At 54.9% G+C, this 230,686-nt stretch carries 166 protein-coding genes, 1 tRNA gene and 53 pseudogenes (1 of these 220 only partly in view); 120 read left to right on the top strand and 100 right to left on the bottom strand.

Going from position 1 to position 230,686, the window contains the following annotated elements; genetic code table 11:
- Positions 1–20: 20 nt before the first annotated feature.
- Both FDY98_RS29125 and FDY98_RS29120 read right to left on the bottom strand, forming a co-directional pair.
- Positions 21–323 (bottom strand): hypothetical protein, encoded by a 303-nt coding sequence (locus FDY98_RS29125; RefSeq protein WP_340147000.1) that lies wholly within the window; start codon positions 321–323, stop codon positions 21–23.
- Positions 257–1,018, bottom strand: coding sequence for an efflux RND transporter periplasmic adaptor subunit (locus tag FDY98_RS29120; RefSeq protein WP_340146999.1), 762 nt, complete (start codon positions 1,016–1,018; stop codon positions 257–259). The genes FDY98_RS29125 and FDY98_RS29120 overlap by 67 nt, the downstream gene beginning before the upstream one ends.
- Before the next feature lie 409 nt (positions 1,019–1,427).
- Here FDY98_RS29120 and FDY98_RS24630 point away from each other — a divergent pair.
- A pseudogene (locus FDY98_RS24630) lies at positions 1,428–2,020 on the top strand (TetR family transcriptional regulator C-terminal domain-containing protein).
- A 26-nt stretch (positions 2,021–2,046) separates the two neighbouring features.
- Here the strand turns inward: FDY98_RS24630 and FDY98_RS24625 are convergent.
- Positions 2,047–2,848, bottom strand: a pseudogene (locus tag FDY98_RS24625) (helix-turn-helix domain-containing protein).
- Positions 2,849–2,956: 108 nt separating this feature from the next.
- Positions 2,957–3,966: pseudogene (locus FDY98_RS24620) on the bottom strand (zinc-binding alcohol dehydrogenase family protein).
- A 122-nt stretch (positions 3,967–4,088) separates the two neighbouring features.
- Here FDY98_RS24620 and FDY98_RS24615 point away from each other — a divergent pair.
- Together FDY98_RS24615 and FDY98_RS24610 are read left to right on the top strand one after the other, a co-directional pair.
- Positions 4,089–4,949, top strand: a pseudogene (locus tag FDY98_RS24615) (LysR family transcriptional regulator).
- 133 nt (positions 4,950–5,082) lie between these two features.
- Positions 5,083–5,965: pseudogene (locus FDY98_RS24610) on the top strand (alpha/beta fold hydrolase).
- A gap of 61 nt (positions 5,966–6,026) precedes the next feature.
- Here the strand turns inward: FDY98_RS24610 and FDY98_RS29115 are convergent.
- The 3 genes and pseudogenes from FDY98_RS29115 to FDY98_RS29105 all read right to left on the bottom strand — a co-directional run.
- A complete protein-coding gene (locus FDY98_RS29115; RefSeq protein ID WP_340146998.1) occupies positions 6,027–6,209 on the bottom strand; it encodes a hypothetical protein in 183 nt (60 codons plus the stop codon).
- A gap of 17 nt (positions 6,210–6,226) precedes the next feature.
- Entirely contained in the window at positions 6,227–6,559 is a 333-nt protein-coding gene (locus FDY98_RS29110; RefSeq protein ID WP_340147104.1) for a hypothetical protein, read from the bottom strand.
- 33 nt (positions 6,560–6,592) lie between these two features.
- A pseudogene (locus FDY98_RS29105) lies at positions 6,593–7,263 on the bottom strand (beta-ketoacyl synthase N-terminal-like domain-containing protein); the annotation flags it as partial.
- A gap of 114 nt (positions 7,264–7,377) precedes the next feature.
- Between FDY98_RS29105 and FDY98_RS24600 the strand changes: the two are divergent.
- Together FDY98_RS24600 and FDY98_RS24595 are read left to right on the top strand one after the other, a co-directional pair.
- Positions 7,378–8,019, top strand: a complete 642-nt coding sequence (locus FDY98_RS24600) for a TetR/AcrR family transcriptional regulator (protein ID WP_027958059.1) — start codon at positions 7,378–7,380, stop codon at positions 8,017–8,019.
- Between the two features lie 172 nt (positions 8,020–8,191).
- Positions 8,192–10,375: an OsmC domain/YcaO domain-containing protein gene (locus FDY98_RS24595; protein WP_027958058.1), complete on the top strand. Its 2,184-nt coding sequence runs from the start codon at positions 8,192–8,194 to the stop codon at positions 10,373–10,375.
- 79 nt (positions 10,376–10,454) lie between these two features.
- Here FDY98_RS24595 and FDY98_RS24590 read toward each other — a convergent pair whose 3' ends face one another.
- Entirely contained in the window at positions 10,455–11,357 is a 903-nt protein-coding gene (locus tag FDY98_RS24590; RefSeq protein WP_027958057.1) for a LysR family transcriptional regulator, read from the bottom strand.
- Between the two features lie 100 nt (positions 11,358–11,457).
- On the opposite strand from FDY98_RS24590, the gene FDY98_RS24585 reads away from it, so the two are divergent.
- The 3 genes from FDY98_RS24585 to FDY98_RS24575 all read left to right on the top strand — a co-directional run bounded on the left by FDY98_RS24585 (position 11,458) and on the right by FDY98_RS24575 (position 14,378).
- Positions 11,458–11,673 carry a DUF2798 domain-containing protein gene (locus FDY98_RS24585; protein WP_022522320.1) on the top strand — a complete coding sequence of 72 codons (216 nt, stop codon included), beginning with the start codon at positions 11,458–11,460 and terminating at the stop codon, positions 11,671–11,673.
- Positions 11,674–11,858: 185 nt separating this feature from the next.
- Positions 11,859–13,322, top strand: coding sequence for an alanine/glycine:cation symporter family protein (locus tag FDY98_RS24580; protein ID WP_022522321.1), 1,464 nt, complete (start codon positions 11,859–11,861; stop codon positions 13,320–13,322).
- A 42-nt stretch (positions 13,323–13,364) separates the two neighbouring features.
- The gene (locus FDY98_RS24575) at positions 13,365–14,378 is read left to right on the top strand and encodes an asparaginase domain-containing protein (protein ID WP_022522322.1); all 1,014 of its coding nucleotides are present in this window, start codon (positions 13,365–13,367) and stop codon (positions 14,376–14,378) included.
- Positions 14,379–14,383: 5 nt separating this feature from the next.
- Here FDY98_RS24575 and FDY98_RS24570 read toward each other — a convergent pair whose 3' ends face one another.
- The 5 genes and pseudogenes from FDY98_RS24570 to FDY98_RS24550 all read right to left on the bottom strand — a co-directional run bounded on the left by FDY98_RS24570 (position 14,384) and on the right by FDY98_RS24550 (position 19,411).
- Complete coding sequence (locus tag FDY98_RS24570; protein ID WP_009287352.1) at positions 14,384–15,250, bottom strand: DMT family transporter; 867 nt, start codon at positions 15,248–15,250, stop codon at positions 14,384–14,386.
- Positions 15,251–15,413: 163 nt separating this feature from the next.
- Positions 15,414–16,644, bottom strand: a pseudogene (locus FDY98_RS24565) (nucleoside recognition domain-containing protein).
- A gap of 81 nt (positions 16,645–16,725) precedes the next feature.
- Positions 16,726–17,658, bottom strand: a complete 933-nt coding sequence (locus FDY98_RS24560; protein ID WP_009287351.1) for a lysine exporter LysO family protein — start codon at positions 17,656–17,658, stop codon at positions 16,726–16,728.
- On the bottom strand, positions 17,659–18,300 hold the full coding sequence (locus FDY98_RS24555) for a hypothetical protein (RefSeq protein WP_081742559.1): 642 nt from the start codon (positions 18,298–18,300) through the stop codon (positions 17,659–17,661).
- 175 nt (positions 18,301–18,475) lie between these two features.
- Positions 18,476–19,411, bottom strand: coding sequence for a 2-hydroxyacid dehydrogenase (locus tag FDY98_RS24550; RefSeq protein ID WP_027958053.1), 936 nt, complete (start codon positions 19,409–19,411; stop codon positions 18,476–18,478).
- Positions 19,412–19,715: 304 nt separating this feature from the next.
- Here FDY98_RS24550 and doeA point away from each other — a divergent pair.
- The 11 genes and pseudogenes from doeA (at position 19,716) to FDY98_RS24495 (ending at position 30,251) form a co-directional block, all read left to right on the top strand.
- Positions 19,716–20,914, top strand: a pseudogene (gene doeA, locus FDY98_RS24545) (ectoine hydrolase DoeA).
- Between the two features lie 37 nt (positions 20,915–20,951).
- Positions 20,952–21,971, top strand: coding sequence for a N(2)-acetyl-L-2,4-diaminobutanoate deacetylase DoeB (doeB, locus tag FDY98_RS24540; RefSeq protein ID WP_022522327.1), 1,020 nt, complete (start codon positions 20,952–20,954; stop codon positions 21,969–21,971).
- An 8-nt stretch (positions 21,972–21,979) separates the two neighbouring features.
- Positions 21,980–22,456 (top strand): Lrp/AsnC family transcriptional regulator, encoded by a 477-nt coding sequence (locus FDY98_RS24535; RefSeq protein WP_022522328.1) that lies wholly within the window; start codon positions 21,980–21,982, stop codon positions 22,454–22,456.
- Between the two features lie 223 nt (positions 22,457–22,679).
- A complete protein-coding gene (locus tag FDY98_RS24530) occupies positions 22,680–24,176 on the top strand; it encodes an NAD-dependent succinate-semialdehyde dehydrogenase (protein ID WP_027958051.1) in 1,497 nt (498 codons plus the stop codon).
- 140 nt (positions 24,177–24,316) lie between these two features.
- A complete protein-coding gene (locus FDY98_RS24525) occupies positions 24,317–25,750 on the top strand; it encodes an aspartate aminotransferase family protein (RefSeq protein WP_009287349.1) in 1,434 nt (477 codons plus the stop codon).
- Between the two features lie 129 nt (positions 25,751–25,879).
- Complete coding sequence (locus FDY98_RS24520) at positions 25,880–26,557, top strand: haloacid dehalogenase type II (protein WP_027958050.1); 678 nt, start codon at positions 25,880–25,882, stop codon at positions 26,555–26,557.
- A gap of 61 nt (positions 26,558–26,618) precedes the next feature.
- Positions 26,619–26,966 (top strand): putative quinol monooxygenase, encoded by a 348-nt coding sequence (locus FDY98_RS24515; protein WP_027958049.1) that lies wholly within the window; start codon positions 26,619–26,621, stop codon positions 26,964–26,966.
- 33 nt (positions 26,967–26,999) lie between these two features.
- Positions 27,000–27,467, top strand: a complete 468-nt coding sequence (locus FDY98_RS24510; protein ID WP_022522331.1) for an S-ribosylhomocysteine lyase — start codon at positions 27,000–27,002, stop codon at positions 27,465–27,467.
- A gap of 161 nt (positions 27,468–27,628) precedes the next feature.
- Complete coding sequence (locus tag FDY98_RS24505; protein WP_027958048.1) at positions 27,629–28,240, top strand: LysE family translocator; 612 nt, start codon at positions 27,629–27,631, stop codon at positions 28,238–28,240.
- Positions 28,241–28,338: 98 nt separating this feature from the next.
- Positions 28,339–29,376, top strand: coding sequence for a CNNM domain-containing protein (locus FDY98_RS24500; RefSeq protein WP_027958047.1), 1,038 nt, complete (start codon positions 28,339–28,341; stop codon positions 29,374–29,376).
- 224 nt (positions 29,377–29,600) lie between these two features.
- Complete coding sequence (locus FDY98_RS24495) at positions 29,601–30,251, top strand: peroxiredoxin (protein ID WP_022522333.1); 651 nt, start codon at positions 29,601–29,603, stop codon at positions 30,249–30,251.
- A gap of 170 nt (positions 30,252–30,421) precedes the next feature.
- On the opposite strand, the gene FDY98_RS24490 is transcribed toward FDY98_RS24495, so the two are convergent.
- Complete coding sequence (locus FDY98_RS24490; RefSeq protein ID WP_223828130.1) at positions 30,422–30,619, bottom strand: zf-HC2 domain-containing protein; 198 nt, start codon at positions 30,617–30,619, stop codon at positions 30,422–30,424.
- A 22-nt stretch (positions 30,620–30,641) separates the two neighbouring features.
- On the bottom strand, positions 30,642–31,211 hold the full coding sequence (locus tag FDY98_RS24485; protein ID WP_027958046.1) for a sigma-70 family RNA polymerase sigma factor: 570 nt from the start codon (positions 31,209–31,211) through the stop codon (positions 30,642–30,644).
- Between the two features lie 173 nt (positions 31,212–31,384).
- Between FDY98_RS24485 and FDY98_RS24480 the strand changes: the two genes are divergently transcribed.
- Positions 31,385–32,161 (top strand): ZIP family metal transporter, encoded by a 777-nt coding sequence (locus FDY98_RS24480; protein ID WP_027958045.1) that lies wholly within the window; start codon positions 31,385–31,387, stop codon positions 32,159–32,161.
- A 7-nt stretch (positions 32,162–32,168) separates the two neighbouring features.
- On the opposite strand, the gene FDY98_RS24475 is transcribed toward FDY98_RS24480, so the two are convergent.
- Entirely contained in the window at positions 32,169–32,648 is a 480-nt protein-coding gene (locus FDY98_RS24475; protein WP_022522335.1) for a MerR family transcriptional regulator, read from the bottom strand.
- Positions 32,649–32,716: 68 nt separating this feature from the next.
- Between FDY98_RS24475 and FDY98_RS24470 the strand changes: the two genes are divergently transcribed.
- Positions 32,717–34,927: a heavy metal translocating P-type ATPase gene (locus FDY98_RS24470; protein ID WP_035537837.1), complete on the top strand. Its 2,211-nt coding sequence runs from the start codon at positions 32,717–32,719 to the stop codon at positions 34,925–34,927.
- Positions 34,928–34,952: 25 nt separating this feature from the next.
- On the opposite strand, the gene FDY98_RS24465 is transcribed toward FDY98_RS24470, so the two are convergent.
- A complete protein-coding gene (locus tag FDY98_RS24465) occupies positions 34,953–35,969 on the bottom strand; it encodes an isocitrate dehydrogenase (protein WP_027958043.1) in 1,017 nt (338 codons plus the stop codon).
- A gap of 481 nt (positions 35,970–36,450) precedes the next feature.
- On the opposite strand from FDY98_RS24465, the pseudogene FDY98_RS29875 reads away from it, so the two are divergent.
- The 3 genes and pseudogenes from FDY98_RS29875 to cfa all read left to right on the top strand — a co-directional run bounded on the left by FDY98_RS29875 (position 36,451) and on the right by cfa (position 40,334).
- A pseudogene (locus tag FDY98_RS29875) lies at positions 36,451–38,075 on the top strand (SulP family inorganic anion transporter).
- A 19-nt stretch (positions 38,076–38,094) separates the two neighbouring features.
- The gene (locus FDY98_RS24450; RefSeq protein ID WP_022522339.1) at positions 38,095–38,952 is read left to right on the top strand and encodes a universal stress protein; all 858 of its coding nucleotides are present in this window, start codon (positions 38,095–38,097) and stop codon (positions 38,950–38,952) included.
- 227 nt (positions 38,953–39,179) lie between these two features.
- Positions 39,180–40,334, top strand: coding sequence for a cyclopropane fatty acyl phospholipid synthase (gene cfa, locus FDY98_RS24445; RefSeq protein WP_170834162.1), 1,155 nt, complete (start codon positions 39,180–39,182; stop codon positions 40,332–40,334).
- A gap of 17 nt (positions 40,335–40,351) precedes the next feature.
- Here cfa and FDY98_RS24440 read toward each other — a convergent pair whose 3' ends face one another.
- The 3 genes and pseudogenes from FDY98_RS24440 to FDY98_RS24435 form a co-directional block, all read right to left on the bottom strand.
- Entirely contained in the window at positions 40,352–41,308 is a 957-nt protein-coding gene (locus FDY98_RS24440) for an arsenic resistance protein (protein WP_027958041.1), read from the bottom strand.
- Positions 41,309–41,443: 135 nt separating this feature from the next.
- Positions 41,444–41,740: pseudogene (locus FDY98_RS29100) on the bottom strand (fluoride efflux transporter FluC); the annotation flags it as partial.
- The gene (locus tag FDY98_RS24435) at positions 41,737–42,138 is read right to left on the bottom strand and encodes a fluoride efflux transporter FluC (RefSeq protein ID WP_027958039.1); all 402 of its coding nucleotides are present in this window, start codon (positions 42,136–42,138) and stop codon (positions 41,737–41,739) included. The gene FDY98_RS24435 and the pseudogene FDY98_RS29100, both read right to left, overlap by 4 nt.
- Before the next feature lie 322 nt (positions 42,139–42,460).
- Here FDY98_RS24435 and FDY98_RS24430 point away from each other — a divergent pair, with 322 nt between their 5' ends.
- The gene (locus FDY98_RS24430; RefSeq protein ID WP_027958038.1) at positions 42,461–43,315 is read left to right on the top strand and encodes a universal stress protein; all 855 of its coding nucleotides are present in this window, start codon (positions 42,461–42,463) and stop codon (positions 43,313–43,315) included.
- A gap of 40 nt (positions 43,316–43,355) precedes the next feature.
- Positions 43,356–43,697 carry a TraR/DksA family transcriptional regulator gene (locus FDY98_RS24425; RefSeq protein WP_027958037.1) on the top strand — a complete coding sequence of 114 codons (342 nt, stop codon included), beginning with the start codon at positions 43,356–43,358 and terminating at the stop codon, positions 43,695–43,697.
- Positions 43,698–43,722: 25 nt separating this feature from the next.
- On the opposite strand, the gene FDY98_RS24420 is transcribed toward FDY98_RS24425, so the two are convergent.
- Positions 43,723–45,414 carry a 2-isopropylmalate synthase gene (locus FDY98_RS24420; protein ID WP_027958036.1) on the bottom strand — a complete coding sequence of 564 codons (1,692 nt, stop codon included), beginning with the start codon at positions 45,412–45,414 and terminating at the stop codon, positions 43,723–43,725.
- 278 nt (positions 45,415–45,692) lie between these two features.
- Here FDY98_RS24420 and FDY98_RS24415 point away from each other — a divergent pair, with 278 nt between their 5' ends.
- Positions 45,693–46,178, top strand: coding sequence for an Lrp/AsnC family transcriptional regulator (locus FDY98_RS24415; RefSeq protein ID WP_022522347.1), 486 nt, complete (start codon positions 45,693–45,695; stop codon positions 46,176–46,178).
- A 71-nt stretch (positions 46,179–46,249) separates the two neighbouring features.
- Positions 46,250–46,606: a RidA family protein gene (locus tag FDY98_RS24410; protein WP_027958035.1), complete on the top strand. Its 357-nt coding sequence runs from the start codon at positions 46,250–46,252 to the stop codon at positions 46,604–46,606.
- A 64-nt stretch (positions 46,607–46,670) separates the two neighbouring features.
- Here FDY98_RS24410 and FDY98_RS24405 read toward each other — a convergent pair whose 3' ends face one another.
- The gene (locus FDY98_RS24405) at positions 46,671–47,534 is read right to left on the bottom strand and encodes a MurR/RpiR family transcriptional regulator (protein ID WP_009287337.1); all 864 of its coding nucleotides are present in this window, start codon (positions 47,532–47,534) and stop codon (positions 46,671–46,673) included.
- Between the two features lie 214 nt (positions 47,535–47,748).
- Positions 47,749–49,104: an aldehyde dehydrogenase family protein gene (locus FDY98_RS24400; protein ID WP_027958034.1), complete on the bottom strand. Its 1,356-nt coding sequence runs from the start codon at positions 49,102–49,104 to the stop codon at positions 47,749–47,751.
- Between the two features lie 211 nt (positions 49,105–49,315).
- Here FDY98_RS24400 and FDY98_RS24395 point away from each other — a divergent pair, with 211 nt between their 5' ends.
- From FDY98_RS24395 to lpxL, 12 genes and pseudogenes are all read left to right on the top strand, one after another.
- The gene (locus FDY98_RS24395; RefSeq protein ID WP_027958033.1) at positions 49,316–50,464 is read left to right on the top strand and encodes a GNAT family N-acetyltransferase; all 1,149 of its coding nucleotides are present in this window, start codon (positions 49,316–49,318) and stop codon (positions 50,462–50,464) included.
- A gap of 156 nt (positions 50,465–50,620) precedes the next feature.
- A complete protein-coding gene (ftsB, locus tag FDY98_RS24390; RefSeq protein ID WP_022522352.1) occupies positions 50,621–50,959 on the top strand; it encodes a cell division protein FtsB in 339 nt (112 codons plus the stop codon).
- Complete coding sequence (gene ispD / locus FDY98_RS24385; protein WP_009287334.1) at positions 50,956–51,663, top strand: 2-C-methyl-D-erythritol 4-phosphate cytidylyltransferase; 708 nt, start codon at positions 50,956–50,958, stop codon at positions 51,661–51,663. The genes ftsB and ispD overlap by 4 nt, the downstream gene beginning before the upstream one ends.
- A 16-nt stretch (positions 51,664–51,679) precedes the next feature.
- On the top strand, positions 51,680–52,168 hold the full coding sequence (gene ispF, locus FDY98_RS24380) for a 2-C-methyl-D-erythritol 2,4-cyclodiphosphate synthase (RefSeq protein ID WP_022522354.1): 489 nt from the start codon (positions 51,680–51,682) through the stop codon (positions 52,166–52,168).
- A pseudogene (gene truD / locus FDY98_RS24375) lies at positions 52,161–53,191 on the top strand (tRNA pseudouridine(13) synthase TruD). Before ispF ends, truD begins: the two are co-directional and overlap by 8 nt.
- 169 nt (positions 53,192–53,360) lie before the next feature.
- Positions 53,361–54,106: pseudogene (gene surE, locus FDY98_RS24370) on the top strand (5'/3'-nucleotidase SurE).
- Entirely contained in the window at positions 54,093–54,770 is a 678-nt protein-coding gene (locus FDY98_RS24365) for a protein-L-isoaspartate(D-aspartate) O-methyltransferase (RefSeq protein ID WP_022522357.1), read from the top strand. The pseudogene surE and the gene FDY98_RS24365 overlap by 14 nt, the downstream one beginning before the upstream one ends.
- On the top strand, positions 54,767–55,726 hold the full coding sequence (locus FDY98_RS24360; protein WP_027958031.1) for a DUF368 domain-containing protein: 960 nt from the start codon (positions 54,767–54,769) through the stop codon (positions 55,724–55,726). Before FDY98_RS24365 ends, FDY98_RS24360 begins: the two co-directional genes overlap by 4 nt.
- Positions 55,727–55,732: 6 nt before the next feature.
- Positions 55,733–56,800, top strand: a complete 1,068-nt coding sequence (locus FDY98_RS24355; protein ID WP_081742557.1) for a peptidoglycan DD-metalloendopeptidase family protein — start codon at positions 55,733–55,735, stop codon at positions 56,798–56,800.
- Between the two features lie 164 nt (positions 56,801–56,964).
- Positions 56,965–57,939 carry an RNA polymerase sigma factor RpoS gene (rpoS, locus tag FDY98_RS24350; RefSeq protein WP_022522360.1) on the top strand — a complete coding sequence of 325 codons (975 nt, stop codon included), beginning with the start codon at positions 56,965–56,967 and terminating at the stop codon, positions 57,937–57,939.
- Between the two features lie 218 nt (positions 57,940–58,157).
- Positions 58,158–59,258 carry an alanine racemase gene (gene alr, locus FDY98_RS24345; protein WP_027958029.1) on the top strand — a complete coding sequence of 367 codons (1,101 nt, stop codon included), beginning with the start codon at positions 58,158–58,160 and terminating at the stop codon, positions 59,256–59,258.
- Between the two features lie 12 nt (positions 59,259–59,270).
- The gene (gene lpxL, locus FDY98_RS24340; RefSeq protein WP_009287327.1) at positions 59,271–60,185 is read left to right on the top strand and encodes an LpxL/LpxP family Kdo(2)-lipid IV(A) lauroyl/palmitoleoyl acyltransferase; all 915 of its coding nucleotides are present in this window, start codon (positions 59,271–59,273) and stop codon (positions 60,183–60,185) included.
- 307 nt (positions 60,186–60,492) lie between these two features.
- Here lpxL and speD read toward each other — a convergent pair whose 3' ends face one another.
- From speD to FDY98_RS24315, 5 genes and pseudogenes are all read right to left on the bottom strand, one after another.
- Positions 60,493–61,287 (bottom strand): adenosylmethionine decarboxylase, encoded by a 795-nt coding sequence (gene speD, locus FDY98_RS24335; protein WP_022522363.1) that lies wholly within the window; start codon positions 61,285–61,287, stop codon positions 60,493–60,495.
- Entirely contained in the window at positions 61,284–61,712 is a 429-nt protein-coding gene (locus FDY98_RS24330; protein ID WP_022522364.1) for an OsmC family protein, read from the bottom strand. Before FDY98_RS24330 ends, speD begins: the two co-directional genes overlap by 4 nt.
- Before the next feature lie 71 nt (positions 61,713–61,783).
- On the bottom strand, positions 61,784–62,206 hold the full coding sequence (locus FDY98_RS24325) for a gamma-glutamylcyclotransferase family protein (protein ID WP_027958028.1): 423 nt from the start codon (positions 62,204–62,206) through the stop codon (positions 61,784–61,786).
- Positions 62,207–62,209: 3 nt separating this feature from the next.
- Positions 62,210–62,878, bottom strand: coding sequence for an N-acetylmuramate alpha-1-phosphate uridylyltransferase MurU (gene murU / locus FDY98_RS24320; RefSeq protein ID WP_027958027.1), 669 nt, complete (start codon positions 62,876–62,878; stop codon positions 62,210–62,212).
- Positions 62,875–63,884, bottom strand: a pseudogene (locus FDY98_RS24315) (aminoglycoside phosphotransferase family protein). The gene murU and the pseudogene FDY98_RS24315 overlap by 4 nt, the downstream one beginning before the upstream one ends.
- A gap of 70 nt (positions 63,885–63,954) precedes the next feature.
- Between FDY98_RS24315 and FDY98_RS29870 the strand changes: the two are divergent.
- From FDY98_RS29870 to apaG, 5 genes and pseudogenes are all read left to right on the top strand, one after another.
- Positions 63,955–66,393, top strand: a pseudogene (locus tag FDY98_RS29870) (LPS-assembly protein LptD).
- A 39-nt stretch (positions 66,394–66,432) separates the two neighbouring features.
- On the top strand, positions 66,433–67,458 hold the full coding sequence (locus FDY98_RS24305) for a peptidylprolyl isomerase (protein ID WP_027958025.1): 1,026 nt from the start codon (positions 66,433–66,435) through the stop codon (positions 67,456–67,458).
- Positions 67,459–67,469: 11 nt separating this feature from the next.
- On the top strand, positions 67,470–68,537 hold the full coding sequence (gene pdxA / locus FDY98_RS24300) for a 4-hydroxythreonine-4-phosphate dehydrogenase PdxA (RefSeq protein WP_035537841.1): 1,068 nt from the start codon (positions 67,470–67,472) through the stop codon (positions 68,535–68,537).
- A 236-nt stretch (positions 68,538–68,773) separates the two neighbouring features.
- Entirely contained in the window at positions 68,774–69,601 is an 828-nt protein-coding gene (gene rsmA / locus FDY98_RS24295) for a 16S rRNA (adenine(1518)-N(6)/adenine(1519)-N(6))-dimethyltransferase RsmA (RefSeq protein WP_027958023.1), read from the top strand.
- Positions 69,598–69,971: pseudogene (gene apaG, locus FDY98_RS24290) on the top strand (Co2+/Mg2+ efflux protein ApaG). The gene rsmA and the pseudogene apaG overlap by 4 nt, the downstream one beginning before the upstream one ends.
- On the opposite strand, the gene FDY98_RS29060 reads toward apaG, so the two are convergent.
- The 3 genes from FDY98_RS29060 to FDY98_RS24280 are packed head-to-tail and all read right to left on the bottom strand — an operon-like array spanning position 69,968 to position 71,594.
- The gene (locus FDY98_RS29060; protein ID WP_340146992.1) at positions 69,968–70,444 is read right to left on the bottom strand and encodes a GMC family oxidoreductase; all 477 of its coding nucleotides are present in this window, start codon (positions 70,442–70,444) and stop codon (positions 69,968–69,970) included. The pseudogene apaG and the gene FDY98_RS29060 sit on opposite strands and share 4 nt — an antisense overlap.
- The gene (locus tag FDY98_RS24285; RefSeq protein ID WP_340146991.1) at positions 70,441–71,415 is read right to left on the bottom strand and encodes an FAD-dependent oxidoreductase; all 975 of its coding nucleotides are present in this window, start codon (positions 71,413–71,415) and stop codon (positions 70,441–70,443) included. The genes FDY98_RS29060 and FDY98_RS24285 overlap by 4 nt, the downstream gene beginning before the upstream one ends.
- Positions 71,415–71,594: a hypothetical protein gene (locus tag FDY98_RS24280; protein WP_081742558.1), complete on the bottom strand. Its 180-nt coding sequence runs from the start codon at positions 71,592–71,594 to the stop codon at positions 71,415–71,417. The genes FDY98_RS24285 and FDY98_RS24280 overlap by 1 nt, the downstream gene beginning before the upstream one ends.
- A gap of 219 nt (positions 71,595–71,813) precedes the next feature.
- Here FDY98_RS24280 and FDY98_RS24275 point away from each other — a divergent pair, with 219 nt between their 5' ends.
- Entirely contained in the window at positions 71,814–72,635 is an 822-nt protein-coding gene (locus FDY98_RS24275; RefSeq protein ID WP_027958021.1) for a symmetrical bis(5'-nucleosyl)-tetraphosphatase, read from the top strand.
- A gap of 5 nt (positions 72,636–72,640) precedes the next feature.
- On the top strand, positions 72,641–73,798 hold the full coding sequence (locus FDY98_RS24270) for a polynucleotide adenylyltransferase (protein WP_027958020.1): 1,158 nt from the start codon (positions 72,641–72,643) through the stop codon (positions 73,796–73,798).
- Position 73,799: 1 nt separating this feature from the next.
- On the opposite strand, the pseudogene folK reads toward FDY98_RS24270, so the two are convergent.
- Both folK and folB read right to left on the bottom strand, forming a co-directional pair.
- Positions 73,800–74,347 (bottom strand): annotated as a pseudogene (folK, locus tag FDY98_RS24265) (2-amino-4-hydroxy-6-hydroxymethyldihydropteridine diphosphokinase).
- Complete coding sequence (folB, locus tag FDY98_RS24260; RefSeq protein WP_022522378.1) at positions 74,344–74,724, bottom strand: dihydroneopterin aldolase; 381 nt, start codon at positions 74,722–74,724, stop codon at positions 74,344–74,346. Before folB ends, folK begins: the two are co-directional and overlap by 4 nt.
- A 90-nt stretch (positions 74,725–74,814) precedes the next feature.
- Between folB and plsY the strand changes: the two are divergent.
- A pseudogene (gene plsY / locus FDY98_RS24255) lies at positions 74,815–75,385 on the top strand (glycerol-3-phosphate 1-O-acyltransferase PlsY).
- Here plsY and tsaD read toward each other — a convergent pair.
- Positions 75,382–76,431, bottom strand: coding sequence for a tRNA (adenosine(37)-N6)-threonylcarbamoyltransferase complex transferase subunit TsaD (tsaD, locus tag FDY98_RS24250; protein ID WP_027958018.1), 1,050 nt, complete (start codon positions 76,429–76,431; stop codon positions 75,382–75,384). The pseudogene plsY and the gene tsaD sit on opposite strands and share 4 nt — an antisense overlap.
- Positions 76,432–76,654: 223 nt before the next feature.
- Between tsaD and rpsU the strand changes: the two genes are divergently transcribed.
- The 3 genes from rpsU (at position 76,655) to rpoD (ending at position 81,088) form a co-directional block, all read left to right on the top strand.
- Positions 76,655–76,870, top strand: a complete 216-nt coding sequence (gene rpsU / locus FDY98_RS24245) for a 30S ribosomal protein S21 (protein ID WP_008956349.1) — start codon at positions 76,655–76,657, stop codon at positions 76,868–76,870.
- Between the two features lie 269 nt (positions 76,871–77,139).
- Positions 77,140–79,011, top strand: coding sequence for a DNA primase (gene dnaG, locus FDY98_RS24240; protein WP_027958017.1), 1,872 nt, complete (start codon positions 77,140–77,142; stop codon positions 79,009–79,011).
- A 226-nt stretch (positions 79,012–79,237) separates the two neighbouring features.
- Positions 79,238–81,088, top strand: coding sequence for an RNA polymerase sigma factor RpoD (gene rpoD, locus FDY98_RS24235; RefSeq protein WP_027958016.1), 1,851 nt, complete (start codon positions 79,238–79,240; stop codon positions 81,086–81,088).
- Positions 81,089–81,228: 140 nt separating this feature from the next.
- Here rpoD and FDY98_RS24230 read toward each other — a convergent pair whose 3' ends face one another.
- Positions 81,229–81,813, bottom strand: a complete 585-nt coding sequence (locus tag FDY98_RS24230) for a hypothetical protein (RefSeq protein WP_340146990.1) — start codon at positions 81,811–81,813, stop codon at positions 81,229–81,231.
- Positions 81,814–82,084: 271 nt separating this feature from the next.
- Here FDY98_RS24230 and FDY98_RS24225 point away from each other — a divergent pair, with 271 nt between their 5' ends.
- The gene (locus tag FDY98_RS24225; protein ID WP_027958014.1) at positions 82,085–83,452 is read left to right on the top strand and encodes an L-serine ammonia-lyase; all 1,368 of its coding nucleotides are present in this window, start codon (positions 82,085–82,087) and stop codon (positions 83,450–83,452) included.
- Here the strand turns inward: FDY98_RS24225 and FDY98_RS24220 are convergent.
- Positions 83,449–84,345, bottom strand: coding sequence for a LysR family transcriptional regulator (locus FDY98_RS24220; protein ID WP_027958013.1), 897 nt, complete (start codon positions 84,343–84,345; stop codon positions 83,449–83,451). The genes FDY98_RS24225 and FDY98_RS24220 overlap by 4 nt on opposite strands.
- Positions 84,346–84,475: 130 nt before the next feature.
- Here FDY98_RS24220 and FDY98_RS24215 point away from each other — a divergent pair.
- From FDY98_RS24215 to mtgA, 4 genes and pseudogenes are all read left to right on the top strand, one after another.
- Positions 84,476–85,458 (top strand): annotated as a pseudogene (locus FDY98_RS24215) (MBL fold metallo-hydrolase).
- Positions 85,459–85,503: 45 nt separating this feature from the next.
- Entirely contained in the window at positions 85,504–86,613 is a 1,110-nt protein-coding gene (locus FDY98_RS24210; protein WP_027958011.1) for an S-(hydroxymethyl)glutathione dehydrogenase/class III alcohol dehydrogenase, read from the top strand.
- 96 nt (positions 86,614–86,709) lie between these two features.
- Positions 86,710–87,562: pseudogene (fghA, locus tag FDY98_RS24205) on the top strand (S-formylglutathione hydrolase).
- 10 nt (positions 87,563–87,572) lie between these two features.
- Positions 87,573–88,289, top strand: coding sequence for a monofunctional biosynthetic peptidoglycan transglycosylase (gene mtgA, locus FDY98_RS24200; protein WP_009288686.1), 717 nt, complete (start codon positions 87,573–87,575; stop codon positions 88,287–88,289).
- A 98-nt stretch (positions 88,290–88,387) separates the two neighbouring features.
- On the opposite strand, the gene FDY98_RS24195 is transcribed toward mtgA, so the two are convergent.
- On the bottom strand, positions 88,388–88,588 hold the full coding sequence (locus tag FDY98_RS24195; protein WP_027958009.1) for an EAL domain-containing protein: 201 nt from the start codon (positions 88,586–88,588) through the stop codon (positions 88,388–88,390).
- A 95-nt stretch (positions 88,589–88,683) separates the two neighbouring features.
- Positions 88,684–89,562, bottom strand: a complete 879-nt coding sequence (locus FDY98_RS24190; RefSeq protein WP_035537861.1) for a DMT family transporter — start codon at positions 89,560–89,562, stop codon at positions 88,684–88,686.
- Positions 89,563–89,767: 205 nt separating this feature from the next.
- Here FDY98_RS24190 and FDY98_RS24185 point away from each other — a divergent pair, with 205 nt between their 5' ends.
- The 3 genes and pseudogenes from FDY98_RS24185 to FDY98_RS24175 all read left to right on the top strand — a co-directional run bounded on the left by FDY98_RS24185 (position 89,768) and on the right by FDY98_RS24175 (position 93,057).
- Entirely contained in the window at positions 89,768–90,160 is a 393-nt protein-coding gene (locus FDY98_RS24185; protein WP_022522390.1) for a DUF4168 domain-containing protein, read from the top strand.
- A gap of 261 nt (positions 90,161–90,421) precedes the next feature.
- Positions 90,422–92,331: pseudogene (locus FDY98_RS24180) on the top strand (DUF294 nucleotidyltransferase-like domain-containing protein).
- A gap of 1 nt (position 92,332) precedes the next feature.
- Positions 92,333–93,057: pseudogene (locus tag FDY98_RS24175) on the top strand (3'-5' exonuclease).
- A gap of 76 nt (positions 93,058–93,133) precedes the next feature.
- Here the strand turns inward: FDY98_RS24175 and FDY98_RS24170 are convergent.
- The 6 genes and pseudogenes from FDY98_RS24170 to FDY98_RS24145 form a co-directional block, all read right to left on the bottom strand.
- A protein-coding gene (locus FDY98_RS24170; RefSeq protein ID WP_223827930.1) for an IS3 family transposase occupies positions 93,134–94,491 on the bottom strand; the annotation gives its coding sequence in 2 pieces (ribosomal slippage) (positions 93,134–94,009 and positions 94,012–94,491; 1,356 coding nt in all).
- A 142-nt stretch (positions 94,492–94,633) separates the two neighbouring features.
- Positions 94,634–96,270, bottom strand: a pseudogene (locus FDY98_RS24165) (BCCT family transporter).
- Between the two features lie 40 nt (positions 96,271–96,310).
- Complete coding sequence (locus FDY98_RS24160; RefSeq protein ID WP_027958618.1) at positions 96,311–96,733, bottom strand: universal stress protein; 423 nt, start codon at positions 96,731–96,733, stop codon at positions 96,311–96,313.
- Positions 96,734–96,888: 155 nt separating this feature from the next.
- Positions 96,889–97,763: pseudogene (locus tag FDY98_RS24155) on the bottom strand (glycine betaine ABC transporter substrate-binding protein).
- A 167-nt stretch (positions 97,764–97,930) separates the two neighbouring features.
- Positions 97,931–98,388 (bottom strand): annotated as a pseudogene (locus tag FDY98_RS29055) (ABC transporter permease).
- Between the two features lie 371 nt (positions 98,389–98,759).
- A pseudogene (locus FDY98_RS24145) lies at positions 98,760–99,962 on the bottom strand (quaternary amine ABC transporter ATP-binding protein).
- A gap of 392 nt (positions 99,963–100,354) precedes the next feature.
- On the opposite strand from FDY98_RS24145, the gene FDY98_RS24140 reads away from it, so the two are divergent.
- The gene (locus tag FDY98_RS24140) at positions 100,355–100,792 is read left to right on the top strand and encodes a hypothetical protein (RefSeq protein WP_035538192.1); all 438 of its coding nucleotides are present in this window, start codon (positions 100,355–100,357) and stop codon (positions 100,790–100,792) included.
- Between the two features lie 157 nt (positions 100,793–100,949).
- Here FDY98_RS24140 and FDY98_RS24135 read toward each other — a convergent pair.
- From FDY98_RS24135 to FDY98_RS24115, 5 genes and pseudogenes are all read right to left on the bottom strand, one after another.
- Positions 100,950–102,348 (bottom strand): annotated as a pseudogene (locus FDY98_RS24135) (sigma-54-dependent transcriptional regulator).
- Positions 102,349–102,359: 11 nt separating this feature from the next.
- On the bottom strand, positions 102,360–103,805 hold the full coding sequence (locus tag FDY98_RS24130; protein ID WP_022522398.1) for an ATP-binding protein: 1,446 nt from the start codon (positions 103,803–103,805) through the stop codon (positions 102,360–102,362).
- 50 nt (positions 103,806–103,855) lie between these two features.
- The gene (locus tag FDY98_RS24125) at positions 103,856–105,043 is read right to left on the bottom strand and encodes a PQQ-dependent sugar dehydrogenase (protein WP_035538194.1); all 1,188 of its coding nucleotides are present in this window, start codon (positions 105,041–105,043) and stop codon (positions 103,856–103,858) included.
- Positions 105,044–105,126: 83 nt separating this feature from the next.
- Positions 105,127–106,002: an AEC family transporter gene (locus FDY98_RS24120; RefSeq protein ID WP_027958614.1), complete on the bottom strand. Its 876-nt coding sequence runs from the start codon at positions 106,000–106,002 to the stop codon at positions 105,127–105,129.
- Between the two features lie 78 nt (positions 106,003–106,080).
- Positions 106,081–106,995 (bottom strand): LysR family transcriptional regulator, encoded by a 915-nt coding sequence (locus FDY98_RS24115; protein WP_035538178.1) that lies wholly within the window; start codon positions 106,993–106,995, stop codon positions 106,081–106,083.
- 214 nt (positions 106,996–107,209) lie between these two features.
- On the opposite strand from FDY98_RS24115, the gene FDY98_RS24110 reads away from it, so the two are divergent.
- Complete coding sequence (locus FDY98_RS24110; protein WP_027958613.1) at positions 107,210–109,174, top strand: ligand-gated channel protein; 1,965 nt, start codon at positions 107,210–107,212, stop codon at positions 109,172–109,174.
- A gap of 154 nt (positions 109,175–109,328) precedes the next feature.
- Here the strand turns inward: FDY98_RS24110 and FDY98_RS24105 are convergent, their stop codons facing one another.
- Positions 109,329–111,461, bottom strand: coding sequence for a TonB-dependent receptor domain-containing protein (locus FDY98_RS24105; RefSeq protein WP_027958612.1), 2,133 nt, complete (start codon positions 111,459–111,461; stop codon positions 109,329–109,331).
- A gap of 244 nt (positions 111,462–111,705) precedes the next feature.
- On the opposite strand from FDY98_RS24105, the gene FDY98_RS24100 reads away from it, so the two are divergent.
- The 5 genes and pseudogenes from FDY98_RS24100 (at position 111,706) to FDY98_RS24080 (ending at position 117,713) form a co-directional block, all read left to right on the top strand.
- Positions 111,706–112,662, top strand: coding sequence for an ABC transporter substrate-binding protein (locus tag FDY98_RS24100; RefSeq protein WP_035538179.1), 957 nt, complete (start codon positions 111,706–111,708; stop codon positions 112,660–112,662).
- A gap of 53 nt (positions 112,663–112,715) precedes the next feature.
- A pseudogene (locus FDY98_RS24095) lies at positions 112,716–113,686 on the top strand (FecCD family ABC transporter permease).
- Positions 113,687–113,724: 38 nt separating this feature from the next.
- Positions 113,725–114,822, top strand: coding sequence for a FecCD family ABC transporter permease (locus FDY98_RS24090; RefSeq protein WP_051430522.1), 1,098 nt, complete (start codon positions 113,725–113,727; stop codon positions 114,820–114,822).
- Positions 114,819–115,634, top strand: coding sequence for an ABC transporter ATP-binding protein (locus FDY98_RS24085; protein ID WP_027958608.1), 816 nt, complete (start codon positions 114,819–114,821; stop codon positions 115,632–115,634). Before FDY98_RS24090 ends, FDY98_RS24085 begins: the two co-directional genes overlap by 4 nt.
- Positions 115,635–115,880: 246 nt before the next feature.
- Positions 115,881–117,713, top strand: coding sequence for an ABC transporter ATP-binding protein (locus FDY98_RS24080; RefSeq protein WP_027958607.1), 1,833 nt, complete (start codon positions 115,881–115,883; stop codon positions 117,711–117,713).
- Positions 117,714–117,730: 17 nt separating this feature from the next.
- Here the strand turns inward: FDY98_RS24080 and FDY98_RS24075 are convergent, their stop codons facing one another.
- The gene (locus FDY98_RS24075; RefSeq protein WP_035538182.1) at positions 117,731–118,321 is read right to left on the bottom strand and encodes a hypothetical protein; all 591 of its coding nucleotides are present in this window, start codon (positions 118,319–118,321) and stop codon (positions 117,731–117,733) included.
- 112 nt (positions 118,322–118,433) lie between these two features.
- Between FDY98_RS24075 and FDY98_RS24070 the strand changes: the two genes are divergently transcribed.
- Positions 118,434–118,510, top strand: a tRNA-Ile gene (locus tag FDY98_RS24070).
- A 78-nt stretch (positions 118,511–118,588) separates the two neighbouring features.
- On the opposite strand, the gene FDY98_RS24065 is transcribed toward FDY98_RS24070, so the two are convergent.
- The 5 genes from FDY98_RS24065 to FDY98_RS29035 all read right to left on the bottom strand — a co-directional run bounded on the left by FDY98_RS24065 (position 118,589) and on the right by FDY98_RS29035 (position 122,334).
- A complete protein-coding gene (locus tag FDY98_RS24065) occupies positions 118,589–119,383 on the bottom strand; it encodes a phage integrase (RefSeq protein ID WP_340146988.1) in 795 nt (264 codons plus the stop codon).
- Positions 119,383–120,438: a hypothetical protein gene (locus tag FDY98_RS29050; protein ID WP_340146987.1), complete on the bottom strand. Its 1,056-nt coding sequence runs from the start codon at positions 120,436–120,438 to the stop codon at positions 119,383–119,385. Before FDY98_RS29050 ends, FDY98_RS24065 begins: the two co-directional genes overlap by 1 nt.
- A gap of 118 nt (positions 120,439–120,556) precedes the next feature.
- Entirely contained in the window at positions 120,557–120,859 is a 303-nt protein-coding gene (locus FDY98_RS29045) for a hypothetical protein (protein WP_340146986.1), read from the bottom strand.
- A gap of 53 nt (positions 120,860–120,912) precedes the next feature.
- Positions 120,913–121,443, bottom strand: coding sequence for a hypothetical protein (locus FDY98_RS29040; protein ID WP_340146985.1), 531 nt, complete (start codon positions 121,441–121,443; stop codon positions 120,913–120,915).
- Between the two features lie 153 nt (positions 121,444–121,596).
- A complete protein-coding gene (locus FDY98_RS29035) occupies positions 121,597–122,334 on the bottom strand; it encodes a hypothetical protein (RefSeq protein ID WP_340146984.1) in 738 nt (245 codons plus the stop codon).
- Between FDY98_RS29035 and FDY98_RS29030 the strand changes: the two genes are divergently transcribed.
- Positions 122,333–122,500: a hypothetical protein gene (locus tag FDY98_RS29030; protein ID WP_340146983.1), complete on the top strand. Its 168-nt coding sequence runs from the start codon at positions 122,333–122,335 to the stop codon at positions 122,498–122,500. The two genes, FDY98_RS29035 and FDY98_RS29030, sit on opposite strands and share 2 nt — an antisense overlap.
- Here the strand turns inward: FDY98_RS29030 and FDY98_RS29025 are convergent.
- From FDY98_RS29025 to FDY98_RS24010, 11 genes and pseudogenes are all read right to left on the bottom strand, one after another.
- Positions 122,472–122,666 (bottom strand): hypothetical protein, encoded by a 195-nt coding sequence (locus FDY98_RS29025; RefSeq protein WP_340146982.1) that lies wholly within the window; start codon positions 122,664–122,666, stop codon positions 122,472–122,474. The genes FDY98_RS29030 and FDY98_RS29025 overlap by 29 nt on opposite strands.
- A gap of 149 nt (positions 122,667–122,815) precedes the next feature.
- Positions 122,816–123,379, bottom strand: a pseudogene (locus tag FDY98_RS29020) (zonular occludens toxin domain-containing protein).
- Complete coding sequence (locus FDY98_RS24045; RefSeq protein ID WP_027958602.1) at positions 123,379–123,729, bottom strand: DUF5455 family protein; 351 nt, start codon at positions 123,727–123,729, stop codon at positions 123,379–123,381. Before FDY98_RS24045 ends, FDY98_RS29020 begins: the two are co-directional and overlap by 1 nt.
- Positions 123,730–125,511: a hypothetical protein gene (locus tag FDY98_RS24040; protein ID WP_155706252.1), complete on the bottom strand. Its 1,782-nt coding sequence runs from the start codon at positions 125,509–125,511 to the stop codon at positions 123,730–123,732.
- Positions 125,512–125,573: 62 nt separating this feature from the next.
- A complete protein-coding gene (locus FDY98_RS24035; protein WP_051430519.1) occupies positions 125,574–125,834 on the bottom strand; it encodes a major coat protein in 261 nt (86 codons plus the stop codon).
- A 109-nt stretch (positions 125,835–125,943) separates the two neighbouring features.
- Positions 125,944–126,042, bottom strand: coding sequence for a tail virion protein G7P-2 (locus FDY98_RS29865; RefSeq protein ID WP_371829567.1), 99 nt, complete (start codon positions 126,040–126,042; stop codon positions 125,944–125,946).
- A gap of 11 nt (positions 126,043–126,053) precedes the next feature.
- Positions 126,054–126,386: a hypothetical protein gene (locus tag FDY98_RS24030; RefSeq protein ID WP_027958599.1), complete on the bottom strand. Its 333-nt coding sequence runs from the start codon at positions 126,384–126,386 to the stop codon at positions 126,054–126,056.
- 18 nt (positions 126,387–126,404) lie between these two features.
- Positions 126,405–126,770: a hypothetical protein gene (locus FDY98_RS24025; RefSeq protein ID WP_027958598.1), complete on the bottom strand. Its 366-nt coding sequence runs from the start codon at positions 126,768–126,770 to the stop codon at positions 126,405–126,407.
- A 3-nt stretch (positions 126,771–126,773) separates the two neighbouring features.
- Positions 126,774–126,983, bottom strand: a complete 210-nt coding sequence (locus tag FDY98_RS24020) for a hypothetical protein (RefSeq protein ID WP_027958597.1) — start codon at positions 126,981–126,983, stop codon at positions 126,774–126,776.
- 19 nt (positions 126,984–127,002) lie between these two features.
- Complete coding sequence (locus tag FDY98_RS24015) at positions 127,003–127,617, bottom strand: hypothetical protein (RefSeq protein ID WP_027958596.1); 615 nt, start codon at positions 127,615–127,617, stop codon at positions 127,003–127,005.
- Positions 127,614–127,820 carry a hypothetical protein gene (locus FDY98_RS24010; RefSeq protein WP_027958595.1) on the bottom strand — a complete coding sequence of 69 codons (207 nt, stop codon included), beginning with the start codon at positions 127,818–127,820 and terminating at the stop codon, positions 127,614–127,616. The genes FDY98_RS24015 and FDY98_RS24010 overlap by 4 nt, the downstream gene beginning before the upstream one ends.
- 114 nt (positions 127,821–127,934) lie before the next feature.
- On the opposite strand from FDY98_RS24010, the gene FDY98_RS24005 reads away from it, so the two are divergent.
- The 12 genes and pseudogenes from FDY98_RS24005 to avs3b all read left to right on the top strand — a co-directional run bounded on the left by FDY98_RS24005 (position 127,935) and on the right by avs3b (position 142,489).
- The gene (locus FDY98_RS24005; RefSeq protein ID WP_051430520.1) at positions 127,935–128,228 is read left to right on the top strand and encodes a helix-turn-helix domain-containing protein; all 294 of its coding nucleotides are present in this window, start codon (positions 127,935–127,937) and stop codon (positions 128,226–128,228) included.
- A gap of 42 nt (positions 128,229–128,270) precedes the next feature.
- Positions 128,271–128,420 carry a hypothetical protein gene (locus FDY98_RS24000; protein ID WP_155706250.1) on the top strand — a complete coding sequence of 50 codons (150 nt, stop codon included), beginning with the start codon at positions 128,271–128,273 and terminating at the stop codon, positions 128,418–128,420.
- Complete coding sequence (locus tag FDY98_RS23995) at positions 128,417–129,121, top strand: PIN-like domain-containing protein (RefSeq protein WP_155706248.1); 705 nt, start codon at positions 128,417–128,419, stop codon at positions 129,119–129,121. Before FDY98_RS24000 ends, FDY98_RS23995 begins: the two co-directional genes overlap by 4 nt.
- A complete protein-coding gene (locus FDY98_RS23990; RefSeq protein ID WP_155706245.1) occupies positions 129,063–129,704 on the top strand; it encodes a PIN-like domain-containing protein in 642 nt (213 codons plus the stop codon). The genes FDY98_RS23995 and FDY98_RS23990 overlap by 59 nt, the downstream gene beginning before the upstream one ends.
- A gap of 407 nt (positions 129,705–130,111) precedes the next feature.
- Positions 130,112–132,501: pseudogene (locus tag FDY98_RS23985) on the top strand (DNA/RNA helicase domain-containing protein).
- A 107-nt stretch (positions 132,502–132,608) separates the two neighbouring features.
- A pseudogene (locus FDY98_RS23980) lies at positions 132,609–132,964 on the top strand (nucleotide pyrophosphohydrolase).
- Positions 132,965–133,184: 220 nt separating this feature from the next.
- Entirely contained in the window at positions 133,185–133,961 is a 777-nt protein-coding gene (locus tag FDY98_RS23975) for a type IV toxin-antitoxin system AbiEi family antitoxin domain-containing protein (RefSeq protein WP_027958591.1), read from the top strand.
- Positions 133,951–134,871: a nucleotidyl transferase AbiEii/AbiGii toxin family protein gene (locus tag FDY98_RS23970; RefSeq protein ID WP_027958590.1), complete on the top strand. Its 921-nt coding sequence runs from the start codon at positions 133,951–133,953 to the stop codon at positions 134,869–134,871. Before FDY98_RS23975 ends, FDY98_RS23970 begins: the two co-directional genes overlap by 11 nt.
- Before the next feature lie 203 nt (positions 134,872–135,074).
- A pseudogene (locus FDY98_RS29860) lies at positions 135,075–135,455 on the top strand (type I restriction endonuclease subunit R); the annotation flags it as partial.
- Positions 135,456–135,562: 107 nt separating this feature from the next.
- On the top strand, positions 135,563–137,020 hold the full coding sequence (locus FDY98_RS29015) for an ATP-binding protein (protein ID WP_340146981.1): 1,458 nt from the start codon (positions 135,563–135,565) through the stop codon (positions 137,018–137,020).
- A 443-nt stretch (positions 137,021–137,463) separates the two neighbouring features.
- Positions 137,464–141,822, top strand: coding sequence for a hypothetical protein (locus FDY98_RS23960; RefSeq protein ID WP_273194430.1), 4,359 nt, complete (start codon positions 137,464–137,466; stop codon positions 141,820–141,822).
- Positions 141,803–142,489 carry an AVAST type 3 anti-phage proein Avs3b gene (gene avs3b, locus FDY98_RS23955; RefSeq protein ID WP_155830860.1) on the top strand — a complete coding sequence of 229 codons (687 nt, stop codon included), beginning with the start codon at positions 141,803–141,805 and terminating at the stop codon, positions 142,487–142,489. Before FDY98_RS23960 ends, avs3b begins: the two co-directional genes overlap by 20 nt.
- Positions 142,490–142,801: 312 nt before the next feature.
- Here the strand turns inward: avs3b and FDY98_RS29010 are convergent, their stop codons facing one another.
- Together FDY98_RS29010 and FDY98_RS23945 are read right to left on the bottom strand one after the other, a co-directional pair.
- Positions 142,802–142,975, bottom strand: coding sequence for a hypothetical protein (locus FDY98_RS29010; RefSeq protein WP_138801615.1), 174 nt, complete (start codon positions 142,973–142,975; stop codon positions 142,802–142,804).
- A gap of 135 nt (positions 142,976–143,110) precedes the next feature.
- Positions 143,111–143,833 (bottom strand): AzlC family ABC transporter permease, encoded by a 723-nt coding sequence (locus tag FDY98_RS23945; RefSeq protein WP_027958585.1) that lies wholly within the window; start codon positions 143,831–143,833, stop codon positions 143,111–143,113.
- A 174-nt stretch (positions 143,834–144,007) separates the two neighbouring features.
- On the opposite strand from FDY98_RS23945, the pseudogene FDY98_RS23940 reads away from it, so the two are divergent.
- The 5 genes and pseudogenes from FDY98_RS23940 (at position 144,008) to FDY98_RS23920 (ending at position 148,904) form a co-directional block, all read left to right on the top strand.
- Positions 144,008–145,142: pseudogene (locus FDY98_RS23940) on the top strand (C4-dicarboxylate TRAP transporter substrate-binding protein).
- 56 nt (positions 145,143–145,198) lie between these two features.
- A complete protein-coding gene (locus FDY98_RS23935) occupies positions 145,199–145,828 on the top strand; it encodes a TetR/AcrR family transcriptional regulator (protein ID WP_022522413.1) in 630 nt (209 codons plus the stop codon).
- Positions 145,825–146,325, top strand: a complete 501-nt coding sequence (locus tag FDY98_RS23930) for a TRAP transporter small permease (RefSeq protein ID WP_027958583.1) — start codon at positions 145,825–145,827, stop codon at positions 146,323–146,325. The genes FDY98_RS23935 and FDY98_RS23930 overlap by 4 nt, the downstream gene beginning before the upstream one ends.
- 10 nt (positions 146,326–146,335) lie before the next feature.
- Positions 146,336–147,642 (top strand): annotated as a pseudogene (locus tag FDY98_RS23925) (TRAP transporter large permease).
- A 35-nt stretch (positions 147,643–147,677) separates the two neighbouring features.
- The gene (locus FDY98_RS23920; RefSeq protein WP_027958582.1) at positions 147,678–148,904 is read left to right on the top strand and encodes a metal-dependent hydrolase family protein; all 1,227 of its coding nucleotides are present in this window, start codon (positions 147,678–147,680) and stop codon (positions 148,902–148,904) included.
- Between the two features lie 131 nt (positions 148,905–149,035).
- Here FDY98_RS23920 and FDY98_RS23915 read toward each other — a convergent pair.
- Positions 149,036–149,748, bottom strand: a pseudogene (locus FDY98_RS23915) (Crp/Fnr family transcriptional regulator).
- Between the two features lie 199 nt (positions 149,749–149,947).
- Positions 149,948–150,658 (bottom strand): Crp/Fnr family transcriptional regulator, encoded by a 711-nt coding sequence (locus FDY98_RS23910; protein WP_027958580.1) that lies wholly within the window; start codon positions 150,656–150,658, stop codon positions 149,948–149,950.
- Between the two features lie 577 nt (positions 150,659–151,235).
- Here FDY98_RS23910 and FDY98_RS23905 point away from each other — a divergent pair.
- Positions 151,236–153,296 (top strand): TonB-dependent siderophore receptor, encoded by a 2,061-nt coding sequence (locus FDY98_RS23905; RefSeq protein WP_027958579.1) that lies wholly within the window; start codon positions 151,236–151,238, stop codon positions 153,294–153,296.
- Between the two features lie 99 nt (positions 153,297–153,395).
- Here FDY98_RS23905 and FDY98_RS23900 read toward each other — a convergent pair.
- From FDY98_RS23900 to FDY98_RS23855, 10 genes and pseudogenes are all read right to left on the bottom strand, one after another.
- Positions 153,396–154,423: pseudogene (locus FDY98_RS23900) on the bottom strand (trans-3-hydroxy-L-proline dehydratase).
- An 8-nt stretch (positions 154,424–154,431) separates the two neighbouring features.
- Entirely contained in the window at positions 154,432–155,154 is a 723-nt protein-coding gene (locus FDY98_RS23895; protein ID WP_027958577.1) for an amino acid ABC transporter ATP-binding protein, read from the bottom strand.
- The gene (locus FDY98_RS23890) at positions 155,147–155,797 is read right to left on the bottom strand and encodes an amino acid ABC transporter permease (RefSeq protein WP_027958576.1); all 651 of its coding nucleotides are present in this window, start codon (positions 155,795–155,797) and stop codon (positions 155,147–155,149) included. Before FDY98_RS23890 ends, FDY98_RS23895 begins: the two co-directional genes overlap by 8 nt.
- A gap of 10 nt (positions 155,798–155,807) precedes the next feature.
- Positions 155,808–156,472, bottom strand: a pseudogene (locus FDY98_RS23885) (amino acid ABC transporter permease).
- A gap of 3 nt (positions 156,473–156,475) precedes the next feature.
- Positions 156,476–158,262: pseudogene (gene lhpI, locus FDY98_RS23880) on the bottom strand (cis-3-hydroxy-L-proline dehydratase).
- 82 nt (positions 158,263–158,344) lie between these two features.
- Positions 158,345–159,145, bottom strand: a pseudogene (locus FDY98_RS23875) (ABC transporter substrate-binding protein); the annotation flags it as partial.
- Between the two features lie 346 nt (positions 159,146–159,491).
- The gene (locus tag FDY98_RS23870) at positions 159,492–160,157 is read right to left on the bottom strand and encodes a GntR family transcriptional regulator (RefSeq protein WP_027958572.1); all 666 of its coding nucleotides are present in this window, start codon (positions 160,155–160,157) and stop codon (positions 159,492–159,494) included.
- 145 nt (positions 160,158–160,302) lie between these two features.
- A pseudogene (locus FDY98_RS23865) lies at positions 160,303–161,647 on the bottom strand (FAD-dependent oxidoreductase).
- Positions 161,644–162,582 (bottom strand): dihydrodipicolinate synthase family protein, encoded by a 939-nt coding sequence (locus FDY98_RS23860; protein ID WP_027958570.1) that lies wholly within the window; start codon positions 162,580–162,582, stop codon positions 161,644–161,646. The pseudogene FDY98_RS23865 and the gene FDY98_RS23860 overlap by 4 nt, the downstream one beginning before the upstream one ends.
- 79 nt (positions 162,583–162,661) lie before the next feature.
- Positions 162,662–163,598: pseudogene (locus FDY98_RS23855) on the bottom strand (4-hydroxyproline epimerase).
- 418 nt (positions 163,599–164,016) lie between these two features.
- Between FDY98_RS23855 and dctP the strand changes: the two are divergent.
- The 3 genes from dctP (at position 164,017) to FDY98_RS23840 (ending at position 166,987) form a co-directional block, all read left to right on the top strand.
- Positions 164,017–165,081 (top strand): TRAP transporter substrate-binding protein DctP, encoded by a 1,065-nt coding sequence (gene dctP / locus FDY98_RS23850; protein ID WP_027958568.1) that lies wholly within the window; start codon positions 164,017–164,019, stop codon positions 165,079–165,081.
- Between the two features lie 73 nt (positions 165,082–165,154).
- Positions 165,155–165,667, top strand: coding sequence for a TRAP transporter small permease subunit (locus FDY98_RS23845; RefSeq protein WP_027965477.1), 513 nt, complete (start codon positions 165,155–165,157; stop codon positions 165,665–165,667).
- Entirely contained in the window at positions 165,668–166,987 is a 1,320-nt protein-coding gene (locus tag FDY98_RS23840; RefSeq protein ID WP_027958566.1) for a TRAP transporter large permease, read from the top strand. It begins immediately after the preceding gene.
- Positions 166,988–167,203: 216 nt separating this feature from the next.
- Here FDY98_RS23840 and FDY98_RS23835 read toward each other — a convergent pair whose 3' ends face one another.
- Positions 167,204–168,040: an ABC transporter ATP-binding protein gene (locus FDY98_RS23835; RefSeq protein WP_027958565.1), complete on the bottom strand. Its 837-nt coding sequence runs from the start codon at positions 168,038–168,040 to the stop codon at positions 167,204–167,206.
- Positions 168,041–168,322: 282 nt separating this feature from the next.
- Between FDY98_RS23835 and FDY98_RS23830 the strand changes: the two are divergent.
- Positions 168,323–170,460 (top strand): annotated as a pseudogene (locus FDY98_RS23830) (TonB-dependent receptor).
- Between the two features lie 85 nt (positions 170,461–170,545).
- Here the strand turns inward: FDY98_RS23830 and FDY98_RS23825 are convergent.
- From FDY98_RS23825 to FDY98_RS23790, 8 genes and pseudogenes are all read right to left on the bottom strand, one after another.
- On the bottom strand, positions 170,546–171,583 hold the full coding sequence (locus FDY98_RS23825) for a FecCD family ABC transporter permease (RefSeq protein WP_027958563.1): 1,038 nt from the start codon (positions 171,581–171,583) through the stop codon (positions 170,546–170,548).
- Positions 171,580–172,584, bottom strand: coding sequence for a FecCD family ABC transporter permease (locus FDY98_RS23820; protein WP_027958562.1), 1,005 nt, complete (start codon positions 172,582–172,584; stop codon positions 171,580–171,582). The genes FDY98_RS23825 and FDY98_RS23820 overlap by 4 nt, the downstream gene beginning before the upstream one ends.
- Entirely contained in the window at positions 172,578–173,522 is a 945-nt protein-coding gene (locus FDY98_RS23815) for an ABC transporter substrate-binding protein (RefSeq protein ID WP_422154899.1), read from the bottom strand. Before FDY98_RS23815 ends, FDY98_RS23820 begins: the two co-directional genes overlap by 7 nt.
- A 108-nt stretch (positions 173,523–173,630) precedes the next feature.
- Positions 173,631–173,966: an AzlD domain-containing protein gene (locus FDY98_RS23810; protein WP_027958561.1), complete on the bottom strand. Its 336-nt coding sequence runs from the start codon at positions 173,964–173,966 to the stop codon at positions 173,631–173,633.
- Positions 173,963–174,703 (bottom strand): AzlC family ABC transporter permease, encoded by a 741-nt coding sequence (locus tag FDY98_RS23805; RefSeq protein ID WP_027958560.1) that lies wholly within the window; start codon positions 174,701–174,703, stop codon positions 173,963–173,965. Before FDY98_RS23805 ends, FDY98_RS23810 begins: the two co-directional genes overlap by 4 nt.
- Positions 174,700–175,230, bottom strand: a complete 531-nt coding sequence (locus tag FDY98_RS23800; RefSeq protein WP_022522427.1) for a helix-turn-helix domain-containing protein — start codon at positions 175,228–175,230, stop codon at positions 174,700–174,702. The genes FDY98_RS23805 and FDY98_RS23800 overlap by 4 nt, the downstream gene beginning before the upstream one ends.
- Positions 175,231–175,386: 156 nt before the next feature.
- Positions 175,387–176,606: pseudogene (gene sstT, locus FDY98_RS23795) on the bottom strand (serine/threonine transporter SstT).
- Between the two features lie 99 nt (positions 176,607–176,705).
- Positions 176,706–185,336 (bottom strand): annotated as a pseudogene (locus tag FDY98_RS23790) (GH36-type glycosyl hydrolase domain-containing protein).
- A 320-nt stretch (positions 185,337–185,656) separates the two neighbouring features.
- Here FDY98_RS23790 and FDY98_RS23785 point away from each other — a divergent pair.
- From FDY98_RS23785 to FDY98_RS23765, 6 genes and pseudogenes are all read left to right on the top strand, one after another.
- A complete protein-coding gene (locus FDY98_RS23785) occupies positions 185,657–187,288 on the top strand; it encodes a DASS family sodium-coupled anion symporter (RefSeq protein WP_035538204.1) in 1,632 nt (543 codons plus the stop codon).
- 151 nt (positions 187,289–187,439) lie between these two features.
- Positions 187,440–188,588 (top strand): exonuclease SbcCD subunit D, encoded by a 1,149-nt coding sequence (locus FDY98_RS23780; RefSeq protein ID WP_009288339.1) that lies wholly within the window; start codon positions 187,440–187,442, stop codon positions 188,586–188,588.
- Positions 188,585–191,395: an SMC family ATPase gene (locus tag FDY98_RS23775; protein ID WP_340146978.1), complete on the top strand. Its 2,811-nt coding sequence runs from the start codon at positions 188,585–188,587 to the stop codon at positions 191,393–191,395. The genes FDY98_RS23780 and FDY98_RS23775 overlap by 4 nt, the downstream gene beginning before the upstream one ends.
- On the top strand, positions 191,371–191,649 hold the full coding sequence (locus tag FDY98_RS29000; RefSeq protein ID WP_340146977.1) for a hypothetical protein: 279 nt from the start codon (positions 191,371–191,373) through the stop codon (positions 191,647–191,649). The genes FDY98_RS23775 and FDY98_RS29000 overlap by 25 nt, the downstream gene beginning before the upstream one ends.
- Before the next feature lie 129 nt (positions 191,650–191,778).
- Positions 191,779–192,524: pseudogene (locus FDY98_RS23770) on the top strand (tellurite resistance TerB family protein).
- Entirely contained in the window at positions 192,524–193,012 is a 489-nt protein-coding gene (locus tag FDY98_RS23765; protein WP_027958555.1) for a phosphatidylglycerophosphatase A family protein, read from the top strand. The pseudogene FDY98_RS23770 and the gene FDY98_RS23765 overlap by 1 nt, the downstream one beginning before the upstream one ends.
- 86 nt (positions 193,013–193,098) lie before the next feature.
- Here FDY98_RS23765 and FDY98_RS23760 read toward each other — a convergent pair whose 3' ends face one another.
- The 3 genes from FDY98_RS23760 to FDY98_RS23750 all read right to left on the bottom strand — a co-directional run bounded on the left by FDY98_RS23760 (position 193,099) and on the right by FDY98_RS23750 (position 196,309).
- Entirely contained in the window at positions 193,099–194,481 is a 1,383-nt protein-coding gene (locus FDY98_RS23760) for an NAD-dependent succinate-semialdehyde dehydrogenase (protein WP_027958554.1), read from the bottom strand.
- A gap of 200 nt (positions 194,482–194,681) precedes the next feature.
- Positions 194,682–195,305 (bottom strand): peptide-methionine (S)-S-oxide reductase MsrA, encoded by a 624-nt coding sequence (msrA, locus tag FDY98_RS23755; RefSeq protein ID WP_027958553.1) that lies wholly within the window; start codon positions 195,303–195,305, stop codon positions 194,682–194,684.
- A 95-nt stretch (positions 195,306–195,400) separates the two neighbouring features.
- Positions 195,401–196,309, bottom strand: coding sequence for a LysR family transcriptional regulator (locus FDY98_RS23750; protein WP_027958552.1), 909 nt, complete (start codon positions 196,307–196,309; stop codon positions 195,401–195,403).
- 150 nt (positions 196,310–196,459) lie between these two features.
- On the opposite strand from FDY98_RS23750, the pseudogene FDY98_RS23745 reads away from it, so the two are divergent.
- From FDY98_RS23745 to FDY98_RS23700, 10 genes and pseudogenes are all read left to right on the top strand, one after another.
- A pseudogene (locus tag FDY98_RS23745) lies at positions 196,460–197,970 on the top strand (CoA-acylating methylmalonate-semialdehyde dehydrogenase).
- Between the two features lie 26 nt (positions 197,971–197,996).
- Positions 197,997–199,681 (top strand): annotated as a pseudogene (locus tag FDY98_RS23740) (GMC family oxidoreductase).
- 204 nt (positions 199,682–199,885) lie between these two features.
- A complete protein-coding gene (locus FDY98_RS23735) occupies positions 199,886–200,092 on the top strand; it encodes a cold-shock protein (protein WP_022522448.1) in 207 nt (68 codons plus the stop codon).
- A gap of 216 nt (positions 200,093–200,308) precedes the next feature.
- Positions 200,309–202,077, top strand: a pseudogene (locus FDY98_RS23730) (SLC13 family permease).
- Positions 202,078–202,167: 90 nt separating this feature from the next.
- Entirely contained in the window at positions 202,168–202,833 is a 666-nt protein-coding gene (locus FDY98_RS23725; protein WP_027958548.1) for an alpha/beta hydrolase, read from the top strand.
- Between the two features lie 40 nt (positions 202,834–202,873).
- Complete coding sequence (locus FDY98_RS23720; RefSeq protein WP_009288330.1) at positions 202,874–203,572, top strand: hypothetical protein; 699 nt, start codon at positions 202,874–202,876, stop codon at positions 203,570–203,572.
- Positions 203,569–205,059 (top strand): complex I subunit 5 family protein, encoded by a 1,491-nt coding sequence (locus FDY98_RS23715; RefSeq protein ID WP_027958547.1) that lies wholly within the window; start codon positions 203,569–203,571, stop codon positions 205,057–205,059. The genes FDY98_RS23720 and FDY98_RS23715 overlap by 4 nt, the downstream gene beginning before the upstream one ends.
- Positions 205,056–206,561 (top strand): complex I subunit 5 family protein, encoded by a 1,506-nt coding sequence (locus FDY98_RS23710; RefSeq protein ID WP_027958546.1) that lies wholly within the window; start codon positions 205,056–205,058, stop codon positions 206,559–206,561. The genes FDY98_RS23715 and FDY98_RS23710 overlap by 4 nt, the downstream gene beginning before the upstream one ends.
- Entirely contained in the window at positions 206,558–208,210 is a 1,653-nt protein-coding gene (locus FDY98_RS23705) for a complex I subunit 5 family protein (protein WP_340146976.1), read from the top strand. The genes FDY98_RS23710 and FDY98_RS23705 overlap by 4 nt, the downstream gene beginning before the upstream one ends.
- 155 nt (positions 208,211–208,365) lie before the next feature.
- Positions 208,366–209,349 (top strand): YihY/virulence factor BrkB family protein, encoded by a 984-nt coding sequence (locus FDY98_RS23700; RefSeq protein ID WP_035538190.1) that lies wholly within the window; start codon positions 208,366–208,368, stop codon positions 209,347–209,349.
- A gap of 74 nt (positions 209,350–209,423) precedes the next feature.
- Here the strand turns inward: FDY98_RS23700 and FDY98_RS23695 are convergent.
- The 3 genes and pseudogenes from FDY98_RS23695 to FDY98_RS28990 all read right to left on the bottom strand — a co-directional run bounded on the left by FDY98_RS23695 (position 209,424) and on the right by FDY98_RS28990 (position 211,894).
- Positions 209,424–210,832, bottom strand: a pseudogene (locus tag FDY98_RS23695) (PhoH family protein).
- Positions 210,833–211,025: 193 nt separating this feature from the next.
- Positions 211,026–211,586: a substrate-binding domain-containing protein gene (locus tag FDY98_RS28995; protein WP_340147101.1), complete on the bottom strand. Its 561-nt coding sequence runs from the start codon at positions 211,584–211,586 to the stop codon at positions 211,026–211,028.
- Entirely contained in the window at positions 211,568–211,894 is a 327-nt protein-coding gene (locus tag FDY98_RS28990) for a LysR family transcriptional regulator (protein WP_340146975.1), read from the bottom strand. The genes FDY98_RS28995 and FDY98_RS28990 overlap by 19 nt, the downstream gene beginning before the upstream one ends.
- Positions 211,895–212,009: 115 nt before the next feature.
- Between FDY98_RS28990 and FDY98_RS23685 the strand changes: the two genes are divergently transcribed.
- Entirely contained in the window at positions 212,010–212,876 is an 867-nt protein-coding gene (locus tag FDY98_RS23685) for a cation diffusion facilitator family transporter (RefSeq protein WP_009288326.1), read from the top strand.
- A 101-nt stretch (positions 212,877–212,977) separates the two neighbouring features.
- On the top strand, positions 212,978–213,250 hold the full coding sequence (locus tag FDY98_RS23680; RefSeq protein WP_022522459.1) for a hypothetical protein: 273 nt from the start codon (positions 212,978–212,980) through the stop codon (positions 213,248–213,250).
- A 62-nt stretch (positions 213,251–213,312) separates the two neighbouring features.
- Here FDY98_RS23680 and FDY98_RS23675 read toward each other — a convergent pair whose 3' ends face one another.
- Positions 213,313–213,498: a DUF3008 family protein gene (locus FDY98_RS23675; RefSeq protein WP_022522460.1), complete on the bottom strand. Its 186-nt coding sequence runs from the start codon at positions 213,496–213,498 to the stop codon at positions 213,313–213,315.
- Positions 213,499–213,716: 218 nt separating this feature from the next.
- Here FDY98_RS23675 and ybaK point away from each other — a divergent pair, with 218 nt between their 5' ends.
- The 3 genes from ybaK (at position 213,717) to FDY98_RS23660 (ending at position 216,626) form a co-directional block, all read left to right on the top strand.
- Positions 213,717–214,184, top strand: coding sequence for a Cys-tRNA(Pro) deacylase (ybaK, locus tag FDY98_RS23670; protein WP_022522462.1), 468 nt, complete (start codon positions 213,717–213,719; stop codon positions 214,182–214,184).
- Positions 214,185–214,283: 99 nt separating this feature from the next.
- Positions 214,284–215,717: an ATP-dependent RNA helicase DbpA gene (gene dbpA, locus FDY98_RS23665; protein WP_190374810.1), complete on the top strand. Its 1,434-nt coding sequence runs from the start codon at positions 214,284–214,286 to the stop codon at positions 215,715–215,717.
- Between the two features lie 33 nt (positions 215,718–215,750).
- Entirely contained in the window at positions 215,751–216,626 is an 876-nt protein-coding gene (locus tag FDY98_RS23660) for a PA4780 family RIO1-like protein kinase (RefSeq protein ID WP_009288324.1), read from the top strand.
- 80 nt (positions 216,627–216,706) lie between these two features.
- On the opposite strand, the pseudogene tkt reads toward FDY98_RS23660, so the two are convergent.
- A pseudogene (gene tkt / locus FDY98_RS23655) lies at positions 216,707–218,701 on the bottom strand (transketolase).
- Between the two features lie 39 nt (positions 218,702–218,740).
- Positions 218,741–219,685: a transaldolase gene (locus FDY98_RS23650; RefSeq protein ID WP_155706240.1), complete on the bottom strand. Its 945-nt coding sequence runs from the start codon at positions 219,683–219,685 to the stop codon at positions 218,741–218,743.
- Positions 219,686–220,041: 356 nt separating this feature from the next.
- On the opposite strand from FDY98_RS23650, the gene FDY98_RS23645 reads away from it, so the two are divergent.
- The 9 genes and pseudogenes from FDY98_RS23645 to FDY98_RS29855 all read left to right on the top strand — a co-directional run bounded on the left by FDY98_RS23645 (position 220,042) and on the right by FDY98_RS29855 (position 230,306).
- Positions 220,042–220,515, top strand: coding sequence for an RpiB/LacA/LacB family sugar-phosphate isomerase (locus FDY98_RS23645; RefSeq protein ID WP_027959983.1), 474 nt, complete (start codon positions 220,042–220,044; stop codon positions 220,513–220,515).
- Positions 220,516–220,560: 45 nt separating this feature from the next.
- Positions 220,561–222,337, top strand: a pseudogene (locus FDY98_RS23640) (dihydroxyacetone kinase family protein).
- Between the two features lie 29 nt (positions 222,338–222,366).
- A pseudogene (locus tag FDY98_RS23635) lies at positions 222,367–223,343 on the top strand (sugar-binding transcriptional regulator).
- A gap of 433 nt (positions 223,344–223,776) precedes the next feature.
- Positions 223,777–224,883 carry an MDR/zinc-dependent alcohol dehydrogenase-like family protein gene (locus tag FDY98_RS23630; RefSeq protein ID WP_027959986.1) on the top strand — a complete coding sequence of 369 codons (1,107 nt, stop codon included), beginning with the start codon at positions 223,777–223,779 and terminating at the stop codon, positions 224,881–224,883.
- Between the two features lie 58 nt (positions 224,884–224,941).
- Positions 224,942–225,586 carry a DUF2291 family protein gene (locus FDY98_RS23625; RefSeq protein ID WP_035538219.1) on the top strand — a complete coding sequence of 215 codons (645 nt, stop codon included), beginning with the start codon at positions 224,942–224,944 and terminating at the stop codon, positions 225,584–225,586.
- Between the two features lie 9 nt (positions 225,587–225,595).
- On the top strand, positions 225,596–227,137 hold the full coding sequence (locus FDY98_RS23620; RefSeq protein WP_051430523.1) for a sugar ABC transporter ATP-binding protein: 1,542 nt from the start codon (positions 225,596–225,598) through the stop codon (positions 227,135–227,137).
- A gap of 19 nt (positions 227,138–227,156) precedes the next feature.
- Positions 227,157–228,265: pseudogene (locus tag FDY98_RS23615) on the top strand (ABC transporter permease).
- Between the two features lie 128 nt (positions 228,266–228,393).
- Positions 228,394–229,296, top strand: coding sequence for a D-ribose ABC transporter substrate-binding protein (locus FDY98_RS23610; protein ID WP_155706277.1), 903 nt, complete (start codon positions 228,394–228,396; stop codon positions 229,294–229,296).
- 105 nt (positions 229,297–229,401) lie between these two features.
- Positions 229,402–230,306: pseudogene (locus tag FDY98_RS29855) on the top strand (ribokinase).
- Between the two features lie 104 nt (positions 230,307–230,410).
- On the opposite strand, the gene FDY98_RS23600 reads toward FDY98_RS29855, so the two are convergent.
- On the bottom strand, positions 230,411–230,686 hold the end of the coding sequence (locus FDY98_RS23600) for an HpcH/HpaI aldolase family protein (protein WP_027959990.1). 513 nt of this gene lie beyond the right edge of the window; only the last 276 of its 789 coding nucleotides appear in the window; the start codon falls outside the window, past its right edge; the stop codon is at positions 230,411–230,413.

Below are 230,686 nucleotides of genomic sequence, written 5' to 3'. Positions count from 1 at the left end.
CTCTTCATCTACCCGCCACGCTACGTCACCCGGGCGGAGAGCCGCAGAAGGTAGTGAAATAAGCTGCTCCTGAATAGCCGGTTGAAAAGAGCGCGCAGGACATCGCCCAGGCGCAGGGCAGGGCCGTCGGTCTCTAGGGCGAGCGGGTCGTTAACCGCAATCAACAGCTGTGCCTGCAGGCCATTCTCTTCAAGGCTGGGTAGCATTGAGACCAGGAGTCCTTCGCGTGTGGCGCCTTCGGGCCAGCCGCGGCTGGTTAACGTAACGCTGCTACCCGCTTCCAGCCACTCCGTCCACTCGCTGGAAGCGAGGCGCGCACCCAAAACTGCTCAACGCCCACCAAGTGGACTACTTCTGTACCCTGACTGAGCAGGCTGCCGGCGCCGACCAGGCGCTCTTGCACCATGGCCCGCCAGGGAGCAGTGAGAGTGGCGCGTTCCACATTCAGAGCCGCTTGGTCGCGGGCCACTCGTGCTTGGGTGACTTGGGCCTGTGCTTGGCGCAGCTGCGGTTCGCGTAGTACCAGTGACCGCCGCTCTGCTGAGAGCTGACGACCAAAAGATTCGTACTCGCTGCGGGCGCGTTGCTGCTCCGCCTGCTCTAGCGCCAGCTGCGCTTGAGCATTGGCTAGTTGCGCCTCAGCATCTTCAAGGCTCAGTGCCAGGTCGGCTTGATCAATATAGGCCACAGGGGCTTGCTGCTCGACCACCTGACCGGGCACAACGTTATCAGCAAAACGCTCCAATTGGCCCGCTACACGGCTGGCCAGCATCGTCTCCTGCTCTGCTTCAACACGCCCAAAAGCGTACAGGTTGGGTGCCTGGGAACTAGCGCTCACCGTGACGACGTCTACCACACTAGGCAGAGGCTCAGGCGGTGGGGTACGCTCTATACGCGGTGGTTGAGTAATGATCCACCAAGCAAGGGCCAATGTGGTAATAAGAATCAATAATGCGACCACAGCACCCAAACGAATGCGGCCATGTTGATTCGTAGCGTAATAGCGAGAAAGAGTCATTACCGCGCGTCATCCATTGGGAGCGAAAATTCCAGAAAAATAAGCGTATGATGCTAGGGTTTGTACGAAAAGTCGCCGAGCGAAGGCTAGATAAGGCAAAAATCAACGAAAAAAGGATCGGATTCGCGTGCGAATTTACGGGTGTAAATGAGCATTTTGATCGGACTCGCGCACGAGTTGATTTTTAACGCCGTATTGGCGAGCGCAGTCAGTTTTCGTACAAAGCCCAGCATCGCGCATTGTTAAGCAGCCATTAGTCAAAAAATGTGCAAATAACATGCAACTGCCACTTAACCAGGCTTTCTTACAGCTAGATTTTCTTACAATTGGGTTCTCTTACAAATTGGCTTTCATTCACTTGGCTTTCTCTCACTTGAAAGCAATAGACTGACTGGTCTACTTTAGGCATATGAAAAATACTGCAACGCGCGACAAATTAATCGATAGCGGCGCCCAGCTGATTAGTCAGCAAGGCTACAACGCAACGGGCATTAATGCCGTTTTAAAAACCTGCGGTGTGCCTAAAGGCTCTTTCTATCACTACTTTTCCAGCAAAGAAGATTTCGGGTTGGCGGTGATCGAGCGTTTTGCCGCCAGCTATGATGAAACGTTGATGGCGCTGCTGGAAGATAATGACACGCCGCCGCTTGAGCGTCTAAAACGTTACTTCGCGGCTGGCCGTGAGCATATGCACGAGTGCGACCACGCCACGGGCTGTTTGATTGGCAACCTTGGCCAAGAGCTTTCGGGGCAGAGCGATACCTTCCGCGATGCGCTAAATCTAGTCTTTCAGCGCTGGGAGCAGCGTTTTGTGCGCTGCCTGGAAGATGCCCAGACGCGGGGAGATATTGCCACCCATTCGCCCCCAGAAGCGCTCGCCAGCTTTATTCTTACCGGCTGGGAAGGCGCTATTCTACGCGCGCCAAGACGTTGAAATCCGTCGAGCCCATGGAACACTTTGAAAAGATTCTGTTCCAGCAAGTGCTGGTGCCTTCCTCTTAACGCTTACACACTTAAACATCCGTGCTCTAGTGACGAGCTCTGAAGTGATGCTCATCAGCGGCCACATCGTTTCGAGTGGCGGCTATTAGAGCGTCATCAAGTGAAGGGTCGTCCAGTGTTATTAAACCGCACTGTGCCAGCGCTTCGCGCAGGCTGACCTGTTCATCCAGGCGTTGATACACCACCCGCACACAGCAGGGCATGCGTTCACTGTTATCCGCCACGCCTATTTTTAAGCCGGTCAAACGCGTCACTTGGCTCTGAAAACTCGGAAACAGAATCGTCTGAGTGATTTCATGGCCGTTAAGGGTTTCGTGGTCGACCAAAAGAGTCGATCCGCAAGCTTAACCGCGGTACCTACATAACGATTGTGACACGGTCGAGAGCCGGGCGTGGTCTGCATCCGCTCGGTGCGCTGATAGACCACGCCACCTTCCCGTGCTTCCAGGCACACCAAAGTTCGCATTAACTGCCCCGGTCGCGACATTGAGTGATAAAGCTCAAAGTAACGGCCAATATAGCGCTCCATGCCTTCGCTGCCGCGCTGAACCAGCGCGTTAGGCCAAGGCAGCGTTGCTGGGGTTGCTTCTCTATTGAGCTGGCCGGTTTGTACCAGAGCACGAAAATCATGATGGGGTAGCGCGATATCCTCAGTGGTGACGCCGAAAAAGTGGCAAATGCGCTGAAGAGCGGCGTGGCTGGGCGGTAGCGCCCACTCAGGTAGCGGTTAAACTGAGCACGGTTGATCGTTAAACGCCGACAAACCTCTGCAATAGACGGGTAGTAGCTGCAGAGCAGGCGCAGGTTGGCCACAAAATCGTCATGCATGGGGTGACTCGATTCTCTTGGTGTCGTGGCTGCCTAATGTGATGGTTCACGCCTCAGAGTGCAACGGCCTTGTGCCAGGGCCGTCGCGCCCATTAAGCAATTTTTTGTTTAAAAACCTTCCAAGACCAGTTTGCCGATCGTGCGGTTGCTCTCAATAAGGGCGTGCGCGCGTTTTAGATTCTCAGCATTAATGGGGCCTAACACCTCGCCTAAGGTGGTTGTTAGCCTTCCATCATCGACCATGGCCGCCACTTCTGTGAGCAGATCGTGCTGCTTGGCAAGATCGTCGGTGGTGAATAACGGGCGGGTAAACATCAGCTCCCAATGCAGCGAAAGGCTTTTCACTTTGAGCTTCCGCACATCGATCAGTTCCGGGTCATCAATCAGTGCCAATTTGCCCTGAGGCTTAAGGCTTCAACAATGGCCTCAAAGTGGTGATCGGTTTGGTTAAGGCTGATCACCATATCCACCCCGTCAAAGCCTGCCACTTTAAGCGTCTGATCAAGTGGTTGGTGGTGGTCAATCACTGCGTCCGCGCCTAGCGACTTCACCCAGGATTGGCTTTCGGGCCGAGACGCCGTACCAATAACAGTAATATCGGTGAGCTGTTTGGCAAGTTGCACAAGGATTGAGCCCACGCCCCCCGCTGCGCCAATCACCAACAGGCTTTTGCCTTGGGTATCGCGCATGCCCAGCTCTAGCCGGTCAAACAGCAGTTCCCAAGCGGTAATGGCGGTTAATGGAAGCGCAGCGACTTCAGTGTCAGAAAGGCTTTTTGGCGCTAGGCTGGCGATGCGCTCATCGACCAGTTGAAACTCGGCGTTAGAGCCTTGGCGAGCAACGTTACCCGCATACCACACCCGGTCACCTGGCTGAAAACGCGTAACGGCGCTGCCAACGGCATCCACAATGCCTACAGCATCGTACCCAAGTACGCGCGGCTCGCCGGTTTTCGGCAAGGCGCTGTTGCGCACTTTGGCATCAACGGGGTTTACGGAAATGGCGCTAACCGCAACACGAATATCGTGGGCTTCTGGTGTTGGGATCGGTAACTCAATCTCTTGAAGTGCATCAGGATGATCAATAGGCAGACTTTGGGTAAAGGCAATCGCTTTCATAATGGGGAGTCTCGTGAGTTGTCGTTGCGCCATCATGCCTGGATGTTGTTTTGCTAAAAAGAGGGGTAATCTTGCTAACAGTTTCTAATAAATTTTGAAGATAGCAGGCGCCAGGGGGGCTAATGCGTGTCGATGATCTAAAAGTGCTGACCTATGCCGCCGAGTACGGCAGCCTTTCTGCCGCTGCGCGGGAGTTAGCGATTACTCCAGCGGTGGCCAGTGTGGCCATCAAACGTTTGGAAGACGCGCTAGGCACACGGCTATTGGTGCGCTCTACCCGCAGTTTGCGGCTAACCACCGCGGGCGCACACTACCTTGTGCACGCTAAAGCGGCGCTCAATGCTCTCAACCAAGGCGAGAAAGAACTTCACCGCGAGCGCCAAGAGATCGCTGGAGAGCTCAGTCTTGCCATGCCTTCCGACCTGGGTCGCAATGTGCTGCTGGGCTGGTTGGACACCTTTATGGCCCAGCACCGCGTTGCATTTACGCCTGCGAGTAAGTGACCGCGTGAGTGACCTGTTCCGCCAACCGTAGAAATCGCCCTGCGATACGGCGTTCCGGAAGACTCCAGCCTCGTCGCATTGCCGCTTAAAAGCGATAACTATCGCGTGGTATGTGCCTCTCCAGACTATATTACGCGTCATGGCAGTCCTGCTTACCCGACGATTTACACCAGCACAAACTGTCTGTGTTTCGTGCTTGGCGAACGTGTTATAACCAGTGGAAGTTCGGGAGTGACAACATCAACGTAAAAGGCAATCGGGTGAGCGACGATGCCGATTGTGTGCGGCGCTGGGCATGGCTGGCGAGGGCATTGCTTACAAGTCACGGCTAGACGTTGAAGAAGATCTTCGAAATGGTCGCCTAGTGGCAATGCTGGAGGAGTTTCCCTGCGAGCCAACGCCGCTTTACTTGTGTGCCCTCATCGCCTTTCATTGACGCCTGCCGTGATAGCGTTAAAAGACTTCTTATTCAGCAGTTAAAAGGTTACAGCCGCTAGCGACTGAGGTCAGGGTTTAACATCAACTTGTATTGCGAATCACTGATATAGGCGTTTATAAAAGGGTTACGCGATTACGTTGTGTTAGTTACATTGCCAGCAGACCAGGAGACACCATGTTTCATGGGTTTGAAAAACAAAACACGCCACGTTAATGGCGTCGAGATCGCTTTTCGAATGGGTGGCAGAGGCCCGGCACTGCTACTGCTTCATGGCCACCTCAGACCCACGTGATTTGGCACAAAGTGGCAGAAGAACTTGCCCCATATTTCACCATTATCGCCGCGGATCTGCGCGGATACGGTGACAGCAGTAAACCCGACGATGATCCTGAGCATCTAAATTACTCCAAGCGCGCTATGGCGCAGGATATGGCTGAGCTAATGAGCGCGCTGGGTTTCGAGCGTTTAAAGTGCTGGCCCATGATCGCGGCGCGCGGGTCGCCCACCGTTTAGGTGTTGACCACGCTGAACGCGTAGAGCGCATGGTGCTATTGGATATCGCCCCGACGCTTGCCAGTATCGCGGCACCAACGAGGCCTTTGCACGCAGTTACTGGCACTGGTTCTTCTTGATTCGGCCTCAGCCGCTGCCGGAAATGCTGATCCAGAGCGATCCCGCCCAATATCTGAAAAGCGTAATGGGTGCCCGCAGTGCCGGTATGGCGCCTTTCTCCTCAGAAGCCCTGGCCGAATATGAGCGCTGCTTGTCGCTCCCCGGTACCGCCACCGGCATTTGCGGCGACTACCGCGCCAGCGCCACGATTGATTTAGCGCACGATCAGGCAGATATCGACGCGGGTGTAAAACTCACCTGCCCGATAAAAGTGATGTGGGGCGCTGAAGGCGCTATTGAAGCCTGCTTCGATGCTTTAAGCGAGTGGCAAAAAGTCGCCACCGATGTAGACGGCAAAGCGCTGCCTTGCGGCCACTACATCGCTGAGGAAGTTCCCAAAATGCTGCTTGAGGAAGCGCTGTCGTTTCTATGCAAGAAAGGATGACAATAGTGTTTAGATAAACCGATCATAGCCTGGCGGCAGATCGGTTTATTTATTTCCGTCTTTAACGCTCGATACTGCTAACAATAAGCGCCGCATTGACGCCACCAAAACCGAATCCGTTGCACAATACATGCTTAGTGATGTGCTTATGATGAGTCGCCGTGACGAAGGTTAAATCCTGCATATCATCATCGCAGTGCTCAAGATTGATGGTGGGCGGAAGTTGCTGCGTATTGGCTGCCAATACAGAGAAAATACTCTCTATGCCCCTGCTGCGCCTAAGAGATGGCCTGTGGCGGCTTTCGTTGCCGAAATAGGAATGGCGGGCAAGCGCTCACCGAATACATTACGCAATGAGGCAATTTCAGCCCGGTCGCCAACGGGTGTCGAGGTGGCGTGGGCATTGATGTGGTCAATAGCATCAGTAGATAGGTTCGCCATGCCTAGCGCCGCTTGAATCGCTGCCGCTGCGCCGGCCCCATCCTTTGGGCCTGCCGTTAGATGATAGGCATCTGCGCTGGTGCCGTAGCCGCTAATCACCGCTAACGGCGTTGCACCCCGCGCGACCGCATGCTCAAGCGTTTCGATCACCATAACGCCAGCGCCTTCTCCCATCACAAAACCGTTACGGGCTTTATCAAAGGGTCTGGACGCGCGTTCAGGGTTGTCTGCTTCTGTGGAAACGGCCTTTAGAGCGTTAAAGCTGGCCAGTGAAAGCGGGTCAATACATGCCTCGGCGCCGCCGACGAGGGCTACATCGGCTTCTCCATTGCGTATGATGCGCATACCGTCGCCAATGGCCTGTAGACCTGCCGCGCAAGCCGTTACTGGGCACCCAGTGGGCCTTGAAAACCATAGCGAATGGACAGATTGCCCGCAGCCAAATTGGCTAGAAAGGCGGGCACCGTGAAGGGGGAAAGTTTGCGATAGCCGCGCTCAGAAAGGGTTTTTTGAGCTTGTGTAATGGTAGGGAAGCCGCCAATGCCAGAACCGATAATGGTGGCCGTTCTGCGTTTCTGAGCCTGCTCAACGGGAAACCAGTTGGCCTGTGACAGTGCCTCTTTGGCTGCCGCCAATGCGTAGAGGCTGAACAAGTCCATTTTGCGCTGCTCTTTGGGGTCGGCTATCTCATCCAGGTCAATACCGCCGCTGGGGTCGTGGTTAATGCTCGGCACCACCCCGGCAATTTTGATCGGGATATTGCTGGTGTCAAAGCGGTCAATGGTGCTGATGCCAGACTGGCCGTCAACCAGTCGCTGCCAACTTTTATTGACGCTGTTGCCTAGCGGGCTGACCATACCCATGCCGGTAATCACGATAGGTGAGTGCATAGTGGCTCCTAATTTATTGATATGGTCACCCTAGCAATGGGCACTATATGATCAAGATAATATTTAGCTGACGAGGTAGATATGCCTTATCCCAAGAGCCATAAATCGAAAACCAAAGAGCGCATTTTGGCTTCGGCGACAGAGCTATTCAGCCGCAATGGGTTTCAAAAGGTATCGATTGGCCAGATCATGAAGCTAGCCAAGATGACGCATGGCGCTTTTTATGCACATTTCGCTTCCAAAGAGGCCCTTTACAATGAGTCTGTTCGCCTAACCATTGATAACAGCCGGGCGGCCAGGCTGGTAAAAGGCCCACTTTCGTTACAACATCTAACCGAATTAGTCGCCAACTACTGCAATCTCCAAGAGTTGGAAGCTAAGCATAAGCCGGGGCCTGAAGCGGTACTGTTCAACGAAATAGGCAGTGAAAAAGCCGAAATCCGCACCCTGTTTGAAGCGTCATATATGAGTATGAAAAAGATGCTTGAAACGCGATTGATAGCGCTGAGTAAGCTGAAACAACTTCCCTTTGCCGATGACCGCAAAGCGATTGCTGATAAATCCCGGGTCATATTGGCCTCCCTGGTAGGGGCCGTCGCCATTGCCAAAAGTTTGCCGGGGGAGGTGGAGCGAAAGCAGGTGTTGGTAGCCACACAACGCCAGATTTTGCTGATGCTCGGGGTCAGCGAAGCTGAGGCGGAGCGTATGATGCAAGCTCAATAGTTCGTGAAGAGAACCCCGAGTTGCTGCTGTAGTAAGAACAACCATTTTTGCACGACATGTGGTAGATGATTTGGGAGACTGACCAAGACGAAGCGGGTAAAAAACTGGATAATGGGCCGCAATTCGCCTACTGCCTACTGCTAGGCAAACTCATTGCTCCGGATGCCCGCTCATGGAAATCAAAGTTAACTATCTCGACAACCTCCGCTTGGAGGCTAAGTTCGACGATTTTACGGTTATCTCCGACCAGCCGATTCGCTACAAAGGTGACGGCTCGGCACCGGGGCCGTTTGACTACTTTCTGGCATCGTCTGCCATGTGTGCGGCCTACTTTGTAAAGGTGTACTGCAACGCCCGCGATATTCCTACCGAAAATATTCGCCTGTCACAAAACAACATCGTCGACCCGGAAGATCGCTATAAACAGATTTTCAAAATCCAGGTCGAGCTGCCTGAAGATATTTCTGAAAAAGACCGCCAGGGCATTCTGCGCTCCATTGACCGCTGCACGGTCAAGAAAGTGGTACAAACTGGCCCTGATTTCCAAATCGAGACGGTAGAAAACATTGATGAGGACGCCCAGGCGCTGCTGATGGGCGCACCGGAAGGCGGCAGTACCTACATCGAGGGTAAAGACCTGCCGCTGGAGCAGACCATTGCCAATATGAGCGCGATCCTTGCTGACCTGGGCATGAAGATCGAAATCGCCTCCTGGCGTAATATCGTGCCTCATGTTTGGTCACTGCATATTCGCGATGCGGCCTCCCCCATGTGCTTTACCAACGGCAAAGGCGCGACCAAAGAGAGTGCGCTGTGTTCGGCGTTGGGCGAGTTTATCGAACGTCTGAGCTGCAACTTCTTCTATAACGACCAGTTCTTTGGCGAAGAGATGGCGGGCAGCGCCTTTGTTCACTACCCCAATGAGAAGTGGTTCAAGCCAGGGCCGAATGACGAGCTCCCCGAAGGGATTCTCGATGAACACTGCCTTGATATCTACAACCCCGAAGGCGAGCTGTGCGGCTCGAATCTGATTGATACCAACTCTGGCCGCGAAGACCGGGGCATTGTCTCACTGCCGTTTGTGCGCCAAAGCGACGGTGAAACGATCTATTTCCCCTCCAATTTGATCGAAAACCTGTTCCTGAGTAACGGCATGAGTGCGGGCAACACTCTGGTGGAAGCCCAGGTGCAGTGTCTGTCGGAAATTTTCGAACGGGCAGTGAAGCGTGAAATCCTTGAGCAGGAGCTAACCCTGCCGGATGTACCGCAGGAAGTGTTAGCAAAGTACCCAAGCATAGTAGAGGGTATTAACGCTCTGGAAGCCCAGGGGTTCCCAGTGTTGGTCAAAGATGCCTCCATGGGCGGGCAGTTCCCGGTGATGTGCGTCACCTTGATGAACCCGCGCACCGGCGGCGTGTTTGCCTCCTTTGGTGCCCACCCAAGCTTTGAAGTGGCGCTGGAACGCAGCTTGACCGAGCTGCTACAAGGCCGAAGTTTCGAAGGCCTGAACGATCTGCCGCTGCCCACTTTTAACTCACAGACGGTTTCCGAGCCCAACAACTTCGTTGAGCACTTTATCGACTCGGTGGGCGTGGTCTCCTGGCGCTTCTTTAGCGCCAAGCCCGATTTTGAATTCAGCGAGTGGGACTTCTCCGGCAGCAACGAGGAAGAAGCCGAGACACTGTTTGGTATCTTTGAAGAGCTGGGTGCCGAAGTGTATATGGCGGTACACGAAGACCTGGGCGCGCCGGTGTGCCGAATTCTGGTGCCGGGCTACTCGGAGGTATATCCCATCGAAGATCTGATCTGGGATAACACCAATAAGGCGCTGGATTACCGCGAGGATATTCTTAATCTGCATCGCCTCGACGATGATCAACTGACTGACCTGGTCGAGCGGCTGGAAGAGAGCCAGATGGATGACCACACCGATATCATCACGCTGATCGGTATCGAGTTTGATGAAAACACCGAGTGGGGCCAACTGACGATTTTGGAACTGAAGCTATTAGTCTACCTGGCGCTTGGCCGTCACGAAGAAGCGCTGGACTGTGTGCAGATGTTCCTGCAGTACAACGACAACACCGTCGAGCGCGGCCTGTTCTATCAAGCAGTGAACGCGGTGCTGGAAATTGTGCTGGATGATGAGCTGGAGCTTGAAGATTATCTGCATAACTTCCAGCGCATGTTCGGCGAAGCCACCATGGTGGCGGTGGTTGGTTCAGTGAGTGGCGAGGTACGTTTCCACGGCCTAACGCCCACTAACATGCAGTTAGAAGGCCTAGAGCGCCACCAGCGCTTGATTGAAAGCTATAAAAAGCTCCACGCTGCTCGGGCGGCAAAAGCGGGCATCTAAGCATTATCCAAAAATGATGGTCGTTAACTGCTGGCGTTACGGCGCCAGTAGAGAAGCCAGTTTGCTCCGTACAGTCGGTCTAATCAGCAGAGTGGAACCAGGATTGGTGACTGAGGAATTCGATTAACTCGCTGCGAAACAGCTTGGCCCGCGCTGAAAGGCTTCGCCGGTAGGGCCATACCAGGAAAATTTCCCTGTTGAGCCCCTGCCACTCAGGCAGTACTCGGATTAACTCCCCCGTTTGTAGGCTGTTGGCCACCATGCTGGTAGGCATCAAGGAAACGCCGGCGCCCGATTGGGTGAGATTCAGCACAATACTCATGTCGTTACTGATGTGAAAATGGCTTTTGCGGCAAGTGTACTGACTGCCTTCCCTGTGCGTGAGATGCCAGTCGCTAAACATTTTGGCGGCCACGCTGGGGCACGCTTCTAACTCATCAATCTTACTGGGAAGAGGATGCATCATGGTGGGTGATGCCACCAATATGAGCTCTATATAGCCCAGGTATTTCTGGATCAGCGTATCGTCTTTTTGTGGCCCAGAGCGTAGTGCAATATCCGCTTGTTGGCCGCGAATGTCGGCTACGTTGTTGTCCAGCTCGATGGTCAGCGAAATCTCAGGGTAGCGATGGATAAAGTGACGCCAAAATGCATCTAGCGGTCCGCTGCCCAAATTGACCGGCGCCATAATTTTCAACGGCCCGCTTAGGCTATGCAGCGTTTGATCCAGATCCAAAATGCGCTGATCTAGTGCGAGCACCAATTCCTCACATTCGCGGTAGTAGGATTCGCCGTGAGGCGTCAACGTCAACCCCTTGGTTGAGCGATAGAGCAACTCAACGCCTAGCGTGGCTTCTAATGCGCTTATACGCCTCGACACGGTGGCAATAGTCATCTTCAACGATGCCGCCGCAGCCGTGAGACTGCGTTGATTAGCGGCCACGATAAAGATATTTAGGTCATCTAACGAGGGTTTTCGCATTTTGCAATTCTGTAAAATTGATTCTCATATATTGGCATATATTACCGTTATAGATGTTTGTTAATCTACCTGCACTTATACATCATCCTTAGGTACTCTCATGAAACATAGAATTATCTTCGCTATTCTCATGTCGTTTACGCTATCGCTAATTATGTCTGCCTGGGTGACCTACGTGAATATCGGCATGCATGCTGATTTTGTTGGCATCTGGATGCACGCTTGGTTTCTTGCCTGGCCAGCCGCTGGGATCATTGCGTTTATCAGCGGCCCCTTTATCCATAAGTTAGCCCACCGCATTGCCGAGAAGGTCTGACGGCTTGCCTGATGCACTATGGTGCACCCACTGATGCAGCGAGTGCACACAACTGCACCGCTGCGCCAAATTTAATCCTGCCCCACACTTGGTAAAACGTTCTCCGCGGCGCGAATTCCACAAGCGCGATAACAAACGACGCGAATTCAAACATAACGCTAATACAAAAACGCGGAGAGAATCACATGCTCGATATGCTCAATGACCTCCTGTGGGGGAAGGTTCTACTAGTGCTGCTGGTGGGCGTTGGCATCGGTTTTACCGTTGCGTCCCGCTTTGTGCAGTTTCGTTATTTCGGTGAGATGTTTCGCATCCTCGGTTCCGGCCAAGCCTTTAAGCGCAATAAACACGGCCATTTAAGCTCGTTTCAGGCGCTGGTGCTCTCAGTGGCTGGGCGCGTTGGTGGTGGCAACATCGCCGGCGTAGCGGTTGCGATTACCTTGGGTGGCCCAGGGGCGATTTTTTGGATGTGGTTGGTGGGCTTAATGGGTATGGCCACCAGCTTTTTGGAATGCACCCTGGCACAGACCTATAAAGAAGCCGAAGGTGACGGCACCTATCGCGGCGGCCCCGCGTACTACATTGTTAAAGGGCTGGGTAAGCAGTGGCGCTGGCTGGCAGCGTTCTACTCGGTACTGCTGCTGTTGACCTTCGGTTTTGCCTTTACCGCACTGCAATCCTATGCGGTGGCAACCTCTTTCGGCGATGCTTTTGGCGTACCGGTGTTGTATAGCGGCATTGCTCTGGCGATGTTGGTAGGGCTGATTATTTTCGGCGGTATTAAGCGTATTGCACGTATTTCCGAGGTTTTGGTGCCCTTTATGGCGGTGAGCTATATCGCCATTGCGCTGCTGGTCATCGCCATGAATATTACGGAAATACCTGGCGTGATTGTGCTGATTGTAAAGAGCGCTTTCGGCCTTGAACCACTGATTGGTGGCGGTATTGGCGCGGCAATTATGATGGGCCTGAAGCGTGGCCTGTTCTCTAATGAAGCGGGCTTGGGTAGTGCGCCAAACGTCGCGGCGGTGGCCTATGTGCCGCACCCTGCCAACCAGGGCATCGTGCAGGCGTTTTCGGTATTTATCGATACCGTGATTATCTGTTCCGCCACGGCGTTTGTGATTCTGCTCAGCGGTGCTTATGACCCGACCGTAGGTGCTGGTGTTGAAGGCATCGCCCTGACCCAGGCAGCGCTGGCCGACCATGTGGGCGAATGGGGCCGCACTTTTGTCAGTTTGGCACTGTTGCTGTTTGCGTTTAGCACCATTCTCTACAACTACTACTTGGGTGAGAACAGCCTCAACTTCTTTAGCCGCGACAACCAGAACCTGTTTAACGCCTTCCGCGTTGCCATCGTGCTGTTGGTTTGCTGGGGTGCGACGACTGATTTGGGCACCGTGTTCGGCTTTGCTGATGTCACCATGGGGCTGCTCGCCGTGGTCAACCTGATTGCGCTGATCATGCTGTTCAAGTGCGGCCTGCGCATTTTGAAAGACTTCGATGGTCAGCGTCGGCAGGGCATCAAACAGCCGATTTTTGACGCTAACCAACACCCAGATCTTGACCTGGATCCAAAAGCCTGGGAGCTAGAGCCTGAAGAGGCCGAAGCGTTAAAGCAGCGCCTGGAAGGCGTGCCTGCGAAGTAAGTATTTATTTAGACGACTGTACTGATTAGGAAAGGAGTGGCCATGCCCCGCGTACTGATGCTCTATACCGGTGGGACTATTGGTATGCAGCCATCGTCACAGGGTTATATACCTTGCGCGGGGCTGGCCGAACGCCTAGCGGCGCATTTGGCATTGGACGATCTTTACCGGCTGCCAGCGTTTGATGTGCTGGAAATGCAGCCGTTGATTGATAGCGCCGAGCTAATGCCAGAGGCCTGGAACCGTTTGGTGGCACAGCTGGAAATCCACTGGTCGTGCTATGAAGCGTTTGTGATACTCCATGGCACCGATACCATGGCGTACAGCGCCGCGGCGCTTTCGTTTATGCTCGGTGCGTTGAATAAGCCGGTGATCTTCACCGGCTCCCAAATTCCCCTGGGTGAGCCAAGAAGCGATGCGCTGAATAATGTGTTCAGCGCGCTGCAGCTTGCGGTTCACCCCGCAACACCTTGTGAAGTAAGCCTGGTGTTTCACGACCGGCTGTTGCGCGGTAACCGAGCCCGCAAGGTGCGCACTCAAGGCTTGGATGCCTTCGACTCACCCAACTTCCCCTGGCTTGCCGAGCTTGGCATTGGTATAAACTTCCCTCAGCCCTCGGCGCTGCTAAGCGGTAAACCGAATTTTGCACCTATTGAGGTGGACGACGAGGCGGTGGCGGTACTGCCGCTGCATCCAGGAATGTCGCTGCGCCGCGCAAAGGCGTTGCTGGCGGATAAAACGCTAAAAGGGCTGGTGCTTTATAGCTACGGGGTTGGCAACCCGCTTAGCTTTGAAGGCGAGCTGCTTGACGCCTTGAAGGCGGCCAGCGAGAGAGGCGTAGCGCTGCTTAACGTCACCCAGTGTGCCCAAGGCGAGGTAGTGCAGGGGGCCTACGCCACCGGTGCCGCACTCAATCAAGCGGGCGTGATTGCCGGAAGTGATATTACCCTGGAAGCCGCTATCGCGAAACTAACCGTACTCATTGGGCAAGGGCTGGTGGGGTCAATGCTGAGCAAGGCATTGAGTGCGCCCATGCGCGGTGAGTGTAGCCGTTAAGCTTATCAGCGGGAAGAAACGCTCAGCGCGGTGACGGTTAGCAAGATGATCCCCATACCGACCATTTGAATAACGCCCAGGCTTTCGTTTAACACCGCTACACCAAACAGGGTGGCGGTAATCGGCTCGACCATGGCAACCATGGAGGCTAGCGCAGGTGCCGCATGCTTGATACCTACCACGTACAGCAGAAAAGATAGTCCAGCGCCGAGAATGCCCAGCGCCACAAACAGCGGCAGCTCCGGAGCGCTGATAACGCTGACAGCCTGGTTAATGTCCGTTGGAAACAGCAGTGCGATGGCTAGCACGGTGAAGGCGACCGAAAGAATTGCCTGAGGACTGCCATGGGGCGCGGCATACTTGAAACCAAAAATGAACGCTGCATAAGAGAGCCCGGCAAGCAGCCCGGTGCCTACGCCAATTAACGAGAGACCACTGGCGCTGATGGCATACAGCTTGGTTAACAGCACAATACCCACCATGACCAGCGCAATGGCCAGCCACTTGGCAGCGGTGGGGCGCTCTAGTTTGAGGGAAAATGAGACGAGGTAGACAAAAACAGGGGCGCAGTACATCAGGGTGGCAGCGACCGCAACGTTGCCATACTCAATACTAAGAAAATAGAACGTAAAATTGCCAGCGACGCCCAGGCCTGCAACCACTGACCAGAACCAAAGCCGCTTGCTGTTTAGGCCGCTATGCCGACGTTGAAGCAGCAGCCACCCAAGTGCGAAGAGAAGCCCTATAAACCCTCGATAAAATGACACGACGGCTGCATCCCAGCCGTCGTCTAACAAAATGCCTGCGATTCCCCCAGATATCCCCCAGCAGAAGGCCGCCAGCGCTATCAATAAACTGCTTGCGCCTGCCATATTTCACCTATCGTCCTTGAGCGGTAAACACTCGGGAGCAACGAATGTTTAAACGCATTTCTACTGCTTAGCGATGGCTCCTGATCTACTGCCTGTAGACCTTAATGCGGCTCCCCTGAAAGGTAGACGCTGAGCCCAGTGAACGAAAGCCAGCTAACACCAGCTATCCAAAAAACCAGTAACACACCGCAATCGCAGTGGTTACTCCCGCCACATCGGCGACCAACGCACAGCCCAACCCGTGGCGAATGCGAGTGATACCCACGGCGCCAAAGTAGACAGCCAGCACATAGAAGGTGGTTTCAGTGCTACCTTGCATAGTGGCCGCGAGTAGCCCGGCGAAGCTGTCTACGCCGAAAGTATCCATGGTTTCGATCATCATGGCGCGGGCGCCGCTGCCAGAAAGCGGTTTCACAAAGGCGGTGGGGAGAGCATCGACAAAGCGGGTGTCCCAGCCAAAGCCTTCTACTATCCAGCGGATACCGCCTAAGCCAGCGTCTAAAACGCCGCTGGCGCGCAGTACGCCGACCGCCACCAGCATGGCGATCAAGTAAGGCAGCAACGTGATGGTAAAGCTCAGCCCCTCTTTTGCGCCTTCAATAAAGGCGTCGTACACCCTCACCCCACGTAACGCCCCGACCACTAAAAACATCATCACGATGCTAAATAGCGTCAGGTTACCGACTAGCGTAGAGGCCGCGGCTAGCGCCTGGGCGGACATGCCTGCCAGCGTGGTTATCAGTAGCCCCAACGCAAGTGCAGCAATCGCTAAATAGGCTAGCACCACGGGCTGCCAGAGTTTTAAGCGCTGCATCAGTGCCACCGCCAAAAGCCCTGCAAGGCTGGAGGCGGTTGTCGCTAGTAAAATAGGTAAAAAGACCAGAGTGGGGTCGGCGGCGCCTTGCTGGGCGCGATACATAAAAATCGTTACCGGCAATAGCGTGAGAGAAGAGGTATTGAGCACCAGAAACAGAATTTGTGCGTTGCTGGCGGTCTCACTGCTGGGGTTAAGGCTCTGCAGCGAGTGCATCGCCTTGATACCAATCGGTGTGGCGGCGTTATCCAGACCCAGGATATTCGCCGCGAAGTTCATGCTGATCAGCCCCATAGCAGGGTGGCCGCGGGGAACCTCTGGCATCAAGCGGCAGAACAGCGGGTCGAGCACCCGTCCAAGCAGGCGAATCAAGCCTGCCTTTTCGGCAATCGAAAGAAACCCCAGCCACAGCGTCATGGTGCCCAGCAGCACCAGGATAATATCAACGCTCACTTCCGCCATGTCGAACAGTGACTGCACCAAGCGGGCAAATACCTCGCTATCGCCGCCAACCAACCACTGCCAGAGTGAGGCCGCGAAAGGCAGCGATAAAGAAGCTTAACCAAATTCCGTTGAGCATGGGTAGTGGGCATCCTGGGGGTTAAGAGTTTTTATATCTCCAGCAATGCCACTTATCCTAACCAATGAGCGCCCGTCACCGCTAACCCGACAGCGAAAGAAAGAACAGAATTAGCGGCGGGGAGAGCAGTGAAAGGATAAACCCGCTGACCACGGCAATGGGTACGCAGGCCACACCGCCGTGCTGCTGAATGACGGGCAGGGTGAAATCCATGGAGGTGGCGCCGCCGTAACCAATCGCCAGTGCGGTATGGCGGTGAATCACCAGTGGAATCAATATAAACGCCAGCAGCTCCCGGGTCAGGTCGTTGAAGAACGCCACACCGCCCATCAGTGGGCCTAGCTGGTCGCCGATCAAGATGGCCGAAAGAGAGTACCAGCCAAAGCCTGACGCCATCGCCAGGCCTTCGTTCCAGCTTAATGAGAGCAGCGGGGCGGCAGCCAAGCCTGCCAGCAGCGAACTTATTGCTAGCGTCACCGCAATCGCCAGCCCCATGCGGTTAAGTAAGATCTGCCTGAGTGGCATGCCGGAGTTACGCAGCTGGCAGCCAATCAGTGCCAGCAGCAGGTAGAGTACCCATTCGGCCAGTAAATCTGCGCTGTTGAAAAGCCTATCACCCAGGAGTGGCCCCAGCAGCAGGCCAGCGATAACGCCCCCTGCCACCACTGCGACCAATAAAAGCGAACCCTGCATGGCCGCCAGCTTACTGGTCGGAGCATTTTTCACCACCGGTGAGCTACCGGCCTTAAGCGTTAAACGGCGCGATAGCCACCATAGTGCTGCTAAGTTAAATAGCGTGGTAATGCTAAATAACAGCAAGGCGTTGCCACCCAGGCGCGAAAGCTGGCTAGTCAGGTTTTCAAGCCCGGCAAGGCTTATGCCCATGAATAGCAGAATCAGGTAAACCGAGCCATTAACCGCTCGGTTGATCAGATTCTGTAACTGTATGGAACGGACGCGAACCAGATAGCCAAGAAAAAGCGGTAGTAGAACAATCAATAAACCGGAAAACATTTAGGGCGTCGCGCCACCGTTTGGGTTGAAGTTAGTTAATGTCAGCTGCGTTTCGCGGCGACCCTCTTTTCGATACACCGCAGAAAGAATCAGCCCGGGCCAGTCAGGGTGAAAGCTAATGGTTAGCAGGCGGTCGGGCTTCTCGATATCGATGAGCGATACGTTCAGTGCTTCAAACTCTCCTGCGGGAACCTCAATGCTGCCTGGGGCGGTAACATAATATTGAAAGTGCTCATCGCGGCCTTTTTGATCGACAAACTCAATCGCGCAGGGCGTACTCTGTGTACAGTTTTCGTGTCCCGCCCGGCGGGAGAGATCAAATAGCGCCGCTTGGCGATCTAAAGTGGGGATCTCACCTTCGTTCAGTTGATAGCTATCACCCACGCCCAGCACCGAATAGCTGCTGCTAAAGAGCAGAGCGTTGGTGTCATTGCCATTGAGCGAAAAACGGCTGAACTCCTGGCCGCGCGCCACGGTGATTGAAAAGCGCATATCGCTTAACCAGTGATTCCCTTCGTTAGAGAGGCGATGGGTAATGGTAGCCCCAGGCCAACCGCGAACTTCAAGCCGGTACTGTGCTTCAAAGGGCCGAGGGGCTTCAAAAGGCTGCGGCTCTTTGAACGTCTCAGTTGCTAATGCCATTCCACTTGAGCAGGAAATAGCAAAACCCAACCCCAACCCCACACACCTGAGCGCGCGGCCAGGTAGTCGTGCAAAAACATTGACCAAGGGCCTTTCCTCCATAAAGGGTATCTTCCTAAGAGCCTTTAGCCACTGCTTGGTTCCTAGTGCGCCAGTATAGCCTGGGTGGGGGGCGTCAGTAACCTGCCTCCGGGTTGATGGTGGAGAGTTTTTCACCCGATTCAAAGGCATGCAAGTAGGCGATCACTTGGTCGATGGCATCATTCAGCGGAGTAGGTGCCGCCATATGGGGTGTGACGACTACCTTAGGATGCTGCCAGAGCGGGTTGTCAGCGGGCAGCGGCTCTTCCTGGAATACATCCAATAGCGCACCCCGCAGGTGCCCCGGCTGGTGACCGCTACCCAGTGCTTCCAATAGCGCCTGCTCATCAATCAAACTACCCCGGCCAGGATTAATCACACTAGCCCCTTGGGGCAGCTGGGCCAGCCGCTCGGCGTTGAGAATATGTTGAGTGGCGGCCGTATCGGGCAAAATGGTGATCAGGCTCTGCACTTGGCCGAGCAGTTCGCTTAATCCATCGTCGCCATGAAAGCAGTGCACACCACGGATCTGCTTGGGGGAGCGGCTCCAACCCAGTACTGGGAAACCTGCTTGCTCCAAGGCGCTGGCCACAAAGCTGCCAATAGCGCCCAGGCCTAATACACCCACCGGCCACTGGGATTTTTCCACCACCTCTTGCGGCTCCCAAGTGGCGCTTTGCTGCTGCTCTGAGTAACGATCCATGCTGCGGTAAAAGTGCAGTACGCCATAGAGGGCGTAATCGGCCATCAGCTCGCCCATGCCAGCATCGCGTAATTTTACAATTGGCACGTCGCTGGGTAGGCCTGGGGTTTTCAGCAGATAATCCACCCCTGCGCCTAAATTGATGATGCCTTTGAGCTGGGTCTGCTCTTGCAGTAAATGGGCGGGGGCTTTCCAGATGGCGAGATAGTCAGCATCTTTACGCTCATCCGCTGGTGCCTCGCTGGTGAGTACGGTGGCTTGGGGCAACGCTTCCGCAAGCGCCGCTTGCCACTGTGCCGCCTCATCAATATGCACGACAATTTTCATTTCGTTTCCTCTCGCTAAACGTGTTTCCAATGCAGGTTATCATGGTGAGCGATAGGGGCCGTTGCAAGCTCGCATAGTGCAAATAACGATGCCGTATGCACTTTTTGTCATAAAGCCTTTGACCGCTAACCAAGGGTCGGTGCTAGTATCGGCTTAAGACGACATTGGCGGGCCTGCTGCAAGCGCGGCAGATGCAACCCGACGCCTGATCGGTGGTGGCCAGGTCGATCCTGTGGCCCAGCGTTGCGTGCCTAATAGTAGGCAGTGCGCTGGTTCTTGGTGATCTTTAATGGCGAGTTGCCCGATGACTCAGGTTTCCCTGCCTTTCACGCGCGAAGAGTACGCTAACCGCCTGTGGAAAGTGCGTGCTGAAATGGCCAGTCGTGGTATTGACGTACTGATCGTCAGTGACCCTTCCAATATGGCTTGGCTGACCGGCTACGACGGCTGGTCGTTTTATGTGCATCAGTGTGTGCTGGTGGGCCTTGAAGGCGAGCCGGTATGGTTCGGGCGGCGCATGGATGCCAACGGTGCTCTGCTCACCTGTTGGATCGATCCCGAAAACATTACCTACTATCCGGATTACTACGTACAGAATCCGGACATGCACCCGATGGAGTATCTGGCTCAGTCGATCATGCCGGATCGCGGCTGGCATCTGGGGTGGTGGGTATGGAGATGGATAACTACTACTTCTCCGCCAAGGCCTATCTAAGCCTACTGCGCGAACTCCCCCATGCGCGTTTTATGGATGCCAATGCGCTGGTTAACTGGTGCCGGGCGATCAAATCGCCGCAAGAAGTGGCCTATATGCGCATTGCCGCCAAGATTGTGGAAGGTATGCATACGCGTATTCTTGAAGTGATTGAGCCTGGCTTGCCCAAGAGCAAGCTGGTGTCAGAGATTTACCGCGTTGGCATCGAAGGTTTTGTGGATGAGAACGGCAAAGTATTTGGCGGCGACTATCCCGCCATAGTGCCCATGCTGCCTACTGGTAAAGACGCCGCCGCGCCACACCTAACCTGGGACGACACGCCGTTCCGCAAAGGTGAAGGTACTTTCTTTGAGATTGCCGGGGTGTTTAAACGCTATCATGCGCCGATGTCGCGCACCGTATTTCTGGGCACACCGCCGACGGATTTTATTCGCGCGGAATCAGCTCTGCTAGAAGGCATCGAAAATGGTTTGGCAGTGGCCAAACCTGGTAACCGTACGGCGGATATCGCCATGGCACTGGGTGCGGCGATGGATAAATACGGTTTTGACCGTGGCGGCGCCCGCTGTGGTTACCCTATCGGTATCTCCTATCCGCCCGACTGGGGCGAGCGCACCATGAGTCTGCGCCCCTCGGATGAAACCATTCTCCAGCCAGGCATGACGTTCCACTTCATGCCTGGGCTATGGGTCGATGACTGGGGTCTGGAAATTACCGAAAGCATTCTGATTACCGACGATGGCTGTGAGACGCTGGCCAATTTCCCGCGCCAGCTGTTTGTGAAGTAGTGCTGATATAGCTGCCCGTAACATAAAGGAATTTTTCATGACGACGATGCGACCAAGTCCCATTTCCGCCACCGTTGATTTTGATGCCGATGGCGTGCAGCACGGCTTTTTAAAGCTACCGATCTCTACCGATGAGTCTGCCTGGGGCGCGGTGATGATTCCTGTGACCGTGGTAAAAAACGGCGAAGGCCCCACGGCACTGCTGACCGGCGGCAACCACGGCGATGAATATGAGGGCATCACCTCGCTACTGAAACTCTCTTCAACGCTGAAGGCAGAGGACGTGACAGGGCGGGTGATTATCGTGCCGTGCATGAATACTCCAGCGGTTATGGCAGGCAAGCGTACCTCTCCGATGGACAAGGGCAACCTCAACCGCAGCTTTCCCGGCGACCCCAATGGCAGCGTCACACCGCAAATTGCCGACTACTTCACCCGTGTGTTGGTACCCATGGCGGACGTGGTGCTCGACCTTCACTCGGGCGGCCGCACGCTGGATATTCTGCCCTTCGGCGCGTCTCACGTGCTGGATAATAAAGAGCAGCAGCAGGCCGCTCTGGAAGGTGCCAAAGCGTTCGGCGCCCCCTATGCCATGGTGATGTTTGAGTTGGATGCGGAAAAACTCTTCGACACTGCCTGCGAGCGCCAGGGCAAAGTCTTTGTGGCCACCGAGCTTGGCGGCGGCGGTACTTCCACCCCACAAAGCATTGCCATTGCCGAGCGCGGCGTGCGCAATTTCCTGATTCACTACGGCCTTGTAGAAGGCGAAGTGGAAATGCCCACAGGTGGGCAGCTGTATCTCGATATGCCCGACGCCAGTTGCTACGTGCAGAGCCAGCACTCCGGCGTGTTAGAGCTATTGGTGGCCCTGGGTGATGAAGTGAAAAAAGGCCAAACCATCGCCTACGTGTACGACATGACCCGCAGCGGCACCGATCCGGTTGCCTATAAAGCAGAGCGCGACGGCATTCTAATGGCTCGCCGTGCCCCCTCACTGATCAATATGGGGGATACCCTGGCGGTGATTGCCGATGTTGTTGAACGCCTGGAGGCGTAATCCTCGGCATGATGAAACTTGACCGTTACGATCTGAAAATTCTCGATATCCTCTCCCGCGATGGGCGAATCACCAAGTCGAAGCTAGCCGAGGCGATCAATCTCTCGGTCAGCCCCTGCTGGGAGCGGGTAAAGCGCCTGGAAAAGGCTGGCATCATTGAAGGGTATACCGCGCGCATCAACGCGGACGTGTTGGTGCCGCGCAATCCTGTCTGGGTGCAGATTGAGCTCAAGCAGCACAACGCCGAAAGCTTCACTCGTTTTGAAGCGCTAGTGATGCAAACCCCGGAAGTTACCGAGTGTGTGGCGGTGGGCGGTGGGGTGGATTACTTAGTGAAGTTTGAAGCGCGCACCATCGATAGCTACCAGCGTTTGATGGATAAGTGGCTGGTCTCTGAAGCCGGTATCGAGCGCTACTTCACCTATATCGTGACCAAAACCGTCAAACGCGTTCCTATAGGCATTGATACCGACGACATTCTTTAATGTAGTTTTTGGCCCCCTATCGTAAGCCCACCAAAAAAAAGCACTGCCAAACGCTCTCTGACAAAAAAAGTCGCGTGATAAGTCTCGGTTTTCAAAAACACTTCGTGGCTCCTCTCCGTTAACCTGTGGGCATTCGACGGCAAGGCTAATCAGCGCTTGCTGACAATGCCACACAGTGACTGCAGCGCTCGGTTAGCCAGACTGCATTTGAGGGGGAGGTTCCATGACCACACTATCGACCACGCTCGCCAAGCGCCTGGAAGATCCGCGTCTGTTCCGGCAGTACGCCTACGTGAACGGTAAGTGGACTCACGGGGAAGGCGGTCGCGAAGAGGCTGTCTATGACCCCGCTACCAATGAAGCCATTGGTCATATCCCGTTGCTGGAAGCCGAGCAGATAACCGCCGCTGTAGATGCCGCTGAAGCCGCTTTTGTACAGTGGCGGGCGCTACGCGCCGATGAGCGCTGCGAGCGCCTGCTGGCCTGGTATGACCTGATTCAAGCCAACCGTGAAGACCTTGCGACCATCATGACGCTGGAGCAGGGTAAGCCGCTGCCCGATGCCCGTGGGGAGGTGCAGTACGGTGCCAGTTTCGTGCGCTGGTTCGCCGAAGAGGGTAAGCGTACCTATGGCGAAACCATCCCCAGCCATATTCCCAACGCATCACTTGGTACCATTAAAGAGCCGGTGGGAATCGCGGCGATGATTACGCCATGGAACTTTCCGTTGGCGATGATTACCCGCAAAGCTGCGGCGGCGCTGGCAGCGGGCTGCCCGGTGATCGTCAAACCCGCCAATGAAACGCCCTTCTCGGCGTTGGCGCTGGCGGAGCTGGCCGAGCGTGCTGGGATTCCCGCGGGGATTTTCAATGTGGTGCTGGGCGATCCTGCGGAAGTCTCAAAGATTCTCTGCGCCGAATCGCGTATTCGGGCGTTGTCGTTCACCGGTTCCACCCGCGTGGGCCGTCTGCTGATTGAGCAGAGCGCTAATACCGTCAAGCGGCTCTCCCTGGAGTTGGGGGGCAATGCGCCGTTTATTGTTGGGCCCGATATGGATCCCAAAGAGGCGGCCTTTGCGGCCATTGACGCCAAGTTCCAAACCGCTGGGCAGGACTGTCTGGCTGCCAATCGCATTCTGGTGCATGAATCTATCCACGATGAATTCGTAGAGCATTTCAGCGAGCGTATGGCGGCGCTTACCGTGGGCAATGGCCTCCACAGTGAGATAGACCTTGGCCCGTTGATTCACCGTCAGGCGGTAGAAAAGGCGGCCGCGATTGTCGATGACGCCATTTCCAAAGGCGCCAAGATGGTGGGTGGTGATCAAAGCCAGGCACCGGGGGAAAATTTCTTTATGCCGGTGATGCTGACCGGCGTGACGGCGCAGATGAAAGTGTGGCGGGAAGAGAACTTCGCGCCTGTGGCCGGGATCACCGCCTATAGCACCGACGACGAAGTGATTGAAATGGCCAACGACACTGAGTACGGCCTGGCGGCGTATATCTATACCCACGATATTCGCCGCATCTGGAAGCTGATGCGCGCCCTGGAGTACGGCATGGTCAGCGTTAACTCGGTTAAGATGACCGGCCCGCCGGTTCCCTTTGGTGGCGTGAAGCAGTCTGGCCTTGGCCGTGAAGGCGGTGCCACGGGTATCGATGAATACCTGGAAACGAAGTATTACTGCCTGGGCGCGCTGGGCTCAGTATCGGGTAGTTAAGTCCGGGAACTTGAGTTGGCCTTGTGGGAGGCCGGCTCGGCCGGGCGAAGGCACCGTTAGGTGCCTAAAAATAAGTTCATCATTAATGAATAAAGCACCTCCCCGCTGACTGGGGAGGTTTACCGTACAGAGAGAACACTATGAGCTTGCATCAGGATTTGATCGAACGCGACCGTAAAGTCACTTTCCACGCCTCTACCCACTTGCGCGATTTCGCCCATGGCGATGCGCCGGGCCGCGTGATTACCGGCGGCAAAGGCATCAATATCGTGGATAAGGACGGCCGCGAATTTATCGACGGCTTTGCCGGGCTTTACTGCGTCAACATCGGCTACGGGCGCACCGAAGTCGCCGAGGCGATCTATAAGCAGGCACTTGAACTCTCTTACTACCATACCTACGTAGGTCACTCCAACGAGCCGCAGATCGAGCTTTCCGAGCGTATTCTAAAAATCGCCGGGATGAATATGTCCAAGGTTTACTACGGCATGTCGGGTTCTGATGCCAACGAAACCCAGCTCAAGATCGTACGCTACTACAACAACGTGCTGGGCCGTCCGCAGAAGAAAAAGGTTATCTCACGTATGCGTGGTTACCATGGTTCGGGCATTGCCTCGGGCTCGCTGACCGGCCTGAAAGCATTCCACGACCACTTCGATCTGCCCATCGATACCATTCGCCATACCGAAGCGCCGCATTACTACCTGCGTGCCGCCGAACAGCACGGCATGACCGAGCTGGAGTTCTCTGCGTATTGCGCTGAGAAACTGGAAGCGATGATTCTGGAAGAAGGCCCGGATACCGTGGCCGCCTTTATCGGTGAGCCGGTACTGGGTACTGGCGGTATCGTACCGCCGCCGGAAGGCTACTGGGATGCCATTCAAAGCGTGCTGGCGAAGTATGACGTGCTGCTGATTGCCGATGAAGTGGTCTGTGGCTTTGGCCGTACCGGCTCTGACTTCGGTAGCCACCACTACAATATGAAGCCTGACCTGGTCACCATCGCCAAGGGCTTAACTAGCGCCTACCAGCCGCTCTCCGGCGTGATTGTTGGCGAGAAGGTGTGGCAGGTGCTGGAGCAGGGCACCGGTGAGTATGGCCCCATCGGCCACGGCTGGACCTACTCTGGCCACGCTCTGGGCTGTGCGGCAGGGCTTGCCAACCTGGATATCATCGAGCGTGAAAACCTGGTGGGTAACGCGTCGGAAACCGGTGCTTACTTCCAGCAGCAGCTAAAAGCCAATTTCGAAGGTCATCCGCTGCTGGGCGACGTTCGTGGTGTAGGCCTGATGGCGGCACTGGAGTTCTCTCCGGATGCCAAGCAGCGCCTGCACTTCGACCCGGCGCTTAAAGTCGGCCCTCGCGTGGCGGCTGCCGCCATGGAAGAGAACCTGATTGCCCGGGCCATGCCGCAAGGCGATATTCTCGGCTTTGCGCCGCCGCTGACCATTAATCGTGGTGAAGTGGACGAGATGATTGGCCGCGCCAAGCGCGCCATTGACCGGGTTACCGATGAGCTTACGCGCTCTGGCGACCTGAAAAGCGGTGAAAAAGAGGCCGCGTTTACGGTCTGACCGAGTGTCGTAGTCTTCTGAGCGCCGCTGCCTGTGCAGCGGCGCTTTTGTTATTGAAGGTGTCGTCTATGCTAAAGATATAAGCTGAACTCAGGTCACAATCAATTGAAAGTTAAGGAGTAGCCAACGATGCAACCGGTCTTAGCCTTCGATGTATACGGTACGCTGATCGATACCCAAGGCGTTACCGTTGAGCTCGAACATCGCCTAACGGATGCTTCCAAAGCTGGCGAATTTGCTCGCCGCTGGCGCGATAAGCAGCTTGAGTACAGCTTTCGCCACGGCCTGATGGGGGCTTACGTGCCGTTCTCGGAGTGCACCCGCGAAGCGCTGGTTTTTATTGACCGTGCACTGCAAACCGGGCTTTCGGATAATGACCAAGATCATCTGATGACGGTGTATGCTGAGCTGCCCGCGTTTGACGATGTAGTGCCTGCGCTCGATCAGCTTCGCGAAGCGGGCATACGCTGCGTGGCGTTTTCGAACGGCACAGCAGATGCCGTGTCCAAGTTACTCACTCGAGCAGGCGTTGAGAGCCATATGGACGATGTAATCAGCGCCGATGAGGTAAAACGCTTTAAGCCAGACCCCGCAGTGTACGCGCATTTGCGTAGCCGCTTAGAGACACGCCCCGAGCACACATGGTTGGTTTCCAGTAACCCTTTTGATGTGATTGGCGCCACCCACGCAGGCCTACGCAGTGCCTGGATACGGCGCAGTTCCGACGCCCCTTTCGACCCTTGGGGTGTCGAGCCGGATATGACGGTTACCGATCTAGAAGCATTGGCAGAGCGCATAATCCGCTAGGTTGTTAACCTACGTCGACAAGCCGCATAATGACGTACGCTTAACGACTTAGGAGATGACCATGTCAGAAAAAATTTACTGTGTTGCCGGTTTTAGGCCCAAACCTGGCAAAGAAGAAGCGGTATTCAAAGCGCTTCAGTCGTTAGAGCCGAACACCCACCGGGAAGATGCGTGCATTCACTACACCGTAACCCGGCAGATTGATAACCCCTTCGCCCAGGGCACCAGTTATCCGATTGTTTTTCATGAAATCTGGGCCAGTCGCGAAGAGTTTGAAGCCCATTGTCAGCGCAAAGAGATTCAAGACTTCTTTGCCAAGCACGTTGAAGCGCCGGATGGCGATATCGAAGATGCCAACGTGTGTGTTTATACCGACGAACCATGGAATTTTGACGCGCCCAAGGTTTAAGCGAATCAAGGTTTCAGTGATAAAGGAGCCAACATGACCGATAAAAAGATGAACGTCGAGAGCTTTAACCTTGATCACACCAAGGTAAAAGCCCCGTACGTTCGGTTAGCCGATATTAAAGAAGGCCAGAACGGCGACCGTATTCATAAATATGACTTGCGTATCTGCCAGCCCAATAAAGAGCATATGGAGATGCCGGCGCTGCACTCCCTTGAGCACTTGATGGCTGAGCTGTCGCGCAATCACACCGATAAAGTGGTCGATATCAGCCCCATGGGCTGCCAAACCGGCTTCTACATCGCAATGATTAACCACGACGACTACGACGGTGTGATCACTATCATCGAACAAACCCTGAACGATGTGCTAGAAGCCACCGAAGTACCTGCCTGCAACGAGATGCAGTGCGGCTGGGCCGCCAGCCACAGCCTGGAAGGCGCTAAAGAATTGGCCAAAGGCCTACTGGCCAAGCGTAGTGAGTGGACTGAAGTGTTCGCCTAAGCGCTATGTGGCAGCAAAAGGTCGTTAGACGGCGCCTCCCCCTTGTTACATATAGCAAAGGGGAGGCGTTTTTATTGAGCGTGCTTTAACGAATGGAAAACGCCGACCAACAGTGACATGCTGGCGCATTGAAAGCATTTTTTCATGGGGGAGGCGTTACTATGCTGTTGGACACGTGGCTTTTATACCTAATCGCCTGCCTTGGCCTTTCGCTTTCGCCTGGGCCAAACGGCCTGCTGGCGCTGACCCACGGCGCGCTACATGGCAGCCGTAGAACCCTGTTTACCATCGTAGGCGGCGCCACAGGATTTATGCTGATTATTGCCCTGTGCATGTTTGGCATTGGTGCGCTGCTTAAGTCGTCGGTGGTGTGGTTAACAGTGCTGAAATGGGTCGGTGGGGGGTATCTTATTTGGCTGGGCATCCAGGTATGGCGCTCGCCGCCGATTACGGGCGAGGTGGATGTGAGCGCAAGCCAAGCGAGCGGGTGGCATCTGTACCGCCAGGGGGTGCTGGCATCGGTTACCAACCCCAAGGTACTGTTATTTTTTAGCGCTTTTCTACCTCAGTTTATCGACCCACAGCGCAGTTTGATGCTGCAATATTTCGTGCTGGCAGGCACCTTTGTGGCTATTGAATGTATGGTTGAAGGCCTGCTCGCCAATATGGCTAACCGCATTCGCCACTGGCTGAAGCGTGTTGGCCGCGGCTTCAATCGCACTTGCGGCGGCATCTTCGTTGCCATCGGGGCTGCGTTGCCGCTGCGCCCATGAATGCGGCTTTGCGTGGTGGCGAGCGCACGATAGAGAACCATTGACTTCCGCTTATGATGCCCCTATAAACTGGGTACAACCCATCACTCTAGGCCCTCATGTTCCTCCTAATCACGATTGCTACCCTTTCAATCGCGTTCTCGTTTTTATGTTCCATCCTTGAAGCGGCGCTTCTTTCAATTACACCCAGCTATATTGCTAAGCAGAAAGAAGACAACCCCAAGCTGCACGCCTCGCTTACGCGCCTGAAGGCTAATATCGACCGGTCCCTAGCCGCTATTTTGACGCTCAATACGATTGCCCATACTGTGGGTGCAACTGCTGTGGGGGCTCAAGCGGCGGTCGTGTTTGGCGAAGCCTCTATTGCCATCGTTTCGGCAGTAATGACAATGGCGATTTTAATACTGTCGGAAATTATTCCTAAAACCATAGGCGCGACGTACTGGCGCGGCTTGTCACCGTATTTGCCACGCCTGTTAAACCCGATGATCATTGGCTTGCTGCCTTTTATCTGGATGTCGGAGCAGATCACCCGCCGGCTAGGTAAGTCAGAGCATGACGTCGATCTGCGTGATGAAATTAAAGTACTTGCCCGCGTCGGCCTGGAAGAGAAGGTTCTGGACGAGGACGAGTCGCGCACCATTATCAATATGCTCAACTTGCACGATATCGTCGTCAGCAAAGCGATGACGCCGCGCACGGTGTGTGAAACCGTTTTGCCTGACATGACCGTGAAAACGTTCGATGAGCAGTATGGCAAAGCACCGTTTACGCGCTTCCCAGTGATGGACAACGGTGAGCAGGCCTTTGGTTATGTGCATAAAGCAGATATGTACCACGCTGACGATGCCAAAACGATGCGCGAGTTGATGCATCCGATTGGCAGCGTGGACGTCTCACATAACATCGAGCAGGTATTCACCTCTATGCTAAAAGATCACCTGCACATGCGGGTTGTCTACGACGAGCATGGCACTTTTGTAGGTTTAATCACGTTAGAAGACATTATCGAAACCATTCTGGGGCAAGATATTGTCGATGAGACCGACAATGTGGCCAATCTACGCCACTATGCTAAACAGCAGTGGATCAAGCGGGTTAAACGGGAAGATAAAGCTGCCAAAGCAGCCGAGTAATCCCAAAGAAGGTGCTCTCTGTTGTTGATTTAAAGCGGCGCCTTGGGGCGCCGTTCTGCTTTTACAGGCATTTATATTCAGGCTTTTACACCGTTAGACTACGCTTGGCAGAGCGAGGGAACGTTGTACTACGACTCGCTGTCTTAGCGCTAAATGATCTATAGTGAAGGTGTTGAAAGTCAAATAAGCTATTAGGGCGTCTAACGCCCATTAAGGAGGAAAGCATGTCATTACGTATTAATGCAGTCGTGCCCGATTTCGAAGCGGAGACGAGCCAAGGGCCGATTCGTTTTCATGACTGGATTGGCGACAGCTGGGCGATCCTGTTTTCGCATCCTAAAGACTTTACCCCGGTTTGCACGACAGAATTCGGTGCCGTCGCGCAGCTGAGCGCAGAGTGGAAGAAACGTGGCACCAAAGTAATCGGTGTTTCCGTGGATGGTGTTGAAGACCACAAACGCTGGGGCAATGACATCCAAACCGTCAGCGGCAGCGAAGTCGATTTTCCGATCATCGCCGACGACGGTCTTACGGTGTCAAAGCTGTATGACATGCTGCCGGAAGATGCCTACCTGCCCGATGGCCGCACGCCAGCAGACAGCGCAACGGTGCGCTCGGTGTTTATTATCGGGCCGGATAAGCAGTTGAAGCTTTCCATGACCTATCCAATGACCGTAGGGCGTAACTTTGCGGAAATCCTACGCGCCCTGGATGCATTGCAAACCACGACGAAACACGGCGTTGCCACCCCAGCTGATTGGACGATAGGTCAGGACGTGATTATTCCGCCTAGCGTTTCTGACGCCGATGCCAAGCAGAAGTATGGCGAGTATGAAACGGTTCTGCCTTACCTGCGTAAGACGCCACTGCGTTAATTGCGTTAGTAGAATAGTGTAAAAAGCGAAAAGCCAGCGCCTATGCGCTGGCTTTTGCATGGGCCATCAAGTGGACTCTATACAATGTTTTTGTCGGGCGTACGTAGGAGTTCGCTGACGGAGAAGCGAAGCAGGAGAGAGTAGTGGTTTGCAGCACTTAGCCGAAAAAGCTAATCGTCTAGCGTTTTGCGGGAAGAGATTCGCGAGGCGGGGTGGTGGTCGCTAATGTTGTGCAACAGATCAAATTGGCGGGCGCAGTGACGGCAATCCCGGCACATCGACAGGTGAAGACGAAGAGCCATCTTTTCACGCAATGTTAATATTTTGTCCTGTTTTAAAGACATCAACCTCGTGGCTTCGCGGCACATAAGCATATCAGGTTCCCCTCAGCTAATTTAACCAACCATGATCCAAGCACTCTCTTAGCCGTAAACGCGCACGGTGTAAGATGACCCAGCAGTTGGTTTCAGTAATGCCGGTTTCCTTACAGATCTCTGTGGTGGAGAGCCCCATGAGTTCACGCAAGGTAAATACGCGTGCGATATTCTCCGGTAAGGCTATCAAGCAGGCATCAAATACTTGCCAAAAACGCTGGTTTTCTAACACCTGCTCAGGCTCTCCCCAGTGGCTGGGGCGGGCAGCGCTTTGCCAGTGACCATTCTGTTGAAATAGACGGTCAAGGGTGTCGTCATCTAAGTCCAGGCCTAACGGTTGCCAAGTACCTTGACGGCGCTGTTGACGCAGTTGATCCAGAATTTTGTATTTTAATATGCCAAATACCCAGGTCTCGAACTCGGAGCGCCCTTCAAAGGTGGCGCTTTTCTCAAAGGCGGTGAGCAGGGTCTCCTGTACAGCATCTTCAGCGGCGGTAGAGTCGCGTAACTGCAGGCGCGCAAAGGCCACTAAGCGGGGTCGTAGCTTGGTAAAGTGGGCGGCGGCGAACGTAGCGGAATGAGGCACGAGAATCCCCTTTTAATGTTCCCAAGGCGCACTACTGACATCGCGCTAATGAAAACCATCGTTATTTATTCATTAGGCATTAATGCGTTAAAGTACGTGTTGATACCACGTTAGACAACAACGTGTCGTTCTCTTTGATGCCTTTCTGAATGCCAACCGAGTTTATGCTGTCCATGGAAAATACGTTGTTATTAGGGTTTTTGGGCAGCTTAATTGCTGGATTGTTGACGGCGGTAGGTGCGCTACCGGTGCTGCTAGGTAAAACGCCTAGCCGTGGCTTTCGTGATTTGGCGTTAGGTTTTGCGGCGGGGGTAATGCTGGCAGCGTCATTCTTTTCGCTGATTATTCCAGCGCTTGAAGCTGCGGAAATCTATTATCCCGGTGGCCCCGTGCCTGCCGCGATTGTTTGTGCGGCTATTTTGTTAGGAATGGGCGCGATTGCGCTGCTTAACGAGCATCTGCCCCATGAGCATTTTGCCCAGGGCCGTGAAGGGCCGGAGGCTGCATCGCTTCGCCGGGTGTGGCTGTTTGTGTTTGCGATTACTATCCACAACCTGCCGGAAGGCATGGCAGTGGGCGTTGGCTTTGGGGCCAATGGGTTAGAGGGCGGTATGCCCCTGGCGATCGGTATTGGCTTACAGAACATGCCAGAAGGACTCGCCGTTGCGGTCGCCTTAATGGGCGAGGGCTACTCAAAGTGGCGCTCCTGGTCGATTGCTGCGCTAACCGGCCTAATCGAGCCCGTTGGCGGGCTATTTGGTGCCAGTATTGTCAGCGTTTCCCAAATACTGCTGCCCTGGGGCCTGGCCTTTGCCGCCGGCGCGATGCTGTACGTGATCAGCCACGAAATCATCCCCGAAACCCACCGCTGCGGGCACCAGAAAAAAGCCACCTTTGGCTTGGCGATGGGGCTGGTGATTATGCTGTTCTTGGATGTGTGGCTGGGTTAATTGCGCGTTAACCTATGACATCCGCGCCACCGTGAGGCCCCGTTTGATGGCACAACCGGTGGTCGCTGAGTACGTCAATAATATGGCACTGGCCAACATTGCCCCCCGCACATTGATTGATCATGCGTTTGAGCTCATCGCGTACCGAGGTGAGTCGTGCAAGTCGTGCCTCGACCTCGGCTAGGTGACGCTTCGCTAGCGTGTCTACCTCTTCGCAGGGCATAGTGGGGTAATCCGCCATTTGTAACAGCTCCCGGACTGCCTCCACCGAAAAGCCAAAATCCCGCGCATGGCGAATAAACGTCAAACGGCGGATAGCAGCAGTAGTGTAGCGCCGCTGATTGCCTTCGTTGCGCGGTGCTGAAGGCAGTAGCCCAATCTGTTCGTAGTAGCGCACCGTTTCTGGCTTGCAGCCGGACTCGCGTGCCAGCTCACCAATGCCGATATAACGCTCAGTGGCAGTTGGCTCAGGGGTTTGATCTTTCATTACTTGAACCTCTAGTGACTACAGGTATTACGCTGCTCCTAAGATAGACTAACTTGGAGCAAAGAGCGATGAGTACGACCACACCGGCTAAAACCTCTGCAGTTTCTCCGTCGCCGACCACCCTGCGCGTGCAAGGTATGGACTGCGGTGGCTGCGAACGTAAAGTTGAGGCGGCGCTAAATCGTTTAAACCATGTTGAACATGTTTCCGCGAGTTCTGTCACCGGCTCGGTGCGATTAACCGCACCGCCCGGTAAGACCCTGCCACATTCCGATATTGAGTCAACGATCACGGCTCTGGGCTACCAGGTAATCGATGAGTCGGTGAACACAACTGAATCGGAAAAGTCGTCCTCATGGTGGCAGTCGCCTAAAGGGCGTTTGGTGATTGTCAGTGGTGTATTGCTGGCGCTTGCCTGGGGGCTTAAATTCGCCTGGCCCACCCTGGGCAGTTGGCCGTTCATCGCCGCAACGGTCGTTGGTCTTGTGCCGGTTATTCAGCGTGCTTGGCAGGCGCTTAAGATGGGTAACCCTTTCACCATTGAAATGCTGATGAGCATCGCAGCCCTAGGGGCACTGGCGATAAACGCCGCCGCTGAAGCGGCAGTGGTGGTGTTTCTATTTGCAGTGGGGGAGATGCTGGAAGGCGTTGCCGCCGCTCAGGCGCGCCGCAGTATTTCGGCGCTTTCCAAGCTGACTCCCTCTACTGCGCGGTTGATGGAGCAGGGCGAAGCTCGGGAAGTTGCTGCCGCGTCTCTGGTGCCGGGGCAACGAGTGCAGGTACGCCCTGGCGACCGTCTGCCCTGTGACGGGCAAATTATTGCCGGTCACTCCTCGATTGATGAATCGCCTGTGAATGGTGAGTCGGTGCCACGGGAGCGTAGCGAAGGCGAGTCAGTATTTGCTGGCACCGTCAATCTGGATGGCGTGCTTGAAGTTGAGGTAACCCGCAGCGCTGAAAACAACACCATCGCCCGAGTGATTAAGCTCGTGGAGGAGGCTCAGGCGGCCAAAGCACCGGTGGCGCGTTTTATTGACCGCTTTGCGTTTTACTATATGCCTGCGGTCGTCGGGGTGGCGCTGCTGGTCGCTATCGTACCGCCGCTGGTATCGACGATGCTGTGGTCGGAATCCATCTATCGCGCCCTAGCGCTACTGCTTATTGCTTGCCCCTGTGCGCTGGTGATTTCGACGCCCGCGGCCATTGCAGCCGGGTTATCGGTGGGCGCTCGCAACGGTCTGCTGATGAAAGGCGGTGCGGTATTAGAGCAGTTAGGCAAACTCAAGCGGGTCGCGCTGGATAAAACCGGCACGCTAACCGCGGGCAAACCCACCGTGACGGATGTAGAGAGCCTTGAAGCTGGTAGCCGTCTTGATAAAAGCCGTTGCGCTGAGATAGTGCGTCTTGCTGCCGCTCTGGAGCAGGGCTCGAGCCACCCCCTCGCTGTGGCGATCAGTGACTATTATGACCGGCAGGAGGGGGCTTCGGTACCTACTGTGCAAGGTGCTCGTGCGCTAGCAGGGCAGGGCGTTGCCGGACATGTCGAAGGACGTGAGTTAATGCTGGTGAGCCCGCGCTATTTACAATCTTTCACCCAGCACACCGGTGAGATAAAAGCCCGTATTGCGGCGTTGGAAGCGCAGGGCAAAAGCCTGGCCGTACTGATAGAAAGAGGGATAGAAGGAGAGGACGGGATAGAAAGTGAGCGCCTATTAGGACTAATCGCTCTGCGTGATGAACCCCGTGAAGATGCTCGCGAAGGTCTTCAAGCGTTAGAGCGCCTAGGTGTGCAAGCCGTGATGCTCAGCGGTGATAATGCCCGCACCGTGGCGGCCATTGGTGAACAGTTGGGCATTGAAGCAGAAGGCGAGCTGATGCCGGAAGATAAAGCCCAGCGCGTGCGCGAGTGGCAGGCGCAAGGGCTTGGGCCAGTGGGTAAAGTGGGCGATGGTATTAACGATGCACCAGCACTCGCAGCGGCAGAAGTGGGTATTGCCATGGGTAGCGGTACCGATGTGGCGCTTGAAACCGCCGACGCCGCGCTGCTTAAAAACCGCGTAGGTGGGATAGCCGAGATGATCGCACTTTCCCGGGCGACCATGCGCAATGTAAAAACCAACGTGGCCTTGGCGCTTGGCTTCAAGGCGCTGTTTTTGGTCTCTACGGTGCTGGGGATTACAGGGATGTGGGTCGCGGTAATGGCTGACACTGGGGCGACCGTGCTGGTCACCCTCAATGCATTGTACTTATTGCGTTACCGCTTTAATGAAATTGGCTAGAAAGCGATCAGCTAGAAAGAGTCGACTAGTGGCTCTGTACGTACTCAACCAACGCCTGGGCGAAGGAGTCGGTAGAGCCAGTGCCGCCCATATCGGGGGTGACCATATCGCGGCGGGTTTCCAGCACGGTACGGATACCCTGGCGGATGGCGGTGCCTTTCTCTGTCATGCCCAGGTGATCAAGCATTTGTGCTGCGGCGAGCAGCAAGGCGCAGGGGTTAGCGATGTTTTTGCCTTCGATATCCGGCGCTGAGCCATGCACAGCTTCAAAGATCGCTGCTTTTTCGCCGATGTTCGCCCCTGGAGCCAAACCCAAACCGCCGACTAAGCCAGCGCAAAGGTCAGAGAGAATATCGCCAAACAGGTTGGTAGTGACCACCACATCAAACTGATGTGGGTTCATTACCAGCTGCATGCAGGCGTTATCGACGATCATCTCTTGGAATTCGATCTCGGGGTACTCTTTGGCAATCTCCCGCGCTACGTCCAGAAATAAACCCGAGCTGGTTTTGATAATGTTGGCTTTGTGTACCGCGGTGACTTTTTTGCGACCGTTGTTTTTGGCCAGCTCAAAGGCGTAGCGCACAATGCGCTCGGAGCCTTTGCGAGTTACTTTGATCACCGAAATGCCAGTATCGCCGTCGTCTATCATCTCCTGGCCGTCGGAAAGATACGCGCCTTCGGTGTTTTCGCGCACGGTGATCATATCAATATCGTCGTAGCGCGAGCGGGTACCGGGGAAGCTAATCGCCGGGCGCACATTGGCATAAAGGTCAAAGTGACGACGTAGCTGCACGTTAATTGAGGAGAAGCCTTTGCCAATCGGCGTGGTCAGCGGGCCCTTCAGCGCAATGCCGTATTTCTCGATGGCATCCAACGACTCCTGGGGAATCAGCGTCCCATGCTTTTCCAGGGCGCCTAAGCCAGCGTCGATGTGCTGGTAGATTAAGCCACAATCTAAGGCGTCGAGTACTCGCAACGTGGCCTCCATAATTTCGGGACCGATACCGTCGCCCTTGATGACTGCAATAGATTGGCTCATGTGCTGCTCCTCTTTGAGCGACAAGTGTGTTGCGTATGCCGCTTCAACGTAAATAGTTGGGACTTGATAAGACATCATTTTCGAGTGCAATGGTACGCCAAATTGAATCTAGAGGGCACCCTGCAAAGGGTGTAGCGCGGGTGCAAAGAGCGCTAATTGCTGCTAGAATGCCGCGGCTTATAGCGCCACGCTTTAACTTTGCGTTCTTCTTACAGCAAGGCATAACGGTAATGATCTTTTCACGTTTATTCCAGAAACTACCTATTTCAGGGCTGATGACTCCGCCCTAGGTTTTCCCCCTCCTCAAGAAAACGTCTGGCCTCGTTAATTGCGTTGTCATGGCGTTGCAGCATGCTACTGTCGGCCGCACCCTAGGTTGCTCCAGCACTGACTCATTGGTTTGACGCCGCACGTCTTGTGTGTGCTGATGCGCCGCGTCGAGAGTTTGTAAAATCTTAACCTCCAGCCATGGACTTCCTGAATGTCTCTCTATACCAAGCAAGAGTGGTTTTCCAACATTAAAGGCGACACGCTCTCGGGAATCGTTGTCGCCCTTGCACTGATTCCCGAAGCGATTGCTTTTTCAATCATTGCAGGCGTTGACCCTAAAGTTGGTCTTTACGCTTCCTTCTGTATCGCTGTGGTCATTGCGTTCACTGGTGGCCGCACCGGCATGATTTCGGCAGCGACGGGGGCTATGGCGTTACTGATGGTGACGCTGGTGAGAGAGCATGGGCTTGAATATCTGCTGGCGGCAACACTGCTTACCGGGGTGTTTCAGATTGTCGCCGGGTATATGCGCATGGCCGAGCTGATGCGCTTCGTGTCGCGCTCGGTGGTGACGGGCTTTGTCAACGCCCTGGCGATTCTGATCTTCATGGCCCAGCTGCCGGAGCTGACCAACGTCACCTGGCACGTATACGCCATAACGGCGGCTGGACTAGGCGTCATATATGGTGCCCCGTGGCTAAGTAGAATTACCTTCCGGGCGTTGGAGTTTATCTTCTGGTCTTGGGTTTTGCATTGGCAGTTGGTGGTTTTGATTTCCGCTGGGGGTATGGTGTAGCCATCATCGGGATCGCTTGTGCAAGTGTTTTTTCGCGCTGGGTGCGTAACCTTGAGATCCCGTCGCCTCTATTGTGTATCGTTTTAATGACTGGCGTTGCTTCAGCTTTTGGCATGGATATTCGCACCGTGGGCGATATGGGCGAGCTTCCGGATACGCTACCGGTATTCCTCTGGCCCAATGTACCGCTGAATCTCGATACGCTAATGATCATTCTGCCTTATGCGCTGATGCTGTGTGTGGTGGGCCTTCTGGAGTCCATGATGACCGCGACCATCGTGGATGACTTGACCGGTACTCCCAGTGACAAGAACCGCGAGTGCAAGGGCCAGGGCGTGGCCAACATCGGCTCGGGCCTTATGGGGGGCATGGCAGGGTGCGCGATGATCGGTCAATCGGTAATCAACATTAAATCGGGTGGCCGTACGCGCCTTTCAACGCTGATAGCGGGTGTCGTACTACTGATGATGGTGGTCTTTTTAGCCGATTGGGTTTCGCAAATTCCAATGGCGGCGCTGGTGGCGGTAATGATTATGGTGTCGATCGGTACCTTTAGCTGGGAGTCGATTCGTGATCTTAAAAAGCATCCGATAAGCACCAATATTGTCATGCTGGCAACAGTTGCAGTTACCGTCAGTACACATAACTTAGCGATTGGTGTTTTTGTAGGCGTGCTGCTAGCAGCGCTATTCTTTGCTAATAAAGTGGGCAACATTCTCTACGTTGGTTCAAAAGAAGTGGAAGTCGGTAAGCAGCGTGAATATCAGGTGGTCGGCCAAGTGTTCTTCGCCTCTTCTGAGCGTTTCACGGCCGCTTTTGATCTTAAGGAAAGTATCGAGAAAGTGACGATTGATCTTTCTCGTGCGCATTTTTGGGATGTGACGGCCGTGCAGGCGCTGGATCGCGTGGTGATTAAATTCCGCCGTGAAGGTACCGAGGTAGAGCTTGTGGGCTTGAGCGAGGCCAGTGCGACGGTCGTGGATCGCTATGCGGTACACAACGACCCCGAAGCGGTTGAAAAGCTGATGGGCGGCCACTAACCAACGCAAGGAGAGCGACATGACAGATCAAGTATTAGCCGCTATTGACGGCTCCCAGTTTTCTGAAGGCGTCTGCGATTATGCTGCCTGGGCAAGCTTGGCTATGGATGCACCGTTAACCTTTGTGCATGTGGTCGACAACCACTCAGCAGTACCCGAAGAGCAGAACCTTTCCGGCAACCTGCGTTTCGGTGCCCGCGAAAGGCTGATGAAAGAGCTGTCCGAGCTTGATGAGCAGCGCGCTAAAGTGAATCGCGAGCATGGCAAGCTCATGCTGGAAGCAGCTAAAGAGCGCGCTATCGATGATGGAGTCAGCAACCCCACCACGCGCCAACGCAATGGCACCCTGGTGGAAAGCTTGTTAGAGCTTGAGGAAGACATACGGTTGCTGGTGGTGGGTAAGCGCGGTGAAACCGCCCACCAGGCCAGTGGCCACCTTGGCTCTAACCTTGAACGGGTGGCGCGTGAATTGCACCGTCCGATCCTGATGGTGCCGAAAACCTTCAAGCGACCTGAAAAGATATTGATGGCCTTTGACGGCAGCAAAACCGCCCGTAAAGGCGTCGAGATGCTGGCTCGTTCGCCGCTTTTTGCTGGCACTGAGTGCCATGTGCTGATCGTGGGTGCGGAAACGGCTGAACGCCGTTCCGAGCTTGAGTGGGCGTTAGGCATATTGCGCGATGCGGGCCACCAAGCCGAAGGCGCCATTCGTGCAGGCGAGGTAGATGAAGCCCTGCAAGCTTACGAAAAAGAGCATGGTATTGACCTGCTGGTGATGGGCGCTTATGGGCACTCGCGTATTCGCCACTTGCTGGTAGGTAGCACCACAACGGCTATGCTACGTGGTAGCCGCATACCGGTGCTGATTTTGCGCTAGGGCTCAATAAGCTAAAACTCAAAAAAGCAGCAGCGCATAACCGTTTAGCTCGCTTTGCGTATTACCTTCGCAGCCGGCCCTCTTTCTTGAGTGAGCCGGCTTTTTAGTCTCTGCAGTGCATAAATGATCTCCATCAAATGATGCTAATGTTGCCATGCGCTTCTATGCTAGTAGTCAGGTTGTAACCTATTCACCCACTGGAATAGCGTAAGGAGCCTGCTGTGAACATGCCTATGTTGGAAAAAAAGCCTGTTGGCTTCGACGAAGCCTCTACTTCCCACCGTTTTGTTGCTGAGCTACTGGCCCAAGCCGATATTCATTTCGACGGGCACCGCCCCTGGGATATCCAATTGAATGCCCCCGGCGTTATTGATAGCGCTCTTTCGCGAGGCAATCTTGGGTTTGGCGAAAGCTACATGAAGGGGGACTGGAACGCCGATCGGCTTGATGAGCTGTTTTACCGCTTAATGCGTGCCCAGCTCGGGCAGCGTATCAAGCCCACTCAATTGATTTATCACTCTCTGCGTTCGCGCCTGCTGAATCGGCAAACGGTGAAGCGTGCCTGGGAAGTGGGCGAAAAGCATTACGATCTGGGTAATGACTTCTACGCGGCCATGCTCGATCAGCGCATGACCTACACCTGCGGCTACTGGAAAGATGCCAAAACCCTGGACGAGGCCCAGGAAGCCAAGCTCGATCTCGTCTGCCGTAAATTGCAATTAAAGCCAGGCATGCGCGTGCTGGATATTGGCTGCGGCTGGGGAAGCTTCATGGCCTACGCGGCTGAGCACTATGGTGTTGAGTGCGTGGGCCTGACTATCTCCAAAGAGCAAGCGGAGTTTGGGCAACGATTGATCAAAAAGGGCTTGCCGGTAGAGTTTCGACTGCAGGATTACCGCAATGAAAGCGAGCAGTTTGACCGTATTGTCAGCATCGGCATGTTTGAGCATGTGGGGCATAAAAATTATCGCGAGTATATGAACGTGGTTAACCGCTGCTTAAAGGATGACGGCCTGTTTTTGCTACATACCATCGGCAAAAACTTGAGCAACACGGTGACTGACCCCTGGATTGATAAATATATTTTCCCCAATGGCGAACTGCCCACCTTGGGGCAAATAGCTGATGCCGCCGAAGCACTGTTTGTGGTGGAGGATGTGCATAACTTTGGGGCTGATTACGACCGTACTCTGATGGCATGGCACAATAATTTCGAGAGGCACTGGCCCACATTCGAAAGCCAGTATGGCGAGCGTTTCTATCGCATGTGGCGCTACTACCTGCTGAGTTGCGCCGGTGCTTTCCGAGCCAGAGAAATTCATCTTTGGCAACTGGTGATGAGTAAGCAGGGGGTACTGGGCGGTTATTCCCGCGTTAGCTAATCGCTATCTAACACAAACTAGGGATCTGGCAGTAGCTTATTGGGCACCCAGCGTAAGAGTGTCACCATACCAAATAGCTCTACCAGTGATTGAAACACCACCACCACAACCGCCGCCTGCCAAGCGCTGGGTAGCGTCAGGGCGATGGGCAACATCATAAAAGAGTTACGTGTACCAAAGCTAAACGCTAGCGTTCTAGCGCTGGCGGTGGGTAGCTTAAACAACTTGCCAAGCCCCTTACCCAATAGAGCTGCAAAGAGTAAAAAACCAATAAAAATAAACACCACCTGAACCAACACTTGGCTAAGGCCGAACACAGTGTTGACCTGGGAAGCGGCGATCATAAACACCACTAAGGCCAGTAAGGGCACTGGCAGTATTCCCAGGTAATACACGGTGCGTTTAACTGCCTTGTGACGCTGGGCTATGTACTCGGTTAACCAGGCGAGTGCTAAAGGCGTGAGAATAAGCCCTGCAAAAGCGCTCAATAGTTCTTTAGAGAGCGTTAGCTGAAACCACTCACTGCCCAGGAACAGCCACAAATAAATGGGTAACGCGACTAACTGCACCAGCAGCAGTAGTGGGGCGGCGGCAACGGCCCGAGCGCTATCGCCCTTGCCTAAATGCGTGAAGGTGATAAACCAATCGGTGCAGGGCACCAGCAGTACCAGTAAAACGCCTGCCAGCACGGCGGGGGAGAGTGGTAGCCAAATAACGGTAAGGGCTAAAAAGGCTGGAATGGCAATAAAGTTACCGACCATCAACGCGGCCATAAAGCGTGTGTCAGCGAAGCTTCGGGCAATATGCAGCAAAGGAATTTGCGTAAAGGTGGCGTAAAGCAGCACCGCTAACAGCGGCCATAAAAAATGCGCTAGCGGCTCAGCGAATTGCGGTGCTCTGATGCCTAACGTTAGGCCTAAGCCAATGAAAATCAGGTAGAGCCAAGACTGATGCTTTTCCATCTGATCGCGCATGCTGGCACATCCTGTCGCTAACGGTTTTGCAATCGGGGCTGTTTTGCTAACGAAAAAGCGCCATGCGCTCACCACCACGGCAGCGCCCAGCCAAAGGGGAAGGCTAACCACAATGTAAACCAGCGCAATCCCCGGGCGGCCTAACTGCACCAGATGTAGCGTCTCTAAGCTAAATAGCGAAAAGGTGGTAAAACCGCCGCAAAAACCGGCCACCAATAATGGCTGAAAACGCGCTAGCTGGCTGTGGGGGGAGCGCGAGAGGGTGGCGGCCAACCAACCGATTAAGCACGAACCCAGTACGTTAACAATGAGTGTTCCCCAGGGGAAATAGCCCCCTAGTGCTGCCTGGGATAATAGCGAAACGCCGTAGCGCAGCGCGCTGCCCACGCCGCTACCGACACCTACCGCAAGGTAAGCCTTCCAGGCGCTCATAAGGTCGCTCCTGACAGAGAAGCCCCTGATAACAACCAGCCCAGGGTGACCATGACTAAACCAAGCAGCAGCGTGGTGCCCACATTAATGCCTGCGCGGAGTTGCTGGCCGCCCTGCCATAGCTCAATGGTCTGCAAGCTAAAAGAGGAGACAGTGGTGTAGCCACCTAACACACCTCCGACGGTGAACAGCCATACAGAAGAGGGGGCGCTAGCGATACCTAGGCTGCCGAGCAGCCAGCCCGCTAGAAAGGCTCCGCTGGCGTTAACCGCCAGGGTTCCCCAGGGGAAGGCCTTGCCGAGATAGCGGGCAAGTAGATTTGAAACCGCAAATCGTCCCATCCCGCCCAGCGCGCCGCCTAGTGCGACTAACAGTACGCTTGTTAAGCCATGCCCCATGCTTTCCTCCGAGTCGCCAACTTCAATAGGCCGCTAAGTTTAGCATGTGCGTTTTATAGCGTCCGAAGCACGTAAGAACGTTTTAGGGTTTGTACGAAAAGTCGGCGAGCGAAGGCTAGACAAGGCAAAAATCAACGAAAAAAGGATCGGATTCGCGTGCGAATTTACGGGGTGTAAATGAGCATTTTGAGATGATTTTTAACGCCGTATAGGCGAGCGTAGGCAGTTTTCGAACAAAGCCTAGGGTGTCGCGGGTCAATGAGTTCGTGTAGAAAAGGGTGAGAATATAAAAATAATGTTGATGCTCAAGGAGAAGTACCTCATGTCAGATCGCGTGTTGGCAGCTATTGATAGTTCTCAGTTTTCAGAAGGCGTGTGTGATTATGCGGCTTGGGCCGCCCAAGCCCTGGATGCTCCGCTCAGTTTTATTCATACCGTGGATAACCATGCCCAAGTAGCTGAGCCGGATTTAACCGGTAACCTGGGACTAGGTACTAGAGAGCACCTGCTGGAAAAGCTGTCAGCTATTGAAGAGCAGCATGCCAAAGTCTCCCGCGAGCGGGGCCGCCTGCTACTCGACGCCGCCAAGGAGCGCGCGACCAACGCCGGTATTGCCGACCCGCAGTGTTTGCAGCGCAACGGCACTCTGGTGGAAACCCTGGTCGAGAATGAAAAAGATGTAAGGCTGTTAGTGGTGGGCAAGCGGGGCGAGACGGCGCACCAAGCCAGTGGTCATTTAGGTTCCAACCTAGAGCGCGTGGTGCGGGAAATGCATCGCCCGATTCTCATGGTGCCGAAAGAGTTTACTCAACCGCACAATGTGATGATGGCGTTTGACGGCAGTAAAACGGCCCGTAAAGGCGTGGAAATGCTGGCCAAAAGTCCGCTGTTTGAGGGCGCTACCTGCCACGTGGTGATTGTGGGCGCGGAAACCGCTGAAAACCGCTCGCAACTGAACTGGGCGCTGGAAACCTTACGCGAGGCCGGGCACACCGCCGAAGGGGCGATACGCGCGGGCGAGGTGGAAGAGACGCTGCGTAGCTATAAGCAAGAGCATGATATCGACATGCTGGTGATGGGCGCCTACGGCCACTCGCGGATCCGTCATCTGCTGGTCGGCAGTACTACCACCACAATGTTGCGTAATGCCCAGTTGCCGGTGCTGATTTTGCGCTGATTGCTGCACTTTTATGGCTCAGCCGGGATGAGAGTTGCAGATGAATCACCCTGAGGTGGATATAGTCGTTATCCGTGAGAAATTACTTGCTCTTGACGCCACGCTCCGCGAGGAGAGCGCCAGCAGTGAAGAGTCCCGGGATACGGTGATGCTGGATCAAACGTCGGTAGGTCGGCTGTCGCGTATGGATGCAATGCAAGGGCAAGCGATGGCCAAAGCAGGCGAGCAGCGACGTCAGCTAAAGCTGAAGCAGATTGCCGCTGCCCTGCAACGCATTGAGAGTGAAAGCTTTGGTGAGTGTATAGAGTGCGGCGAATGGATTGGGGCCAAACGCCTCACCTGGGACCCATTAGTGCTGAAGTGTATTGAGTGTGCTGATTAGACCCTGCTCCTTAGAGCCAAGCCGTTTACGCTTCGGCGGCAGCTTCTTGCTGCTGCTCAGTTGTCTGACCAGGATTAATCGTTGCGTTAATACCTGACAACAGTGCCTTGAGCGATGCACTCACGGTGTCGCTATCTTCGGCCACTGCGCAAAGCCGTTGGCCATCGATATTGAGCTGAACGAAGGCGATGGCATTGGCTTCACTGCTGGCACCCAGCGAATGCTCGCTGTAATCGATAATCCCTACACTGCTGCCGGAGTGGCGTTGCCACGCATCGGTAAATGCCGACATCGCGCCGTTGCCCTTGCCAGAAAGGCGCAGCGTTTCGTCACCCTGTTTCAGCGTCAGCTCAATGCCTTCCTGCTGGCCTTTGGAGAGCTGATAATCCACAAGAGATAGGGGCGCTTCCTGGGTGAAATTGTCGAACATCACCTGGCGAATCATTTCACTGGAGAGTTCGCTGGCGCGCCGCTCGCTCTCTTGCTGAACAAAGGGGGCCAAAGCCAGCATCATCCAGCGCGGCAGGTTAATGCCGTAATCCCGCTCAAGCAGGAAAGCCATACCGCCCTTGCCGGACTGACTATTGACGCGAATTACCGCCTGATAATCGCGGCCGATATCATGGGGGTCGATGGGCAGATAAGCCACTTGCCAAGGCTCGTCGGGTTTTTGGTGCTTGAGGGATTTACGAATCGCATCCTGGTGGCTGCCCGAGAAAGCGGTGTAGACCATCTCGCCCACCCAGGGGTGACGCGGGTGTATAGCGATACCGGTGCACTCGTTGACCACCTGAATGATTTCATCAGGGTTGGATAGATCCAGTTCAGGATCGATGCCCTGGCTGTAGAGATTCATCGCCAGGGTGACGATATCCATATTGCCCGTGCGCTCGCCATTGCCCAGCAGGGTGCCTTCTACCCGCTCGGCGCCGGCCAGCAGGGCGAGTTCAGCAGAGGCTACCGCACCACCGCGGTCATTGTGGGTGTGCACCGAGATAATCACGCTGTCGCGGCGGCTAATGTGCTGGCAAAAGTACTCAATCTGATCGGCGTGATGGTGCGGCCCGGCCACTTCCACCGTGGTGGGCAGGTTGAGAATGCATTTATTCTCTGGCGTCGGCTGCCACACATCCATCACCGCTTCGCAGATTTCCAGCGAAAAATCGATCTCGGTGCTGGAGAAACTTTCCGGGGTGTACTCGAAACACCACTCAATATCGGGGTATTGGTCGGCGTAGGTTTTGACCCAGGTGGCCCCTTGTACCGCAATATCGACAATCCCGGCACGATCCATCTCAAACACCCGCTCGCGCTGAATGGTGGAGGTGGAATTATATAGGTGAACAATGGCGCGCTTGGCACCCACCAGCGAGGCAAAGGTCTTCTCAATCAGGTGTTCACGGCACTGCACTAGTACCGCTATGGTGACGTCATCGGGAATTTGATTCTCTTCGATCAGCCAACGCACGAAGTCGTAGTCGGGCTGGCTGGCCGAAGGAAAGCCTACCATGACTTCTTTAATGCCCACTTTAACGATCTGCTGCCAGAAGCGTTGCTTTTGCTCAACGGTCATCGGCTCAAGCAGCGCCTGATTGCCGTCGCGTAGGTCTTCGCTCACCCAGATCGGGGCATGATCCAGGTCACGATCTGGCCATTGGCGATTGAAGGCAGGTACGCGGGGCGCAGGGCGATATTTGCGATGATCAAAAGCAGACATGGTGAGTTTCCTAAAGGCGGTGAGTTGTTAAAAGCGGCCGCTTGTGGCGTATGCCGCATTGCTGCAGTGCCAGGGTGAGGCACTTTAAGGGGCTGCTTGTGGCAACGACTCTTGTGGTACTGAGCTATCTCTTACTGGACTATCTTTTACTAGCTATCTCGTACTTGACATAGTGTATGCGGAGAGCGACGAAAGGTTATTGCGAAAATGTAGTGTTATCGCCAATAATTGACATTAAATATCGCATAATTCTCTTTTATTGGTAGGAGCTGCTTTCTATGGCCGTAATGCCGCTGTCGCTTGATCGATTTGATCGCCATATTCTGGATATTGTGCAGCAGGAGGGGCGCATCAGTAATCAGGAGTTGGCTGATCGAATCGGGCTTTCGCCTTCGCCCTGCTTGCGCCGGGTGCGGGCTCTGGAGGAGCACGGCCTAATACTGCGCTACCGTGCGGAGGTCGATTCCCGCCAACTGGGCTATCAGTTAATGGCGCTGCTGCATATTTCCATGGATCAGCATACGCCGGAGCGCTTCGATAATTTTGAGCGCCATATTCGTGAGATACCCAACGTTATCGAGTGCCTGATCATTACCGGTCAGGCGGCGGATTTTCAGCTCAAAATCCTGGTGCGGGACATGGATGACTACCAACACCTGCTGTTGCATGTGATTAACCGCATCGAGGGTGTTACCGGCGCGCATACCAGCTTTGTGCTGCGGCGGGTCTTTGAGCATCGGCCGGTACCTACGGATCGGCTTTGATAAGAAGGCATAGTCAAGGATAAGCCAAGCGGTTTAGACTGCTTTTCTTAAACCCACTAGGAGTTTTCCCTATGACCATTCAACGCCACGATACAAAAGCCCGCATGAGCCGTGCGGTGATTCACCAGGGCGTGGCCTATTTGTGCGGCCAAGTGGCTGGCTCGGAGGCCCGCGAGGGCGACATTACTGCCCAAACGGAAAGTATGCTGGCGCGGGTGGATGCGCTACTGAAAGAGATTGGTTCAAGCCGTGAGCAGCTGCTTAGCGCGACGATCTACCTGAAAGAGGGCAGTGACTTTGCCGCTATGAACGGGGTATGGGATGCCTGGATGCCCGCAGGCTACGCACCGGCGCGCACCTGCGTCTGCGCGCCCATGCCCGCCGATGAGCTTAAAGTGGAAATTACGGTGACTGCCGCAGTGAGCTAACTGCTTTCTATTCGCTACTCACCATTCACCCCTCACTATTTTCCATTCACTTGCTATTTATCATTCACTTACCGGGCTTTTCTACCGGAAAGCGGGTGTCGCGCAGGCTGTCTTTGATTTTCTTGAGGTGGGGTAAGAAGTCTTCACCACGCCTCAAGGTTACCCCAGTGGCCAGCGCATCAATCAGCGTTAATTGAATTACCCGCGAGGTCATCGGCATGTAGTGGTCGGTGTCTTCGGGGGTAGCGACGTCCAGGGTGGCGGTGCATTCGTTGGCCAGTGGCGAGTTGGGCGCGGTTATACCAAGAACGACGGCCCCTGCATCCCTCGCCAAACGGGCGATATCCACCAGCTCCCGGGTGCGCCCGGTGTAGGAGATAATCACCACCACATCCCCCGTATGGCAAGCGGCGGCGACCATACGCTGCATCAGCACATCAATGTAGGCCATCACCGGCAGGTTGAAGCGGAAGAACTTGTGCTGGGCATCCTGGGCCACCGCGCCAGAGGCACCCAAGCCAAAAATATGGATCTGCTTGGCCTGGGTAAGGTAGTCGACCATGCGCTCGACAGCACCCATATCGATGTCGCGTTGGGCTTCATCGAGGGCAGCGATGGTGGCGCCAAAGATTTTGTGGGTGTATTGGGTGGCGGAGTCGCCAGGCTCCACTGCGCGGGTCACATAGGGTGTGCCGCCAGCTAAGCTCTGGGCCAATTTGATTTTAAAATCGGGATAGCCCTTGGCGCCAAAGTTACGGCAAAACCGGTTAACCGTGGGTTCGCTGACGCTAGCTGCCTGGGCCAGGCTGGCAATGCTTAGGCTGGTGGCGACCGTTGGGTCTTCAAGAATTACATTGGCGACTTTACGCTCCGATCGGTTGAGTTCTTCTAAACGTTCGCGTAAGCGGTCAAGTAAGTCATGAGCCATTAACGGTCTCCGTGTCGTGTATGGAAAGCAGCAAATTTCCTATGCTTACAAAAGTTTTCCCACGAGTTTCAGTAAGCTGTTGCAAATGCTCAGGGCAGTTTCTGCTGTGCTTACGTGGGCTTTGTAGATAATTCCAACGTAGAGCGTATGTGAAATATATCATAAGGGCATTGTGAAAATTTGTTATTAGCAAACGATCATCAGTTCTTAAGCTTTAACCGACTCCTAACAATTTCATTAACCAGCGCCGATAAGGTGGATAAAGCAAGTGGCTCGAGGTGCGTTTTGATTGATAAAAAACGCTGCGTAAGTGGCTAAAACGCTCAAAGCCGTGACGGCCATGGTAGGCGCCCATGCCACTCTCGCCGACGCCGCCAAAGGGCAGTGAAGGAACGGCGTGATGAAGCAGCGTGGCATTAAACACCAGTGCGCCAGAGCGTGTCGTTTGCAGCAACTGCTGCTGTAAGCCCTTATCATGTGTGAAGGCATACAGTGCCAGCGGGTGAGGGCGGGCATTCACATAACGTATTGCAGCCGACATATCGCTAATGCCAATTATCGGTAGGCAGCGGCCAAAAATCTCTTCGCGCATCACCTGTAGCCCCTGGTGGGGGTCGATAATCAGCGCTGGGGCATGAGTGCCGTGATCGATGACTCTGCAGCCGTGGTCTTGGGCTTCTTGCAGCATGGCATCTAGCCGCTGCTGGTGGGCCGCGTTAATCGCGTGGGTGGCCGCATGATCGTCGGGGCGCTGCCGTTGGATAGCCTCGCTCAACGCTTTAACCAAGGCATTAATATGGCGGCTCTCAACCAGCACGTAGTCGGGGGCGATACAGGTTTGCCCGCCGTTCATGCCTTTTCCAAAAATAATATCTGCTGCCGCTTTGTCGAAATCCGCATCGCCTGCCACGATGGCGGGCGACTTGCCGCCCAGTTCAAGCGTCGTTGGGGTCAAATTCGCCGCGGCTGCTTGGGCCACTTGCCGACCTACCGCGCTGGAGCCGGTGAACACTAGGTGATCGAACGGCAAACTGCTAAAACGACGCGCCACCTCTACATCGCCTTCTACTACCTTGAGTTCTTCAGGGGTGAAGTATTGCGGCACCAGTCGCTGCAGTAGGGCGCTGGTAGCGGGGGAGTGCTCGCTGGGTTTAAGCATCACCACATTGCCCGCAGCAAATGCATCCACTATCGGCATTAGCGCCAAACTCCAGGGGTAATTCCAGGGTGACATCACGCCGACAACGCCCAGCGGCTGCGGCGCGATGCGTGCCCGGGCAGGCATCAATCGCCACGGCATGCTGACCGACCAAGGGCGCATCCAGCGCCATAGATGCAGTCTGGCATGGCGAATGGCGTGGAGCACCGCGCTGATTTCAGCCATGCGTATTTCCACCTCGCTGCGCTGACCAAAATCCGTTTGAATCGCGCGGATAATCTCAAGCTGGTGATGCTTGGTCATACGCGCGAGGCGGGCCAGCCGGTCACGACGCACCGTTAGCGTCGGGTAGGGCATTTGATCGACAGCGTGGCGCTGCGTTTGAAAGTCACCCGTCATATCGCGCGTCATGGACTCTCCTCATATGCCGTTACCGGCGTGGCGTTAACGTTAAATACTGCAGTTCAATAGCCGTATCTGCTTTCGTTGGCATAGCCCGATGGCATAGCTCGTTGATTTAGCCAGTTGATTTAGACATCGATGTAGGTGGTTAGTGTAAACGGTTTATATAAACAGTTAGTGTAAAGTGACCTTTTAGCCCCCACACGTTCGGGAAGGTGCTATGCCGTTACCCCCACTATCGATCACCATTCTACCCACCATTGAGGCCGTTACGGCAAGCCAGTGGGATTCGCTGGTCGATAATGATCAGCCCTTTTTGCGTCACGCGTTTTTACACGCCCTGGAGGCAAGCGGCTCGGTCAGTGAGGCCACGGGCTGGGAACCGTGCCATCTGAGTGTATGGCAAGGCGAGCAGTTGGTAGCGGCGCTGCCGATGTACCGCAAGCACCACTCTTACGGTGAGTATGTGTTTGATTGGGGTTGGGCGGAAGCGCTAGAGCGTTCCGGTGGTCGCTACTATCCAAAAGCCCTCAGTGCGGTACCGTTTACGCCAGTGCCTGGCGCGCGCACGTTAATCGCCAGGCATGTCGATGCCCGCGCCGTCCGTGGGCTGCTGGCCGGCGCCTGGCGCGAGCAGTGTGAAAGTCTCGGTCTGTCTAGCTGGCACTTGCTATTTGCCGACGAGGCCGATGTCACCGCCTGGCAGGCGCAGTGTCCTGAGCTTATTACGCGTGAAGGCGTACAGTTTCAGTGGCGTGATCGCGGCTTCGGCGATTTTGAGGGCTTTCTAGCCAGCATGACATCGAAACGGCGCAAGATGATCAAGCGCGAGCGTCGCTTGGTCGCCGAGCAGGGGCTACAGGTAGCGCACCTTGAGGGTGATGCAATTACATCAGCGGACATGGTGCATTTCTATCGCTGCTATGCAATTACCTACCATGAGCGCGGCAGGCCGCCTTACTTAAACTATGACTTTTTTGAGCGCCTGCGCCAAACCATGCCAGAGGCGCTGGTGCTGGTGCAGGCTTACGTTGAAGGGCGCCCGGTGGCGTCAGCACTCTATTTTCGTGGCAGTAGCACGCTCTATGGGCGCTACTGGGGGAGTGAAGTCGTCGCCGATTGCCTGCATTTTGAGGCATGTTACTACCAGGGTATCGAGTACTGTTTGCAGCGCGGCTTAACGCTGTTTGATCCGGGCACCCAGGGCGAGCACAAGCTGGTACGCGGGTTTGCGCCCCAGCGTGTGCGTTCGCTGCACTATATTAGCCACCCTGGGCTTGCCGCAGGTGTTGCCCAGTTTTGTCATGAAGAGGGCGAGCATGTCAGCGCCTACCGCGATGCGGCCCATCAAGCGCTGCCATTTAAGTAGTTATTTAAGCTGTCATTATAACGACGTGCGGCTCGCTGGTGCTGCCCCTTAATGGCATAATGCGCGCCGATAAGCACTCTTTAGTGTATCAACGCCGCTTTTGATCAAACCAGGGCTTTGAATAAAATCCAGCCGATATTTCCAAGGAGTGCCGTGATGCGTAAATGGTTAGTGATGACATTGCTCGCTGTCTTGGCGCTGCTTCAGTACGAGCTGTGGTTAGGCAACGGTGGCTGGCACGATTTGCAGCAAGTGGAGCAGCGGGTCGCGGTGCAAGAGGCGGCCAATGTGCCCATGCGCGAGCGCAATGCGCGGCTGGCGGCCGAAGTGACGGATTTAAAAAACGGTTTAGACGCCATTGAGGAGCGGGCACGTAGCGATATGGGCATGGTGCGCACCGACGAGCAGTTCTTCTGGGTGCCTGGTGTAGCGATTGAGAAGGAGCTTATCGGTATTAATGCAGGTCTGGTCGCTCCCCAGGAGCCGCCACAGTGAGCCAAACCTGGTTAATTGTGCCCGCGGCGGGTCAAGGGCGCCGTATGGGGGCCGATAAGCCCAAACAGTACTTAACCTTGGCCGATGAGCAGCCGGTGTTGGCGCATACTTTGGCACGCCTTCATAGCGCCTTTCCTAGCGCTCGCTTGGTGCTCTGTTTAGATGCCGACGACCGCTGGTTCTCGCCCCGCTGGGTGCCTTTTACTGTCTGGCAGCGCGTGACCGGGGGCGATGAGCGAATGGACAGCGTCTTAAATGCCCTGCACGCGATGGCCGCCGATGATAATGACGTAGTGATGGTGCATGATGTGGCCCGCCCCTGTATTACCGTGAGCGATCTCCAGGCGCTGTACCAAGCCGCCGCGACCCACCCCGCAGGCGCGCTTTTGGCGATGCCGGTGGCGGATACCATGAAGCGTGCCGATGATCAGTGCCAAAGCGCGCGAACCGAACCGCGGGATGACTTGTGGCACGCGCTAACGCCCCAAGGGTTTCGCTATGCGCTACTTCGGCGAGCCTTAGAAACCGCCCGCCAGCAACGAACCTTGGTAACCGATGAAGCCTCGGCGGTTGAAGCCTTGGGCGAATGCCCACAGTTGGTAAGCGGACGGCGCGACAACCTGAAAATTACCCACCCGGATGACTTGGCGCTGGCAGCCGCGATTATGGCGGCACAAACCGTTAACACGCCTGACAGGCTTTAATCACTAGGAGCTTATAATGCGTATCGGCCACGGATTTGATGTACACCGTTTCGGCCCCGGCGATCATTTAATGATCGGCGGCGTTAAGCTGCCGTTTGAACACGGCTTTGTGGCCCACTCCGACGGCGATGTGCTGCTTCACGCGATTAGTGATGCACTGTTGGGCGCCTGTGCGCTGGGCGATATTGGCCGCCACTTCCCCGATACTGACCCGGCGTGGGCGGGGGCTGATAGTCGCGAGCTGCTGCGTCATGTAGTCACGCTGACTCAAGGTCAAGGCTATGGGGTGGTCAATATCGACGCCACGCTAATGGCTCAAGCACCTAAAATGGCACCGCATATCGAGGCAATGCGAGAAGTCATTGCTGCCGATCTAGGCGTCGCGCTTGGTCAAGTCAACGTTAAAGCCACCACCACCGAACGATTAGGTTTCACCGGGCGCGGTGAAGGTATCGCCGCGGAGGCGGTGGTGCTGCTTAACCGTGCTGAGGCGCTTAATGATTAATATGCCTGAGTGGCAGCGCTGTCTCGATGCTCAATTTGGCTCTCCCAAACCGGGCCAGTACCGTGCCCAGCCGGAAGATTTTTGGGTCGATGAGCAGCTGGATTTCACCCTGAAGCACACGGGGAACATTTGTGGCTGCGAGTTGAAAAGCGCAATCAAACCACGTTAGATGTCGTCAATACATTAAGTCGGCTTTGTGGCGTAACGCCCCGTGATATCGGTTACTCTGGCATGAAAGACCGCATTGCCGTCACGCGCCAGTGGCTGAGCGTGCATCTGCCCGGCCGCGACGCGCCCACGGAGCTTGAGCAGTCGCTTAATGCGCTGGGGATCACTGTCGTTGAGCAGGCGCGCCACCCACGTAAGCTGAAGCGTGGCGTTCACCGCACTAACCGTTTTGTATTGCGCCTTAGCGGTGAGGCCATTGAAAGCGAAGATTTTGTCAGCCGCTGGGAAGCCCTTTGTCAGCATGGCGTGCCTAACTATTTTGGCCCCCAGCGCTTTGGGCCCGAAGGACGTAATCTTCAGCGTGCCGAAGCATTACTTAACCGAGGTTGGCGAAAACGCGACGATCGCCAGGGTATGATGCTCTCCACTGCGCGCAGTTTTTTGTTTAACGAACTGCTCAGCGCGCGCATTGCGGATGGCACCTGGTCGCAGCCGCTGGCGGGAGACACATTGATGCTGGACGGCACCCAAAGTGTGTTTCGTATCGACGCCTCCGACCATACGCTTCAGGCCCGCGCCGCTGAACTGGATGTGCATCCCACTGGGGTGCTTTGGGGCGTTGGTGAAGCTGACCAGGGCGACGCCGCTGGCTATGAAGCCCGTTTGCTGGAGCACTACCCTGGGCTATGCAGTGGCTTACAACGCAGCGGAGTAAAGCAGGCACGCCGTGCACTTCGTATGCGGCTGCTGGAACCCCAGTATGCTTGGGAGTCAGGTGCTGTCCGGCTTTCGTTTTCGCTGCCGCGGGGCAGCTTTGCCACCGCTGTGCTGGGTGAGCTGATGTTAGCGAACTGATTTAGCTATTAGATTTGAGATTAGCATACAGAAAAGTTAGTAAAAGAGAGGGATATGAGCGGCCGCGTTTCGTGCATATGCTTTTGCGCTCACGTCTCTTGTGGCTATCACTCTTGGCTTACGACTCTTGTGCTTATAACTTTTGTGGTTAAGAACAGGGAGACCCACTATGCGGCGACTGCTGCTTTCCAATGATGATGGTGTGTACGCGCCCGGACTGCGTGCGTTGCACGATGCGCTGTTGGCCCATGCCAATATTCGCGTAGTGGCGCCTGATCGAGACCGCAGTGGTGCTAGCAACTCACTTACTCTGTCACGGCCTCTCTCGTTGACGCCTCTGGATAACGGCTTTTATAGCGTCGATGGTACTCCCGCGGACTGCGTTTATTTGGGCGTTCACGGCGTATGGGATGAAAAACCCGATTTAGTCATCCCGGCATCAATCACGGCAGTAATCTGGGCGATGACGTGCTCTATTCAGGCACTGTCGCGGCGGCGATGGAGGGGCGTAATTTAGGTATGACGGCGATTGCCATGTCGCTGTGTGGCGAGCGTCATTTCGCCACCGCTGCCAGGGTCGCTGCCACTTTGATTGGTGCTGCTGATCAGCTCTCTCTGCCGCCGAGAACGCTGCTGAATGTCAATGTGCCCGATGTGCCCTGGGAGGAGGTTAAAGGCGTAAAAGTGACTCGCTTAGGCTATCGTGGGCCAGCCGAGAAACCGTTAGCGGTAAAAGACCCGCGGGGGCGTACGCGCTACTGGATTGCGCCGGTAGCGGCCAATGCCGATGACGGTGATGATACCGATTTTGCTGCCGTCGAGGCGGGCTATGTGTCGATTACTCCCTTACAAACAGACCTAACGCGGCACCCCGCGCTTAACGATGTGCAGGAATGGTTGGATGTTTTTGCCTGATATCTCTCCAGGAGAGCTGCGCGGTCGCGGCATGACCTCCCAGCGTACTCGTGACCGCATGGTCGAGCGCCTCATGCAGCAGGGCATCAGCGATGCCCGGGTGCTGGAAGTCATGGCCAGAGAGCCGCGTCATCTATTTGTTGATGAAGCGCTGGCCCATCGCGCTTACGAAGATACCGCGCTACCGATTGGCTTTAGCCAAACGCTGTCGCAGCCGTTCATCGTGGCGCGCATGACGGAGCTTGTGTTGCGCGCCGAGCCGCGCAGGGTATTGGAACTGGGGACAGGGTCTGGCTATCAGACGTTAATACTGTCGCGCTTGGTCGAAGAGCTCTACTCCATTGAGCGCATCAGTGCGCTACACGAGCGTGCGGCGGAGCGGTTAAGACGGCTAGCAGCACCTGCCAGACTGGCGGTGGCGGACGGCGGCTATGGTTGGCCAGACGTTGCGCCGTTTGACGTTATTTTGCTAACCGCCTGTGCCCAGACGCTACCCACACCGCTACTAGAGCAATTGAGCCACGACGGGGTGCTGATTGCTCCGTTGGAAGAGCCCGATGGCAACCAGTGGCTTACTCAAGTAAAGCGCATTGGCAGTGCCTTTGAAAAACGTCGGCTTGAGCCCGTGCGTTTTGTACCCTTACTGCAAGGAGTAGTGGATTGAAGCGGCAACCCTTGGGAATATTTTTACGAGGCGCAGGGATGGGCGCCGCCGACGCAGTGCCTGGCGTGTCGGGAGGAACGATTGCATTTATTAGCGGTATCTATGAAGAGCTGATCAATACGATCAAACAGTTTGGCCCCGGTGCCATCGGCGCTTGGCACCGCGGTGGCTGGCGGGCTCTTAGCAACCATTTGAATCTCGCCTTTCTGGTGCCGCTATTGGCGGGGGTTGCGGTTAGCCTGTTTAGCGTAGCGCATTTAGCGCTCTGGTTGATGGAAGCGCACCCGTTGCTGCTGGATGGCTTCTTTTTTGGCCTGGTGGCAGCCTCTGCTCTGGTGGTCGGGCAGGCGAGTAGCGGCTGGAAGCTTTGGTATCTATTGCCGCTACTGGTGGGGCTAGTGCTCGCCCAGGCGTTACCGGGCATGATGCCGCTGGTGTTATTAATTGGTAATGAAGCGCTGGTAGTCATGGTGGCAGGCTGCATCGCGATTAGCGCCATGCTGTTACCGGGCGTGTCAGGTAGCTTTCTATTGCTGACTATGGGCCTCTACGGCACCATTATGGGTGCAATTCGCAGTTTGGATCTGGGCATTATCGTGCTGTTTGGCATGGGCTGCGTAGTCGGCTTAGCGCTGTTTTCACGACTTCTGTCCTGGCTGTTACGGCGTCACCATACCCCAACGATGCAACTGCTATTGGGGTTTATTGCCGGTTCGCTGCCGGTTCTCTGGCCATGGCGCGAGCTGTTACGCTACCAAATCGGGCCAGAAGGGCAAATGATTCCTCTGGAGTACCGCTATTTATTGCCCGCTGACTATGCCGTATTGACCGGCGCTTCGGCACAAGTGGCCGGTGTTGTTGCGCTAATGGCCGTGGGTGCCCTCATTGTCGTGTTACTCAACCGACATGCAGATCGTCGGCCAATCGATACCCAGCTTGGCGCTGAAAAGGAGTAGGTTTGAATGCGTAAAGGTCATATACCTAAAGTACTCATGATGTCGGCGCTGGCATTAGCCATTGCTGGCTGTGCCAGCCAGCAAGGCGGAAGCCCCCAGGTGCGCGATTTAAGCCAAGCACGCCAGGCGGTGGAAAACTCGCCCCAGTACACGGTGAAAGCGGGTGATACTTTGTATGGCATTGCTTGGCAGCACAATTTGGATTATCGCCAGCTCGCGGCAATCAATAACATTGATCCGCCCTACCAAATTCGGCCAGGGCAAACGATTGCCCTGCGTGAAGGCGCTGGGTCGGCATCAACGGCCAGTAACCAGCCCACGACGAATACCTCAAGTGGCGCAGTGGCGACCGGGCTGAGCCCACAGACGGCCTCAGTGGCCAGCGACGACCAGGAGTTGGATTGGCTACTGCCCGATGAATCCGCGATTCAACGCAACCAGCGCCTTACCGCTGAACGCAATGCAGCAGAGCAAGAGGCTGATGAATCGTCCTCAACACCTCAGCCTGAAGTCGTCGCGGCGGCTGAGCCTGAGCCCGCCGAGCAACCTGAACCACAGCCATCATCAGAACCCGAACAAGCTGAGCCACAGCAAGCGCCGGCACCGCAGCCCGAATCTGAGCCCGAACCACAGCCTGAAGCAGCGTCTGCCACACAAAGTGCCAGCGTAGACCGTTCATCGCGTACCTATACGCCCGCCGAAAACATCGACTGGCAGTGGCCTGCCGATGGTAATGTGGTCGGGGCATTTGGTCAGGGTGATAGCATCACCGCCGGGATTGATATCGCTGGTGAAAAGGGGCAACCTGTTAAAGCAGCAGGCCCCGGCATTGTGGTTTATGCGGGCAGTGGCGTCAGGGGGTACGGCAACCTCATCCTTCTCAAGCACAACGATCAGTTCCTGAGCGCGTATGCTCATAACGACAGCTTACGGGTCAGTGAAAATGACGTAGTAGAGGCTGGTGAGGTGATTGCCACAATGGGAGATAGCGATGCTGAAAACGTCAGATTACACTTTGAAGTTCGCCGTGATGGGCAGCCGCAAGATCCCATGGACTTCCTGCCTTCTCGCTAATGCACTCACCGGGATAGTGAGCAGTCAGCGCATAACTTGGACGTTGCCCGAATCGCAGCATTCGAGCGTCATATAACAATCGTCACATAACAATATGGTGTGCGTCTTAGAACGCACCCTTTGACTTTCTAAATGGCGGGTAGGCGACAAACGAGGGTAAGGCCATGAGTATGTTGGAGAAAGATCTACAGGAGGTTGACCTGGACGCTGCTGAGGAGGCACTTGATGATACCGATGACGATGTCACGATAGAAGAAGATGCCTTTGAGAAAGCGCTAGGGCGTGAGGATCGTCAATCGACCCAAAGCTTGGATGCGACGCAAATCTACCTCAACGAAATCGGCTTTTCGCCACTGTTAACGCCAGAAGAGGAAGTTTACTACGGCCGCTTAGCGCGTAAAGGCGACCCCTTGGGTCGCTCACGAATGATTGAATCCAACCTGCGGCTGGTAGTGAAAATTGCCCGCCGCTACCTAAACCGTGGCTTGACGTTGCTGGATTTGATCGAAGAGGGCAATTTAGGTTTGATTCGCGCGGTAGAGAAGTTTGACCCCGAACGGGGCTTTCGTTTCTCGACCTACGCCACCTGGTGGATTCGTCAAACCATTGAGCGGGCGCTGATGAACCAGACGCGGACGATCCGCTTGCCCATTCACGTGGTCAAAGAGCTCAATATTTACCTGCGTGCGGCGCGTGAATTGACTCAAAAGTTTGACCATGAAGCCACCGCCGAAGAGATCGCTGATCACCTTGATAAACCGGTCGATGTGGTCAAAAAGATGCTCGGTCTTAATGAGCGCGTATCATCTGTCGATTACCCCATGGGTGGTGAAAGTGATAAACCGCTGATCGATACATTGGCTGACGATGAAGTGCAGGGGCCTGAGGCGCGGCTAGTGGATGGCGACGTTAAAGAGCATGTGGATCTTTGGTTGGATGAGCTGAGCGAAAAACAGCGCGAAGTGGTGGTGCGCCGTTTTGGTTTGCGCGGTCACGAATCGGCCACCTTGGAAGAGGTGGGCGCCGAAATCGGTTTAACCCGCGAGCGAGTTCGCCAGATTCAGGTCGAAGCACTCAAGAAACTACGCCGTGCATTGGAAAAACAGGGCCTTTCTTTAGAGGCGCTGTTTGAAACCTGAGTGATCGGGAGCTTTTGCCACTGAACGCTGAGTTAACTCTTCTAGTCGGCTAAATGCACCAGTGGGAGGCAGCTTTAGCTCGCGACCGCTTATGTGGTTGGGAAAGGTGTGCCACCTCTCTAAGCCGGGCGAGCGTTATTAAGCGCTTACTCGGCTTTTTATTGCTGGCATTTTTATTAACAAACTTTTATTGCTAAATCAGGTAAGTGAGAAAGCACATGCGCCCCCTTGTGGCCGATATTGATCTGGACGCGCTGCGTCACAACTATCAATTGGCGTGCCGCTGCGCGCCGCAAAGCCGCTCAGTGGCAGTTATCAAAGCCGATGGGTATGGGCATGGCGCGCTGGCCTGCGCTCAGGCGCTGGAAGGCCAGGCTCCCGCGTTTGCCGTTGCCTGTATCGAAGAGGCGCTTACCCTGCGCCAGGGCGGCATTACCCAACCCATCATCCTGTTGGAAGGTATCTTCAGCGCCGACGAGCTGGAGCTGGTGGATTCCCACGGCTTCTGGATTGCGGTACACAGCCAATGGCAGGTCGATGCCCTGCTAGCCGCTTCACCTATAAAGCCAATTCCTGTCTGGTTGAAAGTTGACTCCGGCATGCACCGCCTGGGCTTTGCCATCGACGAGGCCGCCGCTATCTGGCGTCAGCTAAGTGCCGCGCCAAGCGTGGCCTCGCTCCACCTTATGAGTCATTTTGCCAGCGCCGATTCCCGCGATAACCGCTATTTCAACCAGCAAATGACCCGGCTGCAAGGTCTTGCTAGCGAGCTAGAAGCGCCGCTGTGCCTGGCCAACTCACCGGCTACCCTGGCGTGGCCGGTGGCCCATGGTGACTGGAACCGGCCAGGTGTGATGCTCTACGGCAGCGACCCCTTGGAAGTTGCCAACGAAATCACTCAGCAACTGCAGCCGGTGATGACCCTACGCTCAGAAATAATTGCCCTGAGGGAGCTGGAAGAGGGCGAGCCCGTGGGCTATAGCGGGCGCTGGCGCGCACCGCGGCGTTCACGCATTGCCGTGGTCGCCTGCGGCTACGGTGATGGCTATGACCGTCATGCCCGCGATGGCACGCCGGTACTGGTCAACGGCCAGCGCTGTGCGATTGCCGGAAAAGTCTCCATGGATATGTTGACCGTTGATGTGACGGACGTACCCGACGCCGCGATTGGCAGCGACGTTGTATTGTGGGGCAGGGCCAGCAACGGCGAGGTGCTGTCGGTGGATGAAGTGGCCCGCTACTGCGATACCATCAGCTATACGCTGCTAACAGGGGTACTGCCTCGGGCGCCGCGGCGTTATCATGGGCGTTCTGCTTAAACGGTTGTTTGCATGTCGAAATCACGTTACCCGCGCTCATTCGCCCACCCGCGTTACTGGCCCACATGGCTGGCTATTGGTGCCATGTATATCGCTGCCTGGTTGCCTTGGCGATTAAAAATGGCCATTGGCAAAGGGCTTGGACTGCTCGCCTGGCGCTTTGCCAAACGGCGGCGCCATATTACCGAAACCAATATAGCGCTCTGTTTTCCCGAAAAGAGTCCCCAGCAACAGTATCAGCTCGTTAAAGATACCTTTATTGCCAATGGTATTGGTCTGATTGAAACCGCAACCGGCTGGTGTCGGGATGGCGAAAGCCTACGCCACCGGGTCGCTTACATCGGCGAAGAGCATATGGCCCGCGCCGAGGCCCGGGGTAAAGGCGTGATCATTGTGGGGGTTCACTTCTCTTCCCTCGATTTAGGGGGTGCCCTGCACGCGCTGTTTTTCTCTGCCGATGCGGTCTATCGACCGCATAATAACCCGCTGTTTGAGCGTTTTATGACCCGCGCCCGCGGGCGCAATTTTGGTGTTGCCCTCGACCGTTATGACTTGCGTGGCGCGGTGCGTCAGCTCAAGGATGGACGTATGGTGTGGTACTCACCGGATCAGGATTTTGGCCGCGATGTGAGCGTATTTGCGCCGCTATTTGGTCAGCAGGCCGCGACTATTCGCTTAACGGCCAAGCTTGCGCGTATGACCGGCGCGTCAGTGGTGCCGATGATGTTTCACCGCAACCCGGATAACGCCACCTATACCATTGAAAGCCTGCCTGCCCTGGAAGGTTTTCCCAGCGGCGATGAAGTTGCCGATGCCACACGAATCAATCAGTTTATTGAACTGGCCATTCGCAAGCATCCCGAGCAGTACCTCTGGCTACACCGACGTTTTAAGACTCGCCCTGAAGGCGAGCCAAGCGTTTATTAAACGGCGATAGCCCTTCCTGTCATCGCGAGCGAAGCGCGGCGATCTCGGCTTGAGTGCCCACCGTAGGTAGAGATTGCTTCGTCGCAGGCTCCTCGCAATGACAGATAAGCCAGGCTCCTAATGCCCTTCCTGTCATCGCGAGCGAAGCGCGGCGATCTCGACTTGAGTGCCACCGCGGGTAGAGATTGCTTCGTCGCAGGCTCCTCGCAATGACAGGATAAGCCAGTATATTTAGTTGATATGAAAAAAAGCCAGCGTTCGCTGGCTTTTTGGTGTTTCGGTGCTGCGTTGAGACCCGTTTGGGGGCTTAATCCAGATTGCGGGAGTAGAAAATTTCCAGCATCTCTTTACGCAAACGGCCCTCGATATCCCGGGCTTCTTCAAAGGTAATATCGCGACGCGACGTGCCGAACAGGTAGTTATCCAGTTCGAAGTCTTTGAGCAGCATCTTGGTGTGGAACATATTCTCCTGATACACGTTGACGTCCATCATCTGATACGCATTCTTGGTGTCTTCAGCGAGGTAGTCTTGAATGGAAGTAATACCGTGATCGATAAACAGTTTTTTGCCATCCACATCGCGAGTAAAGCCACGCACCCGGTAATCCATGGTGACGATATCGGAGTCGAAGCTGTGGATCAGGTAGTTCAGCGCTTTTAATGGGCTGATATGACCACAGGTGGAGACATCAATATCCAGGCGGAAGGTGCTAATACCGTTGTCGGGGTGCGACTCGGGGTAGCTGTGCACCGTCACGTGGCTTTTATCCAGGTGGCCAACCACCGTCTCCGGTAGCGGGCCGGGACCTGGCTCAATTTGTTCAGGCGCCGCCTCATCAAGCTCATGTTCGGCAATCAAAATCGTCACGCTCGCGCCGTGGGGCTCGTAGTCCTGGCGGGCGATATTGAGCACATGGGCGCCGATGATATTGGTGACGTCTTTAAGAATCTGCGTCAAACGTTCGGCGTTATACAGCTCATCGATATAGTCGATGTAAGCCGCCGTCTGCTCTTCGGTTTTGGCATAACAGATATCGTAAATGTTGAAGCTCAGCGAGCTAGTCAGGTTGTTAAACCCGTGGAGTCGGAGATTGTCTGTCACGTCCGAGCCTCCTCCATAATCTCAAAGGAATGGGTGATCTCAACGCCGCCGTTAACGAGCATGATCGAGGCACTGCAGTATTTTTCAGCGGAGAGCTCAACCGCGCGGGCCACCTGCTTCTCTTTCAGCGCGCGACCGGTCACCACGAAATGGACGTGGATCTTGGTAAAAACGGCGGGCACTTCATCGGCGCGTTCGGCGTCTAGCTCAGCAACGCAGTCGGTCACATTGGCACGCGCTTTATCAAGAATATTCAAGATATCAAAAGCGGTGCAGCTGCCCATGCCCATTAGCAGCATTTCCATTGGGCGAGGCCCTGTGTTGCGACCACCGTGGTCGGGCGGGCCGTCGATCACAACGCTGTGCCCGCTACCGGATTCCGCCACGAATTGGCGGCCTTCTGTCCATTTTACCCGTGCTTTCACGTTGCTCTCCTCATCTAGGCGACGAAAGGTAAGTCGCGCAGCATAACATTTCTTGGCCTGCGCGCCTCTTCTCAGCGCCGCTGTTGAACATTGCTAATGTTCGGCATGCGCCAGCCACTCTCATAAATAGCTGTTTTACCTGTCACACTCGGATTGTAAAGATACACCCAGGCGAGACCAAAACAGGTGGTTATCTGCTGGCGGTCATACTCACCCTCTGACGGCGCATCGATGCGGTAGTCCTCTAACCAGTCTAGCTGGGCCAGATGGTCAATACTGATCTGATAGACTTCAATCGTCACCCCTTTTGACCGCTGCCATTTGGCACCGGGGTAGGGGCCAATATCGTAAAGCGTGAGCGCTTTAGTAACGTCGCTCCCGAGCAGAGTGGCTCCGTTTAGCCAGTGGGCATTGTTGAAACCTTGCTTGAGCGTGCCGTAGACCGCTACCCGTGGAGTGTTGGCGATTGCCTCACGTAAGTGGTGCGGATGCATAGGCTAACCCCTTTCGCTCTGTAGCTGGCGTTCCAGCGCCGACAGTCGTTCAGGGGTTCCAACGTCGACCCAATGCCCTTTATAGTGCTCGCCGCTTACCCGGTTGTTATCGATAGCAGTTCTCAGCAGTGGCGCCAAGGCAAAGGCGCCCTGGGGTTGTCCGGCGAGCAGCCCTGGGTGAATCACGCTGATACCTGAGTAGGTCAAACGCTCAGTGCTGGTTTGATTCACGCGCCCTCCTGCTAGTCCAAAATCCCCACTGGCGTGATGAGAAGGGTTTTCCACCAGCATCAGGTGAGCCAGATCATTGCCTTGCAGCGCGTGCTGGGTGGGGAGCGCTGCGCACCAAACATCGCCGTTAATCAACAGAAACGGCGCCTCGCCAAGCATCGGCAGCGCTTGCTGAATACCGCCTCCGGTTTCCAACGGTTCGGTTTCGCGACTCCAGTGAATGTGCAGTCCATAGGCGTCACCATCGCCGAGCGCTGCGATAATCTGCTCTGCACGGTAGCTGACATTGATGACGACCTCATGAATACCTGCCTGGCGAAGACGCGCCAGGTGGTGCACGATTAGCGGCTTGCCCGCCACGGGCAGCAGCGGCTTGGGGCAGTGGTCGGTGAGCGGACGCATTCGCTTGCCTAGGCCTGCGGCTAAAATCATCGCTTTCATGACGGTATTTCCGCTAGTCGTTTCATAATGGCAGGTCTTAAGGTGAGTTGGAGCCACTCAGCGAACTCAGCCTGCTCGGTCAGAAACGAAAAGCTATCTTCCAGATGATCCAGAAAGTGGGGTAAGCGCTCGAGATAGCCACTTTTTTGATCGCGCAGGGTTAAGCGGCAGAAAATCCCCAGCACTTTTAGTGAGCGCTGGGCAGCCATCGCGTGGCACTGGAGCAGAAAAGTGGCAAAATCGACACTGCTGGGCAGTCGACCATCATGGCGGGCCTGGTGATAAAAAGCCTCGACAAAGCCAGCGAACTGCTCATTGCTAAAGCGGCAGTATCGCCCCCGTAACAGCGAGATCACATCGTAGCTGAGCGGGCCAGCCACGGCGTCCTGAAAGTCGATCATAAACAGACGCTGATCGTGCAGCATCAGGTTCATGGCATCAAAATCACGGTGCACAGTCACTACCGGCTGCGCTAAGGCATGCTGGATAAGCTGCTCACGAACAACGTGCCAGCTCTCTGGCGATGGCAGCGTTAACCAAGCGCTGAGACACCACTCGGGAAACAGGTCGAGTTCGCGGCCCAACAACGCCGTATCATACACGGGCAGCGAGTCAGGGCCTGCGCGATTTTGCAGCTCGGCGATCAGCGTGAGAGCCTGCTGATGGTAAGCCTGTATGCTAGCGTCGTCGCTAAACAAACACTGTAGGGGGGTGTTACCCAAGTCTTCAAGCAGCAGAAAGCCGTCCGCCAGGTTGGTGGCGTGCACCTGGGTACCGGCAGTCCGGCGCTTCGCCAGCGCTTGGCAATGGTTACAAACGGCTGGGAGTCCTCTTGCTCAGGCGGGGCATCCATGACCACCTGGGTGGTGCCGTCGGGTAGTGTTAGGCGAAAATAGCGCCGAAAACTCGCATCGCCCACGGCGGATGAAAGCGAAATATCGGTCTCAGAGAGACCGTTTTGTTGGGCGGCCCACATGGTGAGGGCGTTAATCCGATATGAGGACATGCAAGCTCCTTGCTGGTCGGGCATCATGCGGGCTGTATAATACCGATTCTGGATGCCAAGGATAACGAACATGGGCAAGCGATTTTCGCGCACGTTGCCGGTTGCGCATACGCTGATGGGCAGTTTGCTTGCTGGCGCCTCGTTTACAGCGGTGGCTCAGGGTCAAACCATGTCCGCTGAAGCGTTGGATTGGCAACCCTGGGGGGAAGAGGAAGCGGCTAACCAACTGTGCCGGGGCCGCTATGTAATGCCCAGCTACCGCTTGCCAGCGGAAGATAACCGGAAACCGTCTCGTTGGAGGCCCGGGAAGTCGATTACGCTGCCGATGGCGAAGCATTGCTACGCGGTGATGTGGTACTGCGCCGCGGCAATGAAGAAGTGGAAGCGGAGCGTATCTTTTTACCCGCTGACCGTCAGCAGGTCGACGCAGAAGGTAATATCGCCATCCGCGATGGGCGCGCTTTGGTGCGTGGCGAACAGGCGATGCTCCGCTAAACGAAGATCGGGCCACCCTGGGTGACAGCCACTATGTGCTCTACGAGCAGCATCTGCGCGGTCAGGCTAGTCAGCTAGAGCAGACCGGGGAGGGCGAGTACCGCCTGCAAGACGCAAGCTTCACCACCTGTGATCCAGGCGCCAATAGCTGGCAACTGGTCAGCAGCGATATTCGTTTGAACCAAGCCGAAGGCTTTGGCACAGCGCGTCATGCGCGCCTGGAAGTGAAAGATGTGCCGGTATTTTACTGGCCATGGCTGCGCTTTCCCATCGACGATCGCCGCCATACAGGCTTGCTGTCTCCGTCGATTGGCTTTTCAACGGACGGTTTTGACTACGCCCAGCCGTTTTATTGGAATATTGCCGCAAACCACGATGCGACGATCACGCCGCGCTGGATGAGTGACCGCGGGCTGTTGATGAACGGTGAATACCGCTACCTGTTTGAGGAGAGCTCGGGCATCGTTGAAGGCGGCTATTTAAACAGTGATAACGGTGGCTCTGGCGGCGGAGAAAATCGCTTTGAGGGTGATGATCGCTGGTATGTGGATGCCCGCCATGCGGGGCGGGTAAATGAGCGCAGTAATTATCGGCTGCGCTACGGGGCCGCCAGCGACGGTCGCTATTTCGATGACTTCGGCGGTGAGTTGGCGAGAGCGAGCGCGCCAGTATGGAGCGTTTGGCCCAGGTCGATTACCGCGGCCAGCGCTGGCAGTTGGATGCCCGCGCCCAGGGTTTCCAGCGCTTGGAAGACCCGCTTAGCGATAGCGATAAACCTTTTTATCAACTGCCGAGCCTGAGCGCGAATGCCAACTGGCAGTTCGACAACGGGCTATACCCAGTGGCGATCAAACGCGACCTATTTTGGCGCGACGTGGATGAGCGCCGCGTGCCGGAGCGCGAAGCGGCCACCGTAGCCGTTTGCACCTAATGCCTGCGGTTGGCTGGCGTTTCGAGCGCCCTTGGGGCTACCTGGAGCCGCGTACCGAGCTATGGAACACTGCTTACGAGCTGGATTACGGCGAGCGCGATACACAGCGTAGCGACTCACCCAGCCGCAGTGTTGTGCTGACCCTCCATCGACAGTGGGCTCGTCTTTGAACGTGAGCTTGCACTGGGTGGGCGGGACTACCGCCAAACCCTAGAGCCGCGTTTGAACTACGCCTATGTGCCGCGCACCGATCAGAGCGAACTGCCCGACTTTGACAGCCGCGAACGCGCTTTCTCCTGGGATCAGCTTTGGTCAGCGCAGCGCTTTTCCGGTACTGACCGCGTTGGCGATCTAAACGGCTCTCTTACGGCGTGCAGTCACGCTTATTGGAGATGCCTCCGGTCGTGACCGGCTCTCGTTTGGGGTAGGTCAGAGCGTTTACTTTGATGACCGCCGTATCGATAGCGAGGGCGATGCCGATACGCTGCCGGATCGGCCGGAAGACAACCCAAGCGTCAATCCGGAAAGCCGCTATCAGGCCACCCGAGATCGTTCGCCGCTGGTTACCCGCCTTGACTGCAGATTAATGATGCTGGAGCAGCGAGCAGAATGGCTCTACGATGACCACCGGGAACGCACCGAACGATCAAGTGTTGATGTTAGTTACCGGCATCCCGAAGGGCACGTAGTGAACCTTGGCTACCGTTGGGAGATCGAAGGGTTCGATCCAGGCGTATGCCGGGCGATAACGGCTTTCGCGACTATAACCGCGAAGAGTGGGATCTCTCATTTGCCTGGAAAGCCAGCACCAACATTGATTTGATTGGCCGCTACCTGCACGATCAAACCAATGAACGCTCACTGGAGCAATTGGCAGGCGTGCAGTGGAACAACTGCTGTTACGGTCTGCAGTTGGTGTGGCGCGAATGGGTAGATGACAATGACACCGCACCCATTAATGATGACTTTAATGATCGCGGGCTATTTTTACGCTTCGTATTCCGTGGCTTAGGCGGCGTTGGCCAGGATGCGGATAGCTATTTTGAACAGACCATTCCTGGCTATCGTCCGACTGCCCTGTAAATGACTTCCATCGAATGGCTAATGAAAGAGACGTTTGTTATGAAAATGAGAAAGCCCCTGCTAGGCCGTATGAAACAGCTATCGGCTGGTAGCCTGCTCGCTTTGTGTGTAGGCGCAGGCCTTGCATTGGCCCCGCTAGCCCTTCAGGCGCAGAACTTCCAGTCCACCCAGCGCCAAGTGCTGGACAGCGTCGTGGCCGTGGTCAATAACGATGTGATTATGCGCAGCGAGTTAGATGATCGCATGACGCAAATCGAGCAGCAGGCGCAGGCCCAGGGTGGTAATCTCCCTCCGCGCTCCCAATTGGAGCGTCAGGTGCTTGAGCGCATGGTAATGGAAGAGATTCAACTGCAGATGGCGAAAGATGCCAACTTGAGCGTCGATGATACCGAGCTCAATGGGCAAGTGCGCTCGATTGCCGAATCCAATGGCATGACGCTTGACCAGTTTGCCGATGCCGTGGAAGCTGATGGTATGACGCTGGCCAGCGTGCGCGAAGATATTCGCCGCGAAATGCTGATGCGTCAGGTGCAGCAGCGCCAAATTAGCAACCGCGTATCGGTCAGCGATCGCGACGTTGAGCGCTTTCTAAACCAGCAGCCCGGCCAGTCCGGCGAGCAGAACTTTATTGAAGAGACCCGTGCCCGCCACGTGCTGATTGCACTGACCCCTAATCGCGATGAAAACCAGGCCCGCGCGCGAGCAGAAGAGGTACGTCAGCGCCTTTCACAAGGCGAGGATTTTGCTTCGGTGGCGCGTGAGATGAGCGACGACAGTGGCACTGCCCTCAACGGCGGCGAGCTGGGCTGGGTTCGCCCAGGGCAAACCGTACCCGCCTTTGAAGAGGCGATGCGCGACCTGGATGTTAACCAGATATCTCAGCCGGTTCGCTCTCAGTTTGGCTACCACGTGATTGAGGTGGAAGAGCGCCGTCGTCAAAACGTTACCCAAGAGAGCCAGCGTGAGCAGGTGCGCCAGGCGATCTTCCAGCGTCGCGCGAACGAAGAGTTAGAGACATGGCAACAAGAGATTCGCTCCCAGGCCTTTGTTGATATTCGACTCTAATGGTAGTGGGAATGGTAGCGGGCACTTTATCTTCCGATAGCGAGCTGCCGGTAGTAGTGACCACCGGCGAGCCGGCGGGCATTGGCCCCGAGCTAATGCTGTTGCTAGCGGCCCAGGGCATCCTCCCCGCGGGTACAGTAGCGATTGGCGACCCGGATATGCTGCGCCAGCGTGCAGCAGCGCTGGGACTAGGTGTCACGGTGATTGAGTGTTCGCCTGGCGAGTACCCAAGTAGCCCCCATGGTTTGCCGGTCTGGCCGGTTGCGCTGAACCAACCGGCCACGCCGGGCGTTCTCAATCCGGCCAACGCTGACTATGTGCTGGCTACCTTGGCGCTGGCGGTGGATGCCTGCCAAAAAGGTCAGGCGGCCGCTATGGTTACGGCGCCACTTCATAAAGGCGTCATCATCGAAGGTGGTCACCCAGCCTTTACCGGCCACACTGAGTGGTTGCGCGATGCCTGCGGCGTCGATGAGGTGGTAATGATGCTCGCCACCGATACGGCGCTGCATGCTGCGTCACCAAGCTGGCAGGGTGGCGGCGATCTGCGTGTGGCGCTGGTGACCACCCATTTGCCGCTGCGCAATGTTGCCGACGCCATCACCTTTGAGCGGGTAACCCGTATTAGCCGACTGCTTGCGGCTGATTTACAGCGCCAGTTTGGGATTGCCCAGCCACGTATTGCGGTATGTGGCTTGAATCCCCACGCCGGTGAAGATGGTCACCTGGGGCGCGAGGAGCTGGATGTTATTATTCCCGCCCTTGATGCACTGCGCGCTGAGGGAATGGATATACTTGGCCCCTTGCCCGCCGACACACTGTTTACCCCCAGGCATTTGGCTGGTGTCGATGCGGTGCTGGCGATGTACCACGACCAGGGTTTAGCGGTGTTAAAATACGCAGGCTTTGGTCAGGCCGCTAACATTACTCTGGGCTTGCCATTGGTACGCACTTCGGTCGACCATGGCACCGCGCTGGATCTGGCAGGCAAAGGCGTGGCAGATCCCGGCAGCCTAAACGTCGCTATCGCCCTTGCGCGCCGTTTAGCCGCAAGGCGGCTGTCTGCGGCTGAAATTTAATCCGGTGCCAGGGTAGGTTGCAGCGAGGGTCTTTTTCCAGGGCCGGAAAATGTTCCTGACAATTCCGGCATTTCCGCCATCCATGGCGGTCAGATGGGAAAAGTAGCGCCCAAGGACGGGTTCACAGCGCCCTCGCGGAAACCTACTCTGGTACTGATGCAAGCAGACGACCAGTTGCAACAGTGCTGGCTACTACATACTCCCGATTGAATCCGCACCCCAAGGAACACCGTTTGATGTCTACTGTGCCCCAACACCGCGCTCGTAAACGCTTTGGTCAGAATTTTTTACGCGACCTTGGCATTATCTCGCGGATCGTTCGCGCCGTTGGCCCGCGCTCGACGGATCGCCTCGTCGAAATTGGCCCAGGCCAGGGGGCGCTGACCGAGCCGTTGCTGGAAGCCGCGGGGCACTTGGAGGTGATCGAACTCGACCGCGATCTGATTCCCGGTTTGCGGGTACAGTTTTTCAACTATCCCGATTTTGTGATTCATGAAGGCGACGCACTGAAGTTCGATTTTGCTGCGCTGAAAGGCGATGGGCCCGCGCTACGCGTGGTAGGCAACCTACCCTACAACATCTCCACACCACTGATAATACATCTGCTGGCTGCAGGAAGTGCCATACAAGATATGCACTTTATGCTGCAAAAAGAGGTGGTTGAACGCTTAGCCGCAGAACCCGGCGGTGCTGATTGGGGGCGTCTGTCGGTTATGGCTCAGTACTACTGCCAGGTCGAACAGCTGTTTATCGTGCCGCCGGAAGCCTTTGTGCCACGACCCAAAGTCGACTCCGCCATTGTGCGCTTAACCCCCCATGAAACGCTGCCCCATACGGCGGATGACCCAGCGATGCTGTTTGAGCTGGTGAAGCTCGCCTTTGGTCAGCGGCGCAAAACGCTGCGCAATAACTTCAAAGGGCGGGTGAGTGCCGACACCCTGGAAGATCTGGGCATTGACCCCATCCGCCGTCCGCAAACGTTGACCGTGGCGGAGTACGTGGCGATTGCCAACCGTGTCGCCGCCGATGAGCAGGCAAGCGGTGAGCGGGGCAGCCAAACGTGAGTGGCCTAGCAATCAAAGTGAGCGTCGTCCCTAGCTATCGCGCTGATGAGTCTAACGATGGAGAGTCGCGCTATGTGTTTAGCTACACCGTGACTGTCCACAATCAGAGCCCCCATAGCGTTCAGCTGATGGCGCGCTACTGAAAATCACCCAGGGCAGCGGCGACTGCCAGGAAGTCCGCGGCAAGGCGTCGTCGGCCAACAGCCGCTAATTGGCCCCGGCCAGAGTTTTCGTTACACCAGTCGCGCCATTCTGCAAACCCGGTGGGGGTGATGGAGGGTGCCTATACGCTGTTGGATACCTCTACTCAGCGTGTTTTTGAGGTAGCCATTACTCTTTTAGGTTAGCCGTACCGCTTCAGCTCCATTAGACAGTTTGGGTTAGCCTGCTCTCCAGGTGATCGCAAAGCCGCAGGGCCAGCTGTACTAGCGTTAACGTCGGGTTGGCGTGCCCGGCGCTGGCAAAAACGCTGGAACCCGCCACATAGAAGTTATCCTGGGCAAACAGTCGGCAGTCGGGGTTAACAATGCCTTCCTCGGCATTAAGACTCATACGCGTGCCGCCCATATGGTGACGGCCAGCCAACTCGCCCTCGGTAGGCAGTTGTACCGGCGTATCGGCCAGCCAGTCAGCCATTTGCAGCCTTCCCACCTCGTGGTCGCGCAGATACTCCCCTAATAGCAGCATGCTCTCGCGGATCGTATGGCGATCCAGCTCGGACTGCTGCCACACCAATCGGCTGCGGGGTACGTCCAGATCATCCAGCTCTTCGCTTAACTCTATGCGATTGTCAAAGCGCGGCTCTTGCTCCCAGGCGGCTCTGAGTACCGCGCCGTGTATCACCCGTCCCTGGGCCTGCCAGACACGCAGTCGTCCCGCCAGCTGGGGGCCTGATCCGCGAGCTCGTCAATCAGTTCCTGGGTGGCTTCAGCGTTCATGCGGTGCAAGCGCAGCCCACAATTCAGTATTTGGCGTGAGCTGATGGATTGAGCGGTGGGGGAGAGGAACACGTTGTAATCCTCGTCCAGCCCCAGTGCCGCTGGCTCAAAAATTAGCGCCTGACCCACCGTGGCGTGGGGGTGCTCCATCCAGTAATGCCCTAGGGTGTCGGCTTGAGGTATAAGCTGACCATTTAACTGTTGGTTGCACCACAGCAGCAAGCGCGAGTTTTCGATGCCGCCACAGGCCAGCACAAAGTAGCGCGCCTGAACCTTTCGGTAATCGCCTTGGTAGTTTTTGAAGATAGCGCCGGTGACTTTGCCATTCTGGCTTTCCAGCGCCACCAAGTTGGCCGTTAGGCAGCACTCCAACGTGTTCGATTCGCTTAGCGTGGTGGCATATTTCTCCTTCAGACGCGTCGGGTGGCCCAGTGAGAAATAGATGCGCTTGAGCCCAGAATCCGTGATCGGCTGATCAGCAGGCGTAGGCGCCAAGTCGAGCACGCTGGCCGCGGCGCGGTAGTAGGGCGATAACGCATCCCGGCCAATAGGCCAGGCCGTCTCACTGGCAGCACTTTTGGCGGTAAAGTCATAGCGATCGAGTGGTCGGCAGATGCCACCCCAGTGGTTGGTCGACCCGCCCAAATAGCGCAGGCGAGCGCCATAAAGGGGAATATAAGGGTCGCCGACGACTTCGCCCCGGTAGCACTCCTGGGAGCGTTCGCTGTAGTCCGCATCGCCACCTTCGCAGAGCAGTACGCGGTGGCCCCGCTCCGCCAGGGTAACGGCCATGGAAATGCCCGCCGCACCCGCGCCGATAATGCAGACATCCACTGCATGGCTGTGTTCGCTAATGTCCTCAAAAGCGATATACATCAGCGGTCACTGCTGCGCAGGAGCCAACCATTAACCGTCACCGCAGCGGGCGGTGGGTCAAGCTTGGGAGTGGTGGCTCGTGCGGCTGGAAGAAGCGTTGTGCCGGGGAGTATAAGTGCGCCAAGACCTGCCAGCGTTGCCGCTCGCAATAGCCCGCGTCGAGAGTAATCCATTGTCATAAGCGTACCGTTTTCCTTAACAGTTGTTGCGAGGTGGCTACTCGATTGAGTGGTTAAGCTAGCGAGAAGCTCAAGAGCGCCAAAGCGTACTTTTTATAGTGATCCAGGTTTGTACTTTTCACCAGTGCTAATCATCAACATAAGCCACCAGCGACAGGCATAGGATGTCGGTGAAGTGGTAGTATTTAGCCTACTCATTTTATTAAAAAGGCCTCGTGCATGAGCACCTATGCGATCGGCGATCTGCACGGCTGTCACGCCGAATTTGTAGCCCTTCTTGAAAAGCTTAGCTTCAACCCCGCGCGGGATACGCTATGGCTGGTGGGCGATTTGATTAATCGTGGGCCTGGTTCATTGGAGTGTCTGCGAGAAGTGCGCGCACTGGGTAGCTCGGCACGCAGCGTATTGGGCAACCACGATTTTCATTTGCTGGTCGTAGCGCGCGGGGGCGGCAAGCTGAAAAAAAACGATACCTTGAGCGATATTCTTGGCGCGCCTGATCGCGAAGCGCTGCTGGATTGGCTGCAGAGCCAACCGCTTAGCGTGTTTGAAAACAGTACGTTAATGACCCACGCGGGGCTGCTTCCCCAATGGAGCGTAGCCCAGACCGAATCTTTAGGGCGCGAAGTGCAGATGGCGCTAGGGAGTGAGGCATCCGGTGAGTTTTTAACCCAACTGTTTGGTAACCAGCCGGATAGCTGGCACGATGATTTAGACGGCATGGATCGGCTGCGCCTGACTGTCAATGTGCTGACTCGGATGCGCTTTATTGATGCCCAGGGCCGTTTGGACTTTGCGGCCAAAGAGGGATTGGACAGTGCCCCAAAGGGCTTTCTGCCCTGGTTTCAATACCCGCGTGACGATGACACCCGCCTACTCTTCGGCCACTGGGCGGCGCTGGAGGGGAATACCCCCCAGGCGCGGGTACCCGTTGAGGCGTTGGATACGGGCTGCGTGTGGGGCGGACGTCTAACCGCGCTCAATCTGGACAGCGGCGAGCGAACCAGTGTAGCTAGCCTTCAGCAGGAAAAACGACAGTGAAGACAGTGAAAGAGACAAACAGTGATCCCCGCTTAGCAGGCTTGAACGTGTATCGGGTAGGCGGCGCCGTGCGCGATGAGTTACTCGGCTGGCCGGTATATGACAATGACTGGGTCGTGGTGGGCACTACGCCAGATGCCATGCGCAAGCGCGGATTTAAGCCCGTGGGGCGCGACTTTCCAGTTTTTCTGCATCCCGAAACCGCTGAGGAATACGCCCTGGCCCGCACCGAACGCAAGTCTGGCCACGGCTATGGCGGGTTTGAAGTGCATGCCAGCCCCGATGTCAGCCTGGAAGAGGATCTATTGCGGCGTGATTTAACCATTAATGCCATTGCCCAGAGTACTGAGGGCGAATTAACCGATCCGTTTAATGGTCAAGGCGATATCGAACGGCGCGTGTTGCGGCATATCTCCGCGGCGTTTAGCGAAGACCCGCTGCGAGTGCTGCGTACCGCACGTTTTCTGGCCCGCTATGCGTCACTGGGCTTCACCATTGCCCCTGAAACCCAGGCACTAATGCGTAAGGTGAGCCACAGCGGCGAACTTGAGCACCTGGCCGCCGAGCGGGTGTGGGTCGAAACGGAAAAAGCGCTGGGTGAGCCAAGCCCGGAGGTCTATTTCACCACCCTTGAACGTTGCGATGCGCTCAACGTCTGGTGGCCAGAATTGGCGGGCGAAGCGTTAGTGAAGGGGTTGGCAGCGATGGCTCAGGTGCCTGATAGCGACATGTTCGCATTGGCTCATTGGCGCCATGCGCAGCTGGTATCGCCGCTAAGCGATGAGCAGCGCGATGTCTTGTCTGAACGGCTCAAACTGCCCAATGCCGTTGCCCAATTAGCTCGCCATACCGCGCTTACCTATTCTTTAATAAACCATTCGCTAATAAACCATGCGCTGCCTTCCGACGCATTAGAGAGCCCCGGCGTGCTACGTTGGCTGGAGCGTTTGGATGGTTGGCGTAAGCCAGAGCAGGTCGAGGGGCAACTGGCGTTAGTCAAGGTGCTGGCACCTGAGCTGATTGGCCCGCTTGAAAACGCCTGGAAAGCTGCTCGGGCGGTAAGCCCTCAAGCACTGATAGCCGAGGGGTATCAAGGGGCGGCGCTGGGTGAGGCCTTGCGAGAGCGCCGGGGGCAGGCCGTGGAGGCGGCGCTAGCCAAGTAATTTACCGGCGTGCCGCCGCCAGCAGGGGCTGTTCGTCAGCTTGGGAGATCCAGCGGCCGCGCCAGCTGAAATCCACCGCCCAAAGGCGTTGGCTACCAAGCTCAAAGGCGCTCCATAGTGCGGCATAGGGCGTGCCGCAGCGGGGGTGGCGCTGCTCGGGCAGCAACTCGGCGAGCGGCTGCAAAACAAACGCATTATGGGTAATTTCGCTGCGTGGTAAGGCGACTTCATCAATCGTGCCGCAGAGGCTGCCCACGGTGAGCAAGTCGATATCCAGTGCGCGGGGGCTAAATTTGGCAAGACCAGGCAGGCGGCCATGCTCTATTTCCAGCTGCTTCCCCCACGCCTGAAGTTCGCCGGGTGTCCAAGCGCTGTGAAACGCCACCACCAGGTTATAGAAATTGCGGCTGTCAGCGAAACCGACCGGCTCGCTTTCAAACACACGGAGATCTGCAGGGGGCCGAAGGTATCAGCAAGCGCATCCAGGCAGCAGCGAATATGCCGAGTAGGGTGAATATTGCTGCCTAAGCTGACGGTCACCAGGTTCATGCGCTGATCTCCTGGGTTGCCTCCGGCAGGTTGCCGCGGGTGATTTCCAGGCCGACGCTAACGGCGTTGGCAACCGCGCCCGGTTTACGTACCGTTAAGCGCAGCCAAGTGATGGGGAAATCTGTACGCAGGCATTCAGCGAGCCGTTCGGCAAAGGTCTCTACCAGGGCGAACTGATGGGCATCGGCAAACTGCTGAATGCGCTGGCAGATAGCAGCGTAATCCAGGGTAAGGCGCAGATCGTCAGTGGCTGCCGCCGAGCGAATGTCGGTCGCTAACACCAAGTCTAAGCTTAGCGACTGTTGAATCGAGCGCTCCCAGTCGTAGACACCAATCACGGTATCGACGCTTAACGCTTCAATCAAAATGCGATCCATCCAGCTTCCCCCTACGGTAACAAGCGGGCGATTGTACGTTAGGATGGGGCTAAACGACAGTATATCGGGCCACAAAGCGAGCATGGCGCCATGGTATGGATAGTGGTGGGTTATTTAAGTGGCAGTTGGCTGGCAGCGCTGAGCGTTTGCCGCCTGGCGGGTGTGGGACCCCCGTCAACACGGTTCATTTAATCCCGGCTTTTCCAACGTACTGCGCCTATATGGCCCCCGCTTAGCGGCAGCCACCCTGCTGTTAGACGCCTTAAAAGCCATGCCTGCTGTTTTGGGTGCCAAGCTGATGGGCTATCCGGTCTGGCTGCAGGGGCTTGTGGGATTGGCAGTATTGCTAGGCCACAGCTTTCCACTGTGGCATGGCTTTCGTGGCGGTAAAGCGGTCGCCAGTGCCTTCGGTGTGTTGTTGGTATTAGTGCCTCAGGTGGCGTTACTGAGTGCATCGATATGGGCGCTGCTAGCGTGGCGATTAAAAACAGCTGCGCTGGCGTCGCTAGTGAGTGCTCTCGTGGCGCCGCTGGCCTGCGGCTGGCTGGCGCCGGAGTACGTCATGGTGGTGGGTGGATTCAGCCTGCTGGTGCTGGCACGTCACGGGCTTAATATTCGCCGACTGCGACGCGGTGAGGAGCCACCGTTTCGTGGTTCTTAGGGTGAGACAGGCGGTATCAACTGATCGAGAGGCCAGCGGGGCGTCGCCTGCATCATGCCAGAAGTGTCGCACTCTCCCGCTGCCAGGCGTTGAGCACCCACATAGGCAATCATGGCGCCATTGTCGGTACAGAATCGCCCGCGCGGGTAGTAGGCGCGGGCTTGGCGTTTTTCGCACTCAGTCTGCAGTCGTTCGCGCAGGCGATGGTTGGCGCTGACTCCGCCCGCCACCACTAAGCGCTTCAAGCCGGTTTGATCCAGCGCTCGACGGCACTTAATCACCAGCGTATCGACAACGGCCTCTTCAAAGGCGCGGGCAACGTCGGCGCGGGCCTGGGCGTCGAATTCGTCGGCTGTTTCCAACTGGCGAATGGCCGTCATGGTGTGGGTTTTTAGGCCCGAAAAACTGAAGTCTAGCCCTGGCCGGTCGGTCATGGGGCGCGGGAAGCGAAAGCGCTTGGGGTCACCCTGTTCCGCCAGCTTGGCGACCTGAGGGCCGCCTGGGTAGGCCAGTCCGAGCATCTTGGCAGCTTTATCAAACGCTTCACCAGCCGCGTCATCCACCGATTCGCCGAGCAGTTGATAGCGACCCAGCCCCTGAACTTCGACGAGCTGGGTATGGCCGCCGGAGACCAGCAGCGCCACGAAAGGGAACTCGGGTGGCTCGTCTTCCAGCATCGGTGCCAGTAAATGGCCTTCCATATGGTGTACGCCGAGCACGGGGATGTTCAAGGCCCGTGCCATGCCATGGGCGGTACTGGCACCCACCATTAATGCGCCGACTAAGCCGGGGCCTGCGGTGTAAGTGATGCCATCCAGGTCGCGGCGCGTTAGCTTGGCGTCGCCGAGCACTTGCTCGATCAGCGGCAGCAGTTTGCGGGTGTGATCGCGAGAGGCGAGTTCGGGCACTACGCCGCCAAATTCTGCATGCATGGCGATTTGGCTATACAGCGCATCGGCAAGTAGCCCCTTGCCGCCGGTTGACGAGGTGTCGTAAAGCGCGACACCCGTTTCGTCGCAGGATGTTTCAATGCCCAGAACTCGCATAAAAAGGGCCTCTCAAAGGCTATTCAAAAGATGTAAAGGTGAAAAACACAAGAGCACTAGTCTAGCATTGTCGTCCTGGGTCAGCGTAAGCATTTGCAAAGATAGCCAACGGCGACTAAACTACTGTGCGCTGTAAAACTGGGTCGTACACCGCGTTCTAAATGTAATATCGCAGTGTACGTACTATCCGAACTCAAGACTCCTTAAGGTAGGTGAGTGCTTAATGCCTTCTGTAAAAGTACGTGATAACGAGCCGTTTGACGTCGCCCTGCGTCGCTTCAAGCGTTCTTGCGAAAAAGCCGGTGTTCTTTCTGAAGTACGCCGCCGCGAGCACTATGAGAAGCCGACTGCTGAGCGTAAACGCAAAGCGGCAGCTGCCGTAAAACGCCACGCTAAGAAAGTTCAGCGTGAGCAAAAGCGTTTCGAACGGCTCTATTGATCCGTACCCGAGGGGGCCAGAGCAGTTAGCTGGTCGTCTCAAGAGGGATGCCAAGCGGCCGCCACTAGGTGGCCGTTTGTTTTTGACTGTTGTTCTTCAAAGCTATCGTTTTTCAAGGCTGTCCTTCAAGACCGTCGTTGCTAAAGACCGTCGTTGTTTATGATGACCTGATCTGGCAATGGGTCTGATGACTTTAAGCAGTGTCTTAAAAAACTGGTTTTGAAAACAGTCTCGAAAGTTAGCGCTTTGCGCGAGGATGCCCGTAGTTCATGGCAGGCCAAATTCCACAGCGTTTCATTGATGATCTGTTAGGCCGCGTTGACGTGGTCGAGGTGGTTGGTGAGCGCGTGCAGCTTAAAAAGGCTGGCCGTAACTACTCTGGGCTGTGTCCCTTCCATCAAGAGAAAACCCCATCGTTTACCGTCAGTGCTGATAAGCAGTTTTATCACTGCTTTGGCTGCGGAGCTAATGGTAATGCACTACGCTTCTTGATGGAGTACGACAAACTACCGTTTCCTGAGGCGGTAGAGCAGTTGGCCGGTCGCCTGGGTATTGAAGTGCCGCGTGAAGGCGCTGATGACCCGCGTGCCCAGCAGCGTGAAAAGAAGCGCAAAGAGGGCGTTAACCTGCTCGAACTCGCCGCCAGTTTTTATCGCGAGCGATTAAAGATGCAGGAGGGCCAGCCTGCCCAACGCTATTTGTCGGGCCGTGGGCTCTCGGACGAGGTGATCAAGACCTATGGCATTGGCTATGCCCCGGCGGGTTGGGAGGCGCTAAAACAGCATCTCAGCGAGCGTGGTATCGGTGAACCAGTGCAGGTGGAGTATGGCCTGCTGATTCATCGTGAGGATACCGGGCGTACCTACGACCGTTTTCGTGATCGGGTAATGTTCCCCATTCGCGATTTGCGCGGTCGTACGATTGCCTTTGGTGGTCGAGTGATGGGCGATGATCAGCCCAAATATCTCAACTCGCCGGAAACGCCCGTATTCCATAAAGGTCGTGAGCTTTACGGCTTGTATGAGGCGCGCCAAGCCTCGAACAAGCTTGAGCAGTTGATCATGGTCGAAGGCTATATGGATGTGGTGGCGCTGGCGCAATACGGTATTCATAACGCTGTGGCGACGCTGGGTACCGCCACCACGGAAGACCATTTGACCCGCCTGTTTCGACTGGTGAGTCGCGTAGTGTTCTGTTTCGACGGTGATCGTGCCGGGAGGCAGGCGGCTAGCCGGGCATTGGAAACCGCACTGCCGCAAATGATTGATGGCCGTGAAGCGCGCTTTCTGTTTCTGCCCGAAGGTGATGACCCGGACACCCTGGTGCGCCGTGAAGGCACCCAGGCATTTCAGGATCGCGTGACCTGTGCCATGCCTCTGTCGGAGTTTCTATTCGAACAGGCGGCCCAAGGGCGCGACTTGAATACCGTGGAAGGGCGCGAGCGGTTTGCCAGTCAGGTGCTCGAAGCATTGAACAAAGTGCCTGAAGGCATGCTCAAATCGCTACTGCTGGAGTCATTGGCAAAGCGTAGTGGGCTGGCGCAAGAGCAGTTGAAAGTGCTGCTCGAAAAGCGTTCCCAGGCGTCGCAGCGATCCGTCACCCAAGGTGATGTTTCGCAGGAGCCGGTAGAGCAGTTGGAGTCCGAATCGGCCTCATCCGCCATGAACAACGGCGCTGTTTTGGCAGCGCCAGCCCGCTCATCGCGCTCACGTTCTCAGGCGCTCTCCCCGGTTGGGCGTATCGTGCAGCTGTTATTGCATGAGCCCAACCTGGTGGCCACGCTCCCTGATCATTTGGAGTGGTTGCCGGAAGATGACGATGCGCCGCTATGCCGCGAGCTGATTGAGTTGCTCAATGCAGGGCGCTACCGCAGCCCACAAGTGGTGTTGGCGCATTTTCAAGGCAGCCAGCAGGGGCAGGCCTTGGCGGCTTTCGCCAAGCGCGAGCTGTTGATTCCCAAGGCAGATCGGGAAGCAGAGCTGAAGGGATTGGTGGAACACTTGCAGTACGTTCAGCGCCAGCGTTCTCCTCAAGAGGAGTACACGGCGTTGCTGGCGCAGGAGCGCGCCGGGCAAAAGTTGGATAAGGAGCAGCGCCAGCGTTTGGCAAGCTTGGTAATGGAGCTTGCTCAGCGCCAATGAGGCGGTGTCTTGGGCGATGGGGGTTGAATTCCTAGCGTTTCAGCACCAGATATAGGGTCAGCCACCGAGCGTTGGCCTAACCGAACAAACTAACACACCTGAATTACCGCGCAAATACGTCGAGCTGGAAAATTTCTTGCTTTTTACGCTATACTGTACGGCTTGTTGAGTTTAATCGATTCAGCGCTCCAGGTGTTTCATTCTTCTTCGTCGAGATAGGGTTTCTATGGCTGGAAATGCGCAGCAGCAGTCGCGTCTGAAGGAGTTGATCGCTCGAGGCAAGGAACAGGGTTACCTGACCTATGCCGAGGTCAACGACCATCTACCTGAGGATATCGCCGACCCGGATCAAGTGGAAGACATCATTGGCATGATCAACGACATGGGTATAAGTGTCGCTGAAGAAGCGCCAGATGAAGACACTTTGATGATGTCGGATCAATCCACGGACGAGTCCGCTGCGGAAGAGGCCGTAGCGGCCCTTGCCGCCGTGGAAAGCGATGTAGGCCGCACCACTGACCCCGTACGCATGTATATGCGTGAAATGGGCACGGTTGAACTTTTGACCCGTGAAGGCGAAATCGAAATCGCCAAACGGATCGAAGAGGGTACCCGTGAAGTGATGTCGTCTCTGGCCTATTTGCCGGGTGCCGTCGCGTCTATTTTGGACGCCTATGATGCTACCCAGGATGAAGAAGCGCCGGGGCGTCTTTCGGATCTGTTTTCTGGTTTCATCGATCCCGATGAGGGTATCCCCGGCGTTGCCGAAGCAGAGGTGCCCGAACCGGAGCCTGAAGCCGAGATTGACGACGACGTTGAGAGCGACGGCGACGATGAGGACGAGGATTCTACGGCCAGCGAGGGCGGCCCAGATCCCGAAGAGGCGCGTGCACGTTTCGAGCAGATTCGCGAGCAGAACGCCTTGGTGGAAGAGGCGTTTGCCAAGCATGGCCGCGGCAGTGCTGAGTTAAAGGCCGAGCAAGCCCGCTTGGCGGTGCTTTTCTCGCCTATCAAGCTGGTGCCTAAGCACTTCGAGCGCTTGGTCGGTCAAGTGCGTATCAGTGTTGAGCAGGTGCGTGCCCAAGAGAAAGCGGTCATGCAGCTGTGCGTGAAAAAAGCCAAGGTGCCGCGTAAGACGTTTATCAAGTCGTTTCCTGGTAATGAGTCGAGCAAAACATGGCTGGATGAATTCCAGGCAGCGCAGAGCAAGTACGCAGACCGCCTTGAGCCGTTGCGCGCCGATATTGCTCGTGCTCAGCGCAAGATCGCCTTCGAAGAGGATATGGTGCAGCTCTCGGTTGCCGACCTTAAAGAGGTGAATCGCAAGCTCTCGATTGGTGAGGCGAAAGCTCGCCGTGCCAAGAAAGAGATGGTTGAGGCTAACCTGCGCTTGGTGATTTCGATCGCCAAGAAGTACACCAACCGTGGTTTGCAGTTCTTGGATCTCATCCAGGAAGGCAACATCGGCTTGATGAAAGCGGTCGATAAGTTCGAATACCGCCGTGGTTATAAGTTCTCGACTTACGCCACCTGGTGGATTCGTCAGGCAATTACCCGCTCGATTGCCGACCAGGCGCGCACCATCCGTATTCCGGTGCATATGATTGAGACGATCAACAAGCTCAATCGCGTCTCGCGCCAGATGTTGCAGGAAATGGGCCGTGAGCCAACGCCGGAAGAACTCGGCGAGCGTTTGGAAATGCCGGAAGATAAAGTACGCAAAGTGCTCAAAATCGCCAAAGAGCCGATCTCCATGGAGACGCCGATTGGTGACGATGATGATTCACACCTGGGTGACTTTATCGAAGACGGTACCATGCTGCTGCCCATTGATATGGCTACCGGTGAAGGTCTTATCGAAGCAACGCGCAACGTGTTAGGCGGCTTGACCGCCCGCGAAGCGAAGGTACTACGCATGCGTTTCGGTATCGATATGAACACCGACCATACGCTGGAAGAGGTGGGCAAACAGTTTGACGTAACCCGTGAGCGAATTCGTCAGATTGAAGCCAAAGCGCTGCGTAAGCTGCGTCACCCCAGCCGCTCTGAGCCGCTGCGTTCGTTCCTCGACGAGTGAATGTCGTAAGTTGTGAGTGGTAAATAGAAAGTCGTAAGTGGTGAATAGAAAGTAGTCGCCGCTAAGACCAAAAAGCCGCGCGTTCTCTGAACGGCGGGCTTTTTTATGGGGACTATTGTTGAAGACGATGTGTGCCGCGCTTAATTGGGTATCTGCCGGGCTTTATAAATGCGGCGAGCCAGTAGTAGCAATTCCAGGGTGGCGATCAGAATCAGGCTATAACCGAGTAGTTCGACGACTTCTTCAGCAACACTCTTAAAGGTTCCTGAATAGCTGTCTTCAAGAATGGCTTGCCAGAACTCTTGCCGCCCATACAGGCGCGAGAATATATAAGTGGTCAGCACGCCTGCCGTAAACAAACCAAAGGCGAAGGTGTTGCTGTAATGAGTGAACTCCGCAAGAAAGCGTTGGCGCTGCTTCACCACCCAAAAAAGCGATGGGAGAATAATCAGTGCAACGAGTACCTTCCAGGTGTTCTCAGCCACATAGTTATCTAAAAAGTGATCCTGTTCGCGTACCAAGGAGGCGGCCACAAATGCCAGCAGTAGCAGTGTAACGGTGGGCCACACTTTAAGTACATGACGAATGTAAATCAGCATTGCACAGCAGGTGGCCAGCACCAGGGTCTGGGTAAACTCGGTAAAGCCCAGCTCAGAAAACCGAACTGAGGGTAAATAGAGCGCTTCTAAATAGGCACCTTGGGTAATCGCGCCGATAAACAGCACGTACAGCACCGCACGTACTAAGATGGTTCGAAATCCGATAGGCCAGGCAGGGGGGAAGACATACCAACATCCTTTGTGGGTAAGCAGCGTAGCTACTACACAATTTTGCAATGACATGTGCATATAAAAACATGCAGGGTTGAATGTTCATTATATCGTCACAGTTATGTGTTGGCACGTCGATATTGCGGTTAATCACTCGACGTTTGGTCATCGGCGCTGCAAAGTGTCCCATAGGCAGGTAATAACAGTGTTGTGAGGCGTAATAGACATGGCTATTAGTGTGTTTGATCTTTTCCGAATTGGCATCGGGCCATCGAGTTCCCATACTGTGGGCCCGATGCGCGCGTCGCGAGATTTTGCCTTGGCGCTTGGCGATACCCGCGTTACCCGGCTGGTGGTAAGGCTTCATGGGTCACTTGCCGCCACCGGGGTGGGCCACGGTACCGATCAAGCCGTCATCATGGGGCTGATGGGCGAAGCACCAGAAAGTATCGATCCAGACACGATTACGTCGCGGTTAAAACAACTTGCCGAAGGCGAGCCGCTGTTGTTGGCCAATGGCCAACAGATCGCTTTTGACGCTCATAACGATGTCGAATGGGATGAGGCCTGTTTGCCGTTCCATCCCAATGCCATGGTGCTGAGCGCCTATTGTGATGACGCGCTAGTGGCGACCAATACGTTTTACTCCCTCGGCGGCGGTTTTTATGTCGATCAAGCGAAGGCAGATCAAGGCGAGGTCGGTGAAGATGCTACTGAACTGACTTACCCCTTCAATACGGCAGCCGAACTACTCGCACTATGCCGGCAGCATCAACTGCGTATTAGCCAGCTTATGCTAGAAAACGAGAAAGCCTGGCGTAGCGAATCGACCATTCGTGAAGAGCTGCTGACCATCTGGCACGCTATGAGCGATAGCATTGAGAATGGCCTGCGTGCGACAGGCCATTTGCCCGGTGGATTAAATGTGCGCCGCCGTGCGCAACTGCTCCACCAGCAGTTGCTTCATCCACCGGAAAATCAGCGTCTGATCGTGTCGAGTTTTACCGTAATGGATTGGGTTAACGTGTTTGCGTTGGCAGTAAATGAAGAGAACGCCGCCGGGCGGCGGATGGTCACTGCGCCGACCAACGGCGCAGCAGGCATCGTGCCCGCCGTATTAGCGTACTACTTGAAGTTTGAACCCGACGCTAGCGAAGCTGATGTGGTGGATTTTCTGCTTACCGCCGGGGCCGTAGGCATTTTATGCAAAAAGAACGCCTCCATTTCCGGTGCCGAAGTGGGCTGCCAGGGTGAAGTGGGCTCCGCTTGTGCTATGGCGGCCGCTGGGCTTGCCGAAGTGCTGGGCGGCACGCCGGGGCAAGTGGAAAATGCAGCTGAGATCGGCTTGGAACATAACCTCGGGTTGACCTGTGACCCGGTAGGCGGGCTCGTTCAAGTGCCTTGTATCGAGCGCAATGCGATTGCCTCCGTCAAAGCTATTAATGCGGCGCGTATGGCGCTGCATGGCGACGGCGAACACTTTATATCGCTGGATAAGGTGATCCGAACCATGCGTGATACCGGCCGCGATATGCAGGACAAATACAAAGAGACCTCCAAGGGCGGGCTCGCGGTCAATGCTATCGAGTGCTAGGCAAGCGGATTGCTGGGTAGCAGGGTGTCTATATTAGCGACCAGGTAGTCGACCAGTTGGCGGATTTTGGGTGACAGGTGGCGGTGGCGGGGGTAAACCGCCCAAACGGCGGTATCGTGATGCTGAAAGGGCTCAAGCACGGCCACTAGCTCGCCGCTGGCCAAGTAGGGGGCAACGTAGTAGTCCGGTAGTTGCGCAAGCCCCAGCCCCTTGCGCGCCGCGTCTAGCAGCGCTGGCCCGGAATTGCCCGACCAGCACCCCTCGACACGCACTTCACGACGTTGGCCGTTGACTTCAAACAGCCAGTTGGGCCGTGAGCCAATCAGGCAGCGGTGCTGACTAAGTTCCGCCAAGGTGTGGGGGCGCGGCGCCTGGCGGAAGTAGCTCTGTGAGCCGACGATATACTCACGGCGGTCACATAGGCGTCTGGCGATCAGGCTTGAATCCTTTAATACGCCCATCCGAATGGCAATATCGTAGCCCTCTTCAATGAGTTCTACTGGTCGGTTAGTGAAGTGCATATGAACGTCCAGCTGCGGATGCAAACACTGAAAGTCATTAACCAGCGGTGCGATAAAACGCTCGCCAAAGGTGGTGGCCGAGGTAAGTTTAAGCAGCCCATTGGGGGTAGCCTGAAGTTCGCTAAGCGCCTGCTCGGCATCGCGTAGCCCATCAAATAGATGGCGGCAGTGTTCCACGTAGATAGTGCCCGCATCGGTTAAGCGGATCTGGCGGGTGGTACGATAGAGCAACTGCACGCCCAGCTGGTTTTCGAGCTGGCTGACCAAACGGCTGATATGCGAGGTCGATACCTTCAGGTGGCGGGCCGCAGCAGAGAACGTGCCTAAACGCACCACCTCAACAAAGGCTTCGATACGGCTCCAGTGCTGCATGCTAACTCCCTGGGTTGATAGCGATTGTTGCTGTGTGGCAATAATTTTATGAGTGTATCCCGGTTTATCAAGAACGCCTAGCTGGCCTACACTGCTAGCATCGCTAGCCTATGACTGGAGTCTTTTGCTTATGTCTATATCTTTATCTCAGTGGTCTCGCGGTGCGCTAGCAGTGGCCGTGAGCGCTGGCTGGGCAGTCAGTGCCCAGGCAGAGCTGCCCGCCCAGCAGCAGGAGCAGGCGCCAGGTTGGTTTCGCATGATGGTTGGGGAGTATGAGGTAACCGCGCTATACGATGGCCATACGGCTATTGATACCTCCTTGCTAAAAGGCATGGAGCAAGAAGAGATTCTCCGCCACTTGGATGCGCTATTTATCGATGCAGAGAGTGGCATGCAAACTGCGGTCAATGCCTTTCTTATTCACACTGGCGAGAACCTTGTGCTGGTCGATGCCGGCTCGGCTGCTTGCTTTGGCCCCTCATTAGGTCAGGTGGAGAGTAACCTACGCGCTTCTGGCTACTCGCCGGAGGATGTCGACACGGTGTTGATGACTCATCTGCATCCTGACCACGTGTGTGGTTTGGCCAATGAGGAGGGCGAAGCGGTTTATCCCAATGCTGAACTGCGTGCCAGCCAAGCGGATGCCGATTTTTGGCTGGATGAGGAGCGTGCGGCTGCGGCGCCTGAAGCCAATCAACCCTTCTTTACCATGGCTCAAGACGCGGTAGCGCCTTATCAGGAAGCTGATCGTTTCAACCCCTTCACGGCTGGTGATGAAGTTCTGATGGGCATTGTTGCCCAAGATACACATGGCCACACCGCCGGACACTCAAGCTTTATGCTCAATAGCGATGATGACGCCATGCTGGTATGGGGGGACGTAGTACACAGCTACGGCGTTCAATTTGCTGATCCCACTGTCGCTATCGAGTTTGACTCAGACCCCGAGCAAGCCATTCGCACTCGAGAAGAAGTGCTCGAAAGCGCGGTTGAAGATAAGCACTGGGTCGCCGGTGCCCACATGCCATTTCCCGGCATTGGTCATATCGTAAAAGATGAAGAGGCTATCGCTGGCTGCCGATTGAATTTGGCCCAGTGGCAGTTGACGAGTAACGGCTTAGTGTCTGTTGTTGAAGTAATGAACATTTAGGAGTCAATATGAAATCACGCGCAGCTGTTGCACTGGAAGCGGGTAAGCCGCTTGAACTGGTTGAGATCGATGTTGAAGGCCCGAAGGCGGGGGAAGTGCTGGTTAAAATGGCCGCGACAAGCGTTTGCCATACCGATGCTTACACGCTCTCCGGTGCTGATCCCGAAGGTAACTTCCCTGCCGTGTTGGGCCATGAAGGTGCTGGCGTTGTACAGGAAGTCGGCGAGGGCGTTACCAGCCTTAAGCCAGGCGACCATGTTATTCCGCTTTACACCGCTGAGTGTGGAAAGTGTAAATTCTGTTTGTCGGGCAAAACCAACCTGTGTGGCAGCGTGCGTGCTACCCAAGGTAAAGGGGTCATGCCTGACGGTACCTCGCGTTTTTCACTCGAGGGCAAAATGCTTCATCACTATATGGGCACCTCCACGTTCAGCGAGTACACCGTGTTGCCTGAAGTCTCCCTGGCGGTGGTTTCTAAAGAAGCACCCATGGATAAAATCTGCCTACTGGGCTGCGGCGTGACCACCGGCATCGGTGCGGTGCTCAATACCGCTAAAGTAGAGCCGGGCGCCACGGTGGCAGTGTTTGGTCTCGGGGCTATCGGTTTGGCCGTCATCCAAGGCGCGGTCATGGCCAAGGCGGGGCGTATTATTGCTATCGACGTCAACGCTGATAAATTTGAGCTGGCCAAGCAGTTTGGCGCCACTGATTTTGTGAACCCCAAAGAGTATTCAGATCCAATCCAGCAGGTCATTGTCGATTTGACCGATGGCGGCGTTGACTACTCCTTTGAGTGTATCGGCAACGTCAATGTGATGCGCTCAGCGCTGGAGTGCTGCCACAAAGGCTGGGGTGAATCGATCATCATTGGTGTCGCTGGAGCCGGTGAAGAGATCTCCACACGGCCATTCCAGTTGGTCACCGGGCGGGTCTGGAAAGGCTCCGCCTTTGGTGGCGTAAAAGGACGCAGCGAGCTGCCGGGCTACGTTGATCGTTATATGAACGGCGAAATCAATATCGACGATTTCATTACCCACGATATGCCATTCGAAAAGATCAACGAAGCGTTTGAATTACTGCATGCGGGTAAGAGCATTCGTACCGTGCTGCATTACTAGGCCTAGCATTATTAAGTAGTATAGAAAGCACGTTTGAAACGCTAAAACGCGGTAGGGTAGACCTGCCGCGTTTGCTGTATTTAAAGGAACCTGCCCATGAGCATGAGTGAAACTCTAGAACTGGTGTCTGCCAACCGTAGTTTCGGGGGCTGGCATAAGCGCTACCGCCACTATTCCCGTGCGCTGGACTGCGACATGATCTTCGCCGTTTACTTGCCACCCCAGGCGGAAAACGAGCGCGTACCGCTGCTGTGGTGGCTCTCGGGGCTGACCTGTAATGACGAAAATTTCATGCAGAAAGCGGGCGCTCACCGTATTGCCGCTGAGCTGGGCGTGGCGATTGTTTGCCCTGATACCAGCCCACGGGGCACCGACTTGCCCGGCGAGCATGAAAGCTATGATTTAGGCTCTGGGGCTGGGTTTTACGTCAATGCTACCGAGTCACCCTGGAAGCCCCACTATCGCATGTATGACTATGTGATTGAGGAGCTGCCTTCCGTGGTGCGTCAGCACTTCCCGGTCAATGGGCGCGAATCTATTAGCGGACACTCGATGGGTGGGCACGGAGCATTGATCCTGGCGCTGCGTCATCCAGGTCGTTTCCGCTCTGTGTCGGCCTTCTCTCCAGTGGTCAACCCGATGAACTGCCCTTGGGGGCAGCAGGCGTTTAACGCCTACTTGGGGGACGATCAGTCCCTGGCGTCAGTACGATGCCTGTGAGCTGGTGGCCAACGGCGCATCACGCCAGCGCCTGTTTATCGACCAGGGCGAAGCGGATCAATTCCTGGAGGAGCAGCTTAAGCCAGAGCGTTTAGAAGCCGTTTGCGAAGAGCATGATCATCCGTTAACGCTGCGCCGCCAGCCGGGCTACGATCACAGTTACTTCTTCATTGCCTCGTTCATTGAGGATCATCTGCGCTATCATGCAGATCACCTCATGAAGCGTTAAGGATAACGGGATGCTCAATCGCTTGCTGCGCCGTTTTATGCGTCTGCTATGGCGGATTGTATGGCGCGGCGTTTTAGCGTTTGTACTGTTGTCGGTCGCGCTGGTCTTGCTGTTTCGAGTCGTTCCACCACCGGGGTCGATGGTGATGGTCGAGCGCAAAATTCAGAGCTGGATCCACAGCGATCCGATTCGTATACAGCGCGAGTGGCGAGGCTGGGACTCGCTCTCGGTGAACGCTAAGCTGGCAGTGATTGCCGCGGAGGATCAGCGCTTTCCACACCACGGCGGGTTTGATCTGGTCGAACTGCGCCGCGCATTGCAGGCTAGTCGGGACGGCGGACGACTGCGCGGTGCCAGTACCTTGAGCCAACAAACGGCTAAAAACGTTTTTCTGTGGACAGGTCGCAGCTGGACGCGGAAGGGGCTAGAAGCGTGGTTTACGCTACTGATCGAGATACTCTGGAGCAAGCAGCGTATTTTAGAGGTCTATCTCAATGTCGCCGAGTGGGATCGCGGTGTGTTTGGCCTAGAAGCCGCTGCTCAGCACTATTTTGGCGTCTCTTCAGCTTCGTTAACTGAGCGCCAGGCAAGTCTTCTCGCGGCTATCTTACCCAGCCCGCTGACGCGCAGCGCCGCACGCCCCGATGCCCAGGTTGAGCGGCGAAGTCAGTGGATTCGCCAGCAGATGCGTAACTTAGGTGGGGCTGATTATTTGCAACATCTATAGCTATTTTTATATAGCTATTTTTAGCCACGCTATTCGTATTTAGCGTCGTCAATTTCCGCGAGTGCTTCCAGATTGGGATAGGAGAAGTAATAGTCCTGCTACATGGGAAGACCCAAGGGCAGCAGGCCGCGTGATTCCTCACGGGTTTCAACACCTTCAGCAATTAGCTGAGTGCCCAAGGTTTTTGCTAGTGCCACCAGGCTATGCAGTATGGCTTGGTAGCACTTGTCGTTATCGCCCCCCAATTGATGATCGGTTGAAACACCATCGTGAATGCAAAAGGTACCGGAGAATTGCAACGGTTACAGTGTCCGTTCACCCTGGCACAGTGGTGTTGTGCTGACATGTTTAGCCAAGCCCTGGAATAAAATTATCGACCATTATAAAAATCGGGTCATCGCCTACTCGCCTTAGGGCCGGGTTTCCGTATCACCATCACTACCCCAGTGATGGCCACCAACATACCCACAAGCCCTAACAAGGGAAGGCGTTCGTCAAAGAGCCACCACGCCTGAAGCGCCGTGACTGGCGGCACAAGATAAAAAAGACTCGCTACACGCGAGGCTTCCCCCTTTTTAATCAAGGCCATGAGTAACAGAATAGCTGCAATTGAGAGAATCAACACCAACCAGCCCATGGTCAGCACAAAGGTGCTGCTCCATTCCACCTGGCGGGACTCAAAAAGCAGGGCTCCAACGCCCAGCAGAGCGCCCGCTGCTAAGTACTGAATCACCGCCCCTGAAAGCAGCGGCATGCTGGTGCAGTATCTTTTCTGATAGAGCGTACCCAGCGAAATCCCCATTAACGCGGCGGTGACACACAGCAGAGCACTAATCCCGAAGCCGTCAAACAGCGACTCACCCAGCTCAAGCTTACTGCCGAGGACTAAACTGATACCTATCAGGCCCAGCGCTAGCCCTGTCCATTGGCGCCAAGAGAGCTGCTCACCCAGCAGTGGGCCAGCGAAGGCGGCGGTCAGAAGCGGCTGCAGCCCCACCAGTAAGGCCGCTAAACCGGCGGGCATGCCCAGGTAAATGCCATAGAAGACGCCACCTAAGTAAGCACCATGGACTAGAAAGCCTGATATGGCGATATGTGTCCATAGCCTGGGTGATGAGGGCCAAGGTATCCGCATCACAACGACCAGCGGAGTCAGTAGCAGTAGCGTGAGTACAAAGCGAATAAACAGAAACGTAAAAGGTTCTGCGTAAGGCAGGCCGAACTTTGCACCAATAAAGCCAGTGCTCCAAAGCAGAACAAAAAGTGCGGGCATGGCGGCAAGTCCTGCTGAAGGTAAGTCGTTTTTTACGTAACTTGCTGAATATGATAGACATATTATTTCCGAGGTGGCGTGTTTAATTCGTCTTTTAGATACATTTGGTTCTTTTTGTTACTAACTTTTACATAAAAGATTGAACCTGCTTGAGCATGGCGCGTCACAGAGGGCACATACACAACGCAATATTGAGGTTTCTTCTATGCAACGTATGACTGCTCTGTTCTCCGCTGCTCTGCTCGCGACCGGTTTGATGACGGCCACCGCCCACGCCCAGGAAGAGCAACAAGGCGCTGCACAAGATCCAATGGCAACCCAGCAAGCTCCTGCCCAGGATTTTTCTGACGACCAGCTCCAGCAGTTTGCCGATGCTTCTCAAGAAATTGCGGTTATTTCTCAGGAATATACCCAGCGTCTGCAGGAAGCGGAAGATGAATCAGCGCAACAGGAAGTGCGCACCGAAGCTAACGACCGCATGATCGAAGTGGTCGAAGACAGCGGCCTAGATGTTGATACCTTCAACGCTATTGGTCAATCCATTCAGCAAGATCCGGAAATGATGCAGCGTGTGCAGGAAATGGCTAACCAGTCATAAGTCATACTGCTAAAAGTGGCTGATGTGTTTTTGCTAATTTGGTCTGGCTAATATAGCAACCTTTATTTAGCAACGTTAATATTAGTATGGTTTCGGCCACCAAAGCCCGGTGCATAACTGCACCGGGCTTTTTTTGTGAGCCGATTGGCCTACGGTTAGTTTTTTATCCTTAGTGGGGTTTACCTAACTTAGCCTTCCCGCCACACTTTAGATTATGCGTTGATTATCCAGCCTATTGACCGGCAACACCAAGGAGTCCGTATGGATGTCGAACTGTTAGAAATACGCCAACATATGGGACGGTTTCCCCCTTTTGATGGGCTGTCGGATGATCTCCTTGATGCCATTGCTGAGCAGGTGGAAGTGAGCTACTTCAAAACAGGTAGCAGCATATTAACGCTTAACGAGATGCTCAATGATCTTTGCTATATCCGCAGTGGCGCTGTGGAGGTTTATCGTAGTCAGGGCGAGCTGTATAACCGCCTGGGCGAAGGCGATATTTTCGGTCACTTCAGCCTCTTGCGTAACCATAAGGTGCGTTTCCCAGCCCAGGCGATCGAAGATACCCTGATCTATTTTATTCCCAAGGCGGTCTTCCTGCGATTGTGCGAGGAGGATGACCATTTTGCGGATTTTGTCGAGTTGGAGCGACCGCGGCTTGAGAGCGCTGCCGAGCAGCAAAAGAAGTCCAACGACATGATGGTGACGCGGATACGCAAGCTGCTAACCCGCTATCCAGTAATGGTGGAAACGTCTACCAGCGTTCAGCACGCCGCGCAGCAAATGAGCGAGGCTCAAGCCTCCGCCCTGCTGGTAATAAAAGAGGGGAGCGATAACCCTCGCTACAGTTTTAAAGATAGCGAAGGCCAAACTTGGCAGATGTGCGGTATTTTAACCGATAGTGATTTTCGTACCCGCATTGTGGCCGAGGGGCTATCGCCACAAACCTCCGTCGGTGAAGTGATTTCCTCGCGGCTAATTACTATCCAGTCTGACGCCTCTGTTTATGAAGCGATGCTGACGATGTTGCGCAGTAACGTGCATCACCTGCCTGTGCTCTATCGTCAGCGCCCTGTGGGCGTAGTGCATCTCTCCGACATTATTCGCTACGAGACCCACAGTGGTCTCTATCTGGTCAGCAATATTTTTAATCAGTCCAGCGCCCAGGGCTGGCACGCTTGGCGCCGGATGTGAGCGCGGCGTTTGTGCGTATGGTGCAAGAGGGCGCTAACTCGCAGATGGTGGGTAGCGCCCTTTCCACGATCGGACGCAGCTTTACTCGACGGTTGCTGGAAATGGCTGAAGCAGAACTTGGCCCCCCGCCGGTGCCTTATTGTTTTATGGTGAATGGCTCAATGGCCCGTAATGAGCAGAGCATCGTCACTGACCAGGATAATGCGCTGATCCTCTCCGACGAGTTTAATCCCGAAGAGCATGACGACTACTTTTACGCCCTGGCAAAAATTGTCAGCGATGGCTTAGATGCCTGCGGTTACACCTACTGCAAAGGTGACGTTATGGCGACCAACGTTCAGTGGCGTCAGCCGCTCAGCGTTTGGAAGGGGTATTTTCAGGATTGGATGGCCAATCCCACGCCTGAACGGCTGCTGCACAGCTCGATTTTCTTTGACCTGGATAGTTGCTATGGCGAAGACCTTTATGTGGAAACGCTGCAAGATTTGATTGCCGAGACAGCGCCAAAATCACCGCTGTTTTTAGCCGCCATGGCGCGCAATGCCTTAAACCGTACGCCACCGCTGGGGTTTTTCCGTACCTTTGTGATGGAGCAAGATGGTAAGCACAACAACTCGATCAACTTGAAGCGCCGGGGAACTGCGCCGATGGTGGATTTGGTGCGTATTCACGCTTTGGCCTGCGGTTCCAAAGCGCAGAACTCCTTTCAGCGCTTGAATGACATCAGTAAGACCCAACTATTGGCGACCGGCATGAGCGACAAGCTAAGTTATGCGTTTGAGTTTTTATGCATGTCGCGGATTCGCCATCAAATGATTGACCTACAAGAGGATCGCCTGCCGGATAACAATATCGAGCCCGAAAACGTGGCGGACAGCGAACGCCACACCCTGAAAGACGCTTTCCAAGTGCTTAGCAACGCGCAAAAATTCCTCAAGTTCCGCTATCCCATGCCTGCACAACGGCAGGGGCGCTAAGATGCGCGGTATACGCCCACGTCAAAAAATCGTCCAGGCCGATTGGAAGGGCTATATGGCCCAACGAGCGCAACAAGCGAAAAATCCTGCCCTTCAGCAATTCTTTGGTACGCCGTTGCCTGATCCTGAAACGCCCATTTCTGAGGTGCCCATGGTGGCGCTGGATATGGAAACCACTGGGCTGGATGAGAGGCGCCATGCGATTGTTAGTATTGGCCTCGTGCCCTTCACGTTAAATCGTATCAAATTGGCTGAGCGGCGCTATTGGGTAGTGAACCCTTCGCGGCCGCTAGCAGAAGCCTCAATTACCTACCACCACATTACCCATTCAGAGATCGCCCAGGCGCCGGACTTAGATGCGATACTGGACGAACTGCTGGCCCAGCTAGCAGGTCGCCTAGTGGTCGTTCATTTTCGCAATATTGAACGGCCTTTTTGAATGCAGCTGTCAAAGCCCGACGTGGGGAAGGAGTGCTGTTTCCGATGATTGATACCATGTCGCTGGAAGCGCGGATGCACCGCCAAACCCTATGGGCGCGGTTCCGCCGCTGGCTGGGTCGCCCACCGGTTTCCATCCGTATGCATGCGAGTCGTGAGCGCTATGGCTTGCCCCCTTATCAAGGACATCATGCCCTGGTGGATGCATTGGCCACCGCAGAGCTATTGCAGGCGCAAATAGCCACCCATTATCGACCTGAAACGCCATTGAAAGATATTTGGTGTTGATGCTTAGCTGTCGACATACCAACAAAAACGGGCAACCCATTGGTGAACTGACCCCATAAACTTGGACAGTGAAAAACTAAGCAGCCAAGGCCTGATTTCGGTACTGCACCGGACTCAGGCCTTTTAATTTGGTCTTAATCCGCTCGTGATTGTAGTAATGGATATAGTGCCGAATGCCCGCCTGTAATTGCTCAATGGTGTCAAAGCGGTTCAGGTAAAAATATTCTGACTTCAGCGTACCAAAGAAGCTCTCCATTGCGGCATTATCCAGGCAATTGCCTTTACGTGACATGCTCTGAATCACGCCATGCTCGCTGAGCTTACGCCGGTAAGCTGACATCTGATATTGCCAGCCTTGATCAGAATGCAGTAAAGGCGCGTCTTGGTCGGCCAACTTAGCCAAGGCTTTCTTGAGCATCCCCCCTACCAGCGAGTACTGCGGCTGTTTCTGCATTGAGTAGGACACGATTTCCCCGTTGTAGAGATCCATCACAGGCGACAAGTACAGCTTTTCGCCTCGGATATTAAACTCCGTGACGTCGGTTACCCACTTTTGGTTGGGTCGTTCAGCATGAAACTGGCGGGCAAGAAGATTGGGAACACTGGCCTGTTGTCCACGATAGGAGCGGTATTTCTTCGGGCGTACCAGCGACTTCAAGCCTAGATGCTGCATTAGGCGCTGGACTGTCTTATGGTTGACCTGCTCGCCCGACTGACGCAACGCTGCTGTGATTCGGCGATAACCGTAGCGGCCTTTGTGATGCTCGTAGAGGACGTGAATGCGTCGCTTCAGACCAGCATGCCGATCTTCCAACTGCTGAGCCCTTGCCTGATAATAGAACGTACTACGCGACAATTCTGCTACTTTTAGCAGCACCGCCAAAGGGTGGCCTTGCTTCAGCTCAAGGACTATCTGCGCTTTTTCTGCGCGGCTTGTTCTTTTGCCTGACGCAAGGCCCTCAACTTTTTTAGGTAGGCCACCTCAGCACGCAAGTACTCATTCTCTTGGAGCAGCTGCTCCAGCGAGCTCTTATCCGTCAGTGGAAGTGGGGGCTTTGGGGGCTCTGTTGTAGGCATCTTCGTCGGACGTCCTCGGGCTTTAGGCTCCAACGCTTGGAAGCCTCCTTCATGATACTGGCTTTCCCACTGCCGTACGACGCTCGTACCACCTCGAATATCGAACAGAGTCGTCGCTTGTAAGGCTGATAGCTCCTCTTGCCTCATCTGTTGCAACACCGCTAATTTGAACTCAGCGCTGTAGTGGGTGAACTTTTTCTGCAAGCCACTTAGACCATGCTGTTCAAAGTGTTTAACCCAACGCCTGACGGTTGTAGGGCCAAGACCGTACTGTCTGGCCAGACTCTTGTAACCCTGCTGTCCTTCTGCGTAGCGTTGCACTACTAGTAACTTGAACGCTTCATTATGTTTCGTCATGAAAAACACCCCAATCGTTGGATGAGCGTCCAACTTTTGGGGTGCAGTTCATTGGGTTGCCCGTTTACTAGCTAAATTTGAACAGTACCAGCAAGCTTTAAACTTATGATTGGTTTAAAACCATGGTCGGTTCAAAGCATCGCTAGACGGCTTTAGGTTCGCTCATCAACCCCTTGATAATGGCATAGCAGGCCACTAGCAGAATGATGGTGAACGGGAAACCGGTAGAAACAGCCATGGTTTGCAGCGCTGTCAGGCCACCGCCTAGCAGTAGCGCAATGGCAATCGCGCCTTCGATGATCGCCCAGAAAACGCGCTGTGGCGTCGGTGCATCGACCTTACCGCCAGCGGTGATGGAGTCAATCACCAACGAGCCAGAGTCAGACGACGTCACGAAGAACACGATGACTAGCACAATGGCCACGAATGAGGTGATTTGTGATAACGGCAGCTGCTCGAGCATTATGAATAGCTGCAGATCAACGCCTGCATCGCGAACGGCCTCAATGCCTTGGCTGACGTACTGATCAATGGCTGTGCCACCAAACGTGGTCATCCATAGTACTGATACAGTGGACGGCACCAGCATCACCGAGACCAGAAATTCACGCACTGTACGACCGCGGGATACCCGCGCAATAAACATACCGACATACGGAGACCAGGAGATCCACCAGGCCCAGTAGAAGGCTGTCCAGCCCTGGCTGAAGTTGGCATCTTCACGACCAAAAGGATTCGATAACGCAGGTAGATGAACCGCATAGTTCCAAAGGTTTTCAAAGAAGCCCGTGGCAATCATCAGGGTAGGGCCAACAGCAATCACAAAGAAAAGTAGCATTGCCGCAAGAATAATATTGATTTTGGAGAGCAGCTGTACGCCCTTATCAACGCCTGCCACGATTGAGCCGATGGCGATCATCGTAATACCGATGATCAACAGGATCATGGTGATATCACTTTCCGGCGCACCAAACAGGTAAGTGAGTCCTGCTGCTGCTTGGGTTGCCCCTAAACCAAGGGACGTAGCCAAACCAAATAAAGTGGCAAACACTGCCAAAATATCAATCACGTGGCCTGGCCAGCCCCATACGCGCTCACCCAAAATGGGGTAGAACACAGAACGCATGGATAGCGGCAGGCCCTTATTGAACGAAAACAGTGCCAGTGAAAGCGCCACTACAGCGTAAATTGCCCAGGGGTGCAGGCCCCAGTGGAAGATGGTTGCGGCCATAGCTAACGCTTCAGCACCGGCAGCATTGCCTTCCGCACCCGCAAGCGGCGCCCAGCTGCCACCGTCAAATGAAGTGCCAAAGTGCGTCAGCGGTTCGTTAACGCCGAAAAACATCAAGCCAATGCCCATGCCTGCGGCAAATAGCATTGAAAACCAACCCATATAGGTAAAATCAGGCTTGGCATCGGCGCCACCAATGCGGATTTTACCTAAAGGAGAGAAGATCAGACCAATGCACAAAATGACGAATATTTCGCCGCTAGAATAAAGAACCAAGACAGATTTCCGGTCAAGAAATCGAAAATGTTTTGATAAATCGGTGCGACGGTCTCTTGCAGTGCCAGAGTTAACACCACAAATAGCAGCACGATAACGGCCGATATACTGAACACCTTACCGTGCAGGTCAAGATTGAGACCCATAGTATTCGTGGTGATGTTGTCTTGGCCGATAACGTAATCGGTATCGATCAGGTTAGCCGGGCCATCTGGGGCGGGTATACCCTCAGAGACCGGCTCATCAGGCTCATTTTTCGGTGTTTTGTCCATAAGTTTACTCCCTTAATTATTTTAAAAACGAAAGGCGGTTTTATTGAGCCAGACGAATTAAGAAGACAGAGGCGTTTGTGTGGGTTGCTACTTTGCCACCATGCGAAGGCATGACAATATCCAAATGCCGCGGCAGATGAGTTGCCATCATTACTAAGTCAGCCCCTACTTCGTCAATAGCTTTCTCAAGCAGTGTGTCGATATTCGCCATAGGGTCTGTTGAGCTATATACCTTGCTGCTTACCGGTTGGCCATGAACCTTATGTCGCTCTTGCGCAAAAGCCTCGAGCTTTTGCGCATACTCCTGGGGAGTGCGGGCGACGCTTGTGGGTGTATTGGCCGTGACGCTGACATAGGTGATATGGGCGTCATATTGTTTGGCAAGGTCGGCTACAACGCTTAACGCGGGTTCAAGTGCTTCAAGGTGGGCAAGGTCTACCGGCACCATAATGTTATTAAACATGCCAAGCTCCCGAAATGACCTGTCACACTATCAAACTGCTTATAGTAGTGTGCTCATAACAATAGGTTGTACAAACTTAAGCAGTTGGGCTGGGGCTTACGAAAGCCCCAGCCCAACCATTGCTAACAAATACAACTTACCTAATCAAAATGGCATTAGCTATCGAGCCATTCTGCTACTACATCTTGGTTATCTTCAACCCACTGCTTCGCGTTCTCATAGGGGTCACTGCCATCTTCCTGGTTCATCAGCATGACCTCGCCCATCTGCTCAGGCGTCCACTCGAAAGCGTCGAGAATGGCATAGGCTCCTGGCATGTCGTCTTCCAGGCCTTGGCGAACTGCGGTGTGAATCTGCTCTGCACCGCCATAGACGTTTTCAGGGTCTTCTAGATATTTGAGATCAAAGCGGGCAAACATCCAGTGGGGCGTCCAGCCAGTAACAACGACATCTTCCTCGTTATTAATTGCACTCGACAGTGCCGCGTCATGGTGGCACCGCTGCCACTACGCAGATTCAGCTCAAGGTCATAGGTATCCACAACCTCTTCGGTGAGGCTCATTAAACCTGCACCAGGGTCAATACCGATGATCTCGCCGTTAAAGCTGTCGGCGTTATCGTTAAGGTCTGCAATCGAGTCGACGTCAGTATACTCTGGAACCACAAGGCCCAGCTTGGTGCCGTCCAGGTTGGGGCCAAGGTCTTCAATACTATCGCCCAGGCGTTCCATGTAATCGGCGTGAGTGGTTGGCAACCAAGCAGCGACGATGGCATCCGCATCGCCAGTGGAGAGCGCCTGGAACATAGCCGCCGCTGAGAGTGAGGTTAGCTCGACGTCATAGCCCGCTTGCTCAAGTACTGCAGCGACCACGTTAGTTGAAGCGACTTCGGAAGACCACTCTACGTAGGCCAGGTTAACCATGCCTTTCTCTTCTTCAGCCTGCGCCGCGCTGCTGACGGTCACACCAGCACCTGCTAGCAGTGCCAGCGAAGCAAGACGGATACGGAGGTTCAATGTGCGATGTTTCATTCACTTTCTCCCTTGTGTATTAAAATATAAATGTACTGGTTATTAACGTGCATGATGCTTAACGAGCACGGTTGCTGCAAAACACAGCATGGTAAGCAAAGAGCGACTTAGCAAGCTAATGGCTCAACGCAGCCGCTTCTGCTGTTTTACTCTATCGCGCGTTTTCGCTATTGCCGGGTTTTTCTAAGCGATTGCGTCAGGCGGTCAAGCAGCATGGCCAGGATGACCACCGCGATGCCTGCTTCAAAGCCGTCGCCAGGGCGCAAGCGTTGAATTGCGCGCCATACTTCGCTGCCCAAACCATCTGCACCAATCATGGCTGCGATGACTACCATGGAGAGAGCGAGCATTATCGTTTGGTTGATACCTGCCATTACTGTGGGCAATGACAGCGGTAGCTGTACTTTGAATAACTTCTGGCCACGGGTGGCACCGTAGGCATCGGCGGCCTCAATCAGCTCCACCGTACTTGACGAATACCCAGAGTGGTAAAACGAATAGCCGGGGGCATCGAGAAGATCACCGTGGCAAAAATCGCCGACACCGAGCCAATACCGAAAAATGGAATGGCTGGGATCAAATAGACGAACGCTGGCATGGTCTGCATAAAGTCGAGAATTGGCATAATGACCCGGTAAAGCCGGTTAGACAGCGCCGCGGCAATACCCACAGGTAACGCGATGACAACTGCCACCATGGTAGCGAACACTACCAGCGTGAGCGTTTCAATCATCGGGTTCCAGAGCCCCAGGTTCCAGATCAGTGCCAAGCCCGCAGCAGCGCCTATGGCTAGGCGAGTGCCCGCCAGCTTCCAGCAGAGCAGGGCGATCAAGCCAAGCAGCGCCCACTCGGGTAACCACATCAAGCCGTCATTTAAAACATCGATACCGGTTTGAGTGAAACGAGAGATGCCGCGGGTAACCAAAGAGTATTCGCTGGTCAACCAAGTCAGGCCGCCTTCAATCCAATCACCTAGCGGGATGCGTGGGATATCCATTATTGCTCTCCTGCTCGTGCCAGTTCGTCGAGTACTGCGCCTTTAACCACCACGCCTAGCAGTTGCTCTTGCTTATCAATAACGGCGATAGGGAAACTCTTTTCACTAAACATGGCAAACAGGTTATGCAGTGGCTCATCCATGGGGACTTTGCGGAAATCCTGGGTTAAGTAGGGAATAATCGAATCAGCACCCTCTTCAATGGCCCGGCTGGCGGCATCGGCCTCGAGTAGCCGATAAGGCGGCGGTTGCGATCAACCACATAAATAGAGTCGATAGCATGGTCGCGCATGCGGTGTAGCGCCGTGCGTGGGCCATCGCTTTCCCGAGCTGTGGAGCGCAGTGGCCGCATGGCGCTCTCGGCGGTCAAGATACGTGCCCGGTCAACGCCTTCGATAAAGCGACGCACGTAGTCATCCGCAGGCTTGGTCAGAATCTCTTCCGGCGTGCCGATCTGCACCACTTCGCCATCTTTCAGCAACACGATACGGTCGCCAATGTTGAGCGCCTCATCCAGATCGTGGGTGATGAAGACCGTGGTTTTTTGCATTTTGGATTGCAGCTGCAAAAGCTCTTGCTGCATGTCTTTGCGAATTAGCGGGTCAAGTGCTGAGAAAGCTTCATCCATTAACAGTACGGTGGCATCGTTTGCCAGAGCACGGGCGAGGCCAACGCGCTGCTGCATACCGCCGGAAAGTTGATTCGGGTAGGCGTCTTCCCAGCCCTCCAGGCCCACTTGCTTAAGCGCATCATGGGCAATTTTATGGCGCTCTGTTTTCTCTACGCCGCGAATTTCCAAAACCGAACTCGGCATTTTGCTGCACAGTGCGGTGGGGAAATAGCGCGAAATTTTGAAATACCATAGAGAAGTGACGGCGGCGGCACTCCAGTAACGCTTTCTCTTTTAGCGTCGGGATGTTTTCGCCGTCGATAATGATCTCACCTTCGGTGGTCTCAATTAGACGGTTAAGACAACGGATCAAGGTCGATTTGCCTGACCCCGAGAGACCCATGATGACCAGCAGTTCGCCTTCATAGACATCAAACGAAATATTGGATAGCCCCAGCGTCTGGCCGGATTTCTCCAGAATTTCGGGGCGCTTCATTCCTTGATCACGTAGCTCAATGGCTTTTTGTGGGTGCTTACCAAAGACTTTGCTTAATCCGCGCACTTTAATTTTGACGGGTCGTGTCTCGTCCATCGGCGATGCCTTTTTGTTGAGCTGAATGGGCGTGTGTCGTTATTGCGCCATTCATAAAGAAATAAGAGCTTGAGTCGGATAATTTATTAAAAATTATTATACATAGGTGGGGCCTGTGTGTCACAACGGCTCGCTCAACGGGGCAATTAACGCTACATGTGTCATTTTTTACCCACTCGCGCGGGTGCCTATAAGTACATAATGGCATTGCTAATGTTTTATAAGACATTGTATTAATTGTTTATATTGGTTTTTATGTTTTTGGCACGTAAAGTGATTGTAGTTTAAGTAGAGTGTTGTGAATAACTTGTATGCGTGTACGGAAAGCTGACTGTCGATTTTTCCAGTGAAATGTTTAGAAACAAGCAGCGTAAGTAATGGAGGTGGGTATTATGGATAAGCAACACGACCACATTGAGAGCAAGCAAATTTCCAATCGCCCACGCTGGTTAACGCTGTGCATGATGGCGACAGCGGCAAGTGTAATTGTGTTAGCTGGTTGCGGTGATAACGAAGAAACAGCGCCACCTGCTGAAGAGCCTTCACCATTAGAGCAGGATGCCACCACTCAGCCGGAACCGGGTATGAGTGAAGAGTCAGCGATGGAGCAGGATCCAGGCTTAAGTGAAGAGCCAGCAGCAGAAAACAGCATGACGCAATCTGAAGAAACGATGTCAGAAGATCCTATGTCAGAAGAGTCCATGCCGGATGACACCATGGACGAGCCCGCAGAGGGCACTATGAACCCTGACGACGAGCCTGGCTTTGGTGAAGGAACCGAACCTATGCCTGGCGCTGAGGAAGAGGATGAAAATTCGACCAGTAACTAGTCTTTAGCAAGTGTACCGCTCCCTACGATGGTAAATCGCCTCAGCTGTTTGTTCCCTGCGGCTGCTCACACGATTTGCCATCCTTTCCGCCCCGCGCCCGGGGGTTTTTTTGTTTGCTTTCTAGCTAGCGCATCCCGCCTTATCAGTATCCTGGTAGTTACTCTTCACTGTCTTCCAGGCGGCGATAGAGCGTCCGACGAGCAATGCCCAGCACTTCTGCGGTGCGTCGTTTGTTGCCACCCGTTGCTTCTAATACCTTGTTAATATAGCGCTTTTCAACTTCTTCTAGGCTAGGCCAGCGGATTGGCGTTGCCGAGGGCACCTGGCTCCCTGCCAGCACTTCGCCACTGACGGTAGGCACCAGTGGGTACCGCTTTCCACCGTTGATTGTTCGCGCAGCCGTTCGGGCAGATCTTTATGGCTGAGCGAGCCATCTTCGCTCAGGGTAACTGCCCGCATGATGGCGTTTTCCAGTTCGCGAACGTTACCGGGATAGGCATAGTTGAGCAGGTTGTTGAGCGCTTCTGGCTCGATTTGCTCGATCTGCTTGCCCTGGGCCTCGGAGTGCTTGTCGATAAGGGCAAAAACAAGGTGTTCAATATCGGTACCGCGCTCGCGTAGCGGGGGAATGCGCAGCGAGAACGTTTCCAAACGGTAGAACAAGTCGCTGCGGAAATTCTCCTGCTCGATTTCCTTCTCCAGGTTGCGGTGAGTTGCAGCGATGATGCGGACATCTACTGGCTCTTCGCGCTCGCCGCCCACTGGGCGCACGGTTTTCTCCTGCAAGGCCCGCAGTAGTTTAGCCTGCAGATTGATGGGCATTTCACCAATCTCATCTAAAAACAGGCTGCCGCCCTGAGCGCTTTGAAAGAGCCCTTTGCGCGCCTCATTAGCCCGGTAAAGGCGCCTTTTACATGACCAAAGAACTCACTCTCCATCAAATCTGCGGGAATGCTCGCACAGTTAACCGGCACAAAGGGTTGGTCATTGCGAGGGCTTTCCTGGTGAATGGCGCGGGCGAGTAACTCTTTGCCGGTACCGCTTTCCCCTAAGATCAAAATGGGGGCATCGCTTTTGGCAAGGCGGGAGGCGTCATGAAACAGTGTCTGCATGACCTGGCTTTTACCCACAATGCCGTGGAAATGGCTGATATCCGTGTCGTGGAAAACCGCCAGGCGTTGGCGTTCCAGCACACGAAATACGGCATCGCGGATGGCATCAAGGTCTAACGGCTTGGTTAAAAAGTCGTCAGCCCCTAGCTTAAGTGCCTCAACCGCCTGATCGATGGTACCGAAAGCGGTAATCACAATAATGCCCAGCTCACTGCCTGCTTGGCGGAGCTGCTGGAGTAGCTGAATGCCGGTCATACCCGGCAGTCGCACGTCGGTAATTACCAGTGAGACGGTGGTGTGGCTTAGTAAGGCGATCGCCTCTTCAGCGCTAGGTACGCCGAGCGTCGTGTAGCCTGCATCCTGCAGTTCTTCTTCTAATAACTCACGTATAGCGGCGTCATCTTCAACCACCAACAAAGGTAAAAGGGGATCCTGTTGGGTCACAAACGTTGTCCTCACGCGGATGCGGTTTCACTAATAGGTAGTGTGATTTCAAATCCAGCGCCGCCAAGGGCGCTGTCAAACACGCCGATCGTACCGCCGTGGTCGTTAATAATGCGATGTACCATAGAGAGTCCCAAACCGCTGCCTTGACCGACCGGTTTGGTGGTGAAAAATGGGTCGAACACTTTGTGATGATGGGCACTGGGTATCCCTGGGCCATCATCTTCCACCCACAGTATTAATTCGTGCTCTTGCTGCTGGGCGCGCACTCGAATTCTGTTCACTTCGGGGGCTTGCGCTGCATTGCGCAGCAAATTGGTCAGCACCTGCACAATTTGTTGGCCGTTGGCGAGTAAGTTGGGTGTCGGCGACGGTAATTCAATGTCTAAACGAATATTGCGTGGCTCCAGCTCGTCTTCAACCAAATCGCTGGCATTCATAATAAGCTGATCAAGCGCCAGTTCGCCTTTCTCTACGTTATGTTGGCGGCCTAATTCCATCAACTGGCGCACAATTTCAACGATGCGCTCGACTTCGCCACGAATACGCCCTAGTCGTGCGCGTTCGTCATCGCCAATCACATCGCGGCGAGCCAAACGCTGGGCCTGGCCATTGATCACCGTTAACGGCGCACCTATCTCATGGGCAACGCCGGCTGCCAATACGCCCAGTTCAGCCAGCTTTTTCGATTTGCGCAGGCGCTTTTCAAGCTCAATTTCGCGCCGTTGGCGATTTTCGATCTCTTGGTCTTTTTCGGCCATCGCATCCAGCATGCCATTCAAACCGGAGGCAAGGTGGCGATATTCGATAGGGCCGTCTTCGGTGGCGCGTTGGCTGCGGTCACCTTTTTCTACCAACTGCATTACGTGCAGCAGCCGGTTAAGCGGGCGCTCGATATGGCGGCGAAACCCCCACCAAATACTAAACACGATTCCGGCGGCGCCAATCACAAACACCAACACGGCCACAATACTGATAAAACCCGTGTAGTTCTCAATACCGGTATTTAGCCGATTAACCTGCAGTACCCCATATACAGTGCCATCTTGTGAGCGCAAGGGTGTCAATGCAGAGTAGTAATTCCATCCATCGTGTTGGCGATAGTTGCTATATAAGTCATCGCGCTCAATGATTTGTTGAATCTCTTCACGGCTGAAAATATCTTTGCCTAGGCCCAGCCCGTAAATATCGCGACCTTGGGTATCGAATACATAGGCCCCGTAAATTCGATGGAAGGAGAACGCCGACTGTAGCGCTTCTTCAAGCGGCGTGTTGCTATCTGGCGTAACCGCGTAGCTGAGCGACGAGCTCAGCGTCCGGGTAATAATCTCAACTTCCGTTTGTAGCTTTGAGCGTACGTTATCTTCGAGCGACTTGATTGCCACTAAGCTAAAAACCACCAGGATGACAAACAGCGGCACAATCACAGTCAAAATAATCAAATTGCGTAGTCGCATGGGGCATCCATGGTGGTTTTAATACGTTTTAATATCAGCCAGTGAAAGCGCTACTGGTTCGTTGGCGCTAGGCGGTACAAGCCGCCCTGGGGGGCGTCAGTGAGTAAGTAAATGGCATCATCAGGGCCTTGGCGAACATCGCGAATGCGACCCACTTCGCCTTGTAAAATCAGCTCTTCCTCGGCGACACGGCCCTCTTCCAAGCGCAGGCGCAACAGCTTCTCGCTACCTAGCCCACCGGCTAATAAGTTGCCTTGCCACTCACCAAAGGCGTCGCTAGTCACTTCGGCAAGCCCGGCGGGGGCGAAGCGGCCTTCAAATACATACACTGGGTCAACCATGCCGGGGAGCGAATCTTCGCCAATCGGCTCGTTGGTTGCATAGTCATTGCCCTGGCTGACCTTTGGCCAGCCATAATTATTGCCCGCTTCGATATGATTCAGCTCGTCGCCGGTGCGGGGGCCATGCTCTGACGCCCAGGCTTCGCCGTTACTGAGCACGGCCATGCCTTGAATATTGCGATTACCCATGGAGTAAATTTCATCCAGGGTGGTGTCATCACCAACGAAAGGGTTGTCATCGGGAACGCCACCAGTAGCGGTAAGGCGCAGGGTAGAGCCCGCGTGGTCATCGCTTGCCTGGGCGCGGGGCGGTTCACTGCCGCGATCCCCAATACTCATTAGCAGGGTACCGTCGGGCAGCCACGCCAACCGCGAGCCGTAATGGCGGCCCGGCCCAGAGGCGCGATCTTGTTCAAACAAGTGTTCGACCTCTCCTAGCTGGGCATTGTGCCATTTTATTCGCGATAATGCTGAACGGCTGTTATTGCCCTCGGGCTTGCTCCAGGTGAAATAGATCCAGTCGTTATCACCCTCGCCATTTCCGCCTTCAAAATCAGGATGTAACGCTACGTCTAGCAAACCGCCCTGGCCCTGAGTACTCACTTCGGGCATGCCTTCCAACGTACTGGCTTCACCGCTTTCGGGGTCGACAAGTTTCAGTTGCCCGCTGCGTTCGCTCACCAAGTAGCGGCCATCGGGTAAAAACGCCACCGCCCAAGGGTGCTCAAAACCATCGGCGATACGCTCAATGGAAAGGTTTAAATGGTCGGTTTCCAGCGATTCCTGGACGATTTCCGCATTTGCCGTGTTAATAGCGCCCGCCAGCACTAGTCCACTGATCCTTGCCCAAGCCCCAGGGGGCAGTGGGCGTTGGGTATGGTTGTTCATGTGAAGCATAGCGTGCCCTCTGGTGACGTTAATCATTGGCATCCTTGCCAGTAGTCTAGCAGTGACCTTTTAGTCACGTGTGGGTTCCACTATTACATGAGCAGGGCGAGTAGCACGGGTAGGTAAAACAGCGCTAACAACGTTGAGCAGAAGACCAAACTGGCGACATAAACGGGTTCGCGCTGGGCACGCTGAGCAAAGAGATAATTGAATACCGCCACCGGCATACACATTTGCAGCACTAAAATGCTCTGTGCCAGTGGCGGAAGGCCCACCCAGCCAGCGATCAACCAGGCGACCATGGCAGCGAGGGGCACGCGCACCAGGCTAAATCCGAGCCCTGAACGCAGGTTCTTCACCTGAATGCTGGCTAGCGATACGCCCAGAGTAATGAGCATGAGCGGTACCGTGAACCCTGACATTAAGTCCACCGTATTCGCCAACCAGGGCGGCAGGGAAGTGTCCGTCAGCAGCAGCGCCATGGAAATCGCAATAGCGTAAACCGTGGGCGTTTTGGCAAGCGTTTTGAGCGGGTTGCCCTGGCTATTAAGCACCGCGCCTAAGGTGAACTGAAACAGCGAGACAGTCACCATCACCGTGATGCCGTAGGCAAACCCGGCACTGCCAAAGGCGTAAAGCACCACCGGTAAGCCCATATTGCCGGTGTTGGGGTACATCATGGGGGCAAGCAGCACTCGCCAACTGCGGCGCAACAGTTTTGCCACCACAAAAGTAGCGGCCCCCATGGTGATAATCACCAGCGCGGCGGCCAACATCGTCTGGCCAAAGGTGGTGGCATCGATATCGGCACCCGCCAGGGATGCTAATACCAGTGAGGGTGTGCCAATGTTAAACACTAGCCGGGTAATGAAGTCGACCGGGTAGGGATGGCCTAGGCGTACCCACAGGTAGCCGAGCCCTGCACCCGCCAGCACGGGCGCCATGACGGCAAAAAGTTCGGCAAGCATTGGCTGTCCTTGGCAATCGTTAGCCGCCCATTGTCGTTAATAAGCGGGCTAACTGGCAAGGCAAACACTCGAATTAACCTAGACGGCGGCGGCTGACGTGCGCCACGGGGCGGGCACCTGGCTGCGTAAAAACTCTAACAGCGCGTGGGTACGGCGTGATTGATGGCCGTAGGCGTAGAGCAACGTGATGGGGAGAGGCACCGGCTCCCAGCCCGGCAGGCAGTTAACCAGTTCGCCTGGATGATGCTGTTCGCGTTTTGCAGTTAACCAGTGTGAGAGCAACCCGATCCCCTGGCTGCGCGCGATGGCATCAATATGCAGGGCAGTAAGGTCTACTCGCAGCCGGGAACGGGGCGGGTTAAAAGCGTACTGGCCATGCTCTTGATGAGTGAGCAGCAGCCCATCAGAGGCAGAACCCAACAGATCTATCCAGGCGTGCTGGTTCAGTTCGTCGGGGTGTTGAGGCGTGCCAGCCGCCGCTAAATAGTGTGGGCTGGCATAAAGCCCGCGGGTTAAATGCCCCAAGCGCTCCTGGTTTAGCCCGCACTCGTGCGTTGGCCCAAGCCAGACATGAACGCTATTGCTGTGCATTTTAGTGGGTGGTGTTTCCCTGGTGTGTAGCGTTAACTCTACCTTGGGGTGGCGGTTTAAGAAGGCATCAATCGTGCCGGGTAACCAGCTGCGTGCCAGGGCACCGTGTACCTCAAGGGTTATTTCGCCGCTAATCTCCTCACGCAGCTCTGCCAGCGCCTCCTGGCTATGGGCCGCCATTGCCAAAAGCTCGGTGCAGTAGTTGTGAAACAGTAACCCCGCCTCGGTAGGAATCAAGCGGTTGGCCTGACGGCGCAGCAGTGGCTGGTTAAGCCGGGTTTCGAGCTGGCTGATACGGCGGCTAAGGGTCGATTTGGCTAATCCGAGCTTTTGAGCGCTGCGAGTCAAACTGCCCGTGGTCATCACATCGGCAAAGGCGGTAAGTTCGTCAAAGTCATACATGGTCAGGCCCACGGAAAAGGGTGAGCGCTAATTGTGCCATTTTTCGGTGCGAATGAAAATAATAGGCATTTGTGTTCCGGTATGCTGAACGTACCGTCTCACCCCAGTGTGCAAAGAGTGTGTAAAAATATTAATGCTAATAATTCGCATTTAATAGAGCGAATGCTGACCCACATTGCTCACACACATTGAACACACTATGAAGGACGAAGTTATGTCTCCCTGTTTGCGCCGAACGCTGCTGGCCAGCGCCATCTCTTCCCTTGCCAGTAGCGCATTATGGGCACAAGAAGCACCCCGTTTAGACGATATGGTGGTCACTGCGTCGGGGTTTGAACAGCAGATTACCAATGCGCCTGCCTCTATCAGTGTGGTTTCCCGGGAAGAGTTAGAGCGGGGCCACTATCAAAGTGTCACCGATGCGCTGCGTGACGTGCCCGGTGTGATTATTACTGGCGGGGGCGCTGGGGATAACGGTCAAGATATCTCCATTCGTGGTATGCCTTCCCAGTACACGCTTATCTTGGTGGATGGGCGCCCGCAGAATTCCCGCGAGTCCCGTCCCAACGGTAGCGCCGGGTTTGAGCAAGACTGGCTACCGCCACTACAGGCCATTGAGCGTATTGAAGTAGTGCGTGGGCCAATGTCGACGCTCTACGGCTCCGATGCAATCGGCGGGGTCATTAACGTGATTACCCGCAAGGTTGCGCAGGAGTGGCACGGTAATGTGCAACTCGACACCATGCTTCAGGAAGACAGCGACTCCGGCGATAGCCGTCAGGCTAATTTTTACCTCAGTGGCCCGCTGGTAGGGGATCGTTTAGGTCTTCAGCTCTATGGTCGCGCCTCTCAGCGCGATGAAGACAATATCCTCAACGGCTATGAAGATAAAAGCCTACAAAGCCTTACCGCACGATTTAGCCTTGCCGCATCAAAAAACCACGACTTCACGTTTGAGGCCGGTATCACGGAGCAGGAGCGCGAATCGCTGGTGGGCAACTCGGCGCCATCAGAGGGCTGTCGCGGTGGTTGTGAGGATAGCTTCAACGACTATACCCATCAGCACGTTGCGCTAACCCACAGTGGCCGCTTCGATTGGGGTACCAGCGAAACCTACCTGCAGCGTGAGCGCAGCGAAAATAAATCGCGGGATATTGAAATCACCAACACCACCGCCAAAACCAGCACGGTCATTCCGCTAGGCATGCATATGGTGACGGTAGGCGCTAACTACGAGGAAGAGTCGCTTGACGATAGTACGACGAATCAATTGCCTGGTTCTGATCGCAGTGAGATTGAGAATAGCCAATGGGCACTCTTTGTTGAAGATGAGTGGATGCTTACCGATTCCTGGGCATTGACCGGCGGTTTACGTGTTGATGATGACGACAATTACGGTAGTCATTTAAGCCCGCGTCTTTACAGCGTGTGGAATATGACGCCTGATTGGACGTTGAAAGGCGGCGTTTCAACCGGTTATCGAGCGCCTAACCTGCGCGAGATTACTCCCGACTGGGGACAGGTCAGCCGTGGTGGCAATATTTACGGTAATCCTGACCTTGAGCCAGAAACCTCGCTCAATAAAGAGCTGGCGCTGTTATATGCTAATGATACCGGGTTGAGCGGCGGTATCACGCTATTCCATAATGATTTCAAAGATAAAATTACCCGTATTGCTTGCCCTATCGATATCTGTACGGATGGCGCTAACGATTATGGTAGCGACCCGACTTACCGCGTCAACGTGGATGAAGCCGTAACCCAGGGCGCCGAGGTCAGTATCACGGCGCCGCTGAACGATGCGCTAGCGCTAACGGCCAGTTACACCTTTACTGATAGCGAGCAAAAAAGCGGTGAGTATGCCGGCGAGCCGCTAACTCAACTGCCACGCCACCAAGTATCGGCCACGCTGAATTGGCAAGCCTCGGCCAAGCTCAGCCAGTGGACAAAAGTGACCTACCGCGGCGAAGAGAGCCAACCGACTACCGGCCCTTCGCAAAGCTCAATCGTGGCCCCTTCCTACACCTTTGTAGATGCAGGTATTGGCTACCAGCTAAATGAATCGACTCAACTGAACGCGGGTATCTACAACCTGTTCGACGAAGCGATTGACTACGACGAGTACGGCTATGTGGAAGATGGCCGCCGGGTTTGGCTAGGTCTCAACGTCGCCTTCTAAACGCTAGGTTCCCGTTATATACGCAATACAGCAGCGGCTATCCAGCGATAGCCGCTTTTTTGGTCGTCCGCAAAGGAGAGAGTAGTCAACAAAAAAGCCCCAGCGCATGGCCGGGGCAGAAATCAGCATTGAAACAGTAGCGAGCTGAGGTCGATTAGAATTCGTAGCGGGCGGATAGCCACAGACGGCGGCCCTCTTCGCTGTTGGCGTACACATTGCCAAAGCTGGTGCCATCGCCGTAGGCGCGGTAGTCGACAAAATCTTTATCAAACAGGTTATAGATCGTCGCGCTCAGATTAAGCTGATTGGTGACCGCATAGTTACCGCCTAAGTGAAACAGTGAATAGGCTTTAAAGTCGCCCAAATCATCAAACGAGGGGGCACCGCGGACGCTTTCGCGGTTACGGTAGCGTTCGCTGCGGTACTCAGCTGAGAGCCAAGTATCCAGCTTTGCCGTTGCCTGCCAGCGTAGGGTGGCGTTAATGGCGTGTTCCGGGGTATCTGTCAGCGGCTCGCCCTTGTTATCGCCACTCTTCTGTTCGCTATCGGTGTAGGTGTAATTGGCGTTGACGCGCCAATCGGGAGCGAACTGGTAGCCAGTAGAGAGCTCAACCCCTTGGGTGATCGCTTCATCGATATTGATATCCTGGCTATACAGGCCGTCAGGAATCAGCGGGTCGTTTTCCACCAGGATATCGCTGCCACTGGCAATCTTATCGTCAAACTGGTTGTGGAAAAGTGTGGCGCTGGCGGTAAAGCCTTGCTGGTTATCGTAATGGGCGCCGATCTCGCTGCTGGTGCTGGTTTCAGGCTCAAGATCTGGGTTACCAATGGTCAGCACGGTGCCTTGGCCGGTGACGCCGTTGATGCCATCGTGCAAGTCATTAAGCGTGGGCGTTTTATAGCCGCGGCTCACGCCGCCTTTTAATGTCCAGTTGGGCGTCGTGTTCCACACCAAGTAGCCGCGCGGGCTGAACTGGCTGCCAAAGGCGTCGTGGTGATCGTAACGGCCGCCTAGGGTCAGGGCCAAGTCGTCCCGCAGCATCCACTCATCTTCAGCAAACAGCGACCAGGTGGTTTGGGCAAAGGTCTCACCGGCCAAGCCGTCGTCAAGCTCTGCATCCCACCACTGCAGGCCCAGCGTGGTCATGTGGTTGCCCAGCGGCATGATGAATTTGCTGTCGAGCACAGTATTGGTGGTTTCCAGCTCCCGCGGCGCACCGCCGATAATGCTGGGAAAGCCTTCGTAAGCAACGCCCACATCACCAGGAATCGTGCGTCCTTTGGTTTCGGTGGTATTGCGCATCAGGCTGGATTCCAACGTACCCGAGGCAAAACGTCCGGTGTGGCCAATGGCGATTTGCTCGCGCTCAAAACGGAGTTCATTCGAATAGCCGGTGGCGCTGCCAGGGTCAGGCGCGCAGCTGCGGGTGCGGCCATCCAGGGTGCCTAGCTGGCACTCATCGTTGTTGTAGCGCTGACGATTGACTTCACCATCCAGCCACAGGTCATGGCTGTCAGAGGGCGTCCAGGTTAGCTTACCGCCGATGTTGTAGGTATCGCCTTCCACCGGGCTGGGGCCGCGCTGGCTAACCTCGATAGGATTGCCGTCACCGTCGGTGTAGGTGAGTTCAGAAGCATCGCGCTCATAAACCCGGCCACGCAGTTGAAGGCCAAGGGTATCTTCCACCAAAGGGCCGCTGGTATACAGGTTGATCTCGCGACGATCGCCAAAATCGCGATCTTCGTTAACGGTGTTTTCGACCCCGATAGAGCCAGTCCACTCGCGGCCAACCCGGCGGGTAATAATGTTGATTACCCCACCCATGGCATCAGAGCCATACAGTGTCGACATGGGGCCGCGGATAACTTCAATGCGTTCAATGCTGGAAACCGGCGGAAAGAAGCTGGTGGAGGTTTCGCCAAACCCATTGGGGGTCACGCTGCCAGCGGTATTCTGGCGGCGGCCGTCAATCAGGATCAGCGTGTAGTCGCTGGGCATGCCACGGATACTAATATTACTACCACCGGTTTTGCCCACTGAGCCGCCGACATCCACTCCCTCAACGTTGCGCAGGGCATCGGCAATACTGGTAACCCGTTGACGCGAGAGCTCTTCGCGGGAGATCACTGAAATGCTGGCGGGGGCATCGACCATCGCCTGTTCAAACCCGCTGGCCGAGACAACGATATTGTCCAGCTGTTGATCTTCTTGAGCGGTGGCTGTGCCTGAAGTAACAGCAAGCGTGACGGCGCTAGCCAGAACAGAGCGAGTAAAGCGTGGCATGTCATTCCCTCTTGGTTACGATAATTATTAGCTAATGATATTAATTATCAAATAAAGGCGGGAGTCTAAAAGAAAAGTTCCCAAACGCGAGGGGATGATTGAGGAACATTACGTTGCGTGAACTGAAACAGCGGGGTGGTGGAGAGGTTGCAAGAAATGGAACACGCCATTCGATGGAATAGTAGTGCAAGCGCTTTTGAGAATCGTTATTATCCTTGTCAAAGTACCGTATCGAGAGAAACTTATGCTGGTTCAAACGACACCAAGGGTAGCCACCCTCATTAAACGCGGGCGTTTAGGCATGATGGGCATATTGCTAAGTGCCTTAGTGGTAGGCACTGCACAAGCGCGCACGCTGGAAACCGCCTTTGGCGACGTAGACGTTGAGGGAACCCCAAAGCGGGTTGTAACACTTTACGAAGGCGCTTTGGACGCTGCCGTAGCGGCAGGTGTCAACCCGCTAGGCGCTGTGACGACGCGTGGTGGTGACAATGTGGCAAGCTACATTGAAGCGCATCTTGGTGAAAACCCGCCTGCTATTATGGGCGTGGTGCGCGAGATCAATATCGAGGCCGTGCTGGCGCAGCAGCCGGATCTGATTTTGGCGCCCGCCCAGCTTTCTGATGAGCAGTATCAACTGCTGTCACGTATTGCGCCCACGGTGGTGCCACTGACCCAGCCACTGGCACCGGATAACTGGAAAGACGAAGCCCGCCTTTACGGTGAAGCACTTAATCGCCAAGCTGCCATCGCAGAAGCGATTGAGGCCGTTGAGCAACGCGCCGTCGAGGTCGCCGAGGCAGTGGAAGAGGCCGGTGTGGGGGGAAGTGCCTTCTTGGTACGCTGGATGCCCGGTGGCCCCATGGTGATGTCGGAAAACCTTTTTTCTGCAGGTTTGTTAGCCCAAGCGGGTCTGGATGTTCAGGACGCTGGCCTGGTCGGCGAGCGCGGTGTGCATAGCGATGTACTGAGCCTGGAAAACCTTTCCCAAGTGGACGGCGACTGGCTGTTCCTGGCAACGCTCAACGAAGATGGTCAAGCGGCGGTGGACGCCGCCAAGCAGAGCAGCGCCTTTACGCGCCTAAACGTGGTGCAGCAAGACCACGTAGTGCCGGTGGATGGTCAGCTATGGACAAGCGCCAATGGCCCGCTGGCCGCTCAGGCGATTCTTGATGATATAGAGGCAGCGCTGTTGCCGTGACGGTTCCACGTTTTGCAACGCCTAACGTTAGGCGTGCTACGCCCCGAACGCTAATGCTGCTACTACTCACCGCCCTTGTGGCGGTGAGTCTCGTTAGTCTATTAATCGGTGCGGGTAGCGTTGGCCCGGGTAGGGCCCTGGCGCTACTGAGCGGTGCCCAGGACAGTGAAGCACGCTTCATCGTCTGGGAACTGCGCGCACCGCGCACCTTGATTGGTATTGTGGTGGGCATGGCACTAGGCGTCGCTGGCGCCCTGTTGCAAGCGGTCGCACGCAACCCGCTGGCTGAACCAGGGCTTTTAGGGGTTAGTGCGGGGGCGGCGTTTGCCGTGGCGCTGGCCTTAGTGCTGGGTGCCAGCGCCGCCACGTTACGCATTTCAGTCGCGCAGTTAGGTGCGCTGGTGGGCTGCGCGTGCGTATTGAGCGTGGCGCGCTTTCGCGGTGTGGGTAACGACCCCATCCGGCTCGTGCTTGCCGGGGCTGCGTTCTCTGGTCTGCTCGCTTCATTAACCTCATTGATATTGCTTTACGACCAGCGTGCCGCTGATGAAATTCGCTTCTGGGTGATTGGCAGCTTGGCCGGCCGCCGCTTGGATGACCTACTTGCCGTGCTGCCCAGTATGCTGGTCGCGTCAGTGATGGTTGCGCTGATTGCTCGGCCGTTAGCTGCCCTGGCGCTAGGCGAACGAGTGGCCTCTGGTTTGGGCCACCACCCCAATCTCATTCGTTGGTTGGTCATCGCCTGCGTGGCGCTGTTGGTGGGGGCTGCCACCGCTATCGCCGGGCCCATTGCCTTTGTTGGGTTGGTGGTGCCGTTTGTCGCACGGGCCTTTGCCGGGCCTGATATTCGTCGCACGCTATGGTTTTGTCTGCCCATCGGGCCGCTGATCGTCCTCGCGGCCGATATCATTTCTCGGGTGGTGGTCGCTCCATCGGAACTACCGTTGGGCGTCTACTCACTGCGCTGTGCGGCGCCCCCGTACTGATAGCGGTTGTTCGTGCGCGCCGCCTACCAATGCTGTGAATTCGCTAATGAAAACCACGCAGATAAAAAGCTCGTCTATGCCTTTCTCCCCGGAACACCAGTTCCGCGCGGACGGCAATAACAACGTACCGCCACCGCAAGGTTATTGGCGATTCGCCTGGCGAAGCGGGCACAGTCAGAACAGCCTTTTGTTTGAGCAGCGAGCGGTGGCCGTTAACCTGGGACTGTTTGGCGCGTTACTGCTTGCCAGCGTTATTTACCTAAGCCTGGGCAGCGTTAAGGTCGCCCCTATGGCGGTGCTGCAGGCGCTGTTTGGCAATGCAGATATGATGGCGAGCTTTGTAGTGCAGGAGCTGCGCTTGCCGCGTTTAGCCGCTGCCGCTAGTACCGGGGCGGCCTTCGCGTTAGCAGGCATACTGATGCAAACCCTGGCCCGCAATCGCTTGGCGACGCCGGGTATTATCGGCATTGATAATGGCGCGACAGCGTTTGCAGTGGCCTCCATCGTAGGCCTTGGCGTTTCCATCGCGCCGCCTGCCATGGCGTTAGCAGGGGCAACCACCGCAGCGGTACTCACCTTCGGGCTCGCCGCGGGCAACGGCACCCAGGGGTATCGCTTTATCGTGGCGGGGATTGGCGTGGGCGCGGTGTTTGGCGCGATAACGCAATTGATGCTGGCGCGAGTCGCCATTGATACCGCCAATGCTGCTTATCCATGGACGGTGGGTTCGCTCAATGCCCGCCCCAGCGGCGCACTGCAATTACTGATGCTCGGGTTGGTGTTAGGGCTGGCCACTGCCATGGCGTTAGCCCGTTCGCTAACGCTACTGCGTTTCAAGGATGCCACCGCCAGCGGGTTAGGAGTGAACGTCAAACGTCGCCGGTTGGAAGTGCTGCTGCTATCTGTCGCCTTGACGGGGTTGGCGGTGGCTGTGGCAGGTCCGGTGGGCATGGTGGGGTTGATTGGCCCGGAGATTGCCCGGTCAATGTCGAGTTCTCGTAGCGTGCCGGTTTTGGCGGCAACGCTGGCGGGGGCGCTGGTCATGGTACTCGCCGACTTGGCCGGGCGTACGCTGCTGGCGCCGATCGAGATTCCGGTGGGTATCGTTACCGCCGTGGTCGGAGGGCCCTGGTTACTTTGGATATTAATGCGTCCCCAACGGAGTTTTACATGAGCCAATTCCCAGCGTCGCCAATTCCTTCTCTGGCTACCCAGGCACTGGGCATGAGCTATGGCACCCGGCAGGTGATTGATGGCTTGGATATCACCCTGCCCAGCGGCAAAGTCACCGCCATTGTGGGCCCCAACGGGTGCGGAAAATCGACGTTGTTGGCCGGGCTTGCTCGTTTACACAAACCCGATAGCGGTGCTGTATTGCTGGATGGCGCAGATATCCAGCGCTTGCCCACCCGTCAACTCGCTACGCAACTGGCGCTACTGCCCCAGGAGGCCGTCGCACCGGAGGGGCTCACTGTGACCGAGCTGATTCGTTTTGGTCGCCAGCCCCACCAAGGCTGGCTGCGTCAGTGGTCAGCAGAAGACCAACGCGTGGTGCAGCACGCGCTAGCGGCGGCAGGGCTTGAACAACTCGCTGACAGGCCAATTGATGCGCTTTCCGGCGGCCAGCGTCAACGCGCCTGGATCGCCATGACCATCGCCCAGCAAACCCCGCTGTTGTTGCTGGATGAACCCACCTCCGCGCTGGATCTGGGCCACCAGATTGAAGTGTTCGAACTGGTGAAACATCTTGCCCACCATGGCCGTACCGTGGTGATGGTGCTCCACGATCTCGCCAGCGCCTGCCGCTACGCTGATCATCTCATCGCCATGCGCGAAGGCAAGATTGTGGCGGAAGGGCCGCCCGCTCAGGTGGTGACGCCCGATCTAGTGCGTACGCTCTATCAAGTAGAGTGCACGCTGCTGCTAGACCCCGATACCGGCAGCCCGCTGTTGGCCAATGTGCGCCGCGCCCCGGCGCCAGCTTAACTCCCCAAGCATTAACGCGTTGAGCCTGAGCATTGAATTCATTACGCTAGCGCCTACCTAGGCTTTGTACGAAAAATCGGCGAGCGAAGGTCAGGCAAGGCAAAAAACGGCGAAAAAGCGGAGTTTACGGGGTGTAAATGAGCATTTTGATCGGACTCGCGCACGAGCCGTTTTTTAACGCAGCATGGCCGAGCGCAGGCAGTTTTCGTACAAAGCCTAATTGGCCTACAACAACCTCAGTAAGGAATGCTCGTGGCTCCTTCTCCACTCCGTTCTAAGAATCAGAGCTTTCAAGCCCTGGTGCGGCTACTCCGCTACGCCAAAGGCTATCGTCGGCGCATCATTGCCGCCACCGCCTGTTCGATTATCAATAAGCTGTTTGATATTGCTCCAGAGATTCTGATTGGTGTCGCCATTGATGTGGTGGTCAACCAAGAGCAGAGTTTTGTGGCCAGCCTCGGGTTTGAAACGCCTCAACAGCAGATCACCATGCTGGCGGTGCTGACGTTTGTTATCTGGGCAGGGGAGTCGCTATTTGAGTACCTGTTTCAAATCCTATGGCGCAACTTAGCCCAACGTTTACAGGCGGATATGCGCCAGGATACCTACGAGCACGCTCAACGGCTGGATATGGCGTTCTTTGAATCAAGAAGCTCCGGCCAGCTAGTGGCCACCATGAACGACGACGTTAATCAGCTTGAGCGCTTTCTGGACGGTGGCGCCAACGCGATGGTTCAGGTAGTGGTGACGGTGGTGGTGATTGGCGCGGTATTCTTTGTGCTTTCGCCGCTGATTGCGCTGCTCGCTTTCACACCTATTCCGCTGATCATTTGGGGTGCGTTCTTCTTCCAGCGCAAAGCCGGGCCGCTCTACAGCGACGTGCGTGAAAAAGTCGGTGATTTAGCCAGCCGTTTATCCAACAATCTAAGCGGCATCGCGACGATTAAAAGCTTTACCAGCGAAGACCGCGAAGCCGAGCGACTGCGCGAGGCCAGCGAAGCCTATGTAGACGCCAACAGAAGGGCGATCAAGGTTAGCTCCGCGTTTATTCCCGTGATCCGTATGGCGATTTTGGCGGGCTTTCTGGCCACCTTTACTGTGGGCGGCATGATGGCGCTCAACGGTTCACTAAATGTGGGTGCATACGGTGTGTTGGTATTCCTGACGCAGCGGCTGCTCTGGCCGCTCACCGGCCTGGCTCAGGTGATCGACCTGTTCGAACGCGCCATGGCCAGCACTCGGCGGATTCTTGATCTACTTGAAGTGCCGATTACCGTTAAGGACGATAGCACCACCCCGCTCGCTCAGCCGGTGCGCGGTGAAGTGACCATCGACAATGTGAGCTTTCACTACGCTACCAGTGGTGTTGGCGTGGAAAACATTCATTTGCACGCACCGGCAGGCAACACTCTGGCATTAGTAGGCGCGACCGGCTCGGGCAAATCGACCCTGATCAAACTGTTACTGCGCTTTTACGACCCGGAAAACGGGCGGGTACTCATCGATGGCCAGCCGATTACCGACGTCAGCATGAACTCACTACGCCAGTCGATTGGCCTGGTCAGCCAGGATGTTTACCTGTTTGAAGGCAGCATTCGCGACAATATCGCCTACGGTAAGCCCGATGCCGACGAAGCCGCGATTATCGATGCGGCAAAAACCGCCGAGGCGTGGAGCTTTATCGAAACGCTGCCCCAAGGATTGGATACGCCGGTAGGGGAGCGGGGCGTGCGGCTTTCCGGCGGCCAACGCCAGCGGCTTTCTTTAGCGCGGGCGCTACTTAAAGACCCGCCTATTTTGGTGCTGGATGAAGCCACCAGCGCAGTGGACAACGAAACCGAAGCGGCCATTCAGCGCTCGCTTAAGCGCATCGCCCATGGCCGCACGGTGATTATGATTGCTCATCGGCTTTCGACCATCGTGCATGCCGATGAGATCGTGGTGATTGAGAAAGGCCAAGTGGCCGAGCGGGGCACCCATTCCAGTCTTTTGGCAGCTAACGGCCACTACGCTGCCCAGTGGCGGGTACAAACCGGCGAAGCCCAGGCGGGGGATGTGGAAGCAGTTAGTAGCCTTTAACGACTACCGATTAACTATTACCTATTAACCAGGAGTGCATTGAGAGTGACGGGCACATGCTCGTCAATCTCCTGGTAGCCCAGTAACGACATCACGGTGCGCACCGTGGTGTTGGCCATCAGCGCTCGGCCGTCCATCGCCATGGGCTCCGCGTGTGTCACGCGTATCTCATCCAGGCCTTCGCGGGTAAACCGCAGCGGCACGGATTCCTGTTGGTTTACCATGTCTGATTGAACGCTAAAGGTCAGCGTCTCCACCAGTGATTCGCCAATATCCAAACCGTCCAACCGCTCTGGCGGCATTTGCGCCTCTAGCGTCACCAAGGTGGTGTTCGCCAGCAAACCTATCCACGGTGGCAGCTCACCAAAGCGTTCCAACACATCCGTTTGGCTAAGTTTTAACGGCAAGCGCAGGGTGCCATCGCTGGAGATATCGCCCTGCAGATCGCGCACTTGGTGGTGATGAGTTTGCGGTGTTTCGCCGTTCAACTGAGTAATCGACGCCTGCACCCGCGACTGGCCAGGATCAAGCTGCCAATCAGCGTGTACGGGCAGCGCCAACAATAAGGGGAATAGAGCAACCAATGCTTTCACAGCGCGTCTCCGCATAAAGAACTACTCACCAGACTGCCCAATCCACATAAAGTGCCGTAATGACATCAAGATAGCGCAAAGGGGCTAGCCTCACCCGGCCACATTCGCTATGATATGCACGCTTTTCGGGCCTATAGCTCAGTTGGTTAGAGCAGGGGACTCATAATCCCTTGGTCGTAGGTTCAAGTCCTACTGGGCCCACCATTAAATCAAAGACTTACCCGCCGTAATACCCTCCCTCGTTGTACCTTTTTCCGCCAGTGTCTACAAAGCGTCTACACCCTAGAATTTTGGCCCGTATGTGACGGCTTCCGTCAGGTGGTCAGGGGCTACATGTGCATAACGCATGGTCATTTGTATGGATTGATGACCGAGTATCTTTTGCAGTGTTAATAAGTTGCCACCGTTCATTATAAAGTGGCTGGCAAATGTGTGCCTAAGTACGTGGGTTCGTTGTCCTTTAGGCAATGTAATGCCTGCTTTATTAATAGCATTGGTAAAGGCTTGGTAGGCATCACGTGGGAACAGGCGTCCGATCTGTGGGCCGTGCGCCTTGAGGCGTTGATAGAGGTCATCGGCAAGCGGCACTGACCGACTACGGCCATTCTTGGTGTCGACGTAGGTGACACGGCCATCCCTGACTAATTCAGCGCGCAGATACTGGGCTTCGCTCCAGCGGGCTCCAGTGGACAGGCATAGTGTTGCTATTAGCGAGACGTGCTTGTTACGCGACTGATCGAGTTCTTCAAATAGCGTTTTGATTTGTTCATGGGTGAGGTAGCTAAGCTCACGTTCTGGTAGCCGTATTGCTTTTATCGCGGCAAAGGGGTTGTCGCCGTGCCATTCTCCTAGCTGTATGAGGACGTTAAAAACCGCTCTGAGATAGGCGATATCGTGATTAACGGTATTGGGTGAGAGTCCTTGCTCAAGCCGAAATTGGCGGAATTTTGCAGCGCTCGCTGGGCGGATCGTGTAGGCATAGGGATTATCCATAAGGCCTACTAGTTGATGCAGCTTAGAAAGGCGTGATTGACCATCTTTGAGCGTGGCGCCGTGCATGTCGTACCAGAGCTGCACTAGCTCAAGTAAGCGCCTACGGTCTTTTTTCTTCGGTGCGTAGTCTTCCCCCTGGGCAGCTTTGGTGAGCAACTGTGCTTCAAAGCGCTTTGCTTCTCCCTGGGTGGGAAGCGTTTTCTGATGCGCTTGCCATAGCGGCCATCCGGCCATATATCGACCTTCCAACCACCTTTGACCTTTTTGATACTCACGCCGCTTTCCCTACCAATCGTCGTTCTATCAGTTTCTGCTCTACGATCTGCCTGAATTGCCCGGAGTCGACCCACGACGGCGGTAGTATTCGGCGAGGTCTTCCCACATGCCGGAGCGTTGGAGGTAACGAACGGCTTCATGGTGCGGAAGCCTTGGCGGGCATAAATGCTGATGAGGTTGCCAAACGCCAGGGTGACGTTCTTTTCATTGCCTAAGCCTGGTGTTTTGCGAGCGCGTTTGTACATGAACGCAGGCTCATGACAGTAGAAGCGGGCATCTTCCTGCATAAGTTGCCAAGCAGGGTCGATAAGGTCGCGGCTGTGGTTGAGGCGGTAGGATTGCATGGCGGTTCGCCAGAGGCCGGAGAGGTGGGGAACCACGTCAATGAATCGATTGAAGCCGTGGGAGGCGTCCAGCACTTCACCGGTATCAACGTTGCAGGGAATGCCCTGGGCGTACTCACGAAGCACCGATTGATGGAAACGCAGCTCGATACGCCAGACGGTTTTTTCAGGATCGTAGGCGGAGCTGAGGTCATCATTTACGGCGTGTTTCCAGATGCCTTCCCAGAAGTGCATTTTGTCGCGGTGTTTGGCTTCCAGCGTCTTGTTGTAAATCGAGCATTGGAGCGCTCCAGCGGTACCAAACATATAGGTTTCACCACGGCCATAGGTGGTGGCAATGGTGTTGTGGGCAAACTCCAGCTCTTCAATGCCATCGATGCGCATGATCTTTTTAGAACGGGTCACAAAGCGCTGCATGAAGTCTTTGGGAGGCTCCCAGCCTTGAACGTCTAACGCGAGGTGGATGGCACAGCCGACCGGTTCAACGTAGGCGAGCATGTGCGCGGCGATGTTGTACATGAAGTCTTGGCACTCTTGGGGGCTACGCTCCTGGATAAAGTGGGGGAGAGCTCGATTTTAAGGTGGGTACCGATGTTCTCTACCTTGGTATGCCGTGCCTGGAAGAACACGATCACGCCTAGCTCATTGTTTTGGAGACGGTAACGGAAGCCTGAACCGGCTGCGCCGGCCCTACCGACCATGTGACGTCGAACAGCTCCATGGTGGCACCTTTGCCTTCGTTATAGACCCTTATAATTTGATCAAACTGGTATAAGCAGGGTTTGCCTTGATAGAGCTGACGAACGGTATCCACGCCAGCATTCAGTAGTTTGATATCCCCTAGCTCTTTTTGGCCCTTCTGGGAAATGAACAAGGAGCCCCGTGCATCCTGTTCACCCTTGATCAATGAGTCTTGTGAATAGCGTTCCCAACGTTTCATTTTTCAAATGTTCCTTACTGTCAGGTAATGGCAGGTTTTCGACTGTTTCACCGTTATTCTGCGAGACGTGTTACAGGGAGGGTCTCGACCTGCTGCCGCCAGCCCGTCACCCCGTGCTGCGCAGGTAGTAACGGGCTGGCGGCAGCAGGTGCTTGGGTATTCACGCGCTTGGCGTCATAACGGGGTAATACCGTCGCTTGGAGCAAGACATGCAGGTTGGTGCGCTGGTTGGAGGTGGATTCGTTTTGGAATAAGCGACCGGCAACGGGGATGCTAGAGAGGCCAGGAACGCCGGAGACCTGGGTACGGTCATCCTGGGACGATAGGCCGCCGAGTAGCAGTGTTTGGCCGGAGCGGATCTGTACGGTGGTGTTGATTTGGCGCTGGTTGGTGATGATGTCGGAGGCGATCAGGGAATCCGTGAGCGAGTCGGCGGAGGTGGTGATATCCATGATGACTAAGCCGGAGGCCGTGACCACCGGCAGCACGTTTAAGCGTATGCCCACGTCACGGCGTTCGATGGTTTGAAAGGGGCTGTTAACGTCCGCTGATTCACCGGTGACGCGACCCGTGACAAAGGGCACATTTCTGGCCAATGGAGATCGTGCCCCGCTTGCCGGAGAGGGTGAGAATTTGCGGTGTGGATAACACGTTGGAGCTTGAGTCGCGCTGTAAGGCGTTGATGGCAAACGCGAGGACATCCCCGTCAAAGATCCCGAAGGTGCCGCCGGAGGAGGCTAAAGAGGTGCCGAGGTTGGCGGTGTTGAAGCCACCGGCGACACCGCTACCCGTTGCGCGACCGAGCGAGACGCCGAGATCGAAGGTATCCCCGTCGGTGGTTTCAAAGATGACCGCCTGGATGAGGAGTTGAGGGTGGGCGACGTCACTTGGGGGAGTAGCTCCTGGAGCTGTGAAAGCTGCTTTTCTGGACCCTTGGCTAGGATGGCGTTAGAGGCATGGAGTACCTGGACACGGGGCAGGCTGGAGCCGTCCTGGGCGTTCTGGGCCAGAAAGGTGGTGACCAGCGGGGCGATATCGTCTGCACGCACGTTATTAAACGAGAACAGGTGTGTGGCCTGGGGTTCAGGCGGTGGGGTGAGCGTGGGCGCGTTGGCGATCGCGGCGGCGGGATCGTGGGGTTCTTTGGGTTGAAACAAAAACCTGGTGTTTTTTGAGCTGATTGAGTGGCCGGCGCAACGGTCGGCGGATTGCCTGGGAGAATGGTGTAGCCGTGGGAACTCAAACACGCCCTGGAAGAATTCATCCAACTGGTGATCAGGCACATCGGGGGCGTAAACCGTGAGCGTGCCAGTGGCCGTGGGGTGAATGGCCAACGGGGAACCGCTTTGGTCGACGTACCAGCGTACGAAGTCGCGGATATCGGTGTCTTGCATCTGGATCGGGGTGGCACTGGCGGTGCTGGCGAACGTGACCAGGGCAAATGCGGCGGCGGTTTTAGCAGCGAATTTCAGCATGGGTGACTCCATTTTCTACGCGGACAAGACAGGCGCTCACAGGGACGATGCCAAAGCCTTGGCGGGCGAGATCGTCGGTGGTGAGGGACTGGCGGTCGCTATCAATGAGGCGGTAAGTGGTGCGGTCGCCAAACTGGCTAAAGCTGGCGATGCGGGGGTGTGCTAAAGTCGGGCAGTTCTTGCGGTGCCGCGGGGGGCGTGTCGTCTTGTGATCGAGCGCTCACACGGTCGGCGACGAGTACCGACAGGGTGATAAAGCAGCCCAGCACAAAGGAGGCCAGGGAGAGAAGCGGGCGGTTAAAGCGTTTCCAGTAGATACGGGTCATTTTCATATAGAACCTCGCGTCATGAGGCACACGAAGCATGCCGTGGGTGAGCCAGGGCGGCAGCACGGAGTAGGTGCCGTGGGGGTAGTGGTCAGAGAAGGCTTGCTTGGTGTCGTAAGCGGGTAGAGGGCGCGGCCGGTGTACGTCCAGCGTTTCTACCGTGATGCTTTGCGGGAGTCGCCGTATTTGACGATGCCTAGATGCACTTTTGGCAAGGGCATTTTGGAGCCCACAAACATCGAGTAGAGCGCGCCGACAAAGGGCACGGAGACACGATCCAGGCGGCGGCAATAGACCACGTGTTCGGCGAGGGCGACACGGGCCTGCTTGTCCATGATCGACAAGTCTTGGATCAGGAAAATAATGTCCCAGCCCAGTTTTTCTAGCGTGCAAAAACCAGTTGATCACGTCTGACGGCTTTTATCGTTCCAGGAGCGGGCGTTAAACCAGGTGCCGCATTCATCCAGCACCAACAGGCCGTTTTTGTTTTCGTCGTAATCGTCGGTACCGGTGCCGATGGACTCCAGATCAGCAAGGACAGGTTTATCAGGAATGCGGTAGCAGCGGGTTAGCTTGGCTTTTTCGCCAATCAGCTTATCCAGGTTCAAATCCAGGTTGGTGGCAACCTTGCAGCCCTGGTTCAGCTTGTCCTTGATCTTACCCACTGCAACCAGGGTTTTACCGGCGCCTAGTTTGCCGGTGACGACGTAAACGGCCATTAGAGAACGGGCCTCCCTTGCTCCCAATCAATCAGCTGTTTTTTCTGCTGGAAGACCCACATAGCCACTTTGCTGCTGTAAATAGCGGCAACACAGGCTTCAAGGTTGTCGGGCTTCACGGCACCCATTCCATTGGCGAGGTCGGAAGGGAGGGAGGCGTTGATCCCGTTGATGATCAGCGCGAAGGTTGAGGCGAGCGCTACGAGCAGCGTGATATAGAGCGTTGTCCAGATCAGGGCACCCGCTAGGCGGTTAGTAAAGCGGGCGGCAATACGGGTGATCAACCACTCCAGGACGCGAGAGACAAAACTGATAAGCGCGCCCATGCCGAGCAATGCAGGAAGTGCCATTTATGCTGTCCTCTGTTCAGAGCGAAAGAAGGTGTCGACGATGCTGACGACCGTCCAGAAGTAGATAATCCAGGTCAGCCAGAGCTTGATGGTGTTAAACGCTTGGCAGGAAATTTCCATAGGGCCGAACTGGAGAGGGACACAGCCGCCGGAAGGCAGCGAGGGAAGGCGTGAGGTAATTTGTTCGGCAATATCGGAGCTGGCACCGTCGCCAATCTCATCCATGAGGCTGTTTATTTCGTCGCCATGCTCCTGTTCTTGAAGGGCTGCCCCGTCGAGGGTGTCGTCCATGCCGGAGGAATCAAACAGGTCGTCACCGTCGCCGAGATCTTCGGTAAAGCGGGAGGCGAGCTTGTCGACCATGCGGTTGAGCAGCTTGGAGATACCGCCTAACAGGCCATCGCCTTCACCGTCTTCACCTTCTCCCTCGCCATCCCCGTCACCAGAGCCATCACCGACACTCCCCAAGTCCAAGCCTTTGAGGGCATCGGTGAAGGTGTTGCCTAGTGCGTCAAGGGAGTTGGTGATTGTTCCCGTTTGATCTTCAAGAGCGCTGGTGAGGTCGTCGGTTTGACCGTCAAGTGAGCTTGTCAGGCTATTGGTTTGATTGTTTAACGTGCTGTTGAGCGCATTGGTTTGGGCAGAGGTCGCGTTGTTTAAGTCGTTGGTCTGGTCGCTAATAGCGCCGGTAACATCGTTGGAGAGCGCGTTGATAGCGTTACGGTTGGAACGGCCAGCGGAGCCGATAGCCTCAATTATGCCGGATTCATCAAACTCGAAATCCGGTACGGTTGAGCCGCCACCGGAGCCACCGCCGCCGTTGTTATCGTCAGAATCATCATTGCCGGAATTATCACCGCCACCGGCATCACCACCTGAATTGCCGCCAGGGTCAGTGGGATCGGTTGGGTTTGTGGGGTCGGTCGGATCGCCACCACCATTGTTACCGCCACCCCCACCACTAGAAGGGTTGGAGTGAGTAGTTCCATTGGAATCGACATAGGAGAAGTAATCGGGAGCAGACTCCCAATCGACTAAATAAGAGGTATCGCCAATGGTGACGCAGCTAGACGGATCAGAGCAGCCGCCAGGGAGAGGTTCTAGATAGTCAGGGGTATTAAAGTCGACAACGGAAAACGTGCCATTACTCTCACCCCAACCACCATTTAAGCTCGAATCCTCATTAAACTCACCATACTCACCGGTAGACGTTGATTCAATGGATAAAGAACAGGTTATATTGTCATCAGTACCTGAGCAGGCAGTAACACCACCAGCACCAGTAATGGAGCAAGCACCGCCATTAGTTTTAACAGTGCCACCATTGTTTAAGTAATTAGCACCACTTGCAGAAACAGAAATAGAGTCGCCATTACTAGACTTACATTGCTCATCAGTTAATTTAGGTAATAATTCAGGATTTGAGACCAAATCATCACAATAAGTCGAACCTGAGCAATCTTTAGCTACAATTCTCTCCCAATCGCCAATAGAAGTGCATTCTAGAGGATCATAAGGGTCGGGATAGCACGTTATACTTTGACAATAAAAAACAGCAGAAGACGAAGAGAACCGAACACCAGCATAAACTCTATAATCAAATTTCGTACCAGTACGCGAATTGTGGTTTTTAACAGCAGTAGCACAAGCAGCAGCAGGGGAACCATATCTACCAGGAGCATCTGAGGAATACGATCTAAAATAAGGGTCAGAAAACGCGTAAGAGGAAAACACCATTAAAAAAGGCACTAATAAGACGGGTAAAACGGCTTTTTTAATCATGTTCCCCTCGCTATGTAAAAAGGGGCGTTTCCGCCCCTTGGTTGATCCCTGTTAAAGCGGTATTAAGAAGCGCGGTTAGCAAACTTCTTAAACAGCTTGATGCCGATTAACGCGGCGGTGATAGAAGCAGCGACAGGCCATGCGTAACCCGCCATATCAGCCCCTTGAGACTGAACCTCATTGAAAGCTGCTTCTGCACCGGCTGGGGCAGTTTGCGCAAGAGCGGTAGCAGAACTCATGACGAGAGCAGCACCGCCAGCGACTTTGCCGCGTGTGGTAGTAGCAGCTTGTTTTACGCCTTGTGCGATGGTTTTAAGTTTCATGAGACGGACTCCATAAAGCGTTTAAGGGTCAAGATGATGTGTCCAAACGCCCAACCGATGGCGTAGGACGTGAAAAGGGAACCAACAACAAACGTAAGGCTCGGATCGTTCATCGTTGGCCCCCATTTATCGCGCCGATCCCGAAAGCGAGGACGAGACCGACGCAATAAACCAGGAGCCACAGACCGGAGAGTTCACTGGTGTCCATGGCTCAGAATCCTATTTTTTGTCGCTGGCGGTAGCTTGCTGCTGGCTACCGGTGGCGTTGGGTTTGCGGGCGGCGATGACGTGAAGCACGGTTTTGCCACCGGCAGCCGCGGAGGAGGTGCGGAGTTCGATTTCCAGCTCCATGGCACAGGGCATGTGCGGGGCAGCGGCGTGGAGCTGGTCGAAAATGTCATAAGGCGCTGTCATAACGCTGACCTGATTGCCGATAGCGTTCTCGTTGTCAGCAGAGGCGGCCTGCATGATGGAAATTTTGGCGCCCTGGACGCCGTTATCCATCTTGTAGCGAGAGGCACCGATAACGTGGGCTTGAATGGTGTTGATCATGGTGATGTTTCCTTTTCGTTAGCGTTGGGTTCTGGCGGCTTGGGTTAAGCAGTAGTCCGCGAGAATGGATAGCTCAGTGGTTTCTGGTGTAACGCCGTTTTGTACCAGCGCCAGGTATTCCGCCTGGGCGTAGTAGGTGGCGGCGCGTGCATAGTCCCGGCCGTGGAGGCACCGCTGGCCCCGCTCCCTCAGAGCTCGGGAATCGAGGCAGGGGGATCCCCCTTCCCGCCCTCCGTTTGCCCTTCGGTCTTTCTGCACGGCAGCCAACATCGGCCAGCCGGTCAACCCCTGTTTAAACCCCACAAACAGGGGTTGACAGTCTGTCCGCTGCTGGCTAAGGACGCCGTGCGACCGAAGGGCGACGGATGACGGGCAGGGGGACATAGATCAAGCCTCGTTGGCATTGGGAGCGGGGGAGGCCGCACGGGAAAGGGCTTCCAGCGGTGCTTTGTCGCCGCGCTCCAGTTGGGCAAGGCCGTATTCAATCAGGCGCTCCGACAGGGCCGAGGAAGTCAGGCCGTTGGTGCCCGCCTGGATAAGGTGGCGGCTGTGGGTTTCCGGATCGAGAAAGACGCGGATGGGCTGTTTTTTACTCATGTGGATAACTCCAAAAGGGCTAAAGGCCGTTGTGGATAACGGTAGGCGCGTTAGCCGTGGGGGTGTGGATAGATGCGCCAGGAAGCAAAGGTTCAGTTTTTCTAAGGTTTTGCTTGATGGCGTGGCGTATCTGGCCGCCGACTAAACGGCCTTTTAGCTCAGCTAGGCGCTTCACTTCCTCATAGGTAGATGGCTCTACCATCATGGAAATGGTGATTTTCTTTTCCTGGGTGCGCATTGGCTCAGCGGTGTTCTGGGTGGTGCTTGTAGGGTTCTCTGGGGCGTCGGTAACGCCGTAGTTCAGTGCCAGGAAGGCAAGGGCTGCGTCGTAATCAGAAAAGCGGATGCGGTAACGCTGTCCGTCGCAATCATCCAGGCCCATCAAGTCGTCAGGGGTGACGTTTGACAGGTCGAGAGCGAGTAGGTGATCGGTTGGGACGAAGAGTTTGATGGAGCCGTCAGGGCGCACATGAAGGCTGACAGAGCCATATTGATTGATGCCGCGATAAAGGCGGTTATCGCACTCTAGAGAGGCGACGTAGAAAGTGCCTATCACGTCAAGGGTGTGCGCTTTAAAGGCACCTAACGTGTAAATAGAGCCGTTTTGAGTGGCTTTAGTAGCTAAGGCGATCATGACCATTCCTCCGCGTTAAGGCATTGGGCGTTGAGGAGGGCCACGTTGATCATGCGGTAACGACCAACCTTGATGGTGGGGAGGTAGCCGCGGCGGATGTGGCCTTGAAGGACACCTTCATCTAGGCCAGAGAGCTGCGAGAAGCGTTCGATGGTCATCGTTGGCACTGTGGCCGGAACCTGGGGCGCGTTACTCGTTTCCATGTGTCATTACCTGCACTGTAATGGGCTGTGATAGTCTTTGAATTAGAGTTCGACTTTTTGAAAATTTGGTGTATCTCATATGGAACACCATGTCTCAAATGGAATATAGCCCATATGGACAATACGTCAACCCCCATTGGGGAAAAAATTCGTGAAGTACGCGAAGTCCAGGGATTAGGAAGACAAGCGTTTTGCGATATGACAGGGGTTCCAAAGCAAACGCTGATAAATGTAGAAAACGGAAGGAATGAGCCTTCATTCAAAGTAATGAAGAAAATTGTTGATGCGTTTCCTCAGTACACGATGTGGTTAATGCATGAGCAGGTGATCGAAGAAGCAGGTCAAATCAGCCCACAAATAGAAAAAGCTCGTGCTGACCTCAAGAAAACGGGAACGGATACCAACTAGCAAAAAGGGTTGTTGATAAATGGTTCCAGGGGGGAAGGCATTGTGGATAAAGGGGCTGGGATCATGTCAAATGAAGCAAGAGAAGCTTTTCAAGAAATAATTAAGTTTGCATTGATTATGAGCATCTTTTCTGTTGTTTTTATTGTAATTCAAGCAAAAATAAGAAAATTGTTAAAAGGGAAGCGTAAATGAATATGAAAGATCTTTTTCCAGAATATTTTAAAGATAAAAAAGAAGTCGAGAAAATATGGAAAGATTGCATATTTGTTTTTGATGCCAACGTTATTATTGATTTATATAGGTACTCAGACCCTACAAAAGAAAGCTTGTTGAAATCTTTGAGGTATTTCAAAGACAGAGTGTGGATACCCCGCCAAGCAAGTGAGGAATACTTAAGGAATAGAGCTTCTGTAATAGCAAGTGAAGAAACCTACTATACTGAAACTAGTAATCAGATTAATGAATTTTTGTCGAATTTAAAAAGTGTATTTGAAAAAAGAAGACAGCATCCATTTATAAATGAAAAGTCCTCAAAAGATTTTTTTAATGCTGCCGATAAAATGAAAGAGGAGTTAAGTGCTAATGGTAAAAAATATTTGTCTAGAGTCAGTGATGATGAGATTAGAAAAGAGATAGTAGATATATTTGATGGGAGGGTTGGAGAAGGTTTAAGTGATGAAGAACTTGAAAGGGTTTTTAAGGATGGAGCCACAAGGTATAAAAATAAAATTCCTCCAGGATATGAAGACATTAAAAAATTCAAAGGAGATATAGAGCAAGATGATGTCACTGTTGAAGATAAAAAGCGTGTTTATGGTGATTTGATAATATGGAATGAAATTATTCAAAAAAGCATATCCGATAAAAAATATTGTGCTAGTTACGGGAGATGATAAAGAAGACTGGTGGAATAAAAGTAAAGGTAAAAATTTAGGGCCAAGAGTAGAGTTGATAAAAGAGTTTGAAAGTGTAACCGGTCATAAGTTTTATATGTATACGGGGCCTAATTTTCTAAGTATTTCTTCTAAAGAAATAGGCGGTTCTAGCGACAAGGCAGCAGTGGAGGAAATGAACGAAGTTAACAAGATGCTCTCTAAAAATAGTAATAATTACAAAGTAAAAGTGAGTGCAAAAGGCAAAAACAGTAAGATTGAGAATTCTAGGCTTTTTTTCAGAGATGGAAGGCTAATAAATAAGGATGAGCTAAATGAAAATAAAAGCTTGTCAATTTTAAAAGAAAAGCTACACGGTTTACAAAATAAGCTAATGTGGACTCAGCATAGAGTCAGTGAAAGTCATAAAGAAATTGAAGAGTTGAAGCATAAATATAATATATATGGCTTTGAAGGAACAGATAGTCAGATGCTTGAAAATCTACAAGACTTTATAAAATTTGCAAAAAATGATGAAGTTGATATACATAACGAAATCCTTAAAACAATGATGGAGATATCTAGACTTGAAAATGAAGATTAAAATATTCCGAATTTATTGAATGAAATATGTTAATGCCCACAATGTGTCAACACTGATGAAGAGTAGAGGCAAGTAGAGGCAGAGGAAGATTTAGTAACTGGTTGAAAAAACGACCAAAGGCGATTATTGGCACGCTATTCACACGGCTCATAATCCCTTGGTCGTAGGTTCAAGTCCTACTGGGCCCACCAATTCCCCTCTTTCTGTCAGTAAGTTATTGGCTTTTTGAAGCCTTTTATGTCGCTGCCGCAGTATAACTCCCAGCTTTACCTTCCTCTTTTAATTTTTACTCGCCTCTCTATTAGTGTCGCTATCATCGCGTTATCTTGTTGAAATTCGTGCGCGCTAATGGATTTCACAAAGCTTTCGTGCATGCTTCTGTTGAACACATAAGGAATGTCTGGCCGATGCTGGTCTATAGCTCCACTAAACAGCAATTCATCGATGCCGTACGTGCAAACGCCATTAGCGACATAATAGAGAACGAGGTGTCTCGAAAGCTGAGCCGCAACTCGCCTCGCAGTGAGGTGACATCCTGGGAGAACTCCCTTCGTTTCATGATGAGCGTTCTGCTCGACGAGGGCATTCCTGCTTCAGCTGGAGTGGCCATCGAGTACAACATTCCGCTGACCAATCGCCGCGTGGATTTTATCCTGACCGGCAAGAACCACCAGCGGGACGATGCCGCGGTCATCGTGGAACTTAAACAGTGGCAGTCCGTCGAGGTGACGAAGAAGGACGCTATCGTGCGTACCCAGTTGGGTGGCGGAGTGCGCGAGACCAACCATCCGTCGTACCAGGCGTGGTCCTATGGCGCGCTGATCGAGGACTACAACGAGACGGTTCGCTCCGAGTCGATCCGCCTGGTGCCCTGCGCCTACCTGCACAACATGAAGCAGGGGAACGCCATCAATGATCCTTTTTATGCCCACCATACGAGCCGTGCGCCGGTCTTCATCTCGCAGGACGCCTTGAAGCTCTCGAAGTTTCTGAGCCAGCACATCAAGTACGGCGACAGCAACGACATCATGTATCGCATCGAGCACGGTGTGATCAAGCCAAGCAAGAACCTGGCGGATGCTCTGGCCTCAATGATGCAGGGCACCGCCGAGTTCCTGATGATCGACGAGCAGAAGCTGGTCTATGAAACCGCGCTTGATCTTGCGCATCGGTCGGCCAACGGCAACAAGCAGTGCCTGATCGTCAAGGGAGGGCCCGGCACCGGTAAGTCAGTGGTGGCCATCAACCTGTTGGTGGAGCTGACGAAGCGCGAGATGATGACGCAGTACGTATCGCGTAACTCGGCGCCGCGCGAAGTCTTCAAGAAACGCCTGACCGGCACTCGCAAGAAAACGCATATCGATAACCTGTTCAAGGGTTCCGGAAGCTATGTCGATACGCAGGCAGACACCTTTCACGCCTTGATCGTCGACGAGGCTCACCGCCTTAACGAGAAGTCGGGTATGTACCAGAACCTGGGCGAAAGCCAGATCAAGGAGATCATCAAAGCGTCGCGGCTCTCGGTGTTCTTCATTGACGAAGCACAGCGGGTGACCCTCAAGGATGTAGGCACGGTCGAGGAGATCAAACGTCGAGCTCGCGATGCCGGTGCCGAGATTCAGGAACTGGAGCTGGCTTCACAATTTCGCTGTAACGGATCCGATGGCTATCTTGCATGGCTCGACTATGCGCTTCAGGTTCGCACGACGGCCAATACGGATCTGGAAGGCATCGATTACGACTTTCAGGTATTCGATGACCCGAGCGCGTTGAAAGCGGCCATCCTCGACAAGAATCGCAAGGCCAACAAGGCCCGGATGGTAGCGGGCTACTGCTGGCCCTGGGCGAGCAAGAAAGACAAGCAAGCCATGGATATCGTTTTTCCCGAGCATGGCTTTGCCGCCCAGTGGAACCTTGATGATGACGGCATGCTGTGGGCCATTGCCGATACCTCCGTCGAGCAGGTCGGCTGCATTCACACTTGCCAGGGGCTCGAGTTCGACTATGTGGGCGTCATCATCGGCGATGACTTCGTGATTCGTGACGGGCGCGCGGTGACCGACGCACGCGAGCGCGCAGGGCAGGACCGTTCTGTGCATGGCTACAAGAAGCTGCTCAGGGAAGAGCCCGAGCATGCACGCGCCCTGGCGGATCAGATCATCAAGAATACCTACCGTACACTGATGACGCGGGGGCAGAAGGGCTGCTACGTCTATGCCACGGATCCCGAAACCCGTGAATACTTCGCGGCTTTCGTTCAAGCGCAAGCATTGAGCGAGCAACCAGTTGAGGCAAGTAATTCAATGGGCTGGAAGGCTTGGACCTTCCCGTCGTCGTGCGCGAAGAGGCCGATCCGTTCGAGCGCCATGTGCCCGTGTACGATTTGAGCATCGCCGCCGGTGAGTTCAGCGAGATGCAAATCGCCGACGCCGAGCACTGGGTCGAGCTGCCGGACTTCATGCGCGCGAGCCCCGACCTGTTCGTCAGCCGGGTGGTTGGGGAGTCGATGAATCGGCGCATCCCCAATGGTGCCTGGTGCCTGTTTCGTGCCAACCCAGGCGGCACGCGGCAGGGCAAAGTCGTTGTGGTGCAGCATCGCGCCATCGAGGACCCGGATCATGGCGGCAGCTTTACGGTAAAGCTGTACCAGAGCGAGAAGATCGAGGAATACGGAGAGTTCGTAAACCATCGCATCGTGCTCAAGCCCCAGACCAACGCCTTCGGCTATAAGGACATCGTGCTCGAGGACGAGCTTGAAGACCTGAAGGTCATCGGCGAATTCCTTTCTGTGCTGTGAGCGAGTGGGCGGCCGGATGGTCGCCTATACCGATGCTGGCTGGATAGCGGGCGACAGAGCAGGCATACTCACCGCTATCCGATACCGCAGAACCAGGTGAGCCCAAGATGTCAGACCCGTTCAAGCAACTCCGTGACGCAATGGATCAGTTCGTCACGAGCGTGACTGGGATCAGTTCCACTCGCCCAAGAACCTGGCCATGGCGTTGACGGTGGAGGCAGCAGAGCTGCAGGAGTGCTTTCAGTGGCTGACCGAGGCGCAGTCCAGGGAGCTGGATGAGCAGCAACTGGCTGCCGTGCGCGACGAAATTGCCGATGTTCAGCTCTATCTGATTCGGCTGGCGGGCAAGCTGGACTTGGATATTGAAGCGGCATGCCGGGCGAAGATGGAGAAGAATGCGGAGAAATATCCCGCCGACCAAGTGAAGGGAAGTGCGAAAAAGTACACGCACTATCAGGGTTGACGTGATGTGTGGCCGCTTTGTCCCCTGTAGCGGCCTTCTCTGCCTGGCTTCGTCCCTCAAGCTTCCTCCCGCTAAATTTGGGCTTAAGCAGGAGCGGAGACTCAGCCTCCGGTTTAATTTCTGTCATAAAAGCGGCCTTGAATGGCGATTTTGAGCTTGAAGATAAACTAACGTGGTTTATTATTTACTCTAAAGACGGAATTTAAGGCCGCTTTTTCACGTGAAAATAAACCAATTGCTGCACAAAATCCCGTATGGCGCGGTCGTGACGACCGCTTGGCTGGCGTCACACGGCGTCACATCTGATCAGGCGCGTAAGCTGGCCAGCAGTGGCTGGCTGCAACGCGTGGGGCACGGTGCCTACTGCCAAGCGGGGGAGCCTCTTACCTGGGAGAGCGCTGTCTTCGCCCTGCAGGCGAGCGACCACACGGGCTTACCACCGCTTTGGCCGGGTGGTCAGACGGCCCTGGCACTGCATGGTTTTGCCCACTATCTACCCATGGGGGAGAGCACGACGTACCTGTATGGCAAGGAGGCCGCTCGGCTGCCCCGGTGGTTGAATGATGCCGAGTGGGCAGGGCGGATGGTGCTCCACTCTGAAAAGGGCCTGCCAGCGCAGCTTCCCGGCAGCTTTACGGACTACGCGCCGGATGGCAGGGCCTTCAGCTTGCAGGTATCGACCCCAGAGCGAGCCGTCCTGGAGTGGATCGCCGTTACGTCGAATGAGTTGCTGTTCAGTAGTGAGCTGGTCGACACCTTCGTCGGGCTCAATACGCTGCGTCCGCGCCGGCTGCAGGCATTGCTGGAGGGGTGCCGTTCGGTGAGAACCAAGCGGGCCTTCCTGGTGCTGGCTCGACACGCTGGGCATGCCTGGTACGGTCGCCTGGAACCTCGCCGACTAGATCTCGGCAAAGGTAAGCGGCAACTTTGCCAAGGCGGCAAGCTGGACATGGAGTATCAGGTAACGGTGCCGGAGGCGTTCCAGCATGTCGATTGACGCTCGCTACCACGAACAGGTCAGCCTGTTGGTATCACTGCTGCCTTTTCTCAATGACGAGCCGTGCTTTGCCCTGAAGGGCGGTACGGCCATCAACCTCTTCGTACAGCCATTACCCCGTTTATCGGTCGATATCGACTTGGCCTACCTGCCGCTGGAGCCCCGTGACGAGGCATTGCGACGCTGCCGCGAGGCGCTGCAGCGCCTCGCACAGGCCTTCAGCGCTCGGCTGCCAGACGTGCGGGCCGAACTTCAGGATAACCGCCGAGACGAGCTGAGGATCCTGGTGCGCCGAGGGCGTAGCCAGGTGAAGGTGGAAGTATCGCCGGTACTGCGAGGCACCCTGCACCCGCCTCAGGAGCGCGATGTAGTTGAAGCAGTAGAGGACGATTACGGCTTCGCTGCGGTGCGGGTGGTGTCACTGCCGGATCTCTATGGCGGCAAGATCTGCGCCGCGCTGGATCGCCAGCACCCCCGTGACCTTTTCGATGTGAAGCTGCTTCTGAACCAGGGCGGCTTGGATCGCAGCGTGTTTGAAGGCTTCCTGGTCTATCTGCTGGGGCATCCCAGGCCCTTGAACGAAGTGATTAATCCTAGGCTGAAACCACTGGATGACGTTTACCGGCAGGAGTTTGTCGGGATGGCCAGGGGTGACCTGCCATTGCAGGAACTGGAGAGCGCCCGCGATGAGCTACTGTCGCGGCTGGGTCAGCTGATGACGGATGAAGACGTTCGCTTCCTGCTGTCTTTTAAGCAGGGAGCGCCTGATTGGGCGCTGCTCCCGCTGCCGGGCGTCGAACGGCTGCCTGCTGTGCGCTGGAAGCTCGCCAATATCCTGAAGATGGGGGCTGACAAGCACCGTCAGTCACTAGAGCTGTTGGAGCTGGCCTTGGGCAGGCTTCGACAATGATGCGGTGTGCCCTGGCGGATTAACAGCCTAATAGACTTCTCCTTATATCCTTGCAGCGCTAGGCTGTTACGCATAATTACGCTACGCGTAGGGGGCATGGTGGACAGCTGGAAGCTCAGTTCCAGCGGGACATTATCGAGGCCATGACGGCCTATGGTCGAAGGGCCAGCATGGCCGGCGGCTACGACCTTAAGGTAGGGGCCGTCAGCGAGGTGGGCTCAGGTAAGCCCCATGACCCGAGAAGCAGCGCTTGGCCGAGATAATCGTTCGGCTCAACGACCTCTGCGGCGCCGAGGCCGGTGACGACGACAAGCTGCAATTCGCCAACGGCATCGCCGATCGCAACGAGCGTGACGAGGCAATGATGGCCCAGGTTGGCAGCCACAGCGAAGACCTGTGACGCACGGCCTATTCCCGAAGAGGGGTACCACGCCGTGCTCGGCGATCTCAGCCACTACGAGAAACTCAGCATACCGTTGCTAGAGGATAAGGAAACGGGTAGGCAGTTTTCGCTGTTGATACTCAAGTTGCTGTTGGAGAGGTCGAATCGAGATGGATTTCCGCAAAATCTATATGTTGGATGAATAAATATCATGGCTGCTTTCTATCTAAACAGATGTGGTTATCCTACTAAGATGTCAATCTGTCGTTATGCTATTCACTATGATTTTAATGTGTGGGGAGACGTTTGATGTCTGGGCATGAATTAGTCCGACCGAGCCGGGATGGCGATCAATTTCATTACCACTGGGCTGCTCGTCAATGTCTTAAACTCCTCCCCGGGCAGACTGATCTCGTTGCTATAACCATTGAGGGTGCTTCGGCGAAAGAGGACGAAAGTGACGAGATTGAAGCTGGTGAACAGCTTATTGATGTTGGTTTGTATTTTGGTGCAGAAAGTCTTCATAAAGCTCGGCTTATCCGTTATATCCAACTCAAACATTCCACGCGAGCTGCTAATGAGCCTTGGACGGCAAGCGGACTGAAAAAAACAATTAAGGGCTTCGCTGAACGTTACGTGCAGCTTGTGGAGCGCTTTAATGATGCAGATGTGATACAGCGGTTTCGGTTTGAGTTCATAACAAATCGCCCGATCGAAACCAAGGTCAGGGAAGCCTTAGCAGACCTCGCGTCAGGGAATGCAGCTCAACATCCGAATCTACATAAAGTGCTTATCGAATACGCTGGGATCGATAAAACTCAGGCAGCGCAATTTTTCAAACTTTTCTTCACGAAGGGTGGCGAGGGAGCTCTCTGGGAACAGCGTCATTTATTAGCCTATGATATCAGCGCTTACCTGCCAGATGCGGACTATGACGCTCCAATCCAGTTGAAAGATCTCATCACTCGCAAGGCAACAACAGAGTTTGAATCAGATCCATCGATCCACCGCCACGATGTCCTGCGCGCGCTAAAGGCATCCGAGGAACAGTTACAACCTGCGCCTTGCCTAATCTCAGACCAGGCGGGTACCTTGCCTCGTGAACAGGAGCAGGAGATTCTTCAGGCTCTTCTTGCTGCCGAGCATCCCATCGTTATCCATGCAGATGGCGGCGTGGGAAAATCTGTGCTTGCCGCTCGATTGGTGGCATCGATGCCGATTGGCTCTGAGGCCGTTCTCTATGATTGCTTCGGCGATGGTCTATATCGCAGCTCAATTAATTTTCGGCATCGACACCGTGATGCTCTAGTACAGATAGCTAATGAACTAGCTGCTCAGGGTCTGTGTCATCCGCTGATACCGACCGCCTATGCCGACACAAAGCAGTATATGCGTGCTTTCTTGCACCGCCTAAAACAAGCAGTTGAGCTGTTGCGGGCGAGCGCTCCCGAAGCACTCCTTTGCTTGATTATTGATGCCGCCGATAATGCAGAAATGGCTGCTGAGGAACAAGGAGAGCCATCAAGCTTTGTTAGAGACCTTATTCGGATTCCGCTGCCAGATGGGATTCGTCTGGCATTTACTTGCCGGACACATCGTCGTTCGCGTCTTGGTGCATCGCCTGAAGCGCATGAGATAGAGCTTCGTCCTTTAGCGAGAACGAAAGCGCACACCATCTTCGTAGATTCTATCCTGCAGCGACCGGTCATGACGTTGCAGAATTTGCTATTCTCAGCAGTTCGAACCCGCGCGTCCAGGCATTGGTGATTTCTCAAGGCTTACCACTGCAGGAAATGCTTAGGCGGCTTGGGCCTGAACCGACAACGGTAGATCGTACGATCGGCGAATTACTCGAAGTCGAAGTTGCACGACTGCGTGACCTAGAAGGGAGCGTTGAAGCATCACAGATTGACGTAATCTGCCAAGGGCTTGCAATTCTTCGTCCCTTGGTACCAGTCACTGTTCTAGCAAAACTATCCCAGACCTCTGAGAGCGCTGTCCGAAGCTTTGCTCTAGGGCTAAGCCGCCCGTTACTGGTAAAAGGCGATAGTCTCCATTTTCGCGACGAGCCAAGCGAAACTTGGTTTCGTGAGCGGTTTAAGCCCGATGCGACAGCACTTACTCATTTTCTTGAATGTTTGCGGCCGCTCGCTGCACAGAGTTCCTACGCCGCGGCAATGCTACCGCAGCTACTCTTGGAAGCTGGGAGGATGGATGAACTGGTAGAGCTGGCCCTTTCTGGAGAGAGGCTTCCTACTGTAAATCCACTTGAAAAGCGGGATGTCGAGCTACAGCGACTAACTTTCGCTTTGAAAGCCTGCCTTCAACAGAGGCGCTATGTAGCAGCGGCGAAACTTGCCCTAAAGTGTGGCGCGGAGTGTGCTGGGGAACAACGCCAGAATAATCTCATTCAAGAGAACACTGATCTAGTGGCCCAGCTTATGGCTCCAGATCGTATTGAGGAGATTGTTTCACAGAGAGTTTTCAGTTCGGGTTGGATGGGCTCTCGTCATGCCTATGATGCAGGCCTTCTCTCCGGACGCGATGAGTTTTCTGCAGTTGCATTTAGCCGGCTCCGTATGGCCATGGATTGGCTGGAGGCTTGGGCCCGCCTGCCCCAAGAGGAACGTGAACAGGAAAATGTAAGTCATGAGGACAGGGTAGAGCTTACTCTAGCAATACTGCGTCTGCGGGGAGGCGAGGCGGCAGCCCAATTTGTGAGAAGGTGGAGACCTCGACATTTTGCTTTCGATGTGGGACGCCGCTTGGGGCGAAGACTTATCGATTTGGGGCAATATGAGCAACTTAATGTTCTTGCTGAGTCTAGCGGGAATGATGTGTGGCTGCTTTTGGGACTTATCAGCGAATCAAGTGTAGTGGGCCACCGAATCACCACAAAACCTTTGATGCGGCTGCTGCGGCTGCTCGGTGATCGGCGTGTTAAGCTGCATGAATATCAAGAGTGGAACGAAAAATGGACGGTTCTTTACGCCGTCCGATCCGCAGTGGAACTCGCCTTACGTGTGCTACCGCCAGAGCCGAGTGTATGGGTAGCGATTATTCAACGTTACCTTCCTCCTGAACCTCCCGCGGACTTGGCTAGTCGTTTCGGGTTTGATCGTGCACCGATGCTCCGTGCCTACGCTCTTGAAGCCGCTCTACGGGGGGAAAGACTCGCCCTGATCGATGTTGCGCCCTCTGAGGTGCGTGAGCAACTGGACTCGCGGAATCAGTATGGGCGCAGCCGAGATGCCGATATCTTCCAGCAGGAAGTCGGCGGCCTCTTGCCTTGGGTTGTGCTCTCCGCTGAGATCATCTGTGATCGCTTCCCTTCAGATTGGTCTATTGCAATCGCGGAAGCTCTTAATCAGAGTAACGCCTCAGCATCCCGAATGTATCGGCAAGACCAAAGTCTGCGGCAGGCTGTTGCGCTAGAATGGTTAAGACTCTTGCGGGATGCTGGTGTCGCCAAGGCTCCAGAATTAGAATCATTTAAGTCATGGCTATCTCAACAAAAAGATCCGCTTTGGCCAGATACCTTGATAGCTTTGTGCCGCATGGCTGCTCGTGCAGAGGGGTTCGAGTCATTGGCATTGGATTTCGCGGCAGAGGCTTACCAAGCACTGGAGGCTGTACGAGAGGACGCAGAGTCGCGCGCTGAATCGTATCTCAAACTCGCACGCGCAATCTTGGCGGTGAGTCTAGCCGAGGCCGGGGTCTTTTTTGATCGCGCAGTTGATATTGCAAGTCGTATCGGTGATGAGAACCTTCATCGTTGGGCGGCATTCTTACATCTTGCCAAAGCTGCAGGAGAGCATAATAATCCCCGGCCACGGACAGCCTACCGACTATCACGCGTTGCAGAGCTCACATATGAGTATGTAACACGTGACAAGCACTTCGACTGGGACGGCACTGCTGAAGCCTTGACTGACCTCTGTGCATCCTCGGCTTTATCTATCCTCAGTCAGTGGCGCGATCGCAGATTCGGTGATCCAGAGCGCCTGCTGCCACTCGTAATCTACCGCCTCATGGCACAAGGCAGCCTTCCGGTTATAACGCCCATAGCCTTCGGGGGGATTGAGGCCGGTTGGGATCGTTTATCGGACTTGAAGCGTGTTGTTGCGGAGGAAGTCGATTCTGTTCGGCGTTACGTGTCTGCCCATATCTCCTATCGCTACATTCGGGTGCAGCCATTGAGATGCGAGACCTTGCTCGAACTCAGTGAGTTGAGTAAAACATATGATCTCAAATTTCCCGACATCCACCGCCTTCTTGCTGCCACACACAATGGCGACTCAACGAATGAAAAGGATATATCGAAGCCTTGCCATTCCCCCGTGGCGAAGGAGCGACGCTCACCTGACTGGGACACCATCTTCCAAGGAATCGATTTGGCCGATGCTGACTCACTCCAATCGGCCTATGCTGCTATCAGTACCTATGATCCTCCGTACGAATTCAACGCTTTCTTCCAAGAAGCATTCGCACGAGTGAGGATTGGCAGGGAACCTGAACTGGTTCACGCCATCGCCGCCTCGCCAGATTTCGGAATATTTAAATTGCGATATTTGCTGGATACAATACTCTCGCAGCCACTGAAGCAGTTGTCTTTCCAGAAGGCCGTGCGAGATGCGGTGCTATCAGTATGCCGTCGCGAGCCTGAGCGAGTCCAACGGCGCGGATGGGGCGTCCTGATACCGTTTGAGAAGCTCCACAAAGATGGTCTTGTGGCCGATCAGGATGTGGTCCAAGCCACTCTCGAGGGGTTCGCTTTACAGGTGGATGTCCTAAGTGCGGGCGACTTCTTCCAGTTGGTTGATCCTCTCGCATCCTGTCTCTCACCGGAACAGGCTGATGAAGCACTGAACTTTGGAATGGACCTTCTTGAGGATATGCTTCGGTTGGAGGATGGTAACGGGCCCTGGCGTACTGAGCTGCAACCGCCTCAGTCCTTGATTTCCTCCTTAGCTGGCTACATCTGGGTGGGGTTAGGTTCACCGATAGTTTCAGAGCGTTGGCAATGCGCACACGTAGTAAGGTCTATGGTTGAACTGGACTGGGCCGAGTTTCTAAAGGTGCTCATCGACTGGGCGAATACCGATGTACCGCTTCCCTTTATTGATCAAGAATTACCGTTCTATGTTTGGCACGCGCGACAATGGCTTCTAATCGGTCTTGCACGTGGTGGACTTGAAAATGCATCGGCCCTAAGGTCGTCTGTGCCATTTCTACGATTTTGGCTGCGTGAAGAGCATGTCTTGATACGGGAGCTCGCAAGTCAGGCGCTTCGAACCTTGATGGTCGCTGGTGAGTTGGATGCTAACGAGTTCGATGATCTTGATACTGTTAACTGGCCTATTTTGCCAGAGAAGGTTTTTAATGGCTGGCTGGATCCTATTGAGGACAAAGCATTCAAAGTCGATGAAGCACTCAGCGATGACGAGAAGTATTACTTTGGCATGGACATTGGCCCGTACTGGTTTGCCCCCCTTGGGCGAGCATTCGGCCTCAGTCAGGAGGCTATCGAGAGACGTGCACGTCATGCCCTAGGGGAACATATGGGCTGGAATGGTGGGAGTAGATGGCAGGAAGACTCTCGTTTGCTGAGGAGAATTTTCGGTGACAGAGAAACATCTCACGCGCACGGTAGCCTGCCTACAACAGATGACTTATGCGCTTACCATGGGTATCACGCCATGATGCTAGTGGCTGCGGCTCTACTGAAAGAACAGCCTGTGCGACGCCAAGCTGACGAATCTATAGATGAGTTTCGCGATTGGCTGTCGAGTTATCTTCTGACCCGCGCCGATGGAAAATGGCTTGCCGATCAACGAGATCCTCGGCTCGTCAAGGAGCCCCCGTCACCTGAAGGCTACAACGACAAGCTATGGTGCTGGAGCGTAACGGCAGACTATCTTGATCAAATGCTAGTGACTGAAGATAGCATGACTGTTCTCAAGGGGCACTGGAATGGAGGCGAGGATGGTTATTATGAGACGGTTTCCGTCGGCAGTGCGCTGACTTCTCGAGTCGGAGCTGAGGCGCTGGTAGCGGCTCTTCAAACAGCACCTGAGCTAGGTCATTTTACCCTTCCCAACGCTAGATTCAGCGAAGATATGGAAGCTGGAATCCTGAAGCTTAAGGCCTGGGTAACGGACGAGAGTGACCCAGCTAGGCTAGACGAAGGTGATCCATGGGCTAAGAGCTTACACTTTCCTGGACCTAGGCCTTCTGATGATGAGATTAAGAAGATGGGGTTGGTTGCGTCAGAGGATGGCCGTACCTGGCGAAGTGGGATTGAATGTTTGCTTCGCAGTGAGACATGGACCCGCACTCAGGGATATGGGCAAGAGATGGAGACAATCCCAGGTTGGAGGCTCAGCGGCAATAGAGGTTTTCTAAAGCGACTTCTCAATGCACACCCTGATTATTGTCTTATTCTGAGCGTTGAGATTCGACGTCGGCCACCTCGGCACGACAGAGGAAATGATGAGTTTGGTCGATATCCACAGCCGTATGCTCGCTATTATCTGATGGAGGAAGATGGTGTCCCTCACGCGCTCTAAAGCTGTATTAGAACTTGGTAAAAAGTTGGTTGATCAGCTTGATTTTAAAGATGACCTTTTGGCATCTTGGATGGCTCATTATTTAGCACAGCGGATTGATATGGCCGAAAAGGCCCCTGCTGAGGCCAAAGAAAAGGCTCATGTTGACTGTGCGAAGGCAATTCTAGAGCTATGGAAATATCGAGATACCATTCCAAGGCATCTTCGACCATTGGGAGAGCTTGAACCGGTGCTAAGGGTGCTCGCATCTCTGGATGTGGAACAAACCGATTACCGTTACTATCCCCAAGCACTTCGAGAGGCAGCGACTGCGGATGTAGACGAAGAAACCAAGCAGTGGCTCGATCTCGCGATGGGGATAGACTACACAGCTCGCTTACTAATCCAGTTCGCACTGCGCTCTGCGTCACATCAGGCAGCTTCTAAAGCTGAGCCTTGGGTTGAGCTAGCTCGCCAGGCCGGCGCAGAAGAAGGAGCCGAGAGGCCAATCGTGAAGTTGATCTTAGGAAACAACGAAGCGGGAGAAACTGATAAAAACAAGCAAGATGCTGCTCTGATAGACAAGTTGTCCCGGCTAGAGGGATTGGCTGATTTGGCGAGCCATCTGGCAAGTGAACTCCGAGCCGAGTTAGGCTCTGGTGATGAACAAGGACATAATTTGAGTTGACGATAGGCGTGTAATTTCAGTACACCAGCGGTACACACACCAGCTTCGTATGGTACCCTCAAACTTCGCTAAGCTACTGATTCCAAAGAACTGTACCTTTCGCTCGATTACGGTTGCTTTTCCTTGTGTGTCAGTAACTTATTGTTTTAAAAGCGAACTCATAATCCCTTGGTCGTAGGTTCAAGTCCTACTGGGCCCACCATTTCTATATTTACCTATTTCAAAAGCAGGGAGTAATTAGTCCCTGGAGCTGCGGTATATCTGATTCTAGTTACGCCCTGCGCACGTCTAAAACTTTCAAGTCCCCCAATATTACCCAACCCACCACCGCCAACCCGCAGCACAAAGCATGCCCATTGCAATCGATACCAACGGATTCCTCATCACTACCGCCACCGTACCCGCCGCAATGGCCGCGAGCCGAACGCCACCGTCACCATGCACGATAATAGGCGTAATGACGGCAATCAGGACTGAGCTAGACATGGCATCGACGAATCGCGCTAACGCGTGGGCCTAGCGGCACACGTGACATGATTAGCAGCCCCAGCACTCTGGAGCCATAAGCAATTACCACCATTAGCGTGATGGCTATCAACGACTGCCATACGGGCGATGGGATCATGAGGCGCTTTCCCTGAACCAGCGTCCAGGCAACAATACGGCCACCACGCCACCGGTAATGGCACCCACCATCACATGTAGGTAAGGCGGCAACCACCAGTACGCCATTAATGCACTAGCCGCTGCTGCCAGCCAGGGTAGGGCCATTGCCGCTCTTGGGTTTCCACCAACAACGATCATCAGCAGAAAGCACAGCATGATCACATCAAGGCCGAAGCGTTCAGGCTCGGTAATGCCTCCGCCAAAGGCTAACCCTACCGCCGTGCCGACGACCCAGGCGCCCCACAACGCGATCCCACCACCTAGAAGAATGCCCAAGTTTCGCTCACCGCGCTGATACTCGCCCAGCGCCATTGCCCAGTTGGAGTCGGTTAGCAGTATCACCATAGCGAATTGCTGGCGTTGAGGTAACGCCTTGAGCCAGGGATAGAGCGCCGCACTCATTAGCATATGCCGGGTATGAATCGCGAGTGTGACCGCTGCCAGAGCAAGCAGTGGCAGAGGCGAATGCCACATCTCTAGGGCAGCAAATTGCGATGGAGCCGCGAAGACAAACAGGCTCATTAGCATCGCTTCCCAGCCGGCCAACCCTTGGTGCACGGCGGCTACGCCAAACGCCAATCCAAACGCGATCGTAAAAACCGCTAAAGGCAGCATCATGCGAATCCCTCGCCAGGTACCCGCAATATCCAGCCGAGTAGGATTTTCTTTTATTTTCATTGCTTAACCTTTCTATGCGAAGCAGGCCGTATCAAAAACAAACAGACCTGCTTGTTTTTTTATTATTTGAAGTCTAGATTGAATTATGTACACGCGCCACAGCTGGTGACGTGTCAACAAGATGAAACAATACAACAGAAAAAAACAGCCGATTAAATCGGCCCAGGAAACTATATGAACTTCACTCGTAATACGCTGACACTCGCCGTTGGAGCGCTGGTCTTGCCTGTTGTTGCTTCTTCGGCCCATGCCGCAACTTCCTTTATTGCCAATTCGTTCTACGACCAACAACATCCCCACTCCCGTTACGGTTACATCGAGTGGGCAGAAATGGTCAAGGAACTCTCGAACGGCGAACTGCAACCCGAGGTTTATACCGGCACCGTACTGCTGGCACCACGGGCTAACCTGCAGGGTATCCAGGATAACGTGGTTCAGGTTGCTCACCATGCGGCTATCTACACGCCTTCTGAAATGCCGGTCGCGAATGCCGTGCAGGAATTGGGGTTTAACTATGATGACCCGCTGATTGGCATACTGGCGGTGACAGACTTCAGCCTTAATAATCCCACTCAGCTAGCCGAGTGGGAGGAGCTGGATATTGTCTACCTGGGCGCCTATAACACGCCTTCCTATGTGCTGTTCTGCCGCGAGCCAGTCCGAAACCTGGAAGAGCTACGCGGTAAACGTATTCGTACGGCTGGCTCGACTGTTTCCGCCTGGGTCGAGCAAGCCGGGGGAACGCCCGTCAATGTGCCTTCCAGTGAGATGTATAGCGGCCTCGATCGTGGCTCGTTGGACTGTGCCTCTAATGCGGCTAACGACTTGATTGACCGGTCATTGTGGGAGGTTGCCGAGCACACCACGCTGCTGCCTACCGGCATGTATTGGTCTGGCCCTCAGTGGGGCTTCAATTCGGGCTTCTGGGCTAGCCTCAACGATGAGGAACGTGATGTCTTCAAAGAAGCGACTGCCAAGGCAATGACCCGCATGATTGTCCAGTATCTGGGCGCTTCTGAAGCCGCACTGGAAGAAGCCGCTTCTCATGGCAACAACATCTACGAGCCCGAAGAGGATGATGGCTTCCGTGGAGGCTTTCCGCGATGAGGCCTTGGCCAATGTCTACGATAAGGCCCGCGATGAGTATGGCGTTGAAGACCCCGAGGCGCTGATTGATGATTTTATCGCGACCTACGAAAAGTGGGATGCCTTAATCAGCGAAGTTGATCGCGAAGACGAAGAGGCCCTGGCCGAACTGGCCATGGAAGAGATCTACAATAAGCTTCCTGCTGACTACGGAATTTATTAACGCTGCAACACTGAGGCCGCCGCATTGAGGCGGCCTAGGCCAAATAAGGGTTCGCTATGACGAAGCGACAGAATCAAGAAGAACGCTCACGCCAAACCCAGGCTCGGGTGACGCAAGCGACTATCGAGTGCATTCTCGAGAAGGGCATTCGTGCCACTTCAACCGTGGATGTCGCACGTCTGGCGGGCGTTTCCCGTGGCGCTTTAGTTCACCACTATCCTTCCAAGACATTATTGATGCAGGCGGCGCTTGAGGACTTGCTGAGTCGCGAAGTCGAAAGCGTAAGAGAGATGGCCGTGAAGGTTAAAGCAGGCGAGCTTAACTTTGACAACTTACTGAAAGCACTGCATGAGCACTTCAAGGGTGACCTTTATATGGTGACCCTTGAATACCTCACTAACGCGCGTACCGACCCCGACATAATGAAAGTGTTAGTGCCGCTGGCAGCCAATTTCAATGACTCTTTGGAGCAGATTTGGGAGCAGTTAGTCGCCAGCGCCAAGCACACGTCACATCAGAATCGCGTCGCCCTGAATGCCACCTTGTGCATGATGCGGGGTATGGGGGCGCAAAGCATCTGGCGAGATGACCCCGAACTCTACCGCGATATGCTGCTGTTCTGGAAAGAGACCCTGTTAGAACTGGGCTTTTCTGCCCCGGATGCGCAGAGGAGTGAGCCCGCATGATGGCCAAACACTTCGAATCACTGAGCCAGTGGGTTGCCAAAAGTGCCATGGTGCTGGCGGCCCTCTTTCTGGTGCTTATGGCACTGCATGTCTCACTCGATGTTGGGCTGCGCTACTTATTCGGAAAGTCGTTTACCGGCACCTTGGAGTTTGTCTCTTTTTACTACATGGTCGCCGTCGTCTTTCTGCCGCTCGCCTATGTCGAACTTCAGCGCGAACACATCAGCGTGGATGTGCTTGTGGGAAGGCTCCCGCCGGTAGCCCAACTGACACTCTACCTGTTCGCCAGCACCCTTGGGCTCCTCTATTTCGGCATGCTCTGTTACCAGAGCTATCTAGATGCAGTGCGCGCTACGGTTCGAATGGAAACGGCCATGGCCAATTTCACCTTCTATCTATGGCCCAGTCGCTGGGCGTTACCGGTTGGCTTCGCAGCCATGTGCCTGGCCATCATCGCCAACATGATTAAGGCGCTGCAACAACGCCAAGCCCTGTAGGAGTTTCCTAATGAGTAATATCGAGATAGGTGTGGCAGGCATTGCCATCGCCTTGGCCCTGATCGCCCTGCGCGTACCAATCGGCGTGGCACTGGGTTTGGTGTCGATTATCGGCATTGGCGAAATGACCAGCATGCGTGTGGCCTGGGGGATGATTTCGGCCACTCCGTTCGACTTTGCAGGCACCTGGGAACTGACCGCGGCACCTATGTTCCTGTTTATGGGCTATTTGTGTACCAGCACCAATATGACTCAAGGCCTGTTTCATGCCATGCGCCTTTATCTGGCGCGCTTGCCAGGCGGCCTGGCTGTTTCCAGTGTTATGGCCTCTGCCTTCTTTGCTGCAGCCTCCGGCTCTAGCGTCGCAACATCGGCGGCCATGTCGCGGATTGCCGTGCCCGAAATGCTCAAGCATAACTACGACAAGGGGCTGGCCACCGGTACCGTCGCCGCCTCTGGAACACTCGGCTCGCTGATTCCCCCAAGCGTGTTGCTGGTGCTCTATGGTGTTTATGCCCAGGTGTCGGTGGGTCAACTGTTTATGGCGGGATTCATCCCGGTGTGCTTTCGGCGCTGCTTTACATCGCCATGATTATGGTGCGAACCAAGCTTAACCCCAGCCTGGCGGGCAACACCGATGTACGCTCTAGCTGGGACGAGAAGTGGGATGCCTTTAAGCATATCTGGCCGTTGCCGTTGCTGATCGGCTCAGTTCTTGGCGGGATTTTTCTGGGTGTTTTCTCACCTACCGAAGCGGGGGCGGTGGGTACCTCCATTGCCGCTCTGATTGCCTTGGCACGTCGCACGCTAACCTTTTCAGCCATTCGGGAAGCACTGATCCGCACGGCGGTGAGCACGGCAAGCATCTTTATTATTCTCATTGGGTCGCTGTTTTTCACCCGCTTTCTAGCCATGAGTGGTGTGCCCGCTGCTTTCTCCGAAATAATCCTCGGCGTCAGTACCGAGACCTGGTGGATCATTCTCGCGGTGGCAGTGATCTATCTTGTGCTGGGTATGTTTATCGACTCCATAGGCTTACTGCTCCTCACTCTGCCGTTAATTCTGCCCTTAGTGGAAGGCGCAGACCTCAACTTGATCTGGTTCGGCATCATCGTCGTAAAGCTGCTTGAAGTGGGGTTGGTCACTCCGCCTATCGGGCTCAATGTGTATGTCATCAAAGGTGCCTTGGGCAATAGCGTCACACTGTCTGAAGTCTTTAAGGGCGTCGCCTGGTTCATCGTTATGGATATTGTTGCCCTATTGCTAATCGTGCTGATTCCAGCGCTTTCGCTTTACCTTCCGCAAAAGATGTTTTAACGCCACCCTCACAAGAACACTCACAAGGAATACTCATGACAACGACACGCTTTATAAATGCCAACGTTATCGACACGCGCAACGGAAAAGTACTCGCCAACCAGCAGGTGCGTATTCAGGATGGCCGTATCGTCGATGTGAGCGATTCGCCGCGAGAGGGCAGTGATGATCACGTCATCGATATTCAAGGCCACTTCCTGATGCCCGGACTGGTTGATTCGCATGTACACGTCACGGCAATTACACCCAATTTTGCTCTGCTTGAGACGCTTTCGCCTTTCTATGTCGGTGCCAAATCAAGCGAGCTGCTGGAAGCTATGTTGATGCGCGGATTCACGACCGTGCGCGATGCTGGCGGTGCAGATTACGGGCTCGCCAAGGCTGTCGATGAAGGCGCTCTGGTCGGCCCGCGCATCATGTACGCAGGGAATGCACTCTCTCAGACAGGTGGCCATGCCGATATGCGTGGCCCAGGCCAACAAACCTTTGAAGGCTGCTTCTGCTGCGCGGGTCTAGGTCGTGTTTGCGATGGTGTAAGCGAAGTACGCCGGGCCGCACGGGACGAGATCAGAAAGGGGGCCACCCAGATCAAGATTATGGCGTCTGGCGGCGTTTCTTCACCTACCGACCGTATCGACAGTACGCAATTTTCGCTTGAGGAAATTGATGCCATTGTGGAAGAAGCCACCGCCGCCAATATTCATACCATGGCACATGCCTATACGGCGCGCGCTATCAACCGGCTTATCCCCAGAGGCGTCAAGACCATTGAGCACGGCAACCTTATGGACGAGGAGAGCTGTCGGCTATTCCTTGAGTACGACGCTTACCTAACGCCGACTCTCTGCACTTACGATGCCTTAGCGAAGGAGGGCGTCGAAGCGGGCATGGCCGAGCACCTACAACGCAAGGTTTATGATGTGCTGGATGCTGGCGGTAAGGCACTGGAAATGGCTCAACAATACGGTGTCAAGATGCTATACGGCTCTGATCTTCTTGGCCGGATGCAACGCCATCAACTCAACGAATTTCATTTACGCAAAGATGTAGTGCCCACCGACGAGCTGATTCGTGCAGCCACTAGCCACGCCGCCGACGCTTATGGTCACACCGGCGATTTTGGCGAGATTATCCCAGGCGCAAGGGGAGACGTAATCGTGCTTAAAGACAATCCTTTGGACGATATTAATGTTCTTACTCAGCCCGATGAGCAGCTCATGCTAATTATGAAAGGGGGAGTAGCTTACAAAAATGTTCTGTAGTCAGGCTTAATGCTGCTTAATAAAACGCTGCGTAATGAAGAGGCCAGCCAATGGCCTCTTTACCTAGCCCGTTGGTGTTACAGAGGAAGGGGGCTTATTAAATGCTTGATCAAGCGTTACGCTTCCTTTCTTTATATCACCGGTAACATTTTGGCGTATAACGCGCAATCATCGCTATAGCAATCGCAGGACGCCTCGATTAGGCCTAGTCGATCAAGCACCGTGATGGTTCCACGCTGGTACGGATTAGGCCACGCGCCTGCAGGGCTATCGCCGCCAGGGTAATGCCTGCACGTCTAACCCCGAGCATCATGGCCAGAAACTCATGAGTCAGATTCAACTGATCGGTACCCGCGCGATCCTGAGTTATCAGCAGCCAGCGGGCGAGGCGCTCTTCAATCCGGTGGAAGTGATTACACGCCGCGGATGTCGCCAGTTGCTTCATCACGACATAGATATATCGCTTTAGTCGCTGATGTAATACTGGGCTACCGGGTAGTAGCTGCTGAAAGCTTTCAGCAGTCATGCGTAGAGCCGAACCAGCCCCTTGAACCAGCGCGAGTAGCGGCGCCTCATCAATGCCTAGTGCTAATGAGCTACCCAGCATTCCTTCCCGGCCCGCCATCGCGACTTCCAGTCGTTTGTCAGTATCGATGACGACAATCAGTGAGATGAAGCTATCGATGGGAAAATAGACGTGGGTAAATGTCTCTGTGGGCTGTAGCAGTACTTCACCAAAGCTAAGCTCCACGGTGTCGCAGGCAGCCATAAAGGCATTTCGCTCGACTTCCGGCAGCTCAACAAGGAGTTGATTGGCAGCGGGAACGTTCAAAATAGACGTCATGTGCCTCTCCGGTTATAAGAACCTGGCAAACGGCACAATGAAGGTGTAAATCATTTTGATGTCGGCTGCAGATAGGCCATCATCAGCGTTATTGACGGACTATGCGCATATTAACATTGGGTAAATCACTCGTCGGCACGCTAGCGTACATAACGTTGGAATGGTGTTTACGGGTAGATTGATAGTAGGGATTGAATTATTACATTACGTCATGGTGGTTGAGTAGGCGGTCGTACTCGCGCTTAACCACCGCGTAACACTCGCAGACCCGCTTCTCTAGCCCAGGCCTGTCAATGATGGTGATATGCCCGCGGTTGTAGGAAATCAGCCCTGCTCGCTGGAGTTTCCCTGCGGACTCGGTCACGCCTTCGCGCCGCACGCCCAGCATATTGGCAATTAACTCTTGGGTCATAATCAATTTATCGCCCGGTAGCCGGTCGAGGCTGAGTAGCAGCCAGCGGCATAGCTGCTGATCGACGCTGTGATGGCGGTTGCATACCGCTGTCTGTGCCATCTGCGTCAGCAAGGCTTGGGTATAGCGCAGAAGTAGTCGCTGCATAGGGCCCGCGCGATAGAATTCGTTTTTGAGTAATTGCCCCTTAAGGCGGTAAGCCTTCCCTGCACTCTGCACAATCGCTCGGCTGGGGGTGGTCTCTCCGCCCATGAACAACGAAACGCCTACCACTCCTTCATAACCCACTACGGCAATTTCCGTCGAGGCACCATCTTCCATTACGCACAGCAGTGAGACGATAGAATCCAATGGGAAATAGACATGGCTCATTTGCCGGCCGGATTCGCTGAGTGACTGACCCAAGGACAATGTAACCTGCTCAAGATGAGGCAACAGATGCGCAAGGTCTTCTTCGGGTAATAAGCCAAGCAGAGCGTTCTGCTGGAGTTCTAGCATCGCACCTCTCCCCCTGTTGTTGGCTGTTGCGCGGCTTTTGATCAAAATTGTCTGAGTAAGATGTTCTTTTCTAATGCTTTTTACTGTTATCACAAATTTTTATACAGATATCGTTTTTAGTATAGGCTATCGGCAGACCAACTCAGTACGCTAACGTACATAAGCCTCTTGGAACAGGCTTAGAAACGACGTGTTGTATAAGAGAGAATCGTTGGAGAGGGATAGTTATTGCAGGAGTTTTTCACCCCCATGTTCGCCAGCGCACAGCCAACAGATAGCTAACTGTTTAATGTAGGTATAAGTGTGGCAACGGAAATGCCTAAACAGGACGTTGCACTTTGCGCTGCAGGGAACGCAGCGCCTCTCTTCTCAAATCTCAACTGCTAAAGCATCTAAGCAGTTGAGATGCATTGGGTACAGTCTGTTGGTATCGCCTTCAGTCAGCGTGGAAAATCCCCGCATTAGGCCATTGAAAGCAACTATTCAAAAGCGCTATCATGAATGCTAATAACAACGATTATCATGATGCTTATTTCTCTGCTTCCTCTTTGCTCCTAATTCCAACTGAGACTCTATCATGCCTCGTCTGCCGTTTGCCCGTCGTCCTTTGGCGCGCTCAATTTCCGCACTGATCCCCGTCACTGCGGCGCTCTTTTGCGCATCTGCCTATGCTCAGGAAGAAACCACTTCCAACGATACCGTGGTGGTTACGGCCACGGCGCTGAAAGTCGATACCCCGCTAGTAGAGACACCACGCCCGGTATCGACTGTGAGCCGTGAAGAGCTCAATGAACGTAACGTCCAGCAACTCGACGAGACGTTTCGATATCGCTCTGGCGTGCTTTCCGGTCATTATGGTTCGGACAACAACACGGATTGGTTCAAAATCCGGGGGTTTGACCAGGCAACCTATCTGGATGGCCTTCGTCTCTATCGCACCGGTTACTATCAGTGGTTACCTGAAACTTATGGCCTGGATAGAGTCGACGTTTTTAAGGGGCCCGCATCGATCCTATATGGCGAAGCTCCTTCTGGAGGACTGATTAACGCGGTAAGCAAGCGTCCTACCGATGAGCAAAGAGGTGAGGTCGAAATTCAAGCAGGCAACCGTGATCACCGCCAGTTGGGTTTTGATACCTCGGGCCCAGCCACAGAAAGTGGGGATGTACGCTATCGCGTCGTTGGGCTATATAAGGAGCGGGACGGTGATTTAAATGACACCGAAAATGAGCGTTACTACTTTGCGCCGAGCCTTGAGTGGGATTTATCCGACGATACGCAGCTTACGCTACTTGCAAGCTTCCAGAAGGACGACGGCGTCCCGGTCAATCCTTTCAAACTTCCCTATGGTACGGTAGACAATACGCCTTTTGGTAAGGTAAACCCGCAAACTAACTATGGCGCGCCCGACTACGACAAGGACGAACGTACTCAGACGGCCGTCGGCTACGAATTCAAACATCAGCTCGATGATACTTGGAAATTCGAGCAGGATTTCCGGTATAGCCATCTCGATCTGGATCTTCGCAGTACTTATGTCCTAGGACAAACGGGCGATGGGCAGACCGCTTCGCGGGGCCATTTGCAGCGTGATGGTGAGATTGACAGTTTTACGATTGATAATCGTATGGTGGGTCAGTGGTACACAGATCGTACTGAAAATACCTTGCTGTTCGGGATGGACTACCAGGATCTAAGTCTTGATGGTCAGGAATTCGATAGTTTTGGTTACGATGTTGTCGATATTTTCAACCCGCAGGGCGATATTGCTCCAGTCTCCAGCGATCAGTTGACTCAGCGCCAGATCGATAAAGAGCAGCTAGGTGTTTATCTACAGGACCAATTGCGTATCGATGACCGTTGGGTACTGTTGGGAGCAGTTCGCTACGACCAGGCAGAAACTGACAACGCCAATCGAACTACTGGAGCAACTGAGCGGGCCGATGATAATCAGGTCTCTTGGTCCGGTGGTGTGATGTATCTCGGAAACCATGGCATTAACCCCTACCTTAGCTACACGGAATCTTTTGAAACGCAAACCAGCGTTGACGATGGTGGAGATCTTTACGAACCATTGGAAGGCGAGCAGTGGGAGCTTGGGGTTAAGATTGCTCCTCCTGCTTGGGATGGCTATGTAACCGCCGCAATCTTTGACCTAGAGCAACGCAATAGCTTGGTGACTTCAACAACAGGAGGTCGTCAGGAGCAGAGTGGTAAACAGACATCCCAAGGGTTTGAGTTAGAGGGTGTTAGCTATTTGACCGACCAACTGCAACTAACTGCTGCTTATACTTATACTGATGCTGAGGATGAAAACGGTCAGCGTAAGAGCCTAATTCCACGTCATCAAGCATCGGCCTGGATTGACTATGACTTTCAAGGCACCGCCGTGGATGGTTTGAAAGTCGGCGCTGGTATTCGCCATGTCGGCGAAAGCTCAGGTGGGTCTACTATCGATGTAGCCAGTTATACCGTGGGCGATGCCATGGCGAGCTATGACATCAATGAAAGTTGGACGGCTCAGCTCAACGTTAATAACGTCACCGATGAAGAATATGTGGCGAGTTGCGAATCTGATTTCTGGTGTTACTACGGTGAATCCCGCAGTGTGATTGGCAGCGTGAAATATAGCTGGTAAGGCTTTTCGGTCTGACTGTCTCGGTTTCTCAGCCACACGACCTGAGGCTTTAGCAGGTGGTGTGGCTTATGAACGAACAACGATTGTTAGGCATTTATTTTAGCTTGTCGGCCAAGTGTCTGAGAGTCGATATCCTTCCGGCCATGGTCGCTAGGGTCGAGTAAATGCTGGTGAGTTCCAGTAATCCAGGCGCGTCCGGCTAGGCTAGGAATAATGGCTGGGCGACCCGCTATATCGCATTGGCTTACGATTCGACATTCAAACTCCGAACCGATAATAGATCGGCCGATAAAGGGCTCCCCAACTTTCAATTGACCTTTCGCGTGCAGCACCGCCAAGCGTGCAGAACAGCCTGTGCCGCAAGGGGATCGATCAATCTTACCAGGACGAATCACCACCGCATTCGTGGCGGTTGCTACACCGCTTTCGTGGCTCACCGGTGCCGCTATTTGGCAAAAAGATATATGTGACCATTCTGGATTCAATGGATGCGTAAACCCCAGCTGTTCATTGGCAGCATGGGTGATCTTAAGTCCGGTGGCGACTAGATCGGCTGCTTCATCAGCATGCAGTGAAAACCCCAGCTGTTGGGCGTCGGCAATGACGAAGCTATCGCCCCCGTAGGCGGTATCGACTTGCAGCGATCCTATACCTTCAACCTCGATCCAGCGGTCAGTTTTGTCGGCAAAGGACGGTACGTTATGCACTTCAACTTTCTCGGCCTTGCCGTCTCGGCACTGCGCGGTAATCTCAACCAGACCACCCGGCGCTTCTAGTACCAAATGGGTGACAGGCTCCGTCATAGGCAGAATGCCGCTATCGAGCAGCACAGTCGCGACACAGAGCGAATTAGAACCGGACATCGGTGGTGTATCGGCAGGTTCCATGATGATCCATGCCATCTGGGCGCGAGGGTCTTTTGACGGCACCAGTAGATTGACGTGTCGAAATACGCCCTCGCGTGGCTCATTGAGCATAAAGTTGCGTAGGGTTTCATCGCGTGCAATCCAACGCGATTGCTCCCATAACGTATCGCCAGGTGGTGGTGCGACGCCACCTACGATGACGTCTCCGACTTCTCCCTCGGCATGACAGCTGACAACATGAATGACTTTGCTTGAACGCATGTAAACCTCTAGACCACTGACTTGAGAAAGGCGGCTGTTTCCGGCTTCTGCGGATTATCGATCACTTGATCTGGAGGGCCGATCTCATGAATGAGGCCTTCGCGGAAAAAGGCCACACGGTCGGATACGTCACGGGCGAAAGGGATCTCGTGGGTGACCAGAATCATGGTCATGCCGTCTTCGGCCAGTAGGCGCATAGTATCCAGCACTTCCCCTACCAACTGAGGATCAAGTGCCGAGGTAGCCTCGTCGAAAAGCATATAGTCCGGTGACATGGCCAGCGCACGGGCAATCGCCATACGCTGCTGCTGGCCGCCAGAGAGCTTGCCGGGAAACACCTTAAGCTTATCGGCAAGGCCCACATGGGTGAGTTGCTTTACTGCCAGCTCTTCGGCTTCAGCCCGGCTCTTGCCCAACACTTTACGCGGCGCCAGCATGACGTTCTCCAGCACATTCAGGTGCGGAAAGGCATTCCACTGCTGGAAGACAATGCCAATTTTCTGCCGCAGCTTATTAATGTCGGTGTCCTTGGCATGCACCTCAGTGCCGTCGACCCTAATTGATCCGCCTTGGATATTTTCCAGCCCATTGATACACATCAACAAGGTTGATTTCCCCGAGCCGGAGCCCCCTACAATGGAGACCACTTCGCCCTTTTGAACGGTTAGGTCAACGCCCTTGATCACTTCCAGGTCTTTAAACGACTTATGTACTTTTTCAATCTCAATCATTCTGCTGCCACCTTTTTTCCACTTGGGCACCTAGGCGGGAGACCACCAAGCTGATGAGGTAATAGATGAGCCCTGCAATACATAGCACCAGCAATGGCTCCTGAATGCGTGTGACGATGGCCTGGGAGGCACGGAGCAATTCAATGATGCCGATCCACATGACCAGCGCGGTATCTTTCATGGCCGAGAGGGAAAGGTTGAGCCAGCCGGGAAAGGCTACCCGGGTCGCTAGCGGCATCACCACATAACGCAGGTCTTGCCAGTAGGTCATGCCCAGCGAGCGACTGGCCAAACGCAGGTTCTGGGGCACCGATAGCACGCCGCTGCGAACAATCTCGGTGCAGAAAGCGGCCACATACACGCCAAGTACCACACAGCCCACGGTGAAAGCGCTCCAATCCAGGCCCACAATACTCTTGAGCGAATTGAACAGCACAAACTGGATCAGCAACGGCACGCTGCGAAAGATATCTAGAAACCACCCCAGCGGAATCGTTGCTCTGGGCAGTAGCGCGCGGAGTAGCCCACAGGAGACGCCCAGAAAGGTACCGAGCAGCATCGACCAAAACGTCAGTAACAGAGTGACCCAGGCCCCTTGAAGCAGAAACAGCAGGTCGTTCCAGGTGAAGCTAGTTGAAAACATAGTCAGGCCCTCAATAGCGGAATAGCCGCCAGGCCAGCAGCCGGGCTATCACTACAATTAGTTTGGCGATCAGGTAATAGAGCACCGCTGCCAGCGCAAATAGCTCAAAGGTGCGGAACGTTCTGACGTTGTAATCCTGAGTCACTCCGGTGAGATCGTTATTCAGGCCAACGATAACGCCCAACGAGGTCATTAATACCGCCCACACCATTTGATTGGTGATCGGGTAAAAAACGATGCGCAGTAGTTGCGGTACCACCACCAATCGATACGCCTGGAAGCTGCTCATCCCCAAGGAGCGGGCCGCACGAACCTGGGTATCGGGAATCGCTTTAAGGCCGCCGCGAAAATTTTCAGCTAAGTAACCCGCGTTATTAAAGGTAATACCCGCTAGTAGGGCTGCCCATGAACTAACGTGCATACCGATAGCGCCAAGACCGAAATAGACGATATAGATCTGGAACAGCGCAGGCGTATTGCGGCGATCGACACCCAGGTACCCGCGACCGCCCGCGTTACCGGGTTAGGCGTTTCTCGCATCGCCAGTAACGCCAGGGCGATTAAGACGCCGAAGATCATCGATAGCGCTGCGGTCTCAAAAGTGACAACCGCACCATCGAGCATATCCGGCAGGGCCCTAAAGGCAGTTCGCCACTGGAAGGTATAATCAAACATGGCTTAGTGTGCTCCTTGACGAGTCGCAACGGCCGTCAGCCAGGAGGGGAGGCGACCACTGGCCTCTCCACTACAGGCGGTCTCGACGCACTCGGCGAGATTGCCGAAGTGCACCTGGCGACCGACTAACCCTGGGGCGTAGTGGGCGTATTTACCCGAATTGGTCATGATTGTGCGCGCCGTTGGCGGTACTACGGGCTCACCTAACATGCACCAGCAGGTATCGTTGATAAGCTGTGCTCCGAAGCGCTCCAGGGTGGTGATGTATCCTGCCGTGCTGGCGTCGTCATACACCGCTCGTCCCAGCGTGACCGCCATGGCGACATCCGGATGTTTGCGACGTCCTGAACAGAGCGCCGCCAGCGCCGCGCACTCGCTCAACGAGAAGTGGGGATTGCCCAAGGAGATGAGGTCTACCTGGGATGCTTCAGCATGATCCAGCTCGTACCAACGGGTGAGTAGATCAGTTGGCTCGATGGTTAGATGACGTGAAGTCGGGAGGTCGCCGAGGGCCTGGGATTCCCGCATCGCTTCTGGAGTAATATGGCTGATATGGAACATCGGCGCGGCTGAGGTGGTGGCGAAGGCTGCACCGAATGCTTTGAGATCATCGCGACTGGGCGCTGTGTCCTCTAGGCCGCAAAGTAAGGGGATCTCGCTGCCGCAAAGCAACCCCACGTGATACCCCAGCAATGGCCAGAAAGCGTCATCCAGGGAATCGAGAGGCTTGATGTCGATACGCAGCGTGGCAAAACGCCCCTGGTCTTGATGTGCCCCTATAAAGGGCGCACGCCCCGTCAACGCGATGCAAATATCCAGATAGTCCGGATATTTCAGCGTTCGGGCCGCCAGCACACTATTGGCGTATACAACGGCGTTAGACTCGGCCCACACGATTTGCTCGCCAGCTTTGGGAGCGCTGTCGAGTAGATAGGGCGCACAGGTGTAACTGAGTTGCGCGCCCATGGCCATGTAGGCGTTGCCTAACGCACTGGCAGGTTCGCCGAAAGCGGGGTCGATGCCCTGCGCCCGCCAGCGGCACTGATCAACAGATATAGAATTGAGTGTGGTCGGTACGCGGACCTGGGCACCCCATTCCACTAACTGTTCAGCGAAACGCAAACTGGCTGGGCCGGTATAAATGCAGCCATCAATATGCGCTTGGCTGATGTCAATCAGTTGGTCAGCGCCTTGAAGCTCGGCCATTCGTAACACAATGCGCATCGCCTCTTGAGCTGCTTTGCCATAGTGACCATCCAGGAGTGCGTGATCATTATCGCTTAGCGCTACGCAGGAGGGTGGTGGAGTGGATGGCTGTGAATCGTTGATGATTGCCTTTACCGTCCAATTCCCTTGGGGAAGAGAGTCGAAAAGGCTTATGTGCTCATTTTCAATGCGCGCGAAGTGCCCTTTGTGCAGTGTGGCAAACGCCTCGGGGCCGACGCACAATACCGGAATAGAGGTTTCAAATAGCGTTTCGGCAATAATCACACCGAGGGTCAAAATCTCTTCTTGATCGGCGAATATCAAGGCAGCGGGCGCGTTTTGACCGGTAAGCAACTCAAGTAGCACGCTGCTGCCGGTGCATGAACCGCGTCCACTAGGCAGGGCGAGTATGCGTCCGGCAAGGCACTGGCCGTTCAACGGATGATGGCGGTCAATAATCTCGCCGCTGAACGGATCGACACCACCCCAAAAGCTCAAAAGCTCAAACCAACGTCGGTATACAGTAGTTCGCCTTGCGCTGAACCATGCACCAGGCTACGACCGGTGAGCGAAACATCAGACATAGCGTCATCTCGTTCGTTGGGAAGAACGCGCCACCAGAGCAGCGCGCGATACATTGTTATTATTCAACGAATTAGTAATAAACGCCGGTACGGTCAGATCGACTGGTTCGCCGCCTACCCATTTGTCGTAGAGTTCCGCATAACGTCCGGTGCGCACCTGCTGATTCACGAATAGATTTAGGTAATTCAGTAGGCCATATTCGGTGCGGTTGGCTGCAAGAGACACGTAATCAATGACGTAGGGTGCTTCGCCAGCAATTTTCAGCCCCTCATATTTGCCAGATTCGAGCGTCGAGGACGCCACTGTGTTGGTCACGACGGTAGCATCAATGTGGCCCTGGGCGACGGCCAGAATGGTGTCGTTCTGAGTTTGATAAGCGCGGAAACTACCGTCACCCCACTCATCCACATCTTCTTCCAGCGCCATTGCTTCGTAGGTGCCACTGGTGTTGCCCACCGGGCGACCCTGCAGATCATCGTACTGCTCGATACCAGTGTCTTCCCGGGTCAGGACGACCATCTGGAAGGCAAAGTAAGGAATGGACATGCCAACGGTTTTGGCTCGCCCCAGCGTGTCAGAAGTAGATGCCACGATCACGTCGGCGCGGCCTGAGACCAGTGCGGGAATACGATCGGGGAAGGGGGTTTCAACGATTTCAGCATCGACTTCGAGGACATTGGCCAAGTCGTTACAGTAGTCGACATCGAAACCGGCTGGCTGGTTGTTATCGTCGCGAAACCCCATGGGGGGGAAATCGAGGGTGACGGCACAACGTAGGGTGCCTGAGCTAATTATTTCATCGAGTTTGTCAGCCTGTGCCTGACCGATGACGGATACACTCAAGATAGCGGAAAGCGCTAATGGAGCGGTCTTGTTTATCATTCTTGACCTCCTAGGTAGGCTTTGCTTGGCTGCAAGAGACAGCAAACTTAGTATTTATTATTTCGGATACGATTTGCAAGTTTTGAAGATATTAATTCAAACTTAAAGTTAAGATATTGTTTTAATTGATTTAAATAAAAAAATTGAGTGGCGGTGTGAGCTGGAATGCTAATAAGAGTGTAGGCAGAAGCCGCTATATCACCGCTTTGGAGCCTCAGCGTTGAAACAGATCACGCAAGAATCAAACAAGAAATACTGCGAAGTTGGGTAGCGATTCGAACATCGCTGCCCAACGGATAAAGAGGGCGGGGTTTAGTGATCTAAGCTCTATCTGAAAAGTCAGTGACTACTCGGCAAGCCGGTTAGGCAGATGATCGTAGAGTGTTCGACACACACCAATAATATGGCGTTCAACCAGCGCTGCTGCTTCGTCGGCGTCGCCTTTGCGGCAAGCGGCGATAATAGCGCGGTGCTCTTTGTCGGCGCGTGCCTTGCCTTTGGACAAGCTCAACTGTAATCGGAGGTAGCGCTCCACCTTGTCATGGATAGAGCGTATCAGGCTCATCATGAAGGGGCGTTGCGCAGGCTCGTAGAGACAGGCATGGAGCTCCCAGTTCAGTGTGGCCCAGCGGCCCACATCGTCCTCATTATTGAACTCGTCGCAAATGCGCTCGGCATTGTCGAAGGTGGCTTGGCCCATATTAGGGACGGCGAGACGAATGGCTTCTACCTCTAGCAGGACGCGAACTTCAAACATCTGAGCCAGCTCGGGTTCAGAGATCTTCGTCACAACGGCGCCCTTGTTACGCTGGAAAAGTACCAAACCCTCTGCTTCCAGGCGCTTCAGAGCCTCCCGTACAGGAATTTTGCTAACATTGAATTTATTGGCAATATCATCCTGGCGTATTGGCTCACCCTCTTCGAGTTGGCCGGCAATAATGGCTTCGCGCAGGTGCTTTACGATCACCTCAGATGCCGAGGGAGTAATGCCAAGATTAGGTGCGTTAAACATGGTGAGTGGCAACGATGAGAATCCATAGGTGAGAGAAATATACGAGATACTGTATACCAATCTAGCATTTTGCAATTTATTTTTTACGTCGCAAAGGCGTAGATAAATACTTACGCTTTTAGCAATGCCTGCGATCGTTTTCCAATCAGGTAAATCGGCTTATTCGATAAGGTGACAAGTCGGCCACGGCAGGGTTGGCTGCGCTAGGGTGATGCTCTCCTTTTGTCGCTAGGTCGGCGATGATTTCTGCCGTCAGTGCCGCTTGGGTCAAGCCAAGGTGGTGATGGCCGAAAGCTAGCAAGACTCTACCTTCTTTAACACTGTCGATAATTGGTAGTGAGTCGGGCAGGGAAGGGCGAAAGCCCATCCAGGGTTTAGCGCCTGTTTTATCCAGTTCACTTCTAAATAACCCTTGGCTGAGTTTATGTAGCTGCCAGGCACGCTGCATATTGGCTGGCTGCTGAAGGCCCGCAAATTCAACGGTACCTGCCAAGCGTAACCCCTCTTCCATTGGTGTCATGATAAAGCGGCGCTCCAACGACGTGACTGCCACCGGGAGGCGCTCACCCTCATTCGGTAGCATTAGGTGGTAGCCCCGCTCGGTATCCAGCGGGATACTGGTGCCCGTCAGCGCGGTGGTAAGTTTGGCCGAGTGAGCCCGCAGGCGATCAGCACTTTGCCAGCCTTGAAGATGCCCGCGATGTCGGTCTGTAGACTTACGCCCTGATTTTTGACATGAGTGCTGCCTTGCTCGCTAACGTTTCCAGATATCACTGAGGCCTGTCTGAATTGAACCCCGTTCGCTTTGGCAGCCTGCACTATAGCGTTAACCACCTGCCAGGGGTCTACCACATGGGCGGTGCCCGGGAAAAATAGACCGCCTTGAATGTTATCTGACAACTGAGGGGCAACATCCCGGATGGCATCACCTGACCAACGTTCCACCGCGACCTGCTGCTCGGCCATCCGAGCTCGTAGCGCCTCTAGCTCGTCGGCATTGTCGGCTTTTTCGTATACCAGGAAGGAGCCCTCTTCTTTGAGTAAGTGCCTACCATCGATGTTGTCGAGTAGTCGTTGCCAAGCAGCCAAACTCTGCTCATTAAGCGCACGAATACCGGCGACGCTGGCTTGATAAGGGGCTTGACGCAGGTTCCAGAGTAGCCGAGTGAACCAGGGTAGTGCCTTCGGCACATAGCGCCAGTCCAGCCGCAGTGGCCCATCGGATCAAGCAGCATCTTGGGCAGTTGCTTCACAATGGCGGCATCGGCAATGGGGAATACCTGCTCCGTTGCCATATGCCCGGCATTCCCATAGGAGGTTCCCATACCAGGGGGCTGGCTATCCAACACCACGACGCGCAAGCCTTGTTGACTTAACGACAGGGCGCAAGCTGTGCCAATGATGCCGGCACCGATAACGACGATATCAGCCTCCACATTGGGATCGCTGGTTGCCTGTGGGTGTGCGTCCATGGTAATTCCTGGTTTCATAACGAGGCAGACCAGCTCGCATACCAAGTACGGAACAGCGCGTACTGTGACTCCACATAGTGACGCTGTGAATCGCTGAGCGCATCGGTTTCATTAAAGTGCAGCGCGTATTCAGAATCGCCGTTGAGCACCATCAGGTGCTTGTAGTAGAGAACCAAATCGCCGCCTTCGTCGAAAGAGGAGAGCACTCCTAGTGCTTCTTCTAGCTCCATGGCTAAACGCCGTGCTTTGACGTCCCCTTTGGCGGCCTGTTGGCTGAGCGAGACAAGCTGCAATACTTCTCGGGGAAGCGCATTGCCAATACCGGTAATAGCGCCCGTGGCACCACAGTTGACGAAGCCATGGTAGACAGTGGTGTCGACACCGACCATCAGAGTGACATCTTCGTCTTGAGAGGTAATATTTTCCGCCGCATAGCGGAGGTCATCGGCGCCGCCAAACTCTTTGAAGCCAATCAGATTCGGGTATTTTTGGCGTAGTTCAAAGAATAAGTCTGCACGTGTGGCGAAGCCGTAATAGGGGCTGTTATAAATCACCGCAGGTAGCTTGGGCGCCGCATCCAAAATGGCCGAAAAGTGTGACTTCTGTGCAGCCACCGAGGTGCCTCGTGAAAGCACGCGGGGAATCACCATCAGCCCTTGGGCGCCAACTTTAGCTGCGTGAGCCGCATGGGAGACGGCCTCACGAGTGTTGATTGCACCGGTACCCACAATGGTGGGAACGCCTGCCTCAACCAAGCGCGCGACACCCTCCTGGCGCTGCGCTTCGCTCAGTAATGGCCAGTCACCCATGGAGCCGCAATACACCACGCCGCTCATTCCCAGATCCACCAGTTCACGGCCTTTAGCCACCAGGGCATCGAAATCGGGTTGGCGGTCAACGCTGCAAGGGGTCATTAACGCCGGTATGCAGCCAGTAAAAATGTTATCGCTCATCGTTGTTCCTTTTCGTTTGGTGTTATCAGTGATAGGAGTTGGCGCTGGGTTCGAAAGCGGGGCCGCCGGTGGTCAATGATTACGAGGCAGTGATTCCCCAAGCGAACGGGTCTTGCTCATCAATTAAAAGGGTGGTGTCGGCGCAGAGATAGGCGCGACCCTTAATGTAGGGGCGAATGCGATCACCTTCCCATTCGTAGTACCCCTCAAACTGGCTGTCACAGATACTTGCCTGCACCCAGGTTGCGCCGGGCGAAAGCTTGCCATCCGCCGCCAGGCACGCCAGCTTGGCGCTGGTGCCGGTGCCACAGGGGGAGCGGTCATACGCCTTGCCAGGGCAGAGCACGAAATTACGGCTATCAGCCACGGCGTCATCGGCAAACAGCTCGATATGATCGATCAGACCGCCGTCCTCGCCAGTAATGGCCGCAGCCTCCAGCGCCTGGCGAACGGCCCAGGTGAAATTAGTCAGCACTTCAACGTTGTCGAGCGTCAGTGTTTGGCCATGGTCGCTAATCAGGAAAAACCAGTTGCCACCCCAGGCAATATCGCCGTGTATCCGCCCGAAGCCCGGCACTTCAATGGGAACTTGCTGGCGATAGCGATAGGCGAGGACATTGCGCACGGTCACGGCGCCGTCTTCATGCAGGGTTGCACTGATCGGGCCAACCGGCGTGTCGATTTTGTGATCACCGGGGGATATCAGACCCAGGTGATGCAGGGAGGCCACCAAGCCTATGGTGCCGTGGCCGCACATGCCCAGATACCCGGTATTGTTGAAGAAGATGACCCCGCAGGTCGCATCTGGCGATTCAGGTGCACAGTAAAGCGCCCCAACCAGTACGTCATGCCCGCGAGGCTCTAACATGCAGGCGCGCCGCCACTGATCATGGGATGCGCGTAGAGCGTCACGTTTTTTCCGCCATAGTGGTACCAGGCAGTAAGGGAAACCCCTCCATGACTAGCCTTGTCGGTTCACCCGCCGTATGGGAATCAATCACACGTATGCGTTTCATGGGGCACCTGTGGTCTTTGGATCACCTGTGGTTTTTTTGAGATAGGTGATTAATGGTGAAGATAGCAGCTTACCTTTCTATACGCTGTTTTTTATATCTTATACAATATTCAAAATTTGTTGTGAAGCCCAGGCTGGGTGGCAGTGGCATGGCCTCGGCTAGATGGGTAGTCCAGCAAAAATCGGCGATAAACGCCTCTATCATTAATAATTCATTGAATTTAAAGGATGTTAAGAAAAATTTTAGTTTTTATGTCAATAAATTCTTGCAATGAATTTTTGTATATCTTATACCAAAAGAAGAGGCGGAAACTAATCACAGGACTTAGTGAGTTCGTGACTTACCCATTTTGGATGGCGCGATAAGCCTTTTTCAGGGAGATATAACTAAAAACTAATGCTTAGAAAGGTGAGCGATCATGAAAACAGATTTAAATACAAAGCAGTGGCTTTCTTGCGTTATAGCAGCAATAGCGCTTTCTTCTCCCGTTTATGCTGCCGACGTTGAGTGGCGAGTGCCTACTTCAGTGCCGGGAGGCTCACCGTTTTATGAAAACTTTCTTCAACGGTTCGCTGACAATGCAGAGATGCTTACCGCTGGGAGAGTTGATATTAGGCCTTTCGGTGCAGGTGTGATTGTGCCTGCATTGCAGGTCTATGATGCGGTAAAAGAAGGCACCGTAGAGGCTGGCCACTCCACCCCTAGTTACTTAGTTAACCAAAATCCGATTAACGCTATTTTTGCTGGGTTTCCTGGCGGTATGGGATCCCAGTCTTATATCAACTGGATTTACGAAGGGGGCGGCCAAGCAGCGTTGCAAGAAATTCGCGCTAGCGAAGGGCTGCACTCACTGATCGTGGGAATTGGTTCTACAGAAATATTTGCTCACTCCAACGTGCCCATTAACGGGCCTGATGACCTTGACGGCTTAAAGTACCGTACTTCCGGGCCGTGGGCTGAAGTTGTGCGGGAGTACTACAATGCGGTGCCTACCGTTGTGCCGCCCGGAGATATCTATACGTTATTACAACGTAAAGGCGTTGACGCCATTGAATGGGCAACCCCTTCCAGCAATTATCCTGAAGGTTTTCATGAAGCATCCCGTTACATCATCGTGCCCGGCGTGCATCAACCCACATTTCTATGGGAAGTAGTTGTTCGTCAGGATACATGGGATCAAGTGCCTGACGATCTAAAGCAGCTTATTGAGTCAGCTGCCAAATTGACGACCTACGAAGGCCTTAGCAATTTCTACCATAACGACCTAATCGCCATGGAAGATTACCGTGCCGGTAGAAACGAAGTGATCAGCTTGGACGACGCCTTTGTTGAAGAGCTATCGGAGAATGGTCGTGCTTGGATCGCTGCCCGGGCAGCGGCAGAAAGTGAGGCTGGCAACCCGGCCATGGAAGAAATTTTAGAAGATTACCAAGCCTATCAAGCGCGCTGGAATACTCAGAAAGACTATCTCATCACTGATTAATATAAACCTGCCAGGGAAGGCACCTAAGCCTTCCCAGGTAGTTATACATATGATCAATGTACCGATATGAGTGATGTCTATTATGTTTTTTAATTTAGTGGATCAGCTGTCTAAAATATCGGCTTGGCTAAGTAAGTTGGCGCTCATTATCTTAGCGGTGGCGATGTTATATGAAGTAATCGCTCGCTACGTTTTTAATGCATCTACCATCTGGGCTTTCGATATCTCGTATATGGCCACAGGCATTGCGTTTATGCTCGGTGTCGCCTGGACAGCGCAGGTAGATGGCCACGTTAAAGTGGATGTTTTAAGCAGCCTTATGCCCAAACGTATTTCTCGTATTATCACGGGAATCGCTTATACCGTTGTGTTGTTCCCCACCCTTTCGCTTGTCGCCTGGTTTGGCTGGAAAAAATCGCTGTCAGCCTTCACAACCAATGAAGTTGAAATGGTTAGTACATGGGCACCTAAAATGTGGCCGTTTTACACCTGTATTGCCTTCGGATTGACGCTTCTTGCGCTACAAGTTCTGGTGATTGGACTGCGTTCGTTTATTGATAATACCCATCATAATAGGGCCAACTAAATGGATACCATGACGGCTGCCCTGATGTTCCCAGGACTGTTCTTATTGATCTTTATGGGTATTCCTGTTGCTTTCTCACTGATTACTGTCTCATTAGTGGCTGGCTGGTTCGCCTTTGGGCCTATTATCTTTCAGCAACTTTACGGCAGTATTTATAGCGCTTCATCTAATTACGTTCTCTCCTCAATTCCACTCTTTGTACTTATGGGCGCGATACTTGAGAAATCAGGCATAGCCAAAAACCTCTTTGATGCTATTCAGATGTGGATTGGTCGACTACCTGGCGGGTTGGCACTGACCACGATCGCCATGGCGGCAATATTTGCGGCTGCCTCTGGCGTCGTTGGCGCGGTGGAAATAATGATCGGGTTAATGGCTATCCCTGCCATGCGAGCTTACCGCTATAACAATTCGCTGATTGCGGGGACTATTTGTGCGGGAGGATCCTTAGGCACGATCATTCCTCCTACGGTCATAGTGGTCGTCTATGCGGCTCTTGCCCAACTGTCCATCGGTGCACTTTTCGCTGCGATTATTTTTCCCGGCATCTTGATGTTGTCTCTTTTCGCTCTTTATATCATTGGGCGTTGTTGGTTACGGCCTCAAGATGGCCCTGCCGCTACGGCCGTTAATGATGGCAAACCTCTTAGCGTTAAAATCAGTATTACGCTGAAAGCCTTACTGCCGCCTTTGCTATTAATGTTTGCGGTACTTGGGTCGCTATTGGGTGGTATCGCGTCACCCACAGAAGCCGCTGCCGTTGGTGTTGCTGGCGCAGTGATCCTAGCGGTCATCAATGGTGGAATCACCATGCCTTCCTTGGTTGATTCTCTATCACTAACGGTGCGCATTACAGCGATGATTCTGCTTATTGTGGCCGGGGGCACGATGTTTACTGGCATCTTCGCAGTCAATGGTGGTGGCGAGATGGTGTCCGCAATAGCTAGTGGTTTGGGTGGTGGTACAACAGGCGTCATCCTGTTTTTTCTAGCCGTCACTTTCTTGCTGGGGTTTGTACTTGACTGGACATCGATTGTTTTAATCTGCGTACCAATATTCACCCCTATCATCAGACAGCTGGGTATTGATCCTATTTGGTTTGCCACGCTAGTGTTGGTAACTATCCAAACTAGTTACCTGACTCCGCCTATGGCATCGTCAATCTTCTATTTAAAGTCGATTGCACCCAGCGATATTACCTATGGGCAAATGTGTAGAGGTGTCTTGCCATTTATCGCGGTACAATTGCTAACGTTGGCGGTGGTGGCGTTATTCCCTGCAATGGCTACATGGCTGCCTGACAAGATAGTGGGTTTTTAAGGAAACACTATTGGTAATAAATGATGGGTTGCCTATTTCATGGTGTGCTATCAATGTTATTAGCGAAGAGGATAGGTGAATAGCGACTATTACAGTGCGTAATGTAGATGATGAACTCCTGAATTCAAACATTAAGCGCAGCTCCGCATTTAAGCGGCGAGCCATGGTCACTTTATGGAGGAAGAAGTGCGGCTTATTCTTTCTCGATCCGCTGCGTTATTGCACAACAGTCTCCGTTTTCGCAATGGATTGGCTGCGTTTCCGCGGTACGCAAATCGGGCTGCCGCTTTCAGGGTCGTGGATGACATGGGCATCAAGGTCAAATACGCGCTTGAGATTGGTCGAGGTAAAGACCTCGCTAGGTGCGCCGCTGGTGACGATACGGCCATCACACATCATCACTAACTGATCGGCATAGGCGGCGGCCAGGTTTAGATCGTGGAGCACCAGTAGCAGGGTGCGACCTTTCTCATGGGCCAGGCGCGAAAGTAGCTCCAGCAAATCCACCTGTACCTTCAGATCCAGAAAAGTAGTGGGCTCATCAAGCAGAATCAGATCGGTTTGTTGAGCCAGCACCATGGCAATCCAACAGCGCTGGCGCTGGCCGCCGGAGAGCGCATCGACATTGCGCTCGGCAAACTCTGTCACGTGGGTATAAGCCATGGCTTCACGAATAGCAGCGGCGTCTTGCTGAGCATTTTTCTGCCATAAACCCTGATGTGGAAAACGGCCCATCCCCACTAACTGCTTTACGCTCAGCCCCTCGGGGGCTACCGGGCCTTGGGGCAGAATTCCCAGGCGCTTGGCGACCTCCCGCGTTTTGCTGCGATGGATATCCTTGCCGTCCAAATACACATGCCCGCCACTAGGCGTAAGCGTGCGGGCAAGAGTTTTCAGCAGCGTCGACTTGCCACTTCCATTCGGCCCCAAAAGCACCGTGAGCTTGCCTTCCTCAATCGCAATATCGACACCATCCAGTACACGTCGAGTGTCATAGCCCGCGTGCAGGGCTTCGCCCGTCAAGCGAGGTAGCTGATGAGAAGGCTGGGTCATGAATGTGCTCATTAGGGTTGTTTAAGCAGGCAGAACCGTAAGCCAAAATATTCTCATTTTCAATACTTGCCATTGCTCAGCAAGTAATTGCTCACTGTCTCTAAGCGTCAGCCGCAGAAGAAATGTGGGGTAAGAGAGGTGAGGAGTCGTGTCGTTATCCTGAACAGTTCGTTCTGCTTGAGTAGACCTCTGTGATTTATATGCATAAAATAATCATTATTATTTAGATGTAGATTACGTTTTCAGGGTAAGGTTCACTCAAAAGCAGGGGATAAAAACTAGATGTACACTAAGAAACGCCAGGTATTTTGGCCTACGGTGACGCTTGCCGGTTTGGTAGCTGCCAGCCATGCTTATGGGCAGGAGTCTGCTTCCACAGGATCGCAAAGCGGCGCCAATGATGCCGACTCGACCATGGTGGTGACGGCCACCCGCAGCCATAGCGAAGCGGGCCAAACACCGCAGCGGGTTACGATCATTACCCGTGAACAGATCGAACAGCAGCTAGCGATTACTGATGACCCGGGCCAGGTGCTCAGTAATCTTATTCCCTCTTACTCCCCCAGCCGCCAAAAGCTCTCCAACGCGGGCGAGACATTCCGCGGCCGCGATGCCCTGTTCCTGATTGACGGAGTGCCGCAGTCCAATCCCCTGCGCGACAGCTCGCGGGATAGCTATACCATTGACCTTTCCATGGTAGAGCGTATTGAAGTGATCCACGCGCCAGCGCCGAGCACGGATTAGGTGCTACGGGTGGCTTGATCAACCTGGTGACACGGCGTGCCGAAGGCGGAGGCATTAGCCAGGACGCAGGGATTAGCCTGACCACGGACGATGATTTTCAATCCGGTGGGCTAGGCCACAAGCTGGACTACCGCATTAGCGGTCAGCAAGGCGACTGGGATTTCGTTGCCGCGGCGACGCGTCAGGAGCGCGGGATTTTTTACGATGGCAACGATGAGGTGGTCGGTATCGCCTACCCAGGCGAGCTGCAAAACTCGGAAAGCTACGACCTTTTCGGCAAGCTGGGCTACTGGATCGACGACAATCAGAATATTGAGTTCTCGCTGAACCACTTCGATTTGGAAGAGGGCAACGACTACGTACCGGTAACAGGAGACCGCTCTGCAGGTGTTCCCACCACGGCACGCAAAGGCCGTCGTGACGGCGAGCCTGGATTTAATGAAGTGACCTCCGCTCGGCTTTCCTACTCCCACGCGGATTGGTTTGGCAACGAGCTGGATGCTCAGGTCTATCACCAGCGCTTTCGTGCACGCTTTGCCACCACGCCGTTTTTCCCCTATGTGGATAGTGCGGGGGATACCCAATACGACCAAACGCGAAATGAATCTGATAAAACAGGCGCCAAATTCACCTTGAACCGTGACGGCATGCTGGACGACCGTTTGGGTGTGACGGTTGGTTTGGACGTGCTGGAAGACGAAACAAGCCAGATGCTGGTGCATACCGGGCGTACCTACGTGCCGGAAAGCCGTTATCGTAATTTGGCTCCTTTTCTGCAGGGCCAGTTTAAGCTCGCGGATCCGCTCACGCTGCACGCCGGGGTGCGTCACGAGTATGCCGAACTTGATGTGGATACCTTCCAAACAATTGATCGCAGCAATGTCACTCAAGACAACGTTACCGTTGATGGCGGCAATCCCAGCTTCGATGAGACGCTTTACAACGTCGGCGTAACCTATCAAGCCACTGATTGGGCTCAGCTGTATGCCAACTATTCGGAAGGTTTCGGCATGCCCGACGTGGGCCGAGTGCTGCGCGGTATTGGCACGGCGGGCCAGGATGTGGATACCCTGCTGCAACTTCAGCCTATTGTTACCGATAACCGGGAAATCGGCGCGCGTTTTGACTGGGATGGCTACGGGCTAGAGATTAGCTACTATGAGTCCAATTCGGATTACGGCCAGCGGCTTACCGAGCAGAATGGCACCTGGGTGGGCAGCCGTGAGAAGACCGAAATCCAGGGCGTTGAGATTACCGGCGACATGCAGGTGGCGGACAAGCACGATCTATCGCTCTCCTATGCCCACACTGAGGGCAAGTCGGATCAGGATGGCGATGGCAGTGTGGATACCAAACTCACCGGTATCAATATCGCCCCGGATACGCTCAAACTGGGCTGGAGCGCTATCTGGAACGACCGCGTTTCCACGCGCTTGCAGGGTAGTTACTACTTCGATCGAAGCGTCGATAATCCTGAACTTGATTTTGACGGCTACGGCTTAGTGGATGCTTCTCTAGCTTATCGCCTGCCCACCGGCAGGGTGTCAGTAGGTATCGAAAACCTCACCGATGAGGATTACCTCACTTACTACTCTCAAGCCGCACGCATCAGCGATGAGTACTACTTCACTGGGCGGGGCCGCACTTTCACTCTGGGGTACCAGCTGGATTTCTAGTCAGCCGCTTTCTATTTTCTATGTTTTGTGCTCGATACTGTTTGGCGGCGCCTTTGGGGCGCCGCTTTTTTTTCGTCAATTCGCTCTAAAAGCGAGCTCGCGATCTATGCAGTAAATAAACGAAGAAGGGCGCGCCTATCCCGGCAACAAAGATGCCCGCAGGTAAATCTTTGGGCAAAAACGCTACCCGGCCCAGCAGGTCGGCGTAAAGCACTATCAAGGCGCCGACCAACGCTGATGTAGGCACCAGGCGTGCCATGTTCCGCCCCACCAGCCTAGCGGCCAGGTGGGGGGCAATTAATCCCACAAAGCTTAAGCCACCGGCAAAAGCCACAGCGGCACCTGCCAGCGCCACGCTGCAGGCCAGCAATACCAATCTGCTGCGCAGAATCGCCACCCCAAGCCCTTCGGCAACGCTATCACCCAGGGCCATGGCATCCGCATGGCGGGCGAAGAGTAGGCTGATAGGCACCGCGACGACTAACCACGGCAATAGGCTCCACACATCGTCCCATTGCGCCGCGTAAAGGCTGCCGGTTAGCCATACATAGGCGGTCATGGCGGCAGAGTCATCGCTGATCACGATTAACAGGGTGGTGCCAGCGCCCATGGCCGCGGCCAGGCCAATGCCGACCAGTACCATGCGCGATGGGCTAACACCGTTTTTCCAGGCCAAGCTCACCACCAGCAGTGCAGAAACTAGTGCTCCCAGCATGGCGGCAACGGGCAGCCAGTGAATGCTAAGGGTCGAACTCAATAGGGATAAGAACACCACCGCCGCCAGCGCCGCACCGCTGGTAATGCCGATGACATCCGGGGAGGCCAGCGGGTTACGCACAATGCTTTGCAGAATCGCTCCCGCGATTGCCAGGGCGGCGCCGACCAATACCGCTAGAGCGATGCGCGGAAGGCGCAGCTCCCAAATAATAAAGGTAATATCACTACTTAGCGGGGCTGCTAGTGCATTTAGCACCTGCAGCGGTGGTGTGGGAAAACTGCCTAAACAGAGCGACAGCCCGGCGCTTGCTAGCAATAAAAGGCTTAGCATCAGCAGGCGACGTAGTAAGCGATTACTGTCGCTTTTTGCTTCGCTGTTAAGGTTTAACGTGGCGTCTGCTCTCATTGGCCAGCCATCTTGCGTCGTGCCAGATAGATAAAGAAGGGCGTGCCGATCAGCGCGGTCATCACACCGACCGGAACCTCTTGGGGTGGCATTAAAAAGCGCGAGCCAAGATCGGCCAGCAGCAGCAAACAGGCACCCAATAGCGCGCAGGCTGGCAGCAGCCAGCGATGGTCGATGCCAAATAACCCCCGCGCCATATGGGGCACAATCAGGCCCACAAACCCGATCATGCCCGCCAGCGCTACGGCGCTGCCCGCCAGCACAATCACAATCAGCCCGAGCAGCAGCTTGATGGTGGTGGCCTGCATGCCCAGCCCGGTGACCATGTCATCGCCCAGTAACAGTGCATTGGCGTGACGTACCAGCAGTGCGCTGAGCAGCAGTGCTCCGCCGAAGAGCGGCAGTAAGGGCGCTACCAAAGAGAGGTCGCGCCCCGACACTGAGCCCGCCAACCAGTAAAGCACGCTTTCAAAACTTTGCTGATCAATCACCAACAGCCCTTGGCTGAACGACACAAACATTGCCGTCACTGCTACACCTGCCAGCACGACCCGCAGAGGGGAGAGCTCACCGTGGCGGCCGCGGCTAAGCACCACCACCAGTATGGCCGCAACGAGTGCCCCTAATAGCGCGGCCCATACGTAGTGAGCGGGCGTGTGCAGCGGCAATAGCGAAACCGCTACTACTACAAAAAACATCGCGCCGGCGTTAATGCCCAAAATGCCCGGCGACGCCAGCGGGTTGCGCGTCATGGTCTGCATTAGTGCGCCTGCAATCGCTAAGCTGGCGCCCACCAGAGCGGCAATCACCGCACGGGGTAAGCGTTCAGTTAAAAGAATGATGTGGGCGATGTTGGTAGGATCGTAATGGGCGAGCGAGCCATACAGAGAGGAAAGGGAGATCTCCGTTGTGCCTAACATCACGCTGGCGAAAAAGGCGCCTAGTGCCACCAGCACGCCGAGTAGCAGGCCAATACTTTTTGCGGCAGTACTGTTTAGCATGAAGCAGGCTCCCCACGGCCACTGGCGTGAGGCAGGCAAGCCTGATGCGGCGCCGCTTCGGGTTGCAACAGCCCGTAGTGACTATACAGATCATCCAGCATGGCGTTGGCCGCCAGTATGCCGCCACCCATCATCCAACTCACCGGCTCAACTTCAAATACGCGCCCGCTTTGTACCGCTGACAGCTGTTGCCAGAGTGGGTGGGAGGCCCAGTGTTGGTAATTATCTGCAATAGCGGGGTCATCGGGCTCAAGCAGAATAAAGAGGGCATCGGCATCCAGCACCGGAATGTTTTCAGTACTGGAAAGCTTCATTCCCCAACTCTGGCTTTGCAGTGTATCCGGCTGATTAAAGCCCAGCTCATCAAGAATCGAGCCTGCAAAGCCGCTGGTATAGATGCGCACGTGGTCGCTTTTAAACCGCACCACGGCCACTTTTTGCGGCCACTCGCTGCTCAACTTGGCGGCGATCTGCTGGCGAAAGTCGGCGACACGATCATCCCATTGCTCAAGCAGCTCATTTGCCTGCGCTTCGCGGCCAGTAGCATTGGCCACCATGTTCAGCGTGGTCTTGAAGTTAAACACTGTCGGGGCAGATACAGTGGGGGCGATGGCCTCCAATAGCGGCGCTATTCGCGCATGGCGAAAGTCGCTGGCAATGACCAAGTCAGGATTAAGCCAGGCAATCTTTTCCAGGTTCGGTTGGGTTTCCAGCCCCACATGCTCGACGCTATCAAGCGCATCGCGCAGATAGCGGTACATGGGCTTTTCCAGCCAGGAATCGACTACGCCAATAGGCGTCAGTCCAAGGGCTACGGCGCTGTCGGTAGCCCCCTGGTAAAGCGTCACAATGCGTGGCGGTTCCGGGGGGCTGCTCGGCGTGTCAGCGGCTGCCATAAAGGGCATTAGCGCCGCCTGCGTTAACAGCAACACACTCATAAAAACCTTCTTGCCATGGGTGTGTGCTTTTAACATTAATGTCACTTTACGATTGGCTCGGACTTAAGAGCCAGGATGATGGCATGACGTAAAAGCTAATGCAAAGCATTACCAAATGAAGGCCGCGACCTCAACTATCCCAAATACCGCGACGCCGGCCGCGACCGGCCAGCCAAGTGAGCGTACCCGCGACCACACCAGCAGCGTGACAGAAAGCCCGATGGCGGTGGCGATCCAGGAAACAGCGCTTGGGTTAACCGGTACAATGGATACCCCCAGCACGGCGGCAATCATCAGTGGGCCAAGAATACCCAGCCACTGGGGCATGTTATTAAGGCCACTTTCGCTGTTGAGGCGGCGCTGCATCCATAAAAACGGCACAACCCGCATCAGCAACGTGCCAATGGCAGAAACCGCGACCGCTATCCAAAGTGCAGTGCTCATGATTCACGCCTCCTGTTGGTGGCGAATCTTTGCGTATAGAACTGCGTGGAGTAGAAGCACAGCGCGCCGCAGGCGGCGGCTAAGGGAATCGCCACGTTGCCCCAGCCGACCAGGGTCAAACACAGCGCCGCTAAAATGGTGCAGCCCATGGCGACTGCCCAACGCTTGTCGGTAAAGCGCGGCGCCACCATGGTCAAAAACAGCGCGGGCAGCGCGAAGGGCATAATCTCACCCAGCAGCGGCCAGCGGGCGGTAAAGGCCTCACCGGCGGTAGCCCCCACCGCGGTGCCAATTATCCAGGCGCCCCAGGCCAGCAGTGATGCGCCCAAAAACCAACTAAAACGCTTTACCTCAGGCAGTTGGGGCAGTCGGGTTAGGGCCAGTGCAAACACCTGGTCGGTGAGGCCGTGCATTAACCAGGGCCAGTGGCGACTGCGCGGCAGTAGTCCCGCCAGGTTAGGGCCGTACACCACATGGCGCACGTTAATCAGCAGCGTCATCGCTACCACCAGCCACAGCGGGGCGCCTGTAGCGATCATACCGACAAATAGAAATTGCGAAGCACCGGCGTAAATCAGCGCTGAAATAGTCGTGGCCTCCAGCGTGCTAAAGCCGGCCTGGGTGGCGACTAAGCCAAATGACAGCGCCACGGGAATGTAGCCGCCCAATAGTGGGATGGCTTCTCGCACGCCCTGCAGCGCGCTACGAACAGGAGAGTGGCTGGCAGCTTGGCTCATGATGTTTGGCCTTCCAAACCATAGGTGATGGTCATCATCAACGTGGCCTCCGCTTCGTGGGTACGGTAAAGGTGCGGTTGATCGGCGGCGAAGGTGATGGCCTCTCCCGGTGTCAGTACCGTGGTTGCCCCTTCGGGCCCCGCTTCCAGCCAGCCGCTGATCAGTGTGAGTGATTCACGGGTGCCGGGTGTATGGGCTTCAGCATGACGCAATGTATGCGGTGCGCAGCGCATCCAGTAGGCGTCCACCTGAGGGGAATCCTTGCCTTGATCGATTAAACGCACCTGTACGCCATCTTCACCCAGCGGCACGCTGATTGGCGCTACCAGAGTGCCGAAAGGCACATTGAGCTGCACCGCCAGCCGCCAAATGGTATCCAGGGTCGGATTGCCGTTGCCTTGTTCAAGGCGACACAGGTTGGATTTGGCAATCCCCGCCTCATTGGCTAACTGCGACAGTGACCAGCCCCGCTCCAGGCGAAGTGCTTGAAGGTGCTGGCCCAACGTGTTGAGTGAGAGCTTATCCATAAGGCTGTCCGCTGTTCTTTATATAGAACGTTCTATATAAGGAACGTTCGTCTGTCAATGGCCTCGCTCGGCAACAATAGCCTTATTCGGAAGTGGCACCCTCTAGCGGCGGCGCGCTGGGAGTATGCCTAATGGGGCACTATGCCCCGGGCAGTGCTAGTTGTTCGCTTCCTTGGAGCGGCAGGCCGCTGCAGTAAACAGCACATCGGTAGAGGAATTGAGCGCAGTTTCGGTGGAGTCCTGTACCACGCTGATCACAAAGCCAATCGCCACCGCCTGCATGGCCACTTCCGTGGGAATACCGAACAGGTTGGCGGCCATGGGAATCAGCATCAGTGAACCGCCCGCCACGCCTGAAACGCCGCAGGCCGCCAGCGCTGAAACCACGCAAAGTAGCAGCGCCGTGGGAAAGTCGACGCTAATGCCTAGCGTATGAGTGGTCGCCAGAGTGATGACAGTAATGGTGATGGCTGCGCCACACATATTGATCGTTGCACCCAGCGGAATGGAAATGGAGTAGGTGTCAGGGTCGAGCTTTAGGCGGCGGCAAAGCTCCAGGTTCACGGGGATATTCGCGGCCGAACTGCGGGTGAAAAAGGCAGTAATCGCACTACCGCGCAGGCACGTAAACACCAGGGGATAAGGGTTTTGCCGGGTGGTGAAGTAAACCAGCAGCGGGTTGCTAACCAGCGCGACAAACAGCATACAGCCCACGATCACACCCAGCAGTTGGGCGTAGTTGAGCAGCGACTCAACGCCGGATTCTGCCAGCGTGCCTGCCACTAAACCAAAGATACCCAGCGGCGCTAAACGAATCACCAGTGTCACAATGCGGGTGATCGCTGCGGATAAATCGCTCAATGCTTGGCGGGTGGTATCGCTGGCTTGGCGCAGCATTAAACCCAGGCCGATAGCCCAGGCCAAAATAGCGATAAAGTTAGCCTCCATCAGCGCACTAACCGGGTTGGCAACCGCGTTTAGCAGCAGGTCGCGTAGAACGCTAAAATATCCCCGGGCGGGTTGCCGTCAACTTGCCCCAAATCTAACGTAAGCTCCGTGGGAAACAGGAAGCTGGCTGCCACTGCAATGAGCGCGGCGATCAGCGTGCCCACCACATAGAGCACCAGCACGGGGCGAATATGGGTGGGTTGACCTTTTTGATGAGCAGAGATCGCAGCGGCTACCAGTACAAACACCAAAATGGGCGCCACTGCCTGCAATGCGGCGATAAAGAGCTGGCCAAGTAGGGCCACGTCGCTTGCAATGCCCGGTGAAAACAGGGCGAGCACTACCCCGGCAACGATACCGATTAAAATCTGCGGGATAAGGCCCAGCCGAATAAGTGGCCGGAAAACGGTGCGGGCGGTGGCGATCATTGCGCAACTCTCAGGTAGTAAAAGGTGGGTGGCGTATCGGCGTTTAGCCGCTAACGCGCCTGAAAGGGGCGGTATTCTATCAGCTACGACCTGCCTCCGTTACTTTTCAGCGACTGTGTTTGGCTTGATAAATACCTCTAACTGATGTCGTTTGCCATCCAGCGGAATGCGTACTTCACCTTGTTGACGGGTCAGTATTCGGCCATCGAGCTGCGCGCTGGGTGCCTCATCGGTGGTGGTAACCTTAACCGCGTAGTGGGTGGCGGCAATGGTTAGCGTTGCGCTAAAACCTGGCCAGTCGTGGGGAAGGCAGGGGGCAATCACCAGCCAGCCACCTTCTCGGCGAATGCCCAGAATGCCCTCCACCCCAGCGCGGTACATCCAGCCCGCTGAGCCTGTGTACCATGTCCAGCCGCCGCGTCCGGTATGAGGCGCAACCGAATAGACATCCGCAGCCACCACATAGGGTTCTACGTGATAACGAGTGACCTCTTCGGTGGTGCGGGCATGATTGATCGGGTTGAGTAGCGCAAAAAGCCCATGCGCTTTGCTGCCCTCGCCGAGCTTTGCAAAGGCGAGAATCGCCCACATTGCGGCGTGGCTATATTGCCCACCGTTCTCGCGCATACCGGGCGGATAGCCGCCGATATAGCCTGGGTCGCGCTGGGGCTGATCGAAGGGGGGCCAGAACAGTAGCGCAAGTTGCTCATCGTGCCTGATCAGCTCACGTTCCAGTGACGCCATGGCGAGGGCTGCGCGGTGGGGGTTTGCTGCCCCCGAGAGTACCGCCCAGGTCTGGGCAATCGAATCAATTTGGCAGGCGTCGCTCCCTTTACTGCCCAGCCAGCTGCCGTCATCAAAGGTCGCCCGGCGGTACCACTGGCCGTCCCAGGCGTTGCTTTCCAGCGCAATACGCAACGCAGTGATATGGGCACGCCAACGCTCGGCGCGTGGAGTGTCCATTGTGGCTGAGTCCAGTGTGGTTGAGTCCTTAGCCGCTGAAGGCGCTTGCTTTTCGCGCTGCTGGGCAAAGGGTAGAAACAGCTCCAGGGTATGCACCAGCAGCCAGCCAAGCCACACGCTTTCGCCTTCGCCCGCTTCGCCAACGCGGTTCATGCCATCGTTCCAATCGCCGCCACCGATCAACGGTAAGCCGTGCTCGCCGGTTAGATCAATGCTTTGATCCAAGCCTCGGGCGCAGTGCTCAAACAGCGAGGCGGTTTCCCCTGCGATCATCGGCTGAAAAAAACAGTCGTGCTCTTCAGGCGCTAATTCGGCACCTTCCAGAAAACTCACCGTCTCGTCGAGCACGGCGGCGTCGTGGGAAGTGGCAATATAGCGGGCGCAGGCATAAGCCAGCCAGACCCGGTCATCGGAAATACGCGTACGCACCCCTTGGCCGGAGTGGGGCAGCCACCAGTGCTGGACATCGCCTTCGACAAACTGGCGTGAGGCGGCGCGGAGCAGGTGTTGACGAGTGGTTTCGGGGCTGGTGAAGGTTAACGCCATGCCATCCTGTAACTGGTCACGGAAACCATAGGCGCCGCTGGCTTGGTAAAACCCTGAGCGCGCGGTGATTCGGCAGGCAATGGTTTGGTACATTAGCCAGCCGTTAAGCATGATGTCCATGGCGCGGTCAGGGGTGGCCACTTGTACCGCGTTAAGCTGCGTTTGCCAGTGCGCAGTGACCAGTGCGAGCTCCGCGTCAATGTCCGCCTGGCGATACCGCGCGATCAGCGATTTGGCTTCAGCGGTTGAGCTGCTTTGCCCCATCAGTACAACGATATCGACGCTTTCACCTGCCCCTAGCGTTACGCTGCGGTTAAGCGCGGCACAGGGATCCAACCCCGCACCGTGGGTGCCGGAAAGCGGAGCCTGGCTGCGCAGCCCCGCGGGCGCCCCCAGGCTACCGCCGTGGCCGATAAATTCACAGCGGTCAGCCGTCCAGGAAGTTGGTTGGGTGCCGATATCCAGAAACGCTACCCCAGGGAAATTTATTCCAGGGATTCTCCACCAGCAGCGCGCCGCTATCGGCGTCTGGGTGCGAGATCAGAAAAGGCGCCGAGCCGCTACGTGAAGTCCCTAGCACCCACTCGGCATAAGCCGTCACCGAGAGCTTGCGTAGTCGCCCGGAGTGATTGCTAAGGCGTAGCCGTGAAATCCTTAGCGGGGTCTCTAGGGGCACGAAGTGCAGAAGCTCCAGAGCGATCCCATCCACTTGGTGCTCGAACTGGCTATAGCCGAAGCCGTGTCGTGCCATGTAGCGGCCATGATCCCGCAAAGGTCGGGCAGTCGCGGTGAAGAGCGCCATCGTCTCTTCATCGCGAACATAGATCACATCGCCACTTGGATCCATCACGGGGTCGTTTGACCAGGCTGTGAGCTGGTTTTCGCGGCTGTTATCCGCCCATACATAGCCTGCGCCTTCTGCTGATACCTGAAAGCCGAAGCCTGCGTTGGCGATCACGTTGATCCACGGCGCGGGCGTGGAGCTCCCTGCCTCAAGTACCGTGACGTACTCACGACCATCCTGAGCAAAGCCGCCCAGGCCATTAAAAAACTCAAGCGTTGGGAGTGGCGTTTCGCTGGCATTGAGCGGGGTGTGCCTGGGTAGGGGACGTTTGACCAACGCTTGGGGCGGTGTTGTGGCAAGGCGTGTGGGCAGCGTCAAGGCTAATTGATTCGCTATGCTGCCGCGATGGGCCATTAATGCAACGCAGGCGATCGACTGAAGCTGCATACGTACTTCCAGACTTATTAGGTCGGCACGCAATGCAATCACGGCGCCCTGAGCGAAATCTTTTTTAAGACGAGGTTGTGTTTGGCTGCTAAGCACCGCTGTTTCAATGGCCTGCTGCAGATCCTGAATATAGGAGGAGGAGCGCTCATTGATAATCACCACATCCACGCCCAGCCGCTTCATGCGCCAATATTCGTGGGCACGGAGCAGTTGGCGTACCTGGCCAATGTCATCAATGCTATCAATGCGCATTAAAATTATCGGCAGGTCACCGGAAATGCTGTGTTGCCAGAGTCGCGACTGCGGCCCGGCACCACGCTCAATGGCTTCGGCAGGCGCTCTAAAGCGGGTATCAGGGTAAAGAATTGGCGCGGCAAGACGCTGAAAGTCGGCGGCTTCTTCAGGCTGAATGCCCAAATGGCGAAGCTGCACCTGTGCCTGAGTCCAGGCGAGGGTTTTGGCGCGCTCAAAGGCGCTGCGGTCGTGGTGTTTATCAATTAGATCCATCAGCGCCTCACGGGAGGAGGCGACCACAGTCCAGTAAGCGATTCGGGCCGCTTTGCCGGGGACCACGCGCAGGCAGTAGCGCAGTGCAAAAATAGGATCCAGTACGCTGCCGACACTGCTTGAAAGGTGCTGGCCCTCTGCCAGCGCTGAGGCATGCAGCGTACTTCGGCCGCGGCCTAAAAACCGGGCCCGGTCAGTCTCGAACTCCAGCTCGCCCACGGTGTCGCCCTCTACCACCGCAAAGTGAGCCGCCCACACCTGCTCTTCATCGGGTGAGCGCCGCCGCCTTGTGGCGATCAAGGCGTTGAAGGCTTCAAGGTACTCGGTCACCACAAACATTTTGGCGAAAGCGGGGTGCGCATTGTCGGTACTGGGAGCGGTCAAGACTAATTCTAGATAGGAGGTGATCGTGATGTCCCGGGCGTGACGACCGCTGTTGGTGAGCGAAAGGTGGCGAACTTCGCTGTCGTCCTCGCCTGAAACCAGCACCTCCATGTGGCTGGTGATGTCGTCATGACGATGGCTGTAGCGAGCATAATCCTCGGCAAATATCGCATGGCTATGTTCATCGTTAGCGCCGGCCGGGTGCGCCGCCGTTTGCCCTGTGGCTGTCCACACGCCGGGGTGCTTGGCATCGCGCAGAAAAATAAAGCTGCCTAAGTGGTCGCGGGTGGCATCCGGCTGCCAGCGGCTAATGGCTACGTTGCGCCATCTGCTGTAACCACCGCCGGTGGCCGTTAGCATCACCGAGTAGCAGCCATTGGAGAGTAAATGGGTAACGGGTGCGCCACTGGCTGTTGTTGAAGCACGGCGAATAGTTTGTGCTTCGTTAATCATTTGACTCGCGTTTGACTTCACCTCTTCAGCGCGGGGGTGGGCAATCGCCACGTTACGCGGAACCCGCTCTTGAAGCAGCAGTTCGCTGGCTTGAATCATCGGTTCGCGGTGAAAGCGAGCGCGCATCTGGCCGTGATGCAGGGTGTTAGCAATAGCCGCGATGGTCATGCCCTGATGGTGGGCCATAAAGCTGCGCACAATCACCACTTTCTCACCTGCGGGTAGCCGCGAGCGAGTGAAATCGAGTGCTTCATAGAAGCCATAGCGGCCTACTGCACCCATCTCCGCCAAGCGTTTGAAATTACGACAGGCGCCGTTGGGGTCAACCATGGCGGCTAATCCGGTGGCGTAGGGTGCGATCACCAGATCAGCAGAGAGCCCTCGCTTGAGCCCCAGCCCGGCACCCCAAAATTAGAATATTGATAGGTGAACTCCCGATCACGGGCATTATAAGCGGATTCGGAAATACCCCAAGGGGCGGAGAGCTGGGCAGCGTAGGTCTCTTGACGCTTTACCACTAGCCGGTTGGTTTGCTCCAGCAGGCTGCCCCCAGGGGCGCGCATCACCAGCGAGGGCATCAGGTATTCAAACATCGATCCCGACCAGGAGATCAATGCCGAGCCAAAGGTGACCGGGGTGGCAGCACGGCCGAGTTTGAACCAGTGGCGGGTGGGAATATCGCCTTTGGCAATTGCAAACAGGCTAGCCAGGCGCGCCTCAGAGGCCAGCAGGTCGTAGCAGCTGGTATCCAGGCAGTTGTCATCCAGCGAATAACCAATCGACAGCAGTTGACGCTCGCTATCGAGTAGAAAGTCGAAATCCATGCCCAGTGCCAGGCGTCGCGCCGAGTCCGCAAGCTGCTGCAGGCGTAGGGCGAGTGCACCCTCTTCAAGGTTTGGCTGGGATTCCCTGTCATGGCGGTGTTGCGCCACTGAGGCGTGCAGTGCTTGCAACCAAAACAGCAGGTCTTCGCTGTATGGGTCGTTATGCTCGCTGAGAGGAGTGCGCGAAAGCGTTAACGTACTATCCGTCAATGCGGCGATAGTTGCCAAGCATCCCGTCGACATCACTTTGCCTTTCAACTGAGCGTCTATGGCCTCCAACTGCACGCTAAGCTGAGCCGTGAACTCTTTCGACAAAGTGGATGCTTGTTTAAGTGTCTGACGGGCCAGGTTTAGGGTGTCGGCAATGCCTTCGCGTGGGTCAGCTAGATAGCCTGCCGTCTGCCAGGTTTCGCAGGCATTGGCGATAGCGATAAGGTGCCCTGCAAGGTTGCCGCTATCCACCGTTGACACATACCGGGGGTTAAGCGGGCGCAGGTCGTGGGTGGCGTACCAGTTATAGAAGTGCCCCCGGTAGCGGGGTAGTCCCAGCATCACGCCCAGGGTGGCTTCGAGTCGCTCAAGCGTCTCATGGGTACCTGTCCAGCCGAAATCCCGTGCCGCCAGGGTGGAGAGTAGGTAGAGCCCCATATTGGTCGGCGAGGTGCGCTGGGCGAGGGCGGGCTGAGGATCCTCCTGAAAGTTATCCGGCGGTAAGCGGTTATCGGTGGCAGTCACGAAGGTTTCGAAAAAGCGCCAGGTTCGCCGAGCAATAACCCGTAGCTCAAGGGCTTCTTCTTCTGAGATGGTGGGTTGGACAACGGCGCTTGTGCTGCTGCTTAACCAAGAAGCCACTGCTGGTGCCGCCAACCAAAGCAGTGCTATGGGGAGTGTGATTGGCCATGTGTGGCTGGCTGTCCAGAGTGCACTGATAACCACCGCTAGCCCCAGTGCGGTGCCTGGGGCCATGCGCTGATAGAATCCCAGTACCGTCAGCGGCGGGCTTTTCATCGACTGGGCGGCAGATGTCCACTCCAGTAGACGCCGGTGGGTGACCAGTACGCGGGCGAGCGTTCTGGCGATGGCATCCAGCATGCGCCATGCTTGGTCAGGTAAAAACAGGATCAGTAGCAGCATTTGTGCGCTACCCAGCTTTAGCTCGTCAAACCAAAGGTGGTAGTGGTGGCGTAGTCTAGACCACGCCCGGAAGGGAACGAATGAGGCCGTTAGGGAGAGCAACACCGGTGCCCCGACAACGGCCAGTAGTAGCAGTGTACTGGTAATAGCCATGCTCAGCGGCAACTGCCAGCTAACCGCAAGGCTTGCCAACACTAATAGTGGCGTTACCGAGCGTCGCAGGTTGCCGAGCATTTTCATCCGCCCAGTGAGCGGCAGCGCCGGGGCGATTAGCCAAGGGAGCAGTTGCCAATCACCGCGTGTCCAGCGGTGTTGGCGCTTGGCGGCTACATCATAGCGGGCCGGGAAGTCTTCAATCACTTCGATATCGGAGGCGAGTCCCGCACGGGCAAATACACCTTCGAACAAATCGTGGCTGAGCAGGCTATTGTCGGGCACCCGGCCAGCCAGCGAGGCTTCAAAGGCATCGATCGCGTAAATACCTTTACCGGCGAACGAGCCTTCACCGACCAGATCCTGATAGAGATCTGAAATAGCGGCGGCGTAAGGGTCGATGCCCCCAGGCGCGGAGAATAGCCGCTGGTAGATAGAACCTTCGCCCCCTGTGGGCAGCGACGGCGTCACTCGAGGCTGCAATATTGCATACCCCTCCACGACCCGGCGTAGCTGTTGATCCATTCGTGGCTGGTTTAACGGATGCGCCATTTTCCCGATCAACTGGCTGGCTGCGCCCCGGGGCAGGCGGGTGTCGGCATCCAGAGTGATGACGTAGCGCACGTCACTGGGCAGTGGCGGCGGCTCGATAAAGGTGGTGTCCGTGGCGCCACGTAGTAGGCGGTTTAGCTCGTGTAGCTTGCCCCGCTTACGCTCCCACCCCATCCAGGTATTCTCGCTGGCGTTAAATACCCGCCGCCGATGAAGCAGAAAGAAGCGTTTATCGCTATCCAGGGCGAGAGGACAATAACGCTTATTTAACTGCTCCACCGCTGCTTGGGCAGCCGTTAACAGCGCGGCCTCATGGGGGAGTTCCGCTTGGGGGGCATCCACGCCGTCAAGCAGCAGCGCATAGCCAAGCGCCCCCTCACCGCTGGACAAGTGGTGCACTTCAAGACGCTCAATCTGTTCGCGCAGATCTTCTTCGCTGGTCAGCAGCGTAGGCACCGCCACAAGGGTTCTTAACTGTGGCGGAATGCCTTTGGCAAGGTCGAGCCCAGGCAGCGGTTGAGCGTCGATAGAGTAGATAGTCAGGCGGTTCACGATCAGCGTCGCGACTTCCATAATGGGCAGGAAACCGAACGCCCCTAGCAGCATAAGCCAGGGTAACGGTACATCACCCATCGCCAGCGGCAACGAAAGCAGCAGCCCGCCGGCCAGCGTCATCAGGCTCAATGTCACCACGGCCATCAGTACGATATAGCTGCGAATGCCGTGGTGAATGAGTGTCCGGCGCAGCCATTGGCGTGAGGAGGGGGTAAATCGTATCTGCCGCTCAAGGGTTATCCGCCCTGAGCCCACCAAGAAGTAGCCAGGGTCTCCCCGGCGTGCAGCTTCGGCCGGGTCGCTGGTGGCGTCCCCTGCCTGCTGGGAGAGTGAGAGCGCCGCTTCGACTACCTCAAACTCGCTGAAACGAGAGCCACGGGCGAGTTGTTCTATGGCGCTGCGATACTGATTGCGGGTGGGGAAATCGAGCTGGCTGAAGTGGCTTTGCTGGCGTAACCGGCTATCCACTAAACTAACGTTCTCAAACAGCTCCGCCCAGTCGATGCTGGAAACGAAGCGCATGCTGGTGATGATATTGCGCACGGTTACGTTGGCGGCGCCTTGGCGCTGCTGAGCGTGCTGAACCATGTCGTCAATGCTTTCACCCTGCTGGCTAAGTTGCTCGTTTAGCCAACCTACCAGCGGGCTGCAGCGGGGGTCTAAGCCGCGTAGCCGCTTAGCGAGCTGAGCGGTGAAGGGCTCTGCTAATGGCCCTTTATGAATATTGAGCGTGCTGGTTTCCAAGTGAAAGGTATGACGTTCCTGGGAGGTTTGCCGATCCGTGGGCGTTAGCCATTTAGCGGCCAATGCATCGGCTTCGTCCCTTGCGGTTTGTTCGCTGATAATTTGGTCGGCAAGGCGTCGCAGGTTCTCGATCAGCACAATGCGTAGCGTGATCGCCACTGCCCAGAGCTCGCCAATGGTCAATGACTGAACGCGCTGATAAGCGGTGATAAAGTTCTGCAAATTATCCAGGTCGACATGGCTGTCGGTATGCGCCACAAAGGCCCAGGCGATACCGAATACCCGCGGGTAGCCCGCAAAAGGCCCGTTGGCTAACTTCGGTAGCTGGCGGTAATACCCAGGGGGGAGGTCGCTGCGTATCTCACGAATTTGCGCTTCAATTAGGTGGTAGTTATCGAGCAGCCAAGCGGCGGCAGGCACAATTTCTCGCCCACCTGCCAGCGCTGTGGCACTGGCGCGGTAAACGTCCAGCAAAGCGCGCGCGTTATCGTTGAGCCGTCTTGCTAACGAAACTACCTTGGGTGGCGTGCTGGTCACTGATTGGTTAAGCGCCAAGCTGCCGGCGTGCTGTTCAAGTCGCTCTGCGCTGAAGAGCTCTTCCCTGACGGGGCTAGTCGAGTTCCACGGCGCTGCAAACGTAGGGTGCGGACGCACAAAACGGAGAAGTTGTTTCACAGATTCCATCCTGGTGAGAATGCACCTCGGTGCACCAACGATGCTTCCTTACCAGAACAATGGTCGTGATGTGAGATTTCGTCCGTGCGCTAGCGCACATTGCGCTTATGTCACTGTTAGTATTTGCGCATAGTTAAACTAAAGTTGTTAGACTTTGGTTGTAATTAATGGCAAATCACTGGACTAATTGCCTATTGCAGTTAATAAAGGGCGCCAAAGGAGGTTCCGTGTCGCCCATCGTGCGGCATATATATCGGAATGTTGATCCTCGATTTGTTCTTTTCACTCTGACCGTAAGTGGCGCAAATTGTATGCATAAAACTGCCCTGATGACGGTATGGGATCAGCTATGGCACTCCCACTACCAAGCCAAAAACCTATTGATGTGCGCGCTACCTACGGGCGGGGCCGCCAACGCCGCGGCTTCGAATACCAAGCGTAATCCTTCCCCTCAACCTAAGCCGCCTGCCTACACCACGCCGCAGAAGATTGGCCTGTTGCTTGGTCCGCTGCTGTTCGCTTTTGTGGTGTTGTTCTTTCACCCTGAAGACTTAAGCTTTGAAGGGCGTATGGTGCTCGCTACCACTCTGTGGGTGGCCGTATGGTGGATCACCGAAGCTATTCCGATTCCCGCGACCTCGTTGCTACCCATTGTGCTTTTACCGATTACCGGCGCTTTGGATGGCAATACCGTTACGGCCGCCTACGGTAATCCGATCATTTTCCTGTTTCTGGGCGGTTTTATGATCGCGCTGGCAATGGAGCGATGGGATCTTCACAAGCGTATCGCGCTGTCGATTATTGCCGTGTTGGGCACCAGTATTAATAGCATCGTGTTTGGTTTTATGGCCGCGACGGGCTTTTTGTCCATGTGGGTCTCCAACACCGCATCGGTCATGATGATGCTGCCGATCGGTACCGCTATCGTGTATCAGGTGAGTCAAGAGCTGGCGAAAAGTGACGGCGACCACAGTGCCGAAATCGATAAGTTCAGCAAAGCGCTGATTTTTGGTATCGGTTATGGCGGTACCATTGGGGGCCTGGGCACGCTCATTGGAACCCCTCCGAATATCATACTCGCCGCAATTGTAAATCAGCTGTTTGGCATTGAGATCTCCTTTGCCGGTTGGCTCATGTTTGCATTTCCCATTGTGTGTGTACTGCTTGTTATCACCTGGCTGCTACTTACGCGGGTGTTTTTCCGCATTGACTTTAGTCACCTACCAGGTGGCCGAGAGCTGATTAACAAAGAAAAAGCGGCGCTGGGTAACACCAGCTTCGAAGAGAAAGCGGTGCTGGTGGTGTTTTTGTTCGCTGCCTTTATGTGGATCACCCGCTCGTTCTTGTGGCAGGGGCAGATCATCAATATCCCCGGCATCAATGACACCATGATCGCGATTGTCGCTGCGCTGCTGTTGTTTTTGATTCCCTCCAAAAACAAAGGTGGTTGTCTGCTGGGTTGGGACGTGGCGAAAGACGTACCCTGGGGCATTCTGCTGTTGTTCGGAGGTGGTTTGGCAATTGCCGCAGGCTTCGGCTCTTCCGGCCTGGCGGAGTGGATCGGTGGGCAAATGAGCGTGCTGGAAGGCGCCAACTTCCTGTTGGTCATCCTGCTGGCGACCGGCATGGTGCTGTTCTTGACCGAAATCACCTCGAATACCGCCACGGCCACCATGATTCTGCCGGTGTTGGCGTCGCTGGCGCTGGCGCTGGATATCCACCCCTTCGTGCTGATGGTGCCCGCCGCCATGGCCGCCAACTGTGCCTTTATGCTACCTGTTGGTACGCCGCCCAACGCCATAATCTTCGCCACTGGCAAACTGAAAATTATCGAGATGGTGCGCACCGGCTTCTGGATCAACATCATCGCCATGCTGCTGATTGTGGCGGCGGTTTACTTCCTACTGCCGGTCATGTGGGGAGTTGATCTCACCAGCTATCCAGACGCCTTCCGTCGCTAGCGCTGGTTGAGCCTAGAGCCTTTAGAGAAACGATTAGCCCTGCCATTGAGCGGGGCTTTTTGTCGGTCGTTTATGTAGGTGAGGAGTTTTGTGGGTAGATTGAGTATCGGGTTGTTATCATGCCGCTACACTATTTTTTGCTGAGCCTGTTATGCGTCTACTTCACACCGCCGATTGGCACCTGGGGCGGCTGTTCCACAACCTGTCGTTACTGGATGATCAGCGCGATGTGCTCGACCAGCTTATCGAGATTGTCGACCGGGAAAACGTCGATGCGGTGCTGATTGCGGGCGATATCTACGACCGTTCGGTGCCGCCTGCGGCGGCGGTAACGCTGCTGGATGAGGTGCTCCACGCGCTCTGCGAGGAGCGCAAGCTGCCGGTGATCATGATTTCAGGTAACCACGATGGTGCTGAGCGGCTTCGTTTCGGCGCGCGCCACCTGCGTCAGGCCGGTCTGCATATTCTTTCCGACTTAGCTGATTTTGACACACCTGTAACGCTGACGATTAAGGGCGCTGAGATGGATGTGTTCGGCATTCCCTACGCCGACCCCGAACATGTTCGCAGCCAGTTTAACGTGGAGGTGCGCGATTTTGACGGCTCCCACCGCTATTTGGTTGAGCGCATCGAAGAGCAGCGTCACCCGACACGCCCGTGCATATTGATGAGCCACTGCTTTGTGGATGGTGGCAGCGCCTCTGATTCTGAACGCCCGCTGACCCTGGGCGGTGCCGAAAGCGTCGCCTGGGAGCCTATGCAAGGCTTTGACTATGTGGCGCTTGGCCACCTTCACGGCCCCCAGTACCGCGGCGGCGAGCATATTCGTTACAGCGGCTCGCTGCTCAAATATAGCTTTTCCGAAGCCAGCCAGCGTAAAGGCGTGACGCTGGTGGATTTTGATGCGAGCGGCGTCACCAAGATCGAGCAGATACCCCTCATACCCAGTCGTGAAGTTCGCGTATTAGAGGGCGAGATCGATGCGTTGATTGCCCAGGGGCGAACGGATGCCAATGCCGACGACTATCTGCTGGTGCGGTTAACCGATCGCCACGCCATTCTCGACCCCATGGGCAAGTTGCGTGAGGTGTATCCCAACGTGCTACATCTCGAGAAGCCCGGCATGCTGGATGCCCAGGGTAATCAGCAGCTTGACCGTGAGCGGCTGAAGTTCAGCGCACTGGATATGTTCAGTGACTTTTTCGCCCAAACCAGCGGTGAGCCCATGACCGACCAACAAGCCGAGGCGATAAGCGAACTGATAGGCGAGCTTAGTCGTGACGAAGAGGCTCAGGGATGACACCTCTAACCCTTACCATGCAGGCGTTCGGGCCCTTTGCGGGCAGTGAGACCATCGACTTCACCGCGCTGGGAAGAAGCCCACTGTTTTTGATTAATGGCCCTACCGGCGCCGGTAAAAGCTCGATTCTTGATGCCATCTGTTTTGCGCTTTACGGCCAAACCACGGGCAATGAACGCGATCCGGCGCAGATGCGCTGCGACCAGGCTGATGACTCTTTGCTGACGGAAGTCAGCCTGGATTTTCGTCTGCGCGGTGTGGATTACCGGGTTCGCCGCGTGCCCCAGCAGGAGCGTCCCAAAGCGCGAGGCGAAGGCACGACTACCCATAATGCTGAAGCCCAGCTGTGGCGATTAAAGGCAGATGGCGATGTAGAGACTTGCCTGGTAGCGCGCAAAGTTAACGATGCCACCGCGGAGCTGCAAACCCTGATCGGCCTGGATGCCAACCAGTTTCGTCAGGTGATGGTGCTACCCCAGGGCAAGTTTCGTGAACTGCTGCTGGCAGGCTCCAAAGAGCGCGAAGTGATTTTTTCCCAGCTGTTTCAAACCCAGATTTTTCAGCGCATCGAAGAGCGTCTGCGCACCCAGGCCAATCAAATCGAGCGGGCAGTGAGTGATCATCGCCAGCATATCAGCGGCATACTCGCCGGGGGGGAGCTTGAGAGCGAAGCCGCGTTGGCGCAAGAGCTTGAAGCGCTGACACCCCAGGTAGACCAAGCGCGGCAACGCTTTGAAACCGCGCAGCAGCAGCGCCGTAGCGCCGAAAAACAGCGCGATGAGGCGTTGGCGCTGCAGCGGCAATTCGAGGCTCGCGATACGCTGGCGGCGGATAAAGCCCGTCATCTTGAGCAGCACACACAGATAGTAAGCACTCAGGAGCGTTTAGCGCAAAGCACCCACGCCCAGGCGCTGCGCCCACAGAGAGCTGCCTTAGACCAAGCGCAGCAGGCGTTGACCACCGCCCAGGCCGAGCAGCGACAGGCGCAAGCCGAATTAGCCACTCAACGTACTCACGCCGAACAGGCGCAGCAGGCGTTAGAAGTAGCACGCCAGCGTCAGGCAGAGCTCCCCACGCTCCGTGAACGGCATCGCCAATTGGGCGAATTTATTCATAAAAGCCAGCAATTAAGCGAGTTGCAGGCGCTTTTTCAAACGGTGCAGGCCTCCTGGCAACAAGCCGATAGTGCGCTCAAGCGTGATGAGGCGCAGCTAGATAACATTCGCCAGCAGGGCGAAGCGATTAGCGTTAATCTGGAACGCTTACAGACAGAATTTCAGCAACTGGCCAGCGCCCCCGCTGAGCTCAGCCGCCATAACGACCTGCTGACCCAGCGCCAAGAGCTGGATGAGCTCGCCCGGCAAGCGCGTGAGTTAACCAGCCAACAGCAGCAGGCAACGGAGGCACTCAACCGTCAGCAAAGCGAAGCAGAACGAGCGCAACGCCACGCCACTGAGCAGGAGATGCGCTGGCACCAGGGGCAGGCCGCGCTGTTGGCGCTCACCCTTGAGCAGGATATCCCTTGCCCGGTGTGCGGCAGCCTGGAGCATCCAGCCCCAGCGGTTAACAGTGCCGAGCTGGTCACTCAGGCGCAGGTTGAAGAAGCCAGGGCGGCACAAGAGCAGGCTCGTCAAGCACAACAGGGCGCCGAGCGTCACCACCATCAGCTCACTCAGCAGATTAACTACAACACAGAGCAGACCCAGCGGCTTACCCAACAGCTGGGCGAGTGGGCTAGCCAACCGCTGGCTGAGCTGCAAACTGCCTGCGAAGGCTTGCGCCGCCAAGTGCAGCGCCGGGAAAGAGTTGAACGTGAGATTAGCCAGCAAACCGCTGCTCGCGAAGCGCTGCGCCGCGAGTGGGGCGCACTGGATAAGCAGCTTAAAACCCAACGGCCCGCGGTGGAGAAGGCAAAAGAGGACGCGTTGCGCCTAGAGAGTCAGCGCGATCAACTGAGCCAATCGCTGCCGGAAGATGCCCGCGACCCTGAGGCAATGCGCCGAACCCTCACTGAGCTTGAACACCAGATCGCACAGCTCGAAAAAGCCTGGGAGAGCGCCCAGCAGATGCTCTCGACCAGCCAAACCCAACTGGCGCGGGCGGAAGAGCAGCTACGTGGTGCGAACGAGCGAATCGAACGTAGCGAGCAGACGCTTCAGCAGGTGCAAGCTGAGTGGCAAGCCGCCCTGCAGGCCAGCCCCTTTGAAGATGAAGCGGCGTTTCAGGCTGCGCAGTTAGATGATAACCAGCAGCAAGAGTTGACTCGCCAGGTAGAGGCGTACCAACGCCGCCTGGCCGAGTTTGAAGGCGCGCTGGAGAACTACCAAACTCAGCTTGCGGAAAAAACGCCGCCGAATATGGCCGCGTTGACCAGCCTAACCGAGGCGGCCCAGGTCGAAGAGAACACCCAGCTAGAGGCGTGGCGGGGGCTGGATGGGAGGCTGACCACGCTGCGCGGTATTCGTCAAAAGCTTGCGACTGCCCACAGGGCGCAGGCAGAGCTCGAAGCCCAGTATCAGCTGTGGGGCACGCTCAGCGAAGTCGCTAACGGCCGCACGGGGCACCGTATTAGTCTGCAGCGCTTTGTGCTGGGTGTGTTGCTGGATGACGTATTGATTCAAGCTTCGGAGCGTTTGGTGCGCATGAGCCGCGGGCGTTATCAGTTGGTGCGTCGGGAAGATCCCTCCAAAGGTAACAGAGCGTCGGGTCTGGAGCTTGATGTGGCCGACACCTACACCGGCAAGAACCGTTCGGTAGCGACACTCTCCGGCGGGAGTCTTTTATGGCCGCGCTCTCGCTGGCGCTAGGGCTCTCGGATGTAGTGCAGGCGTACGCTGGCGGTATTCAACTGGATACGCTATTTATCGATGAGGGCTTTGGCAGCCTGGATCAGGATGCGCTGGATCAAGCGATTGCCATGCTCAGCGAACTGCAAATGGGCGGGCGCATGATTGGGGTGATCTCCCATGTCAGCGAACTCAAAGAGCAAATGCCAGTTCGTATAGACGTAAGTGCCAGCCGCCACGGGAGCTCTGTGGAAGTAAAGGGCGTACTTCTTTAACGCCGCATGGCCGAGTGCAGGCAGTTTTCTTACAAGGCCTGGTTCATGCTGGGTTCATATAGAATGTTTTATAAAGTAAATGAATCGTCAAACGAGCCCTAAAGATACTATCTACTTAGGAGTACAAGGATGAACGCAAGCAAAATTTTACAGCAGCTGATGCAGCAAGCCGGCGGAAGCCAGAAGGGCGGCAGTAGCAGTGGTGTCGATGTTAAAGGCATGCTGAGCGGGCTTTCTAAGCAGCTAGGCGGTGGCAGTAGCAGCGGTCAAGGTGGCGGCTCCTCCAGTAGCTTTGATATGAAAAGCCTGCTTGGTGGCGGTGCCATGGGTTTACTGGTGGGTTCCAAACGTGGCCGTAGCATGGGCGGCAAAGCACTAAAATACGGCGCCATTGCTGGGGTGGGCGTGCTGGCATGGAAAGCGTGGCAGAGTTCTCAGGCGGCGAAAATGGCAATGCGCAGCAAAATACGACCCAGAATGCGACAGAGGGCGAGCGGGTAGAAGCGCTTAGTGGCGAGTACCAAGAGCGTCGCAGCCTGGAACTGCTGCAGGCGATGATTATGGCCGCCCGGGCCGATGGCCATATTGATGAGCAGGAGCAGGCGCTGATTACTGAACAGATTGACGCCCTAGGTGCTGATCAAGAGATGCATAACTGGGTGGAGCAGCAGCTAAAAGCACCGCTGGATGCCCAGGCACTGGCCCGCGAAGCGGACTCCCCTCAAGCGGCCCGTGAAATGTACCTGATCAGCGTGGCCGTGACCGACGATCAAAACCCCATGGAGCGCGCCTGGCTCGACCAGTTAGCCAGTGCACTTAACTTGCCCAAAGAGATGACCGACGAACTCGAGCGTCAAGCGCAGCAGGCGGGTTAATGCTGGATACGGTTAATTTTTGGCTAGCTACCGGCTTTGGGCTGGGGCTAGCGCCGATGGCGCCGGGTACCTTTGGCTCGCTGCTGGGCATCCCCCTGGCGTGGTGGCTGTTAAGCCGCCCGCTAGGTCAACAAGGCGCTATCATGGCAGCTCTGCTGCTACTTGCGATACCGGTTTGCCACATCGCCGCCTGGCACTATGACGGTTTGGATCATGGCAGTATCGTCGCTGATGAGTACCTTGCGTTCCCGCTGGCGGTCATCGGGTTGCAAGCTGCGCGTCACCCGCTGGTTATGGCGTTGGCATTCGTTGTCTACCGCTTTTTCGATGCGCTGAAGCCGCCGCCGATTCATCTGGCAGAGTATGTTCATGGCGGTTTTGGCATTGTCTTGGATGATGTTATCGCGGCGTTGGTGACCTGGGTGGTAATAGCGATTGGGCTAAAGCTTTGGCAGCGTCGAACCTCTGGGCAACAGTTAAACTCATGATACTTGCAACGAAAAAAGCGCCACTAGCTTAATAAAAAGCTAGCGGCGCTCTATCTTATTGCTCACGATTTTGAGCTCTTATTACCTTACTCTTGAACGACAATCACCGACTTGGCATTGACGAACTCGTGCATGCCGAAACCGCCGTGTTCGCGACCGTAACCGGAGTTTTTAACGCCGCCGAAAGGCATTTCCGGTGTCGCAACACCAAAGCCATTGATAAACACCATGCCGGTATCAAAGTACTTGCTGGCAAGCTCGGTAGCGCGTTTCACATCTTTAGAGATGATGCCGCCGCCCAGGCCGTAACGGCTATCGTTGGCAATGCGCATGGCATCTTCGTCGTCTTTGGCACGAATCAGCGCAGCGACAGGGCCAAATAGCTCATCGTCGTAAGCGGGCTGGCCGGGGGTGACGTTGTCCAGCACGGTGACTGGGTAAAACGCGCCCTTACCGGATGGCTTTTCGCCACCGCAGAGAATCTTCGCACCTTTGCGCACGCTCTCTTCCACTTGGTCGTGGAGACCATCGCGCAGATCCACGCGAGCCATGGGGCCCAGATCGCTGTCTTCTTGGGTCGGGTCACCCGCTTTAAGCGACTGCATACGTTCTACATAGCGCTTTTTAAACGTTTCATAGTTCTTTTCAGTGACCACAAAACGCTTGGCCGCGACGCAGGTTTGACCGCCGTTGTAGACGCGCCCCTGTACGCAGGTGTCGATGGCGACATCCATATCGGCGTCATCGAGCACCAGGTAGGCGTCGTTAGAGCCCAGCTCAAGCACGGTCTTTTTAAGGTACTCAGCCGCTTTGCCAGCGACTTTGCGACCTGCGCCATCACTACCCGTTAGCGTTACGCCACGTACCGCAGAATGAGCAATCACCTCATCAGAAACATCGTGAGAGATCACCAGTGTACGGAAGACGTTTTCCGGAAGACCCGCTTCGCGGTAGATCTTTTCCAACAGCAGGCCGCTGCCAGTCACGTTTTCAGCGTGTTTTAGCAGCACGCCGTTACCCGCCATGATATTGGCGATTGAGTAACGTACTACCTGATATGCAGGGAAGTTCCAGGGCTGAATGCCGTAGATCACACCCATCGGTGAGTAGGTCACGAAACCGCGTTTACCATTGCCAGGCTGACGCTCTTCGTCGGCTAGCTTTTTGGGGCCATGTTCAGCGGTGTAATCACAGATGCCGGTGCAAAGATCGACTTCCTGGCGGGCCTGAGAAGGCAGTTTACCCATCTCATTGACCATCAGGTCGGCAAGCTCTTCTTTATGCTTTTGCAGCGCTTGGCCAATGGCTTTGACCGTTTTAGCGCGGCTTTCCAGCGATTCTAGGCGCCAATCGAGAAACGCCTCGTAGCAGGCGTCCACTATCTGCTTGGCTTCCGCGCTGCTCATTAGCGTATAGGATTCGAGGGTTTCACCATTGGTGGGATTGATCGTCTTGATACTGTTGCTCATAAGATCTCCTATCTATAGATCAACGTGGGGTCAAAGCGCCTAGCTCCAGGGCGCCTAATCGACCGGTCTATTACTGGTGCACGGTCACTGTAGTACAAAAAGAACGACCATGCATAACATTGGCGTTACCTTTCCGGCAGTGATTAAAGCAAACAGTTCAACCCATCACTTCAATCAATGTGTTCATGGTGTACCGCTTGTTACTCAAACGAAGGCCCTCCGGCTTCTTCGCCCCACACTTCTTCCAGGCGCCCGTCGCGACCACAGCTGTAGCGGTAGAACTTATAGCGCACGGGGTTCTTTTGATAATAGTCCTGGTGGTACTCCTCAGCAGGCCAGAACTTGGTGGCTGGTACTATCTGGGTGGCGATCTCCCGGTCGAAGCGCGCTTCCATTTCGGCTTTGGACGCTTCGGCCAGTTCACGCTGGGCTTCGTCATGATAGAAGATCGCCGAGCGGTATTGATCGCCTACATCACAGAACTGACGGTCGACCGCAAAGGGGTCGATGTTGCGCCAGAAGATTTCTAAGAGCTGCTCGTAACTGATCTGCTCGGAGTCGTATTCGATTTGCACGACTTCAGCATGGCCAGTACCGCCCTGGGAGATTTCTTCGTAGGTGGGGTTCTCTAGCTCGCCGCCGATATAGCCGGAAATGGTGGAAGTGACGCCGGGTTGGTTATCGTACGGCGGTTCCATACACCAGAAGCAGCCACCGGCAAAAGTCGCTTCTGCACTGCTCTGAGCTTGAAGCGAAGGGCTGGCTAGGCCAGCGGCCGCCAATACGCCAAGCGTAAATGGACGAAGAGGGGACAGACGGATCATTGCAAGCACTCCGGTGGAGGGGGCGAGTTACTGCTTAATTAGTGAGCTGATTAGTCGCTTGGTGTTCCTTTTCCTTACAGTCCCTTTATCACTACCTAGCCTAGACGATGGGGCCATACCTCATCCAGCGTACTGAGCGCAGCGTTGACAGTCGATTCGTTGGTGCTTTCATGACGCCAGATAAAGCTTAACGCGCAGGGCAGGCGAATATTCTCCGCCACTGCCAGGCCGCTCTCCTGGCGCTCGGTCATTGCCAGGGCATCCCGGGCCAGGCTTAAGCCAACGCCTGCGCGCACCAGGTCAAGCATGCAGGCCTCCTGGTCAACTTGGGCCACCCGGTTGGGAACTGTGCCGCTCGGTGCCAGCGCCTGCTTTAACAGCCGATGGTGGGCGGAATCCTGTGGCGTAACAATCCAGGGCAGCGTGGCTAAGTGCTCCCAACGAGTATCAATGAGTCGATTTTCCCAGCCTGCAGGGGCAATCACGTGATAATCAAAATGGGTTAGCTCACGCCAAGCAAGCGTCTCATGGCCTTTTCCAGGGCCTTGAGCGGGCGGCGCTAGGTAAAACCCCACATCCAAGTCGCCTTGTTCAATACGATTAAGCACGCTGCCGCTCATACCATGGTGAAGTTCGGTTTCTAACTGCGGCGCACGAGCCATCAAGCGGCTCAAAAAGGCGCCTAGACGGAGAAATTCGGGGTCGACAATGGTGCCAATTGAGAGCTTGCCGCGCAGCGTGCTGTGTAATGTCCCGGCGGTTTGCTCAAACGACAGGGCGCTGGCCAGGGCCTTTTCAGCGGCAGGCAGCAGTGCATGGCCGTCGGGCGTCAGAGCAAGGCCTTGAGGACGGCGACTAAACAGCGTGAGGCCTAAATTCGACTGCAGTTGCTTCAACTTTAGGCTAATGGCCGGCTGAGTCAGGTGCAGCTGTTCTGCGGCGCGTGACACGCTGCCTGTTCGTGCAACGGCCACGAAGGCGCGCAGGGTGGCGTACTCTTGCATGATTAGCCTCAAATACTCGCCGTGATATTAGTAAATCTTATAACTGGCTTTTAAATAACTCAATTGATCCGTTCGCTAGGCCCAGTAGGCTAGGCTGAAAGTAAGCTTTTTGCACACGCTTTAAACATGCGTTCTTAACTAGGTACTCCCATGACAACAACAGCGATTCAGCACTTTATTAATGGTCAGGTCACCGCGGGTGAGTCTGCTCAATCCCAGGACGTCTTTAACCCTGCCACTGGCCGAGTTACCGGCCGTGTGTCGCTCGCTTCCCCGGCGGACGTCAATACGGCGGTAGAGGCCGCACAAGCCGCTTTTCCTGCCTGGGCCGATACCCGCCGATCCGCCGCGCCCGGGTGATGTTCAAGTTTTTAGAGCTGTTAAACGCTCATAAAGATGAGCTAGCCGAAGCAATTACCAAAGAGCACGGCAAGGTGTTCACCGACGCCCAGGGGGAAGTGGCCCGCGGTATCGATATTGTGGAATTTGCCTGCGGTATTCCGCAGTTGTTAAAGGGTGACTACACCGAGCAGGTGAGTACCGGGATCGATAACTGGACGATGCGCCAGCCGTTAGGTGTCGTCGCTGGTATAACGCCATTTAATTTCCCCGCCATGGTGCCGATGTGGATGTTCCCGCTGGCAATTGCGGCGGGTAATACGTTTATTTTGAAACCCAGCCCGCTCGACCCCAGTGCTTCGCTGCTGATGGCTGAACTGCTGAAGCAGGCTGGCCTGCCCGATGGCGTGTTCAACGTTGTGCAGGGTGATAAAGACTCCGTGGAAGTGCTCATCGACCACCCGCATGTTAAAGCGCTGTCGTTTGTGGGCTCAACGCCGATTGCCAACCTGATCTACGAGCGTGGCGCCCGCAACGGCAAGCGCATTCAAGCCTTGGGTGGGGCCAAAAATCATATGGTAGTGATGCCGGATGCGCATTTGGATAAAGCTGTCGACGCACTGATCGGTGCCGCCTATGGCTCTGCCGGCGAGCGCTGTATGGCGATTAGCGTGGCGGTGTTGGTCGGCGATGTGGCGGATAAGGTCGTCCCGGCATTGGCGGAGCGAGCCAAAGCACTGAAAGTAAAAGATGGCATGCAGCTGGATGCGGAAATGGGCCCCATTGTGACTCGCCAAGCCCACCAGCGGATTACCGGGTATATCGAAAAAGGCGTGGCTGAAGGCGCTGAACTGGTGGTCGATGGACGCAACTTTAATGCTTCATCGGCAGGCGAGGACTGCGCCGACGGGTTCTGGATGGGCGGCACGCTTTTTGACAATGTCACTCCCGAGATGACGATCTATAAAGAAGAAATTTTTGGCCCGGTGCTGGTCTGCGTGCGGGTGCCGGATATCGCCACTGCAATCCAGTTGATTAACGACCATGAGTTTGGCAACGGCGTTAGCTGCTTTACCGAAAGCGGTACGGTGGCGCGGGAGTTTGGCCGCCGTATTCAGGTCGGCATGGTGGGTATCAATGTGCCCATTCCGGTACCCATGGCATGGCACGGCTTTGGTGGCTGGAAGCGCTCGCTGTTTGGTGACACCCACGCCTATGGGGAAGAAGGCGTGCGTTTCTACACCAAGCAGAAATCGATTATGCAGCGTTGGTCGGATTCGATTGATGCCGGGGCTGAATTTGTAATGCCCACGGCGAAGTAGCGACTAAACGTTACCGGAGCCAACCAATGTCAGAATCTACCCATAACAATATCGACCATATCAGTTACTTCGACTATATCGTGATCGGCGCAGGCACCGCGGGGTGCCTGATGGCTAATCGTTTGAGTGCCAATCCCAATAATAAGGTGCTGCTGATAGAGGCGGGCGGTCGCGATAACTACCACTGGATTCATATTCCGGTGGGCTACCTCTACTGCATTAATAACCCACGCACCGACTGGCTGTTTCGCACCGAGCCCGATAAAGGCCTCAACGGCCGTTCGCTGATCTACCCGCGGGGGAAAACCCTGGGCGGCTGCTCTAGCATCAACGGCATGATCTATATGCGCGGCCAAGCGCGGGACTATGACCACTGGGCGGAAGTCACCGGTGACGATGCTTGGCGCTGGGAGAACTGCCTTCCCGACTTTATCAAACATGAAGATCACTATCGTCTGGATGAGGGCGGCGATTCAGACGCCCAGCACCGGGATTTTCACGGCCACGGTGGGGAGTGGCGGATCGAAAAGCAGCGCCTTAAGTGGCAGGTGCTGGATGATTTTGCCGAAGCTGCCGTGCAGGCGGGCATCCCGCGTACCGACGATTTTAACCGTGGCTCTAACGAAGGCGTGGCCTACTTTGAGGTCAATCAGCGATCGGGCTGGCGCTGGAATACCGCCAAAGCGTTTTTGCGCCCTGCGCTTAAGCGCAAAAACCTCACGCTATGGCACTCCACCCAGGTAAATCGGCTGCTGTTCGAAAAAAGTGCCAACATGCTGCGCTGCACAGGGGTGGAGTTGGAGCGTGAGGGCAACCCCCTTCACGTCATGGCGAACAGGGAAGTGGTGCTGTGCGCAGGCGCTATTGGTACGCCGCATCTGCTGCAGCTTTCCGGTGTGGGGCCCGCAGAGTCGTTGCGTAAGCACGGCGTTGAGGTAGTGCATGAGCTGCCGGGCGTCGGCGAGAACTTGCAGGATCACCTGCAGATTCGTTCGATATATCGGATTACTAATGGCAAAACCCTCAATGCCATAGCCAGCACGCTGTGGGGTAAAGCGGGAATTGGCCTTGAGTACCTGTTTAAGCGCTCTGGGCCGATGAGCATGGCACCTTCGCAGCTGGGGCTTTTACCCGCAGCACGAAGGATCAGCCGCACCCCAATATTGAGTACCACGTGCAGCCGCTAAGCCTGGAAGCCTTTGGTCAGCCGCTGCATCCCTACCCAGCGATTACCGCCAGCGTATGCAATTTGAACCCTACCAGCCGGGGCACCGTGCGACTTAAAAGCAGCGACCCGCGCCAGGCACCGGCGATTTCTCCCAATTACTTGAGCACCCCTGAAGATCGCAAAGTGGCGGCGGATTCTCTGCGGGTGACGAGGCGTATCGCCGAGCAGCCTGCGTTTGCCAAATACGCGCCGGAAGAGGTGAAACCCGGCGTCGAGTATCAAAGCGACGATGAGTTAGCCCGGCTGGCTGGTGATATCGGCACGACTATTTTCCACCCGGTGGGCACCGCACGTATGGGCCAGGAAGATGATGCGATGGCAGTGGTCGATGCACGGCTGAGAGTGCGTGGTATTAGCGGGCTAAGAGTGGCTGACGCCAGCGTTATGCCGACCATCACCAGTGGCAACACCAATTCTCCGACGCTGATGATTGCCGAGAAGGCCGCCGGTTGGATACTGGCTGAGAGGCGTGAGGTTTACTAGCGACAAAATCTACTAAGCAGCGTTTTATGGGGGTGTTGACGCAGGAGGGTGGTTGAGCGCAGAATAGTTACAGTTGGTTAGCAAGTCGAACGTTGTCAGCAGTATAGAAGCGCCTCTAGCGTTAAATCTGGTGAAAGTCTCTTGTTATACCCACTGCAATTCGGGTATTTCCCGGTTTAATTAGCAACATTGAGGATTTCGATCATGGCAACTGGTACCGTTAAGTGGTTCAACGACACTAAAGGTTTCGGCTTCATTTCTCCTGACGACAATGGCGACGATCTGTTCGCGCATTTCTCAGAAATTCAGGCAGAAGGCTTCAAATCCCTGCAAGACGGTCAGAAGGTTTCCTTCGACGTCACCCAGGGTAAAAAAGGCCTTCAGGCTTCTAACATCAAAGTAGAAGGTTAATTCCTTTACTAAGGTGTTAACAATCACCGCTTAGCGTTGATTGACCAGAAAACCCCGCCAAGTGCGGGGTTTTCGCTTTTTAGGTTTTGTAACCTAAACTTAGCACACCTCACACCATATTCCATTTTGATCTTTAAATGTTTCTAAAATAACTTTTTAGAATATGCGATTGGCTTCACAATACCGCCATGCTTATTTGTTAAGGATGTCGTGGTTATGTCGCTGGATGCTTGGATAGCGGTCGGGGTGGTGCTCACCATCTTCCCGTTGATGGCCTTTTCACGCCTGGGGCCGGATATTATTTTGCTGGGCGCGGTGATTTTGCTAATGACGCTGGGGGTGATTGACCCACAGCAGGCGCTGGGGGCTTCTCCAATAGCGGCCTGTTTACCGTGGCGTTTATGTATGTGCTGGTGGCCAGCATTCGCGAAACCGGCGGCATCGACCTGATCATTCGCTATGTGCTCAAACGGCCAAAAAGCGAGCGAGGCGCGTTGGTTCGCCTGCTGCTCCCCGTGGCCACGCTTAGCGGTTTTGTCAATAATACCCCGGTTGTCGCTACCTATATTCCCGCGGTCATGAGCTGGAGCCGTCGGCTGCGCTTGTCTCCCCAGCGGCTGCTGATGCCGCTCAGTTTCGCCTCTATCCTCGGTGGCACCATCACGCTCTTTGGTACCAGCACGAACTTGGTGGTGCACGGGCTATTGCTGGAGCGTTACCCAGAACTCGGTATGGGCCTGTTGGATTTGGCCTGGGTCGGTGTTCCCGTCGCCGTCGTAGGGCTTGGCTATCTTATTTTGCTCGGGCCGCGGTTGTTGCCTGCCAGGGAAGGGCTGGCCAATGCGTTTGCCAACCCACGCGAGTTCACTATCGAAATGGAAGTCGACCCGGCAGGAGTGCTGGTGGATCGCACTGTCGAAGAGGCGGGACTACGCCACCTGCAGGAGTTGTTTCTGGTTGAGATTGAGCGCGCAGGCAACGTGGTTAGCGTTGTTGGGCCTGGCGAGCAGCTAAAAGGTGGCGATCGGCTGGTGTTTGCAGGTACCTCTGATGCGGCGGTGGAGTTGCAGCAAATTCGTGGCTTAATCCCTTCCCGGGATGGTACTTCCAGTTTGGAGAAAGAGTTTAAAGAGCGTCGCTTGGTCGAGGCGGTGGTCTCAAATCAGTGCCAGTTTATTGGCCAGCGTATTCGCGATGGTCACTTTAGAACCCTTTATGGGGCAGCAGTGCTGGCGATCTGCCGTGGCGGTGAACGGGTTAAGGGTAATCTTGGCCAAGTGCGGCTGCAGCCTGCCGATGTGCTGTTGCTGGAGGCGCGTCCTCCTTTTATTGAGCGTCATCGTCAGTCGCGGGACTTTCTGCTGATTAGTGAGTTGAATGGCGCAGCGCGGCCGATCCATGAGAAGGCGCCGCTAGCGTGGGGAGTGCTGTTAGGCGCCGTACTGCTCGCCGCCTTCGGTGTGCTGAGCATGCTCAACGCTGCCATGTTGGGGGCGGCATTGGCGCTACTAACGGGCTGCTGTTCGGTGGGCGCCGCCAAGCGTGGCTTGGATACCCAGGTGTTGCTCACTATTGCCGCGTCGTTTGGGGTGGGGGCCGCGCTGCAAAGCTCTGGTGCTGCCGAGGTAATGGCCGGCGGAGTGCTCACCTTAGTGGCCGGAAACCCTTTGCTACTGTTAGTAGGCACTTACTGTGTGGTGGCGCTGCTCACCGAGCTGGTGACCAACAATGCAGCGGCAGTGATTATTTTTCCGGTGGTGATGAGCGCGGCCGAAAGCTTGGGCGTGAACCCGATGCCCTATGTGGTGGCGGTAATGTTTGCCGCCTCAGCGAGCTTTTTAACCCCCATCGGCTATCAAACCAACCTGATGGTGTATGGCCCAGGTGGTTACCGGGTGAGCGATTTTCTACGTTTGGGCGGTGGATTAAATATACTGACGGGTGCCATAGCGCTCGTTTTGATTCCCCTCGTGTGGCCCTTTTAAACGTGGCGTGGCCTTTTTAAGCATGCCATGGCTCGCTGTTAACGCGGGTTTGCGCTAGGGTGGCCCTTTTTGAATAAGGAATACGATGTCATGACTGCTCCTGGCGAACTGATTATTGAGCCGAAAGATGGTCAACCCGCCGATGCCTGTGTGTTTATTATTCACGGCTTAGGCGCGGATGGGCACGATTTTGAACCCTTGGTGCCCGCATTAGCGCTGCCTAAAGATTCTCACGTGCGCTTTATCATGCCCCATGCGCCACGCCTGCCGGTGACGATTAATGGCGGTATGGTGATGCCCGCTTGGTACGATATTTTGGCCATGGATTTGGGGCGTCGGGTCGATGAGATTCAGCTCAAGAAATCTGCTGAGCGAATCCAAGTGCTGATTCAAGAGCAGATCGACCAGGGCATCGATAGCCAACGCATTATTGTGGCGGGCTTTTCGCAGGGTGGCGCTGTTGCCTACCACGCCGCGCTGACTTTCCCCGCGCCGCTAGGGGGCTTATTAGCCATGTCGACTTACTTCGCGACAGCCGACAATATCGATCTTGCGGAAGCCAATCGTCAAATCCCTATAGAAGTGCAGCACGGTCACTTTGACCCCATTGTGCCTGAAAGCCTGGGTCGTAGCGGTGTCGACCGCTTAAAAGAGATGGGCTACGCGGTCAACTACCGCCAATACCCTATGGCCCACGCGCTCTGCCCCCAGCAGGTGAATGATATCGGCAAATGGCTGAGTTCTCGCCTAAACTAAGCGCCTATTCGTGACCGATGCAAGGATGTAGCGAAAACGAATGACAGCCTCCTTTGATGCAACACACTCTCTTGACGCAATAGAAGTGCTGCTGGCGCTGTTCCTCACGGCATCAGCGCTAGTGAGCCTGTTTGATCGCCACCTGGTGCGCGCCTGCTACTTTTTTGTGGCCTTTGCGGCTGCAATGACTGCGGCCTGGTGGCAGCTCGGTGCTCCCTGGCTGGCAGCCGTCGAGCTGGTGCTAGGGGTAGGGCTAACCGGGCCCTGCTTTTTTTATGCCCTGGGCCATGTTGTACCCGGCGCTTCCTCGCCTTTAGAGCGCGATAAATTCAGCGAGCCTTGGTCGCGGGTGGCAATGCGGGTGGTATTGGCGCTGGCTTGGTTTGTCATGGTCGGCGCCGCGATCCGCTATGTCGTTGCCGATATGGCGTATGCACCTTCAGAGCATCCGCTGCTTGTTGCCGGGGTGGTGATCGCCGCTACCGCCTTAGGGGCGTTTGCGCTACACCGTCATCTGCTGCGTCGGCTGCTGGCGTTTAATCTGCTCGGCTCGGCGGTGTTTATGCTACTGGCTGGCGTGGCAGGTACCTCGGCGACTGCTCAGGCGTTAATTAGTGTAGGGCTGCTAGTCGCCTGGCTAGGGTCAATGCTGGGTGCGCTGTTGATTCGGCAGCTTGTACATCTCGAAGGGGTCGAGGCTTTGGGGCGTGACGGTAAACCTGAAGAGGGCGCCACATGATTTGGCGCTTTGGCCTTTTCGATAGCACCTTTGAACCCCTTCTCTCTACTCACTGGGCGCTGTTAGTTGCGCTTGGCTTACCCCTGATGCTGGGCATGCTGGCAGCACTATTCCCCCCTAAGCGGGCATGGCCCGTGGTGCTGGCGAGTGTGCCGGTGTTGGCCTCTGGGCTAATGCTGCTATCTGCTTACGATCAAGCGGGACTACTGCGCTGGCATTGGGACATAGCAGGCGTTCAGCTGTCGCTGCGCTTAAACGGGCTGAGCGTGCTGTTGCTATTAATGACTCAGGTGATTGGTGTTGCGGCAGCGATCTATACGCCAGGGTATCTGCGCTTAAGCGAAACCGGGCCGTTGGCACGCTGGCTGTGGCCGCTGATGGGCGTAGTGCTGAGTGCGCTTTCGTTAATTTGGCTGGCCACTGACCTGTTAACCCTCTATGCCGGGCTGGAGTTGATGGGCCTTGCGGCGGTCGGCATGCTGATGTTATCGGGCAAGGTAGCCGCGCTGGTGGCGGGAATGCGCTATTTGCTCTTGGCCCTGATGGGCTCGTTAACCTATTTACTCGGGGTCGCGCTGATTTTGGGCCATTGGGGGCGGTTGGATTTGCAGGGCTTGGCTGAGGTCGTCGAGCCTGGGCCGGTGGCGTGGTTTGCCGCCGCATTGATAGGCGCAGGGCTGGCCTTGAAAGCCGCGCTGTTTCCACTGCATGCCTGGCTGACTCCTGTCCACGAGAATGCCTGGACACCGGTGAGCGCGCTGCATGCGGCGCTGGTGATCAAGGCGTCGCTGTTTATATTGCTGCAGCTGTGGAGCATTCTGCTCCCCGATACTTTCTACGCCCCGCGTGTTATCGCTTGGTTAGGCATGCTGGCGATTGTATGGGGCGGGTTACTGGCGTGGCGTACCGATTCACTTAAAACCCTGGTCGCTTCTTCTACCGTAGGTCAGCTGGGTTACCTGATGGTGGCTTTTCCGCTACTACTGGGGCCGGATATTGCCCCGCTACCCCGCGCTTTGGCTTGGGAAGGGTTCTGGCTGCAGCTAATGGGCCATGCCTTTGCTAAAGCCGCCATGTTCATGGCTGCAGGTAACCTGATATTGGCCACCGGGGAGAGCACGCTCAAAGGCCTGGCCGGTACCAGCCGCCGCTTGCCGCTTTCGCTATTAGTGTTTGGTATTGCCTCCATTACTTTGATGGGGCTGCCGCCCAGCTCGGGGTTTACCGCCAAGTGGATGCTGCTACAGGCGATGGTGATATCCCAGCAGTGGTGGGCGGTGGCCGCGCTTTTAACCGGTACGCTACTCACTGCTGCCTATATATTTCGCATGTTTCGCTACTGCTTTGATGAGACGGCCCCACGGCATCGTTATCAACCCTTGGCGCCGGGCATGGATCTGATCGCACTAACGCTTGCTCTGATTGCGTTCGCTCTAGGGTTATTGGCGCATTTTCCGCTGGAATTGATGCATGGAGGTAGCCCATGAACGCCGCCTGGTTACCGCTAACGGCTCTGGCCACTTCGCTATTGGTGGTGGTGATTATCTTTGCGCTGCCGGAAGACGCCCGGCGGCTGCGCACGACGATTAACCTAGCGGCGGCAGTGGTTAAGATTATTCTGGTTACTCTTATGGTCAGGCGGGTCGCCGCGGGGCATGAGGATATTTTTAGCTTTCAAGTGATCGGTGGCGTTGATTTCGTACTGCGCAGCGATGCGTTGGGGGTGATGTTCGCCGGACTATCGTCACTGCTTTGGCTATGCACCACAATCTACGCCATTGGCTACTTGGAAGGTTCAGCTAATCGGAAGCGCTTTTTTGGCTTTTTTAGCCTCTGCGTTGCGAGCACGACCGGCATTGCGCTGGCTGATAACCTGTTTACCTTCCTGATTTTCTACGAAATGTTGACGCTCTCCACCTACCCTTTGGTGGTTCATAACGGTACCCAGCAAGCACTCGATGCCGGGCGCGTCTATTTGCGCTACACCTTAAGCGCCGGTGTGGTACTGCTGCTTGGCACCGTGTTGCTATATAGCCTGACCGGGGATCAGTCATTCTCCTCAGAAGAGGGGTTGGGCGACTATTTAAACGATCATCGCGGTCTGCTAACGCTAATATTTGCCCTGCTAGTGGGTGGGTTGGCGGTAAAAACGGCCATGGTACCGCTGCATGGGTGGCTGCCCAGGGCAATGGTTGCCCCCGCGCCGGTGAGTGCGCTGCTACACGCGGTAGCGGTGGTGAAGGCGGGGGCTTTCGGGATTCTGCGGGTAGTTTACGACCTGTTTGGCATTGAGCTGAGCGTGGAGCTCGGCGTTATTACCGCGCTAGCGGTAGCTGCCTCATTTACGATTATTTATGGTTCATTAAGGGCCATTGCCCAAGAGGAGCTCAAGCCCCGCCTAGCGTTCTCCACCGTCAGTCAGGTCTCCTATGTCATTCTCGGTATAGGCCTGTTTGGCCCTTTCGGCACCGTCGGTGCTTTAGCGCACTTGCTGCATCAGGGCTTAATGAAGGTCACGCTATTCTTCTGTGCGGGCAACTATGCCGAAGAGCTGGGGATCCATCGTATTGATGAAATGGACGGTGCTGGTAAGCGTATGCCGTTGACCAGCATCGCGTTTACTATCGGCGCGTTTGGCATGATTGGCCTTCCGCCCGTTGCGGGGTTTATTACCAAGTGGTACCTCGGCGTTGGCGCGATTCAGGCCGAGATGTACTGGGTCGTCGCCGTGCTAGTGGCGAGCAGTACCCTCAATGCCATGTACTTTTTGCCCATTGTGCACCGCTTATGGTTCCGTTCAGGGCCTGCCCATGGCAAAGGCAGTTGGCCCAAAGAGCAGCGTCTAGGCCGTTTTGAAACCCATAGTTGGCTGCTGTTACCGATGGTGTTTACCGCCTTGGTGAGTTTGGGGGCCGGGCTATTTGCCGGGCTTCCCTTTAGCCCCTTGGATTGGGCGGCTCGGGTAGCCAACGGGGAGTATCTGCCATGATGACCATGTTGCTTGCCCTGGCGCTACTTTGGCCGCTGGTCGTCATCGGCTGGACGCTATGGAGCGCCTACCGCGCTCCGGCTGCTTATCATAGCTATTTTTCAGCACTATGGCTAAGCGCCGCTTGGCCAGCGCTGCTGCTAGCCTATGGCGGTGAAGCGCAGTGGACGGTGGATGCCTGGATGCTGGGCGGCGAATGGGCGCTTAACTCGCTAAGCCGCCCCTGGCTTGCGTTTACCGCGCTGCTCTGGGGGTTGGCAGCCATCCACGCGAGGGGCTATTTTGCGACGGAACAGGCGAAGGCCCAGGAGGGGGATCAGGATACTCAGCGACGCCTGTTGCGCTTAGCGCTGCTTTGGCCGCTGACACTGCTGGGCAACGTACTACTGATTATTGCCCAGGATATCGCCAGTTTTTATCTAGGCTTTGCGCTGATGACCTTCGCCGCCTACGCACTGGTAGTGCATAGCGGTACCGCAGAGGCGCGGCTGGGGGCCAAGGCCTATTTGATGTTAGCCGTGGTGGGTGAAGGGCTTATTATAGGCGGCTTTCTATGGGCAGCCGGTGAAGCTGACACATTAACGTTGCAAGGCCTGCGTGAAGGCATTTTAGTCGCAGAGCAAGGCGCATGGATGGCCGCCTTGTTGTGCTTGGGCTTTGGCGTGAAAGCAGGGGCTATTGGCTTACACGTATGGCTACCGTTAGCTCACCCGGTGGCACCGGCCCCTGCCAGCGCGGTGCTTAGCGGAGCGATGATTAAAGCAGGGCTGCTGGGCTGGATTAGTGTGCTGCCGTTAGGTGATGAGCAGATTTCAGCTTCCTTAGCCCAGTTTGGCAACATCATGTTAATGGCAGGGCTGGCGGCAGCGTTTGGCGCCGCGCTGTATGGCGTTTTTCAGCGTCATCCTAAAGCTGTTTTAGCCTACTCCAGTATCAGCCAGATGGGCATGATGACTGCTTTGGTGGCCATGGGATTAGTCGCGCCAGAGGTGTGGCCGTTGCTGTGGCCAGGCTTGGTGCTGTTTGCTGCCCACCACGCGCTGGCCAAAGGCTCACTGTTTATGGGCACCAGTATCAGTGAGCATCTACCCCGGTGGCCGCTGCCGTTGGTCTGGGGTTTGCTGGCACTGCCGGGTATCTCGCTGGCGGGTGCCATTGGGGCGGGCATGATCAGCAAGTGGGGGGTGAAGAGTCCACTCTACGAAATGCATCATGAATCGTTAATCAAACTACTCAGTTGGGCGGCTGTTGGCACCGCGGCTCTGGTAAGCGTTGCTTTATGGCGTCAGTGGCAGCAGCGCCATAAAGGAGGCAGTAACCGAGAGCAGTGGGGCGCCTGGTTAGTTGCCATAGCGGCAGCGCTGTTAACGCCATTTTGGCTTCCCCTCCCTGCGGGGAGTATCGAGATGCCGCCGCTTAAAGAGTGGTTGGGGATTATGTGGCCATTCCCGGTGGGGGTACTGTTCGCCGCGGTGGGCTGGCTATTAACGCGTCCGCTTAAGGGTAAATCCCTCCCCGCGGGAGATCTATGGTGGCTCTATGCGGGATGGTCGGCGCTGCATTGGTGCCAATACGGCGGCTTGGGCACTACTGCGCCAAGCTTAAAGCGGCGAGTGTGGCAAGCGCACAAAAAACTGAAGAGATATTAATGGGCCATTTAACTCGCCTGTTGTCGACGGAGTCCTGGTTGCGTCACCATGTCAGTGGGCTGATGATGTTGCTTGCCGTGCTGCTTGCGGCGCTAATGATGTGGGAAGGTCAGCGATGAGACGACTGTGTGGACTGTACTTGTCAGGAGCCTGCTATGGGTAAGCTCCCGCGCGGTCGCCGGGCGCAGGTACCCGGTGATATTCCCCAGCGGGGTTGGCACGATATTACTTGGCGGGTAGTGCGCGCCGCTCGTCGTAACCGCCTGACCATGCTGGCCGCCGGTGTGGCTTTTTACGCCTTGCTGGCGCTGTTTCCCACTATCGCCGCGGTCATTTCCCTCTGGGGGTTACTGTTTGACCCTTATGAAGCCGGTCAGCAGTTGTATGAAATAAGCCGGTTCATGCCGCCGGATGCTGCCAAACTGATTGATCAGCAGGCTCAAAAGGTCGTGGAGAGTGCGGAATCGGGTAATTTTCTGGGCGCATTAGCCGGGCTGCTGATTGCGATGTTTATCGCTTCCAAAGGGGTGGCGGTGTTGGTTATTGGCCTTAACGTGGTGTACGGCGAAACTGAAAAACGCAGCCTGTTACACCGTAGTACGGTATTGGTCGCGCTGACTTTTGGTTTGATTTTTATGACGCTGATCTCGCTAGCGTTTATTGCCATCGTACCGGTGCTGGTCAACTCCTTGGCGATTAATCCTCCGTTGGATCAAATCCTGCAATGGCTACGCTGGCCTGCACTGTTAGTGGTGATGAGCATGCTGATTGCGCTGCTCTACCGCTACGCCCCTTATCGGCGCTCGGCCCAGTGGAGTTGGTTAAGTTATGGGACGCTGCTGGCAACGGGGATGTGGCTGTTAGGTTCCGGTGGGCTTTCGCTCTACGTGCGCTATTTCTCTACCTTTAGCGAGCTTTATGGCTCACTGGGGGCAGTGGTGGCGCTAATGCTATGGTTTTGGCTCTCTGCCTTTGTGGTGCTGTTTGGTGCGGAAGTCAACTGTGAGATGGAGCGGCAAACCTTCACTGACACCACCATTGGCGAGGCGCGCCCGTTAGGTGAACGCGAGGCGTTTGCCGCGGATACCATTGGTGCCCCCCGGCCGTGGAAGGACATTGAGGAGAGTAACGATACCTGAGGGTGTGGAGAAGCACCTCCCACCAGCGGTGGGAGGCAGTTGGTTTTAAAAAAAGCAGGTTTAAAGAAGAAAGCTTAAAGCAGTTCTTCCGCCGCCAGGGCCAAGCGCGAGCGTTCAACACTTTTCAGCGTAATATGCCCGGCGTGGGGCCAATCACGGAAGCGCTCAACGACTGCGGCCATACCGCAGGTGTTGGCAGTGAGATAGGGCGTATCAATCTGCCCGACGTTACCCAGACAGACAATTTTGGTATTGCGCCCCGCCCGTGTTACTAGCGATTTAAGCTGTTTGGGGTGAAGTTTTGCGCCTCATCAATGATTAAAAAGGTGTCGTTTAGGGTACGACCGCGCATAAAGCTCGGCGAGCGGATTTGTACCCGTGAACCAATCAACTGCCGCGTGGCGCCGTTATCCCAACTGGTTTCTCCCTCCTCGTTGCGCAGCAGGTTATCCATATTGTCGTGGAAGGCACCCATCCACGGTGACATCTTCTCCTCCTCGGTGCCGGGTAGAAAGCCAATGTCTTCCCCCATGGGGATCGGCGCGCGGGTAAACACAATACGCTCAAACAGCTTGGCATCCAGGGTTTGCTGAAAGGCGGCGGCCAGGGTCATAAAAGTTTTACCCGTACCGGCATTACCCGCAATGGTAACCAGATCAATATCGGGATCCATGAGTAGATTTAATGTGAAGTTTTGCCGACTGTCGTGGGCGTGAACGCCCCAAACGCCCGCGTGGTGGCGATAGTTCGTCAGCAATTGCAGGCGCGCCGAAGAGGGCCCCAGTTCACGAACGATTGCTTCGAACTCCGCCCCGTTTTCGCTATCCGAGACCAGCATGCCCACGTGCCAGTGGCGGGGCATAGTGCCGGTGAGTTGGTAGAAAGTGTGGTGATCGAGTCGTTCCACTGTGACATCAACATTCAACGCTTCCCACAGTGAAGCGCCATGCTGGCCGGCAGAGGCGTAGACCTGGGCGCCCTCAATCATGGCGTCGCTGTCGGAGAAGGCGCGGTCGTTGAGATAATCTTCCACCGGTACTTTCAGCGCAGCGGCTTTAACGCGCAGGTTAATGTCTTTGGTGATCAGAATGACCGAGGCGTCGGGACGTTCTTCGCGTAGGCGACAGGTTTCCGCCAATATGCGGTTGTCGGGGCTATCGTCGAGGGAATCAAACAGCTTTAAATCGTTGTAGCATAAAAAGTGCAGGCGTCCTGTGTCGCCACTGAGTCGGGGAATCGGAATGCCGCGTTGGATCTCATCAAAGGTGACTTGGCTGGTAAGGTCGGAGAGCGTACGGCTGATTTGGCGAGCCGTGCGGGCAATTTCACGTACACCATTTTTGTGCTTATCAAGTTCCTCCAGGACGGTCATGGGGATAACGACATCGTGCTCATCGAAGTGGTAGAGCGCGGTGGGGTCATGAATCAGGACATTGGTGTCCAACACATACAGCCGAGTGGCTTTCTTATCGATTCGTACCATCGTTGGAATCACTCCTTGGTTGACGGCAACTTCGACACTGGCAGGTGCGTATTACGTCTGGATGACACTTACCAGTGTTCCTCACGTGGCGTGTCCTGGCGTCTCCTTATTTAGCTCTTTTTAATAGCGTGGAAGGCTTTGGTGTTTTTTTCCATAAAAAAGATTTCAACGATATGTCAGTTAGCACTGGGTATCAGTTCTGGGAGGCCAAGAAGTGCGCCACCTTGTTTAACAAGGCGGTGGCCACCACGCCGCGGTTATCGCTCTCCACATAGCGGTAATAGTGGCTGTCTAGCACTAGATCGTGATTTAGCGTGCAGAGCGTGCCAGCCTCTAGGGCGCCTTTAACCAGCGGGTAAGGCAGCAGGGCCCAGCCGGTTGCATTGATGACGGCGTCGCGGATTACCTCAAACATGGTTAAACCCAGATAATTACCTGAAAACAGCGCCTCGCTGATCAGCTTGTCATCCTGTACGTAGGTCAAACACACTTGGGTGTACTGGGCCAAGTCGTCGCGGTTAACGCTAGGGAGGCGACTTAAAGGGTGATGGGGCGCTGCCACTAAACGCATGCTGACGGGAGCAAGGTTGGCCGCGTTGGTATCAATGCCTTCAGCGGTATACAGACCGAAGGCAATATCCACCGTTTGGCGCTGCACAAAATGGGTGTGTTCCTGGGGTGGCACCAGGTACACCGAAATCGCGGTTAGCGGAAACTGCTGTTTTAAATCATGCATTACCTGACGCCAAAACACCTCGGGCAGGGCGTCATCACGGGCGATGCCGAGTTGGCTTTCAACGCCCTGCAAATGCTGGTGGCAGTGTTTTTGATTCGGCTTGCGCTGGTCAGCAGGCGGTAGCAGTCAGGAAGCACGCTATCGCCCACGGCGGTGAGCGTTAGGCTATTGCCCGAACGCTCAAATAGCGCCACGCCCAGGCTATCCTCAAGCGCATTGACGGCGGCACTCAGTGTGCTCCGTTTAAGGCCGGTATGTCTTGCTGCTGCGGCAAAGGAGCCATGCTCGGTGACATCAATAAAGGCCTGTACCTGTTCTGCACGCATAGTCGCCTCGTTTAACGCCTTGAGCGCCAGTTAACTTGGCGCTGAGCGATTCGTGATTGTCATAACTCTTCTCTATTATGGCGCATAATTCGCTTAAAGTGATGGAGTTATCCGCGTGACCCCCTTTGTTGCCGAGCGCCGTGCGCTAAGATTTTCAGCCATTTCAGCCAGCCTATTTGCGTTTACCGGGCTTACGCTAGGGCTAACCAGCGGTTCTATAACGATTCTTTTTGACAGCGGCTACTCGCTGCTGAGCCTTGTGCTGGCATCGTTGTCTCTGTTTGCACTTCAGCAGGCGCGTAAACCTGCGGATGAACACTACCCCTTTGGGCGGCTGACGGTAGAGCCGCTTGCAGTGCTGCTCAAAGGCGTAGTGATCGCGATGGTGTGTATCGTGTCATTGGTCTCCGCGCTATGGAGCCTGCTCGCTGGTGGGCGGTTGGTCACGCTGGATTTGGCGCTGATGTTTGGCGTGGTCAACGTCACGGGTTGTTTATTAACTTGGTGGTGGCTGGCGCGCTACGCCGGTGTAGCGCGCTCTTCGCTGTTGACCGCCGAGCTACGTCAGTGGCAGATGGATACCTGGCTAAGTGCCGCTGTCATGTTGGGGTTTGGGCTTACCTGGCTGTTAACCCAGTCGCCATGGGCCAGCTACGCGCGCTTTGCCGACCCGGTGATGGTGCTGATCATTGCAGGCTACTTCTTGCCCATGCCGGTTCGCATGGTGAAGGGAGCACTGCGTGAGCTGATGTTTGGCGGTTCATGCAGCAGCGTGCGACGCGATGTGGTGGAGGATATAGCTGACTTTGATGTCACTGCCGACGATGTGCGCCTGGCCCAGGTGGGTAGCTTTTTAATGGTCGATATCCAGCTCGACAAGCAGCAGTTCGACGACGCTCAAGAGATAGTGGAGAGTGTAGAGAAGCGCTGTAAACGGCTAAACCTGCGCCCTATTACCAGTCTTACCTTAGTCGCTGGCTGAGAAGGGTGAAAAAAGATTGACGTTCTGTTACAGGCAGTGCTATTTAGCGCTACCGACAATAGGTGTCGGCTTAATAGTGCTACGTTGAGGGTTGTAAAAACATGCCACTGCGCCGCTGTTTACCCGTACTGCTACTGACCGCACTGGTCGCTGGCTGTGCAAGCTCTACCATTGCGCCAAGTTATACTACCGACAATCCTGACGTTATGCGGATTGGCGGTGAGCGCCCGGCTAACCGCGATGCGAGCGTTGAAAGCGCCGGATCGTTCTGCCTGGAAACCGCCGAACGTTGGAATGAGCATGGCCGTACGCCGGATGGCCAAACGTTATGGGCAAAAGACACCCTGCGTAAAGTGGTACCTTGCAAGCAGTAGTCGTTAGTAAAGCCAAAACCGCCAGCTTCGCTAAGCTGGCGGTTTTATATCAAAAAGGATAGTTAATCCTGTTTCTTTTCCGGTTTGCCTTTGCGCTGTGTACTCGCGAAATCTTCTAGCTCCTCCTCGCTCATGGAGTCATACATCTCTTTAGACGAACCATAAAGTTCACTGGGCTTGGTTTCTCCGCGCTTAGCGGATAGTGCCGCGCCCGCCGCTTTCTGTTGCGCTTTGGAGGTTGCTGGCATTGTTGAACTCCTTTCATTTAGCTTCCGTTTACCTATGCACTATTGAGCATTGCATTTTTAAGCATAGTCACTGGCGCTCAGCTTTCCATTTATAGCGTGCTAACATTCATGCCCAGCCACCGGTTGACTTCCATTTGCCTGTCGCGCTATTAACCTATCGGGCGAAGTGTGCCATTCAGTAAAGTCATCGTATCAACGCTATTAATGAAGAGAACGCCATGACACCGGCTATCAATAGTGCAAAACACGCAGGCATTGCCTTTCAAATCCATGAGTACGATCACGACGCCACCGCGCACTCCTATGGATTGGAGGCGGCGGAAAAACTGGGCGTCGCGGTGGAGCAGGTTTTTAAAACCTTAGTGGTAAAGCTGGATGGCAAACAGCTGGCGGTAGGCATTGTGCCGGTGAATGGCCAACTAGGGTTAAAGCAGATCGCTAAAGCCGCCGGCGCAAAGAAAGCGACCATGGCGGAACCGTCGGAAGTAGAGCGCACAACCGGCTATGTGCTGGGCGGTGTTAGCCCGCTGGGTCAGAAAAAGCGCTTGGCCACTTTTATTGATCATTCTGCCGAAAGCTTTGCCAGTATCTATGTAAGCGCCGGGCGTCGTGGACTTGAAATCGAGCTGGCCCCGGGGGATTTAGCCACGCTGAGTCAGGCTACCTTTGTGCCCCTGGCAACCTGATGTCACTGTGATGGCGGCGCAGCCCCGGGCACTTTCTGGTATGGTGCGGTAATATTTGCGTGTGTCGTTTGTCTTTTAGGCTGCGTGCGCTGTTTTCCGATGGCCATCTACCTGTGGCCCAAGCAAGGTAATATCGTGTCTGACTCCTCTTTCTCCTCGTTAGCGTTGCCAAAAGCTCTGCTGAGCAACCTTGCGTCCCTTGGCTACCACGAAATGTCGCCGGTGCAGGCAGAGAGCCTGCCGCCGATGCTGGCCGGGCGCGATGTGCTGGCGCAGGCGAAAACCGGTTCAGGCAAAACGGCGGCGTTTGGTTTGGCACTGCTGGCTAAATTGAGAGTCGAGAGCTTTGCGGTGCAAGGCCTAGTGCTGTGTCCTACCCGGGAGCTCGCTGACCAGGTGGCTGAAGAGCTGCGCCGTTTAGCCCGCGGCATGGCCAATGTAAAAATACTGACCCTCTGCGGCGGTGCGCCCTTTGGCCCGCAGCTCGGCTCTTTGGAGCACGGGGCACACATTGTCGTAGGCACACCAGGGCGTATTGACGAGCACTTGCGCAAAGGCTCGCTCACTCTGGAATCCCTCGCCATGCTGGTGTTAGATGAAGCGGATCGCATGCTGGATATGGGCTTCCAGGCAACCATTGATGACATCATTGCCGAGACCCCAACTGACCGTCAAACGCTGCTGTTCAGCGCGACCTTCCCAGACGAGCAGACATCGGGCGGTCTAACCGAGATGACCCGTGGCGTCATGCGTGAACCGGTGATGGTGAAAATCGCCGAGGTGCACGATGCCACGACGATTCAACAACACTTCTACAGTGTCGCCAATGAAGAGGCGCGATTTGACGCCCTGCGCCAACTGCTGCTGGTCTATCGGCCCGCGACCAGCGTGGTATTCTGCAACACTAAGCGCGAAACCCAGGCAGTGGCTGAGCAACTGACCGATGCTGGTTTTAGCGCCGTGGCGCTCAATGGCGATTTAGAGCAGAAGGATCGTGATCGCATTCTGATTCTGTTCTCTAACCAGAGTGCGTCTATTCTGGTGGCCACGGACGTTGCCGCCCGCGGCCTTGATATTGCCCAGCTGGACGCCGTGTTTAACTACCAAATTGCCCGCGAGCTTGATGTTCACGTGCACCGGGTAGGTCGCACCGGGCGTGCCGGGGCCAGTGGCATTGCCTGTACGCTGGTAACCCCTAAAGAGAGTTACCGGCTGGAGCGACTGGAAGGGTTGCTGGAGCAGGCGATTAAAACTGAGCCCTTGCCTAAACCGCAGCACTCGGTGCCGTTCGAGCCGCTAATGGCGACATTGCAGTTAGCCGGTGGCAAAAAAGACAAGCTGCGCCCCGGCGATATTCTTGGCGCACTGACCAGTGAAGGCGGCTTGCGCGGCGATCAAGTGGGTAAAATTAAAGTGCTCGCCCGCAGTGCCTATGTGGCCGTTGACCGCGATGTGATTCAACAAGCTCAGGCCAAACTCGAGCGTGATAAATTAAAAGGGCGGGCTTTCCGTGTTCGCCGTATCCGTTATTGAACGCGTACCAAAGAGGAGCCGACGCAGCTAACCATGAAAATCCCTAAGCGATTACAACCCCTGGTCGATGATGGAATGATCGACGAGGTGTTGGTGCAGTTAATGAGTGGCAAGGAAGCGCAGGTCTACGTGGTGCGCTGCGGTGAAGAAGTGCGCTGTGCCAAGGTATTTAAGGAGGCCAAACAGCGTAGCTTTAAACAGGCCGTTCAATATCAAGAGGGGCGTAAAGAGCGCAATAGCCGCCGTTCACGGGCGATGGCCAAAAAAACCCGTTACGGCCAGAAAGAGCAGGAGCAGGCTTGGCTGAATGCCGAAGTCGACGCGCTCTACCGTCTTGCCTCGGCGGGTGTTCGGGTGCCCGAGCCTCATGGTTTTGTAGACGGCGTACTGTTGATGGAGATGATCAGCGACGCCGAAGGCAACGTCGCGCCGCGCTTGGACGAAGTCACGCTAACGCCAGAGCAGGCCGAGACCTACTACGCCAAGGTCATTCAAGACGTGGTTAAAATGCTGTGCGCGGGCCTGATTCATGGCGATTTGTCGGAATTTAACGTGCTGGTTGATGCCTCCGGTCCGGTGATTATCGATCTTCCCCAGGCCGTTGACGCCGCTGGTAATAACAGCGCGGCAGCAATGCTGTATCGCGATGTGGATAACATGCGCAATTACTTTGGCCAGTTCGCTCCTGAACTTCTGAATACCGAATATGGCAGAGAGATGTGGGCGCTGTACGAAACCGGTGAACTACACCCAGATAGCAAGCTCACCGGCCACTTCGATGCCGACACCCATATCGCTAACGTCGATGAGTTGATGGAAGTCATCGACGATGCTAAAGAGGAAGAGGCGGAACGCCAGGCGCGTATGCGCGACGATGATGACGACGGCGAGATTCCGCAGCCTTACTAAACAGCCTCAATAAAGCTGGCTCCTCTCGTTTGATAGCAAAGTGAGGAGCCAGATTTGAGCTTGTGCCTGCTTTTTAAGATTTAACCCAGTAGTTCATTCGCTTGCTTGACCACATTCTCGACGGTAAAGCCGAAGTGCTTGAACAGGTCCCCCGCCGGGGCGGATTCGCCGTAGGTGGTCATGCCGATCACGCGGCCGTCAAGACCCACATACTTGTACCAGTAGTCGGCATGGGCGGCTTCGATGGCGATACGCTTGGTCACCGCCTTAGGCAACACGCTCTCACGGTACTCGGCGTCCTGGCCGTTAAAGCGATAGGCCGAGGGCATGGAGACCACGCGTACCGCTTTGCCCTGCTGCTCGAGCTCGGCGGCGGCGTCCATGGCCAGGCCGACTTCAGAACCAGTGGCAATCAGAATCAACTCCGGCGGCGTGCCTTCGCTATCTTCAGCGGGTCTTAAGAACATAAGCCCGTTTTGAATCGCTGCCAACTGAGCCTTCGTGCGCTGCTGGTGGGCAGGTTCTGGCGTGACAGTACAGCGCCGTGGGGCCGGAGTGACGCTTAATCGCCGCATCCCAGGCGGCGGCGGTTTCGACCGCATCACAGGGCGCCAGGTATTGAGATTCGGCGTGGTACGCAGGCTGGTGAGCTGCTCAATGGGTTGGTGAGTCGGGCCATCTTCACCAGGCCGATGGAGTCGTGGGTAAACACGTAAATCACCTGCTGGCCCATCAGCGACGCCATGCGATCGAGTTACGCATGTACTCCATGAAGATCAGGAAGGTTGCACCGTAAGGTACCAGACCGCCGTGCAGGGCGATGCCGTTCATGACCGCCCCCATGCCGAACTCACGCACACCGTAGTGCAGGTAGTTGCCGCTGCATCTTCGGGGTAATCGCTTTGGCGCCTTTCCAGAAGGTCAGGTTAGACGGCGCCAGGTCGGCACTGCCCCAGCAGTTCCGGCATTTGTGGGCCGATCACATTGAGTGCTTCAAACGAGGCTTTGCGTGACGCGATGGTCTCGCCGCGCTCTTGGGCCTGCTCGATCAAGGCTTCGGTGGGCAGTTCCGCGGGCAACTGACGTTTCATCCGGCGGGTGAACTCCCGCGCTTCTGTGGGGAAGGCTTCCGCGTAGCGGGCAAACCGCGCGTCCCACCCTGCTGAGCCGCTTTGCCCGCTTTACGGGCATCCCAGGCGGAGTAGATCGGCTCGGGAATATGGAAGGGCGCATGGGGCCAGTCGAGCTGAGTGCGTGCCAGGGCCACTTCGTCGTCGCCTAAGGGGGCGCCGTGGGCGTCTTCCTTGCCCTGCTTGTTGGGGGCACCAAAGCCAATGATGGTCTTGCAGATAATCAGGCTCGGCTTATCGTCGTGGCTCTTGGCCAGCTCAATAGCGGCTTTAACCTCTTCAGGCTTGTGGCCATCCACATTGGGCACCACGTGCCAGCCGTAAGCTTCAAAACGCTTGGCGGTATCGTCGGTGAACCAGCCTTCCACTTCGCCATCGATAGAGATGCCGTTGTCGTCATAAAGGGCGATCAATTTACCCAACTGCTGGGTACCGGCGCAGCGAGGCCGCTTCGTGGGAGATACCTTCCATTAAGCAGCCGTCACCCAGGAAACACCAGGTGTGGTGATCGACGATGGTGTGACCGGGACGGTTAAACTGCGCCGCCAGGGTTTTTTCCGCGATGGCAAAACCCACGGCGTTAGCAAAGCCCTGACCCAGCGGGCCAGTGGTGGTCTCAATGCCCGGCGCGTAGCCGAATTCCGGGTGTCCGGCAGTAGGCGAGTGCAACTGGCGGAAATTCTGCAGCTGTTCCAGGCTTAGCTCGTAGCCGCTGAGGTGGAGCAGCGAGTAAAGCAGCATGGAGCCGTGGCCATTGGAGAGCACAAAGCGGTCGCGATCGGCCCACTTGGGGTCTTCGGGGTTGTGCTTGAGGTAGTCATTCCATAGCACCTCGGCGATATCAGCCATACCCATGGGGGCGCCTGGGTGGCCGGATTTGGCCTTCTGAACGGCATCCATGGACAGGGCGCGAATGGCATTGGCTAGCTCAAAACGGCTATTCATAGCAGTGATACCTTGGTTGTTGTATTGCGTAGCATCTCGTTAGGCACGGGCAGTCAGGCGCTGAGTAATCAACGACTCTAATGTTTGCTGGTCGTTGGCGAAGCGTCGGATTCCGTCAGCCAGCATCTCGTTGGCCATTGCATCTTGGTTGTGTTGCCAACGAAAGCCTGCTTCTGATAGCGGTGTGAATGCTTCACGAGTGACGGTTTTCTGTTGGATTTTTGAGGCCACCTCTCCTTCCATGCTATCAAGCTGTTCTAGCAGTGCAGGAGAGATGGTCAGGCGATGGCAGCCCGCCAATGCTAATACTTGATCGGGGTACGAAAACTTGCCCCATGACGACAGTGTCATAATGACCAGCGGCAGCTCTCTCGCAAATCCCTTTACAAATAGCACGCCAGGGTCTTCTTCTGGTGTGAACTGCTTACCTGTTGTCTTTTGGTACCAATCGCTAACGCGGCCAACGAAGGGCGATATCAGATACACCCCTGCATCAAAGCAGGCCTGCGCCTGAGCATCGCTGAACAAGAGCGTTAAGTTGCAGTTAATGCCTTCACGCTCTAATTGCTGAGCCGCACGGATCCCTTCCCAGGTAGACGCGAGCTTGATCAGCACACGGCTGCGGTTAATACCCATTTTTTCGTAGCGCTCAATCAGTTCGTAGGCTTTGTGAATACTGGCTTGGGTATTAAAAGAGAGGTGTGCGGACACTTCTGTCGATATTCGTCCAGGTACTACATTGGCAATTTGCCCGCCAATCGCAACCGAAAGTTGGTCAACTATTCGGCTCGGGTCGCTCTCATCACGACATGATTCAGCAAGCACCTTGTCGATCAACTCTTGATAACGAGGCAGTTCGAAGGCCTTGAGAATCAATGAGGGGTTAGTGGTAGCGTCCTGCGGTTGATAGCGCTTTATGGCATCCAAGTCGCCCGTGTCGGCCACGACCAATGAGTGTTCGCGTAATCCATCCAAAAGCGACATTGCCTACTCTCCTTAAAAATGAACATTCTGTGTTCAAATGATTGTCTATTTATACCGATTTAGTCAAATCAGCGTGCCACTGAAATCGATTTTAAGGTCATTGAACAAAAGTATAGTGCTTGGTAGATAATGCTTTATATCCAAGTAATTCTTTTATTATCAATATATTATTGATTGTTTCTTGATTTTTATCCTGAATCCTCCAAAAAAATATAACTAGATCTTATGATCGGTGTGTTTACAAATGATCGGTTAGTGATAGATTGAATAGCGTCAGTAGACGGCTGGCAACTGCGTGGTGGTATTCATCGTTGTTAGTCGTCCGCGTTTCTATTTCCTAGAAAGGGAGAGCATGAATGTCTAGTGCGACGTCTTCTCTCAGAGTCGCCATTGGCGGTGATGAGGCCGCTTACGACTTGAAAGAGATTCTTATTGGTTATATCCGAGAGTTAGGCTACGAGGTTGAAGATTTTGGCACTTTTAATGCCCAGCCGGTGCTGTACCCCGATGTTGCCTTTGAGGTGGCTACGGCGATTAAGGAGGGGCGCTTCGATCGTGCAGTACTGGTATGTGGCACGGGAATCGGAGTGGCTATTTCTGCCAATAAGGTGCCCGGTATCCGCGCTGCGCAGGCACACGATACTTACTCAGCAGCAAAGGCGCGCACCAGTAATAATGCACAGATTGTCACGCTGGGATCCAGAGTGATTGGGCCAGAGTTGGCTAAATCAATAGTGGCAACCTTTTTGGGCAGCCACTTTTCGGGTGGAAATTCCGAATTAAAAATAGCAAAGATTGACGAATATGAGTCTCGATTGAATACTCCGTAACCGTGGTATCGCTCATATTCGTCGACGCTGATTAATAACAACAGCATGCAAGCTGTGATCACGCAGTTTGGCCTCACTCCAGAGGATATAATAATGACACGCCTATTTAATGATCCAAATGATTTCCCTGAAGAAGCTCGTTTAGGTTTAGTAGCTGCTCATCGCGATAAGCTGATGGCTGTGCCGGGAGGTGTCGTACGCAGTACGCGCAGCCAGCCAGATAGTGTTGCGGTCGTGGTTGGTGGTGGTAGCGGCCATTACCCCACCTTTGCGGGGTTGGTGGGCAAGGGTTGGCCCATGGGGCGGTCATGGGCAATCTGTTTTGCTCGCCTTCTGCACAGCAAGTTTATTCCGTCGCCAAAGCCGCCAACAACGGCGGTGGTGTGCTGCTCTCTTTTGGTAATTATGCGGGGGACGTGCTGCATTTTGGTGAGGCGCGCGAGCGTTTGATTGCGGACGGTATTCCCTGTGAAATCGTGCTGGTCACTGATGATGTCGCCAGTGCACCCTTGGCGGAGATTGATAAGCGCCGGGGCATCGCAGGTGATCTAACCGTTTTCAAGGCCGCCGCCGCTGCAGCAGAAAAGGGATTATCACTGGAAGAAGTAGTTCAAGTGGCGAAAGAGGCAAATCGCTGCACGCGCTCTTTTGGAGTGGCGTTTGAGGGATGCACGTTACCGGGTGCAGCCGATTCGCTCTTTCATGTGCCCGAAGGCAGGATGGCCATAGGGCTGGGGATTCACGGCGAGCCGGGTATTAGTGAGACGGATATTCCTTCCGCAGATGGCTTGGCAGAAATCCTCGTTGCCCGATTATTGGAAGAAGTTCCTGACGGTATCAGACTCCAAGGAGCTCGGGTGGCACCGATACTCAATGGCCTGGGTACTATTAAGTATGAAGAGCTGTTCGTTATTTATCGCAAGGTTGACGAGTTGCTGCAGGAAGCTGGATTAAGCATTGTGGAGCCCGATGTGGGCGAGCTGGTGACCAGTCTTGATATGGCCGGGGTTTCGCTGACGTTGTTCTGGCTTGATAAAGACATGGAGCCGCTGTGGACCGCCGCTGCGGATGCGCCGGGCTATCGAAAAGGCAGCGTGACGCCAGCGCAGGCGCTGGATCCTGCCGAGGTAGAGGTGGTTACGCAAGATGAGATTCCCGAGGCTAGCGATGCCTCGCGAAAATTAGCGTGCGGCGTCGTTGAGGCGCTCGAAGTGCTCGCAAATACGGTCAATGAAAACTGCGAGATGCTGGGCCAGATTGATGCTGTGGCTGGGGATGGTGATCACGGTATTGGTATGCAGCGGGGCAGCAGGGCTGCGCTTGAAGCGGCCAAAGAGGCTCTTGATGGCGGCGCGGGCGCGGAGACAGTGCTGCAGTGGGCTGGGCAGCGCTGGTCAGACGAAGCGGGCGGTACCTCTGGTGCTATCTGGCGGGTTATCTTAAAAGCGATGGGGAGTCGCTTGGCAATGAGAAGCCGTTATCAGGACAGCGTCTTGCTGCTGGCGTGGTCAATGCCCGTCAGCAAGTCATGGCATTTGGTAAAGCTGAATTGGGCGATAAAACGCTTGTCGACGTGCTAGTGCCTTTTGCCGATGCCCTGTCGTGGGAGGCTGAGAAAGGCCAGGGAGCTTTGGCTTGCTGGGAATCCGCTGCACGCATAGCGAGTGAGGCTGCTGAGGCTACCAGGCAATTAATTCCCCGTGTTGGCCGCGCACGACCATTGGCTGAAAAAAGCGTGGGTACGCCTGATGCCGGTTCTGTTTCATTGGCGCTGATTATTCAGGCGCTGATTCCTGTGTTGAAAAAGTGTCAAGCAAGCTGACATGATACATGCCCTTCAATAACCCCTGGATGCCGAGGATGAATGGTCAAGACGCTGCAGATATAGACTTAATGACAGAGATTTCAACGCTCTACTATGTGCAGGGGAGACGCAGGAAGCGATCGCAAATAGGCTCGGGCATTCGCGTGTGAGAATAGGGCGGCTGCTCAAGCGTGCCCAGGCAGAAGGAATTGTCGATGTCCGAGTGCGCCTGCATCCCGCCGTTAGTGTTGAGATTGAGCAGGAGCTCAAACGGCGCTTTGGCCTGAAGCGAGCGTTGATTGCTCTGGATAATGCCGACCCAGATGTGCAGCGCTCGTCAGTCGCTAGTCTAGTGGCAGACCATCTGTCGCGTAGTTTGACCGATGGCCAGATCGTAGCCGTTGGCATGGGTCGTAACGTGGCCGCCGTGGCGGATAACGTTTTCCTGGCGGAGTCGTTGAAGGTTTCATTTGTGTGCGCAATTGGTGGCTCGCTGCGCGCAGGCGAGCATATGAATCCCGATCATATTTGTCGACGTTTGGCGAGTAGGTTTGGCGGTGATAGTGAGACGCTTTATGCCCCTGCGCTGGTACAGAGCGGTGAACTTAGGGATGCATTGTATGAAAACTCTACCGTGCGCCAGACGCTAGACCGGGCTCGCCGTGCGGATACCGCTTTGATTGGCGTGGGTGACGTAAGTGAAGACAGTAATATGGTGCGGATGGGGTGGTTTTCCGCCCAGGAGATTGCTGAAGCACGGCTCTCTGGAACCGTGGGCGATATGATGGGCTATGACTTTATCGATATCCATGGGAAGCCTTCCGCAACGCAGATGCAGGGGCGTGTGGTGGGACTTAATATACAGGATCTCACGCGTATTCCAGACGTTATTGCTATCGCCAGTGAAAATACTAAAGCGGTTGGGATACTGGGGGCGCTGCGTACCGGGGTTATCGATACCTTGGCGACTAGTGTCACTAACGCGCACACCATTCTGCGTCTCGATGAAGCGACTACCGGGTAAGTGCGCGCTTGATTTGTATTCAAAACCTAAGTTTTCTCGGCATCTTACGCTTAGGTCGGCCCAACTTTCTCTGTTGCATTTATTGGCTTTTCTTGGGCATGTGGGCACTCTTTGGCATGCTTGGTTTCCCCTTGTCCCTCGCTCCGATGTCAGTGATATTTGACGGGTGTTTGTACATTTGTACGATGCTGGAACATATAGCATGGCTTTAAGTGATGCTTTCGCATGGCCGTAATAATAAATAGTTTCCATTTTTAAAATTTAAGTATAAAAAACAATCAATTATGATATTGGTCTAAAGTATAAGATTAGAAAGCTCCATTATGGATTGACTCAGCTATGCTTAAAGCAGTTAATTCATATGTACACAACAAGATCTTTTGTAAAGCGTGCGTCGCTAGCCAAGCAATACAAGATATATTAGGAGTGAGTAATGCATAACGCCGATAACAACAATCACACCGAACTGCCTCTGACCATGCAAGCCGTCGTAGCCTACGCGCCTGGTGATTATCGTCTTGAAGAGGTGGGCGTGCCGAAGGTAGGAGAGGGTGAAGTCCTGATAAAGGTTGAAGCGTGCGGAATCTGCGCAGGCGATCTCAAAGCCTATGAAGGCGCCCCCAGCTTTTGGGGAGACGAAACCCAGCCCGCTTATATCAAAGCACCGATGATTCCAGGCCATGAGTTTATTGGTCATGTGATGGCTTTAGGAGAGGGCGTTAAAAACCTTGAGGTCGGTGATCGCGTTATTTCCGAGCAAATCGTGCCTTGCTGGGAGTGCCGTTTCTGTAACCGTGGGCAGTACTGGATGTGCGAAAAGCACGATGTGTATGGATTTCAGCACAACGTAAATGGCGGTATGGCTGAATATATGGTCTTTCCTAAAGAAGCCATTAATCACAAGTTGCCAGATGAGATTCCGATGGAGAAAGCGGTTCTTATTGAACCCTATGCTTGTTCGTTACATGCCGTTAAGCGTGCGCAGATTGAACTGGGAGATGTGGTTGTCCTCTCCGGGGCAGGCACCTTAGGGCTAGGAATGATCGGTGCGATCAAAAAGTCCGGGCCTTCCAAGCTGGTCGTACTGGATCTCAATAACAAGCGCTTAGAACTTGCTAAACAGTTTGGTGCTGACATTGTCCTGAATCCCGCTGAAGTTGATGTTATTGACTACGTTAAAGGCATAACGGAAGGCTATGGTTGCGATATCTATATTGAGGCGAGCGGTGCGGTACAGTCGGTAGAGCAAGGTCTTTATATGATCCGTAAATTGGGTCGCTTTGTCGAATTTAGTGTATTCAAAGAGCCAGTGACTGTTGATTGGAGCATTATTAGCGATCGTAAAGAGCTGGATGTGCTGGGTGCGCATCTAGGCCCTTATTGTTACCCACCTGTCATTGAAGGCATTGGTAATGGTGATTTCCCAACGGATCATGTGGTGACCCATAAGCTGCCGTTAGCCGAATTCCATCAAGGGCTAGATCTAATGCGCAATGACCCTAACGCATTAAAGGTTGTGCTTATACCTGACGGGAAGTAGGTAGTGGAAGTTTCTTATTTATAACTTTTTTATAACTACAATGATAACCGGAGTGATTATGTCGGCGACATTAAATTCGGTGCCCGGTGATAAGCGTATAAAGGTCTATGTGGCAGCTGCTTTTGCGTTAGTGCTGTTTGCACTCATGGCGCTCGATACTAAAGTCATTAGTCTTACTGAACTTGAGAGCGCGGTGGGGTTTTCACCACAGCAATTTGCTCAGGAAACATTTCCAGAGATCCAAGCGTATGTCGAGAATAACGCTGTAAATGCATCGGTATTGGCGCCAGAGGTTCTCCAGGATGCCGGAGCGGCAGGTGAGAAATACGGCGTCGCTGCCGGCATTGGCCATATTGTGCCGGTCTCTTTATCCGGAGTTGCTGTAGAAAGCCGGGGGGGCGTTTACACCCTAGAGGTTGCCGATGTGCCTTCAGATATCGTCATTCGTGTGCAAACAGGCCCAGCCATTAATGGCACTACGCTGAGAGATACAACCGGCAATATTCAATTTGGCGACTTTACCAATCAGATTGAGTACCAAGATGTCGGCGCAGCGCTCAATGATGAAATGAAGCGTCAAGTGCTTGCGGATATTTCCGGACAAGAGTTAACCGGAAAAACGTTAGAGGTAGTTGGCTCTTTTACCATGATAAATCCCAAAAACTGGCTAATTACGCCGGTGAGTATAGCGATCATTGAGTGAGGGGCGGCTATGAGTATCGATACATCAACAGTGGAAGTGGCTCCGGTGATTCTTTCTGCACGCAATATCGAAAAGCGTTTCGGTGCCGTGCAAGCCCTCAAAGAAGTGAACTTCGATATATATCGAGGACAGGTGACAACGCTCTTTGGCGAAAATGGAGCGGGTAAATCTACGCTGATGAAAATTTTGTCTGGTGTCATTGCTCAGACGGCTGGGGAGATTGTATTGGAAGGAGAGAGCGTCAGCTTTTCTTCACCGTCGGATGCTGAAGCGCTGGGGATTACCATTATTCATCAGGAGTTGAGCTTGGCCCCTAACCTGAATGTGCGCGACAACATTTTTATGGGGCGTGAGCTGACTAAAGGAAGAGGCAGCGTCGACTATAAAGAGGAGGCGCGTCAGGCTGAATTGTTAATGGAGGAGCTGGATGAACCGATCCACCCTCTTACCCTGGTCGAAGATCTACGGGTTGGGCAGCAACAAATCGTTGAAATCGCGAGAGCGCTGTCCAAGAACTCTCGCATTTTGATTATGGATGAACCGACTTCCGCATTGAGTGCCACGGAAGTCGAGACGTTATTTAAAGTCGTCCAGGATCTCAAAAACAAGGGTGTCTCGATTGTTTATATTTCTCACCATTTGGAAGAGGCGCTACAGATTACCGATCATGCCGTTGTTCTCCGCGATGGGGTCATGACTGCTTACGCTCCACGTAGTGATATCGACCTGCAGTGGATCGTCAGGCATATGGTAGGAGAGAGTTTCGATCTTGGCTCACCGCCCACAGGGTATGAGCAGGGCTCCACCGCGCTCTCTATCCAGAACCTTTACATAAGCGACGATAAAGTGGCAGGTCGCTATGTTGTTGAGGATCTTTCTCTTGATGTGCGCGCAGGCGAGATTGTCTGCATTTATGGGCTAATGGGCGCTGGCAGAACTGAGTTATTGGAGTGTGTGGCAGGGCGAACCCGGCAGTCCAAGGGAGATATCTTGCTCAACTCAACTGACGTATCCCATTACAACATTGCACAGCTAATCGAGAGAGGGTTGGTGTTAGTGCCTGAGGATCGCCAGCGTGATGGGTTAGTACCCACCCTGTCAGTCGGTAGAAATCTGTCGCTAGCCAGTATCCATGCGTTTACTCGCAAGGGGCTTACTTCTTCCAGCTTGGAGGCAGAAATGATTAATTCAGCTATCGATAAGGTGCACATTAAAACAGACGGCGGGGAGGCTTCCATTGGTTCATTGTCTGGCGGTAACCAGCAAAAAGTGGTGATCGGTAAGATGTTGGCTACCCATCCAGACGTCATCATACTTGATGAGCCAAGCCGTGGTATCGACGTGGGTGCCAAGGCCGAAGTGTTCAAGTTATTGAGCCAAGGGGCTCGGCGGGGGTTGGCGGTTGTCTTTACAACATCTGAAGTGAGCGAGTGCTTGAGTATTCCACACAGAGTGCTGGTGATGAGCAAAGGACGGATCTCCGCTGAATTCAAACCGGGTGTAACGAAAGATGAAATTATGGCTGCTTCGGGCGAATCAGTTGCTGCATGATTATTCAATCGGATAGGTAATGACTATGTCTCATCACAACAATAACGCGTTACAAGTTGAAAAAAGCAGTATCGATATCGTCAAGATTTTGCTGGAAGGTAGGGCTTTTTTTGCATTAATCGTGATCATTATTGTCTTTTCCATGCTCTCGCCTGTTTATTTTTCAACGGGTAATTTTTTAACCATGTCTTCGCATGTGGCTGTTTTTGGCTTGCTAGGCATTGGCATGCTGTTTGTCATTCTGACTGGCGGTATCGATTTATCGGTTGGCTCTACGTTGGCACTTTGCGGAGTGTTCGCGGGTATGTTGTTAGAAGGGGTGGAGATTGAAGCGTTTAATTTGGCTTTCTTTCCTTCAGTGTGGGTCGTCGTGGTACTTACCTGCTTACTGGGCGGCCTCGTGGGGGCTATCAATGGCGTATTAGTTGCCTACTTCAAAGTGCCTGCTTTCGTGGCCACACTGGGCATGTTGTATGTCGCGCGTGGAGCCGCACTGCTGCTAACCGATGGGTTAACGTTCAATAGTTTAAGTGGTGACCCTACATTAGGTAATACTGGGTTTGAATGGCTTGGGTTTAATAAACTATTCGGTATACCTGTAGGTGTTTTGATTCTCTTTTGTGCTGCGGTTATTTGCATGTTGGCGCTCAGTCGTACGCCGTTTGGCCGGTGTGGTGGATTTACTCTACCGGTGGCAATGCGCGTGCTGCAGAGCTATCAGGGGTGCCCGTCAATCGCGTTAAGCTCTCCGTCTACATTATTTCCGGCGTGTGCGCAGCCCTGGCTGGGATTGTGCTTGCCTCACAGTTGACCTCTGCTGGGCCTACGGCAGGTACTACCTATGAGCTGACAGCGATTGCTGCTGTTGTTATCGGTGGCGCCTCACTGATGGGGGGACGTGGCACGGTTCGAAATACTTTATTGGGCGCATTTGTAATTGGCTTTCTCGCCGACGGTCTGGTCATCATCGGTGTGTCTGCTTATTGGCAAATGGTCTTCACGGGTAGCGTGATTGTCTTTGCTGTCATGTTAAATAATGTCCAATATAGTGCTAAACACAAGTCCTCTCAACAAGCCGAGAAAACGACAGAAAGTAAGCGTGAAGGTTCTAGAGCAAGTGCTACTTAACGTAGCATTGCTTAGAAGTGTGGCCTGCTCAGGTCTACCGATTCAAAGACCAACAATCATAACTATGAGGTAATAATCATGCTTCCAAAAGTAAAAAAGTGCTTTTTACAGCTCTCGCCAGTGTCTCGATGCTCTTTAGTAGCTCTATAGTTGCTCAGGACAAGGGACTGATCTCAATTATTGTCAATGATATGTCAAATCCCTATTGGCAAACGGAAGGAACAATTGCTGAGCGTACAGCAGAAGAATTGGGCTATGATGCAAATGTAAGTTCCCATGTGGGTGACACCAACACTGAAAGCAATCAGGTCGATACGGCAATTACCAATGGGGCTAAAGCAATCATTCTCGACCCTGCTAATGCGGACGGTTCCATTGGCGCTGTGCGAAGAGCAATCGAGGCGGGAATTCCGGTATTTATTATTAACGCTGAGATTAACCAGCAGGGATTGGCCAAAGCGCAACTGGTTTCCAATAATGCGCAAGGAGCCGCGTTAGGAGCGCAACAGTGGGCAATGCAACTAGATGGCGAGGGATCCTATATAGAGTTAAAGGGACCCCCTTCTGATAATAATGCTGCGACAAGATCCAATGGCTATGAGACGGTGCTTAGCCAATACCCCGATCTTAGCCTTGCTGCGTCTGACATCGCTAACTGGGATCGGACGGAAGGGCGCAATAAAATGCAGAGCATGCTCCGTTCTCATCCTGATATTCGAGGCGTCATTAGTGGTAACGACGAAATGGCCTTAGGTGCCATTGTGGCTCTAAAACAGGAGGGGCGGCTAGACGATGTAATAGTAGGTGGTTTTGACGGTTCACCAGATGCTGTTGATGCGGTTCGCTCGGGTGAACTGGCCTATACCGTTCTACAGCCGGTGGCCGTATTTGCAGAACATGCAGTAAAAATTGCTGATCATTATATTAATACCGGAGAAACAGGGTTGGATAGTGAAAAACAGCTTTATGACTGTTTCCTTATTACTCAAGATAATGTAGATAGCTATACCTCCCCCTTTGTGTTGGAATAATAGGTTTTAGAAGAGTAAGCGTTAGAAGAGTAGGTGTTAGAGGAACTTGCCTAGAGGCCAGTCAGCTTTAAAGCTGGCTGGCTTTTTGAATAAGAGGGGGTGTCAATGATCTTTAATTTTGGTTCCATCAATATCGATTATACTTACCGTGTACCCTATTTTGTCCGCCCTGGCGAAACCTTGGAAAGCGGTGATTATAATATTGGGTTAGGTGGAAAAGGCGTCAATCAGTCACTGGCAATAGCGCGTGCCAAAGGAAGGGTGAGTCACTGGGGGCGAGTTTCATCGATAGATGCCTGGGTGACCAGTGAGCTTGAGTCTGCGGGTGTTGGTGTGAAAGATGTCGAATTGACCTCAGAGCCAAGTGGGCATGCCATTATTCAAATTGACGCACTGGGTGAAAACGCTATTCTTTTGTTCTCTGGCGCCAATCATGGTTTTACGCAGGAGAAAATGACGGCTCTTATTGCGCAAACCGCTCCTGGCGACACAATACTTATTCAGAACGAATGTAACGGGCTTGATCAGCTTATTCCATTAGCAGTGAGCCACGGCTGCAAGGTGATATTTAACCCAGCACCAATGACCTCGAAGGTATCATCACTCCCTCTAGACCAATGTGAACTGCTTTTTTTAACCGTACAGAGGCCGCCGCTTTATTAGAGATGCCGGTAGAGTCGAGCGCCGCAGATTTGCTAAGGCGTTGTAAAGAATCGCTTGGCGATGTCGAGGTGGTTCTTACCCTAGGTAGCGAGGGGGCTTGGTATCAGCGCAGCAGTGAGACTCTTTTTCAATCGGCTTTAAAGGTAAAGGCCATCGATACAACGGCCGCAGGCGATACCTTTGTGGGTTACTTCCTTGCCGCTAGGCAAGCTGGCCTAAAGCCTTCACAGTGTTTGCAAAGGGCAACAGCGGCGGCTGCCCTGGCGGTTCAAAAACGCGGCGCTGCCAGTAGTATTCCAATGGCGGAAGAGGTTGATAGATTGATGTGTCAACAAGAAGCGCTATAGAGTGCGGCAGCGATTTGTTTTCAGCATTATCTTAATCACTTTATCTTAGCGTCTTCAGAAGGCCGGTGGCAGTGACGCCCCGGCCACTAAGAACCATATCCGAATCAGGATCCTCCGAAATCAGCGGATTGCTCACGCCATAGTGCCGCCTCGTGGCGTAGGGTGCTGGCGAGCAGTGCGATGTCGTTGGGGCCGGCCACGAAGCGGTAGCCACTATTGGTCAGAGTGGTGACATCGCGACCGGGCCCGGTGATGGTGCCCATCCAGCGCCCGCTATTGGCGATGCGGCGCTCAAGATCCTCAATCAGACTGCGTACCTCGGGTGCCTCGAGACGTTCGAGCAAGCCCATTGAGCCCGCCAGGTCGTTGGGGCCGATGAA

This window comes from Halomonas sp. PA16-9 (assembly GCF_009728585.1).
Lineage (GTDB): Bacteria > Pseudomonadota > Gammaproteobacteria > Pseudomonadales > Halomonadaceae > Vreelandella > Vreelandella titanicae.
This window is presented reverse-complemented; position numbering and strand designations above follow the sequence as displayed.

What these genes read in the sequence shown, in the direction of transcription:
- FDY98_RS24530 (WP_027958051.1), top strand. Translation starts at nt 22,680, where the DNA reads ATGACCACACTATCGACCACGCTCGCCAAGCGCCTGGAAGATCCGCGT.
- FDY98_RS24505 (WP_027958048.1), top strand. Translation starts at nt 27,629, where the DNA reads ATGCTGTTGGACACGTGGCTTTTATACCTAATCGCCTGCCTTGGCCTT.
- FDY98_RS23960 (WP_273194430.1), top strand. Translation starts at nt 137,464, where the DNA reads ATGGATGAACTGGTAGAGCTGGCCCTTTCTGGAGAGAGGCTTCCTACT.
- FDY98_RS23720 (WP_009288330.1), top strand. Translation starts at nt 202,874, where the DNA reads ATGACAGCCTCCTTTGATGCAACACACTCTCTTGACGCAATAGAAGTG.
- FDY98_RS23780 (WP_009288339.1), top strand. Translation starts at nt 187,440, where the DNA reads ATGCGTCTACTTCACACCGCCGATTGGCACCTGGGGCGGCTGTTCCAC.
- FDY98_RS24580 (WP_022522321.1), top strand. Translation starts at nt 11,859, where the DNA reads ATGCTCGATATGCTCAATGACCTCCTGTGGGGGAAGGTTCTACTAGTG.
- FDY98_RS24395 (WP_027958033.1), top strand. Translation starts at nt 49,316, where the DNA reads ATGCCGTTACCCCCACTATCGATCACCATTCTACCCACCATTGAGGCC.
- pdxA (WP_035537841.1), top strand. Translation starts at nt 67,470, where the DNA reads ATGGTAGCGGGCACTTTATCTTCCGATAGCGAGCTGCCGGTAGTAGTG.
- FDY98_RS23760 (WP_027958554.1), bottom strand. Translation starts at nt 194,481, where the DNA reads ATGAGCAACAGTATCAAGACGATCAATCCCACCAATGGTGAAACCCTC.
- FDY98_RS24010 (WP_027958595.1), bottom strand. Translation starts at nt 127,820, where the DNA reads ATGGAAACGAGTAACGCGCCCCAGGTTCCGGCCACAGTGCCAACGATG.
- FDY98_RS24020 (WP_027958597.1), bottom strand. Translation starts at nt 126,983, where the DNA reads ATGAGTAAAAAACAGCCCATCCGCGTCTTTCTCGATCCGGAAACCCAC.
- FDY98_RS24550 (WP_027958053.1), bottom strand. Translation starts at nt 19,411, where the DNA reads ATGAAAATTGTCGTGCATATTGATGAGGCGGCACAGTGGCAAGCGGCG.
- FDY98_RS23945 (WP_027958585.1), bottom strand. Translation starts at nt 143,833, where the DNA reads ATGAAAATAAAAGAAAATCCTACTCGGCTGGATATTGCGGGTACCTGG.
- FDY98_RS23765 (WP_027958555.1), top strand. Translation starts at nt 192,524, where the DNA reads ATGCTGGATACGGTTAATTTTTGGCTAGCTACCGGCTTTGGGCTGGGG.
- FDY98_RS24120 (WP_027958614.1), bottom strand. Translation starts at nt 106,002, where the DNA reads ATGCTTGCCGAACTTTTTGCCGTCATGGCGCCCGTGCTGGCGGGTGCA.
- FDY98_RS23735 (WP_022522448.1), top strand. Translation starts at nt 199,886, where the DNA reads ATGGCAACTGGTACCGTTAAGTGGTTCAACGACACTAAAGGTTTCGGC.
- FDY98_RS24220 (WP_027958013.1), bottom strand. Translation starts at nt 84,345, where the DNA reads ATGCAGCACTGGAGCCGTATCGAAGCCTTTGTTGAGGTGGTGCGTTTA.
- folB (WP_022522378.1), bottom strand. Translation starts at nt 74,724, where the DNA reads ATGGATCGCATTTTGATTGAAGCGTTAAGCGTCGATACCGTGATTGGT.
- FDY98_RS24435 (WP_027958039.1), bottom strand. Translation starts at nt 42,138, where the DNA reads ATGGGGCATGGCTTAACAAGCGTACTGTTAGTCGCACTAGGCGGCGCG.
- FDY98_RS24415 (WP_022522347.1), top strand. Translation starts at nt 45,693, where the DNA reads ATGGCCGTAATGCCGCTGTCGCTTGATCGATTTGATCGCCATATTCTG.
- rpsU (WP_008956349.1), top strand. Translation starts at nt 76,655, where the DNA reads ATGCCTTCTGTAAAAGTACGTGATAACGAGCCGTTTGACGTCGCCCTG.
- FDY98_RS24075 (WP_035538182.1), bottom strand. Translation starts at nt 118,321, where the DNA reads ATGCGGAGACGCGCTGTGAAAGCATTGGTTGCTCTATTCCCCTTATTG.
- FDY98_RS29010 (WP_138801615.1), bottom strand. Translation starts at nt 142,975, where the DNA reads ATGTCTAGCTCAGTCCTGATTGCCGTCATTACGCCTATTATCGTGCAT.
- FDY98_RS24005 (WP_051430520.1), top strand. Translation starts at nt 127,935, where the DNA reads ATGGACAATACGTCAACCCCCATTGGGGAAAAAATTCGTGAAGTACGC.
- FDY98_RS24400 (WP_027958034.1), bottom strand. Translation starts at nt 49,104, where the DNA reads ATGACGCGCGATATGACGGGTGACTTTCAAACGCAGCGCCACGCTGTC.
- FDY98_RS23675 (WP_022522460.1), bottom strand. Translation starts at nt 213,498, where the DNA reads ATGCCAGCAACCTCCAAAGCGCAACAGAAAGCGGCGGGCGCGGCACTA.
- FDY98_RS24570 (WP_009287352.1), bottom strand. Translation starts at nt 15,250, where the DNA reads ATGGCAGGCGCAAGCAGTTTATTGATAGCGCTGGCGGCCTTCTGCTGG.
- FDY98_RS24490 (WP_223828130.1), bottom strand. Translation starts at nt 30,619, where the DNA reads ATGTGCCGCGAAGCCACGAGGTTGATGTCTTTAAAACAGGACAAAATA.
- FDY98_RS23905 (WP_027958579.1), top strand. Translation starts at nt 151,236, where the DNA reads ATGCCTCGTCTGCCGTTTGCCCGTCGTCCTTTGGCGCGCTCAATTTCC.
- FDY98_RS24440 (WP_027958041.1), bottom strand. Translation starts at nt 41,308, where the DNA reads ATGCGCGATCAGATGGAAAAGCATCAGTCTTGGCTCTACCTGATTTTC.
- FDY98_RS24515 (WP_027958049.1), top strand. Translation starts at nt 26,619, where the DNA reads ATGTCAGAAAAAATTTACTGTGTTGCCGGTTTTAGGCCCAAACCTGGC.
- FDY98_RS24130 (WP_022522398.1), bottom strand. Translation starts at nt 103,805, where the DNA reads ATGCGACTACGCAATTTGATTATTTTGACTGTGATTGTGCCGCTGTTT.
- FDY98_RS23625 (WP_035538219.1), top strand. Translation starts at nt 224,942, where the DNA reads ATGTCGGCGACATTAAATTCGGTGCCCGGTGATAAGCGTATAAAGGTC.
- ybaK (WP_022522462.1), top strand. Translation starts at nt 213,717, where the DNA reads ATGACACCGGCTATCAATAGTGCAAAACACGCAGGCATTGCCTTTCAA.
- FDY98_RS24115 (WP_035538178.1), bottom strand. Translation starts at nt 106,995, where the DNA reads ATGTATGACTTTGACGAACTTACCGCCTTTGCCGATGTGATGACCACG.
- FDY98_RS24405 (WP_009287337.1), bottom strand. Translation starts at nt 47,534, where the DNA reads ATGGCTCATGACTTACTTGACCGCTTACGCGAACGTTTAGAAGAACTC.
- FDY98_RS24420 (WP_027958036.1), bottom strand. Translation starts at nt 45,414, where the DNA reads ATGTCTGCTTTTGATCATCGCAAATATCGCCCTGCGCCCCGCGTACCT.
- FDY98_RS23630 (WP_027959986.1), top strand. Translation starts at nt 223,777, where the DNA reads ATGCATAACGCCGATAACAACAATCACACCGAACTGCCTCTGACCATG.
- FDY98_RS23750 (WP_027958552.1), bottom strand. Translation starts at nt 196,309, where the DNA reads ATGCAAGAGTACGCCACCCTGCGCGCCTTCGTGGCCGTTGCACGAACA.
- FDY98_RS24110 (WP_027958613.1), top strand. Translation starts at nt 107,210, where the DNA reads ATGTCTCCCTGTTTGCGCCGAACGCTGCTGGCCAGCGCCATCTCTTCC.
- FDY98_RS23890 (WP_027958576.1), bottom strand. Translation starts at nt 155,797, where the DNA reads ATGTTTTCAACTAGCTTCACCTGGAACGACCTGCTGTTTCTGCTTCAA.
- FDY98_RS24305 (WP_027958025.1), top strand. Translation starts at nt 66,433, where the DNA reads ATGAAAATGAGAAAGCCCCTGCTAGGCCGTATGAAACAGCTATCGGCT.
- FDY98_RS23930 (WP_027958583.1), top strand. Translation starts at nt 145,825, where the DNA reads ATGATGGCCAAACACTTCGAATCACTGAGCCAGTGGGTTGCCAAAAGT.
- FDY98_RS24470 (WP_035537837.1), top strand. Translation starts at nt 32,717, where the DNA reads ATGAGTACGACCACACCGGCTAAAACCTCTGCAGTTTCTCCGTCGCCG.
- FDY98_RS24585 (WP_022522320.1), top strand. Translation starts at nt 11,458, where the DNA reads ATGAAACATAGAATTATCTTCGCTATTCTCATGTCGTTTACGCTATCG.
- rpoD (WP_027958016.1), top strand. Translation starts at nt 79,238, where the DNA reads ATGGCTGGAAATGCGCAGCAGCAGTCGCGTCTGAAGGAGTTGATCGCT.
- FDY98_RS24160 (WP_027958618.1), bottom strand. Translation starts at nt 96,733, where the DNA reads ATGTTTAATAACATTATGGTGCCGGTAGACCTTGCCCACCTTGAAGCA.
- FDY98_RS23810 (WP_027958561.1), bottom strand. Translation starts at nt 173,966, where the DNA reads ATGAGCACTGCACTTTGGATAGCGGTCGCGGTTTCTGCCATTGGCACG.
- lpxL (WP_009287327.1), top strand. Translation starts at nt 59,271, where the DNA reads ATGTCGAAATCACGTTACCCGCGCTCATTCGCCCACCCGCGTTACTGG.
- FDY98_RS24365 (WP_022522357.1), top strand. Translation starts at nt 54,093, where the DNA reads ATGTTTTTGCCTGATATCTCTCCAGGAGAGCTGCGCGGTCGCGGCATG.
- FDY98_RS24100 (WP_035538179.1), top strand. Translation starts at nt 111,706, where the DNA reads ATGCTGGTTCAAACGACACCAAGGGTAGCCACCCTCATTAAACGCGGG.
- FDY98_RS29110 (WP_340147104.1), bottom strand. Translation starts at nt 6,559, where the DNA reads ATGGTGATCGAAACGCTTGAGCATGCGGTCGCGCGGGGTGCAACGCCG.
- FDY98_RS29025 (WP_340146982.1), bottom strand. Translation starts at nt 122,666, where the DNA reads ATGAAAATGACCCGTATCTACTGGAAACGCTTTAACCGCCCGCTTCTC.
- FDY98_RS24280 (WP_081742558.1), bottom strand. Translation starts at nt 71,594, where the DNA reads ATGACAATGGATTACTCTCGACGCGGGCTATTGCGAGCGGCAACGCTG.
- FDY98_RS29120 (WP_340146999.1), bottom strand. Translation starts at nt 1,018, where the DNA reads ATGACTCTTTCTCGCTATTACGCTACGAATCAACATGGCCGCATTCGT.
- FDY98_RS23815 (WP_422154899.1), bottom strand. Translation starts at nt 173,522, where the DNA reads ATGAGTGTGTTGCTGTTAACGCAGGCGGCGCTAATGCCCTTTATGGCA.
- FDY98_RS29035 (WP_340146984.1), bottom strand. Translation starts at nt 122,334, where the DNA reads ATGCTGAAATTCGCTGCTAAAACCGCCGCCGCATTTGCCCTGGTCACG.
- FDY98_RS29000 (WP_340146977.1), top strand. Translation starts at nt 191,371, where the DNA reads ATGGCCGCGCTCTCGCTGGCGCTAGGGCTCTCGGATGTAGTGCAGGCG.
- FDY98_RS23800 (WP_022522427.1), bottom strand. Translation starts at nt 175,230, where the DNA reads ATGGATAAGCTCTCACTCAACACGTTGGGCCAGCACCTTCAAGCACTT.
- FDY98_RS23910 (WP_027958580.1), bottom strand. Translation starts at nt 150,658, where the DNA reads ATGCTAGAACTCCAGCAGAACGCTCTGCTTGGCTTATTACCCGAAGAA.
- FDY98_RS24535 (WP_022522328.1), top strand. Translation starts at nt 21,980, where the DNA reads ATGATGAAACTTGACCGTTACGATCTGAAAATTCTCGATATCCTCTCC.
- FDY98_RS23805 (WP_027958560.1), bottom strand. Translation starts at nt 174,703, where the DNA reads ATGAGCCAAGCTGCCAGCCACTCTCCTGTTCGTAGCGCGCTGCAGGGC.
- FDY98_RS23845 (WP_027965477.1), top strand. Translation starts at nt 165,155, where the DNA reads ATGTCTATTATGTTTTTTAATTTAGTGGATCAGCTGTCTAAAATATCG.
- FDY98_RS23610 (WP_155706277.1), top strand. Translation starts at nt 228,394, where the DNA reads ATGCTCTTTAGTAGCTCTATAGTTGCTCAGGACAAGGGACTGATCTCA.
- FDY98_RS23860 (WP_027958570.1), bottom strand. Translation starts at nt 162,582, where the DNA reads ATGAGCGATAACATTTTTACTGGCTGCATACCGGCGTTAATGACCCCT.
- FDY98_RS24575 (WP_022522322.1), top strand. Translation starts at nt 13,365, where the DNA reads ATGCCCCGCGTACTGATGCTCTATACCGGTGGGACTATTGGTATGCAG.
- FDY98_RS24275 (WP_027958021.1), top strand. Translation starts at nt 71,814, where the DNA reads ATGAGCACCTATGCGATCGGCGATCTGCACGGCTGTCACGCCGAATTT.
- FDY98_RS24325 (WP_027958028.1), bottom strand. Translation starts at nt 62,206, where the DNA reads ATGCATCCGCACCACTTACGTGAGGCAATCGCCAACACTCCACGGGTA.
- doeB (WP_022522327.1), top strand. Translation starts at nt 20,952, where the DNA reads ATGACGACGATGCGACCAAGTCCCATTTCCGCCACCGTTGATTTTGAT.
- FDY98_RS24525 (WP_009287349.1), top strand. Translation starts at nt 24,317, where the DNA reads ATGAGCTTGCATCAGGATTTGATCGAACGCGACCGTAAAGTCACTTTC.
- mtgA (WP_009288686.1), top strand. Translation starts at nt 87,573, where the DNA reads ATGCTCAATCGCTTGCTGCGCCGTTTTATGCGTCTGCTATGGCGGATT.
- tsaD (WP_027958018.1), bottom strand. Translation starts at nt 76,431, where the DNA reads ATGCGAGTTCTGGGCATTGAAACATCCTGCGACGAAACGGGTGTCGCG.
- FDY98_RS29865 (WP_371829567.1), bottom strand. Translation starts at nt 126,042, where the DNA reads ATGGACACCAGTGAACTCTCCGGTCTGTGGCTCCTGGTTTATTGCGTC.
- FDY98_RS23660 (WP_009288324.1), top strand. Translation starts at nt 215,751, where the DNA reads ATGAAAATCCCTAAGCGATTACAACCCCTGGTCGATGATGGAATGATC.
- FDY98_RS23870 (WP_027958572.1), bottom strand. Translation starts at nt 160,157, where the DNA reads ATGTTTAACGCACCTAATCTTGGCATTACTCCCTCGGCATCTGAGGTG.
- FDY98_RS23620 (WP_051430523.1), top strand. Translation starts at nt 225,596, where the DNA reads ATGAGTATCGATACATCAACAGTGGAAGTGGCTCCGGTGATTCTTTCT.
- FDY98_RS24410 (WP_027958035.1), top strand. Translation starts at nt 46,250, where the DNA reads ATGACCATTCAACGCCACGATACAAAAGCCCGCATGAGCCGTGCGGTG.
- dbpA (WP_190374810.1), top strand. Translation starts at nt 214,284, where the DNA reads ATGGCCATCTACCTGTGGCCCAAGCAAGGTAATATCGTGTCTGACTCC.
- FDY98_RS23705 (WP_340146976.1), top strand. Translation starts at nt 206,558, where the DNA reads ATGATGACCATGTTGCTTGCCCTGGCGCTACTTTGGCCGCTGGTCGTC.
- FDY98_RS24425 (WP_027958037.1), top strand. Translation starts at nt 43,356, where the DNA reads ATGAATCACCCTGAGGTGGATATAGTCGTTATCCGTGAGAAATTACTT.
- FDY98_RS24090 (WP_051430522.1), top strand. Translation starts at nt 113,725, where the DNA reads ATGCCTTTCTCCCCGGAACACCAGTTCCGCGCGGACGGCAATAACAAC.
- FDY98_RS23995 (WP_155706248.1), top strand. Translation starts at nt 128,417, where the DNA reads ATGAATATGAAAGATCTTTTTCCAGAATATTTTAAAGATAAAAAAGAA.
- rsmA (WP_027958023.1), top strand. Translation starts at nt 68,774, where the DNA reads ATGTCTACTGTGCCCCAACACCGCGCTCGTAAACGCTTTGGTCAGAAT.
- FDY98_RS23725 (WP_027958548.1), top strand. Translation starts at nt 202,168, where the DNA reads ATGACTGCTCCTGGCGAACTGATTATTGAGCCGAAAGATGGTCAACCC.
- FDY98_RS23680 (WP_022522459.1), top strand. Translation starts at nt 212,978, where the DNA reads ATGCCACTGCGCCGCTGTTTACCCGTACTGCTACTGACCGCACTGGTC.
- FDY98_RS24510 (WP_022522331.1), top strand. Translation starts at nt 27,000, where the DNA reads ATGACCGATAAAAAGATGAACGTCGAGAGCTTTAACCTTGATCACACC.
- FDY98_RS29050 (WP_340146987.1), bottom strand. Translation starts at nt 120,438, where the DNA reads ATGTACAACATCGCCGCGCACATGCTCGCCTACGTTGAACCGGTCGGC.
- FDY98_RS23920 (WP_027958582.1), top strand. Translation starts at nt 147,678, where the DNA reads ATGACAACGACACGCTTTATAAATGCCAACGTTATCGACACGCGCAAC.
- FDY98_RS23700 (WP_035538190.1), top strand. Translation starts at nt 208,366, where the DNA reads ATGGGTAAGCTCCCGCGCGGTCGCCGGGCGCAGGTACCCGGTGATATT.
- FDY98_RS23935 (WP_022522413.1), top strand. Translation starts at nt 145,199, where the DNA reads ATGACGAAGCGACAGAATCAAGAAGAACGCTCACGCCAAACCCAGGCT.
- FDY98_RS24285 (WP_340146991.1), bottom strand. Translation starts at nt 71,415, where the DNA reads ATGTATATCGCTTTTGAGGACATTAGCGAACACAGCCATGCAGTGGAT.
- ispF (WP_022522354.1), top strand. Translation starts at nt 51,680, where the DNA reads ATGCGTATCGGCCACGGATTTGATGTACACCGTTTCGGCCCCGGCGAT.
- FDY98_RS24475 (WP_022522335.1), bottom strand. Translation starts at nt 32,648, where the DNA reads ATGAAAGATCAAACCCCTGAGCCAACTGCCACTGAGCGTTATATCGGC.
- dctP (WP_027958568.1), top strand. Translation starts at nt 164,017, where the DNA reads ATGAAAACAGATTTAAATACAAAGCAGTGGCTTTCTTGCGTTATAGCA.
- rpoS (WP_022522360.1), top strand. Translation starts at nt 56,965, where the DNA reads ATGAGTATGTTGGAGAAAGATCTACAGGAGGTTGACCTGGACGCTGCT.
- FDY98_RS24140 (WP_035538192.1), top strand. Translation starts at nt 100,355, where the DNA reads ATGGATAAGCAACACGACCACATTGAGAGCAAGCAAATTTCCAATCGC.
- FDY98_RS24225 (WP_027958014.1), top strand. Translation starts at nt 82,085, where the DNA reads ATGGCTATTAGTGTGTTTGATCTTTTCCGAATTGGCATCGGGCCATCG.
- FDY98_RS24590 (WP_027958057.1), bottom strand. Translation starts at nt 11,357, where the DNA reads ATGCGAAAACCCTCGTTAGATGACCTAAATATCTTTATCGTGGCCGCT.
- FDY98_RS24465 (WP_027958043.1), bottom strand. Translation starts at nt 35,969, where the DNA reads ATGAGCCAATCTATTGCAGTCATCAAGGGCGACGGTATCGGTCCCGAA.
- FDY98_RS24495 (WP_022522333.1), top strand. Translation starts at nt 29,601, where the DNA reads ATGTCATTACGTATTAATGCAGTCGTGCCCGATTTCGAAGCGGAGACG.
- msrA (WP_027958553.1), bottom strand. Translation starts at nt 195,305, where the DNA reads ATGATCCGTCTGTCCCCTCTTCGTCCATTTACGCTTGGCGTATTGGCG.
- FDY98_RS24500 (WP_027958047.1), top strand. Translation starts at nt 28,339, where the DNA reads ATGTTCCTCCTAATCACGATTGCTACCCTTTCAATCGCGTTCTCGTTT.
- FDY98_RS23715 (WP_027958547.1), top strand. Translation starts at nt 203,569, where the DNA reads ATGATTTGGCGCTTTGGCCTTTTCGATAGCACCTTTGAACCCCTTCTC.
- FDY98_RS23835 (WP_027958565.1), bottom strand. Translation starts at nt 168,040, where the DNA reads ATGACCCAGCCTTCTCATCAGCTACCTCGCTTGACGGGCGAAGCCCTG.
- FDY98_RS24355 (WP_081742557.1), top strand. Translation starts at nt 55,733, where the DNA reads ATGCGTAAAGGTCATATACCTAAAGTACTCATGATGTCGGCGCTGGCA.
- FDY98_RS23825 (WP_027958563.1), bottom strand. Translation starts at nt 171,583, where the DNA reads ATGAGAGCAGACGCCACGTTAAACCTTAACAGCGAAGCAAAAAGCGAC.
- FDY98_RS24045 (WP_027958602.1), bottom strand. Translation starts at nt 123,729, where the DNA reads ATGGCACTTCCTGCATTGCTCGGCATGGGCGCGCTTATCAGTTTTGTC.
- FDY98_RS23820 (WP_027958562.1), bottom strand. Translation starts at nt 172,584, where the DNA reads ATGCTAAACAGTACTGCCGCAAAAAGTATTGGCCTGCTACTCGGCGTG.
- FDY98_RS23970 (WP_027958590.1), top strand. Translation starts at nt 133,951, where the DNA reads ATGTCGATTGACGCTCGCTACCACGAACAGGTCAGCCTGTTGGTATCA.
- FDY98_RS23990 (WP_155706245.1), top strand. Translation starts at nt 129,063, where the DNA reads ATGAAATTATTCAAAAAAGCATATCCGATAAAAAATATTGTGCTAGTT.
- FDY98_RS24450 (WP_022522339.1), top strand. Translation starts at nt 38,095, where the DNA reads ATGACAGATCAAGTATTAGCCGCTATTGACGGCTCCCAGTTTTCTGAA.
- FDY98_RS23895 (WP_027958577.1), bottom strand. Translation starts at nt 155,154, where the DNA reads ATGATTGAGATTGAAAAAGTACATAAGTCGTTTAAAGACCTGGAAGTG.
- FDY98_RS28990 (WP_340146975.1), bottom strand. Translation starts at nt 211,894, where the DNA reads ATGCGTGCAGAACAGGTACAGGCCTTTATTGATGTCACCGAGCATGGC.
- FDY98_RS24595 (WP_027958058.1), top strand. Translation starts at nt 8,192, where the DNA reads ATGGAAATCAAAGTTAACTATCTCGACAACCTCCGCTTGGAGGCTAAG.
- cfa (WP_170834162.1), top strand. Translation starts at nt 39,180, where the DNA reads ATGCCTATGTTGGAAAAAAAGCCTGTTGGCTTCGACGAAGCCTCTACT.
- FDY98_RS24035 (WP_051430519.1), bottom strand. Translation starts at nt 125,834, where the DNA reads ATGAAACTTAAAACCATCGCACAAGGCGTAAAACAAGCTGCTACTACC.
- FDY98_RS24085 (WP_027958608.1), top strand. Translation starts at nt 114,819, where the DNA reads ATGAGCCAATTCCCAGCGTCGCCAATTCCTTCTCTGGCTACCCAGGCA.
- alr (WP_027958029.1), top strand. Translation starts at nt 58,158, where the DNA reads ATGCGCCCCCTTGTGGCCGATATTGATCTGGACGCGCTGCGTCACAAC.
- FDY98_RS24040 (WP_155706252.1), bottom strand. Translation starts at nt 125,511, where the DNA reads ATGATTAAAAAAGCCGTTTTACCCGTCTTATTAGTGCCTTTTTTAATG.
- FDY98_RS24190 (WP_035537861.1), bottom strand. Translation starts at nt 89,562, where the DNA reads ATGCCCGCACTTTTTGTTCTGCTTTGGAGCACTGGCTTTATTGGTGCA.
- FDY98_RS24560 (WP_009287351.1), bottom strand. Translation starts at nt 17,658, where the DNA reads ATGTTTTCCGGTTTATTGATTGTTCTACTACCGCTTTTTCTTGGCTAT.
- FDY98_RS24080 (WP_027958607.1), top strand. Translation starts at nt 115,881, where the DNA reads ATGCTCGTGGCTCCTTCTCCACTCCGTTCTAAGAATCAGAGCTTTCAA.
- FDY98_RS29030 (WP_340146983.1), top strand. Translation starts at nt 122,333, where the DNA reads ATGGGTGACTCCATTTTCTACGCGGACAAGACAGGCGCTCACAGGGAC.
- FDY98_RS29015 (WP_340146981.1), top strand. Translation starts at nt 135,563, where the DNA reads ATGTCTGGGCATGAATTAGTCCGACCGAGCCGGGATGGCGATCAATTT.
- dnaG (WP_027958017.1), top strand. Translation starts at nt 77,140, where the DNA reads ATGGCAGGCCAAATTCCACAGCGTTTCATTGATGATCTGTTAGGCCGC.
- FDY98_RS23775 (WP_340146978.1), top strand. Translation starts at nt 188,585, where the DNA reads ATGACACCTCTAACCCTTACCATGCAGGCGTTCGGGCCCTTTGCGGGC.
- FDY98_RS24600 (WP_027958059.1), top strand. Translation starts at nt 7,378, where the DNA reads ATGCCTTATCCCAAGAGCCATAAATCGAAAACCAAAGAGCGCATTTTG.
- FDY98_RS24520 (WP_027958050.1), top strand. Translation starts at nt 25,880, where the DNA reads ATGCAACCGGTCTTAGCCTTCGATGTATACGGTACGCTGATCGATACC.
- FDY98_RS24025 (WP_027958598.1), bottom strand. Translation starts at nt 126,770, where the DNA reads ATGTCCCCCTGCCCGTCATCCGTCGCCCTTCGGTCGCACGGCGTCCTT.
- FDY98_RS24185 (WP_022522390.1), top strand. Translation starts at nt 89,768, where the DNA reads ATGCAACGTATGACTGCTCTGTTCTCCGCTGCTCTGCTCGCGACCGGT.
- FDY98_RS23650 (WP_155706240.1), bottom strand. Translation starts at nt 219,685, where the DNA reads ATGTCGCTTTTGGATGGATTACGCGAACACTCATTGGTCGTGGCCGAC.
- FDY98_RS24480 (WP_027958045.1), top strand. Translation starts at nt 31,385, where the DNA reads ATGGAAAATACGTTGTTATTAGGGTTTTTGGGCAGCTTAATTGCTGGA.
- FDY98_RS23645 (WP_027959983.1), top strand. Translation starts at nt 220,042, where the DNA reads ATGTCTAGTGCGACGTCTTCTCTCAGAGTCGCCATTGGCGGTGATGAG.
- murU (WP_027958027.1), bottom strand. Translation starts at nt 62,878, where the DNA reads ATGAAAGCGATGATTTTAGCCGCAGGCCTAGGCAAGCGAATGCGTCCG.
- FDY98_RS23840 (WP_027958566.1), top strand. Translation starts at nt 165,668, where the DNA reads ATGGATACCATGACGGCTGCCCTGATGTTCCCAGGACTGTTCTTATTG.
- FDY98_RS24430 (WP_027958038.1), top strand. Translation starts at nt 42,461, where the DNA reads ATGTCAGATCGCGTGTTGGCAGCTATTGATAGTTCTCAGTTTTCAGAA.
- FDY98_RS24125 (WP_035538194.1), bottom strand. Translation starts at nt 105,043, where the DNA reads ATGCTTCACATGAACAACCATACCCAACGCCCACTGCCCCCTGGGGCT.
- FDY98_RS24105 (WP_027958612.1), bottom strand. Translation starts at nt 111,461, where the DNA reads ATGCCACGCTTTACTCGCTCTGTTCTGGCTAGCGCCGTCACGCTTGCT.
- ftsB (WP_022522352.1), top strand. Translation starts at nt 50,621, where the DNA reads ATGCGTAAATGGTTAGTGATGACATTGCTCGCTGTCTTGGCGCTGCTT.
- FDY98_RS23710 (WP_027958546.1), top strand. Translation starts at nt 205,056, where the DNA reads ATGAACGCCGCCTGGTTACCGCTAACGGCTCTGGCCACTTCGCTATTG.
- FDY98_RS24015 (WP_027958596.1), bottom strand. Translation starts at nt 127,617, where the DNA reads ATGATCGCCTTAGCTACTAAAGCCACTCAAAACGGCTCTATTTACACG.
- FDY98_RS24555 (WP_081742559.1), bottom strand. Translation starts at nt 18,300, where the DNA reads ATGGCATTAGCAACTGAGACGTTCAAAGAGCCGCAGCCTTTTGAAGCC.
- FDY98_RS29045 (WP_340146986.1), bottom strand. Translation starts at nt 120,859, where the DNA reads ATGAAACGTTGGGAACGCTATTCACAAGACTCATTGATCAAGGGTGAA.
- FDY98_RS24210 (WP_027958011.1), top strand. Translation starts at nt 85,504, where the DNA reads ATGAAATCACGCGCAGCTGTTGCACTGGAAGCGGGTAAGCCGCTTGAA.
- FDY98_RS23785 (WP_035538204.1), top strand. Translation starts at nt 185,657, where the DNA reads ATGACGGTATGGGATCAGCTATGGCACTCCCACTACCAAGCCAAAAAC.
- FDY98_RS24030 (WP_027958599.1), bottom strand. Translation starts at nt 126,386, where the DNA reads ATGATCAACACCATTCAAGCCCACGTTATCGGTGCCTCTCGCTACAAG.